Annotated in this window: 214 protein-coding genes, 1 tRNA gene and 1 pseudogene (2 of these 216 running past the window's edge); 132 read left to right on the plus strand and 84 right to left on the minus strand. The window is 71.8% G+C overall.

The genetic code is table 11. From position 1 onward, the window contains the following. The 3 genes from ACWCV9_RS07760 to ACWCV9_RS07770 form a co-directional block, all read left to right on the plus strand. Window positions 1-74, plus strand: partial view of a DNA polymerase Y family protein gene (locus ACWCV9_RS07760; RefSeq protein WP_450784754.1) — the 3' end only. The gene continues 901 nt to the left of window position 1, outside the view; 74 of the gene's 975 nt are visible here — the last part of the coding sequence; its start codon lies off the left edge, out of view; the stop codon is at window positions 72-74. Window positions 75-305: 231 nt separating this feature from the next. Beyond that, window positions 306-1,166: an esterase/lipase family protein gene (locus ACWCV9_RS07765; RefSeq protein WP_450784755.1), complete on the plus strand. Its 861-nt coding sequence runs from the start codon at window positions 306-308 to the stop codon at window positions 1,164-1,166. Between the two features lie 153 nt (window positions 1,167-1,319). After that, window positions 1,320-1,778: a GNAT family N-acetyltransferase gene (locus ACWCV9_RS07770; RefSeq protein WP_450784756.1), complete on the plus strand. Its 459-nt coding sequence runs from the start codon at window positions 1,320-1,322 to the stop codon at window positions 1,776-1,778. Window positions 1,779-1,799: 21 nt separating this feature from the next. Here ACWCV9_RS07770 and ACWCV9_RS07775 read toward each other — a convergent pair whose 3' ends face one another. Then, a complete protein-coding gene (locus tag ACWCV9_RS07775; protein ID WP_385846546.1) occupies window positions 1,800-1,934 on the minus strand; it encodes a hypothetical protein in 135 nt (44 codons plus the stop codon). Between the two features lie 111 nt (window positions 1,935-2,045). Between ACWCV9_RS07775 and ACWCV9_RS07780 the strand changes: the two genes are divergently transcribed. Beyond that, the gene (locus ACWCV9_RS07780) at window positions 2,046-2,666 is read left to right on the plus strand and encodes a class I SAM-dependent methyltransferase (protein WP_450784757.1); all 621 of its coding nucleotides are present in this window, start codon (window positions 2,046-2,048) and stop codon (window positions 2,664-2,666) included. 36 nt (window positions 2,667-2,702) lie between these two features. On the opposite strand, the gene ACWCV9_RS07785 is transcribed toward ACWCV9_RS07780, so the two are convergent. Both ACWCV9_RS07785 and ACWCV9_RS07790 read right to left on the minus strand, forming a co-directional pair. Then, entirely contained in the window at window positions 2,703-3,203 is a 501-nt protein-coding gene (locus ACWCV9_RS07785; RefSeq protein WP_450784758.1) for a DUF402 domain-containing protein, read from the minus strand. After that, a complete protein-coding gene (locus tag ACWCV9_RS07790; protein WP_450784759.1) occupies window positions 3,184-4,113 on the minus strand; it encodes a GNAT family N-acetyltransferase in 930 nt (309 codons plus the stop codon). The genes ACWCV9_RS07785 and ACWCV9_RS07790 overlap by 20 nt, the downstream gene beginning before the upstream one ends. Window positions 4,114-4,184: 71 nt before the next feature. On the opposite strand from ACWCV9_RS07790, the gene ACWCV9_RS07795 reads away from it, so the two are divergent. Continuing rightward, window positions 4,185-4,553 (plus strand): GntR family transcriptional regulator, encoded by a 369-nt coding sequence (locus tag ACWCV9_RS07795; RefSeq protein WP_385846550.1) that lies wholly within the window; start codon window positions 4,185-4,187, stop codon window positions 4,551-4,553. 57 nt (window positions 4,554-4,610) lie between these two features. On the opposite strand, the gene ACWCV9_RS07800 is transcribed toward ACWCV9_RS07795, so the two are convergent. Both ACWCV9_RS07800 and ACWCV9_RS07805 read right to left on the minus strand, forming a co-directional pair. After that, on the minus strand, window positions 4,611-5,381 hold the full coding sequence (locus ACWCV9_RS07800) for a DUF72 domain-containing protein (RefSeq protein ID WP_450784760.1): 771 nt from the start codon (window positions 5,379-5,381) through the stop codon (window positions 4,611-4,613). Between the two features lie 15 nt (window positions 5,382-5,396). Beyond that, window positions 5,397-6,491, minus strand: coding sequence for a DUF5925 domain-containing protein (locus ACWCV9_RS07805; RefSeq protein ID WP_450784761.1), 1,095 nt, complete (start codon window positions 6,489-6,491; stop codon window positions 5,397-5,399). Between the two features lie 117 nt (window positions 6,492-6,608). Between ACWCV9_RS07805 and ACWCV9_RS07810 the strand changes: the two genes are divergently transcribed. Beyond that, window positions 6,609-7,979 carry a xylan 1,4-beta-xylosidase gene (locus tag ACWCV9_RS07810; protein ID WP_450784762.1) on the plus strand — a complete coding sequence of 457 codons (1,371 nt, stop codon included), beginning with the start codon at window positions 6,609-6,611 and terminating at the stop codon, window positions 7,977-7,979. 19 nt (window positions 7,980-7,998) lie between these two features. Here ACWCV9_RS07810 and ACWCV9_RS07815 read toward each other — a convergent pair whose 3' ends face one another. From ACWCV9_RS07815 to ACWCV9_RS07835, 5 genes are all read right to left on the minus strand, one after another. Further along, on the minus strand, window positions 7,999-11,598 hold the full coding sequence (locus tag ACWCV9_RS07815) for a lipopolysaccharide biosynthesis protein (RefSeq protein ID WP_450784763.1): 3,600 nt from the start codon (window positions 11,596-11,598) through the stop codon (window positions 7,999-8,001). After that, window positions 11,591-12,391, minus strand: a complete 801-nt coding sequence (locus ACWCV9_RS07820; protein ID WP_450784764.1) for a polysaccharide deacetylase family protein — start codon at window positions 12,389-12,391, stop codon at window positions 11,591-11,593. Before ACWCV9_RS07820 ends, ACWCV9_RS07815 begins: the two co-directional genes overlap by 8 nt. Then, window positions 12,388-13,473 carry a glycosyltransferase family 2 protein gene (locus ACWCV9_RS07825; RefSeq protein WP_450784765.1) on the minus strand — a complete coding sequence of 362 codons (1,086 nt, stop codon included), beginning with the start codon at window positions 13,471-13,473 and terminating at the stop codon, window positions 12,388-12,390. The genes ACWCV9_RS07820 and ACWCV9_RS07825 overlap by 4 nt, the downstream gene beginning before the upstream one ends. Then, the gene (locus ACWCV9_RS07830; RefSeq protein ID WP_450784766.1) at window positions 13,470-14,291 is read right to left on the minus strand and encodes a glycosyltransferase family 2 protein; all 822 of its coding nucleotides are present in this window, start codon (window positions 14,289-14,291) and stop codon (window positions 13,470-13,472) included. Before ACWCV9_RS07830 ends, ACWCV9_RS07825 begins: the two co-directional genes overlap by 4 nt. 390 nt (window positions 14,292-14,681) lie before the next feature. Beyond that, window positions 14,682-15,065, minus strand: coding sequence for a hypothetical protein (locus ACWCV9_RS07835; RefSeq protein WP_450784767.1), 384 nt, complete (start codon window positions 15,063-15,065; stop codon window positions 14,682-14,684). Window positions 15,066-15,389: 324 nt separating this feature from the next. Here ACWCV9_RS07835 and ACWCV9_RS07840 point away from each other — a divergent pair, with 324 nt between their 5' ends. The 4 genes from ACWCV9_RS07840 to ACWCV9_RS07855 all read left to right on the plus strand — a co-directional run bounded on the left by ACWCV9_RS07840 (window position 15,390) and on the right by ACWCV9_RS07855 (window position 18,259). Beyond that, entirely contained in the window at window positions 15,390-16,196 is an 807-nt protein-coding gene (locus ACWCV9_RS07840) for an SGNH/GDSL hydrolase family protein (RefSeq protein WP_450784768.1), read from the plus strand. Between the two features lie 228 nt (window positions 16,197-16,424). Then, window positions 16,425-17,018, plus strand: a complete 594-nt coding sequence (locus tag ACWCV9_RS07845) for a sigma-70 family RNA polymerase sigma factor (protein WP_450784769.1) — start codon at window positions 16,425-16,427, stop codon at window positions 17,016-17,018. Continuing rightward, the gene (locus ACWCV9_RS07850) at window positions 17,015-17,857 is read left to right on the plus strand and encodes an anti-sigma factor (RefSeq protein WP_450784770.1); all 843 of its coding nucleotides are present in this window, start codon (window positions 17,015-17,017) and stop codon (window positions 17,855-17,857) included. Before ACWCV9_RS07845 ends, ACWCV9_RS07850 begins: the two co-directional genes overlap by 4 nt. 126 nt (window positions 17,858-17,983) lie before the next feature. Continuing rightward, window positions 17,984-18,259 carry a hypothetical protein gene (locus ACWCV9_RS07855; RefSeq protein ID WP_385846566.1) on the plus strand — a complete coding sequence of 92 codons (276 nt, stop codon included), beginning with the start codon at window positions 17,984-17,986 and terminating at the stop codon, window positions 18,257-18,259. 22 nt (window positions 18,260-18,281) lie between these two features. On the opposite strand, the gene ACWCV9_RS07860 is transcribed toward ACWCV9_RS07855, so the two are convergent. The 3 genes from ACWCV9_RS07860 to ACWCV9_RS07870 are packed head-to-tail and all read right to left on the minus strand — an operon-like array spanning window position 18,282 to window position 21,269. After that, window positions 18,282-19,478, minus strand: coding sequence for a CaiB/BaiF CoA transferase family protein (locus ACWCV9_RS07860; protein WP_450784771.1), 1,197 nt, complete (start codon window positions 19,476-19,478; stop codon window positions 18,282-18,284). A gap of 58 nt (window positions 19,479-19,536) precedes the next feature. After that, window positions 19,537-20,316, minus strand: coding sequence for an ABC transporter permease (locus tag ACWCV9_RS07865; protein WP_450784772.1), 780 nt, complete (start codon window positions 20,314-20,316; stop codon window positions 19,537-19,539). Then, complete coding sequence (locus ACWCV9_RS07870) at window positions 20,313-21,269, minus strand: ATP-binding cassette domain-containing protein (protein WP_450784773.1); 957 nt, start codon at window positions 21,267-21,269, stop codon at window positions 20,313-20,315. The genes ACWCV9_RS07865 and ACWCV9_RS07870 overlap by 4 nt, the downstream gene beginning before the upstream one ends. A 63-nt stretch (window positions 21,270-21,332) precedes the next feature. On the opposite strand from ACWCV9_RS07870, the gene ACWCV9_RS07875 reads away from it, so the two are divergent. Then, window positions 21,333-22,055 (plus strand): TetR/AcrR family transcriptional regulator C-terminal domain-containing protein, encoded by a 723-nt coding sequence (locus ACWCV9_RS07875; protein ID WP_450784774.1) that lies wholly within the window; start codon window positions 21,333-21,335, stop codon window positions 22,053-22,055. A gap of 148 nt (window positions 22,056-22,203) precedes the next feature. Here the strand turns inward: ACWCV9_RS07875 and ACWCV9_RS07880 are convergent, their stop codons facing one another. From ACWCV9_RS07880 to hmgA, 3 genes are read right to left on the minus strand one after another with little or no spacing between them, the layout of a single operon-like run. Continuing rightward, the gene (locus ACWCV9_RS07880) at window positions 22,204-23,343 is read right to left on the minus strand and encodes a type ISP restriction/modification enzyme (protein ID WP_450784775.1); all 1,140 of its coding nucleotides are present in this window, start codon (window positions 23,341-23,343) and stop codon (window positions 22,204-22,206) included. Between the two features lie 26 nt (window positions 23,344-23,369). Next, window positions 23,370-24,119 (minus strand): GntR family transcriptional regulator, encoded by a 750-nt coding sequence (locus ACWCV9_RS07885; RefSeq protein ID WP_450784776.1) that lies wholly within the window; start codon window positions 24,117-24,119, stop codon window positions 23,370-23,372. 39 nt (window positions 24,120-24,158) lie between these two features. After that, window positions 24,159-25,511: a homogentisate 1,2-dioxygenase gene (gene hmgA, locus ACWCV9_RS07890; RefSeq protein WP_385846575.1), complete on the minus strand. Its 1,353-nt coding sequence runs from the start codon at window positions 25,509-25,511 to the stop codon at window positions 24,159-24,161. Between the two features lie 174 nt (window positions 25,512-25,685). On the opposite strand from hmgA, the gene ACWCV9_RS07895 reads away from it, so the two are divergent. The 7 genes from ACWCV9_RS07895 (at window position 25,686) to ACWCV9_RS07925 (ending at window position 33,633) form a co-directional block, all read left to right on the plus strand. Then, the gene (locus ACWCV9_RS07895; protein ID WP_450784777.1) at window positions 25,686-26,228 is read left to right on the plus strand and encodes a hypothetical protein; all 543 of its coding nucleotides are present in this window, start codon (window positions 25,686-25,688) and stop codon (window positions 26,226-26,228) included. Window positions 26,229-26,291: 63 nt separating this feature from the next. After that, on the plus strand, window positions 26,292-26,909 hold the full coding sequence (locus ACWCV9_RS07900) for a TetR family transcriptional regulator (protein WP_450784778.1): 618 nt from the start codon (window positions 26,292-26,294) through the stop codon (window positions 26,907-26,909). 254 nt (window positions 26,910-27,163) lie between these two features. Further along, window positions 27,164-29,395, plus strand: coding sequence for a molybdopterin oxidoreductase family protein (locus tag ACWCV9_RS07905; protein ID WP_450784779.1), 2,232 nt, complete (start codon window positions 27,164-27,166; stop codon window positions 29,393-29,395). Window positions 29,396-29,557: 162 nt separating this feature from the next. Further along, the gene (locus tag ACWCV9_RS07910) at window positions 29,558-30,226 is read left to right on the plus strand and encodes a hypothetical protein (protein WP_450784780.1); all 669 of its coding nucleotides are present in this window, start codon (window positions 29,558-29,560) and stop codon (window positions 30,224-30,226) included. After that, on the plus strand, window positions 30,213-30,926 hold the full coding sequence (locus tag ACWCV9_RS07915) for a class F sortase (RefSeq protein WP_450784781.1): 714 nt from the start codon (window positions 30,213-30,215) through the stop codon (window positions 30,924-30,926). The genes ACWCV9_RS07910 and ACWCV9_RS07915 overlap by 14 nt, the downstream gene beginning before the upstream one ends. A gap of 220 nt (window positions 30,927-31,146) precedes the next feature. Then, window positions 31,147-32,535 (plus strand): aldehyde dehydrogenase family protein, encoded by a 1,389-nt coding sequence (locus ACWCV9_RS07920; protein WP_385846580.1) that lies wholly within the window; start codon window positions 31,147-31,149, stop codon window positions 32,533-32,535. 15 nt (window positions 32,536-32,550) lie between these two features. Beyond that, window positions 32,551-33,633 carry a Zn-dependent alcohol dehydrogenase gene (locus tag ACWCV9_RS07925; RefSeq protein WP_450784783.1) on the plus strand — a complete coding sequence of 361 codons (1,083 nt, stop codon included), beginning with the start codon at window positions 32,551-32,553 and terminating at the stop codon, window positions 33,631-33,633. A 14-nt stretch (window positions 33,634-33,647) separates the two neighbouring features. On the opposite strand, the gene ACWCV9_RS07930 is transcribed toward ACWCV9_RS07925, so the two are convergent. Continuing rightward, entirely contained in the window at window positions 33,648-34,295 is a 648-nt protein-coding gene (locus ACWCV9_RS07930; RefSeq protein WP_385846582.1) for a TetR/AcrR family transcriptional regulator, read from the minus strand. 95 nt (window positions 34,296-34,390) lie between these two features. Between ACWCV9_RS07930 and ACWCV9_RS07935 the strand changes: the two genes are divergently transcribed. The 3 genes from ACWCV9_RS07935 (at window position 34,391) to ACWCV9_RS07945 (ending at window position 36,609) form a co-directional block, all read left to right on the plus strand. After that, window positions 34,391-35,542: an acyl-CoA dehydrogenase family protein gene (locus ACWCV9_RS07935; protein WP_385846610.1), complete on the plus strand. Its 1,152-nt coding sequence runs from the start codon at window positions 34,391-34,393 to the stop codon at window positions 35,540-35,542. A gap of 61 nt (window positions 35,543-35,603) precedes the next feature. Next, window positions 35,604-35,891, plus strand: coding sequence for a YiaA/YiaB family inner membrane protein (locus ACWCV9_RS07940; RefSeq protein WP_385846583.1), 288 nt, complete (start codon window positions 35,604-35,606; stop codon window positions 35,889-35,891). 94 nt (window positions 35,892-35,985) lie between these two features. Then, a complete protein-coding gene (locus tag ACWCV9_RS07945) occupies window positions 35,986-36,609 on the plus strand; it encodes a TetR/AcrR family transcriptional regulator (RefSeq protein ID WP_385846584.1) in 624 nt (207 codons plus the stop codon). Between the two features lie 4 nt (window positions 36,610-36,613). On the opposite strand, the gene ACWCV9_RS07950 is transcribed toward ACWCV9_RS07945, so the two are convergent. Then, a complete protein-coding gene (locus ACWCV9_RS07950) occupies window positions 36,614-37,075 on the minus strand; it encodes a MaoC family dehydratase (protein ID WP_385846585.1) in 462 nt (153 codons plus the stop codon). A gap of 128 nt (window positions 37,076-37,203) precedes the next feature. On the opposite strand from ACWCV9_RS07950, the gene soxR reads away from it, so the two are divergent. Further along, a complete protein-coding gene (soxR, locus tag ACWCV9_RS07955) occupies window positions 37,204-37,662 on the plus strand; it encodes a redox-sensitive transcriptional activator SoxR (protein WP_385846586.1) in 459 nt (152 codons plus the stop codon). A 49-nt stretch (window positions 37,663-37,711) separates the two neighbouring features. Here soxR and ACWCV9_RS07960 read toward each other — a convergent pair whose 3' ends face one another. Together ACWCV9_RS07960 and ACWCV9_RS07965 are read right to left on the minus strand one after the other, a co-directional pair. Then, entirely contained in the window at window positions 37,712-38,779 is a 1,068-nt protein-coding gene (locus tag ACWCV9_RS07960; protein WP_385846587.1) for an RNA ligase (ATP), read from the minus strand. 185 nt (window positions 38,780-38,964) lie between these two features. Continuing rightward, window positions 38,965-39,567, minus strand: a complete 603-nt coding sequence (locus tag ACWCV9_RS07965; RefSeq protein WP_385846588.1) for a hypothetical protein — start codon at window positions 39,565-39,567, stop codon at window positions 38,965-38,967. Between the two features lie 239 nt (window positions 39,568-39,806). On the opposite strand from ACWCV9_RS07965, the gene ACWCV9_RS07970 reads away from it, so the two are divergent. Further along, on the plus strand, window positions 39,807-42,596 hold the full coding sequence (locus ACWCV9_RS07970) for a penicillin acylase family protein (protein ID WP_450784787.1): 2,790 nt from the start codon (window positions 39,807-39,809) through the stop codon (window positions 42,594-42,596). Between the two features lie 18 nt (window positions 42,597-42,614). Here the strand turns inward: ACWCV9_RS07970 and ACWCV9_RS07975 are convergent, their stop codons facing one another. Both ACWCV9_RS07975 and ACWCV9_RS07980 read right to left on the minus strand, forming a co-directional pair. Next, window positions 42,615-43,916, minus strand: coding sequence for a serine-threonine protein kinase (locus ACWCV9_RS07975; RefSeq protein ID WP_450784789.1), 1,302 nt, complete (start codon window positions 43,914-43,916; stop codon window positions 42,615-42,617). 83 nt (window positions 43,917-43,999) lie between these two features. Next, window positions 44,000-45,223 carry an exo-beta-N-acetylmuramidase NamZ family protein gene (locus ACWCV9_RS07980; RefSeq protein ID WP_450784791.1) on the minus strand — a complete coding sequence of 408 codons (1,224 nt, stop codon included), beginning with the start codon at window positions 45,221-45,223 and terminating at the stop codon, window positions 44,000-44,002. A 161-nt stretch (window positions 45,224-45,384) separates the two neighbouring features. On the opposite strand from ACWCV9_RS07980, the gene ACWCV9_RS07985 reads away from it, so the two are divergent. Genes ACWCV9_RS07985 through ACWCV9_RS07995 form a run of 3 tightly spaced genes read left to right on the plus strand, consistent with a single transcriptional unit; the run spans window position 45,385 to window position 48,442 of the window. Further along, entirely contained in the window at window positions 45,385-46,158 is a 774-nt protein-coding gene (locus tag ACWCV9_RS07985; RefSeq protein WP_450784792.1) for an SDR family oxidoreductase, read from the plus strand. Continuing rightward, window positions 46,155-47,822 carry a class I adenylate-forming enzyme family protein gene (locus ACWCV9_RS07990; protein ID WP_450784794.1) on the plus strand — a complete coding sequence of 556 codons (1,668 nt, stop codon included), beginning with the start codon at window positions 46,155-46,157 and terminating at the stop codon, window positions 47,820-47,822. Before ACWCV9_RS07985 ends, ACWCV9_RS07990 begins: the two co-directional genes overlap by 4 nt. Window positions 47,823-47,848: 26 nt before the next feature. Beyond that, window positions 47,849-48,442 carry a TetR/AcrR family transcriptional regulator gene (locus ACWCV9_RS07995; RefSeq protein WP_385846594.1) on the plus strand — a complete coding sequence of 198 codons (594 nt, stop codon included), beginning with the start codon at window positions 47,849-47,851 and terminating at the stop codon, window positions 48,440-48,442. 75 nt (window positions 48,443-48,517) lie between these two features. Here the strand turns inward: ACWCV9_RS07995 and ACWCV9_RS08000 are convergent, their stop codons facing one another. The 3 genes from ACWCV9_RS08000 to ACWCV9_RS08010 form a co-directional block, all read right to left on the minus strand. Continuing rightward, complete coding sequence (locus ACWCV9_RS08000) at window positions 48,518-49,732, minus strand: acyl-CoA dehydrogenase (protein ID WP_450784795.1); 1,215 nt, start codon at window positions 49,730-49,732, stop codon at window positions 48,518-48,520. A 6-nt stretch (window positions 49,733-49,738) separates the two neighbouring features. After that, entirely contained in the window at window positions 49,739-50,761 is a 1,023-nt protein-coding gene (locus ACWCV9_RS08005; protein WP_450784797.1) for a phosphotransferase family protein, read from the minus strand. A 168-nt stretch (window positions 50,762-50,929) separates the two neighbouring features. Continuing rightward, window positions 50,930-51,229, minus strand: coding sequence for a hypothetical protein (locus tag ACWCV9_RS08010; protein WP_450784799.1), 300 nt, complete (start codon window positions 51,227-51,229; stop codon window positions 50,930-50,932). A 114-nt stretch (window positions 51,230-51,343) separates the two neighbouring features. Here ACWCV9_RS08010 and ACWCV9_RS08015 point away from each other — a divergent pair, with 114 nt between their 5' ends. After that, on the plus strand, window positions 51,344-52,285 hold the full coding sequence (locus ACWCV9_RS08015) for an NADP-dependent oxidoreductase (RefSeq protein ID WP_450784801.1): 942 nt from the start codon (window positions 51,344-51,346) through the stop codon (window positions 52,283-52,285). An 18-nt stretch (window positions 52,286-52,303) separates the two neighbouring features. Here ACWCV9_RS08015 and ACWCV9_RS08020 read toward each other — a convergent pair whose 3' ends face one another. Next, on the minus strand, window positions 52,304-52,819 hold the full coding sequence (locus ACWCV9_RS08020; RefSeq protein ID WP_450784802.1) for an NUDIX domain-containing protein: 516 nt from the start codon (window positions 52,817-52,819) through the stop codon (window positions 52,304-52,306). A 39-nt stretch (window positions 52,820-52,858) separates the two neighbouring features. Then, on the minus strand, window positions 52,859-53,755 hold the full coding sequence (locus ACWCV9_RS08025; RefSeq protein WP_450784804.1) for a DMT family transporter: 897 nt from the start codon (window positions 53,753-53,755) through the stop codon (window positions 52,859-52,861). 295 nt (window positions 53,756-54,050) lie between these two features. On the opposite strand from ACWCV9_RS08025, the gene ACWCV9_RS08030 reads away from it, so the two are divergent. The 3 genes from ACWCV9_RS08030 to ACWCV9_RS08040 all read left to right on the plus strand — a co-directional run bounded on the left by ACWCV9_RS08030 (window position 54,051) and on the right by ACWCV9_RS08040 (window position 56,482). After that, window positions 54,051-55,025, plus strand: a complete 975-nt coding sequence (locus ACWCV9_RS08030) for a hypothetical protein (RefSeq protein ID WP_450784805.1) — start codon at window positions 54,051-54,053, stop codon at window positions 55,023-55,025. 118 nt (window positions 55,026-55,143) lie between these two features. Then, complete coding sequence (locus ACWCV9_RS08035; RefSeq protein WP_450784807.1) at window positions 55,144-55,872, plus strand: molybdopterin-dependent oxidoreductase; 729 nt, start codon at window positions 55,144-55,146, stop codon at window positions 55,870-55,872. After that, on the plus strand, window positions 55,856-56,482 hold the full coding sequence (locus tag ACWCV9_RS08040; RefSeq protein ID WP_450784808.1) for a cytochrome b/b6 domain-containing protein: 627 nt from the start codon (window positions 55,856-55,858) through the stop codon (window positions 56,480-56,482). The genes ACWCV9_RS08035 and ACWCV9_RS08040 overlap by 17 nt, the downstream gene beginning before the upstream one ends. Before the next feature lie 235 nt (window positions 56,483-56,717). On the opposite strand, the gene ACWCV9_RS08045 is transcribed toward ACWCV9_RS08040, so the two are convergent. Then, on the minus strand, window positions 56,718-58,115 hold the full coding sequence (locus ACWCV9_RS08045; RefSeq protein WP_450784810.1) for a GntP family permease: 1,398 nt from the start codon (window positions 58,113-58,115) through the stop codon (window positions 56,718-56,720). A 38-nt stretch (window positions 58,116-58,153) separates the two neighbouring features. Next, a complete protein-coding gene (locus ACWCV9_RS08050; RefSeq protein ID WP_450784811.1) occupies window positions 58,154-58,672 on the minus strand; it encodes a gluconokinase in 519 nt (172 codons plus the stop codon). A gap of 140 nt (window positions 58,673-58,812) precedes the next feature. Between ACWCV9_RS08050 and ACWCV9_RS08055 the strand changes: the two genes are divergently transcribed. Beyond that, window positions 58,813-59,514 carry a FadR/GntR family transcriptional regulator gene (locus tag ACWCV9_RS08055; protein ID WP_450784813.1) on the plus strand — a complete coding sequence of 234 codons (702 nt, stop codon included), beginning with the start codon at window positions 58,813-58,815 and terminating at the stop codon, window positions 59,512-59,514. Between the two features lie 11 nt (window positions 59,515-59,525). On the opposite strand, the gene ACWCV9_RS08060 is transcribed toward ACWCV9_RS08055, so the two are convergent. Next, window positions 59,526-59,900: a YchJ family protein gene (locus tag ACWCV9_RS08060; protein WP_450784815.1), complete on the minus strand. Its 375-nt coding sequence runs from the start codon at window positions 59,898-59,900 to the stop codon at window positions 59,526-59,528. 135 nt (window positions 59,901-60,035) lie between these two features. Here ACWCV9_RS08060 and ACWCV9_RS08065 point away from each other — a divergent pair, with 135 nt between their 5' ends. Next, window positions 60,036-60,347: a dsRBD fold-containing protein gene (locus tag ACWCV9_RS08065; RefSeq protein ID WP_385844572.1), complete on the plus strand. Its 312-nt coding sequence runs from the start codon at window positions 60,036-60,038 to the stop codon at window positions 60,345-60,347. Between the two features lie 21 nt (window positions 60,348-60,368). Here the strand turns inward: ACWCV9_RS08065 and polX are convergent, their stop codons facing one another. Further along, window positions 60,369-62,093: a DNA polymerase/3'-5' exonuclease PolX gene (gene polX, locus ACWCV9_RS08070; RefSeq protein ID WP_450784816.1), complete on the minus strand. Its 1,725-nt coding sequence runs from the start codon at window positions 62,091-62,093 to the stop codon at window positions 60,369-60,371. Between the two features lie 67 nt (window positions 62,094-62,160). Further along, window positions 62,161-62,248 (minus strand) — tRNA-Leu (locus tag ACWCV9_RS08075). Between the two features lie 215 nt (window positions 62,249-62,463). On the opposite strand from ACWCV9_RS08075, the gene ACWCV9_RS08080 reads away from it, so the two are divergent. The 3 genes from ACWCV9_RS08080 (at window position 62,464) to ACWCV9_RS08090 (ending at window position 65,174) form a co-directional block, all read left to right on the plus strand. Then, window positions 62,464-63,789 (plus strand): M20/M25/M40 family metallo-hydrolase, encoded by a 1,326-nt coding sequence (locus ACWCV9_RS08080; RefSeq protein ID WP_450784817.1) that lies wholly within the window; start codon window positions 62,464-62,466, stop codon window positions 63,787-63,789. A gap of 149 nt (window positions 63,790-63,938) precedes the next feature. Beyond that, window positions 63,939-64,172 (plus strand): chaplin ChpH, encoded by a 234-nt coding sequence (gene chpH, locus ACWCV9_RS08085; protein ID WP_450784819.1) that lies wholly within the window; start codon window positions 63,939-63,941, stop codon window positions 64,170-64,172. 132 nt (window positions 64,173-64,304) lie between these two features. Then, complete coding sequence (locus tag ACWCV9_RS08090) at window positions 64,305-65,174, plus strand: chaplin (RefSeq protein ID WP_450784820.1); 870 nt, start codon at window positions 64,305-64,307, stop codon at window positions 65,172-65,174. Window positions 65,175-65,257: 83 nt separating this feature from the next. Here ACWCV9_RS08090 and ACWCV9_RS08095 read toward each other — a convergent pair whose 3' ends face one another. Continuing rightward, window positions 65,258-65,446: a DUF5703 family protein gene (locus ACWCV9_RS08095; RefSeq protein WP_030053310.1), complete on the minus strand. Its 189-nt coding sequence runs from the start codon at window positions 65,444-65,446 to the stop codon at window positions 65,258-65,260. A gap of 47 nt (window positions 65,447-65,493) precedes the next feature. Between ACWCV9_RS08095 and ACWCV9_RS08100 the strand changes: the two genes are divergently transcribed. Next, a complete protein-coding gene (locus ACWCV9_RS08100; RefSeq protein WP_450784822.1) occupies window positions 65,494-66,204 on the plus strand; it encodes a hypothetical protein in 711 nt (236 codons plus the stop codon). Window positions 66,205-66,261: 57 nt separating this feature from the next. Here the strand turns inward: ACWCV9_RS08100 and ACWCV9_RS08105 are convergent, their stop codons facing one another. Beyond that, window positions 66,262-68,484, minus strand: a complete 2,223-nt coding sequence (locus tag ACWCV9_RS08105) for a helix-hairpin-helix domain-containing protein (RefSeq protein ID WP_450784824.1) — start codon at window positions 68,482-68,484, stop codon at window positions 66,262-66,264. Further along, complete coding sequence (locus ACWCV9_RS08110) at window positions 68,481-69,464, minus strand: aldo/keto reductase (protein ID WP_450784825.1); 984 nt, start codon at window positions 69,462-69,464, stop codon at window positions 68,481-68,483. Before ACWCV9_RS08110 ends, ACWCV9_RS08105 begins: the two co-directional genes overlap by 4 nt. Window positions 69,465-69,630: 166 nt before the next feature. Between ACWCV9_RS08110 and ACWCV9_RS08115 the strand changes: the two genes are divergently transcribed. Then, entirely contained in the window at window positions 69,631-70,686 is a 1,056-nt protein-coding gene (locus tag ACWCV9_RS08115) for an LLM class F420-dependent oxidoreductase (RefSeq protein ID WP_385844565.1), read from the plus strand. A 172-nt stretch (window positions 70,687-70,858) separates the two neighbouring features. Further along, window positions 70,859-71,647, plus strand: a complete 789-nt coding sequence (locus tag ACWCV9_RS08120; protein ID WP_450784827.1) for a ferritin-like domain-containing protein — start codon at window positions 70,859-70,861, stop codon at window positions 71,645-71,647. Between the two features lie 12 nt (window positions 71,648-71,659). Here the strand turns inward: ACWCV9_RS08120 and corA are convergent, their stop codons facing one another. Next, on the minus strand, window positions 71,660-72,655 hold the full coding sequence (gene corA / locus ACWCV9_RS08125) for a magnesium/cobalt transporter CorA (protein WP_450784828.1): 996 nt from the start codon (window positions 72,653-72,655) through the stop codon (window positions 71,660-71,662). A gap of 62 nt (window positions 72,656-72,717) precedes the next feature. Here corA and ACWCV9_RS08130 point away from each other — a divergent pair, with 62 nt between their 5' ends. From ACWCV9_RS08130 to mshC, 4 genes are all read left to right on the plus strand, one after another. After that, window positions 72,718-73,404, plus strand: a complete 687-nt coding sequence (locus ACWCV9_RS08130; RefSeq protein WP_450784829.1) for a histidine phosphatase family protein — start codon at window positions 72,718-72,720, stop codon at window positions 73,402-73,404. Window positions 73,405-73,487: 83 nt separating this feature from the next. After that, window positions 73,488-74,078, plus strand: a complete 591-nt coding sequence (locus ACWCV9_RS08135; protein WP_385844561.1) for a DUF3090 domain-containing protein — start codon at window positions 73,488-73,490, stop codon at window positions 74,076-74,078. Further along, the gene (locus ACWCV9_RS08140; protein WP_450784830.1) at window positions 74,042-74,881 is read left to right on the plus strand and encodes an SCO1664 family protein; all 840 of its coding nucleotides are present in this window, start codon (window positions 74,042-74,044) and stop codon (window positions 74,879-74,881) included. The genes ACWCV9_RS08135 and ACWCV9_RS08140 overlap by 37 nt, the downstream gene beginning before the upstream one ends. 93 nt (window positions 74,882-74,974) lie before the next feature. Next, window positions 74,975-76,204 (plus strand): cysteine--1-D-myo-inosityl 2-amino-2-deoxy-alpha-D-glucopyranoside ligase, encoded by a 1,230-nt coding sequence (gene mshC / locus ACWCV9_RS08145; RefSeq protein WP_450784832.1) that lies wholly within the window; start codon window positions 74,975-74,977, stop codon window positions 76,202-76,204. An 87-nt stretch (window positions 76,205-76,291) separates the two neighbouring features. Here mshC and ACWCV9_RS08150 read toward each other — a convergent pair whose 3' ends face one another. The 5 genes from ACWCV9_RS08150 to ACWCV9_RS08170 form a co-directional block, all read right to left on the minus strand. After that, complete coding sequence (locus ACWCV9_RS08150) at window positions 76,292-77,215, minus strand: PAC2 family protein (protein ID WP_385844557.1); 924 nt, start codon at window positions 77,213-77,215, stop codon at window positions 76,292-76,294. 211 nt (window positions 77,216-77,426) lie between these two features. After that, window positions 77,427-79,040, minus strand: coding sequence for an FAD-dependent oxidoreductase (locus ACWCV9_RS08155; RefSeq protein ID WP_450784834.1), 1,614 nt, complete (start codon window positions 79,038-79,040; stop codon window positions 77,427-77,429). 47 nt (window positions 79,041-79,087) lie between these two features. Next, on the minus strand, window positions 79,088-80,626 hold the full coding sequence (gene glpK / locus ACWCV9_RS08160) for a glycerol kinase GlpK (protein WP_450784836.1): 1,539 nt from the start codon (window positions 80,624-80,626) through the stop codon (window positions 79,088-79,090). Between the two features lie 117 nt (window positions 80,627-80,743). Beyond that, entirely contained in the window at window positions 80,744-81,538 is a 795-nt protein-coding gene (locus ACWCV9_RS08165) for an MIP/aquaporin family protein (RefSeq protein ID WP_385844552.1), read from the minus strand. 347 nt (window positions 81,539-81,885) lie between these two features. Then, a complete protein-coding gene (locus ACWCV9_RS08170) occupies window positions 81,886-82,650 on the minus strand; it encodes an IclR family transcriptional regulator (protein WP_385844551.1) in 765 nt (254 codons plus the stop codon). 279 nt (window positions 82,651-82,929) lie between these two features. On the opposite strand from ACWCV9_RS08170, the gene metH reads away from it, so the two are divergent. The 4 genes from metH to ACWCV9_RS08190 all read left to right on the plus strand — a co-directional run bounded on the left by metH (window position 82,930) and on the right by ACWCV9_RS08190 (window position 90,964). Further along, window positions 82,930-86,448 carry a methionine synthase gene (metH, locus tag ACWCV9_RS08175; RefSeq protein ID WP_450784838.1) on the plus strand — a complete coding sequence of 1,173 codons (3,519 nt, stop codon included), beginning with the start codon at window positions 82,930-82,932 and terminating at the stop codon, window positions 86,446-86,448. Window positions 86,449-86,599: 151 nt separating this feature from the next. Further along, entirely contained in the window at window positions 86,600-87,304 is a 705-nt protein-coding gene (locus tag ACWCV9_RS08180; protein ID WP_450784840.1) for an HAD family hydrolase, read from the plus strand. Window positions 87,305-87,634: 330 nt separating this feature from the next. Next, on the plus strand, window positions 87,635-89,239 hold the full coding sequence (locus tag ACWCV9_RS08185) for an ABC transporter substrate-binding protein (RefSeq protein WP_450784841.1): 1,605 nt from the start codon (window positions 87,635-87,637) through the stop codon (window positions 89,237-89,239). Window positions 89,240-89,383: 144 nt separating this feature from the next. After that, on the plus strand, window positions 89,384-90,964 hold the full coding sequence (locus ACWCV9_RS08190; RefSeq protein ID WP_450784843.1) for an ABC transporter substrate-binding protein: 1,581 nt from the start codon (window positions 89,384-89,386) through the stop codon (window positions 90,962-90,964). A 69-nt stretch (window positions 90,965-91,033) separates the two neighbouring features. Here ACWCV9_RS08190 and ACWCV9_RS08195 read toward each other — a convergent pair whose 3' ends face one another. Beyond that, entirely contained in the window at window positions 91,034-91,705 is a 672-nt protein-coding gene (locus ACWCV9_RS08195) for a response regulator (protein ID WP_450784845.1), read from the minus strand. A 63-nt stretch (window positions 91,706-91,768) separates the two neighbouring features. Continuing rightward, window positions 91,769-92,680 carry a RecB family exonuclease gene (locus ACWCV9_RS08200; protein WP_450784846.1) on the minus strand — a complete coding sequence of 304 codons (912 nt, stop codon included), beginning with the start codon at window positions 92,678-92,680 and terminating at the stop codon, window positions 91,769-91,771. Window positions 92,681-92,857: 177 nt separating this feature from the next. On the opposite strand from ACWCV9_RS08200, the gene ACWCV9_RS08205 reads away from it, so the two are divergent. From ACWCV9_RS08205 to ACWCV9_RS08215, 3 genes are all read left to right on the plus strand, one after another. Next, window positions 92,858-94,324 (plus strand): site-2 protease family protein, encoded by a 1,467-nt coding sequence (locus ACWCV9_RS08205; protein ID WP_450784848.1) that lies wholly within the window; start codon window positions 92,858-92,860, stop codon window positions 94,322-94,324. Window positions 94,325-94,398: 74 nt separating this feature from the next. Beyond that, on the plus strand, window positions 94,399-95,301 hold the full coding sequence (locus ACWCV9_RS08210; protein WP_184971000.1) for a tRNA (adenine-N1)-methyltransferase: 903 nt from the start codon (window positions 94,399-94,401) through the stop codon (window positions 95,299-95,301). A 277-nt stretch (window positions 95,302-95,578) separates the two neighbouring features. Further along, window positions 95,579-96,160: a hypothetical protein gene (locus tag ACWCV9_RS08215; protein ID WP_450784850.1), complete on the plus strand. Its 582-nt coding sequence runs from the start codon at window positions 95,579-95,581 to the stop codon at window positions 96,158-96,160. A gap of 28 nt (window positions 96,161-96,188) precedes the next feature. On the opposite strand, the gene ACWCV9_RS08220 is transcribed toward ACWCV9_RS08215, so the two are convergent. Then, complete coding sequence (locus ACWCV9_RS08220; RefSeq protein ID WP_385844542.1) at window positions 96,189-96,491, minus strand: ferredoxin; 303 nt, start codon at window positions 96,489-96,491, stop codon at window positions 96,189-96,191. A 511-nt stretch (window positions 96,492-97,002) separates the two neighbouring features. Here ACWCV9_RS08220 and arc point away from each other — a divergent pair. From arc to prcA, 6 genes are all read left to right on the plus strand, one after another. Continuing rightward, on the plus strand, window positions 97,003-98,769 hold the full coding sequence (arc, locus tag ACWCV9_RS08225; RefSeq protein ID WP_385844541.1) for a proteasome ATPase: 1,767 nt from the start codon (window positions 97,003-97,005) through the stop codon (window positions 98,767-98,769). Window positions 98,770-99,024: 255 nt separating this feature from the next. After that, entirely contained in the window at window positions 99,025-100,536 is a 1,512-nt protein-coding gene (gene dop / locus ACWCV9_RS08230) for a depupylase/deamidase Dop (RefSeq protein WP_450784852.1), read from the plus strand. A 172-nt stretch (window positions 100,537-100,708) separates the two neighbouring features. Beyond that, window positions 100,709-100,927, plus strand: a complete 219-nt coding sequence (locus ACWCV9_RS08235) for a ubiquitin-like protein Pup (protein WP_020939002.1) — start codon at window positions 100,709-100,711, stop codon at window positions 100,925-100,927. Between the two features lie 260 nt (window positions 100,928-101,187). Continuing rightward, complete coding sequence (locus ACWCV9_RS08240; protein ID WP_450785240.1) at window positions 101,188-101,562, plus strand: endonuclease VII domain-containing protein; 375 nt, start codon at window positions 101,188-101,190, stop codon at window positions 101,560-101,562. Then, window positions 101,514-102,359 carry a proteasome subunit beta gene (gene prcB / locus ACWCV9_RS08245; protein WP_450784853.1) on the plus strand — a complete coding sequence of 282 codons (846 nt, stop codon included), beginning with the start codon at window positions 101,514-101,516 and terminating at the stop codon, window positions 102,357-102,359. Before ACWCV9_RS08240 ends, prcB begins: the two co-directional genes overlap by 49 nt. Window positions 102,360-102,422: 63 nt before the next feature. After that, window positions 102,423-103,169 carry a proteasome subunit alpha gene (gene prcA / locus ACWCV9_RS08250; RefSeq protein ID WP_385844537.1) on the plus strand — a complete coding sequence of 249 codons (747 nt, stop codon included), beginning with the start codon at window positions 102,423-102,425 and terminating at the stop codon, window positions 103,167-103,169. Window positions 103,170-103,241: 72 nt separating this feature from the next. On the opposite strand, the gene ACWCV9_RS08255 is transcribed toward prcA, so the two are convergent. Next, complete coding sequence (locus ACWCV9_RS08255; RefSeq protein ID WP_450784855.1) at window positions 103,242-104,258, minus strand: LacI family DNA-binding transcriptional regulator; 1,017 nt, start codon at window positions 104,256-104,258, stop codon at window positions 103,242-103,244. Between the two features lie 170 nt (window positions 104,259-104,428). Here ACWCV9_RS08255 and ACWCV9_RS08260 point away from each other — a divergent pair, with 170 nt between their 5' ends. The 16 genes from ACWCV9_RS08260 to ACWCV9_RS08335 all read left to right on the plus strand — a co-directional run bounded on the left by ACWCV9_RS08260 (window position 104,429) and on the right by ACWCV9_RS08335 (window position 120,895). Continuing rightward, window positions 104,429-105,688, plus strand: coding sequence for an MFS transporter (locus ACWCV9_RS08260; RefSeq protein WP_450784857.1), 1,260 nt, complete (start codon window positions 104,429-104,431; stop codon window positions 105,686-105,688). 9 nt (window positions 105,689-105,697) lie between these two features. Further along, on the plus strand, window positions 105,698-107,059 hold the full coding sequence (pafA, locus tag ACWCV9_RS08265; protein ID WP_361250545.1) for a Pup--protein ligase: 1,362 nt from the start codon (window positions 105,698-105,700) through the stop codon (window positions 107,057-107,059). Window positions 107,060-107,168: 109 nt separating this feature from the next. Continuing rightward, window positions 107,169-108,170, plus strand: coding sequence for an FKBP-type peptidyl-prolyl cis-trans isomerase (locus ACWCV9_RS08270; protein ID WP_450784858.1), 1,002 nt, complete (start codon window positions 107,169-107,171; stop codon window positions 108,168-108,170). Window positions 108,171-108,256: 86 nt separating this feature from the next. Further along, window positions 108,257-108,628 carry an FKBP-type peptidyl-prolyl cis-trans isomerase gene (locus ACWCV9_RS08275; protein WP_385844533.1) on the plus strand — a complete coding sequence of 124 codons (372 nt, stop codon included), beginning with the start codon at window positions 108,257-108,259 and terminating at the stop codon, window positions 108,626-108,628. Window positions 108,629-108,807: 179 nt separating this feature from the next. Then, a complete protein-coding gene (locus ACWCV9_RS08280; protein ID WP_385844532.1) occupies window positions 108,808-109,761 on the plus strand; it encodes a helix-turn-helix transcriptional regulator in 954 nt (317 codons plus the stop codon). A 14-nt stretch (window positions 109,762-109,775) separates the two neighbouring features. Further along, complete coding sequence (locus ACWCV9_RS08285; RefSeq protein WP_385844531.1) at window positions 109,776-110,768, plus strand: helix-turn-helix transcriptional regulator; 993 nt, start codon at window positions 109,776-109,778, stop codon at window positions 110,766-110,768. Between the two features lie 106 nt (window positions 110,769-110,874). Further along, on the plus strand, window positions 110,875-111,168 hold the full coding sequence (locus tag ACWCV9_RS08290; RefSeq protein ID WP_450784860.1) for a hypothetical protein: 294 nt from the start codon (window positions 110,875-110,877) through the stop codon (window positions 111,166-111,168). 42 nt (window positions 111,169-111,210) lie between these two features. Then, window positions 111,211-111,405, plus strand: coding sequence for a hypothetical protein (locus ACWCV9_RS08295; protein ID WP_385844529.1), 195 nt, complete (start codon window positions 111,211-111,213; stop codon window positions 111,403-111,405). Between the two features lie 234 nt (window positions 111,406-111,639). After that, window positions 111,640-111,924 carry a Sec-independent protein translocase subunit TatA gene (gene tatA, locus ACWCV9_RS08300; RefSeq protein ID WP_450784862.1) on the plus strand — a complete coding sequence of 95 codons (285 nt, stop codon included), beginning with the start codon at window positions 111,640-111,642 and terminating at the stop codon, window positions 111,922-111,924. A gap of 47 nt (window positions 111,925-111,971) precedes the next feature. Continuing rightward, window positions 111,972-112,913: a twin-arginine translocase subunit TatC gene (gene tatC, locus ACWCV9_RS08305; RefSeq protein ID WP_450784864.1), complete on the plus strand. Its 942-nt coding sequence runs from the start codon at window positions 111,972-111,974 to the stop codon at window positions 112,911-112,913. A 119-nt stretch (window positions 112,914-113,032) separates the two neighbouring features. Beyond that, window positions 113,033-115,885 (plus strand): DEAD/DEAH box helicase, encoded by a 2,853-nt coding sequence (locus ACWCV9_RS08310; protein ID WP_450784866.1) that lies wholly within the window; start codon window positions 113,033-113,035, stop codon window positions 115,883-115,885. 382 nt (window positions 115,886-116,267) lie between these two features. After that, the gene (locus tag ACWCV9_RS08315) at window positions 116,268-117,920 is read left to right on the plus strand and encodes an ATP-binding protein (protein WP_450784868.1); all 1,653 of its coding nucleotides are present in this window, start codon (window positions 116,268-116,270) and stop codon (window positions 117,918-117,920) included. Next, on the plus strand, window positions 117,917-118,321 hold the full coding sequence (locus tag ACWCV9_RS08320; protein ID WP_385844524.1) for a roadblock/LC7 domain-containing protein: 405 nt from the start codon (window positions 117,917-117,919) through the stop codon (window positions 118,319-118,321). The genes ACWCV9_RS08315 and ACWCV9_RS08320 overlap by 4 nt, the downstream gene beginning before the upstream one ends. Beyond that, on the plus strand, window positions 118,318-118,728 hold the full coding sequence (locus tag ACWCV9_RS08325) for a DUF742 domain-containing protein (RefSeq protein ID WP_450784870.1): 411 nt from the start codon (window positions 118,318-118,320) through the stop codon (window positions 118,726-118,728). Before ACWCV9_RS08320 ends, ACWCV9_RS08325 begins: the two co-directional genes overlap by 4 nt. Continuing rightward, on the plus strand, window positions 118,709-119,329 hold the full coding sequence (locus ACWCV9_RS08330; protein ID WP_385844522.1) for a GTP-binding protein: 621 nt from the start codon (window positions 118,709-118,711) through the stop codon (window positions 119,327-119,329). Before ACWCV9_RS08325 ends, ACWCV9_RS08330 begins: the two co-directional genes overlap by 20 nt. Window positions 119,330-119,386: 57 nt before the next feature. Then, window positions 119,387-120,895, plus strand: a complete 1,509-nt coding sequence (locus ACWCV9_RS08335; RefSeq protein WP_450784872.1) for a cytochrome P450 — start codon at window positions 119,387-119,389, stop codon at window positions 120,893-120,895. A gap of 6 nt (window positions 120,896-120,901) precedes the next feature. Here the strand turns inward: ACWCV9_RS08335 and ACWCV9_RS08340 are convergent, their stop codons facing one another. Further along, window positions 120,902-121,837, minus strand: coding sequence for an RluA family pseudouridine synthase (locus ACWCV9_RS08340; protein ID WP_450784874.1), 936 nt, complete (start codon window positions 121,835-121,837; stop codon window positions 120,902-120,904). 91 nt (window positions 121,838-121,928) lie between these two features. Here ACWCV9_RS08340 and ACWCV9_RS08345 point away from each other — a divergent pair, with 91 nt between their 5' ends. Together ACWCV9_RS08345 and ACWCV9_RS08350 are read left to right on the plus strand one after the other, a co-directional pair. Beyond that, window positions 121,929-122,510, plus strand: a complete 582-nt coding sequence (locus tag ACWCV9_RS08345) for a GNAT family N-acetyltransferase (RefSeq protein WP_450784876.1) — start codon at window positions 121,929-121,931, stop codon at window positions 122,508-122,510. Window positions 122,511-122,558: 48 nt separating this feature from the next. Next, on the plus strand, window positions 122,559-123,497 hold the full coding sequence (locus ACWCV9_RS08350) for a 5'-nucleotidase (protein ID WP_385844518.1): 939 nt from the start codon (window positions 122,559-122,561) through the stop codon (window positions 123,495-123,497). Between the two features lie 13 nt (window positions 123,498-123,510). Here ACWCV9_RS08350 and ACWCV9_RS08355 read toward each other — a convergent pair whose 3' ends face one another. After that, complete coding sequence (locus ACWCV9_RS08355) at window positions 123,511-124,356, minus strand: siderophore-interacting protein (protein ID WP_450784878.1); 846 nt, start codon at window positions 124,354-124,356, stop codon at window positions 123,511-123,513. Window positions 124,357-124,468: 112 nt separating this feature from the next. Then, window positions 124,469-125,389, minus strand: a complete 921-nt coding sequence (locus tag ACWCV9_RS08360) for a 5'-3' exonuclease (RefSeq protein ID WP_450784880.1) — start codon at window positions 125,387-125,389, stop codon at window positions 124,469-124,471. 377 nt (window positions 125,390-125,766) lie between these two features. Between ACWCV9_RS08360 and ACWCV9_RS08365 the strand changes: the two genes are divergently transcribed. Beyond that, window positions 125,767-126,339, plus strand: coding sequence for a helix-turn-helix domain-containing protein (locus ACWCV9_RS08365; RefSeq protein WP_385844515.1), 573 nt, complete (start codon window positions 125,767-125,769; stop codon window positions 126,337-126,339). A 9-nt stretch (window positions 126,340-126,348) separates the two neighbouring features. Continuing rightward, on the plus strand, window positions 126,349-127,092 hold the full coding sequence (locus ACWCV9_RS08370) for a helical backbone metal receptor (protein ID WP_450784882.1): 744 nt from the start codon (window positions 126,349-126,351) through the stop codon (window positions 127,090-127,092). Here the strand turns inward: ACWCV9_RS08370 and ACWCV9_RS08375 are convergent. Further along, on the minus strand, window positions 127,004-128,161 hold the full coding sequence (locus tag ACWCV9_RS08375) for a TDT family transporter (RefSeq protein ID WP_450784884.1): 1,158 nt from the start codon (window positions 128,159-128,161) through the stop codon (window positions 127,004-127,006). The genes ACWCV9_RS08370 and ACWCV9_RS08375 overlap by 89 nt on opposite strands. 70 nt (window positions 128,162-128,231) lie before the next feature. Between ACWCV9_RS08375 and ACWCV9_RS08380 the strand changes: the two genes are divergently transcribed. Then, window positions 128,232-129,179, plus strand: a complete 948-nt coding sequence (locus ACWCV9_RS08380; RefSeq protein ID WP_450784886.1) for a LysR family transcriptional regulator — start codon at window positions 128,232-128,234, stop codon at window positions 129,177-129,179. Between the two features lie 180 nt (window positions 129,180-129,359). After that, entirely contained in the window at window positions 129,360-130,313 is a 954-nt protein-coding gene (locus tag ACWCV9_RS08385; RefSeq protein WP_450784887.1) for an aminoglycoside phosphotransferase family protein, read from the plus strand. 1 nt (window position 130,314) lies between these two features. Here the strand turns inward: ACWCV9_RS08385 and ACWCV9_RS08390 are convergent, their stop codons facing one another. After that, the gene (locus tag ACWCV9_RS08390; RefSeq protein WP_450784888.1) at window positions 130,315-131,001 is read right to left on the minus strand and encodes a gamma-glutamyl-gamma-aminobutyrate hydrolase family protein; all 687 of its coding nucleotides are present in this window, start codon (window positions 130,999-131,001) and stop codon (window positions 130,315-130,317) included. Window positions 131,002-131,053: 52 nt separating this feature from the next. Next, entirely contained in the window at window positions 131,054-131,815 is a 762-nt protein-coding gene (locus ACWCV9_RS08395) for a FadR/GntR family transcriptional regulator (protein WP_450784889.1), read from the minus strand. A gap of 95 nt (window positions 131,816-131,910) precedes the next feature. Here ACWCV9_RS08395 and ACWCV9_RS08400 point away from each other — a divergent pair, with 95 nt between their 5' ends. The 3 genes from ACWCV9_RS08400 (at window position 131,911) to ACWCV9_RS08410 (ending at window position 135,530) form a co-directional block, all read left to right on the plus strand. Next, window positions 131,911-133,269, plus strand: a complete 1,359-nt coding sequence (locus ACWCV9_RS08400; protein WP_450784891.1) for a glutamine synthetase family protein — start codon at window positions 131,911-131,913, stop codon at window positions 133,267-133,269. A gap of 108 nt (window positions 133,270-133,377) precedes the next feature. Continuing rightward, complete coding sequence (locus ACWCV9_RS08405) at window positions 133,378-134,751, plus strand: aldehyde dehydrogenase family protein (RefSeq protein WP_450784893.1); 1,374 nt, start codon at window positions 133,378-133,380, stop codon at window positions 134,749-134,751. Continuing rightward, window positions 134,748-135,530: a 3-oxoacyl-ACP reductase gene (locus ACWCV9_RS08410; protein WP_385844507.1), complete on the plus strand. Its 783-nt coding sequence runs from the start codon at window positions 134,748-134,750 to the stop codon at window positions 135,528-135,530. Before ACWCV9_RS08405 ends, ACWCV9_RS08410 begins: the two co-directional genes overlap by 4 nt. 8 nt (window positions 135,531-135,538) lie before the next feature. Here the strand turns inward: ACWCV9_RS08410 and ACWCV9_RS08415 are convergent, their stop codons facing one another. Further along, window positions 135,539-136,741, minus strand: coding sequence for an amino acid deaminase/aldolase (locus ACWCV9_RS08415; RefSeq protein ID WP_450784895.1), 1,203 nt, complete (start codon window positions 136,739-136,741; stop codon window positions 135,539-135,541). 1,295 nt (window positions 136,742-138,036) lie between these two features. On the opposite strand from ACWCV9_RS08415, the gene ACWCV9_RS08420 reads away from it, so the two are divergent. Together ACWCV9_RS08420 and mycP are read left to right on the plus strand one after the other, a co-directional pair. Further along, the gene (locus ACWCV9_RS08420; RefSeq protein WP_450784897.1) at window positions 138,037-138,834 is read left to right on the plus strand and encodes a hypothetical protein; all 798 of its coding nucleotides are present in this window, start codon (window positions 138,037-138,039) and stop codon (window positions 138,832-138,834) included. Further along, window positions 138,831-139,994, plus strand: coding sequence for a type VII secretion-associated serine protease mycosin (gene mycP / locus ACWCV9_RS08425; protein WP_450784899.1), 1,164 nt, complete (start codon window positions 138,831-138,833; stop codon window positions 139,992-139,994). The genes ACWCV9_RS08420 and mycP overlap by 4 nt, the downstream gene beginning before the upstream one ends. Window positions 139,995-140,063: 69 nt before the next feature. On the opposite strand, the gene ACWCV9_RS08430 is transcribed toward mycP, so the two are convergent. Continuing rightward, complete coding sequence (locus ACWCV9_RS08430; RefSeq protein ID WP_450784900.1) at window positions 140,064-141,245, minus strand: alpha/beta hydrolase family protein; 1,182 nt, start codon at window positions 141,243-141,245, stop codon at window positions 140,064-140,066. A 162-nt stretch (window positions 141,246-141,407) separates the two neighbouring features. Here ACWCV9_RS08430 and ACWCV9_RS08435 point away from each other — a divergent pair, with 162 nt between their 5' ends. Next, a complete protein-coding gene (locus tag ACWCV9_RS08435) occupies window positions 141,408-142,139 on the plus strand; it encodes an SseB family protein (RefSeq protein WP_450784902.1) in 732 nt (243 codons plus the stop codon). A 3-nt stretch (window positions 142,140-142,142) separates the two neighbouring features. Here ACWCV9_RS08435 and ACWCV9_RS08440 read toward each other — a convergent pair whose 3' ends face one another. Next, a complete protein-coding gene (locus tag ACWCV9_RS08440) occupies window positions 142,143-142,517 on the minus strand; it encodes a DUF1844 domain-containing protein (protein WP_385844501.1) in 375 nt (124 codons plus the stop codon). A gap of 354 nt (window positions 142,518-142,871) precedes the next feature. Here ACWCV9_RS08440 and infC point away from each other — a divergent pair, with 354 nt between their 5' ends. The 10 genes from infC (at window position 142,872) to ACWCV9_RS08490 (ending at window position 153,600) form a co-directional block, all read left to right on the plus strand. After that, on the plus strand, window positions 142,872-143,534 hold the full coding sequence (gene infC, locus ACWCV9_RS08445; RefSeq protein WP_413954511.1) for a translation initiation factor IF-3: 663 nt from the start codon (window positions 142,872-142,874) through the stop codon (window positions 143,532-143,534). Between the two features lie 124 nt (window positions 143,535-143,658). Then, window positions 143,659-143,853 carry a 50S ribosomal protein L35 gene (gene rpmI / locus ACWCV9_RS08450; protein ID WP_004933563.1) on the plus strand — a complete coding sequence of 65 codons (195 nt, stop codon included), beginning with the start codon at window positions 143,659-143,661 and terminating at the stop codon, window positions 143,851-143,853. 97 nt (window positions 143,854-143,950) lie between these two features. After that, window positions 143,951-144,334, plus strand: a complete 384-nt coding sequence (rplT, locus tag ACWCV9_RS08455; protein ID WP_003989074.1) for a 50S ribosomal protein L20 — start codon at window positions 143,951-143,953, stop codon at window positions 144,332-144,334. Between the two features lie 123 nt (window positions 144,335-144,457). After that, window positions 144,458-145,321, plus strand: coding sequence for a TrmH family RNA methyltransferase (locus ACWCV9_RS08460; RefSeq protein WP_450784905.1), 864 nt, complete (start codon window positions 144,458-144,460; stop codon window positions 145,319-145,321). A 50-nt stretch (window positions 145,322-145,371) separates the two neighbouring features. Beyond that, window positions 145,372-146,526, plus strand: coding sequence for an ATP-binding protein (locus tag ACWCV9_RS08465; RefSeq protein ID WP_450784907.1), 1,155 nt, complete (start codon window positions 145,372-145,374; stop codon window positions 146,524-146,526). A gap of 159 nt (window positions 146,527-146,685) precedes the next feature. Continuing rightward, the gene (gene pheS, locus ACWCV9_RS08470; protein ID WP_450784909.1) at window positions 146,686-147,807 is read left to right on the plus strand and encodes a phenylalanine--tRNA ligase subunit alpha; all 1,122 of its coding nucleotides are present in this window, start codon (window positions 146,686-146,688) and stop codon (window positions 147,805-147,807) included. Then, the gene (pheT, locus tag ACWCV9_RS08475; RefSeq protein ID WP_450784911.1) at window positions 147,807-150,320 is read left to right on the plus strand and encodes a phenylalanine--tRNA ligase subunit beta; all 2,514 of its coding nucleotides are present in this window, start codon (window positions 147,807-147,809) and stop codon (window positions 150,318-150,320) included. The genes pheS and pheT overlap by 1 nt, the downstream gene beginning before the upstream one ends. Before the next feature lie 141 nt (window positions 150,321-150,461). Further along, window positions 150,462-151,556 carry a PP2C family protein-serine/threonine phosphatase gene (locus tag ACWCV9_RS08480; protein ID WP_450784913.1) on the plus strand — a complete coding sequence of 365 codons (1,095 nt, stop codon included), beginning with the start codon at window positions 150,462-150,464 and terminating at the stop codon, window positions 151,554-151,556. A gap of 101 nt (window positions 151,557-151,657) precedes the next feature. Further along, window positions 151,658-152,998: a transcriptional regulator gene (locus ACWCV9_RS08485; RefSeq protein ID WP_450784915.1), complete on the plus strand. Its 1,341-nt coding sequence runs from the start codon at window positions 151,658-151,660 to the stop codon at window positions 152,996-152,998. A gap of 65 nt (window positions 152,999-153,063) precedes the next feature. After that, window positions 153,064-153,600: an NUDIX hydrolase gene (locus ACWCV9_RS08490; protein WP_385844495.1), complete on the plus strand. Its 537-nt coding sequence runs from the start codon at window positions 153,064-153,066 to the stop codon at window positions 153,598-153,600. Here ACWCV9_RS08490 and ACWCV9_RS08495 read toward each other — a convergent pair. Together ACWCV9_RS08495 and ACWCV9_RS08500 are read right to left on the minus strand one after the other, a co-directional pair. Next, a complete protein-coding gene (locus tag ACWCV9_RS08495; protein ID WP_450784916.1) occupies window positions 153,597-153,854 on the minus strand; it encodes a hypothetical protein in 258 nt (85 codons plus the stop codon). The two genes, ACWCV9_RS08490 and ACWCV9_RS08495, sit on opposite strands and share 4 nt — an antisense overlap. A 195-nt stretch (window positions 153,855-154,049) precedes the next feature. Then, window positions 154,050-154,163 (minus strand): annotated as a pseudogene (locus ACWCV9_RS08500) (3-hydroxyacyl-CoA dehydrogenase family protein); the annotation flags it as partial. Window positions 154,164-154,172: 9 nt separating this feature from the next. Here ACWCV9_RS08500 and ACWCV9_RS08505 point away from each other — a divergent pair. The 3 genes from ACWCV9_RS08505 to ACWCV9_RS08515 all read left to right on the plus strand — a co-directional run bounded on the left by ACWCV9_RS08505 (window position 154,173) and on the right by ACWCV9_RS08515 (window position 155,201). Further along, the gene (locus ACWCV9_RS08505; RefSeq protein WP_450784918.1) at window positions 154,173-154,334 is read left to right on the plus strand and encodes a hypothetical protein; all 162 of its coding nucleotides are present in this window, start codon (window positions 154,173-154,175) and stop codon (window positions 154,332-154,334) included. Between the two features lie 5 nt (window positions 154,335-154,339). After that, complete coding sequence (locus ACWCV9_RS08510) at window positions 154,340-154,462, plus strand: hypothetical protein (protein ID WP_450784919.1); 123 nt, start codon at window positions 154,340-154,342, stop codon at window positions 154,460-154,462. 550 nt (window positions 154,463-155,012) lie between these two features. Beyond that, on the plus strand, window positions 155,013-155,201 hold the full coding sequence (locus ACWCV9_RS08515; protein WP_450784921.1) for a hypothetical protein: 189 nt from the start codon (window positions 155,013-155,015) through the stop codon (window positions 155,199-155,201). Here the strand turns inward: ACWCV9_RS08515 and ACWCV9_RS08520 are convergent. From ACWCV9_RS08520 to ACWCV9_RS08535, 4 genes are all read right to left on the minus strand, one after another. After that, on the minus strand, window positions 155,195-156,397 hold the full coding sequence (locus ACWCV9_RS08520; protein WP_450784922.1) for a cytochrome P450 family protein: 1,203 nt from the start codon (window positions 156,395-156,397) through the stop codon (window positions 155,195-155,197). The two genes, ACWCV9_RS08515 and ACWCV9_RS08520, sit on opposite strands and share 7 nt — an antisense overlap. Beyond that, window positions 156,394-157,617, minus strand: coding sequence for an MAB_1171c family putative transporter (locus ACWCV9_RS08525; protein ID WP_450784924.1), 1,224 nt, complete (start codon window positions 157,615-157,617; stop codon window positions 156,394-156,396). Before ACWCV9_RS08525 ends, ACWCV9_RS08520 begins: the two co-directional genes overlap by 4 nt. A gap of 4 nt (window positions 157,618-157,621) precedes the next feature. Then, on the minus strand, window positions 157,622-158,155 hold the full coding sequence (locus ACWCV9_RS08530) for a hypothetical protein (RefSeq protein WP_450784926.1): 534 nt from the start codon (window positions 158,153-158,155) through the stop codon (window positions 157,622-157,624). A 170-nt stretch (window positions 158,156-158,325) separates the two neighbouring features. After that, complete coding sequence (locus ACWCV9_RS08535; protein ID WP_450784927.1) at window positions 158,326-159,288, minus strand: hypothetical protein; 963 nt, start codon at window positions 159,286-159,288, stop codon at window positions 158,326-158,328. A gap of 894 nt (window positions 159,289-160,182) precedes the next feature. On the opposite strand from ACWCV9_RS08535, the gene ACWCV9_RS08540 reads away from it, so the two are divergent. From ACWCV9_RS08540 to ACWCV9_RS08600, 13 genes are all read left to right on the plus strand, one after another. Continuing rightward, a complete protein-coding gene (locus ACWCV9_RS08540) occupies window positions 160,183-160,692 on the plus strand; it encodes a GntR family transcriptional regulator (RefSeq protein WP_450784929.1) in 510 nt (169 codons plus the stop codon). 303 nt (window positions 160,693-160,995) lie between these two features. Next, complete coding sequence (locus ACWCV9_RS08545; protein WP_227025760.1) at window positions 160,996-161,115, plus strand: keywimysin-related RiPP; 120 nt, start codon at window positions 160,996-160,998, stop codon at window positions 161,113-161,115. Window positions 161,116-161,131: 16 nt separating this feature from the next. Then, the gene (locus ACWCV9_RS08550; RefSeq protein WP_450784931.1) at window positions 161,132-162,934 is read left to right on the plus strand and encodes an asparagine synthase-related protein; all 1,803 of its coding nucleotides are present in this window, start codon (window positions 161,132-161,134) and stop codon (window positions 162,932-162,934) included. A gap of 22 nt (window positions 162,935-162,956) precedes the next feature. Next, window positions 162,957-163,208 carry a lasso peptide biosynthesis PqqD family chaperone gene (locus ACWCV9_RS08555; protein ID WP_208035481.1) on the plus strand — a complete coding sequence of 84 codons (252 nt, stop codon included), beginning with the start codon at window positions 162,957-162,959 and terminating at the stop codon, window positions 163,206-163,208. Further along, window positions 163,205-163,663, plus strand: a complete 459-nt coding sequence (locus ACWCV9_RS08560; protein ID WP_450784933.1) for a lasso peptide biosynthesis B2 protein — start codon at window positions 163,205-163,207, stop codon at window positions 163,661-163,663. Before ACWCV9_RS08555 ends, ACWCV9_RS08560 begins: the two co-directional genes overlap by 4 nt. Then, complete coding sequence (locus ACWCV9_RS08565) at window positions 163,641-165,395, plus strand: ABC transporter ATP-binding protein (RefSeq protein ID WP_450784935.1); 1,755 nt, start codon at window positions 163,641-163,643, stop codon at window positions 165,393-165,395. The genes ACWCV9_RS08560 and ACWCV9_RS08565 overlap by 23 nt, the downstream gene beginning before the upstream one ends. Further along, a complete protein-coding gene (locus ACWCV9_RS08570) occupies window positions 165,388-165,675 on the plus strand; it encodes a response regulator transcription factor (RefSeq protein WP_450784937.1) in 288 nt (95 codons plus the stop codon). Before ACWCV9_RS08565 ends, ACWCV9_RS08570 begins: the two co-directional genes overlap by 8 nt. 65 nt (window positions 165,676-165,740) lie before the next feature. Further along, the gene (locus tag ACWCV9_RS08575) at window positions 165,741-165,935 is read left to right on the plus strand and encodes an FDLD family class I lanthipeptide (protein ID WP_450784938.1); all 195 of its coding nucleotides are present in this window, start codon (window positions 165,741-165,743) and stop codon (window positions 165,933-165,935) included. Between the two features lie 117 nt (window positions 165,936-166,052). Next, on the plus strand, window positions 166,053-167,390 hold the full coding sequence (locus ACWCV9_RS08580) for a lanthionine synthetase C family protein (protein ID WP_450784940.1): 1,338 nt from the start codon (window positions 166,053-166,055) through the stop codon (window positions 167,388-167,390). 5 nt (window positions 167,391-167,395) lie between these two features. After that, window positions 167,396-170,455, plus strand: coding sequence for a lantibiotic dehydratase (locus ACWCV9_RS08585; RefSeq protein WP_450784942.1), 3,060 nt, complete (start codon window positions 167,396-167,398; stop codon window positions 170,453-170,455). Continuing rightward, complete coding sequence (locus tag ACWCV9_RS08590) at window positions 170,452-172,236, plus strand: ABC transporter ATP-binding protein (protein WP_450784944.1); 1,785 nt, start codon at window positions 170,452-170,454, stop codon at window positions 172,234-172,236. The genes ACWCV9_RS08585 and ACWCV9_RS08590 overlap by 4 nt, the downstream gene beginning before the upstream one ends. 37 nt (window positions 172,237-172,273) lie before the next feature. Beyond that, entirely contained in the window at window positions 172,274-173,224 is a 951-nt protein-coding gene (locus ACWCV9_RS08595) for an LLM class flavin-dependent oxidoreductase (protein ID WP_450784946.1), read from the plus strand. Window positions 173,225-173,269: 45 nt separating this feature from the next. Further along, entirely contained in the window at window positions 173,270-174,520 is a 1,251-nt protein-coding gene (locus ACWCV9_RS08600) for an erythromycin esterase family protein (RefSeq protein ID WP_450784947.1), read from the plus strand. A 94-nt stretch (window positions 174,521-174,614) separates the two neighbouring features. On the opposite strand, the gene ACWCV9_RS08605 is transcribed toward ACWCV9_RS08600, so the two are convergent. Both ACWCV9_RS08605 and ACWCV9_RS08610 read right to left on the minus strand, forming a co-directional pair. Next, entirely contained in the window at window positions 174,615-175,070 is a 456-nt protein-coding gene (locus ACWCV9_RS08605) for a hypothetical protein (protein WP_450784948.1), read from the minus strand. 187 nt (window positions 175,071-175,257) lie between these two features. Continuing rightward, the gene (locus ACWCV9_RS08610; protein ID WP_450784949.1) at window positions 175,258-176,115 is read right to left on the minus strand and encodes a 3-hydroxybutyryl-CoA dehydrogenase; all 858 of its coding nucleotides are present in this window, start codon (window positions 176,113-176,115) and stop codon (window positions 175,258-175,260) included. Between the two features lie 169 nt (window positions 176,116-176,284). Here ACWCV9_RS08610 and ACWCV9_RS08615 point away from each other — a divergent pair, with 169 nt between their 5' ends. Further along, entirely contained in the window at window positions 176,285-177,508 is a 1,224-nt protein-coding gene (locus ACWCV9_RS08615; RefSeq protein WP_450784951.1) for a glycoside hydrolase family 10 protein, read from the plus strand. 1 nt (window position 177,509) lies between these two features. Here the strand turns inward: ACWCV9_RS08615 and ACWCV9_RS08620 are convergent, their stop codons facing one another. Both ACWCV9_RS08620 and ACWCV9_RS08625 read right to left on the minus strand, forming a co-directional pair. Further along, on the minus strand, window positions 177,510-177,707 hold the full coding sequence (locus ACWCV9_RS08620; RefSeq protein ID WP_450784953.1) for a DUF1918 domain-containing protein: 198 nt from the start codon (window positions 177,705-177,707) through the stop codon (window positions 177,510-177,512). Window positions 177,708-177,725: 18 nt separating this feature from the next. Beyond that, complete coding sequence (locus ACWCV9_RS08625; RefSeq protein ID WP_450784954.1) at window positions 177,726-178,637, minus strand: DMT family transporter; 912 nt, start codon at window positions 178,635-178,637, stop codon at window positions 177,726-177,728. Between ACWCV9_RS08625 and ACWCV9_RS08630 the strand changes: the two genes are divergently transcribed. Next, window positions 178,636-180,069: an aminotransferase-like domain-containing protein gene (locus tag ACWCV9_RS08630; protein ID WP_450784956.1), complete on the plus strand. Its 1,434-nt coding sequence runs from the start codon at window positions 178,636-178,638 to the stop codon at window positions 180,067-180,069. The two genes, ACWCV9_RS08625 and ACWCV9_RS08630, sit on opposite strands and share 2 nt — an antisense overlap. On the opposite strand, the gene ACWCV9_RS08635 is transcribed toward ACWCV9_RS08630, so the two are convergent. After that, complete coding sequence (locus ACWCV9_RS08635) at window positions 180,066-180,680, minus strand: DUF6461 domain-containing protein (protein ID WP_450784958.1); 615 nt, start codon at window positions 180,678-180,680, stop codon at window positions 180,066-180,068. The genes ACWCV9_RS08630 and ACWCV9_RS08635 overlap by 4 nt on opposite strands. Window positions 180,681-180,777: 97 nt before the next feature. Between ACWCV9_RS08635 and ACWCV9_RS08640 the strand changes: the two genes are divergently transcribed. After that, complete coding sequence (locus ACWCV9_RS08640) at window positions 180,778-181,371, plus strand: histidine phosphatase family protein (RefSeq protein ID WP_385844487.1); 594 nt, start codon at window positions 180,778-180,780, stop codon at window positions 181,369-181,371. On the opposite strand, the gene ACWCV9_RS08645 is transcribed toward ACWCV9_RS08640, so the two are convergent. Next, window positions 181,353-181,823, minus strand: a complete 471-nt coding sequence (locus ACWCV9_RS08645) for a DUF6314 family protein (protein WP_450784960.1) — start codon at window positions 181,821-181,823, stop codon at window positions 181,353-181,355. The genes ACWCV9_RS08640 and ACWCV9_RS08645 overlap by 19 nt on opposite strands. A 147-nt stretch (window positions 181,824-181,970) precedes the next feature. Here ACWCV9_RS08645 and ACWCV9_RS08650 point away from each other — a divergent pair, with 147 nt between their 5' ends. Beyond that, entirely contained in the window at window positions 181,971-184,454 is a 2,484-nt protein-coding gene (locus ACWCV9_RS08650) for an alpha-L-arabinofuranosidase C-terminal domain-containing protein (protein ID WP_450784961.1), read from the plus strand. Here the strand turns inward: ACWCV9_RS08650 and ACWCV9_RS08655 are convergent. Continuing rightward, the gene (locus ACWCV9_RS08655; RefSeq protein ID WP_450784963.1) at window positions 184,441-184,878 is read right to left on the minus strand and encodes a carboxymuconolactone decarboxylase family protein; all 438 of its coding nucleotides are present in this window, start codon (window positions 184,876-184,878) and stop codon (window positions 184,441-184,443) included. The genes ACWCV9_RS08650 and ACWCV9_RS08655 overlap by 14 nt on opposite strands. Before the next feature lie 333 nt (window positions 184,879-185,211). Here ACWCV9_RS08655 and ACWCV9_RS08660 point away from each other — a divergent pair, with 333 nt between their 5' ends. From ACWCV9_RS08660 to ACWCV9_RS08705, 10 genes are all read left to right on the plus strand, one after another. Next, window positions 185,212-187,746: a YfhO family protein gene (locus ACWCV9_RS08660; protein ID WP_450784964.1), complete on the plus strand. Its 2,535-nt coding sequence runs from the start codon at window positions 185,212-185,214 to the stop codon at window positions 187,744-187,746. Between the two features lie 24 nt (window positions 187,747-187,770). Then, window positions 187,771-188,721: a glycosyltransferase family 2 protein gene (locus tag ACWCV9_RS08665; protein ID WP_450784965.1), complete on the plus strand. Its 951-nt coding sequence runs from the start codon at window positions 187,771-187,773 to the stop codon at window positions 188,719-188,721. After that, window positions 188,718-189,092 (plus strand): GtrA family protein, encoded by a 375-nt coding sequence (locus tag ACWCV9_RS08670; RefSeq protein WP_450784967.1) that lies wholly within the window; start codon window positions 188,718-188,720, stop codon window positions 189,090-189,092. Before ACWCV9_RS08665 ends, ACWCV9_RS08670 begins: the two co-directional genes overlap by 4 nt. A 45-nt stretch (window positions 189,093-189,137) precedes the next feature. Then, on the plus strand, window positions 189,138-190,166 hold the full coding sequence (argC, locus tag ACWCV9_RS08675; RefSeq protein WP_450784969.1) for an N-acetyl-gamma-glutamyl-phosphate reductase: 1,029 nt from the start codon (window positions 189,138-189,140) through the stop codon (window positions 190,164-190,166). Further along, window positions 190,163-191,314, plus strand: coding sequence for a bifunctional glutamate N-acetyltransferase/amino-acid acetyltransferase ArgJ (gene argJ, locus ACWCV9_RS08680; RefSeq protein ID WP_450784971.1), 1,152 nt, complete (start codon window positions 190,163-190,165; stop codon window positions 191,312-191,314). The genes argC and argJ overlap by 4 nt, the downstream gene beginning before the upstream one ends. Further along, entirely contained in the window at window positions 191,311-192,216 is a 906-nt protein-coding gene (gene argB / locus ACWCV9_RS08685; protein WP_385844478.1) for an acetylglutamate kinase, read from the plus strand. The genes argJ and argB overlap by 4 nt, the downstream gene beginning before the upstream one ends. Continuing rightward, window positions 192,213-193,421, plus strand: a complete 1,209-nt coding sequence (locus ACWCV9_RS08690; RefSeq protein ID WP_450784972.1) for an acetylornithine transaminase — start codon at window positions 192,213-192,215, stop codon at window positions 193,419-193,421. Before argB ends, ACWCV9_RS08690 begins: the two co-directional genes overlap by 4 nt. 7 nt (window positions 193,422-193,428) lie before the next feature. Further along, window positions 193,429-193,974, plus strand: a complete 546-nt coding sequence (locus ACWCV9_RS08695; protein WP_385844476.1) for an arginine repressor — start codon at window positions 193,429-193,431, stop codon at window positions 193,972-193,974. 108 nt (window positions 193,975-194,082) lie between these two features. Next, on the plus strand, window positions 194,083-194,670 hold the full coding sequence (locus ACWCV9_RS08700; RefSeq protein ID WP_450784974.1) for an RNA polymerase sigma factor: 588 nt from the start codon (window positions 194,083-194,085) through the stop codon (window positions 194,668-194,670). After that, on the plus strand, window positions 194,660-195,400 hold the full coding sequence (locus ACWCV9_RS08705; RefSeq protein ID WP_450784976.1) for a hypothetical protein: 741 nt from the start codon (window positions 194,660-194,662) through the stop codon (window positions 195,398-195,400). Before ACWCV9_RS08700 ends, ACWCV9_RS08705 begins: the two co-directional genes overlap by 11 nt. Before the next feature lie 9 nt (window positions 195,401-195,409). On the opposite strand, the gene ACWCV9_RS08710 is transcribed toward ACWCV9_RS08705, so the two are convergent. The 8 genes from ACWCV9_RS08710 to ACWCV9_RS08745 form a co-directional block, all read right to left on the minus strand. Beyond that, complete coding sequence (locus ACWCV9_RS08710; RefSeq protein WP_450784978.1) at window positions 195,410-196,249, minus strand: serine/threonine-protein kinase; 840 nt, start codon at window positions 196,247-196,249, stop codon at window positions 195,410-195,412. Next, window positions 196,246-198,057: an ABC transporter ATP-binding protein gene (locus tag ACWCV9_RS08715; protein WP_450784979.1), complete on the minus strand. Its 1,812-nt coding sequence runs from the start codon at window positions 198,055-198,057 to the stop codon at window positions 196,246-196,248. The genes ACWCV9_RS08710 and ACWCV9_RS08715 overlap by 4 nt, the downstream gene beginning before the upstream one ends. A 6-nt stretch (window positions 198,058-198,063) precedes the next feature. Next, window positions 198,064-198,210: a hypothetical protein gene (locus ACWCV9_RS08720; RefSeq protein ID WP_385844471.1), complete on the minus strand. Its 147-nt coding sequence runs from the start codon at window positions 198,208-198,210 to the stop codon at window positions 198,064-198,066. Between the two features lie 93 nt (window positions 198,211-198,303). After that, window positions 198,304-199,044: an FAD:protein FMN transferase gene (locus ACWCV9_RS08725; RefSeq protein WP_385844470.1), complete on the minus strand. Its 741-nt coding sequence runs from the start codon at window positions 199,042-199,044 to the stop codon at window positions 198,304-198,306. Between the two features lie 55 nt (window positions 199,045-199,099). Then, window positions 199,100-200,110 (minus strand): FMN-binding protein, encoded by a 1,011-nt coding sequence (locus ACWCV9_RS08730; RefSeq protein WP_450784981.1) that lies wholly within the window; start codon window positions 200,108-200,110, stop codon window positions 199,100-199,102. A 17-nt stretch (window positions 200,111-200,127) separates the two neighbouring features. After that, window positions 200,128-201,510, minus strand: coding sequence for a ferredoxin reductase family protein (locus tag ACWCV9_RS08735; protein WP_450784983.1), 1,383 nt, complete (start codon window positions 201,508-201,510; stop codon window positions 200,128-200,130). A gap of 85 nt (window positions 201,511-201,595) precedes the next feature. After that, window positions 201,596-202,078, minus strand: coding sequence for an FMN-binding protein (locus ACWCV9_RS08740; RefSeq protein WP_450784985.1), 483 nt, complete (start codon window positions 202,076-202,078; stop codon window positions 201,596-201,598). 18 nt (window positions 202,079-202,096) lie between these two features. Continuing rightward, window positions 202,097-203,449 carry a ferredoxin reductase family protein gene (locus tag ACWCV9_RS08745; RefSeq protein WP_450784987.1) on the minus strand — a complete coding sequence of 451 codons (1,353 nt, stop codon included), beginning with the start codon at window positions 203,447-203,449 and terminating at the stop codon, window positions 202,097-202,099. 207 nt (window positions 203,450-203,656) lie between these two features. On the opposite strand from ACWCV9_RS08745, the gene ACWCV9_RS08750 reads away from it, so the two are divergent. Together ACWCV9_RS08750 and ACWCV9_RS08755 are read left to right on the plus strand one after the other, a co-directional pair. Continuing rightward, window positions 203,657-204,403 (plus strand): response regulator transcription factor, encoded by a 747-nt coding sequence (locus tag ACWCV9_RS08750; RefSeq protein WP_450784988.1) that lies wholly within the window; start codon window positions 203,657-203,659, stop codon window positions 204,401-204,403. A 35-nt stretch (window positions 204,404-204,438) separates the two neighbouring features. Further along, window positions 204,439-205,905: a sensor histidine kinase gene (locus ACWCV9_RS08755; protein WP_450785241.1), complete on the plus strand. Its 1,467-nt coding sequence runs from the start codon at window positions 204,439-204,441 to the stop codon at window positions 205,903-205,905. A gap of 27 nt (window positions 205,906-205,932) precedes the next feature. Here ACWCV9_RS08755 and ACWCV9_RS08760 read toward each other — a convergent pair whose 3' ends face one another. The 6 genes from ACWCV9_RS08760 to ACWCV9_RS08785 form a co-directional block, all read right to left on the minus strand. Beyond that, complete coding sequence (locus tag ACWCV9_RS08760) at window positions 205,933-206,544, minus strand: hypothetical protein (protein WP_450784990.1); 612 nt, start codon at window positions 206,542-206,544, stop codon at window positions 205,933-205,935. Continuing rightward, window positions 206,544-206,909 (minus strand): hypothetical protein, encoded by a 366-nt coding sequence (locus tag ACWCV9_RS08765; protein ID WP_450784991.1) that lies wholly within the window; start codon window positions 206,907-206,909, stop codon window positions 206,544-206,546. The genes ACWCV9_RS08760 and ACWCV9_RS08765 overlap by 1 nt, the downstream gene beginning before the upstream one ends. Continuing rightward, a complete protein-coding gene (locus ACWCV9_RS08770) occupies window positions 206,902-211,818 on the minus strand; it encodes an HD domain-containing protein (RefSeq protein ID WP_450784993.1) in 4,917 nt (1,638 codons plus the stop codon). Before ACWCV9_RS08770 ends, ACWCV9_RS08765 begins: the two co-directional genes overlap by 8 nt. Window positions 211,819-211,871: 53 nt before the next feature. Next, entirely contained in the window at window positions 211,872-212,576 is a 705-nt protein-coding gene (locus tag ACWCV9_RS08775) for a L,D-transpeptidase family protein (protein ID WP_450784995.1), read from the minus strand. 3 nt (window positions 212,577-212,579) lie between these two features. Continuing rightward, window positions 212,580-213,167, minus strand: coding sequence for a pyridoxamine 5'-phosphate oxidase family protein (locus ACWCV9_RS08780; RefSeq protein WP_450784997.1), 588 nt, complete (start codon window positions 213,165-213,167; stop codon window positions 212,580-212,582). A gap of 110 nt (window positions 213,168-213,277) precedes the next feature. Continuing rightward, on the minus strand, window positions 213,278-214,111 hold the full coding sequence (locus ACWCV9_RS08785) for a hypothetical protein (RefSeq protein ID WP_450784999.1): 834 nt from the start codon (window positions 214,109-214,111) through the stop codon (window positions 213,278-213,280). Window positions 214,112-214,316: 205 nt separating this feature from the next. Between ACWCV9_RS08785 and argH the strand changes: the two genes are divergently transcribed. The 4 genes from argH to ACWCV9_RS08805 all read left to right on the plus strand — a co-directional run bounded on the left by argH (window position 214,317) and on the right by ACWCV9_RS08805 (window position 219,081). After that, window positions 214,317-215,750: an argininosuccinate lyase gene (gene argH, locus ACWCV9_RS08790; protein ID WP_450785001.1), complete on the plus strand. Its 1,434-nt coding sequence runs from the start codon at window positions 214,317-214,319 to the stop codon at window positions 215,748-215,750. Between the two features lie 142 nt (window positions 215,751-215,892). Next, window positions 215,893-216,864: an aldo/keto reductase gene (locus tag ACWCV9_RS08795; protein WP_450785002.1), complete on the plus strand. Its 972-nt coding sequence runs from the start codon at window positions 215,893-215,895 to the stop codon at window positions 216,862-216,864. Between the two features lie 86 nt (window positions 216,865-216,950). After that, window positions 216,951-217,499 (plus strand): TetR/AcrR family transcriptional regulator, encoded by a 549-nt coding sequence (locus tag ACWCV9_RS08800; protein ID WP_450785004.1) that lies wholly within the window; start codon window positions 216,951-216,953, stop codon window positions 217,497-217,499. 55 nt (window positions 217,500-217,554) lie between these two features. After that, entirely contained in the window at window positions 217,555-219,081 is a 1,527-nt protein-coding gene (locus ACWCV9_RS08805; protein ID WP_450785006.1) for an MFS transporter, read from the plus strand. Window positions 219,082-219,144: 63 nt separating this feature from the next. Here ACWCV9_RS08805 and ACWCV9_RS08810 read toward each other — a convergent pair whose 3' ends face one another. Then, on the minus strand, window positions 219,145-220,770 hold the full coding sequence (locus tag ACWCV9_RS08810; protein WP_450785008.1) for a multicopper oxidase family protein: 1,626 nt from the start codon (window positions 220,768-220,770) through the stop codon (window positions 219,145-219,147). A gap of 156 nt (window positions 220,771-220,926) precedes the next feature. Continuing rightward, complete coding sequence (locus tag ACWCV9_RS08815; RefSeq protein ID WP_450785009.1) at window positions 220,927-221,649, minus strand: lysophospholipid acyltransferase family protein; 723 nt, start codon at window positions 221,647-221,649, stop codon at window positions 220,927-220,929. A gap of 298 nt (window positions 221,650-221,947) precedes the next feature. Here ACWCV9_RS08815 and ACWCV9_RS08820 point away from each other — a divergent pair, with 298 nt between their 5' ends. The 3 genes from ACWCV9_RS08820 (at window position 221,948) to ACWCV9_RS08830 (ending at window position 224,265) form a co-directional block, all read left to right on the plus strand. Continuing rightward, window positions 221,948-223,111 (plus strand): glycerophosphodiester phosphodiesterase, encoded by a 1,164-nt coding sequence (locus ACWCV9_RS08820; protein WP_450785011.1) that lies wholly within the window; start codon window positions 221,948-221,950, stop codon window positions 223,109-223,111. 104 nt (window positions 223,112-223,215) lie between these two features. After that, window positions 223,216-223,722 carry a sigma-70 family RNA polymerase sigma factor gene (locus ACWCV9_RS08825; protein ID WP_450785013.1) on the plus strand — a complete coding sequence of 169 codons (507 nt, stop codon included), beginning with the start codon at window positions 223,216-223,218 and terminating at the stop codon, window positions 223,720-223,722. A gap of 45 nt (window positions 223,723-223,767) precedes the next feature. Continuing rightward, complete coding sequence (locus ACWCV9_RS08830; RefSeq protein ID WP_450785243.1) at window positions 223,768-224,265, plus strand: GNAT family N-acetyltransferase; 498 nt, start codon at window positions 223,768-223,770, stop codon at window positions 224,263-224,265. Between the two features lie 28 nt (window positions 224,266-224,293). Here the strand turns inward: ACWCV9_RS08830 and ACWCV9_RS08835 are convergent, their stop codons facing one another. Continuing rightward, window positions 224,294-224,460 carry the 3' portion of a hypothetical protein gene (locus ACWCV9_RS08835; RefSeq protein ID WP_385844443.1) on the minus strand. It continues 253 nt past the right edge of the window, so the window shows 167 of its 420 coding nt (coding positions 254-420); its start codon lies beyond the right edge, outside the window; its stop codon occupies window positions 224,294-224,296.

Here is a 224,460-nt window from a genome sequence, read left to right on the forward strand (position 1 = left end):
TCGAAGAGGCCGCGGACCGCGCCCGAGCCAGGTTCGGCCCCCGGGCGGTGATCCCGGGCACGCTGGCGGCCTGACGCGGCTCGGGGTTTCGCCGATCTGGGGGCCGCCCATGGCTTCGCCTGCCTGGTGATGCCCCGTCGGGGAGCAGGCGGAATGAGCCGGTGGTTACCACTGGAAGTTTTTACTGGCGCGTAACTTCACATCTGCACTACTCGCCCGTAACTTGACGAGTGAACAGCATCCTCGTGATCCGGATCACAGGGTTAGGCCGTCGCACCTCCCTTGAGCCGCAAGGAGATCACACGATGCTGCCCTGGAAGCGAGTGCTCAGACCCCTGGCCGCGCTGCTGCTGACCGCAGCCGTCGCCGCCGTACCCGCTGCCGCCGCCCACGCCGACACCGCGCCGAGCACCGGCTGGAACGACTTCTCCTGCAAGCCCTCCGCGGACCACCCCCGGCCCGTGATCCTGGTCCACGGCACCCTCGGCAACTCCGTCGACAACTGGCTCTCCCTCGCCCCCTACCTGGAGCACCGCGGATACTGCGTCTACTCCGTGGACTACGGCCAACTCTCCGGCGTCCCCGTCTTCTACGGCCTCGGCCCCATCGACCAGTCGGCCGGCCAGCTGTCCGCCTATGTCGACAAGGTGCTCAGCGCGACCGGCGCCGCCAAGGCCGACCTGGTCGGGCACTCCCAGGGCGGCATGATGCCCCGCTACTACCTGAGGTTCCTCGGCGGAGCCGCCAAGGTGAACGCGCTGGTCGGCATCGCCCCCGACAACCACGGCGCCTCGCTGAGCGGACTCACCAACCTGCTGCCGTACTTCCCCGGAGCCACCGACCTGGTCAAGGCCACCACCCCCGGCCTGGCCGACCAGATCCCCGGCTCCGCCTTCCTCACCAAGCTCAACGCGGACGGCGACACCGTCCCCGGGGTCCACTACACCGTCATCGCCACCAAGTACGACGAGGTGGCCACCCCCTGGCAGAGCCAGTACCTGAGCGGCTCCGGCGTCCGCAACGTCCTGCTCCAGGACCTCTGCCCGCTCGACCTCTCCGAACACGTGGCCATCGGCCTGTTCGACCGGATCGCCTTCCACGAGGTGGCCAACGCGCTCGACCCGGCCCACGCCACCACCACCAGCTGCGCGTCGGCCCTCAGCTGACCGTCGCCGGGGCCTGTCCGACCTGAGCCGCCGGACAGGCCCTGAGCAGTTCCAGGAAACCGTGAAATCCCCTGCTGGGGGCCGGTGGTGGAGATCTTTATGGTCCCCTTAAGGGAGTACTCAGACTGCGTTCAGGCGGATAGCCTGCACCGCATGATCACCACAGGGCCGGAGCACGTCCGGATCGCCGTCGCCGCCGATGTCCCGGCCGTGAAAGAGGTCACGGACCTGGCCTACCACCACTACATCGCGCGCATCGGTGTGGTGCCGCAGCCCATGGAGGCGGACCACACCGCCGATGTCGCCGCGGGCAGGGTGTACGTCACCGGGGACCCCGTCGACGGACTGGTGGTGATCGACGCGCTCCCCGGCCATCTCTTCCTGGACAGCATCGCCGTCCGGCCGCAGGCCCACGGCACGGGCGTCGGACGGCGGCTGCTGCACTTCGTCGACGCACGCGCGCGTGAGCTGGGGCTCGGCGAGATCAGGCTGTATACGAACGCGATGATGTGGGAGAACCAGAAGATCTACCCGAAGTACGGGTACGAGGTCGTGGAACGCCGGGTCGACGGCCCCTACGACCGGATCCACTACCGCAAACTGCTGGGCTGAGGCTCCGGCGGTCCGGCCGGGTCAGCCGTCGGGCCACCAGGTGCGCGCGATGTCCTTGCGGACCTCGGGACGTCCCGCAGGGCTCTCGTCCGCCTCCTCGCGGGCACGGCGGCGGTCCGTCCTCTTCAGGGGCTTCTGCACGGTCATACGGCGCATGGCTGCCTCCTTCAGTGTCTACCGTGTTCCGCGTTGTCACGGAGGTAGACGCTTTCGGCGAGAGTTCCTCATCGGTGCCGGGTTGTCAGTGGCGGGTGTCACTCTTGGCGCATGACGAACGCCAACGACAGCACGATCCGGCCGGACGCCGCGATCGACTGGGACACCGAGGCCGCCGCCTTCGACGACGAGCCGGACCACGGCCTGCGCGACCCCGGGGTCCGCGCGGCCTGGGCGGACCGGCTCCGCTCCTGGCTGCCCGGGCAGCCCGCCGACATCCTCGACCTGGGCTGCGGCACCGGCAGTCTGTCGCTCCTCGCGCTCGGCCAGGGACACCGGGTGACGGCCGTCGACTCCTCCCCGGCGATGGTCGAGCGGGCCCGCGCCAAGCTCGCGGGGCACGGGGCGACGGTGCTGCGCGGAGACGCCGCGAGCCCGCCGGTGGCACAGCAAGCCCATGACGTCGTCCTCGTCCGGCATGTGCTGTGGACGCTGCCCGACCCGGCGGCCGTCCTGCGGCACTGGCGCACCCTGCTGCGGCCGGGCGGCCGCTTCGTCCTGGTGGAGGGCGTGTGGGGCGGCGTGCACCCGGTCGGCATACCCGCCGGCCGGCTCACCGCCCTGCTGGCGCCGCTGGCGGCGGACGTGCGGGTGGAGCCGCTCTCCGCCGACCCGCTGCTGTGGGGGAAGGCCGTGGACGACGAGCGGTACGCGGTGGTGGCGCTGGTCTGAGCCGCCCCGCCCCCGCCGGGGACCGGCGGGCAGCGGTCAGGCCAGCAACTGTCCGAAACCGTCCCGGCGGGCCAGCGCCTCCAGCTCCGCCAGGGCGGCCAGCGCGGCGGACGCCGCCTCGGGGTCGCTGTCCGCCAGGCCGCTGTCGGCGAACTCGTCCTCGTCCAGGCGCCGTACGTCCCCGCCGTCGCCGGAGCGCCACAGGTCCAGGTCGAGGTCCTCGACCACCAGCTCCGCACCGGTGCGCACCGCGGGCCGGGTGATGTCGCAGTACCAGCCCTTCACCGCGCCGCCCGGGCCACGGACCTCCTTCACCGAGTACCAGCGGTCCCGCCAGTAGTACTCGGTGAACACATCGCCCGGCTCGAAGCGCACGAAGCCGAAGTCGCGCACTCCGGAGCCCGCCCAGGGCGCTCGTACGGCGATCCGGTTGCCGTCGTCGCCGAGCAGCTCGGCCGGGTAACGGATCTTCGTACGGCCCGCCTTGACCAGCACGACCTCCAACCTCCCCGGAGTCTCAGCCGAGTTCGCGGACATAGCGCACCTCCGTGGCGCAGATCTCGTAGCCGAGCCGGCGGTTGATCGCGAGCATCGGGCCGTTGCCGGTGTCGTTCCCGGTGAGGGCGACCGTGTGCCCGGCGGCGCGGGCGCGGTGCAGGGCGGCCGTCTTGGCGAGCGTGGCCAGGCCGCGCCCCCGGTGGCGGCGGGCCGTGCCGGTCATCGCGGTCAGGTACCGGGTGCCGCCGTCGGTGTAGGCCACGCTGAAGGCGGCGGGGCGGCCGTCGGCCAGCACCACCGTGGTCAGCTCCCGGTCCAGCAGCGGGTGTCCCCACGTCATGGTGAGCCAGGCCTGGTAGTCGCTGAACTCGGCGTCCACATCGCTCGGTTCGTCGGCCGTCGTCTCCCCGTCCAGCTCGAACAGCGGGCGCGGATCGGCCGCGAAGTCGGCCGCCGTGCGCAGCTCGACGCCGGACGGCAGAGCGGGCAGCGGCGGCAGCTCGGCCGCCGCCAGGTCCAGCCGGAGGAAGTGGGCGGAGCGGCCCGCGCGATAGCCGCGCCGTTCGGCGAAGGCCCGGTTGTCCGGCGCGTCCAGCAGCCACCCGAACAGCTTCGTCGCCCCGTGCGCGGCCAGGTGCTCCTCGGCCGCGCGCACCAGCAGCCCGCCGGCGCCGCGCCCGGTGCGCTCCGGGTGCACATAGATGTTGAGCAGCCCCTGCCCCGGTTCCGGGCTGTCGTACGCGAGGCTCACCTGCGCGGTGCCGAGCACCTCGCCGTCCTCCTCCGCGACCAGCGACCGGTGCCGGGCCTCGGCCGGGGTGTGACTCAGATGGTGCAGGATGGCGTCCGGGGTCCACAGGATGTACGGCAGTGCGAGATGCCGTACCCGGGCGAAGGCTTCGACGTCCGCGCGGTCGGCGGGGCGCAGGTCGCGCACGATCACTGTCATGAGCAGGCACCGTACGGGGCGGTGTGCGGTGGATGCCTCCCATTTTCCGCGCGGTGCGCGACAATCGCCCCGTGAGCCTGAAGATCCGCATCGATGACAGCGCGCCGCCGTACGAGCAGGTGCGGGCGCAGATTTCCGAGCAGGCGCGGTCCGGGGCGCTGCCGGTGGGCTACCGGCTGCCCACCGTGCGGGGGCTGGCCGAGTCCCTGGGGCTCGCGGTGAACACGGTGGCCAAGGCGTACCGGGCACTGGAGGGCGACGGGGTGATCGAGACCCGGGGCCGGCACGGCACCTATGTGGCGGCCGCCGGCTCGGCCGCGGCCCGCGAGGCGTCCCTGGCCGCTCAGGCCTATGCCGACCGGGTACGGCGGCTGGGGCTGGCGGAGGAGGAGGCGTCGGCCGCGGTGCGGGACGCCCTGCGGGCGGCCTACGAGGAGTAGAGGCCTCCGGAGTGGCGCAGCGGAGTCACCCGGACCGCACGGAGCGGCTCGGCGGAGTCACCCGTGCCGGACCGGTTCCGGGAAGCGGGTCACCGGCAGGCCCGCCCGCCGGGCCGCCCGGCCGAACACCACCGCGTCCTGCACCGCCGCCCCGCCCGGGTCGTTGTTGAAGTACGCGTACACGTCCGCCCCGTCCGGCCAGGTCGTGGCGATCCGGTCCACCCAGGTCTCCAGGGACCGGCGGCCGTAGCGCGGCCAGGGCCGGGCGCGCCCCTGGTGGAAGCGGACGTAGCCCCAGCCGGTGGTGCGCCACAGCGGGGTGACCGGGCGGGCCAGGACATCCGCCCAGCACAGCGCCGCACCCCGCAGTTCGAGCACCTCGCGCACCTCGGCAGTCCACCACGAGTCGTGGCGGGGCTCGACCGCGACCCGGGTGCCGGGCGGGAAGCAGGCCAGGCAGGTGTCCAGCAGCGCGGGGTCGGCGCGCAGCGTCGGCGGCAGCTGGAGCAGGACCGGGCCCAGGCGGTCGCCGAGACCCGCCGCGTGGCTCATCAGCCGGTGCACCGGCTCCTCGGGCTCCTTCAGGCGCTTGATATGGGTCAGATAGCGGCTGGCCTTGACGGCGACCACGAAGTCCGCCGGGACCCGCTCCCGCCAGGTGGTGAAGGTGTCGTACGACGGCAGCCGGTAGAACGCGTTGTTGATCTCCACGGTCGCGAAGAGCCGGGTGTACTCCTCCAGCCACAGCCGCGCCGGGACCCCGGCCGGGTAGACGAGGTCCCGCCAGTCCTTGTACTGCCACCCCGACGTGCCCACGAACAGGGTCATACCCTCATGAAAGCACTACAGGTACAGGCCCGCGTCCGCGCCCTCCCGGGCCCCCGGCACCGAGGTCGGCGCCGTACCCCGGCGCAGCGCGTACAGCTCGGCGAGGGTGGCGCCGTCCCGGCCGACGCCGGTCTCGGTGCCGAGCCAGTTCACCGCCTCGGGACGGGTCAGCGGGCCCACCTCGATCCGGGCCAGACAGCGGCCGGGCCGGACCACCGCCGGGTGCAGCCGCTCCAGGTCCTCGTTGGTGGTGACGCCGACCAGGACGTTGCGGCCCTGGCCCAGCAGACCGTCGGTGAGGTTCAGCAGCCGGGACAGGGCCTGGCCCGCCGTGTGCTTGGCCTCGCCGCGGATCAGCTCGTCGCAGTCCTCCAGCAGCAGCAGACGCCAGCGGCCCTTGCCGGCGCCGTCCTCCTCGCCGATCGCGATGTCCATCAGATAGCCGACGTCGGAGAAGAGCCGCTCCGGATCGAGGACGCAGTCGACCTGGCACCAGTCGCGCCAGGAGCGGGCGAGGGTGCGCAGCGCCGAGGTCTTGCCGGTGCCGGGCGGCCCGTGGAGCAGCAGCAGCCGGCCGGCGATGTCCTCCGGGGTCGTCTTCATCAGGCGGTCCATCGCCTCCGCCACCGGTGCCGTGTAGTTGGGCCGGATCTCCTCCCAGGTGCCCGCCGCGATCTGACGGGTGGTGCGGTACGGGCCGCGCCGCGGGGAGACGTACCAGAACCCCATCGTCACGTTCTCCGGCTGCGGCTCGGGCTCGTCGGCCGCCCCGTCCGTGGCCTGGTCCAGGACCCGCTTCGCCAGCTCGGCGCTGGTCGCGGTGACCGTGACGTCCGCGCCGCGGTTCCAGCGGGAGACCAGCAGGGTCCAGCCGTCGCCCTCGGCGAGGGTGGCGCTGCGGTCGTCGTCGCGAGCGACCCGCAGCACCCGGGCGCCGTCCGGCAGCAGGGTCGCGCCGGAGCGTACGCGGTCGATGTTCGCGGCGTGCGAGTACGGCTGCTCGCCCGTCGCGAAGCGGCCGAGGAACAGCGCGTCGACGACGTCGGAGGGCGAGTCGGAGTCATCGACGGTGAGCCGGATCGGCAGCGCTTCGTGTGGGTTCGCAGACATGGGGCCATGATCTGTCACGGGTGTGCCGTACGCACGCCATTTCGCGCGGGTGCGCTGTTCTTCCGCTCTTCCCAAGACCTCCCCGAGCCGGCCGTTCCGCCTCTACTGTTGTCCCCGATGGGATGTCATGGGGGGAAATCGGATACCCGGTGGCGGCGGCTCGCCACCGTGCTCGGCGCGGGTGCGGTCCTGCTGGCCCTGGTGGTGACCCTGGTGGGCACGCGCTCCGGCGGTTCCGGCAAGCCCGCGGCCGCGACGGAGCCGTCCGTCGGCTGGGGTTTCACCCATACCCAGTACAGCGCCGACCAGGGCGCGGCGGCCGCCACCGGCCGGGTGCGGCGGCTGCTCGGCGAGGGCGGCGGCCTGGCGCAGAACCAGCACATCATGGGCTGGGGCGCCGACAACCCCGAACCCACCCCAGGACACTACGACTTCGGCGCGCTGGACCGCCGGATCGGCTTCGTCCGCGCCTCCGGCGGCACCCCGGTGATCACCCTGTGCTGCTCCCCGGACTGGATGAAGGGCGGGAAGGCCGCCGCCGGCACCACCGACTGGAGCCGGTCCGCCCTGGAGCGGGCCCCCACCCCCGGCCACTACCAGGACTTCGCCGACCTCGCCGCCACGGTCGCCCGGCGCTACCCGGACGTCCGGCACTTCATCGTCTGGAACGAGTTCAAGGGCTTCTGGAACGACGCCGAGTCCCGCTGGGACTACGAGGGTTACACCCGGCTGTACAACCTCGTGTACCGCGCGCTGAAGAAGGTCGACCGGAACATCATGGTCGGCGGACCCTACCTGGTGATGGACAGCGTCGGCCCGCGCGACGAGAACGCCTCCACCGCGGTGCGGGGACCCTGGGGCGCCATGGACCGGCGGGTGCTGGACGCCTTCTCCTACTGGAACACGCACAAGGCGGGCGCCGACTTCACGGTCGTCGACGGCTCCAGCTACACCCGCGACGACGCGCTGCTGCCCGACGAGTTCGCGGCGACCGACAAGCTGACGGCCGTCGGCGCGTGGGTACGGCGGCAGACCCACGGACTGCCGCTGTGGTGGGCCGAGTACTACGTCGAGCCCGGCGACGGCGACGGCGACCGCACCGGCTGGACCGAGCCGCACCGGGTCGCGGTCCAGGCCACCGGGATGATCGCCATGGTCAAGGGCGGCGCCGACTCCGGCTTCTACTGGAACCCGGAGGAGCGCGGCGGCACCGGCTGCGCCGGCTGTCTGTGGACCCCGACCGACGGCTCCGCCGGGGGCCGGCCGCTGCCCCTGTACGACCTGGTCTCCCGGTTCGCCAAGGCGTTCCCGCCGGGCACCCGCTACACGTCCGTGTCCGTCGCCGCCGACGACGTCCCCGATGTCCGCGTCCTCGCCGACGACAAAGCCGTCCTCGTGGTCAACACCCGGAACCGCACGATCAGCGCCCAGGTCGACGGCAGACGCTTCGACCTGGGCGCCTACGAGGTGAAGTGGCTCAGCCGCTAGGCACAGCCGCTGGGCCACCTCACTTCAGTGTCACGAACCGCTGCACCAGCGAGGCCAGGACCAGCGCCAGCAGCGGCAGCGAGAACCAGAACCCCGACTGGAGCAGCCGCAGCCGCCGTACGCCCGGCCGGAGCGCCACCCGGGCCAGCTCGCGGGCGGCCAGCAGCAGGACCAGCGCCACCGCGGCCAGCGCGCCGACCACCGACCACGGCGTCCAGGTCACCAGCGGTCCGACCGGCCCGGGGTCCGGCTTCGGCACCGCCCCCGACGGCCGCTCGCGCAGCGCGTACACCGTGACGTCGGCGTCGGCGAAGACCTTCGTCAGCTCCCGCCGCCCGTCCAGGTTCCCGAGCAGCCGGGGCTCCCAGGACGCCGGGTAGCCCGCGTCCAGCTCGAGATACGTCACCTGACTGCGGTTGATCATCAGATACGAGTTCGGACCGGCCTCCTTCAGTGATGTGACCAGGCCCGACACCAGCACCGGGTCGGCCGGGGCGAGCGTGGGCACGTAGTCCACCCGCTCCATGTCCCGCGCGCCCCACGGCAGCGCCGGCGTCACGTCGTTGACGGTGTCCTGGGTCAGCCACAGCAGCCGTACCGTCGGCCGGTCGTGGGCGTACACCCAGTCCATCGCCGCGACCTCGCCGGGCCGGGTCCGCTCGAACGGCTCGTTGCCCCAGCGGGCCACCAGGAATCCGCCCATCAGCAGCAGCCCGGCGAGCAGCGCCGCCAGCGGGGCGAGGTTCCGCCGCACCCCGGCGCGTTCCCCGGCGGTGTCACCGGCGCGCGGGAAGAGGGCGAGGGCGGCGAGCAGGGCCGCCCCGGGCACCGCGAACATGAAGACCCGCAGCGCCATCTCACCGCCGTACGACTGCATCCCGAAACCGAGGAACGGCACGAACGTCAGCACCAGCAGCGAGCGATCCCGGTACCGGTGCAGCCGGCGCCGCCACCAGCCCCAGCAGGCGCAGGCCAGCAGCGAGCCGGCCAGCAGCACCCGGGTGTACAGCACCAGCTTGTGGGTCGGACTCCCGCCCTGGATACGGCCGGAGACGGAGGTGGAGACATTGCTGCCCACCCCGCCGACCCCGCCGAACAGGTCGTCGAAGTGCCCGGACCAGTACGGCTCGGCCATGAAGCCGACCCAGACCGCGACCAGCACTGCGAACAGCAGGGGCAGCCCGCGCAGTTCGGACCGGCCGAGCAGGACGAGGGCCGCCAGCACGCCCAGCATCACGAACGGGGTGAGCTGGTGCGCCGGGACGGTCGCCGCGTAGAGGGCGATCAGGACCAGCAGCAGCACGGCCCGCTGCCGGCGGTCGGCGGGCCGCACCTCGGCCTCGCCGGGCCGCGCCTTCGTCCAGATGACCCGCGGCGGGCGGAACCAGACCAGCAGGATCGCCACGAAGGCCAGATAGAGGAGGTAGGTGAAGCCCTGCGGGGAGAAGTAGTCCTGCCCCACCCAGCCGCACAGCACGAAGATCCAGACACCGGTCCACTTCGCCCGCCAGCTCGCCCGCAGCGCACGGGTGAGCAGGAACACCGGTGCCAGGTAGGCGAGTTGCACGGCCGTCGGCCACCAGCGGATGACCTCGGTGAAGTCGGTGACCCCGCACGCCCGGCCGACGAACGCGGTCACCGCGAAGAAGCCCGGCCAGCTCCAGCGGGCGTCCAGGTCCGGTACGGCGGAGCCGGTGCGGTCGATGTAGTCGAGGAAGCCGAGGTGCTGCCAGGCCGTGGGGAACCGCGGCTCGGTCTCGATCACGGCGGGCAACGCGTGCAGGGACACCACCGTGGCCAGCAGGGTGAGCAGCAGCAGCGCCCGGTGCTCGCGGCGCAGCCGGAGCAGCCCGGCGAACACGGTGATCAGCAGCGCGGCCCCGACCAGGGTCGGCAGCGGCAGCACCGAGACCAGACCGAGCCCGCCCATCCGGTCCAGGTCGGCCTCACCGAGCCGCAGCGCGGGCACCCAGTACAGCAGCAGCGCGGCGATCAGCAGACAGCCGAGGACCACCCCGGAACGGGTGGGCAGCAGCCGGGCGCGCGCCGACGGGCCCGGGGCGGTCCTCGGGGCCGGCTGCTCCAGCGGCAGCCGGGTGCCCGCGGGCGGGGTGCCGGGACCCGGCCGGACGTCCGGACGCCGTTCCTGATGGTCGAAGTCCACATGGATGCCGAGCGCGACGGTGTCGGAGTCCAGCGCCCAGGCCGGGCCGGGCCGGCGCGCCGGGGCGGCCGCGACCGCGACCTCGCACGTCCCCAGATCGGCCAGGTCCCCGTCGGGTGCCGCCGTCTCCGGCACGCCGACGGGAGCCGACCGGACGGTCCGCCACAGCCTGGGCGCGGTGATCGCGACGATCACCGTGAGGCTGGAGATCTCGGCGACGCCCGCGCCGGTCAGCCCCATCCGGGGCAGCAGCAGCAACGTCAGACCGAGCACCAGCGCACACAACAGGCCCTGCATCCAGGCCAGTCCCGCGGTACGGCTCTGCGCGCGCAGCACCGCGAAGCAGGTCTCCATGACCACCCGCAGCAGCGCGCCGACCGCGAACCAGCGCAGCAAGGGGGTGGCCGCCGCCGCGTAGCCCGGCCCGAACACGCCGAGGATCCAGGGCGCACCGAGGAACAGCAGCGCGGAGATCGGCAGCATGATCCGGAACATCCGCTTCAGCGCGGCACGGGTGTCGGCGGCCAGCCGTGCCGGGTCGTGCGAGCCCTCGACGGTGAGCGAGGCACCCATGTTGATCGCGAGGAGGTTGGTGGTGCCGCCGATGGTGGTGGTGATGTAGAAGTAGGCGTTCTGCTCCGCGCTGACCTGCGAGGCGATGATCACCGGGACCAGGTAGACCACGGCCAGCGAGAACAGCGAGCCGGTGTAGTCCCCGGCCAGGAACCGCCCGATCTCCCGTGGCGTCGGCGGTCTCGCCCGCCCCTCGGTGGCCCTCACGTGCCGGGGCACCAGCCGGCGGAACACCAGCCAGCCGAGCGGCAGCACGGAGGTGGCGATGGCGGCGACCCAGGACACGAAGACACCGGCGGTCGGGATCGCCACGGCGAACGCGGCGAGCAGGCCCAGCTTCACCGCCGAGAACACCGTGTTGCCGACCGGCACCCAGGGCGCGCTGCGCAGCCCGGTCAGCACCCCGTCCTGGAGGGTGAGCACGTTCCAGGCGGCGACGGCCACGACGAAGCCGAGCCCGTTGACGGTCCCGTGCAGGAAGCGGTACGACGGCCCCCAGGCGTCCAGGGTCAGCAGGAACACCCCGGCGGCCACCGCGACCACCAGCGAACTGCCCGCGTACGTCAGCACGACGAGCCGTCCGGTGCGCGCGCCGGAGACCGGGATGAAGCGGGCCAGCGCGCCGGTCAGGGTCACCGCGGTCAGCCCGGCGAGCAGCTTCATCGCGGCGATGGCGGCCGAGCCCTGCCCGACCGCCGACTCGGTGTAGTAGCGGGCCGCGGCCAGCCAGAAGCCCAGCCCGAGGACGGCGGAGATGCCGGTGTTGAGCATCAGCGCGTAGGCGTTGCGGAACAGCGGGCTGCCGCCCGGTGCCCGGCCCGCCTGCTCGGACGTCCGGGCGCCGGGCGCGTCGGCCTCGGTCGTGGTGGTCGTGTCAGACACGGGTACGGATGGCCTTCCGGCGGACCTGGCGGGCTCTGCGGACGAGGGCGTACCCCTGGGTGAGGGCACGGTCCCTGGCGAAGTCACGGGCGAGGGCGCGGCCGTGCAGCAGCCGCTCGAACTCCGCCGCGCCCGTGCTGCGGCGCACGGTGACCCGGCGCAGCGCGTACGGCCCCTGGCGGCGGTGGGCCAGGTCGTTGCCGACGGCGAGCGCCTGGTCGTACCCGGCCGCGCGCACCGCCTGGCGGACCCGGCGGCTGGAGTAGCCGTACGGGTAGGCGAACGACACCGGGCGGACGCCGAGCTCCTCGGTGACGATCTCGGTGCAGCGGGTCAGCTCGGTGCGCAGCGCGTCGTCGGGGAGCTGGTCGAGCTGCGGATGGGTGTGGCTGTGGCCGCCGATCTCGACCCCGGCGGCGGCCAGTTCGCGCACCTGCCGCCAGTCGAGCATGGTGTCGAGGCCGCCTCCGGTGTCGTACCCACCGCGGAGCCAGCCGGTGGAGACGAACAGGGTGGCCGGGAAGCCGTGCTCGGCGAGCACGGGCAGGGCATGCCGGTGCACGCCCTCGTAGCCGTCGTCGAAGGTGATCAGCACCGGCCGGGCGGGCAGCGGGCGGCCGGACCGCCAGTGCGCGGCGAGATCGGCGGTGGTGACGGGGGTCAGCCCCAGGTCGCCGATGAGCGCCAGCTGCTCCGCGAACGCCTCCGGCGCGACCGACAGGGCCCGGGTGGCGGCGTTGGGCGCGATCGCGACCGAGTGGTACATGAGGATGGGCACGGGCGTGTCGCTCACGGCTGCCTCCCGGGTCCGGCGTCTGCATCCGCGGGATCGTCAAGGCCGCTCACAGGACCGGCGGCGCTCGCCGGGCCGGGGTCGCCGGGGATCGGCGGTGCCGTGCACGCCGTACCGCCGTGCCGGGCGCGCAGGGTGCCGAGGGCGTAGCCGCCGGCGGCGCTCAGCACGCCCGTGACGATCGCGGCCGCGCGGCCCGCGCCGCCCGGGCGGCCGAGCAGGGCGTCCCGAAGTCCCCGGGCGATCCCGGCGGGCAGCACCCGGGTGGTGTAGCGGCGTTCGGACTCCAGGCCCTTGTCCGCGCCGACGCTCCTGGCCACCAGGGCCTTGGACAGGCCCTCGGCGTAGGTGCGGGCGCGGAAGTAGCCGAAGCGCTCGCGGGGTGCGGGCACCCGGTGGTGGATGACCGCGCGGTCGTCGATGAGCAGGACGGCGTCGGGGCGGGACCGGGTGAGGCGGATGCACAGCTCCGTCTCCTCGCAGCCCAGCGGGCGGCGGTCGCCGTCGCGGCCGATGCCGGTGGCGAAGCCGCCCGCCGCGGTGAAGGCCGTACGGCGGAAGGAGGCGTTGCCGCCGAGGACGTTGCGGACCCGCACCCGGCCCGGCGGCAGCCCCTTGTAGGTGCAGCCCACCACCCAGTCGAACTCCGCCGGGAACCAGGCGGGCCGCCGGCCGGACGCCCAGACCGGCTCGGTACGGCCGCCGACCGCCATCACGCGTGGGTCGGCGTACCCCTCGGCGAACCGGCGCAGCCAGTCCCGTTCGGCGACGGCGTCGTCGTCGAGGAAGGCGATCACCTCGCCGCGGGAGGCGGCGATGCCGGTGTTGCGGCCGGCGGACAGCCCGCGCGGACCGGCGTTGGCCAGTACCCGGACGCCGTCCGTCTCCTTGTACTCGCGCTCCAGCCGGCTGTGCAGGGCCGGGTTGTGGTCCACCACCAGGAGCGTCTCCAGGGCCGGATACGACTGTGCGCGCACCGAGGCGACCGCCGCGAGGATGTCCTCCCAGCGGTCCTCGGTGTACACGCAGATCACGACGGAGACACCGGGATCCCCGCGGCCGTCTCCCGGCTCGTCTCTCACGACAGCTCTCCCCGGACCGTGTCGAGCAGCGGGGAGGGGCGTTCCTGGCGGCGCAGTTCGCGCCGGTTGGAGCGTTCCCCGAGGATGACCCTGAGCACCCGTATCCCGTCCCGTACGGCGCGCAGGTTGCTGGTGCCATGGATGCGGAGGTACTCGTGGCTGGGTATCTCCTGCACCTTCAGTCCCGCCTTGACCACTCTGATGTTCATCAGCGTCTCGACCTCGAAGCCGGTGCAGTCGAGGTCGATCTTGTCGAGGCAGTGCCGCCAGAAGGCGTTGTAGCCGTAGCACAGGTCGGTGTAGCGGGCGCCGAACTTGCGGTTGACGATGGTGCACAGCGCCCAGTTGCCCAGCTTGCGGACGAAGGTCATGTCGTCCGTGCCGCCGCCGTTGGCGAACCGGGAGCCCTTGGCGAAGTCGGCGCCGGAGACCAGCGCGGAGACGTACGACACGATCTCGTTGCCGTCGGCCGAGCCGTCCGCGTCGACCATCACGATGATGTCGCCGGTGCAGGCCTCGAACCCGGTGATCAGGGCATCCCCCTTGCCCTTGCCCCGCTGTTCGACGACCCGGACCTCCGGCCACAGCGAACGCGCCACGTCCACGGTGTCGTCCGTGGAGTTGCCGTCGACCAGCACGACCTCGTGTATCCAGTGCGGCAGCGACTTGAAGACGTAGGGCAGGTTCTCCGCCTCGTTCATGGCGGGGATCACCACGCTCACCGGCGGAGTGATCGCCAGGTGCGAGGAGATGGGCCGGTAGTGGTCGGCGAAGAGCGGATCCTGCCCTGAACCAGGCGGGCGCAGAACGGAACTCATGGGTTTTTCCCTCTCGTCCGGTGGACCGCCCGCCCCTGGGCGGCCCGGCTGTGTGTCCGGTTCGAAAGGGGGGTTCTCGTCATCGGCACGGGGAGCGGGTCTCCGTGCGCGTGGACGAGCTGGCAAAGCTGGCCGGACTGCCGGGAAAAGACGGCAGCCGGTCGCGCGGCACGGCTCGGTCACCGAAGCGGCCACCGAGCACGGCACCCCCCTACCGCGCCCCGCACCGACGAGCGCCGTGGCCCTGAGCCCTCCCCTGGAGCCGTTGCCGACGTGCCGGTGCGGGTGTGATGTACGACGGTATTGACGGTTGAAGTGGATAGGCAACCCCTGAGGGGATGCCTCACTTTTTTGTTGGTTTCTCTACTACATAACTTTGGCCCAGATTGCTCACGGTTGGGGGCGTTTTCCGGAAACTTGTCCCCGGCGCCGGGCCGTGCGCAGAACCACGAGCAGGAGCAGCAGGCTCAGCACGGTCACCGCGGCCACTCCGCCCCGGACCGACCAGCGGTGCACGGCCAGCAGGCCCTGGGCCACCAGCATGTTCAGCGCGACGGAGCCCGCAAGCGCGCACAGTGTCCGGCCGAAGGGATCCAGCCCGCGCAAGCCCGCGGCGATCGCCGCGGCCGGCGCGCCGAGCAGGAAGAACAGCGTGCAGGGAGCACGCAGCGGTGAGTCGGTGTCGAGCAGTGCGAGCAGCGCGCCGGCCGCCCCCACGGCCGCCGCGACGCCCGCGAGCAGTGCCGGCAGGGCCCTCCCCGACCCTGGCCGCACTCGCTCGGCGTCCCCCGGAGGGCTGTCCGATGAAGGTGTCTTGATCCCGAAGGTCTGCATGGGCGACTTTGCCCCCCGACGCGCCGGATGCCGGGCTTCAATGTGGCCCACCCGCGCGGGACCGTCAAGGGCGTCCGGGGCCGCCGGCGGGGGCGCACGGGGTGACGGCGTATCAACCCATATGGCATGCACATGCAATAGCTGAGCGGTGAACGTCTTGGGTCGATCCTGTTCAGAGCGCAACAGTTTTGGCATGGACACTTCCCGTCAACACGCGTAGTTGGTACGACGGTTGACGCAGAGATCCTGCTAAAGGGAGGTTCCATGAGACGTTCCCGACTTACCGGATTCGTGACCTCGCTCCTCCTCGCCGCCGGCCTCGGTCTCACCGGGGCCGCTTCCGCACAGGCCTCCTCGACGGCCGTGTCCGGCGGCTATGTGGCGCTCGGCGACTCCTACTCCTCCGGGGTGGGCTCGGGCAGCTACCTCAGCTCCAGCGGCAGCTGCGACCGCAGCACCAAGGCGTACCCGTACCTGTGGAACGCAGCCCACAGCCCGTCCTCGTTCGCCTTCAACGCCTGCTCTGGCGCCACGACGGACGACGTGCTCGCCAACCAGCTCGGCTCGCTGAACTCCAGCACCTCACTGGTCTCCCTCACCGTCGGCGGCAACGACGCCGGGTTCTCCGACGTCATGACGACCTGTGTGCTCCAGTCCGACAGCTCCTGCCTGGCCAGGATCCAGACCGCCGAGAACTACGTCGACACCACGCTCCCCGGCAAGCTGGACACCGTCTACAACGCGATCAGCGCCAAGGCCCCCGCCGCCCGGGTGGTCGTCCTCAGCTACCCCCGCTTCTACCTGCTCGGACAGAGCTGCCTCGGCCTCTCCGAGACCAAGCGGTCCGCGATCAACGACGCGGCCGACTACATCGACGCCGCCATCCAGAAGCGCGCCCAGGCCCACAACTTCGTCTTCGGCGACGTGCGCTCCGCCTTCGCCAACCACGAGATCTGCTCCAGCGACTCCTGGCTGCACAGCGTCAACTGGCTCGACATCGGCGAGTCGTACCACCCCACCGCGGCCGGCCAGTCGGGCGGCTTCCTGCCGGTGTTCACGAACGCGGCCTGAGCCGGACACCCGGCGAAACCACACCCCGCCCCACCCCGTTCGGGCTCGCCCGGCAGAGTGAAGTTCCCGGCGAGCCCGCACCAGACGCGGAGGCCCCGGCCGACGGGGTCTCCGCCGTTTCGCATCCGCCGCAGCACGGATACCGGGCCCGGAAAATCTTCCCGGCCCGCCGGCCCGCGTTTTCGGCCCGCCGATCCGTACCACCGTGGGGAGGTGTGTGCGGTGCGGATGCGCGGTACGCGAGGAAGACCCGGCTGCGGCCGCGGGGAGCGGGCCCGCGAGGCAGCCGACGAGCTGCTGCTGCTCGTGGCGGGCGGCGACCAGCGGGCCTTCGAGGAGCTGTACGCACTGGTGTCCGGCCCGGTCTACGGGCTGGTACGACGCGTGGTGCGGGACCCCGCCCAGTCCGAGGAGGTGGTCCAGGAGGCGCTGCTCGAACTGTGGCGCTCCGCCGCCCGGTTCGACCCCCGGCGGGGCAGCGCCCTCTCCTGGATCCTCACCCTGGCCCACCGCCGGGCCGTCGACCGGGTGCGCAGCGCCCGCGCGGCCGGCGAGCGCGAGCAGCGGGAGGCACTGCGCGCCGGGGAGGTGGCGTTCGACCAGGTGACCGAGGAGGTGGAGGCCGGCCTCGAGCGCGAGTGGGTGCGCCGCTGTCTGCGCCGCCTCACCGAGCTGCAACGCCAGTCCGTGACCCTCGCCTACTACGACGGCTACACCTACCGCGAGGTGGCGGAGCGCCTCTCGCTGCCGCTCGGCACGGTCAAGACCCGGATGCGGGACGGCCTCACCCGGCTGCGCGAGTGCCTGGGAGGTGCCGCATGAGCCTCTTCGGCAGGCGCCTGCGCGGCGAGGACCCGCACTCCCTCGCCGCGCCCTACGCCCTCGACGCCCTCGCACCCGGCGAACGGCGCCGCTTCGAGAAGCACCTGCGGGACTGCGATCGCTGCGCCGCCGAGGTGCGGGCCCTGGCCGAGGATGCGGTGCGCCTGGCCTGGTCCACGGCGACCCCCGCGCCCGCCGCCCTGCGCGACCGGGTGCTGGCCGCGGTGCGCGCCACCCCGCAGGAGCCCCCGGCCCCGCGCGCGTACGGCGGACGGCCGCCGGTGCCGGAGCCGGACACGCGCCGGCTGCCGCCGTACGTCTGGGACGGCCGGCTGTCGCCGGGGCGCGGCCGTACCCCGCGCGGGCGCCCCCTCCTGGTGCCGTTCGCGACGGTCACGGCCGCCGCTGCACTGGTCGTCGCCTCCCTCTTCGCCGTCCAGGCGGACCGCACCCGGGACCGGCTCGACGCCGGGCAGGCCCGGGCACGTGAGATCGCCCACGTTCTGGCCGCTCCCGACGTGCGCGCCTCGCGCAGCGCGGACGCCCGCGGCCGCGGTATCGGAGTGATCGCTTCCGTATCGCGCCGGGAGGCCGTCGTCACCCTCAGCGGATACGGCGCCCCGCCCGGCGGGCGCGTTCACCAGCTCTGGCTCATGCGCCCCCGCGTGCAACCGCGCTCCCTCGGGCTCTTCGCGGGCGACACGCCCTTGGTCGCGCGGGGTCTCGACCCCGGCTCCATGTCACTCGCCGTAACCGTCGAGCCTGACGGGGGATCAGCTCGGCCCACCGGTCAGCCGATTGTCCAACTCGGCCTGAAATCGGTTGGATTCGGAGAGTAGTCAAAGGGGGATGGTCAACCTCCTTACGGGGAAGGTGAATCCTGTGGGCGCGATACCCGCGTGCCCGCCTGGGGCGATAGGGTTAGCCTGCCCGGGCCGGGTGGACTCGTACGGGTGGGGAGTGACATGGAACAGATAACAGTGCGCAGCAGGGCCAGGGTCCCTGCGATCACCTGCGGGAGCAGCGCGACCAGTTCGCGCCTGGACCGCCATCTGTCGGTGCTGGCGGGTCCCGCCATACCGCAGCGGGAGACGGTCGAGGCGACCTCGCTGATGCGTGAGCTGACGGCGCGTGACACCGTCCGCCGCAGCAGCGACCGGGGTGCGCGGATCGGCCGCGTCTCGCTCTTCGCGCCGCTGCGCCGGCTGCGCCGTTCGCTGTTCGGCGGCCACCGGCACTGAGCCCCTTCCGGGGTGCCCGGGCTCAGGCCGCCACACCGTCCCGGCGCAACGCTGCGATCTCGTCGTCCGTCATCCCCACGGCACGCAGCAGCGCCCCGGTGTGCTGCCCGAGTGCGGGCACATCCCCCATCCGTGCCTCGTCCCCGCCCGGCAGAGTGATGGGAGGCAGCAGCGCCTTCAGCGGCCCGACCGGCGAACCCACCGCACGCCACCGCTCCCGGGCCGCCAGCTGCGGATGGTCCGCCAGCTCGTGCAGGTCCCGCAGCCGCGCACAGGCGATGCCCGCCTTCTCCAGCCGGGCCAGCGCCTCCTCCGTGTCCAGCACCCCCAGCGCACCGGCGACCAGCGCGTCGGTCCGCTCCCGGTGCGCCACCCGCGCCGCGTTCGTCGCGAACGCCGGATCCGTGCCCAGCTCCGCCCGGCCGATGACCTGTTCGGCCAGCCGCCGCCACTCCCGGTCGTTCTGCACCGACAGCAGCACCCGCCCGCCGTCGGCCGTCGCATAGGCGTCGTACGGCGCGATCACGGCATGCGCGAGCCCGGTGCGGGCCGGCGGCTCACCGCCGTGCATCGCGTGGTGCAGCGGATGCCCCAGCCACTCGGCCAGCGCCTCCAGCATGGACACCTCCACCGGCCCGCCCCGCCCGGTCGTCCCGCGCCGCACGAGCGCCGCCAGCACCCCCGAGAAGGCGTACATGGCCGCCGCGATGTCCGCCGCCGGGATCCCGGCCTTCACCGGCTGCTCCGGCGTCCCGGTCACCGACACCAGCCCCGCCTCGCACTGCACGAGCATGTCGTACGCCCGCTTGTCCGCGTACGGCCCCGCGGAGCCGTAGCCCGAGATGTCCACCGCGATCAGCCGCGGGTGCGCGGCGCACAGCGTGGCCGCGTCGAGGCCGAGCCGGGCCGCCGCGCCGTGCGCGAGGTTCTGCACGAACACGTCCGCGTCCGCGATCAGCCGCCGTACGACGTCGAGACCGCGCGGGTCCTTGAGGTCCAGCGCTATCGACTCCTTGCCGCGGTTGCACCACACGAAGTGCGAGGCGAGACCGCGGGCCGCCGTGTCGTAGCCGCGCGCGAAGTCGCCGCCGTCGACGCGCTCCACCTTGACGACCCGGGCCCCCAGGTCGGCGAGCTGCCGGGTCGCGAAGGGCGCGGACACGGCCTGTTCGACGGCGACGACGGTGATGCCCTCCAGGGGCAGCGGAAGCTGGTCCATGGGGTGGATGATCCCCCCTGACCGGCGACTCTGTCAGTAGCCGGGGACCGGCCGCGGCTCACTCACCGCGCGCGTGGCGGCGTACGGCGAGCGGCAGGAACAGCGCGGTCAGCGCGAGGCTCCAGGCGAGCGCCCCGGCGACCGGATGGGCCACCGGCCAGGCGGCCCCGTGCGGGACCGGCGCGTTGCCGAACAGGTCCCGCAGGGCGGTGGTCACCGCGCTGATCGGGTTCCACTCGGCGAGGGTGCGCAGCCAGCCGGGGAGGTGGGCCGTCGGGATGTAGGCGTTCGACAGCAGTGGCAGCACGAAGGAGGAGGCGCCGAGCTGCCCGGCGGCCTCCTCGCTGCGGCTGAGCAGCCCCAGGAAGATCCCGGCGCAGGTGCAGGCGAACCGGAAGAGCAGCAGCAGTCCCACCGCGCCGGCCGCGTCGAGGGCCGTTCCCTCGATCCGCCAGCCGACCGCGAGGGCGACGAGCAGCAGCGGCACCGTGCCGAGCGTGGTGACGACGAGGTCGGCCACCGCCTGCCCGAGCGGTACGGCGGCCCGGCTCACCGGCAAGGTGCGCAGCCGGTCCGTCACCCCGCGGTGGGTGTCCGCGGCGGCCTGGAACATGCCGGTCATCAGCCCGCCGGCCGCCGTCGCCACCAGCAGCCCGGGCACCAAGAAGGAGCGGTACTCACGGCCGGGCATCGCCAGTGCGCTGCCGAACACGTACCCGAAGAAGAGCAGCATGTTGACGGGCATCAGCTGGGTCAGGACCGCCAGGCCCGGGCTGTTGCGGACCCGCCGCAGCTGCCGGCCCGTCATCGCCAGTCCGTCGTGCACCAGGGCGCTCATGCGGCGGCCTCCTCGCGGGGCGCGGCCGTGCCGGTGAGCCGCAGGAACACGTCGTCGAGCGCGGGCGGCCGGATGCTCGCGTCCAGCAACGGCACGTGGGCGGCGTCGAGTTCGCGCACCAGGCGGGGCAGGGTCAGGGTCGGGTCGGTGGTGAGCGCGCCGACGGTGCCGCGTGCCCGGTCCAGGACGGGTTCCCGGCCGGTGAGCCGGTCGAGCACGGCCGCCGCCCGCGGCAGCGCCTCGGCGTCCGCGACCACGGCCTCGGCGTACGAGCCGATGAGCGCCTTGAGTTCGGCGGGGGAGCCGGTGTGCGTGACCCGGCCGCGGTCCATCAGGGCGATGTCGTCTGCCAGCTGGTCCGCTTCCTCCAGGTACTGCGTGGTCAGCAGCACGGTGGTGCCGTCGGCCTTCAGATCCCGTACCGCCTGCCAGATGCGGGCGCGGCCGGCCGGGTCGAGGCCGGTGGTCGGCTCGTCGAGGAAGAGGACCGCAGGGCGCCGGACCAGGCTCGCGGCCAGGTCCAGCCGGCGGCGCATCCCGCCGGACCAGGTGGCCGTCCTCCGGTCGGCGGCCTCGGCCAGCCCGAAGCGCTCCAGCAGCTCGTCGGCCCGGGCGGCCGGGCCGCGCACCCGGTGCAGCCGGGCGAACAGCCGCAGGTTCTCCCGGCCGGTGAGGTCTCCGTCGACCGAGGCGTACTGCCCCGTGACCGCGATCCGGCTCCGCACGGCGGCGGCCTCGCGGACCAGGTCGTGCCCGGCGACGCGGGCCGAGCCGGCGTCCGGCCGCAGCAGCGTGGTCAGCAGCCGGACCGCGGTCGTCTTTCCGGCGCCGTTCGGCCCGAGCAGTCCGCAGATCGTGCCCTCGGCCACGGCCAGATCCAGCCCGCGCAGGGCGGGTACGGCGCCGAAGCGCTTCTCCAGGCCCTCACTAAGTACAGCGTACGCAGTAGTCATGGGTCGACCATAGCGCACTACGTACGCTGTACGTAACTAGGATGGTGACCGAGGTGATGACCGATGGCAGTCCGAGGGGCCGTCCCCGAGGTGATCTGGGCGCGCCCCGAGCGCACGGGCCGGGGCCCTAAACCGGCTTACACACGCGACGACATCGCGGCCGCGGCGGTCCGGATCGCCGACGCGAACGGGCTCGACGCGGTGTCCATGCGGCATGTCGCGGCCGAGCTGGGCTGCGGCACCATGTCGCTGTACAACTACGTCCCCCGCAAGGAGGACCTGTACGAGCTGATGGTGGACGCGGTCAGCGCCGAGCACGAGCCGTGGGAGCCGAGCGGTGACTGGCGGGCCGACCTGCTCCGGGTGGCCCACGAGACCCGCGCACTGCTGCACCGCCACCCGTGGATGCCGCGCCTGATGTCACCGGTCTACGGCTTCAGCCCCCACGCCCTGCGCTATCTGGAGCACTGCCTGGCCTGCCTGGACCCGCTCGAAGCGGCCTACGGCACGAAGCTGGAACTCATCGCCATGCTGAACGGCGTCGTGACGACCTACGTCCGCAACGAACTCGACACCGCCGAGCGGGTACGCGCCCTGCCCTGGTCGGAGGCCGAGGAGAACGCGGCGCGCGGCGCCTGGCTGGCCTCGCAGATCGCCTCCGGCGCGTATCCGAGGATGGCGGCGGCCTTCGCGCAGGACCCGGGCCCGATCGACCTGGAAGCGGTCTTCCACCGAGCGCTGGAGCGCGTCCTGGACGGCTTCGAAGCGGGACGGGGAGAGGGCTGAATCGGGGTGGAGGCGAGGGCTGTTGAGGCTCGGGTGGGGCGGCTGGGCGGTAGCCGGTAACTGCGGTACCGCGGTGGGCGGGTGCCGCAGCCGGTGAGGGCCCGTGAAGCCTGTGCGGGGCAGCAGCCGGTGAGAGCCGGGACTGCCCTCAGAGGAGGGCGAATTGGCCTTCCGGGCCTTCTTCCTGGTGGTCCAGGACGGAGGCGGGGCGGCGGGACCAGGGCGGCGCAGGCAGGATGCCCGCCTGGCGCAGATCGGTCGCGGTGATCGCGGAGGTCACCTCCAGCCCGGCCCGCAGCGGGCGGAGTTCGGCCAGCAGGGCCAGGACGGTGATCAGCTCCAGCAGCTCCGACGTCCAGGCCTGCGGCCAGCCGGCCGGGCCGATCGCGGCGAGCGTGCCGGGCTCGGCCGGGGCCGTACGGGCCGCGAACCACGCTTCCAGCACCCGGACACCGGCCACCTCCTGGTCCCAGGCCTCCGGCGGCACCGGGGAGATACGGCCCTCGTCGAGGTGGAGGGTCTCCTCCTCGGGGTCGTAGTGCAGGGTACGAGGACGGGGCGGCAGGGGCGCGCGGACGTAGGGGCGGCGGCCGCCGGGGAGTCTCGGGCGTTCGCCGTGCCGGCGCAGCAGCCACAGCATCCGGTGCCCCACCTCGGTGCCCGCCCGCCACACCCCGGGCTCGTCGGTGAGCGGAACGGTGAGGTCCGGGCGGATCACCGCCATGATCCAGGCCAGCACGTCCGCCGGCGCGGGATCGCCCGGCAGCCGCTCCAGCAGACCCGGCGCCAGATTCGGCTCGGCGCCGCCGGGGCGGCGGTACAGCGGGCGGATGCGGCCGGTGCGCAGGGTGGGCAGCAGCGAGGTGGCCAGGAGGGGCGGCTCGGCGCCGGTCTCGACCGTGAACACCTGCTGCCCGTCGGCCACCCGCCACAGCTCCGGGCGGGCCGTGTCGATCAGCCGGTGGTCCGGGATCAGCCACTGCTCGTCGAAGGGGGCGGCCAGCACCCGGACCGGCTCGGGACAGGGGCCCGTGGCGCGGCCGAGCCGCCCGGTGCCGCCGGTCCGGCCGGGCAGCTGGCCCACCGCCGTGCCCAGGCCACGGGCGCGCGTCGGCTCGAAGAGCGCCTCGCGGTCCGTCCCCTCCGCCTTCATCAGGGCGTCCCAGCGGGCCCGCAGGGACGCCGGGTCGGGCGCCGTCGGCCAGGCGCGGCCCGGCCGCAGCGGTGCGACGGACCACGGCATGAGGTCCGCCAGCAGCGGAGCGTCGTCGTGCGTCACGCAGGGCATGGTACGACCTGGACCGGCGCCCCGGATCAGGTCGCGTCCAGGGTGACGGTGAACGCGAACCGGTCCCCCCGGTACTGGATGACCGCCACGTCCAGCACCTGCCCCGCGGTGTCGTACGTCACCCCGGTGTAGTGCAGGATCGGGCTGAGCAGCGGCACCTGGAGCAGCCGCGCGGTCTCCGGGTCGGCGAGCCGCGCCTCGACGGTGTCCGTGATCCGGCTGATGTCCGCCTTGACGACATCCCGGAGCACCTTGGTCATCGGCCAGCGGACCAGGTCGTCCAGGTCGATGCGCGCGGCCAGTTCCGGGCGGACGTGGTTGACGGCGTGGTTGGTCGGCTCCCCCGTCTTCTCGTCGCTGCGCAGCCGGTGGTACGTCGTCACCTCCGGCACCCCGGGGAAGTACTCGGCGAGCCCGGCCGGCACGGGCGCGGGCCCGTGGCTCAGCAGTTCCGTCGTCATGCCGGACTGCTGGGCCACGATCGCGTCCACCGAGCCGAGCAGCCGCACCGGCGCCCCGCGCCGGGCGTCCGGCTCGATGAACGTGCCGCGCCGGCGGTGCCTGCTGATCAGCCCCTCGTCCTCCAGCTCCTTCAGCGCCTGTCGCATGGTCAGCACGCTGACGCCGTAGTGCTCCGCGAGCTGCTCCTCGGTGGGCAGCCGCAGCGGGTCCTCGGGCGAACGGCCGAGTATGGAGGCGCGCAGCGACTGCGACACCTGATACCAGAGCGGCAGCTTGCGGTTCAGGACGATCGAGTCCGGTGCGAAGGAGGTCACTCGGCTATCCGTACCTGTCGGGACCGGTTCAGTGCAATGTCACCGCACGGGGCGGAAGTGCCGCTCCAGGCCCTGCCACACGTCGTCGTAGCGCTGCTGGAGGTGGCCGGCGCGGGCCGCGTGCGGGGCGAGGGTCACCGGCCAGCGGGTCTCGAACATGAAGGCCAGCCCGTTGTCGACCTTCTGCGGCGTCAGCTCGGCCGCGCTCGCCCGGTCGAAGGTCTCCCGGTCCGGGCCGTGCGCCGACATCATGTTGTGCAGCGAGCCGCCGCCGGGCACGAAACCCTCCGCCTTGGCGTCGTACGCCCCCTCGATCAGGCCCATGTACTCGCTCATCACGTTCCGGTGGAAGTACGGCGGCCGGAAGGTGTCCTCGCCCACCAGCCAGCGCGGCGCGAACACCACGAAGTCCACGCCGGCCAGGCCCGGGGTGTCCGTGGGGGAGGTGAGGACCGTGAAGATCGACGGGTCCGGGTGGTCGTAGGAGATGGTGCCGATGACATTGAAACGGCGCAGATCGTAGATGTACGGCACATGGGTGCCGTGCCAGGCGACCACGTCGAGCGGCGAGTGGTCGTAGGTGGCCGTCCAGAGGTTGCCGCAGAACTTGTTCACCACCTCCACCGGGCCGTCCTCCTCCTCGTACGCCGCGACCGGCGCGCAGAAGTCCCGGGGGTTGGCGAGGCCGTTGGCGCCGATCGGGCCGAGGTCGGGGAGCTGGAACGGTGCGCCATAGTTCTCGCACACATAGCCCCGGGCGGTGTCGTCCAGGAGCTCCACACGGAAGCGCACCCCACGGGGGATCAGCGCCACATAGGACGGCTCCACACAGAGCCGCCCGAACTCCGTGTGCAGCAGCAGCCCGCCGCGCTCCGGCACGATCAGCAGCTCCCCGTCGGAGTCCGAGAAGACCCGCTCCATCGAGGAGTTGGCGTGGTAGAGATGCACGGCCATGCCGGTGCGCTGGGTCGCGTCGCCGTTGCCGCCGAGCGTCCAGAGGCCGGCCAGGAAGTCGGTGCCCGCCGGCGGCTCCGGCAGCGGGTTCCAGCGCAGCCGGTTGGGGTCGGGCACGGTCTCGGTGAAGGGGGCCGTGCGGATCGCGCCGTTGTCGGTGCGGGTGAACGCGGGGTGCGCGGCCGACGGGCGGATGCGGTACAGCCAGGAACGCCGGTTGTGCGCCCGCGGCTCGGTGAACGCAGAGCCGCTCAGCTGCTCCGCGTACAGCCCGAGCGGTGCGCGCTGCGGCGAGTTGCGGCCCTCGGGCAGGGCGCCCGGCACCGCCTCCGAGGAGTGTTCGTTGCCGAACCCGGTCAGATACGACAGTGCCGCCGCGGTCTTCCGCGCTCCCCCACGCTCGAACACGCTCCCGTGGGAGGTACCCCCATCGCTCATGATCGCTCCCTCGCGCTCCGATTCCTATGCAATACCGTAGGAATCAGTGGCGGTGCGCGCAAGAGGGCCTCGGAGATCCGCTTCCCCAGGGGTTCCCCCGTACATCCTGCGGGGGAGGTGAACCAGACCTGAGGCGGATCCGGAGGCGCGGAGCGCTGTTCTAGGCTTCCGGACATGTCGTGGACGCGTAAATTCTGGGCCGCGCTGGCGGTGTGCGTCCTGCTGCCGCTCGGCGCGGCGGGCTGTGACGACGGCGCGCCCCGGCCGGGTACGTCCGCACCGTCGCCCGTGGGCAAGGTGCTGACCGGCACCGACGGGACCGGCCGGCACCTGCGCCAGGTCGCCGCGCAGAGCGCACCCGAGGTCGGTGTCGAGGTCACCCCCGACCCCGCCGGAGGCTGGGACGTCCGGCTGTCCTTCCACCGCTTCCGCTGCTCCGCGCCGGACGCGCGGCCGACCGCGGTACCCGGACGCGGACGGGTCCGCCTCCTGGTCGACGGTCACCAGGTCGCCCGGCTGCGCACCCCGCGCTACCACCTGCCCCCGCGGCTCGTCCCGCACGGCACCCACCATGTCACCGCCAGGCTGTACGCCGACGACGGCACCGTGTGGGCCGTACAGGGCAGGCCGGTGCAGAGCACGGCGGACATCACGGTGTCGGACGCGCAGAGCCGGGCCCCCTCGCCGGCCGCCGCGACCCCGCGAACCGGGGGATGAGCACACCGGCACTCTTGCCCGTACCAGGGGGCGAGCTTCACCCGGCCCCGGCGGAAAGGCATCATGAAGTCCGTGCCCCACGCGACCTCGCTCCGCCGCGCGCCCGTCCAGCGGCGCAGCGCAGAACGGCTGACCAGGATCCTCGACGCGTGCGCCGAACTCCTCGACGAGGTCGGTTACGACGCGCTGAGCACCCGGGCGGTCGCCCTGCGCGCCGGTGTCCCCATCGGCTCGGTCTACCGGTTCTTCGGCAACAAGCGGCAGATGGCCGACGCCCTCGCCCAGCGCAACCTGGAGCGGTACACCGAACGCGTCACCGCGCGGCTGAAGGAGACCGCCCGGGGGGACTGGCGGGCCGCGATGGACGCCGTCCTCGACGAGTACCTGGCCATGAAGCGCACCGCGCCCGGCTTCTCCCTGGTCGACTTCGGCAACCAGATCCCGGTCGGCGCCCGCCAGGCCGAGCCCAACACCCGGGTCGCCGACCGGCTCACCGATCTGCTGGCCCGCTACCTCGGCCGGACCCCGGACACGGAGCTGCGCCGGGTCTTCCTGGTGGCCGTGGAGAGCGCGGACACCCTCGTCCAGCTGGCCTTCCGGACGGACCCGGAGGGGGACGAGGCGATCATCGCCGAGACCCGCGAGCTGCTGCGGGCGTATCTGGCGCGCGTCCTCGACTGACGCCGGGAGGGGCCGGCCGCCGTGGGCTTTCGTACGGCTGTCCGTCACCCCCTCCCGCCCATGCCTACCGGTCGGTATGCTCGCCCCCGAGCCGCTCCACGCTCACCCCGCACCGCCACGCTCGCCCCGCACCGCCCCCGAGCCATTCCGCGCTCGTTCCGCACCGCCCCCGAGCCATTCCGCGCTCGTTCCGCACCGCCCCCGAGTCGTACCGCGCTCGCCCGGCACCGCCGCCGATCCGACGGGAGGACCCCGTGTCCCGCACCGCCCTGCGAATCTGTCCCCTGTGCGAGGCCACCTGCGGGCTGACCCTCACCGTCGAGGGCACCCGCGTCACCGGCGCCCGCGGTGACCGCGAGGACGTCTTCAGCAAGGGGTTCATCTGCCCCAAGGGTGCCTCCTTCGGCGCCGTCGACGGCGACCCCGACCGGCTGCGCACCCCGCTCGTCCGGGTGGCGGGCGAACTGCGCGAGGCCACATGGGAGGAGGCCTTCGACGCGGTGGCCGCGGGTCTGCGCCCGGTCGTGGAGCGGTACGGCGCCGACTCCGTCGGAGTGGTGCTCGGCAACCCCAATGTGCACACCATGGCCGGCGCCCTCTATCCGCAGGTCCTCCTCGGCGCCCTGCGCACCCGCAGCGTGTTCACCGCCTCGACGCTGGACCAGATGCCCAAACACGTCTCCAGCGGCCTGCTGTTCGGCGACGCCAACGCCATCCCGGTGCCGGACCTGGACCACACCGACCATCTGCTGCTCATCGGCGCCAACCCCCTGGAGTCCAACGGCAGTCTGTGCACCGCGCCGGACTTCCCGGGCCGGCTCAAGGCGCTGCGGGCCCGCGGCGGCCGGCTCACCGTGGTGGACCCGCGCCGCACCCGGACCGCCCGGCTCGCCGACCGGCACCTCGCCATCCGCCCCGGCACCGACGCCCTGCTGCTGGCCGCCATGGCGGCCACGCTGTTCGAGGAGGGCCTGGTCGACCTGGGGGACCTCGCCCCGCACGTCCAGGGCCTGGCGGAACTCTGGGACGCGCTGGCCGAGTTCACCCCGGAGGCGGTGGCCGCCGCCTGTGACATCGACGCACCCGTCATCCGCACCCTGGCCCGCGAACTCGCCGCCGCCCCGACCGCCGCCGTCTACGCCCGCATCGGCAGCTGCACCGTCCCGCACGGCACCCTGGCGAGCTGGCTGGTCGACGTCCTGAACATCCTCACCGGCAATCTGGACCGGCCCGGCGGTGCCCTCTTCCCGCAGGCCGCCACCGACAAGACCCCGCGCCCGGCCGGACCCGGCCGCGGCTTCGCCCTCGGCCGCTGGCACTCCCGCGTCCGGCAACTGCCCGAGGCGAAGGGTGAGTTGCCGCTGTCCGCGCTCGCCGAGGAGATCGACACCGCTACCGCGGAGGGCGAGCCGGTGCACGCCTTGATCGTGATCGGCGCCAACCCGGTGCTGTCCGCACCGGACGGCGACCGCCTCGACAAGGCGCTGGACTCCTTGGACTTCATGGTCAGCGTCGACCCCTACCTGAACGAGACCGCCCGCCACGCCGACGTGGTGCTGCCCCCGCCCCCGCCCGCGCAGAGCCCGCACCACGACTTCGCCTTCAACACCCTCGCCGTCCGCAACCAGGTCCGCTACACCCGCCCCGCCGTCCTGCTGGAGCCCGGCCGCATGGCCGAGACCGAGATCCTCGCCCGGCTGGTGCTCGCGGCGAGCGGCATGCACGGCGCCGACCCGGCCGCCGTGGACGCGATGGTCATCGCCCAGACCCTGGGCAAGGCCGTGACCGAGGCCCACTCGCCGGTGCACGGCCGCGACCCCGAGGAGCTGGCCGCCCGGCTCACCGGCGACAACGGCCCCGAGCGGCGGCTGGACATGATGCTGCGCCTCGGCCCGTACGGCGACGGCTTCGGCGCCCGCCCCGACGGGCTGACCCTGGAGAAGCTGCTCGCCCACCCGCACGGCATCGACCTCGGCCCGCTGCGCCCGCGCCTGCCCCAGCCGCTCAGGACCCGCAGCGGCGCGGTGGAGCTGCTGCCCGGGCCGATCGCCGCCGACCTGCCCCGGCTCCGGCAGGCGATGCACGAGCGCCCCACGGGACTGGTCCTCGTCGGCCGCCGCCATCTGCGCTCGAATAACAGCTGGATGCACAACGTGCCCGCCCTCACCGGCGGCTCCAACCGCTGCACCCTGCACCTGCACCCGGCGGACGCCGACCGTCTGGGCGTGCGGGACGGGGCGGCCGTACGGGTCCGGGGGGCCGGGGGAGAGGTGGTGGTCCCCGCCGAGGTCACCGAGGACATCCGGCCCGGTGTGGTCAGCCTGCCGCACGGCTGGGGCCACGACCGCCCCGGCACCCGGCTCGGCCATGCGGCCGGCACCCCCGGCGTCAACGTCAACCAGCTCCTCGACGGCAGCCTGCTCGATCCGCTCTCGGGCAACGCCGTGCTGAACGGAGTGCCCGTCGACCTCCTGCCGTTGCCGTGACCCGAGGGCCGGCGCGCCGGGGGGACCGGGGCGGGGGATTGCGCCGCCCGGGCGATCTCTGACGGCGCGCCGGGCGTCGGTTCCGGCTGTCGTGGTGTCCATCAAGCAGAGTCCAGGCGAAAGAGCGATTTGTATGAAAATCGTCTGACTCGGAGGACATTCATGCCCACCCTGACATCCCCACGCAGTTTCGGCTCCCGCGCGGGTGCCTCCGTCGTCCTCACCGCCCTCGCCGCGGCCGGTGCGTCGTGGCTGGCGGCACCGACCGCGGCGGCCCAGGGGGAGAACGGCGACATCAGGATCCATCGCGTGGGTGTGCCCTACGGCGTCTCGAAGGACGACCCGACGGTCTGCAAGTTCTACCTGGACGCCGTCAACTTCGACGTGCTGCCCACCATCGCCTACACCATCACGCCGCAGCCCCCGCTGCCCACCGCGGCCACCGTCGCCGGCACCATCCAGCTCGCCGGGGGCGCCGGACACACCGACCCGCTCGGACTGGCCGACGGCCAGTACAAGATCACCTGGGTGGTGGCCGGTGCGCCCAAGGAGAAGGTCTTCCATGTGAACTGCCGTGACGACCGGCACGACGGCGGTGCCCACGGCCCCGGCGGGCAGATCTCGGACGACCACCACGACGACTCGGCCTGGGGGCAGGGGCAGGGCGACCACAACGGCCCGAAGGGCGGAGTGCACGCGGGCGGCGGCGGTCTCATCGACACGGCGGCCGCCTACTCGCCGGTGGCCGCGGCGGCGGCCGTGGGTCTGGTCGCGGTCGGCGGCGCGGTGTACATCCGGCTGATCCGCCGGCGGCCTCATGGCGCCGCGTAGGCGTCGACGCAGGCCCTGGTACCGGACCCGCGCCTACCGCCTCACCAGGACGGCCCTGCTGGTGACCGTCCTGGTGACGGTGGCCGGCCGGTGCGGCTCGGACCACCCGCCCGCCGGAGCCGGCGGGGCGGGCGGCCCGGCCGAGGCGGCGGCCGCCGCCCCGGGTTCCTCCCGCGCCGACGGGCGGGGCGCGAGCCGGGAGGAGTCCGGCGCCGCGCACCCCACCCCGCCGCCCCGCCCACTGCCCCGGTCCCGGCCCACGTCCTTCCGCATCCCCTCGCTCGGGATCGACGCCCCGGTCGCGGCCGTACGGCTGGACAAGGACCGGCAGCTGGAGACGCCGCCGGTCGACAGGCCCAAGCTGGTCGGCTGGTACCAGAGCGGCCCCACGCCGGGTGAGTCCGGCACCGCGATCGCCGTCGGCCACCGCGACACCAGGACCGGCCCCGCCGTGTTCGCCGCCCTCGCCCAGATCAAGCCGGGCAAGCTCATCGAGGTCAAGCGGGCGGACGGCCGCAGCGCCGTCTACACCGTGGACCGGGTGAAGGTGTTCGACAAGGCCGGATTCCCCGACCGGGAGGTCTACGGCCCGGTCCGCCGCCCGGAACTGCGGGTGCTCACCTGCGGCGGCCTCTTCAGCCGGCGCACCGGCTACACCAGCAACGTGGTGGTCTTCGCCCACCTGACCGCCACCCGATAGCCGAGCCCGCTCCTCCCTGTCCCCGGAAACGGCCGGGGCGACCGTACGCCCCGGCCGCCCCGGCCGTTTCCCGTCGCGCCCCGCGCTCTCCCGGACCACCGCCCGCCCGCCCGTGCTGTGATGATGTCCCGGTACGACTGGCTCGGGCGGCCCTGGCGCACGAAAACTAACGCCGCTAGTTTGTGTGCCGGACGACGCAGACCCGCCGGGAGGAAGCAGTATGAAGGCACATGACGGCCTGTACATCGACGGCGACTGGCGCGCCGCCGAGGGCCGGGACGCGATCGAGGTCGTGAACCCGGCCGACGAGCAGGTCATCGCCCGCGTCCCCGCCGGGAACGCGCTGGACGTGGACACCGCCGTGCGCGCGGCCCGCGCCGCCCTGCCCGGCTGGGCGGCCACCCCGCCCGCCGAGCGCGCCGCTCGCCTGGCCGCGCTCCGGGACGTCCTGGCGGCCCGCGAGGAGGAGATCGCCGAGACCGTCACCGCCGAACTCGGCTCCCCGCCGGCGTTCTCCCAGGCCGTGCACGCCGCCGTGCCCGTCGCGGTGGCCGGCTCCTACGCCGAGCTGGCCGCCACCCACTCCTTCGAGGAGAAGGTCGGCAACTCCACCGTCCTGCACGAGCCGATCGGCGTGGTCGGCGCGATCACCCCATGGAACTACCCGCTCCACCAGATCGTCGCCAAGGCCGCCCCGGCGCTCGCCGCGGGCTGCACGGTCGTCCTCAAGCCCGCCGAGAACACCCCGCTCACCGCCCAGCTGTTCGCCGAGGCGGTGCACGCGGCGGGGGTGCCGGCCGGTGTGTTCAACCTGGTCACCGGGTTCGGCCCGGTCGCCGGGCAGGCCCTCGTCGAGCACCCGGACGTGGACCTGGTCTCCTTCACCGGCTCCACCGCGGTCGGCCGGCGGATCGGCGCCGTGGCCGGGGCCGCCGTGAAGAAGGTCGCCCTCGAACTCGGCGGCAAGTCCGCCAACGTCATCCTGCCGAGCGCCGACCTCGCCAGAGCGGTGAACGTCGGCGTCGCCAACGTCATGTCCAACTCCGGCCAGACGTGCAGCGCCTGGACCCGCATGCTGGTCCACCGCGACCAGTACGAGGAGGCCGTCGAGCTGGCCCGGACCGCCGCCGCCAAGTACGGCGACCGCATCGGCCCCGTGGTCAGCGCCGAGCAGCAGGCGCGGGTGCGCGGCTACATCGAGAAGGGCATCGCCGAGGGCGCCCGCCTGGTCGCCGGCGGACCCGAAAACCCGCGCGAGAAGGGCTACTTCGTCAGCCCCACCGTCTTCGCCGACGTGACGCCCCAGATGACCATCGCCCAGGAGGAGATCTTCGGCCCGGTCCTGAGCATCCTGCGCTACGAGGACGAGGAGGACGCCCTGCGCCTCGCCAACGGCACGGTGTACGGCCTCGCCGGCGCCGTCTGGGCCGGTGAGGAGAGTGAGGCGGTGGCCTTCGCCCGCCGTATGGACACCGGCCAGGTCGACATCAACGGCGGCCGGTTCAACCCCCTCGCCCCCTTCGGCGGCTACAAGCAGTCCGGCGTCGGCCGGGAACTCGGCACGCACGGACTCGCCGAGTACCTCCAGACCAAGTCCCTCCAGTTCTAAGGAAGTCCGACAGTCATGGCCGTACGAGCCGCCGTCCTGCCCGCCATCGGCGCCCCGCTGGAGATCACCGGCATCGAGCTGCCCGACCCGGGCCCCGGACAGGTCCGGGTCCGGCTCGCCGCCGCGGGCGTCTGCCACTCCGACCTGTCCCTGTCCAACGGCACCATGCGGGTGCCGGTCCCCGCGGTCCTCGGCCACGAGGGCGCGGGCACGGTCGTCGCGGTGGGCGAGGGCGTCACCCATGTCGCCGAAGGCGCCCCCGTCGTCCTCAACTGGGCTCCCTCCTGCGGCAGTTGCCACGCCTGCGGCCTCGGTGAGGTCTGGCTGTGCGCCAACGCCCTGAACGGCGCCGCCGACGTCTACGCCCGCACCGTCGACGGCACCGAACTCCACCCCGGCCTCAACGTGGCCGCGTTCGCCGAGGAGACGGTCGTCCCCGCCTCCTGCGTGCTGCCCCTTCCGGAAGGTGTGCCCCTGGTGGACGCCGCCCTCCTGGGCTGTGCGGTCCTCACCGGCTACGGCGCCGTCCACCACTCGGCGCGCGTCCGCCGGGGCGAGACCGTCGCGGTGTTCGGCGTCGGGGGAGTGGGTCTCGCGACGCTCCAGTCGGCCCGGATCGCGGGCGCGTCCCGGATCATCGCGGTCGACGTCTCCGCCGAGAAGGAGGAACTCGCCCGCGCCGCCGGGGCCACGGACTACGTGGTGGCCTCCGACACCACCCCGCGCGAGATCCGCGCCCTCACGGACAAGCAGGGCGCCGACGTCTCCGTGGAGTGCGTGGGGCGGGCGGTCTCCATCCGCGCGGCCTGGGAGTCCACCCGCCGGGGCGGCCGTACGACGGTCGTCGGCATCGGCGGCAAGGACGAGCAGGTCACCTTCAACGCGCTGGAGATCTTCCACTGGGGCCGCACCCTGTCCGGCTGCGTCTACGGCAACACCGACCCGGCCCGCGACCTGCCCGTGCTCGCCGAGCACGTCCGGGAGGGCCGGCTGGACCTGTCCGCACTGGTCACCGAGCGGATCGGCCTGGAGGGCATCCCGGCCGCCTTCGACACCATGCTCGCGGGCAAGGGGGGCCGGGCGCTGGTGGTGTTCTGAGGCCGCTTCCCGGCCTACTGCCGAGCCTCCTGGCCCGCCTGCTCGTACTGGAGGGCCAGCCCGTCCAGCAGTGCCGTGAGCCCCGTCTCGAAGGCCCGCTCGTCGATCTTCTCCTGCTGCTCGGCCAGGAGATGGGCCTGCCCGAGGTGGGGGTAGTCGGCCGGGTCGTACGCGCTCGCGTCGTCCACGAAGCCGCCGGCGAACGAGCCCAGCGCCGAGCCCATGATGAAGTACCGCATCAGTGCCCCGATGGACGTGGCCTGGGCCGGCGGCCAGCCCGCGTCGACCATCGCGCCGTACGCGGCGTCGGCGACCCGCAGCGCGGCCGGCCGGCGCCCGGGGCCGCGCGCGAGCACGGGCACGATGTTCGGATGGTCGCGCAGGGCCGCCCGGTAGGAGACGGCCCAGTCGTGCAGCGCGGTGCGCCAGTCCCGGCCGTCCTCGAACATCGACAGGTCGACCTGCGCGCTCACCGAGTCGGCGACCGCCTCCAGGATCTCGTCCTTGGTGCGGAAGTGGTTGTAGAGCGAGGGTCCGCTCACCCCCAGCTCGGCGGCGAGCCGACGGGTGGACACGGCCGCCAGACCCTCCCGGTCCACGAGGTCCCGGGCCGTCTCGACGATCCGGTCGGTGCTGAGGAGGGGCTTGCGCGGTCGGGCCATGGCGCACATAGTAGGGCTGCGACTGGAAACTAGCAGTGCTAATTTAAATGTGCAGCTTTCAAGTGCAGCTTTCGAGATGTGGGGTGATCGCCGTGGTGAGTCTTCGCCTGAGCGAGGAGCAGTCCGCCGTCCGGCAGCTCGCCCGGGACTTCGTGCAGCGCGAGATCGCCCCGCACGTGGTCGCCTGGGACCGGGCCGAGGAGGTGGACCGGGCCGTCGTCAAGAAGCTCGGCGAGGTCGGCTTCCTCGGGCTGACGATCGACGAGGAGTACGGCGGCTCCGGCGGCGACCACCTCGCCTACTGCCTGGTCACCGAGGAGCTGGGCCGCGGCGACTCCTCCGTGCGCGGCATCGTGTCCGTCTCCCTCGGCCTGGTCGCCAAGACGATCGCCGCCTGGGGGAACGAGGAGCAGAAGCGGCGCTGGCTGCCCGGGCTGACCGCGGGCGAGTACGTCGGCTGCTTCGGCCTCACCGAGCCCGGCACCGGTTCCGACGCGGGCAGCCTCACCACCCGCGCCGTACGCGACGGCGACGACTACGTCATCAACGGCGCCAAGATGTTCATCACCAACGGCACCTGGGCCGATGTCGTGCTGCTCTTCGCCCGCTCCACCGACGCCCCCGGCCACAAGGGCGTGACCGCCTTCCTGGTGCCCGCCGACACCCCCGGCCTGAGCCGCCGCACCATCCACGGCAAGCTCGGACTGCGCGGCCAGGCCACCGCCGAACTCGTCCTCCAGGACGTGCGGGTGCCCGCCTCCGCGATCCTCGGCGAGGAGGGCAAGGGCTTCTCCGTCGCCATGTCCGCGCTGGCCAAGGGCCGGATGTCGGTGGCCGCCGGCTGTGTCGGCATCGCCCAGGCCGCCCTGGACGCGGCCGTCTCCTACGCCGGTGAGCGCGAGCAGTTCGGCAAGTCCATCGCCCACCACCAGCTGGTGCAGGAGCTGATCAGCGACATCGCCGTCGACGTGGACGCCGCGCGGCTGCTGACCTGGCGGGTCGCCGATCTCGTCGACCGGGGCGAGCCGTTCGCCGTCGAGTCCTCCAAGGCCAAGCTGTTCGCCTCCGAGGCCGCCGTGCGCGCGGCCAACAACGCCCTCCAGGTCTTCGGCGGCTATGGCTACATCGACGAGTACCCGGCCGGCAAACTCCTGCGCGACGCCCGCGTGATGACCCTCTACGAGGGCACCAGCCAGATCCAGAAGCTGCTCATCGGCCGCGCGCTGACCGGCGTCTCGGCCTTCTGAGTACGCACCTGAGTACGCCGGCGGATGTGCCGGGCGGCCCGCTCGCCCGATCCTGCCTGCCATGAGTGACACACCGGTCAAGCAGCAGAGCACGGCCGCCTTCTACGGCCAGGCCGTCGCGTCCTTCGCCATCGCCCTGGCGGCCACCGCCGCCGGCATCGTCCGGCTGCACGCCGACGCCTGGGTCCGCGCCTTCCTCGGCATCGCCGTGCTGTACCTCGTCACCTCCGCCTTCACCCTCGCCAAGGTGGTGCGGGACCGGCAGGAGGCCGGACAGCTCGTCAGCCGCGTCGACCAGGCCCGCCTGGAGAAGCTGCTCGCCGAGCACGACCCCTTCGAGAAGCTCTGAACGCCGCGCGACCCGTTCCGAGCGGCAGATCTAAGCGCTCGCTCACCTTCGGCGGTATGGTGGTGTTCCTGTCACCGAGAGGGGCGAGCGAGCGATGAGTACGGCGGAGGAGACGACCGGCGGCGAAGTGGAGCCGTGGGAAGAGGTCACCCCGGACGCGGCCCGGCGGCTGCTCGTCGCCGCCGTCGAGGCCTTCGCCGAGCGCGGCTACCACGCCACGACGACCCGCGACATCGCGGGCCGCGCCGGCATGAGCCCGGCCGCGCTCTACATCCACTACAAGACCAAGGAAGAGCTGCTCCACCGGATCAGCCGGATCGGCCACGACAAGGCCCTGGACATCCTGCGTACGGCGGCCCGTCGCGACGGCAGCGCCACGGAGCGGCTGGCCGACGCCGTCAGCTCCTTCGTCCGCTGGCACGCGGGCCGGCGGACCACCGCGCGGGTGGTGCAGTACGAACTCGACGCGCTCGGCCCCGAGGCGCGCGCCGAGATCGTCGCCCTGCGCCGGCAGGTGGACGCCGAGGTGCGCGGGATCATCGAGGACGGGGTGGCCGCGGGCGAGTTCGACGTCCGGGACGTCAAGGGCACCACGCTCGCCGTGCTGTCGCTCTGCATCGACGTGGCCCGCTGGTTCGACGTGAACGGCCCGCGCACCCCGGAGGAGGTCGGCGCGCTCTACGCCGACCTCGTGCTCCGGATGGTGGGCGCCGCGTAGGCGCTCAGAGGTAGTACCGGGACACCGACTCCGCGACGCACACCGGCTTGTCGCCGCCCTCGCGCTCCACGGTGAAGGCGAGCGTCACCTGCACACCGCCGGGGACGTCCTCGACGCCGGTGATCTTCCCGGTGGCGCGCAGCCGGGAGCCGACCGGGACGGGGGAGGGGAAGCGGACCTTGTTCGTGCCGTAGTTCACGCCCATCTTCACGCCCTCGACCTGGATGAGCTGCGGCCCGAAGAGGGGGAGCAGGGACAGGGTGAGGTAGCCGTGCGCGATGGTGGTCTTGAAGGGACCCGTGGCGGCCTTCTCCGGGTCCACATGGATCCACTGGTGGTCCCCGGTGGCCTCGGCGAACAGGTCGATCCGCTTCTGGTCCACCTCCACCCAGTCGGTGTGGCCCAGCTGCTCGCCCACGGCGGCCTTCAGCTCGTCGGGGGAGGTGAAGGTCCTCGGTTCTGCCATGTTCCCGGCCTCTCGCTCGCGCTCTCTCGCGGTGTCTAAGCAACTGCTTAGCATGGTCGGGTGGGCGGGCGATGTCAACGGATGGCGGACCCGGCGGCCGTGTCGGCCGGGTGAGTAATCTCTGAGGAGTGCCCCAGATTCCCGAGAAGATCCATGAGCTGACCGTCGGCCAGTTGTCCGCACGCAGCGGAGCCGCGGTGTCCGCCCTGCACTTCTACGAGGCCAAGGGCCTGATCAGCAGCCGCCGCACCTCGGGCAACCAGCGCCGCTACACCCGTGACACCCTCCGCCGGGTCGCTTTCATCCGCGCCGCCCAGCGGGTCGGCATCCCGCTGGCCACGATCCGCGAGGCACTGGCGGAACTGCCGGAGGAGCGGACCCCGACCCGGGACGACTGGGCCCGGCTGTCCGAGAAGTGGCGCTCGGAACTGGACGAACGGATCAGGCAGCTGAACCGTTTGCGCGACCACCTCACCGACTGCATCGGCTGCGGCTGCCTGTCGCTGGACACCTGTGTCCTCTCCAACCCCGACGACGCCTTCGGCGACCGCCTGACGGGCTCCCGCCTGATGGCGGAGGGCCGCTAGCCGCCGGGACGGAGGGCGGACCCGCTGAGCGGATCCGCCCCCGGCACGCTCACTCGTACTCCGTGCCGCCCTTCCGGGTCAGATACGCCGGGCTCACCGCCTTGGCTATCGCCCGGCCCCCGGTCACCTCGCTGTACCGCTCCACCGCGGGCCGTATCACCACGCCCTCGCGCACATGCAGCCCCCGCCCGGACACCGTCTCCCGGCCGCCGGCGAACTCCAGCACCCGCTCGATGTCGTACGGCCCCTCGTACAGCCGGGGCACCAGTGGCAGCTCGCCCGTCAGCAGCGCGGCCGCATCCAGCCAGCGCACCACGCCGTCGATCTCCGCCGAGACGTCGAACACCGCGTACCCCAGCGTGTCCCGGCGGCCGTCCGCGCCGTAGGTCAGATCCTGCACCCCCGCGCCGTACACCTCCCCGAAGATGCCGACCCGGCGCGCCCCCAGCCGCTCGGCGAGCCGGGCGGCCGCCTCGGCGACCCCGTGCGCGTGCACCGCCCGCCAGTACAGGTTCCGCGGATCCTCCTTCAGCGCCAGCGACTTGGCGCCGAAGCCCTTGGAGGACACATAGGTCCGGCCGTGATCGGCGACATACGTCAGCAGGCAGGCCGACCCGTGCAGCTTCTCCGTCAGGACGACCGGCTCGCCCGCGGCGAAGATGTCCGGGTACCGCTGGATGTTCTCGATGTCGACCCAGGGCAGCAGCTCGGCCGCCGGCTCCACCTCGCCGTTCATGGTGGGCGGGATCGGCGGCACCCACTTGGTGATGCCCAGCAGCTCCGCGAAGTCCGTGCCGTCCGCCGCCGCCCGCGCCAGGTCCACGTCCGCCAGCGCCTTCGGCCGGCACACGATGCCCTGGGACAACTCGCCGCGCAGCCGTACCGCCTTGACCCGGTTGGCCGCGGACCCGGCCAGCCGGCCGGTCAGCCCCAGCTCCTCGATCAGCCCGGGCGGCAGCACGGCCTGCTCGGGGATGTAGACGGCGGCCTCGCCGGTGCGATAGGCGCCCTTGGCGACGACGGCCCGGTACAGGCCCACCTGGGCCAACTCCAGCGCGTCGGCGTCGGGATGCGGGTGGACGGTCAGCACTTCGGCGGTGACCCGCAGCGTGGACATGGGACTCCCCGTGTTCATCGGTTCGGTGACATCGGGTCCACTGTCCGCACGGGAATCGGGTGGAGCGAGCGGATTTGCGGCTGGTAGCCTCGCCCCTTCGCAGCGGAGGGTGCGGCATCCCCCTGCGCACCCCACGCCCCCCTGTGCCCCTCAATGTCCCCCGTGCCCCCGTTACCGCCCGGCCCTCAGGCCGACATCAGCAGCTGTCCCCGCCGGGCGACGGACAGCACCTGCGGGGTGAGGACGGGCCGCGGCACCAGGATGCCGCAGTCCGTGCAGACCGGACCGGACGACGGCTCGTGGTCCAGGCCGTACCGCCACAGCAGGCGCTCCCCGCCGCACACCGGGCAGCAGGAGCCCGGTTCCCGGTTCAGCGCGGCGATGAGCCTGCGCAGCACCTCGGCCAGCGGCTCGTCCGGATGGACCCGGGGGTCGTCGCACCAGGCGACTCCGAACCCGCCCCAGGTGAGGCGGTGCCAGTCGTCCACACTGCCCGGCCGGCGCAGTCCGTCGTGCTTCTCCTTCCTGCGGCGCTCGGTGAACTCGGTCTCGTACGCGAGCCAGACGGACCGCGCCTCCTCCAGCTCCTCCAGCGCGGCCACGAGCCGCGCCGGGTCGGGGGAGCGGTCCTCCGGGCCGAACCCCGCCCGGGAGCAGAGGTGGTCCCAGGTCGCCCGATGCCCGTAAGGGGCGAACTTCTCCAGGCACTTGCGCAGTGAATACCGCCGTAGTGCCAGATCACAGTCCGGATCGCGTACCTGTCTTGCCAGACTCCGGAAACCGGCCATCGCCCTGCACCTCCGTCACACCTGCACCTTGTACTTCGGTCACTTCGGCGTCGTCGCACGGACTTCGCAGATGTCGCCGAATAGACGTATCGACAGGCGATTCGGCTCCATCTCTTCTCGAGTTCTCCTCGCGCTGCTCCCTGTTTCTCCCTGCGGACTCCGAAAAGTGACGCATGTTCATCTTCAAACTCGGGGATACCGGCGGTAACGTTCGCGCACCCCCGTCGCTAGGAGCTGCCATGCCACGGCGAACCCCACGCACCGCCCTGCACAGACTGAGAACGTCCCGCCGACTCCCCGGGTTCCTGAAGACCGCGTCGGTATGCGTCCTCGTCGCCGCACTTCTTTCTCCGCTCGGCCAGACGGCGGCGACCGCCGCCACCGCGACCGCCTCGAACGACTACTGCGGCGGCCAGTGTTCGGACATCCTGCCGCCCGGCGAGAACGGCAACGCGACCCTCGCGCAGATCCTGCTCAACCAGGCCTTCGGCACCCAGCCTGCCCACGCGGTGGACCAGCTCGGGCCGTACGCCGGGCTGGCCACCGGCTACCCGGGCGTGACCGACTCGACCATCAACACCTTCTTCAACGACGCCTCCTTCGGCGTCCCCTCCGACCAGGTCGCCTCCACCGAGAAGCCGGCCGGACGCTCCGACGTCACCATCGTCCGCGACAAGAAGGCCGGTGTGCCGCACATCACGGGCACCACCCGCTACGGCACCGAGTTCGGCGCCGGCTACGCGGCGGCCGAGGACCGGCTCTGGCTGATGGACGTCTTCCGGCACGTCGGCCGCGGCCAGCTGACCTCGTTCGCGGGCGGCGCGGCCGCCAACCAGGGCCTGGAGCAGCAGTTCTACCGCAACGCGCCCTACACCGAGGCCGACCTCCAGGCGCAGATCGACAACGCGGTGGCGAAGAGCGGCGCCCGCGGCCAGCAGGCCCTCGCCGACGTCAAGGCCTACCTCGACGGCATCAACGCCTATATCGACGCCTCCGACAGCGGCCGCTACTTCCCCGGCGAGTACGTCCTGACCGGTCACAAGGACGCGATCACCAACGCCGGCACCATCGACCACTTCAAGGTCACCGACCTGGTGGCGCTGGCGTCGGTGATCGGCTCCCTCTTCGGCTCCGGCGGGGGCGGCGAGGTCAACAACGCGCTCTCGCTGGCCGCCGCGCAGGCCAAGTACGGCGTCGAGGAGGGCACCAGGGTCTGGGAGTCCTTCCGCGAGCGCAACGACCCCGAGGCCGTCCTCACCGTCCACGACGGCCGGAGCTTCCCGTACGCCGCCAAGCCGGCCGCACCCAAGGGCGAGGCCCTGCCCGACGCCGGCTCGGTGACCCAGGAGCCGCTCGTCTACGACCGCACCGGCAGCGCCGCCACCGCCGGCGCCACCAGAGCCTCCGCCACCGCCGCGAGGACCGCGCTCGGCTCGGCCAGGCGCGGCATGTCCAACGCCCTGGTGGTGAGCGGCAAGTACACCGCCAGCGGGCATCCGATCGCCGTCTTCGGACCGCAGACCGGCTACTTCGCCCCGCAGCTGCTGATGCTCCAGGAGATCCAGGGCCCCGGCCTCAGCGCCCGCGGCGCCTCCTTCGCAGGACTCAGCATGTACGTCGAGCTGGGCCGCGGCCAGGACTACTCGTGGAGCGCGACCACCTCCGGCCAGGACATCATCGACACCTACGCCGTCGAGCTGTGCCAGGACGACTACCACTACCTGTACCACGGCACCTGCACCGCCATGGACAAGGTCGAGCAGAAGAACGCCTGGTCACCGACGACGGCCGACTCCACGCCCGCGGGCTCGTACACCATGCGGGTGTGGCGGACGAAGTACGGGCCGGTGGAGTACCGGGCGACCGTCGGCGGCAAGAAGGTCGCCTACACCACCCTGCGCTCCTCCTATCTGCACGAGGCCGACTCGATCATCGGCTTCCAGATGCTGAACGACCCCGACTTCGTCAAGAGCCCGCAGGACTTCCAGAGCGCGGCCCAGCACATCAACTACACCTTCAACTGGTTCTACGCCGACTCACAGCACACCGCGTACTACAACAGCGGTGACAACCCGGTGCGGGCCGACGGCGTCGACGCCGAGTTCCCGGTCTGGGCGCAGCCGGCGTACGAGTGGCGGAACTGGGACCCGGCCGGCAACACCGCCGACTACACCCCGGCCTCCGCCCACCCCAACTCCGTCGACCAGGACTACTACATCTCCTGGAACAACAAGCAGGCCAAGGACTACACGACCGCGCCCTGGGGCGACGGCTCCGTGCACCGCGGCAACCTGCTGGAGGACCGGGTGAAGAAGCTGGTCGCGGCCGGCGGGGTGACCCGCGCCAAGCTGGTGCAGGCCATGGCCGGCGCCGCCGTCACCGACCTGCGCGCCGAGGACGTCCTGCCCAGGCTGCTCAAGGTGATCGGCACCTCGGCGGTGACCGACCCCACGGCCGCCGACGCGGTGAAGAAGCTCCAGGCCTGGGTGAGCGCGGGCGCCAGGCGCACCGAGACGTCCGCCGGCTCCAAGACGTACGCGGACGCCGACGCGATCCGGATCCTGGACGCCTGGTGGCCGCTGCTGGTCAAGGCCGAGTTCGAACCCGGCCTCGGCAGCGACCTCTACACCGCCGTCACCAACAATTTGCCCGTCGACGAGGCCCCGTCCGCCGGGCACGGCCCGACCGGCTCGCACGCCGGAAGCTCCTTCCAGTACGGCTGGTGGAGCTATGTCGACAAGGACATCCGGGCGGTGCTGGGCGAGACCGTCCAGGGCGGGCTCGCCGAGAAGTACTGCGGCGGCGGCGACCTCGGCTCCTGCCGGGACGTCCTGCTCGGCACCCTCAAGCAGGCGGCCGGCCTGACCGCCGCCCAGGTCTACCCGGGCGACGACCAGTGCTCCGCCGGCGACCAGTGGTGCGCCGACTCGATCGTCCAGCGCACCCTGGGCGGCATCAAACACGGCAAGATCAGCTGGCAGAACCGGCCGACCTTCCAGCAGGTCGTGGAGTACACCTCGCACCGGTGAGGCGTACCGGGCGGCGGGTCAGGTGATCCGGCCCGCCGCCAGGACCAGCCGCGCCAGTTCGGGGTGCACGATGTCGCTGTGCGCCCCGGACGGCGCGCCGCCGTTGCGGACGACGGCCGCCGCGTCCACGTTCACGCACCCCGACGCGGGCAGCGGCCCGCGCAGCGCCGCCGCGAGGTCCAGCCGGACGGTGCCCGGCACCGCCTGCACCCCGTCGTGGCCCATCGCCCCCCACTCGGGGCCGAGCACCGCCGCGATGTCGGCGCCCAGCACGGAGCGGTCGTCCCCGGACAGCCGGGAGGCCAGCGGGTAGAAGGTGCCGAGCGCCGCGTCGAAGTGCGAGTGGCAGCACACCAGCGGACCGTCGATCCGGCTCTGCCGGTCCTTCAGCGTCCCGGCCGCGTCCGGGTCGTGCGGCAGCCGGGCCGCGAACGCGTAGTGCGAGAAGGCCCCTTGGAGCAGCGTCACCGACTTCACCGTGCGCACCCCGGCGGGCAGTCCGCGCAGCGCGAACGACACCAGCCGCCCGCCGAAGCTGTGCCCCGCGAGATGCACCCGCACCCCGGGGGCCGCTCCGGCCAACTGCCCGACCAGCGGACCGAGTCCGTGCTCACCGACCGTTCCGGCGCGCCCCTTCATCGTGTAGTACGTCATCTGCCGCAGCAGCTCCTTGGCCCCCTCCCACGGGTTGGGGAGGCTGAACTCCTCGCCTGCGCCGTCCGGGCCGACCGACCGGAGCGCCTCGGCGAACTGCGCGCACACCGCCGCCGGGTCCTCGGTGAACAGGGCCGGTTCCCCCGCCTCGTCCGTGTCGGCCGCGCCGGGCCGCCCGGTCCCGTCCGCCAGCAGCCGTGCCAGCCGCCCGAACTCGCGCAACCCGGACTCGCCGTCCGGCCGTTCGTCGAGCATCCGGGCCAGCTGGTCGACCACGCTCGCCCGGCCCGGAAAGGTCTCCAGCAGCGCCCGCCGGGTGTCCTTGTCCAGTGCCGGGCCGGGCGCGGCGGCCGCCTCCGCGGCCGCCACGGTCCGCGGGAAGTCGGGGATCGGCTCGTCGCTGAACCGCATCGACGGCCAGATCACCCCCACGTACCCGATCCGCGCCCCGGGCGCGAGCCCCGGGACCGGGGCGAAGAAGCGGCGGTACAGCGCGGTCGCGCCGGAACGGTCGTTGTTCCAGCCGTGCGCGAAGACGATCAGGTCACGGACGCCGCGCTCCGTGACCTGCGCCAGCAGCCGATCGCGTTCGGGAGGGTCCACGTCCCCGTCCGCGTCGAAGGTCAGCTCCCAGTAGGGAGTCACGCTCATCCCAGGATCCGCCATGCCAGGCTCCCTCGTCCCCCCTGAAACGATGCGTCGCGGACGCATCGTCCTGCGCGGGGGCGAAGTTGGCCATACCCGGCGCCTCACCTGTAGAGGAGATATTCCTTTCGAACCCGCCGGAAGGCGGCCAACTCGTCCTGCCAGGCGCCGGTCACCTCGTCGGTGCCGGCCCCCGCGTCGATCATCGTGCGCACCCGGTCGGAGCCGGTGAGCCGGTCGATCCAGTGGTCCGGCCGCCAGGCGAAGCCGTCCCACACCTTCCGCGCGGTCACCAGCAGCCCGATCCCGGTGCGCACGGGGTCGTAGCCGGCCCGGTCGGTCACATGGATCTGCACCCCGCCGACGGTCTTCCCCTGGAACTTGGAGAACGCGGGCACGAAGTACGCCTCCCGGAACCGCACCCCGGGCAGGCCCAGGGCGTTCGCGGCGGCGGCCCAGCGGCCGTCGAGCCCCTCGGCGCCGAGCAGCTCGAAGGGCCGGGTGGTGCCCCGCCCCTCGGACAGACTGGTGCCCTCGAACAGGCAGGTGCCGGAGTACACGAGTGCCGTGTCCGGGGTCGGCATATTGGGGCTCGGCGGCACCCAGGGCAGCCCGCAGGCGTCGTAGAACTCCTCGCGCCGCCAGCCCGTCATGGTCACGGTCTCCAGCGCGACCGGCGTCCCGAGGAACTCCCCGTCGAACAGCCGGGCCAGCTCGGCGACGGTCATCCCGTGCGCCTGCGCGATCGGCTGCCGGCCGACGAAACTGGCGAACTCCCGGTGCAGCACCGGCCCCTCCGCCGTGCGCCCGGTCACCGGGTTGGGGCGGTCCAGGACCACGAAGCGCTTGCCGGCCAGCGCGGCCGCCTCCATGCAGTCGTACAGCGTCCAGATGTACGTGTAGAAGCGGGCGCCGACGTCCTGGATGTCGAAGACGACGGTGTCCACGCCGGCGGCGGTGAAGATGTCGGCGAGCGCCTGTCCGCTCTTGAGATACGTGTCGTAGACCGGCAGGCCGGTCGCCGGGTCGGTGGAGCGGCCCTCGGAGCCGCCCGCCTGCGCGGTGCCCCTGAATCCGTGTTCGGGGCCGAACACCGCGGTCAGCCGGACCCGGGGGTCCTGGTGCATCACGTCGACGATGTGGGTGGTGTCCCTGGTGACGCCGGTGGGGTTGGTGACGACGCCCACGCGCTGCCCGTTCAGCAGCGCGTAGCCGTCGGCCGCGAGCCGTTCGAAGCCGGTCCGCGGCGTCGCCCGGTGTCCGGGCGCCGGGACGGCCGCGAATCCGGCCGATGCGAGGAGGTTCCTGCGGGACAGGGGGAGAGGCATGGGTGGTCTCCGTCGGGTGCAGGGTGTGGGTCGCCCCTCTGAGGTTGGTGCGGCGACCCTTCCTTTTACACATACCGACTGGTTAGTCTGTCGCTCGCTGAGCCGAGTCGCGTCGTGTCGAAGTCGTCGCAGGCGTGTCGCAGTCGTGTCGAAGGAGACCGATGGTGGAAGCCGTGCAGGATGCCGGAGTGGTCGTCACCGGGGCGGGCGGAGGGATCGGGGCCGCGTTGGCCCGGCGGTTCGCCGCCGCGGGGGCCAGAGTCGTGGTCAACGACCTGGACGCCGGGAAGGCCGAGGCGGTCGCCGAGGAGATCGGCGGGATCGCCCTGCCGGGGGACGCCTCCACGATCGTGGCTGCCGCCCGCGACGCGCTCGGCGGCACGGTCGACGTCTACTGCGCCAACGCCGGTGTCGCCTTCGAGGACGGCGGCGACGGCGGGCCGCTGGACGAGAAGTCCTGGGCGCTGTCCTGGGACGTCAACGTCATGGCGCATGTGCGGGCCGCCCATGAGCTGCTGCCGGACTGGCTGGAGCGGGGCCGGGGCCGGTTCGTGGCCACCGTCTCGGCCGCCGGGCTGCTCACCATGATCGGCGCTCCCTCGTACAGCGTCACCAAGCACGGCGCCTACGCCTTCGCCGAGTGGCTGTCGCTGACGTACCGGCACCGGGGCCTGAAGGTGCACGCGATCTGTCCGCAGGGCGTACGGACCGACATGCTGGTCGCGACCGGCAGCGCCGGCGAGCTGGTGCTCCAGCCGAACGCGATCGAGCCGGAGGCCGTCGCGGACGCCCTGTTCCAGGGCATCGAGGAGGACCGCTTCCTGATCCTTCCGCACCCCGAGGTGGCCGGCTACTACCAGGGCCGGGCCGCCGACCCGGACCGCTGGCTGCGCGGGATGAACCGCGTCCAGCGCAGCTGGGAGGAGGGCCGATGACCACCTCCGGATACGCGGCCCGGCCCTGGCTCGCCCTGCTCACCGAGGCCCAGCGGGCTCCGGTCGACCCCGCCGACTCGCTGGTGCACGCCCTGCGCGCCGCCGTCGCCGAGGCCCCCGACCGCACCTTCCTCGCCTACTTCGACGCCCGGCTGAGCTACCGCGAGGTGGACGAGCTGAGCGACGGCGTCGCGGCCCACCTCGCCGCGCGCGGGCTGGAGCGCGGCGACCGGGTGGCCGTCCTGCTCCAGAACTCCCCGCACTTCGTGCTCGCCGTACTGGGCGCCTGGAAGGCCGGCGCCACCGTCGTCCCGGTCAACCCCATGTACAAGGCGGGCGAGGTCGGCCATGTCCTGCACGACGGCGAAGTGGCCGCGCTGATCTGCTCCGACCGGGCCTGGGAGGCGTACCTCAGGGACACGGCCGCGCAGTCGCCGGTGCGGATCGTGCTCACCGCGTGCGAGCGCGACTTCCAGACCCGTGACGACGCCCGCGTGCTGGCCTTCGAGCGGCTGCCCCAGGCGGCCGACGCCGACGACCTGGTCGCGGTCGCCCGGCAAGGCGGCCGGGCGCCCGGGGGCCGGGACCCGCGCCCGGGCGACATCGCCCTGATCAGCTACACCTCGGGCACCAGCGGCACCCCCAAGGGCGCCACCAACACGCACGCCAACATCATGCACAACGCCGAGCGCCAGCGCACCGGCCTGGGGCTGCCCGAGGCACCCGTCTACTACGCCCTCGCACCCCTCTTCCACATCACCGGCATGGTCTGCCAGTTCGGCGCCTGCCTGGCCGGTGCCGGCACCCTGGTGCTCACCTACCGGTTCGAGCCCGGGGTCGTCCTGGAGGCGTTCGCCGAGCACCGCCCGCACTACACCGTCGGCCCGTCCACGGCGTACATGGCGCTGGCCGCCCACCCGGACGTCACCCGCGAGCACTTCGCCTCCTTCGTCAACATCTCCTCCGGCGGCGCCCCGGTGCCACCGGCCCTGGTGGAGGCGTTCAGGGAGCGGTTCGGGCCGTACATCCGCGTCGGCTACGGCCTCACCGAGTGCACCGCCCCCTGCGCCGCGGTGCCGCCCGGCCTGGAGGCGCCCGTCGACCCCGTCTCCGGGACGCTGTCGGTGGGCCTGCCGGGCGCGGACACCGTCGTACGGATCCTGGACGAGTCGGGCGCGGAGGTGCCCTTCGGCGAGCAGGGCGAGATCGTCGTCCGCGGACCGCAGGTGGTGCCCGGCTACTGGCGGCGCCCGGACGCCACCGCCGAGACCTTCCCGGACGGCGAGCTGCGCACCGGCGACATCGGGTTCATGGACGCCCAGGGCTGGCTGTACGTCGTCGACCGCAAGAAGGACATGATCAACGCGTCCGGCTTCAAGGTGTGGCCCCGCGAGGTCGAGGACGTCCTGTACACCCATCCGGCGGTGCGCGAGGCGGCCGTCGTCGGTGTCCCCGACGGCTACCGCGGCGAGACCGTCAAGGCCTATATCAGCCTGCGTCCGGGCGCGGAAGCGGACCCCGATGAACTCGCGGTGTACTGCAAGGAGAGACTGGCCGCCTACAAATATCCGCGTCAGGTGGAGATCCTGGCCGACCTGCCCAAGACGGCGAGTGGCAAGATCCTCCGTCGGGAACTGCGTTCCCGGACGCCGAAGACCCGATGACCCGAACGGAAAGGCAGGTGGCGGCAGTGCCCAGGACGACGGACGGAGACGGGGTTCCCGTCCCGCAGCGGCTCCTCGCCGCCGCCACCCGGCTCTTCGCCGAGCAGGGCTACGACCGCACCTCCGTGCAGGAGATCGTGGAGGCGGCCGGCGTCACCAAGGGGGCGCTGTACCACTACTTCGGCTCCAAGGACGACCTGCTGCACGAGGTGTACGCGCGCGTGCTGCGCGTCCAGCAGGAGCGGCTGGACCATTTCGCCCGGATGGACGCGCCGGTGGAGAAGCGGCTCCGGGACGCGGCGGCGGACGTGGTGGTCACGACGATCGACAACCTCGACGACGCGATGATCTTCTTCCGCTCCATGCACCATCTGAGCCCGGAGAAGAACAAGCAGGTCCGGGCCGAGCGCCGGCGCTATCACGAACGCTTCCGGGCGCTGATCGAGGAGGGCCAGAAGGAGGGCGTCTTCTCCACCGCGACCCCGGCCGACCTGGTCGTGGACTACCACTTCGGCTCGGTCCACCACCTGTCGACCTGGTACCGCCCGGGCGGCCCGCTCACCCCGCAGCAGGTCGCCGACCACCTCGCCGACCTGCTGCTGCGGGCCCTGCGCCCGTAGGGCATCCGAGAAAGGCCCGGCCGGACACGGCCGAGGGGCGGTCCCGCCGACGGGACCGCCCCTCACGCACATCCGCTACAGGTACTTCTTCAGCTCGCGCCGGGCCAGCGACCGCTGGTGCACCTCGTCCGGGCCGTCGGCCAGCATCAGGGTGCGGGCGCTCGCGTACAGCTCGGCCAGCGGGAAGTCCTGGCTCACCCCGCCGGCGCCGTGCAGCTGGATCGCACGGTCCAGGATGCCGACCACCGCACGCGGCGTGGCGATCTTGATGGCCTGGATCTCGGTGTGGGCGCCCTTGTTGCCGACGGTGTCCATCAGCCAGGCCGTCTTCAGCACCAGCAGCCGCAGCTGTTCCACCGTGACCCGGGCGTCGGCGATCCAGTTCTGCACCACGCCCTGCTGGGCCAGCGCCTTGCCGAACGCCGTACGGGACACCGCCCGCCGGCACATCAGCTCGATGGCCCGTTCCGCCATGCCGATCAGCCGCATGCAGTGGTGGATCCGGCCGGGACCGAGCCGGGCCTGGGCGATGGCGAAGCCGCCGCCCTCCTCGCCGACCAGGTTGGTGACGGGCACGCGCGCGTGGTCGAAGACCACCTCGGCGTGGCCGCCGTGCCAGTGGTCCTCGTACCCGAACACCTGCATGGCGCGCTTGACGGTGACACCGGGCGTGTCGCGCGGGACCAGGACCATGGACTGCTGGCGCCGGATGTCCGCGCCGTCCGGGTCGGTCTTGCCCATCACGATGAAGACCTTGCAGTCCGGGTTCATCGCCCCGGAGATGTACCACTTGCGGCCGGTGATGACGTACTCGTCGCCGTCCCGCTCGATCAGGGTGGTGATGTTGGTGGCGTCCGAGGAGGCCACCTCCGGCTCGGTCATCGCGAACGCCGAGCGGATCTCGCCCGCGAGCAGCGGCTCCAGCCACTGCTTCTTCTGCTCGTCGTTGCCGAACTGGGCCAGCACCTCCATGTTCCCGGTGTCCGGCGCCGCGCAGTTGGTCGCGGTGGGCGCCAGTTGCGGGCAGCGGCCGGTGATCTCGGCGAGCGGCGCGTACTGGAGGTTGGTCAGCCCGGCGCCGTGCTCGGCGTCCGGCAGGAAGAGGTTCCACAGGCCCTGCCGGCGCGCCTCCGCCTTCAGCTCCTCGACCACCGCGGGGGTGTCCCAGGGCGAGGCGAGCGCGGCCCGCTGCTCCTCGGCGACCGCCTCGGCGGGGTAGACGTACTCGTCCATGAAGGCCAGCAGCCTGGCGCGGAGTTCCTCGGTCCTTGCGTCGAACGCGAAGTCCATGGCGGGTCAGCCTTCCTGAAGGGTGGTCAGTCCGTGGTCGATGAAGACGGGTACGAGGTCGCCGATCCGGTCGAAGCCGCGCCCGACCGTCTGGCCCAGCGTGTACCGGTAGTGGATGCCCTCCAGGATCACGGCGAGCTTGAACCAGGCGAACGCCTCGTACCAGGCGACGGCCGAGACGTCCCGCCCCGAGCGCGCCGCGTACCGCTCGATCAGCTCCTCGGGGGACGGGTGCCCCGGGGCCTCGGCGGTCGTGGACACCGGCGAGTCGGCCATGCCGAGCGGGCGGCTGTACATCACCAGCAGGCCCAGGTCGGTGAGCGGATCGCCGAGCGTGGACATCTCCCAGTCGAGGATCGCCCTGATCCGGTCGTCGTCACCGATGAGGACGTTGTCGAGCCGGTAGTCGCCGTGCACGACCGCGGGCGCGGGGGAGGCGGGCAGCCGGCGGCCCAGGGTCGAGTGCAGCTCGTCGATGCCCGGCAGGTCGCGGTTGCGGGAGGCGTCCAGCTGCTTGCCCCAGCGGCGCAACTGCCGGTCCAGGAACCCCTCCGGACGGCCGAAGTCGGCGAGGCCCACTTCGCCGGGGTCCACCGCGTGCAGCTCCACCAGGGTGTCCACCAGGGACAGCACCGCGTTCCGGGTGCGCTCCGGGCCCAGCGGGGCGAGCTGCTGCGCGGTGCGGTACGGGGTGCCCTCGACGAACTCCATGATGTAGAAGGGCGCGCCGAGCACGTCCTCGTCCTCGCACAGCAGCACCGGCCGCGGCACCGGAACCGTCGTCGGGTGCAGCGCGCTGATCACCCGGTGCTCGCGCTTCATGTCGTGCGCGGTGGCCAGCACATGGCCCAGCGGCGGCCGCCGTACGACCCAGCGCGAGGTGCCGTCCGAGAGGGCGTAGGTGAGGTTCGACCGTCCGCCCTCGATCAGCCGTCCGCTCAGCGGGCCGTCCACGAGACCGGGACGTTCGCGGTCGAGCAGGGCGCGCAGCCGGTCCAGGTCGAGTCCGGGCGGGTGGTCGGCGCTCATACATCACTCCTACGAACGGGTGAACAGGACGCCTTCATGATGCCGACCGGTCGGTATGCCGTCCAGTGCGCGGCGCGTCCCGGAAGTGAAAGTGATCGGCGCCACCTTATGCCGACGGCTCCCCGGCGCGCTGCCCGGGGAGCCGTCCGGCCCCTGCCCCTGGTGGGCTCAGTGGTCGTCCCAGTGGCCCTCGTGCTCCGCGTGCCGGTGCCCGTCGTGCAGGTAGTCGACGTGGTCGCCGTGGCGCACAGAGGTGTGCCCGCAGTCCGCGCCGTGCGCGTGGGCGTGCCCCTCGTGCGGGGCGTGCCCGGCCGGTTCGCACTCGTCCCAGTGGCCCTCGTGCTCCCGGTGCAGATGTCCGTCGTGCACGTAGTCGAGGTGGTCGCCGTGCGGCACGCCCTCGTGCCCGCACTCCGGGCCGTGCCGGTGAGTCCCGTGGTCGGTGTGTTCCTGGTGAAGCGTGGTCATGGCGCCCGCCTTAGGGGGTACGGGGGTGTGGCGACGGACAGGCTACGCGCGCGAACGGCGTATATCGCTACATACCGGTTGCGTGGCGTACGAGTACCCCGGAGGGTCGAAGGCATGAAGGCCATCAGCTACAGCCGCTACGGCGGCCTCGATGTACTGGAGTACGGCGAGGTGCGCGACCCGAAGGTCGGCCCCGACCAGGTACTCGTCAAGGTGCGCGCGGCGGCCGTCAACCCCGTCGACTGGAAGTGCCGTGAGGGCTACCTCGACGCGGCGCTGGACGCCGTCTTCCCGGTCATCCCCGGCTGGGACGTCAGCGGGGTCGTCGTCCAGCCCGGCGCCGCCGTCACCGAGTTCGCCGTCGGCGACGAGGTGATCGGCTACGTCCGGGAGGACTTCCTCTCCCGGGGCACCTTCGCCGAGTACGTCGCCGCGCCCGTGCGCACCCTGGCCCGCAAGCCCCGCAACCTCACCTACGAGGAGGCCGCCGGCCTTCCGCTGGCCGGGCTCACCGCCTACCAGGTGCTGGTCAAGGCGCTCCAGGTGCAGCGCGGCGAGACCGTCCTGGTGCACGCGGCGGCCGGCGGCGTCGGCTCGCTGGCCGTGCAGCTCGCCGCCCACTTCGGCGCCCGCGTCATCGGCACGGCCAGCGAGCGCAACCACGACTACGTCCGTGGCCTCGGCGGCGAGCCGGTGGCCTACGGCGACGGGCTGGCCGAGCGGGTGCGCGGGCTGGCCCCGAACGGGGTGGACGCGGTCTTCGACACCGTCGGCGGGGACGCCCTGAAGGCCTCCGCCGAGCTGCTCGCCCCCGAGGGCCGGATCGCCTCGATCGCCGACGCCGAGGTGGTGGGCTACGGCGGCCGCTACTGCTTCGTCCGCCCGGACGCCGAGGACCTGACCCGCCTCACCGAACTGGCGGAACAGGGCGCCGTGAGCGTGCACGTGCAGGAGACCTTCCCGCTGGAGCGCACGGCCGACGCCCACCGCGTCAACCAGGAGGGCCGCACCCGGGGCAAGATCGTGGTGACGGTCGACTGGGACGACGAGGCCTGACGCCGGCCCCCCGGCGCCTCACCGGCCCGCCCGGAACTCCTTCAGCCGCTCGTACGCCGCCAGCCCGTCCGGCACCCACTCCCAGCTGCCGAGCCGCCGCTCCACCTCCTCCTCGGGCAGGAAGTCGTGCCACTGCACCTCCTCCACCTGGGGGTGGACCGGCAGCTCGCAGCGCACCTCGTACACCGCCGACCACCAGCTCTGCCCGGCGCCGTCGTCGTACAGGAACTTGAAGAGGTACTCCGGCCGGGGCAGCCCGGTGACCCCCAGCTCCTCCTCGGCCTCGCGCAGCGCCGCCTCGTCGTAGGACTCGCCCGCGCCCACGACCCCGCCGACGAACATGTCGTACATCGAGGGAAAGACCAGCTTGGTCGCGGTGCGCCGGTGCACGAAGAGCCGGCCGGCGGCGTCCCGGGCCTGGACGAACACACAGCGGTGCCGCAGCCCGCGGGCGTAGACCTCGCCGCGCGGATACTGGCCGACGACCCGGTCGTGCTCGTCGACGGTGTCGAGGATCTCGTCAGCAGGATTCATACCGGTATCCAACCAGCCAGGCACCCGGGCGGAGGCTCCTCAGCGGCGCTGGAGGTCTCTGGCCGGCGGTTCCGACTGCGGCGCCCCGCAGGGCATCGCCGGGTGCAGGCCGAGCAGGACGATGCCCGCGACGATCGCCGCGAGTCCGGCCGCCTCCCAGGCCAGCGCCCCGGTGCCGGTGCGCAGCCGGTCGCCGAGGAAGCCGACCCCGCACAGGATCCCGGCGAGCGGCTCGGCCGCGGTGAGCGCGGGCAGCGACATGCGCAGCGGTGCCGTCTCGAAGGCGCTCTGCACCAGGATCAGCCCGGTGACCCCGCAGGCCAGCACCCCGTACGGCTGCCAGCCGGTGAGCAGCTCGGCGAAGCCGCCCGCGGCGAAGCGGGTGCCGCTCACCCGGGTCAGGGCGTCCTGCACGCCGTAGAGCAGCCCGGCGGCGGTGGCCAGCAGCACCGGACCCCAGCTCAGCCGGGACCGTTTGGCGTACGTCGTGAGCAGCAGGGCCGCCCCCACCATGGCGCCGATGATCAGCCAGTGGCGCAGCGGATCGGTGACGGCGCTGCCGGAGCGCGGCTCGCCCGCCAGGATGAACGCGCTCACCCCGCCCGCGAGCAGCGCCAGCCCGGCCCAGCCCTGACGGCCCAGCGGCTGTCCGGTCTGCCGGCGGGAGAGGGCGAGCGCGAACAGCAGATTGGTCGCGAGCAGCGGTTCGACCAGGGAGATCTCGCCCTCGCCGAGGGCGACCGCGCCGAGCACCATGCCGGTCACCATCAGCGCCAGCCCGCCCAGCCAGCGCGGCACCCGCACCAGGTCGAGCAGCAGCCGGAAGGAGAGGAAGTCGCTGAGCGGGGCCTGCTGTGCGGCGTTCTGCTGGAGAACGAAACCGAAGCCGAGGCAGCAGGCCGCGCTCACGGCGAGAAGGAGAACCAGAACGGACACGCTGCGTACCTCGATCATCCGGCCGGACCACGGACGCGTCGTGGCCGACTGTAGCGCTCCGCGGCCGCATTGCCCCGGAGAGTACCCGGAACCGGGCAGTTCACCCGGTCGTCCGGCCATCGTGCGTGCCCCCGGAGCGGGGCGCCATGGCGCACGCCACACGGGTGGACCAAGTGCCGCCCAAGACCCGATAGTTGAAGCCAATATCAGTCCGGTTCCGCTTGACGCAAACCTTGGCTGAGGGTTTGCTGTGCGTGATCGGTCGATGGCAGCCCGAACAACAGGAAGTCCCGCGGTGCCTCCACTCCCGCCCCTGCTCGGCGCCGGCCGGGCCCCCACGGACCCGCCCGGCGACCCCGCGCCGGACCCCTCCGGCGCCTACGACGACGCCCTCGACGACGCCGAACTCCGCTCCGCCCGCGCCGCGTTGGCCCAGGGCCGCCCCCAGGCCGCCCGCTCCCTGCTGCGGCGCACCGGCGACGACTGGGACCGTCGCGGCCACCGCCTCACCGTGCTCGCCGGGGAACCGTACGCCGCCGCCTGGGCCCGGGACTGGCTGCACGGCGAACCCGGCTCCGCCGACGCCGCCACCCTGCTCGCCCTCGCCCTCGTCCACCGCGCCCTGCACGGCAAGGAGGACCCCGACCAGGCCCGCGCGGCCTGCGCCACGGCCGCCGCGCTCGCCCCCGCCGACCCCACCCCCTGGCTCGGCCGGCTCCTGCTCGCCCGCACCCTCGGCCCGGAGCGCGAGACACTCGCCGTCTTCGCCGAGCTGCATCGCCGCCACCCCGAGCACCACCACGGTCACCATCTGCTCCTCGCCCGCCTCGCCGAACACCCGGCGGGCGGCCGCGACGAGTCCCACGAGGTGTACGACCTCGCCGAGCTGGCCGCCGCCCAGGCCCCCGCCGACTCCCCGCTGGCCCTGCTGCCGGTCGTCGCCTACGCCGAGCGCTACCGGGTCCTCGCCGCGGCCGGCCTGGCCCCGGCCGACCCCGCCGCCTCCGGCCACTGGTCCGGCCCGCGCGCCCGGCGCATCCTGCGCGCCTGCTTCGACTGGTGGCTGGAGTGGGAGCACGACGAACACCCCCGCCGCCACATCGACCTCAACCACCTCGCCTTCGCCCTCGACTGCGCCGGCCGCGCCGCCGAGGCCGCGGCCCTCTTCCGGCGCATCGGCCGGCACGCCACCCCGGAACCCTGGGCCTACGCGCACCGCGACCCCCGGGCCGCCTTCCACACCGCCCGCGCCCGCGCGCTCGGGCAGTGAACCGCCCGGGCGGTGAACGCCGGGCCGCTCCGGGCCGTACCCAGGAAGTGATGACGGAAGTCTGACGGCCCACCCGATCCCCTGGCCCCCGTACGGCCCCGAGTGCTCGAATGAGAACGTGAACGCTGAACAGCCCGAGGAGCCCGGCGGCAGCCCCGTCGGCCGCCGCGTCTTCCTCGGCACCCTCGGTCTGGGCGCCCTCGGCGTGCTCGCCGCGCCCACGCTCCAACGCGGCCTGGAAGGATTCCTCGGCAGTGTCGCCGGACAGGACCCCACCGGGCTGACCGGACTGCTGCCCAACGGCGGCGGCTTCCGCTACTACTCCGTCGCCGCCTCCGTGCCGCACCGGAGCGCCACCGACTACCGCCTCACCATCGACGGCCTGGTCGACCGCCCACGCAGCTACACCCTGGCCGACCTGCGCGCCCTGCCGCAGACCCGGCTGGTCAAGGACGTGCAGTGCGTCACCGGCTGGCGGGTGCCCGGCACCCCCTTCGAGGGCGTCCGCCTCTCCCACCTGCTGGACGCGGCCGGAGTCCGCTCCTCCGCGAAGGCACTGCGCTTCACCTGCTTCGACGGCACCTACACCGAGAGCCTCACCCTCGACCAGGCCCGCCGCCCGGACATCCTGGTCGCGCTGCGCATGCAGGACAAGGACATCGGCCACGACCACGGCGGCCCCGTCCGGCTCTACGTCGCCCCCATGTACTTCTACAAGTCGGCCAAGTGGCTCTCCGGGATCACGGTCACCGACCGGGTGGAGCCCGGCTACTGGGAACACCTCGGCTACGACGTCGACGCCTGGGTCGGCCGCTCGAACGGACGGACCGATGAGCCTACGAGCTGAGACCCCGGCCCCGCCGAGCGCCCGGATCCGCCGCTTCGGGCACGCCCAGCGCTGGGTGCACCGCACGACGGCCGCGCTGATGGGCGTCTGCGTGCTGACCGCGGCCGTCCTCTACATCCCGCAGCTGGCGATCCTGGTGGGCCGGCGGGAACTCGTCGTACGCATCCACGAGTGCGCGGGCCTCGCCCTGCCGGTCCCGGTCCTGCTCGGCCTGGCCTCCCGTGCCTTCCGCGCCGACCTGCGCCTGCTCAACCGCTTCGGCCCGCACGACCGGGTGTGGCTGCGCGCCGCCCTGGTCCGCGACCGGCGCCACAGCTCACGCCCGGCCGGCAAGTTCAACGCCGGGCAGAAGATCTACGCGTCCTGGATCGCCGGTGCCGCCCTGGTCATGCTCGGCACCGGCCTGATGATGTGGTTCACCCATCTCGCGCCGCTGGTGTGGCGCACCGCGGCCACCTTCGTCCACGACTGGCTGGCCCTGACGATCGGCGTGGTCCTCGCGGGCCACATCGGCATGGCCCTGGGCGACCCGGAGGCACGCAGGGGCCTGCGCACGGGCACGGTGAGCCGGTCCTGGGCCAAGCGGGAACACCCGCTCTGGCGCCCGTGACCGGCCCCTCCTGTCGTACCGCTGCTAGGGCCTCTCTTTCGGATCCTGCCGACGTCGCGGGCCCTGGCACGCACATCTGCGGCGTTGTCGTCCCTCTCCCCCACGCTCGGCTGCTCCCCCACTCTCGGCTCCGCTCGAGCGGGGGGACCCCCATGCGCGGGGGGCACCCCCATGACCCCGCTCGGGTCGGCCAGAAAGCGTCGGCATCGCAGCGACCTGATCCGGAAGAGAGGCCCTAGATGACCAGGGACAGCAGCAGGACCAGACCGCCGCCGACGACCGAGATGATCGTCTCCATGACCGACCAGGTCTTGACGGTCTGCCCGACGCTCAGCCCGAAGTACTCCTTCACCAGCCAGAAGCCGGCGTCGTTGACATGGCTGAAGAAGAGCGAGCCGGCGCCGATGGCCAGGACCAGCAGGGCGGAGTGGGTCGTCGATATGTCCGCGGCGAGCGGGGCGACGAGACCCGCGGCCGAGACGGTCGCCACCGTCGCCGAACCGGTCGCCAGCCGGATCGCCACGGCGATCAGCCAGGCCAGCAGCAGCGCCGGGATCGACCAGTCCTTGGAGATGTCCAGGATCATCTGGCCGACGCCGCAGTCGATGAGCGTCTGCTTGAAGCCGCCGCCCGCGCCGACGATCAGCAGGATGCCGGCGATGGGCATCAGGCCCTTGTCCACCGTCTGCCGAAGCCGGTCCCGGGTGAAGCCGGCGGGCCGGCCCAGCGTGAAGAAGCCGACGATCACGGCGGCGAGCAGCGCGATCAGCGGGGAGCCGATCACGTCGAAGACGCGCTGGGTCGAGTTCGCGGGGTCGTCGTAGACGATGTCCACCAGCGCCTTGGCCAGCATCAGCACCACCGGCAGCAGCACGGTGGCCAGCGTGGCGCCGAAGCCGGGACGGCGCTCCAGCTCCTCCGAGGCGCGCTGCGGCAGCATGCGGTCCGGGGCCGGGACGTCCACCCAGCGGGCGGCGACACGGGAGAACAGCGGACCGGCGATGATCACGGTCGGTATCGCGACCAGGATGCCGAGCGCCAGCGTGACACCCAGGTTGGCCTTGACCGCGTCGATCGCGACCAGCGGGCCGGGGTGCGGCGGGATCAGGCCGTGCATCACGGACAGACCGGCCAGCGCCGGGATGCCGATGCGCATCAGGGAGTAGTTGCCGCGCTTGGCGACCATGAGCACCACCGGGATCAGCAGCACGATGCCGACCTCGAAGAACAGCGGCAGGCCGATCACGGACGCGATCAGCACCATCGCCCAGGGCATCGCCCGGCCCCCGGCCCTGGCGAGGATCGTGTCGACGATCTGGTCGGCACCACCGGAGTCGGCGAGCAGCCTGCCCAGGATCGCCCCGAGCGCGATCAGGACGCCGACGCCGGCCACGGTGGAGCCGAGCCCGGTGGTGAAGCTGGTGATGGCCTTGTCGAGCGGTGCTCCGGCGACCGCTCCGAGCGTCAGCGACCCGATGGTCAGCGCCAGGAAGGCATGGAGCTTGAACTTGGTGATGAGCAGGACGATCACGGCGATGCCCACCAGCACGGCGATGCCCAGCTGGGCGTGTCCGGCGGAGGTGATCGGCGCAGGCGCGTCCGCTGCCAGCATCTCGACGCTGAGTCTGGTCACGGGGGTTCCTTGCGGTTACGGGGGACGGTGATGAGGTGCTACTCGGATGCGAGGGCGCGCGAGTCCAGCGCCCGCACGGCGCGCTCGACGATCTCCTCGGGGCTGCCGCTGACGTCCACGGCGACACCCGCCTCGTCCGGCTCCAGCGGCTGGAGCGTGGCGAACTGGGAGTCCAGCAGCGCGGTCGGCATGAAGTGGCCCTGCCGCGCGCCCATCCGGTCCTCGATCAGCTTCCGGTCGCCCGTGAGGTGTACGAACACGATCCCGGGAGCCACGGCCCTGAGCCGGTCGCGGTACGACCGCTTCAGCGCCGAGCTGCTCACCACCCCGCCGAGTCCGGCCCGCCCCTCGGCCCAGTGGCCGATGGCGTCGAGCCACGGCCACCGGTCGGAGTCGTCGAGCGGGACGCCGGCCGACATCTTGTCGATGTTGGCCGCCGGGTGGAAGTCGTCGCCCTCGGCGTACGGGACGCCCAGCCGCGCGGCGAGCAGGGGACCGATCGTGGTCTTGCCCGTCCCCGCGACGCCCATCACGACGACGACCTGGGGGGTACGCATGACTGCCTCGCTGTCTTCCTCGACATCCGACGCCACTTCGGCGTCGCCACACTGAAACCCATTAGGTACGACGAATTCAAGACTCTGTGATGAATAAGTCTGACTTTTTGGCTCTGTGATCCAGGCCGTACGCTGAGTGCATGAGCACACCGGGCCGGGGGCTGCACGGCCATGTACTGGACACCCTCGGCCCCGCGATCACGGCGGGGGAGTACCCGCCGGGCAGCGTGCTGCGCACCGACGAGCTCGCGCAGAAGTTCGAGGTCTCGCGCTCGGTGATGCGCGAGGCTGTCCGGGTGCTGGAATCTATGCACCTGGTCGAGTCCCGCCGCCGGGTGGGCGTCACGGTCCGCCCCAAGTGCGAGTGGAACGTCTACGACCCGCAGGTCATCCGCTGGCGGCTGGCCGGCGCCGACCGCCCGCACCAGCTGCGCTCACTGACCGTGCTGCGCTCCGCGGTCGAACCGGTGGCGGCGGCTCTCACCGCGAGAAACGCCACGGCCGAGCAGTGCGCCGAGCTCACCGAGTGCGCGCTCGGCATGGTCGCCAACTCCCGGGGCCACCGCCTGGAGGAGTACCTCGTCCACGACATGGCCTTCCACCGCGTCATCCTCAACGCCTCGGGCAACGAGATGTTCGCCCGCCTCGGCGACGTGGTCGCGGAGGTGCTGGCCGGCCGCACCCATCACGAGGTCATGTTCGAGGACCCCGACCCGGCCGCCGTCACCCTGCACGTCCAGGTGGCCGAGGCGGTCCGCGCGGGCGACGCGGTCCGCGCCGAGCAACTGACCCGCGAGATCACCGTGGGCGCCCTCCACGAACTGGACATCCTGGCGCCCTAGGAGGGGCGGGGCTACTCCAGGAAGTCCCCGTCGACGTACACCCACGCGCCGTCCACCCGCTCGAAGCGGCTCCGCTCGTGCAGCGAGCCGCCCCGGTAGGAGGCGCGGAAGGTCACCGTGCCCGTGCTGTGGAACGCGGAGCCGTCGCTCGTGTCCAGGATCTCCAGCCCCGTCCACCGCATCCGCGGATCCAGCTCCAGCCGCTCGGGCCGGGTCCGCGGATGCCAGGTGCGCAGCAGATACCCCGCGTCCCCCTGCACGAACGCGCTGTACCGCGACCGCATCAGCAGCTCCGCGGTCGGCGCCTGCGGGGAGCCCGTGTGGAAGCGGCCGCAGCAGGCGGCGTACGGCTGGGGCAGTCCACAGGGGCAGGCGCGCGAGGTCATGGCCCCCATTCTGCCCGCACCCGCGGCCCGCCCCGCCCCTCGTCCGGATTTCACCGACAAGGAGGCATCCGCGCCCGGCGAGGTGCACAGTGGGAGAGGAAGTGCGCCGCGCAGCACAGTGAGGAGAGACGGACGATGACCGGACCCCTCCACCACCGGCCTCCGGCCGTCAAGGAATGGCGGCTCAACCTGTACCTGTCCGAGCACGACCCGGACACCACCGCCCGGATCATCCTGGACACCGGGGACAACGTCATGGAGAGCCACGCGGAGGCCCGCCGCAACCCGTACGACCCGGACGTCCCCGAGATAGGCGACGAACTCGCCGCCGGACGCGCCCTGATCGCCATGGGCCGCCGGCTGCTGCGCGCCGCCGACGGCGACATGAAGGCCGTCGGAGCCACCGACACCGAGGCGCCCGGGCCGCTCTGGATGCAGCGGGAGTGAGACGCCGGGGCGGTGCGGGAATCAGCTGCCCGCCTTTCGCAGAAAGCGGCGCAGCCGGGTCAGCGGCCAGGTGTTGATCACATCGTCCCCGGTGAGCCAGCCCCGCTGGGCCGTGCCCACTCCGTACCGCAGCTGCGCCAGGTGCGGCACGGAGTGGGCATCGCTGTTCACCGCGAACTTCACGCCGTACTCCCGCGCCCGCAGGATGTCCTCGTCGCACAGGTCCAGCCGGTCCGGCTGGGCGTTGACCTCCAGCGCCGTGCCGGTCCGCGCGCACGCCGCGAACACCTCGTCCCAGTCCGCGTCCACCCCCGGCCGCCTGCCGATCAGCCGGGTGGTGGGGTGCCCGATGACATGGACGTACGGGTTCTCGCACGCCCGCACCAGCCGCCGGGTCATCGCCGCGCGGTCCAGGTCGAAGTGCGAGTGCAGCGAGGCCACGCACAGATCGAAACCGGCCAGGAACTCCTGCGGCCAGTCCACCTCGCCGTCCGGCCCGATGTTCAGCTCCGTGCCGTGCAGCAACCGCATCCGGCGGTGCCTGCCGTCCAGCTCCCGCACCCGCTCCCGCTGGGCGAGGACCTTCTCCTCCGTCATGCGCTGCATGTACAGGTTCGGCGCGTGGTCGGTGACCGCGTAGTAGGCGTATCGGCGTTCGGCGGCCGCCGCCACCATCTCCTCCAGCGGCGCCAGACCGTCCGTCAGATCGGTGTGGGTGTGCAGGTCGCCGCGGATGTCCCGCTCGGTCACCAGCTCCGGCAGCTCCCCGCGCAGGGCCGCCTCGATCTCCCCGCGGTCCTCCCGCAGCATCGGCGGGATCCACGGTAGCCCGAGCCGGGCGTACACCTCCTCCTCGGTGCGGGAAGCCAGAGACTCTCCGCTCTCCGCGTCGAACAGCCCGTACTCGGACAGCTTCAGCCCCCTGTGCACGGCGATGGTGCGCGTACGGATGTTGTGCGCCTTGGAGCCGGTGAAGTACTGCATCCCGGCGCCCCAGGACTCCGGCGGCAGCACCCGCAGATCGACCTGGAGCCCCCTGGTGGTGCGGATCGACGTCTTCTTCGAGCCCCGCGCGATGACCTCCGCGGTGGCGGGCAGCTCGCACAGTGCCGCCATGAACGGCTCGGACCTCTTCGCCGCGACGATGACGTCCAGATCCCCGACGGTCTCCCGCATCCGGCGCAGCGAGCCGGCGTAGGAGCACCGCTTGCACCCGGTGACCCCGGACAGCTCGGCGACGATCTCCTCCGCGGTGTCCAGGGCCGGCGGCAGCGGCACCCGGGCGCCCGCCTGCCGAAGCAGCTCGATGCCGTGCCGGATGTTCTCCTGCGTCTTCGCGCCGAACCCCTTCAGATCGGCCAGCGCGTCCGCCTCGATCGCCGCGGCCAGCTCGTCCACCGACGAGATGTGCAGATCCTCGTACAGCCGCAGCGCCTTCTTCGGACCCAGCGTCGGGATCGTGATCAGCTCCCGCACCCCGGCCGGGATCCGGGCCCGCCGCTCCTCGACCACCGCCATCTTCCCCGTGCGCAGGTACTCGGCCACCTTGTCGGCGATCGACCGGCCCACGTTCGGGATCTCTCTGAGGCCGTCCTCGTCCAGCGTGGAGATGTCGGCCGGATACCCGCCGATGGCACGCGCCGCCTTCTCGTAGGCGCGCGCCTTGAAGGCGTCGCCTCCCGTGATCGCCACGAGGTCCGCGTACTCCCGCAGGAGCGCCTCGACCTCGTCGTTGGGCCGGGCCACCCCTCAAGTCTAGGAAGCCCGGCCCACCGGGGCATGCAAAAGGCCCCCGCCGAAGCAGGGGCCTTGCTGGTGTCCGAGGGGGGACTTGAACCCCCACGCCCGATAAAGGGCACTAGCACCTCAAGCTAGCGCGTCTGCCATTCCGCCACCCGGACAAGGTGTCTGTCGTGCGAGTTCCTCCCTCTCGGCGGGTTTCCCTCGCGGCGACGAAGAGAACATTACCAGGCTTTCGGGGGTGCCTGATCACCCCCCGGTCCCGGGGACGTGCAGCGTGAACGGCATGTGACGGGCCGGTCCCCGTCTTGGGCCGGTGCCGGTGCCGGAGAGAGGATGAGGGGAGACCACCAGCAGTGACAGCGGGAGGAAGCACGTGAGCGACACGGACACGGCCAGGGGCGTCACCGGTGAGGACGAGGTCGTGGACCTCTGCCGCGAGCTGATCCGGTTCGACACCAGCAACTACGGCGACCACTCCGGGCCCGGCGAGCGCAAGGCGGCCGAGTGGGTCGCCGAGAAGCTCGCCGAGGTCGGGCTGGAGCCGGAGATCTTCGAGTCCCACCCGGGCCGCGCCTCGACGGTGGCCCGCATCGAGGGCGAGGACCCGTCCCGGCCCGCGCTGCTGATCCACGGCCATCTGGACGTCGTACCGGCCAACGCCGCCGACTGGACCCACCACCCGTTCTCCGGCGAGGTCGCCGACGGGTGCGTGTGGGGGCGCGGCGCCGTCGACATGAAGGACATGGACGCCATGACCCTCGCCGTCGTGCGCGACCGGCTGCGCAGCGGCCGCCGCCCCCCGCGGGACATCGTGGTCGCCTTCCTCGCCGACGAGGAGGCCGGCGGCACCTACGGCGCCCGCCACCTCGTGGACCACCACCCCGAGCTGTTCGAGGGCGTCACCGAGGCGATCAGCGAGGTCGGCGGCTTCTCCTTCACCGTGAACGAGCAGCGCCGGCTCTATCTGATCCAGACGGCCGAGAAGGGCATGCACTGGATGAAGCTGACCGTGGCCGGCACCGCCGGGCACGGTTCGATGATCCACCGGGACAACGCCATCACCGAGCTGTCCGAGGCCGTGGCCCGCGTCGGCCGGCACAAGTTCCCGGTGCGGGTCACCAAGACGACCCGGGCCTTCCTCGACGAGCTGGGCGACGCGCTCGGCACCGAGCTGGACCCGGAGGACATGGAGTCCACCCTGGCCCGGCTCGGCGGCATCGCCAAGTTCATCGGCGCCACCCTCAGCAACACCGCCAACCCCACCCAGCTCAACGCCGGCTACAAGGTCAACGTCATCCCGGGCGAGGCCACCGCGCACATCGACGGCCGCTTCCTGCCCGGCTACGAGGAGGAGTTCCTCGGCGACCTCGACCGGCTGCTCGGCCCGCTGGTGCGCCGCGAGGACGTGCACGCCGACAAGGCGGTGGAGACCGACTTCGACGGACCGCTGGTGGCCGCGATGCAGTCCGCGCTGCTGGCCGAGGACCCCACCGCCAAGGCGATCCCGTACATGCTCTCCGGCGGCACCGACGCCAAGTCCTTCGACGACCTCGGCATCCGCGGCTTCGGGTTCGCCCCGCTCAAGCTGCCCCCGGAGCTGGACTTCGCCGGCATGTTCCACGGCGTGGACGAGCGGGTGCCGGTGGACGGCCTCCAGTTCGGCGTGCGGGTGCTGGACCGCTTCATCGACGCTTCGTGAGGCTCTGCCCTGGAGTAATCGGCCGCGCGTACGACACCGACTGAGAAGAGTGAATCCGACCATAAGCTCGTAGCTCCATTACTCCCTCCTCGTTACAGGTGATGCGAACCCCGCACCTTGGGATCGCATTTGCCAACGAGGAGGAAGTAATGATCAAGAAGGTCGTCGCTGCTGCGGCTGCCACCGGTGGGCTGGTTCTCGCGGGCGCGGGCCTGGCCGTCGCCGACTCGGGTGCCCAGGGGGCCGCCGTGCACTCCCCGGGTGTCGCCTCCGGCAACGTCGTCCAGGTGCCCGTCCACGTCCCGGTGAACGTGTGCGGCAACACGATCAACGTGATCGGGCTCCTGAACCCCGCCTTCGGCAACACCTGCATCAACAAGTGACGCCGGCTCCCTGAAGGGGCCGCTGTCCCGAAGGGCGTCTTTTGCGAGCCGTCGGCCCCGGAGCGCGCGCCATGCGCTCCGGGGCCGACCGGCCTTTTCTCACAGAACATCGAAGGCAGGGGGGAACTCAGCATGCGACAGGGCACCCGCAAGGGTCTGATGACCATGGCCGCCGCGACCGGTGTGATCGCCGCCGCGAGCGGCTACGCCCACGCCGACTCGGCGGCGGCAGGCTCCGCCACCGGATCGCCCGGCGTCTTGTCCGGCAACACGGTGCAGGCGCCGGTGCACGCGCCGGTGAACGTCTGCGGCAACACCGTGAACGTCGTCGGACTGCTCAACCCGGCGGCGGGCAACAGCTGCGCCAACCACGGCCAGGACACCTCGGGGGGGTACGGCGACTCGGGCGGCCACACCGGCTCCGGCGGCTCGCACGCGGGCGGCCACACCGGCGGCTCCCCGGGCGTCGGCTCCGGCAACACCGTGCAGGTACCGATCGACGTCCCGGTGAACGTGTGCGGCAACAGCGCCAGCGTCATCGGCGTCGGGAACGCCACCACCGGCAACGACTGCGCCAACGGCGGCGGCCACCAGGCCCAGCCCCCGGGCGGCGGCAACGGCCCCGGCAACCCGCCCGGCCAGCCCGGCCAGCCCGGCCACCCGGGTCATCCCGGCCACCCGGGTCACCCGGGACATCCGGGCCAGCCCGGTCACCCCGGGAAGCCGGGTCAGCCGGGTCAGCCCGGTCACCCGGGTCAGCCGGGGCACCCCGGCACGCCCCACCAGCCCGGCGGACCGGGGACCCCGCCCGCCCAGGGCGGACACACCCCGCACGGCTCCAGCCAGGTCAAGGAGCAGGGCGGCGGCTCCGCGCAGTCGCTGACCGACGGCCAGCTCGCCCACACGGGCAGCGACCTGCCGCTGGGACTGGCGCTGCCGGCCGGCGCCGGCGCGCTGCTCGCGGGCGCGGTGCTCTACCGCAAGGCGCGGGCGGGCGTGTAGCACGGCGGACCGCACCGCGGTGAACGGAGCGGGCCCCGCCATGGCGGCGGGGCCCGCTCCGTCCGTTCTTCAGCTGTTCCGCCTCACCAGGTGGCACGCACCTGGCGGATGATCCGCCGACGCAACCGCACCTTGCGGCTGCCGTCGCGCAGCAGGCTCAGTCGGTCCAACTCCCAGTGTCCGTACTCGGCATGGTCCGTCAGCAGACGCGTGGCGTCCTTGCGGGACACCCCGCGAGGTACGTACACGTCGACAAATTCGTATTCCGGCATCGCATCTATTGTGCGGGCTGGTGCCCGGTACGGATAGCGTCTGCACTATGTCTGATGCTGCGCAGCCCACCGTTGCCGAGGTACGCGCCGCCGCCGAGGCGGTCAAGACCGCGCTGGACCGTCATCTCGCGGCGGTCGAACGCAGGTCCGGGGACGACGATCCGGCCGTCTCCGAGGCGTTCAACCAGCTGGCCGCGGCCGCCGAGGCGTACGACGAGCTGCTCTACGACCGCTACGACGAGGTCACGCCCTTCGAGATCCCCGGCACGGAGGACACACTGCCGCCGTACGCGGGCCCCGAGGAGCCGAACGCGATCAGCGTGCTCATCCGCCGCGACTACACCGTGGCGGAACCGCAGCGGCTGATCGCGCAGGCCCAGCGGGTCGAGGCGGTGGAGTACGAGGACCTCGGCGGCGGGGAGGGCGATGCCCCGGGGAGCCTTCCCGGGGCGCTCGGTGTCCTCTTCGGCGAGTTCGAACCGGACGAGATCGCCTCCCGGCACAAGGAGTTCGGCCTCGAGGAGGGCGACTCCACGCTCTGGGTCACCGCCGCGGAGGAGGCTCCGGAGGCCGGGGAGTGGCTGGAGTCGCCGTTCGAGCACATCGACGCGCAGGCGGTGGTGTGCCGGTTCGACGTCAGCGCGGTCTTCGACGAGGAGGACGCCGAGGCCGAGGAGGACGACGACCTCGAGTTCGACGAGGACGACGAGGACGGAGCGGACGAGGAGGATCTGGAGCCGCTCGACGCCGAGAAGTGAGCCGGTGCTGGCGGTGCCGCAGGGCGTGAGGCCGTTGCGGCACCGCCGGCCGTCCGCTCAGCGGACCGGTTGCTGCCCGAGCAGGGGCTGGAGCAGGGTCCGCAGCCGGGTCGTACGCGGCTTGGCCGGCACCTCGGCCACCGCCTTCGGCAGCGCCTGCTCCACCCCGTGGACCACGGACAGATGCCGCTCCGCCCGGCCGAACGCCGTGTACACCCAAGGTCTGCTGAGCGTCTGGGTCGCGTCGCCGGGCAGCACCACGACCGCGGCCGGCCAGCGGGTGCCGACCGCCTGGTGCGCGGTCAGCGCCCAGCCGTGCCGTACCGCACCCTCCACCCGCTCGCGCGGTACGACCACCTCCGCGCCCGCGCACGACAGGTGCAGCCCGTCGGCGTCGGCCCGCACCACCACGCCCGGCACCGTACGGCCGGGGGCGGGGGAGTAGGCGATCCGGTCCCCGGGATCGAAGCCGCCGAAGCGGCCCGGGCCGGGGTTGAGGCGTTCCTTCAGCGCCGAGTTGAGGGCGCGGGTGCCCGCGGCACCTCCGTGCCCCGGGGTGATCACCACGCTCTGGTCGGCCGGAATGCCGAGCGCGCGCGGCACCGAGTCCGCGACCAGCTGCACGGTGCGGTGCACGGCCTCGCCCGCGTCCCGCACCGGGACGATGACGATCTCCTTGCCCGGCGCCGCGACCTGGTTCAGCTTGCCGACGCCGACGCCGGAGACCAGCTCGCCCAGCGGACCGGGGTCGGGCACCCGGGAGGCGAGCTGCGGACAGGCGCCGGCCGCGAGCAGGTCGGCGAAGACCCGGCCGGGCCCCGCCGACCACAGCACCGCGGGGTCGCCGCTGAGCACCAGCCGGGCCCCGTCCGGCAACGACTCCACCAGCATCGCCGCGCTCTCCACGTCGAGCTGCGGCGCGTCCAGCACGACCAGCAGATCCAGTTCCAGGGCGCCGTCCGCGTCCCGGCCGGGCCCCTCGGCGCCGGACAGCAGCCCGGCGACCGTCCCGACGGGCTGCTCCGCCGGCTCCCCGCCCAGCAGCGCGGCGAACCGGTGACGCCCGCCCGGCGTGTGGCAGACGGCGAAGACCCGCAGGCCCGCGTCCCTGGCGGCGCCGAGCAGCGCGGCCGGTTCGGCGCGGGCCGCCTCCGCGCCGGTGTGCAGCACCAGGCCGTGCCCGGCGACCGCGTGCACCAGCTCGGCCGCACCGCCGGAGACACCGGCCGCAGCCGCCTCCCAGACCTGTCCGGCCTCCGGGGAGATGGAGTTGACCAGCCGGGCCAGGCCGTCGGCGAGGCTCTCCTCGGCGAGCGCGTACCGCTCCAGGCCGACGAGGACCCGGACCGGCCGCTCCGCCTCCTCGTCCTCCTCGTCCCCCTCCTCCGCTTCCCGCGGGGCCTGGGCGCCGGGCTCCTCCAAGGCGTCCTGGAAGGCCAGCGCCTCGCCCTCGGCGAGCGCGTCCTGCACGGCCGCGTCCGGGTCCGGCACGCCCTGCCGGCCCAGCGCCGCGGTGAGCGCGGGCAGGTCCAGCGCGGTGTGCCCGGCCAGGGCCGCCTGCTCCAGCAGCCAGACGGTCACCGCGCGGCCGCGCCGCTCGTCGTCCGGGCCGCACGCGGCGCCGAGCAGCGCCCGGGCGAAGCCGTCGGCCTGCTCGGGCCGTACCCCGCCGACCCGGAGCAGCTGCCAGGGGTCCTGTCGGAGCACGCCCTCGGCGCCCTCGCCGAGGGCCGCGGCCACCTGCGGAGCGAGGGCGTCGGGCGCGCCGCCCTCGGCCAGCACCCGGCGGACGGCGTCGACGGTCCGCGCCGCGGGGGCGACGGGCGCGAGGGCGCCGGAGGCGGGGGTGGGCTGGGGACGGCGCACGGGTTCGGGGGCCGGGCGGCGCGGGGCCGGTGCGGGCTCCTCCGCGAACACCGTGGCCGCCGGCTTCTCGCCGCTCTCCACCGCGCGGACCGCGGCGAGCAGGTCGGCCGCCTTGCCGCTGAGCTTGGTGCCGCTCTCGATCCGGGCCGTCTTCTCGGCCTTGCGCCGCTCGATCCGCTCCCGCTCCAGACGCTGGGCGGCCAGCTCGGCCTGCGCCTCGGACACCTCGGGAGCCGCTGCCCCCGAGCCCTCGGCCTCTCCGGCCTGTTCGGGGGTCTCCGTGCCCTCGTCCCCGGTCTCCTCGGAGCCGTCGGCGCCCTCGGCCTGCGAGGGCGCCGACGCCTCGTCCGCGCCCTCCGGGATGTCCGGCGTCCCCGGCCCGGCTTCCTCCGTGGTCTCCGGCTCCGTGCTCACAGCGTGCTCCAGTCGTGATCGGGATAGCGGTGCACGGGCGCCGACACATCGTCCAGCGCCCGGCAGATCTCGTCAGGAAGACTAAGGGCCTCCACTGACAGTGCCGCCGTGAGCTGCTGCGCGTTGCGCGCACCGACGATCGGTGCCGCCACCCCGGGCCGGTCCCGGACCCAGGCGAGGGCGACCTGAAGGGGGGTGACGGCGAGTCCGTCGGCGGCCGTCGTCACCGCGTCCACGATGCGGGTCGCCGTGTCGTCCAGATACGGCTCCACGAACGGCGCCAGATGCTCGGAGGCACCGCGCGAGTCCGGGGGAGTGGTGTGCCGGTACTTGCCGGTGAGCACGCCCCGGCCCAGCGGTGAGGAGGGCAGCAGACCGACTCCGAGGTCGAGCGCGGCGGGCAGCACCTCGCGCTCCACACCGCGCTGGAGCAGCGAGTACTCCAGCTGGGTGCTGGCCAGCCGGGTCCGCGAGCCCGGCGCCGCGAGCTGCCAGGTGGCCGCCTTGGCCAGCTGCCAGCCGCAGAAGTTGGAGACGCCGGCGTACCGGGCGCGGCCGCTGCTCACCGCTATGTCGAGGGCCTGGAGCGTCTCCTCCAGCGGGGTGTCGGGGTCGTAGGCGTGGATGTGCCACACGTCGACATGGTCCGTGCCCAGCCGGGCCAGCGAGGCATCGAGGGCGGCGAGCAGATGGCCGCGGGAGCCGTCGAAGCGGCGGTCGGGGTCGGGCACGCTGCCCGCCTTGGTGGAGATGACCAGGTCCCGGCGGGGCACCAGCCCGTCCATGAGCCGTCCGAGCAGGTACTCCGCCTCTCCGTCGCCGTAGACGTCCGCGGTGTCGACGAGGGTGCCGCCCGCTTCCCAGAACGCCTTCAGCATGTCCGCGGCGTCGTGCTCGTCGGTGTCCCGGCCCCAGGTGAGGGTGCCGAGCCCGATCCGGGACACGCGCAGGCCGGTACGGCCGAGATGCCTCTGCTCCATGCGGGCGAGATTACTGGCCAGAACCGGTGCGGTGGGTTGCCTGTGGACAACCGGCACCCCGGGTCCCACAGCGCCCGCGGAATCGCCGCGCAGCCCTGCCGAACCCGGCCCCGCGCACGCTAAGGTCTCCGCCAAGGACGTTACTGACGGGTAAGAGGAGTCGCTGATGCAGCTCGGGCTCAACCTCGGCTACTGGGGTGCCGGAATGGACGCAGACAACCTGGCCGTGGCCCAGGAGGCCGAGCGGCTCGGCTACTCCGTGTGCTGGGCCGCGGAGGCCTACGGCTCCGACGCCGCCACCGTGCTCAGCTGGGTCGCCGCCCGGACCGAGCGCATCGACGTCGGCTCGGCGATCTTCCAGATCCCGGCCCGGCAGCCCGCCATGACCGCGATGACGGCGGCCACGCTGGACTCCCTCTCCGGCGGCCGCTTCCGCCTCGGGCTCGGCGTCTCCGGCCCGCAGGTCTCCGAGGGCTGGTACGGCGTCAAGTTCGACAAGCCGCTCGCCCGCACCCGCGAGTACGTCGAGATCGTCCGCCGGGCCATGACCCGCGAGCGGCTGACCTACGAGGGCGAGCACTGGACCCTGCCGCTGCCCGGCGGCCCGGGCAAGCCGATCAAGCTGACCGTGCACCCGCAGCGCGAGCACATCCCGCTGTACATCGCCGCGATCGGCCCGAAGAACCTGGAGCAGACCGGCGAGATCGCCGACGGCGCGCTGCTGATCTTCCCGGCCGCCGAGCACCTTGAGGAGACCACGCTGAAGTACCTGCGCGCGGGCCGCGAGAAGGCCGGCCGGACCCTCGACGGGTTCGACGTGGCCCCGACCCTGCCGCTCGCGGTCGGCGACGACAAGGACCTGGCCCGGCTCGCGGACACCTTCCGGCCGTACACCGCGCTGTACGTCGGCGGCATGGGCAGCGCCAAGCAGAACTTCTACAACCAGCTCGCGCAGCGCATGGGATATGTGCAGGAGGCCGCCGAGATCCAGCAGAGGTACCTGGCCGGCGACAAGCAGGGCGCCGCCGCCGCGGTGCCGCAGGACCTCATCGACAAGACCACACTGCTGGGTTCCGTCGACCGCATCGCCGACCGGATGAAGGCCTACGCGGCCGCCGGTGTCACCACCCTCAACCTCGCCCCGGCGGGCTTCGCGCTGGAGGAGCGGATCGCCTCCCTGCGTGCCGGCAGCGAGGCCTTGGAGCGCGCCGGGCTCGGCTGAGCGCCGGGAGATTCCAGCGGCCGTGGTGGGGGCTCGGGGGTCTTCCCCGCCACGGCCGTCACGGAGAACAACGCGCCGCGCGCCACGCGGTTACGACCCCCGAGTCATTCTTTCGGCCGAGTGGTCCCGCACCCCTGTTGCGCGTCCACTTCGACCGCATTTGACTGGCGCCATGCTGTCGGCCAAGAGTCTGTTCCAGGAGATCCTCGACCACGACGAGTCCTTCCGGCTCTTCTGCTCCATCGCCGCCGGCGGGGAGTCCCAGGGCGGCTGGGAGAACGGCCGGATCGCCGCCCTGGCCCCGCAGAGCGCCCGCGCCCTCGCCCCGAAGATCGCCCGCCACGGCGCCGACGAGGACAAACACGGCCGGATCTTCCGCGCCCTGCTGACCAAGCGCGGCCTCACCCCCGCCCCGGTGCCGCCGGAGACCGACTACACCATGCTCCTGGAACGGCGCGGCATCGGCCTCGCGCACGCGCGGCTCAAGCGCGGCGCCCCCCTCACCGAAGGCGACCTCGTCGTCTACCTCGCCCACAGCCGGGTCACCGAACAGCGCGCCTCCGAGCAGATGCAACTGCTCCTGCGGCACTTCGCCGACCACCCCGACATCGGCCGGGCCGTCCGCATGATCTCGGCCGACGAGGACAACCACCTCGCCTACACCCACGAGGAACTGCTCCGGTTCGCCGCGGCCGGACACGGCCGGCTGATCCAGCGCACCCTGCGCGAGTGTGCCCTCGCCGAGATCCGCATCTACCGGGACGTCAGCCTCGCCGTCATGGGCCACATGGGCCGCATCCTGGGCTGGCCGAAGGCCAAGTCGGCGCTGCTCGCGGCCGGCATCCACGCCGTCTACGCCTACGAGCGCCTCGCCGGCTGGCACCGCATGGTCGGCCTGCGCATGCCCGAGCGCCGCGACGCGCTCGGCGGACCGGCCGCCCCCGCCCACGAGTTCGCCTGACCCCCGCTCACATCACAGCCACCCGCGCCGCTTGAACAGCCGGTGCAACAGCACCTCCAGCCCGGCCATCAGCAGGATCACCGCCGGATACGACCACACCCAGTGCAGCTCGGGCATGTGGTCGAAGTTCATGCCGTAGATGCCCGCGATCATCGTGGGCACCGCGGCCATCGCGGCCCACGCGGAGATCTTCCGCATGTCGTCGTTCTGCCGCACGCTCATCTGCGCCAGATGTGCCGACAGGATGTCCGACACCAGCCGGTCCAGGCCCTCCACCGACTCGTTCACCCGCGCGAGATGGTCGCCGACGTCCCGGAAGAACGGCCGCGCCTTGTCGTTTACGAACGGCACCCCGCCGCCCGCCGGACCGGCGGCGGCCAGCCGGGTCAGCGGCAGCGCGAGCGGCACGGTGGCCCGGCGGAACTCCAGGACCTGCCGCTTGAAGGCGTAGATCCGCGAGGCCGTGTGCCGCGAGCCGCCGCCCTCCGGCCGGAACACCTCCTCCTCCAGTTCGTCCAGGTCCGTCTGGAGCTCCGTCGCCACCTCCAGATAGCGGTCGACGGTCGCGTCGGCGATCGCGTACAGCACCGCCGTGGGGCCCTTGTCGAGCATCTCCGGCTCCTCCTCCAGCCGCCGTCGCACGGCGGCCAGAGGCGAGCCCTCGCCGTGCCGGACGGTCACCGCGAAGCCGTCCCCGATGAAGATCATCACCTCGCCGGCCGAGACGGTGTCGCCCTCCGGCTCGTACACGACCGGCTTCAGCACCATGAACAGCGAGTCGTCGTACACCTCCAGCTTGGGCCGCTGGTGCGCCTTGAGCGCGTCCTCGACGGCCAGCGGGTGCAGCCCGAACTCCCTGGTGACCAGGTCGAACTCCCGCTCCGACGGCTCGTACAGCCCGATCCACACGAACCCGCCCGCCGCCCGCGCCTCGGCGAGCGCGTCGGACAGGTCCTCCGGTCCCTCACTGCGATGCCCGTGCCGGTAAACGGCGCAGTCCACGATCACGGAGCGCATTCTCCTCTCGCCCGGCCATCGGCGCACCGGCTGATACGCCTACGCTGTTCCGCATGCCCACGCTGATCCTCGTAAGGCACGGACGTTCCACCGCCAACACCTCGGGCGTGCTCGCCGGCTGGACCCCCGGCGTCGCCCTGGACGAACGGGGCGCCGCACAGGCCGCCGCACTTCCGGGACGGCTTGCCGCGCTGCCGATCTCCGAGGTCGTCACCAGCCCGCTGCAACGCTGCCAGGAGACCGTGCGGCCGCTGCTGGAGGCCCGCCCCGGGCTGCGGGTCCACACCGAGGAGCGGATCGGGGAGTGCCACTACGGCGACTGGTCCGGCCGCAAGCTGGCCGAGCTGAAGGACGAGCCGCTGATGGAGGTCGTCCAGGCCCATCCGTCGGCCGCGGCCTTCCCGGGCGGCGAGTCCATGCGGGCCATGCAGACCCGCGCCGCCGAAGCCGTACGCGAGTGGAACGCGCGCGTGGAGCGCGAGCACGGCGCCGACGCCGTCTACCTCATGTGCTCCCACGGCGACATCATCAAGTCCCTCGTCGCCGACGCCCTCGGACTCCATCTCGACCTCTTCCAGCGCATCTCCGTCGAGCCGTGTTCCGTCACCGCGATCCGCTACACCCGGCTGCGTCCCTTCCTGGTCCGCCTCGGCGACACCGGGGACTTCGCTTCGCTCGCCCCCCGCGAGGAACACGGTGAGTCGGACGCACCGGTCGGGGGCGGTGCGGGCGCACCGTGATCGTCGGCCGCAGTAGGGTGAAGCGATCCACCCCTGCGGTTCCGCCCCGCGAACGAACCCCTCGAACTCAATGGAGACAGGACGTGTCCCGTCAGGTGTTCCTCTACGATCCGCCGGACCGCTTCGTGGCCGGCACGGTCGGACTGCCCGGACGCCGTACGTTCTTCCTCCAGGCCACCGCGGGTCCCCGGGTGACCAGTGTGGTCCTGGAGAAGACCCAGGTCGCGGCGCTCGCCGAGCGCATGGACGAACTGCTCGACGAGGTCGTACGGCGCACCGGCGGCAACGCCGCCGTGCCCGCCGTGGCCCCTGCCGAGATCACCGACACCGCCCCGCTGGACACCCCCATCGAGGAGGAGTTCCGCGTCGGCACCATGGCCCTGGCCTGGGACGGCGAGGAACAGCGCATGATCGTCGAGGCGCAGGCCCTGGTGGAGCTGGACGCCGACACCGAGGAGGACCTCGCCGAGGCCGAGGAGCGACTCCTCCAGGACGAGGAGAACGGACCCCCGATGCTGCGGGTCCGGCTGACCGGCGCGCAGGCCAGGGCCTTCGCCAAGCGCGCCCTCGACGTCGTCAACGCCGGGCGGCCGCCGTGCCCGCTGTGCAGCCTCCCGCTCGACCCGGAAGGACACGTATGTCCGCGCCAGAACGGATACCGCCGCGGAGCATGACACCCCTCGGCACGGCGGCCCACGCGGCCGCCGTCGAGCTGCTCACGCACGGTGAGCTGACCGTGCGCGGCCGGATCCGCGAGGCGTCCAACGCGGCGCTGTTCTGCACGGTGACGCACGACGGCCGGGAGGCCTCCTGCGTCTACAAGCCGGTGGCCGGGGAACGCCCGCTGTGGGACTTCCCCGACGGCACCCTCGCGGGCCGCGAGGTCGCCGCCTACGAGGTCTCCGAGGCCACCGGCTGGGGGCTCGTCCCGCCGACCGTGCTGCGCGAGGGCCCGTACGGCGAGGGCATGTGCCAGCTGTGGATCGACGTGCACGCCGACGCGGAGCTGCTCGCCCTGGTCGACGGCGAGGAACCGGAGCCCGGCTGGAAGGCGATCGGCCTCGCCGACGTCGGCGAGGGCCGCACCGCGCTGCTGGTGCACGCCGACGACGAGCGGCTGCGCCGGCTCGCCGTGCTCGACGCGGTGATCAACAACGCCGACCGCAAGGGCGGCCATCTGCTGCCCACCGCCGACGGCCGGCTCTACGGCATCGACCACGGCGTCACCTTCAACGTCGAGAACAAGCTGCGCACGCTGCTGTGGGGCTGGGCCGGCGAGCAGCTCACGGCGGAGGCCGTCGGCGTGCTCCGCGGCCTGCGGGACGGTCTCGCCGGGCCGCTGGGCGAGCGGCTGGCCGCGCTGATCACGGCCGCCGAGATCGACGCCACACGCGCGCGTGTCGAGCAGCTGCTCACCTCGGGTCTGCACCCCGAACCCAGCGGGGAGTGGCCCGCCATCCCCTGGCCACCGGTGTAAGCACATCCCGCCGCCAAGTACAAGAACGCAACTCCGGCCATCGGGCGTGATCTCGTTCGTCCTTGTCGCTCATGGCCGGTTAGGCTCATGTACATGCATGCCTGGCCCGCTTCCGAGGTCCCCGCCCTGCCTGGTCAGGGCCGCGACCTGAGGATCCACGACACCGCGACCGGCGGTCTGGTCACCCTCGACCCCGGTCCCGTCGCCCGTCTCTACGTCTGCGGCATCACCCCGTACGACGCCACCCACCTGGGACACGCGGCGACCTACAACGCGTTCGACCTCGTTCAGCGCGTGTGGCTCGACACCAAGCGGCAGGTCCACTACGTCCAGAACGTCACCGACGTCGACGACCCGCTGCTGGAGCGGGCCGAACGGGACGGCATCGACTGGGTCGCCCTCGCCGAGAAGGAGACGGCCCTCTTCCGCGAGGACATGACCGCCCTGCGGATGCTCCCGCCCCAGCAGTACATAGGCGCCGTCGAGGCGATACCCGGCATCGTCCCGCTCGTGGAGCGGCTGCGCGACCTCGGCGCGGCCTACGAACTGGACGGCGACATCTACTTCTCGGTCGAGTCCGACCCCCACTTCGGCCAGGTCTCGAACCTCGACGCGGCCGCCATGCGGCTGCTGTCCGCCGAGCGCGGCGGCGACCCGGACCGCCCGGGCAAGAAGAACCCGCTGGACCCGATGCTGTGGATGGCGGCCCGCGAGGGCGAGCCCAGCTGGGACGGCCGCACCCTCGGCCCGGGCCGCCCCGGCTGGCACATCGAGTGCGTGGCCATCGCCCTCGACCACCTCGGCATGGGCTTCGACATCCAGGGCGGAGGCTCCGACCTCGCCTTCCCGCACCACGAGATGGGCGCCTCCCACGCCCAGGTGCTCACCGGCGAGTTCCCCATGGCCAAGGCGTACGTCCACGCCGGCATGGTCGCCCTGCACGGCGAGAAGATGTCCAAGTCCAAGGGCAACCTGGTCTTCGTCTCCCAGCTCCGCCGGGACGGTGTCGACCCCGCCGCCATCCGCCTCGCCCTTCTCTCCCACCACTACCGCGCCGACTGGGAGTGGACCGACCAGGTGCTCCAGGACGCGCTGGGCCGCCTCGGCCGCTGGCGCTCGGCCGTCTCCCGCCCCGACGGCCCGTCCGCCGACGCGCTGGTCGAGGAGATCCGCGAGGCCCTTTCGAACGACCTGGACGCCCCCACCGCCCTCGCCGCGGTGGACCGCTGGGCCGCCCGCCAGGAATCGGAGGGCGGCACGGACACCGGCGCACCGGGCGTGGTCACGCGTGCGGTGGACGCCCTGCTCGGAGTGGCCCTGTAAGGCACCCCGGCGCACCGGCAACAGAAAGGCACCGGCAACAGAAAGAAGGGGCGGCTCCCCACAAGGGAACCGCCCCTTCGCCGTACCTCAGTCCTCCGGACCGTCCTCGTCGTCCTCCCTGGACCCGCCGCCCCCCGCCGGAGGCCGCTGCTTGCCGCCCGGCGGCGGATTCACGTCCCGCCGCCGCAGATACCGCTCGAACTCGCGGGCGATCGCCTCACCCGACGCCTCCGGCAGCTCCGCGGTGTCCCGGGCCTCCTCCAGCGTCTGGACGTACTCGGCGACCTCGCTGTCCTCGGCGGCCAGCTGGTCCACACCGACCTGCCAGGCCCGCGCGTCCTCCGGCAGCTCCCCCTGCGGGACACGCAGGTCCAGCAGGTCCTCCAGCCGGTTGAGCAGCGCCAGCGTGGCCTTCGGGTTGGGTGGCTGCGAGACGTAGTGCGGCACGGCCGCCCACAGCGACACCGCCGGGACACCCGCGTGCGTGCACGCCTCCTGAAGGACGCCGACGATGCCCGTCGGCCCCTCGTACTTGGTCTCCTCCAGGTCCATCCGACGAGCCAGGTCAGGGTCGGACGTGACCCCGCTGACCGGCACCGGACGCGTGTGCGGGGTGTCGCCGAGCAGCGCGCCCAGGATGACCACCAGCTCCACACCCAGCTCGTGCGCGAAGCCCAGCAGCTCGTTGCAGAACGAACGCCAGCGCATCGACGGCTCGATACCGCGCACCAGCACCAGGTCGCGCGGCTTCGCACCGCCGACCCGGACCACCGACAGCCGCGTCGTCGGCCACGTGATCTTGCGCACCCCACCGTCCATGAACACCGTGGGGCGGTTCACCTGGAAGTCGTAGTAGTCCTCGGCGTCCAGCGCCGCGAACACCTCGCCCTTGAACTCGCGTTCCAGATGCGCGACCGCCGTGGAGGCGGCGTCGCCGGCATCGTTCCAGCCCTCGAACGCGGCCACCATGACTGGGTCGATCAGCTCGGGAACCCCCTCCAGCTCGATCACCCAGTGCCTCCTTCCGACGTGCCCTCGCTTGACTCACCAACCTTACGGCGTCCAGCGGGGGCGCCCGCAGCCCCCTTGCACGGGGGAGTGAACGGATCACTGCCCCGATCGCCGCCTTCGGACACCCCTTCCGCACCGGGGGTCCGGGCAGGCCGAAGGGGCTGCCCCACCGGTCACCGCCGATGTGGAACAGCCCCTGGGCCGCGCCCGGTTACTTCTTGTCGAGCAGGTCCTGCACCTTGCCGCGGACCTCGTCCGTGGCAAGGCCCCGGATGGTCAGCGTGGTACGGCGGCGCAGCACGTCGTCCGCCGTCTCGGCCCACTCGTGGTCACGGGCCCAGACGACCTGCGCCCAGATCTCCGGGGCGTCGGGGTGGACGCGCTCGGCCAGCTCCGGGTTGTCGTTCGCCAGCCGGGCGATGTCGAAGGCCAGCGAGCCGTAGTGGGTCGCCAGGTGCTTCGCGGTGTCCGCCGCCATCCGCGGGCCCGGCGCCGGGTGGTCCACCAGCAGCCGGTGCGCGACCGCGCGCGGGTTGGCGACGCCGGGCAGCGGCAGCTTCTTCGGCAGCGAGGAGATCGGCTCGAAGTCGTCGCCGAGCGGGTGGCCCGGCAGCGCCTCCAGCTTCTGCATGATCGTACGGCCGATGTGGCGGAAGGTGGTCCACTTGCCGCCCGCGACGGACAGCATGCCGCCCTTGCCCTCGGTCACCACGGTCTCCCGCTTGGCCTTGGCGGTGTCGCCGGGGCCGCCCGGCAGCACCCGCAGACCGGCGAACGCGTAGGTGATCAGATCGCGCTGGAGCTGCTGGTCGCGCACGGAGAACGCGGCCTCGTCCAGGATCTGGGCTATGTCCTTCTCGTTGACCGCGACATCCGCCGGGTCGCCCTCGTACTCCTCGTCGGTCGTGCCGAGCAGCAGCATGTCCTCCCAGGGGAGGGCGAAGGTGATCCGGTACTTGTCGATCGGGGTGGCGAGCGCGGCCTTCCACGGCGAGGTCCGCTTCAGCACCAGGTGCGCGCCCTTGGACAGGCGGATGGACGGCGCCGCGTTCGGGTCCTCCATCTTCCGCAGGTGGTCGACCCACGGTCCGGTCGCGTTCAGCACCAGACGGGCGTTGACGCCGAACTCCTCGCCGGACAGGCGGTCCTTCAGGTCCGCGCCCGTCACCCGGCCCTTGGTGAAGCGCAGACCGGTGACCGCGGCGTGGTTGAGGACGACCGCGCCCGCGTCGACGGCCGCACGGACCGTCATCAGCGCCATCCGCGCGTCGTTCATCTGGTCGTCGCCGTACACGGCCACGGCCTTCAGGTTCTCGGTGCGCAGCTCCGGCACGTCCTGCGCCGCCTTGGCGGGGGAGAGCAGGTGGCCCACGCCGTCACCGAACGCGGAGAGCGCGGAGTAGGCGAAGACGCCCGCGCCGAGCTTCGCCGCGCCGTGCGGGCCGCCCTTGTACACCGGGAGGTAGAAGGTGAGCGGGTTCGCCAGGTGGGGGGCCACCTGGCGGGAGACCGCACGGCGCTCGAAGTGGTTCTCCGCCACCAGCTTCACCGCGCCGGTCTGCAAGTAGCGCAGTCCGCCGTGGAGCAGCTTGGAGGAGGCGGAGGAGGTGGCACCGGCGAAGTCGCCGGCGTCGACCAGCGCCACCCTGAGCCCGGACTGCGCGGCGTGCCAGGCGGTGGAGATGCCCAGGATGCCGCCGCCGATCACAAGAAGGTCGTACGACGCCTTGGAGAGCTGCTCCCTGGTCTCGGCGCGGCTCGGGTTGGAGCCGGAGGCCGGGTGCGTCCCCAGGGCAGGCAGGGTCAGGGTGGACTGACTGGTCATGTCGGGTACTTACTCCTCGTCAGAGCTGACTGAGCAGGGGGAACCGCTCAGCTCTCGTCCTCGATCCAGCCCATGGTCCGCTCGACGGCCTTGAGCCAGTTCTTGTACTCACGGTCGCGGGTCTCCGCGTCCATGCGGGGGGTCCACTCGGCGGCCCGGCGCCAGTTGGCGCGCAGCTCGTCGGTGCTGGACCAGAAGCCGACGGCCAGGCCGGCGGCGTAGGCGGCGCCGAGGCAGGTGGTCTCCGCGACCATCGGGCGCACCACGGGCGCGTCCAGGACGTCGGAGAGCGTCTGCATCAGCAGGTTGTTGGCGGTCATGCCACCGTCGACCTTGAGGGTCACCAGCTCGTCGCCGGAGTCCTTCACCATCGCGTCGGCGATCTCCCGGGTCTGCCAGGCGGTGGCCTCAAGGACGGCGCGCGCGAGGTGCGCCTTGGTGACGTACCGGGTCAGACCGGCGATCACACCGCGGGCGTCGGAGCGCCAGTGCGGGGCGAACAGGCCGGAGAAGGCCGGCACGAAGTAGGCACCGCCGTTGTCCTCGACCGAGAGCGCGAGGGTCTCGATCTCGGCGGCGGTGGAGATCAGGCCCATCTGGTCGCGCATCCACTGCACCAGCGAGCCGGTGACGGCGATCGAGCCCTCCAGGGCGTACACCGTCGGCTGGTCGCCGATCTTGTAGCCGACCGTGGTCAGCAGACCGGCGTAGGAGTTGATGATCTTGTCACCGGTGTTCATCACCATGAAGGTGCCGGTGCCGTAGGTGGACTTGGTCTCGCCCTCGGAGAAACAGCACTGGCCGAACAGGGCCGCCTGCTGGTCACCGAGCGCGGAGGCCACCGGGATGCCGCCGAGCAGCTCGCCGAGGCTGCCGCCGCTGATCTCGCCGTAGACCTCGGCGGAGGAGCGGATCTCGGGCAGGATCCGGAGCGGCACGCCGATGGACTCGGCGATCTTCTCGTCCCACTGCATCGTGTGCAGGTTCATCAGGAGGGTGCGGGAGGCGTTGGTGACGTCGGTGACGTGCTTGCCGCCGTTGACACCACCGGTCAGGTTCCAGATGACCCAGGTGTCCATGGTGCCGAAGAGGATGTCGCCGGCCTCGGCGCGCTCGCGCAGGCCCTCGACGTTGTCGAGCAGCCAGCGGGCCTTGGGGCCGGAGAAGTACGAGGCCAGCGGCAGGCCCGTCTCCCGGCGGAAGCGGTCCTGGCCGACGTTGCGGCCCAGCTCCCGGCAGAGGGCGTCGGTGCGGGTGTCCTGCCAGACAAGGGCGTTGTAGACGGGCTCACCGGTGTTCTTGTCCCACAGCACGGTGGTCTCGCGCTGGTTGGTGATGCCGATGGCCTTGATGTCGTCACGGGTGATGCCGGCCTTGGCGACCGCTCCGGCGACGACCTCCTGGACGTTGGTCCAGATCTCGTTGGCGTCGTGCTCGACCCAGCCCGGCTTCGGGAAGATCTGCTCGTGCTCCTTCTGGTCGACGGCGACGATACGGCCGTCCCGGTCGAAGACGATGCAGCGGCTGGAGGTGGTGCCCTGGTCGATCGCGGCGATGAACGGGCCTGCGGTGTGAGCGTCGGTCACTGTGTGCTCCTGGAAGATCCGTGGGTGTGGGGCTGTGCGTACGGCGCGTGCTTCGCGGCTCGTGCCGGGCGGCGGGGGCGCTGCCCGGACCGAGCTTCTCGAGCGGACGTGCGCTTCCTAAGCGAAGGCGACGTTGTAGATCCCTGCGGCGATCGCCGCGCCGATCAGCGGGCCGACCACCGGGATCCAGGCGTAGCTCCAGTCGGAGCCGCCCTTGTTGGGCAGCGGGAGCAGGGCGTGCACGATGCGCGGACCCAGGTCACGGGCCGGGTTGATGGCGTAGCCCGTGGGACCGCCGAGCGACAGACCGATCGAGACCACGACGAACGAGGTGATCAGGCCGCCCAGCACCCCCAGGCCGTCGCCCTTGGCGTTCAGGCCCTGCGTGAGCACCGCCAGGACCAGCACGATCGTGCCGATGATCTCCGTGGTGAGGTTCTGCACCGCGTTCCGGATCTCCGGACCGGTGGAGAAGACGCCGAGGACCGGGCCGGCACCCGACTCCTGGGCCTCCACGGCCTTGGCCGTGGTGTCCTGCGCGCCCGGACCGCCGACGATCTCCTTGTCGGTCAGGTGGGCGTGGAACTGGCCGTAGTAGGCGAGCCACACCAGGGCCGCGCCGATCATCGCGCCGAGCAGCTGGCCGGCGAAGTAGACCGGGACGTGGCTCCAGTCGCTGTTCTTGATGGCGAGCGCCACCGTGACGGCCGGGTTGAGGTGGGCGCCGGACAGCGGTCCGGAGATGTACACGGCCGTCATGACGGCGAAGCCCCACCCGAAGGCGATGGCGAGCCAACCGGCGTTACGGGCCTTGGAGGCCTTCAGCGTGACAGCGGCACAGACGCCGCCGCCGAGCAGGATGAGTATGGCGGTACCGATGGTCTCGCCGATGAAGATGTCGGAGCTGGACACCCGCGACTCCTTTGTCCTTCGTCCAGGGAAGCCGAACCCCGGGTCCCTCCGGGGGTTCTGGCGCCCTCGGGGGTGAGAGCGATGCCGGCCCTTGGCGTTGTCACACTCTAGCGCGTATTGCCGGTAGGTGTTCGACAATGCCGACCGATGGACGGGAGTCTTGCTTCGGCCTTACGCATGCGTCAAGGGTTCTGTTATCGAAAACAGGATCGTTATTGATCGCTGTCGCCTATCGCTCTTCGCTCACTGACGTACGCCGTCGCCCGATATGTCCACTTCAGGGTAGGGCGAGAACCGGAACGCCGCCCGGCGTCCCGGTGAATCCCCAGGTCAGCGCCCGTAGGCGCTCAGAAACGTCCGGCGCCCAGGTCCCTGGAGACCGCGCGGGCGCAGTCCCGCACCGCCGCGATCAGCTCCGGACGCACCTCGCCGTCGCGGCACAGCCGCTCCACGGCACCGGTGATCCCCACCGCGCCCACGGGCATCCGCCGCCGGTTGTGGATGGGCGCGGCGACGGACGCCACCCCCTCCCAGGTCTCCTCCACGTCGGCCGCGTACCCACGCGCGCGTGTCATGTCGAGGAGGTGCTCGAACTCCCCGGGATCGCACACCGTGCGGTCCGTGAAGGCCTTCCGCTCGGTGTCCAGCGCCTCGCTGTGCGCCACCGGGTCGTACGCCGACAGCACCTTGCCCAGCGCCGTGGAGTGCAGCGGCTGCATGGCCCCGATCTCCAGCACCTGCCGGCTGTCGTCCGGCCGGAAGACGTGGTGCACGATCAGTACGCCCTGCTGGTGCAGCACGCCCAGATAGACGCTCTCGCCGCTGGAGCGGGCCAGGTCGTCGGCCCACACCAGGGCGCGCGCCCGCAGCTCGTGCACATCCAGATAGGTGGTGCCGAGGCGCAGCAGTTCCGCGCCCAGCTGGTAGCGCCCGGAGGCGTCGTCCTGCTCCACGAAGCCCTCCTGCTGGAGGGTGCGCAGAATGCCGTGGGCGGTGCCCTTGGCGAGGCCCAGCGACGAGGCGATGTCCGACAGGCCGAGCCGTCGCTCGCCGCCCGCGAGCAGCCGCAGCATCGCGGCCGCCCGTTCGAGCGACTGGATGTTCCGTGCCATCGCCGTCCTGCCTCCGTCCCCTTCGACTGCGACCGATGTCTTCGCAACACCGTTCGGCAATGTCGAACACTACCGGTCCATGCCGACCTCCCGCTAATGGTCGGACGGCACTTGTTACATGACAGGTGGCCTGGACGTGACGTCCGGGCCACCGCGTCCGTCTTCTGGACGCCTATGCCCATCCAAGCCCACTCCCGGCTACGCTGACGCCGTGCGGCCATCCCGCCCTGCCGGGGAAACCGCATAGCCGACAGCCGTCGCACCCCAGGGAGCCCCTACATGGCCTCGTTGCCGACGTCCCCTTCCGCCGACAGCCGGACCCGCGTGTCCGCGCTCCGAGAGGCGCTCGCCACCCGTGTGGTGGTCGCCGACGGAGCCATGGGCACGATGCTCCAGGCCCAGGAGCCCACGCTGGAGGACTTCCAGCAGCTCGAGGGCTGCAACGAGATCCTCAACATCACCCGCCCGGACATCGTCCGCTCGGTCCACGAGGCGTACTTCTCCGTGGGCGTGGACTGCGTGGAGACGAACACCTTCGGCGCCAACCACGCGGCCATGGCGGAGTACGACATCGCCGACCGCGTGCACGAGCTGTCCGAGGCCGGTGCCCGCATCGCCCGCGAGACCGCCGACGCGTTCACCTCGCGCGACGGCCGCCAGCGCTGGGTGCTGGGCTCCGTCGGCCCGGGCACCAAGCTGCCCACCCTCGGCCACATCGGCTACACCACCATCCGCGACGGCTTCCAGGCCAACGCCGAGGGCCTGCTGGCCGGCGGCGCGGACGCGCTGATCGTGGAGACCACCCAGGACCTGTTGCAGACCAAGGCCTCGGTGCTGGGCGCCCGGCGGGCCATGGAGCGGCTGGGCGTGCAGGTGCCGCTGCTGGTGTCCATGGCCTTCGAGACCACCGGCACGATGCTGCTGGGCTCGGAGATCGGTGCCGCGCTCACCGCGCTGGAGCCGCTGGGCATCGACATGATCGGCCTGAACTGCTCCACCGGCCCGGCGGAGATGAGCGAGCACCTGCGCTATCTCACCCGGCACTCCCGGATCCCGCTGCTGTGCATGCCGAACGCGGGTCTGCCGGTGCTGACCAAGCAGGGCGCGCACTTCCCGCTGGGACCCGAGGGCCTGGCGGACGCGCAGGAGACCTTCGTCCGCGACTACGGCCTCTCGCTCATCGGCGGCTGCTGCGGCACCACCCCCGAGCACCTGCGCCAGGTCGTCGAGCGCGTCCGTGACCTCACGCCCACCGAGCGCCACCCGCAGCCCGAGCCCGGCGCCGCGTCCCTGTACCAGGCGGTGCCGTTCCGCCAGGACACCTCCTACCTGGCCATCGGCGAGCGCACCAACGCCAACGGCTCCAAGAAGTTCCGCGAGGCCATGCTGGAAGGCCGCTGGGACGACTGTGTGGAGATCGCCCGCGAGCAGATCCGCGAGGGCGCCCACATGCTCGACCTGTGCGTGGACTACGTCGGCCGGGACGGCGTCGCCGACATGGAGGAACTGGCCGGCCGCTTCGCCACCGCCTCCACCCTGCCGATCGTCCTGGACTCCACCGAGGTCGACGTGATCCGCGCCGGGCTGGAGAAGCTCGGCGGCCGCGCGGTCATCAACTCCGTCAACTACGAGGACGGCGACGGCCCGGACTCCCGCTTCGCCAAGGTCACCCGGCTCGCCCAGGAGCACGGCGCCGCGCTCATCGCGCTGACCATCGACGAGGAGGGCCAGGCCCGCACCCCGGAGAAGAAGGTCGAGATCGCCGAGCGGCTGATCGAGGACCTCACCACCAACTGGGGCATCCACGAGTCGGACATCCTCATCGACACCCTGACCTTCACCATCTGCACCGGTCAGGAGGAGTCCCGCAAGGACGGCGTCGCCACCATCGAGGCGATCCGGGAGCTGAAGCGCCGCCACCCGGACGTGCAGACCACGCTGGGCCTGTCGAACATCTCCTTCGGCCTGAACCCGGCCGCCCGCATCCTGCTCAACTCCGTCTTCCTCGACGAGTGCGTCAAGGCGGGCCTGGACTCGGCGATCGTGCACGCGTCCAAGATCCTGCCGATCGCCCGCTTCTCCGAGGAGGAGGTGCGCACGGCGCTGGACCTGATCCACGACCGCCGCGCCGAGGGCTACGACCCCCTCCAGAAGCTGATGCAGCTCTTCGAGGGCGCCACCGCGAAGTCGCTGAAGGCGAGCAAGGCCGAGGAGCTGGCCGCCCTCCCGCTGGAGGAGCGGCTCAAGCGCCGCATCATCGACGGCGAGCGCAACGGCCTGGAGGCCGACCTCGACGAGGCCCTCCAGGAGCGGCCCGCCCTCGACATCGTCAACGAGACGCTGCTCGACGGCATGAAGGTGGTCGGCGAGCTGTTCGGCTCCGGCCAGATGCAGCTGCCGTTCGTGTTGCAGTCCGCCGAGGTCATGAAGGCCGCCGTCGCCTACCTCGAACCGCACATGGAGAAGTCGGACGCGGCGGGCAAGGGCACCATCGTGCTGGCCACCGTGCGCGGGGACGTCCACGACATCGGCAAGAACCTGGTCGACATCATCCTGTCCAACAACGGCTACAACGTGGTCAACCTGGGCATCAAGCAGCCGGTCTCGGCGATCCTGGAAGCGGCCGAGGACCACCAGGCCGACGTGATCGGCATGTCCGGGCTGCTGGTGAAGTCCACGGTGATCATGAAGGAGAACCTGGAGGAGCTGAACCAGCGGGGCCTGGCCGCACGCTTCCCGGTCATCCTGGGCGGCGCCGCCCTCACCCGCGCCTACGTCGAGCAGGACCTGCACGAGATCTACCAGGGCGAGGTCCGCTACGCCCGGGACGCCTTCGAGGGCCTGCGCCTGATGGACGCCCTCATCGGCGTCAAGCGGGGCGTGCCCGGCGCGAAGCTCCCCGAACTCAAGCAGCGCCGGGTCCGCCCGGCGGCCGCCGTACAGGTCGTCGAGGAGCGGCCGGAGGAGGGGCACGTCCGCTCCGACGTGGCCACCGACAACCCGATCCCCGAGCCGCCCTTCTGGGGCACCCGGGTGATCAAGGGCATCCAGCTCCGGGAGTACGCGAGCTGGCTGGACGAGGGCGCCCTGTTCAAGGGCCAGTGGGGGCTGAAGCAGGCCCGCACCGGCGAGGGAGCGACGTACGAGGAACTGGTCGAGACCGAGGGCCGCCCCCGGCTGCGCGGACTGCTGGACCGGTTGCAGAGCGAGAACCTGCTGGAGGCGGCCGTCGTCTACGGCTACTTCCCGTGCGTCTCCAAGGACGACGACCTGATCATCCTGGACGAGCAGGGCAACGAGCGCACCCGGTTCACCTTCCCGCGCCAGCGCCGTGGCCGCCGCCTCTGCCTGGCCGACTTCTTCCGCCCGGAGGAGTCCGGCGAGACCGACGTCGTCGGCCTCCAGGTCGTCACCGTCGGCTCGCGCATCGGCGAGGAGACCGCCAAGCTCTTCGCCGCGAACGCCTACCGCGACTACCTCGAACTGCACGGCCTCTCCGTGCAGTTGGCCGAGGCCCTCGCCGAGTACTGGCACGCCCGCGTCCGCTCCGAACTCGGCTTCGCCGGCGAGGACCCGGCCGACATCGAGGACATGTTCGCCCTGAAGTACCGGGGCGCCCGCTTCTCCCTCGGCTACGGCGCCTGCCCCGACCTGGAGGACCGCGCCAAGATCGCCGACCTGCTCCAGCCGGAGCGGATCGGCGTCCACCTCAGCGAGGAGTTCCAGCTCCACCCCGAACAGTCCACGGACGCCATCGTGATCCACCACCCGGAGGCCAAGTACTTCAACGCCCGCTGATGTTTTCCACGCCTTCGCCGGGGGTACACCGAAGCCCCCGACCATAAAACAAGGCGTTTCACCAGCAACAGACGTACACTGGTCGATCCACCGCAGGCCGGTTCCCGCACGGGAACCGGCCTGATCGTCCCTACGCAGGAGGTGCGCCCGGATGACCACCACGGTCCCCGCGCTCGGAACCAGTACGGGCGAAGGCTCGGCCCTGCAAGCCGTGCTCCTCGACATGGACGGCACCCTGGTGGACACCGAGGGCTTCTGGTGGGACGTGGAGGTCGAGGTCTTCGCCGCCCTCGGCCACACCCTGGACGATTCCTGGCGGCACATCGTGGTCGGCGGGCCGATGACCCGCAGCGCCGGCTTCCTCATCGAGGCCACCGGCGCCGACATCACCCTCGCCGAACTCACGGTGCTGCTCAACGACGGCTTCGAGGACCGCATCGACCGCGGTCTGCCGCTGATGCCCGGCGCCGCCCGGCTGCTCGCCGAACTCCACGAGCACAGCATGCCCACCGCCCTGGTGTCCGCCTCCCACCGGCGGATCATCGACCGCGTGCTGGCCGTGCTGGGCCCGCACCACTTCGCCCTGTCCGTCGCCGGTGACGAGGTCTCCCGCACCAAGCCCTTCCCGGACCCGTACCTGCTCGCCGCCGCGCAACTCGGCGCCGACCCGGTGCGCTGCGCCGTGGTGGAGGACACCGCGACCGGCGTCGCCGCCGCCGAGGCCGCAGGCTGCCATGTGGTCGCCGTACCCTCCCTCGCCCCCATCGCCCCGGCCGAACGCCGTACCGTGGTCGGCTCGCTCGAAGAGGTCAGTCTGACGTTCCTGCGCGGCCTGATGCCCCAGGCGGCCCACTGACTCACCGGACAGTTGCAGGCGTGATGTTCCTCACGCCGACGACTCTCGACAACGTTGCCCGAGTGTGCCGACCGGCCCGGATCTTGCGGAATCACCGGTTCCTTGTGTCCTGATTGATGGGACGCTGCACTAATCCTGCCGCTGTCGGGTTTTCTGTGCGTCCACATCCGGTTCCCCTGCGTGATGACAGGTCAACTCGGCACGCTGTGAACCCTCCTGCGGGCGCGGACTAATCTCGTCGCGAGAACATCGCCGCAACCCCCCGTGATCCCGCCGCACCACCCCGCCCGCCGGATCCACGGAACCGAACAGTCCTGGAGAAAGTCCCGCATGAACCGCAAGACTCTGGTGCTGCCGGCAGTAGCCGGCCTGCTCACCCCGGTTCTCGCCGCGTGCGGCGGAACCGACAGCGGGAGCAAGAGCGGCGACGCCATCGTCGTCGGCACCACGGACCGGTTCACGGCCACGACCGACGCCCCGGCGCCCCTCGACCCGGCCTACTCCTACGACGTCGGTGCCTGGAACATCCTGCGCCAGACGGTCCAGACCCTGATGACCCAGCCCCGAGGCGAGGGCGACCCGGTCCCGGACGCCGCCGAGAGCTGCGGCTTCACCGACAGCGGCAGCGAGCGCTACGCCTGCAAGCTGCGCGACGGCCTGAAGTTCGCCAACGGCGACGCGGTGACCGCCCAGGACGTCAAGTACTCCATCGACCGCGTGCTGCGGCTGAACTCCAGCAGCGGTGTCGCCTCCCTGCTGAACACCATCGACACCGTCGAGACGCAGGGCGACCGCGAGGTCATCTTCCACCTCAAGACGGCCGACGCCACCTTCCCGTACAAGCTGTCCACTCCGGTCGCGGGCATCATCGACCCGAAGGACTACGAGAAGAACAAGCTGCGCGACGGCTTCCAGCTCGACGGCTCCGGCCCCTACACCTTCCAGGCCGACGTCAAGGGCGACACGATCGTCAGCGCCACCTTCACCAAGAACCCCAGCTACAAGGGCGCGGTGAAGGTGAACAACGACAAGGTCGTCCTGCGCTCCTTCGACAGCGCCGAGGCCATGGGCGCCGCCATCGACAAGGGCGACATCGACGTGATGACCCGCACCATGTCGCCCGCCCAGATCCAGAAGCTGGACGCCGGCACCGACAGCAAGGTCGACCTCGTCGACATGCCGGGTCTGGAAATCCGCTACCTGGCCTTCAACACCGACGCCCCGAGCGTGAAGTCCAAGGCCGTCCGCCAGGCCATGGCCCAGGTCATCAACCGCGGCGAACTGGTCTCCAAGGTCTACGGCACCCAGGCCGAGCCGCTGTACTCGCTGGTGCCGGCCACCGTCACCGGCCACTCCAACTCGTTCTTCAACAAGTACGGCAACCCCAGCGTCGCCAAGGCCAAGGACCTGCTCGTCAAGGGCGGCATCACCACCCCGGTGAAGCTGACGCTGCACTACACCACCGACCACTACGGCTCGGCCACCAAGCAGGAGTTCGAGATCCTGCAGAAGCAGCTCAACGACAGCGGCCTGTTCGACGTCTCCCTCCAGGGCCACGCCTGGTCCGCCTTCCGCCCCGCCGAGCAGAAGGGCCAGTTCGACGTCTACGGCATGGGCTGGTTCCCCGACTTCCCGGACGCCGACAACTTCCTGGCGCCCTTCCTCGACAAGGGCAACACCCTCAACTCGCCGTACTCCAACCCCACCATCCAGCGCACGCTGATCCCGGAGTCCCGCCGCGAGTCCGACCGGCTCAGCGCCGCCAAGAGCCTGACCGCCATCCAGGACATCGTCGCCGAGGACGTCCCGATCCTGCCGCTGTGGCAGGGCAAGCAGTACGTCGCCGCACGGGACGACATCACGGGCACCTCCTACGCCCTCAACTCCACCTCGACGCTCCAGCTGTGGGAGCTCGGCCGCGGTGTGAGCGGCTGACGGCTCTCCCGGGGGCCGTACCGCGGGGTCGCGACCGGACCCGTACAGCGGCCCCCGTCGCCCGGGGGCCAGGGACGGCTGCCCCGGGGCCCGGGGCCGGGAACGCGGTCCCGGGGTGACCGACCGACGACAAGGCACACTCAAGTGAATATGCGCAACCAGTGGCCGGTCCTGCCCCTCGTGGCGGGACTGGCCTCCGGCCTGCTGACCGGCTGCGGCACGGGGACCGCCGACTCCGGGGGGACCGGCTCCTCCGTGGTGGTGGGGATGTCCGACGACATCCTCGCCACGGACCCGGCATCCGGCTACGACCCCGGCTCCTGGCTGTTGTTCGACAACGTCTTCCAGTCGCTGCTCAGCTTCCCCAAGGGCGCGACCGAGCCGCAGCCCGAACTCGCCCGGCAGTGCACCTTCACCGACAGCCGGGCCATGGTCTACCAGTGCCGGCTGAACAACGGCCTGAAGTTCAGCAACGGTGACCCCCTCACCTCGCGGGACGTGAAGTTCTCCTTCGACCGCATGCGGAAGATCAACGACCCCGCGGGGCCCGCGATCATGTTCCCGACGCTCGGCCGGATCGACACCCCCGACGCCACGACGGTCGTCTTCCGCCTGAAGGTCCCCGACGCCACCTTCCCCAGCAAGATCGCCTCCGGCGCCGGCTCCGTCGTGGACCACCGCCAGTACGACGCGAACGGCCTGCGCACCGACCACCAGGCCGTCGGCTCCGGCCCCTACAAGCTGGACTCCTTCGACGGTGACAAAGCCGTCTTCTCGGTCAACGACAACTACCGGGGCACCGCCAAGCCCAGGAACTCCGGCGTCACCGTGAAGTTCTTCCACGGCGACCGCGCAGCCCTGAAGAAGGCCCTCCTCGCCGGCGACATCGACATCGCCTACCGAGGCCTGACCGCCTCCGACATCGCCGGCATCGAGAAGCAGGACGGCAGCAAGGGCGTCAACGCCGTCGAGGGCACCAGCGCCGAGGTCCAGCACCTGGTCTTCAACATGAAGGACCCCGTCGCCGGCAAACTCGGCGTCCGCAAGGCCATCGCCCACCTGCTGGACCGCGACGCCCTCATCAAGAACGTCTACCAGGGCACCGCCACCCCGCTGTACTCGATCATCCCGGCCGGCATCGCCGGGCACAACACGGCCTTCTTCGACACCTACGGCGCCCGCCCCTCCCGGGCCAAGGCCGCCGCCGCACTGCGCGCCGCCGGCATCACCGGCAAGGTCAAGCTCACCCTGTGGTCCACGCCGTCCCGCTACGGCCCCGCCACCGACGAGGAGTTGACGGCCATCGCCGGCCAGCTCAACGCCAGCGGCCTGTTCGACGCCGACGTCAAGTCCGTCGCCTTCGACCAGTACGAGAAGGACATCGCCGCCGGCAAGTACGGCGTGTACGTGAAGGGCTGGGTGCCGGACTACCCCGACGCCGACAACTTCACGGCCCCCTTCTTCGGCAAGGGCAACGTGCTGGACAACAACTACAGCAACCGCACCATCACCGGCACCCTCATCCCGGACACCGCCGCACAGAGCGACCGCGGCGCCACCGACAAGGACTTCGGCCGGCTCCAGGACATCGTCGCCGACGAACTGCCCGTCCTGCCCGTCTGGCAGGCCAAGCAGTACGCGGTCACCCGCGACGGCGTCTACGGCCTCGAGTACTGCCTGGACGCCTCGACCGTCTTCCGGTTCTGGGAACTCAGCAAGAGCTGACCCCCCGACACCACAAGGGCGCCCCTCACCACACGGGAGGGGCGCCCTCGGCGTGAAACAGCCCGCGGCCTACTGCGCGCCGGGGCGCACCAGCCCGCTCTCGTACGCGTACACCGCCGCCTGCACCCGGTCCCGGAGCCCCAGCTTGGTGAGCACATGCCCCACATGCGTCTTCACCGTCGTCTCACTGACGAACAGATCCGCGGCGATCTCCGCGTTGGACAGCCCCCGCGCCACCAGCTTCAGCACCTCCACCTCACGGTCGGTGAGCGTGTGCAGGGTGTCCGGCAACGGCTCCTCACCGGACGGCAGATGCGTGGCGTACTTGTCCAGCAGCCGGCGCGTGATGCTCGGCGCCAGCATCGCCTCACCGGCCGCGACCACCCGGATCGCCTGCACCAGCTCATGGGCCGGCGCGTCCTTCAGCAGAAAGCCGCTGGCCCCCGCGCGCAACGCCTCCACCACATACTCGTCCAGGTCGAACGTGGTCAGCACCAGGACCTTCGCCGGACCGTCCCGGCCCGGCCCGGTGATCTGCCGGGTCGCCTCCACCCCATCCATCCGCGGCATACGGATGTCCATCAGCACAACATCCGGCTGCAAGGCCCGCACCTGGTCGAGGGCCTGAAGACCGTCACCGGCCTCGCCCACGACCGCGAGGTCCTGCTCGGCCTCCAGGATCATCCGGAAACCGGTACGCAGCAGGGGCTGGTCGTCGACCAGCAGGACACGGATGGCCACAGGACACTCCTTCGCTCGTCCGGCCCCATTCTGCCTTGCACCACGCTCCCGGAACCGGCCGCCCTACTCCGCCGCCCGCACCGGCAGCGGATAGGGCGGGGGAGTGCCGCCGAACTCCGGACAGTGCGCCCGGTGATCGCACCAGCCGCACAGCTTCGTCGGCCGCGCCCGCCACTCGCCCGTCTCCGTCGCCTGCCGGATCGCCTCCCACAGCGCCAGCAGCTTGCGCTCCACCCGCTCCAGATCGGCGAGCACCGGGTCGTACGTCAGCACGTCCCCGCTGCCCAGATACACCAGCTGCAACCGCCGCGGCACGACCCGCTTCAGCCGCCACACCACCAGGGCGTAGAACTTCATCTGGAACAGCGCGCCCTCGGCATACTCCGGCCGGGGCGCCTTGCCCGTCTTGTAGTCGACGATCCGCACCTCACCGGTCGGCGCGACGTCCACCCGGTCGATGATCCCGCGCAGCCGCAGCCCCGACTCCAGCTCCGCCTCCACGAACAGCTCCCGCTCGGCGGGCTCCAGCCGGGTCGGATCCTCCAGCGTGAACCAGCGCTCCACCAGCCGCTCCGCCTCGCCGAGCCAGCCGGCCAGCCGCTCGCCCTCGGGATCGTCGGCGAACAGCTCGGTCACCTCGGGCCGGCTCTCCCGCAGCCGGTCCCACTGGCCCGGGATCAGCGACTTGGCCCGCGGCGCGGTCCGCTCCCCGGCCGGCGCGTCGAACAACCGCTCGAGCACCGCGTGCACCAGCGTGCCGCGGGTCGCCGCCGCGCTCGGCTTCTCCGGCAGCCGGTCGATCACCCGGAACCGGTACAGCAGCGGACACTGCATGAAGTCACTGGCCCGGGACGGAGACAAGGAGGTCGGCGCCACGGCCACCCGCTCCCCGCCGCCCGCCGCCGGCTCCGCCTCGGCCTCCGCCCCGCCCGCGCCGCCCGGGAGGGCTCCCGCGTCCTCGATGCTGCTGTCCATGCCCACGACCATACGGCCCACCACTGACAGTGACCCAGCCGCCGCCCGCGCCGGGCCCGCGATCACACGGTGAACACGAGGGGTGCCGGGGCGGAACGTGCCACCACGGCCGCATACCATCGACCGGAGACCCTTCCGGCCGGCAGGTACGGAAGACGCTTCGAACGAGGGGACACCGTGGACGTGAGCGGCGGAAGCGGACAGCCGCGGTCCGGCAACGACGAGCCGGCCGAGCACCCCACCGGCCCTGCGACCCCGGCGCCCCACCCCGACCCCGCACCGGACCCGGAAGGAACGCGGCAGCCGGACAGCACCTCCGGCGCCGCACCCGAGGACACGGCAGCCACCGGGCAGCCCACCGAGGACGCGCCCGACCCGGGCGACACGACCCACCCGGACACCCCCGGCCCCCACCCCGACCCCGATGCCCCCCGCTCGCTCGCCCACTCCGGCATCGCCAAGGGCGAACCGCCACAGCCGCGAGCCAAGGAACCCGGCGGCGGCATCCTCATGGGACGGCCCTTCGGCGTCCCCGTGTATGTCGCACCGAGCTGGTTCCTCGTCGCCGCCCTGATCACCTGGGTCTTCGGCGGCCAGCTCGACCGTGTCCTGCCCGAGCTGGGCGCCGCCCGCTACCTCGTCTCCCTGTTCTTCGCGGTCGCCTTCTACGCCTCCGTCCTGGTCCACGAGCTGGCCCACACCGTCGCCGCGATCCGCTTCAAACTCCCCGTCCGCCGCATCCAGCTCCAGTTCTTCGGCGGCGTCTCCGAGATCGAGAAGGAAGCCGAGACCCCCGGCCGCGAGTTCGTCCTCGCCTTCGTCGGCCCCCTGCTCTCCCTCGTCCTCGCGGGCCTCTTCTACCTCGCCATGAAGCCCGTCGAACCCCGCTCCGTCCCCGGCATACTGCTCGCCGGCCTGATGATCTCCAACCTCATCGTGGCCGTCTTCAACCTCCTGCCCGGCCTGCCCCTCGACGGCGGCCGCATGCTCCGCGCCGTCGTCTGGAAGATCACCGGCAAGCCGATGAGCGGCACCGTCGCCGCCGCCTGGGTCGGCCGCGCCCTCGCCGTCTCCGTCCTCATCGGCCTGCCCCTGCTCAACCAGTCCGGCGCCCTCGGCGGCAGCAGCACCGACACCAACGGCATGGACACCGTCACCGACGCCCTGCTCGCCGCCATCCTCGCCGCGATCATCTGGACCGGCGCCGGCAACAGCCTGCGCATGGCCCGACTGCGCGAACACCTCCCCGAACTCCGCGCCCGCGCCCTCACCCGACGCGCCGTACCCGTCGAGACCGACACCCCCCTCTCCGAAGCCCTGCGCCGTGCCAACGCCGCCGGCGCCCGCGCCCTCGTCGTCGTCGACGCCCACGGCCACCCCCTCGCCCTGGTCCGCGAGTCCGCCATCGTCGCCGTACCCGAGCACCGCCGCCCCTGGGTCGCCGTCAGCGGCCTCGCCCAGGACCTCACCGAGGGCATGCGGGTCTCCGCCGAGCTGGCCGGCGAAGACCTCCTCGACACCCTGCGCGCCACCCCCGCCACCGAGTATCTCGTCGTCGAGGAGAACGGCGAGATCTACGGCGTCCTGTCCGCAGCCGACGTCGAACGCGCCTTCGTACGCGCCATGGCCCGCCCCGGCTCCTGACCACCCCCCGAGCCCGCCCCCCGGGCCCCCGCCACATGGTCGGCGGCCCCCGGAAAGGCCGGTAGTCTGGTCACATGTCCGAACCGACCGGTGCCGCCCGCAGGCGCGGGCCCTTCAAGGTCGGGGACCAGGTACAGCTGACCGACCCCAAGGGCCGCCACTACACGTTCACGCTCGAAGCCGGGAAGAACTTCCACACCCACAAGGGCTCCTTCCCGCACGACGAACTGATCGGCGCTCCCGAGGGCAGCGTTGTCCGCACCACCGGCAACGTGGCCTACCTCGCGCTGCGCCCCCTGCTCCCCGACTACGTCCTCTCCATGCCCCGCGGGGCAGCCGTCGTCTACCCCAAGGACGCGGGGCAGATCCTCGCCTTCGCCGACATCTTCCCCGGCGCCCGCGTCGTGGAGGCCGGTGTCGGCTCCGGCTCGCTCAGCAGCTTCCTGCTGCGCGCCATCGGCGACCAGGGCATGCTGCACTCCTACGAGCGCCGCGAGGACTTCGCCGAGATCGCCCAGGCGAACGTGGAACGCTACTTCGGCGGCCCCCACCCCGCCTGGCAGCTCACCGTCGGCGACCTCCAGGACAACCTGTCCGACACCGACGTCGACCGCGTCATCCTCGACATGCTCGCCCCCTGGGAGTGCCTGGAGGCCGTCTCCAAGGCCCTCGTCCCCGGCGGCATCCTGTGCTGCTACGTGGCCACCACCACGCAGCTCGCCCGGACCGTGGAATCCATCCGCGAGATCGGCTGCTTCAACGAGCCGACCGCCTGGGAGACCATGATCCGCAACTGGCACATCGAGGGCCTCGCCGTCCGCCCCGACCACCGCATGATCGGCCACACCGGCTTCCTGCTCACCGCCCGTCGCCTCGCCGACGGCGTCGAGCCGCCCATGCGCCGCCGCCGCCCCGCCAAGGGCGCCTACGGCGAGGACTACGCCGGGCCCAACGCCGACGGCGGCGCCGGCCGCTGACCGGCCCCACCGGGCACCACACCGCCGCACGGCACACCACACGCCGTACCGGCACACACAGAGCACAACCCAAGGGCGCCGTGCCCGAGTTCCCACCGAACCACGGGAACCCGGGCACGGCGCCCGCACGTTGACACCACACCAGGACCGGCACCCCCATGCGCGCGGGCCGCACACCCGCCGGCCGAAATCCCGGACCCCGCCGTTCCCCCGCACTGTGACGTGTGGCACCATGCTGGCCACCCCACCGGCACAGCCCTCACAGGAGACACTCCTCGTGCAGCAATCCGCCGTTCCGGAGCTCGCCCACACCCAGACCCGGCCCATCCACTGGGTCGCCACCGCCACCGCAGTAGCCGGCGTGGTGGCCCTCTCCTCCGTCCTGCAACCCGGATCGGCCACGGCCGCCCAACGCACCCCCGCCACCGGCACCAAGCCCGCCCCCGCGGCCGCCGCACCACCCGCCACCACCGGCGTGGCCTTCCCGCTGAACTGCGGACCCGTCAAAGCACTCGTCGCCAAGAAGGCCAGCGGAGACCTCGACGGCGACGGCAGACCCGAAACCGTGGCCGTCGTGCACTGCGACTCCGCCATGGGCACCCCGCCCGACGGGGTCTACGTCGTCACCCGCCCCGCCGACGGCGGCACCCCGCGCGTCGTCGCCACCCTCGTCGACCCCAAGGACCGGCTCACCGTCACCGACTTCACGCTGCACGCGCGCACCGTCGGCGCCACCCTGCTCGGCTACTCCTCGGACGACGTACCCAATTGCTGCCCCGACCTGAAGACCCCGGCCAGCTGGCAGTGGAACGGCCACGCCTTCATCCGCTCCACCCCGGCCGCGGCCCACTCCGTCTGACCCCGGCCGAACCCGCCCCGGGCCCGGCTCACTCCGCGTCGGGCCCGTACACCTCGACGCTGTCCGAAACCCGACGCACATGGATGCACTCCCCGGGACACTCCCGGGCCGAGTCCACCACGTCCGCCAGCAGCGGCAGCGGGACCGGCACCGTCGCCCCCGGAGCCTGGAGCAGCTCCTCGTCCGCGCCCTTCACATACGCCAGCCCGTCGATGTCCAGCTCGAACACCTCAGGGGCGTACTGGGCGCAGATCCCGTCGCCGGTACACAGGTCCTGATCGATCCAGACCTCCAGCGCCTCGCCCCCCGGGGCCTCCTGCTGCACGCTCATCTCTCCTGCCGTCGATACGCCGCGCGGCCCGGACACCCCGAGGGCCAGCCAGGTCCGCACCAGCGGCTGTTGAACACCCTCCGACCCTACCTCCGCCCGCAAACCGGCCACCGCCGACCACCGCCGGGTTTCCCCGCCACCCCACCCGGGTACGAGCGCCCGACCGAAACACGGCGCCCCACCCACCCCGGCCACCCCGCGAGCCGGAACACACCGTGACAGCGCCCACTCGAACCATCGCTCTGCGTGATGATCGTACGAGCGCCCTCCGGGCTGCCCGCAGACACCCCCCAGCGGACAACTCCAGCCAACCGGGAAGGGTTTTGACCACGCCATGCATGGAACAGACTGCTTTCCCTCGACGTTGAGTGGGTATCCCCTCCGTGCGAGGGAGAGCGCAACGGGTGACCGACGACACACCTTGACAGTCTTTGTGATCTAGGGGTTTCAATCGACACCCACCCAGGTAGGGTCTGGAAGCGTCCAGCTCCCCTTGGAGGAGGTGAGGACCGTGGCAGCCCACGACGACGACATGAACCGCGGCATCCGCCCGGGACGCGGGTCCGACGACCCGGCCGGGCAGATTGCCTACCTTGAGCAGGAGATCGCCGTCCTGCGCCGCAAGCTCGCCGACTCTCCGCGACACACGAGGATTCTCGAAGAGCGGATCGTCGAGCTGCAGACCAACCTGGCCGGCGTGTCCGCCCAGAACGAACGCCTGGCCAACACCCTCCGCGAGGCCCGCGACCAGATCGTGGCCCTCAAGGAAGAAGTCGACCGGCTCGCCCAGCCGCCGGCCGGCTTCGGAGTCTTCCTCGCGGCGAACGAGGACGGCACCGCCGACATCTTCACCGGCGGCCGCAAACTCCGGGTGAACGTCAGCCCAAGCGTCGAACTCGACGACCTGCGCCGCGGCCAGGAAGTCATGCTCAACGAAGCGCTCAACGTGGTCGAGGCCATGGAATTCGAGCGCGTCGGCGACATCGTCACCCTCAAGGAGATCCTCGAGGACGGCGAACGAGCCCTCGTGCTCGGGCACACCGACGAGGAGCGGGTGGTACGGCTCGCCGAGCCGCTGCTGGACGTCACCATCCGCCCCGGCGACGCCCTCCTGCTCGAACCCCGCTCCGGATACGTCTACGAGGTCGTCCCCAAGAGCGAGGTCGAGGAACTCGTCCTCGAAGAGGTCCCCGACATCGGGTACGAAGCCATCGGCGGCCTCGGCAACCAGATCGAGGCCATCCGCGACGCGGTCGAGCTGCCGTACCTCTACCCCGACCTGTTCAAGGAGCACGAGCTGCGCCCGCCCAAGGGCGTCCTGCTCTACGGCCCCCCCGGCTGCGGCAAGACACTCATCGCCAAGGCCGTCGCCAACTCGCTCGCCAAGAAGGTCGCCGAAGTCACCGGCCAGGCCGCCGGCAAGAGCTTCTTCCTGAACATCAAGGGCCCCGAGCTGCTCAACAAGTACGTCGGCGAGACCGAGCGGCAGATCCGCCTCGTCTTCCAGCGTGCCCGCGAGAAGGCCAGCGAGGGCACCCCCGTCATCGTCTTCTTCGACGAGATGGAGTCCCTCTTCCGCACCCGCGGCTCCGGCGTCAGCTCCGACGTCGAGAACACCATCGTCCCCCAGCTCCTCGCCGAGATCGACGGCGTCGAGGGCCTCCAGAACGTGGTCGTCATCGGCGCCTCCAACCGCGAGGACATGATCGACCCGGCCATCCTGCGCCCCGGCCGCCTCGACGTGAAGATCAAGATCGAGCGCCCGGACGCCGAGGCCGCCAAGGACATCTTCGGCAAGTACCTCACGGAGCGCCTCCCCCTGCACGGAGACGACCTCACCGAACACGGCGGAGACAAGAGCGCCACGGTCCAGGCCATGATCCAGACCGCGGTCGAGCACATGTACGCCGAGTCCGAGGAGAACCGCTTCCTGGAGGTCACCTACGCCAACGGCGACAAGGAAGTCCTCTACTTCAAGGACTTCAACTCCGGCGCCATGATCGAGAACATCGTCGGCCGCGCCAAGAAGATGGCGATCAAGGACTTCCTCGAGAAGAACCAGAAGGGCCTCCGCGTCTCCCACCTCCTCCAGGCCTGCGTGGACGAGTTCAAGGAGAACGAGGACCTGCCCAACACCACCAACCCCGACGACTGGGCCCGCATCTCCGGAAAGAAGGGCGAACGGATCGTCTACATCCGCACCCTCATCACCGGCAAGCAGGGCGCGGACACCGGACGCTCCATCGACACGGTGGCCAACACCGGACAGTACCTGTAACCACAGGGCGGCTGCGGGTGCCCACACCGGGTACCCGCAGCCGACTGCTTTCCAGGCCACGATCAGGCCACAACCGGGCCACGACCGCAGCAGGCAATTGACGCAAATGATCTCCCCACCAGCGCAAAGGCGTTCTAGGCTCGTTCCTACCGCCGAGTCGCGCAGTGCGGGGACGGGCACCGCACACGCGCCGCAGCACCAGCGGTACGCAAGCGACGCCCACGACCGAGGGTGCCGCCGGGCAAGGAGGGCCGCATGACCGTACGGCGAGTAATGGGCATCGAGACGGAGTACGGGATCTCCGTCCCCGGCCACCCGAACGCCAATGCCATGCTCACCTCGTCCCAGATCGTCAACGCCTACGCGGCGGCGATGCACCGGGCCCGCCGGGCCCGCTGGGACTTCGAGGAGGAGAACCCGCTACGCGACGCGCGAGGCTTCGACCTCGCCCGCGAGGCCGCCGACGCCAGCCAGCTCACCGACGAGGACATCGGCCTCGCCAACGTCATCCTCACCAACGGCGCACGCCTCTACGTCGACCACGCCCACCCCGAATACAGCGCCCCCGAGGTCACCAACCCCCGCGACGCCGTCCTCTGGGACAAGGCCGGCGAACGCATCATGGCCGAGGCCGCCGAGCGAGCCGCCCAGCTCCCCGGCGCCCAGCCGATCCACCTCTACAAGAACAACACCGACAACAAGGGCGCCAGCTACGGCACGCACGAGAACTACCTGATGAAGCGGGAGACCCCCTTCTCGGACATCGTGCGCCACCTCACGCCCTTCTTCGTCTCCCGCCAGGTCTTCGCCGGCGCCGGCCGCGTCGGCATCGGCCAGGACGGGCATGAACACGGCTTCCAGCTCAGCCAGCGCGCGGACTACTTCGAGGTCGAGGTCGGCCTCGAGACCACCCTGAAACGCCCCATCATCAACACCCGCGACGAACCCCACGCGGACGCCGAGAAGTACCGCCGCCTCCATGTGATCATCGGCGACGCCAACCTCTCGGAGATCTCCACCTACCTCAAGCTGGGCACGACCGCCCTGGTCCTGTCCATGATCGAGGACGCCTTCATCGCCGTCGACCTCGCCGTCGACCAGCCCGTCCGCACCCTGCACCAGGTCTCCCACGACCCGTCCCTCAAGCGCCTGGTCACCCTCCGCAGCGGCCGCACACTCACCGCGGTCCAGTTGCAGATGGAGTACTACGAGCTGGCCCGCAAATACGTCGAGGAACGCTACGGCGCCGACGCCGACGACCAGACCAAGGACGTCCTCAGCCGCTGGGAGGACACCCTCACCCGGCTCGAGAACGACCCCATGAGCCTGGCCGGCGAACTCGACTGGGTCGCCAAGCGCGAACTCATGGAGGGCTACCGGCGCCGCGACGGCCTCGACTGGGACGCCGCCCGGCTTCACCTCGTCGACCTCCAGTACGCCGACGTACGCGCCGAGAAGGGCCTCTACAACCGCCTCGCCGCCCGCGGCCGCATGAAGCGGCTGCTGGACGAGACCGAGGTCGACCGCGCCCGCACGCAGCCCCCGGAGGACACCCGCGCCTACTTCCGCGGCCGCTGCCTGGAGCAATACGCCGACGACGTGGCGGCGGCAAGCTGGGACTCGGTCATCTTCGACCTTCCCGGGCGGGACTCGCTCCAGCGCGTTCCAACCCTGGAACCGCTACGCGGAACGCGAAATCACGTCAAGGAACTGCTGGACCGCTGCCGCACCGCGGAAGACCTGGTCAGGGTCCTGTCAGGCGGCTGAGCGGGCCAGGGGGTACCCGGCGGGCCCCGGGCCGGCAGGGTGGAAACCCGGCCCGCCAGGGAATCATCGCAGTGGCCCCCGTACGTTGCAGAAACTGCGGGGCCGATGTCGGACCCGGCTTGTAGGGTCTGATCATCACCGATCGGCAGGCTAACTGAGCGGGGTGAGGGTTATGGCAACCAAGGACACCGGCGGCGGTCAGCAGAAGGCCACGCGCTCGACCGAGGAGGTCGAGGAGCAGGCGCAGGACGCGCAGGCCTCGGAGGACCTGAAGGAACGGCACGAGAAGCTGTCGGACGACGTGGACTCGGTGCTGGACGAAATCGATGATGTGCTCGAGGAGAACGCAGAGGATTTCGTGAGGTCCTTCGTTCAGAAGGGTGGCGAGTGATTTCACCTTTGGTTCAAAGGTGAAGTCGGGGGATTCTCGGGGTGAGTCAAGAGTCAGCTTCGAGGCGCTGCTCGCGGTGCAAGCAGCAACTGCCGCGTTCGGCGTTCGCAAGCAACAGGTCCACGTCCGATGGCCTCCAGGCGTATTGCCGGGAGTGTGCTGCCACGTACTACCGGCAGCGTCAGGAGGCCAAGGGCAAGAAGGTCCGGGAGAAGGTACCTGTCCCGCAGGGGCACAAGCGCTGCCCGCAGTGCGAAGTGGTGAAGCCATTGTGCGAATGGGAGCGCAACAAGTCCTCCTCGGACGGTTGGGCGAGCTACTGCCGTGCGTGCCGGGCGGAGCGGAACAGGGTCAGCTACTTCAAGCGCAAGTACGGTCTCACTGAAGCCGAGCGCGACCTGCTGGTCGCCTCCCAAGGTGGCGTCTGCTGCATATGTCTTGCGGCTCCGCCCGCACATGTGGATCACTGCCATGAGACGGGTAGGGTCCGTGGCGTACTGTGCTTCAGCTGCAACGCCGCGCTGGGGCAGTTCAAGGATCGGCCCGATGCAATAAGGCGGGCTGCTGCCTATGTGGAAGGAATCGCGTGGAAGCCAACACTCGTAGCACCGGGCGTCTACCAGCTGCCTTCCTGACGCCTGGGTCCTCGTCCTTCATGGACTTCCTCTCCGAGCACCAGCCCGAGCTGCTGCCCGGCAACCGTCAGCTGCCCCCCACCCAGGGGGTGATCGAGGCGCCGCACGGGACGACCATCGTGGCCGTCACGTTCCCCGGTGGCGTGGTGCTGGCCGGTGACCGCCGGGCCACGATGGGCAATGTGATCGCTCAGCGGGACATCGAGAAGGTGTTCCCGGCGGACGAGTACTCGGCCGTCGGTATCGCCGGCACCGCCGGTCTGGCCGTGGAGATGGTCAAGCTCTTCCAGCTGGAGCTGGAGCACTTCGAGAAGGTCGAGGGTGCTCAGCTGTCGCTGGAGGGCAAGGCGAACCGGCTGTCGACGATGATCCGGTCCAACCTGGGCATGGCCATGCAGGGGCTGGCCGTGGTCCCGCTCTTCGCGGGGTACGACCTGGACCGGGAGAGGGGGCGCATCTTCTCGTACGACGTGACGGGCGGCCGGAGCGAGGAGCACAACTTCGCGGCGACCGGTTCCGGCTCGATCTTCGCCCGTGGTGCGATGAAGAAGCTGTTCCGTGACGACCTGACCGAGGAGCAGGCCACCACGCTGGTGGTGCAGGCGCTCTACGACGCGGCAGACGACGACTCGGCGACCGGTGGTCCCGATGTCGCCCGCCGGATCTATCCGATCATCACGGTGATCACCGAGGACGGCTACCGCCGGCTCACCGAGGACGAGTCCTCCGAGCTCTCCCGTTCGGTGTTGCAGCGGCGCCTGGAGGAGCCCGACGGCCCGAAGGCGGCGCTGCTCTGAGGCGTGTGCCCGGTTTCTTTTCAAGGTGATCCAGTGACCATGACAGAAAGGGACGGATAACCGGTGTCGACGCCGTTCTATGTCTCACCCCAGCAGGCCATGGCGGACCGTGCGGAGTACGCCCGGAAGGGCATCGCCCGGGGTCGCAGCCTGGTGGTCATGCAGTATGCCGACGGCATTGTGTTCGTCGGTGAGAACCCGTCCCGTGCGCTGCACAAGTTCAGCGAGATCTACGACCGGATCGGTTTCGCGGCCGCCGGTAAGTACAACGAGTACGAGAACCTGCGTATCGGTGGTGTCCGGTATGCGGATCTGCGCGGTTACACCTATGACCGTGATGATGTGACCGCGCGTGGTCTGGCGAATGTGTATGCGCAGACGCTGGGCACGATCTTCTCTTCGGCGGCGGAGAAGCCGTACGAGGTGGAGCTGGTCGTGGCGGAGGTGGGGGAGACCCCGGAGGGGGATCAGATCTACCGGCTGCCGCATGACGGTTCGATCGTGGACGAGCACGGTTCGGTCGCGGTGGGTGGCAATGCCGAGCAGATCAGCGGTTTCCTGGATCAGCGCCATCAGGACGGGATGAGCCTGGCGGAGGCGTTGAAGCTGGCCGTGCAGGCGCTGTCGCGGGATACGAACGGCACTGAGCGGGAGATTCCGGCGGAGCGTCTGGAGGTCGCGGTGCTGGATCGTACGCGGCCTCAGAAGCGCAAGTTCAAGCGGATCGTGGGGCGTCAGCTGTCGCGTCTGCTGGCGGCGGACGGCGCGGCCACGGAGGCGGAGAGTGCGGAGGAGCCGGAGGGCGAGTAGTCCTTCGTCGCTGTGTGTGTCGGGGTGCCCCGGTCGGTCGTCCGGCCGGGGCTTCCTGCTGTCCCGGGGTGGTCAGGGGGCCGGTGGGGGTGCTGTGGAGCCGCGGACGACGAGTTCGACGGGGATGTCGCCGCTGTGCGGTTCGCGGCCGTCCAGGACGGCCAGGAGGGCGTGCATGCCGCGTTCGCCGAACAGCTCGGCGTCCAGGCGGACGGTGGTGAGTTCGGGGTCCATGGCGGTGGCGAGGGCGAGGTCGTCGAGGCCGGTGACGGAGATGTCGTCGGGGATGCGCAGGCCGAGGCGGCGCAGGGCCTTGTAGGCGCCGGCGGCGAGTTTGTCGTCGTCGCAGACGACGGCGGTGGGGCGGGGGCCGGGGGTGCGCAGTGCCGTCTCGGTGGCGGCGCGGGCGTCCTCGATGGAGATGGGGGCGCGGGCGGTGCTGAGGTGGGTGCCGGGTACGGCGGCCAGCTGGGCGGCGAGTTCCCTGGCGCGCATCTCGAAGGTCCAGGAGGGGATGTCGGCGGCGAGGTGGAGGATGCGGCGGTGGCCGAGGCCGAGGAGGTGGGTGGCGACCTGGCGTACTCCGTCGGCGATGTCGAGGTTGACGGTGGCGGCGCCGAGGCTGCCGTGCGGGTCGCTGTCGAGCATGACGAGGGGGAGCTGGTCGCCGCGGATGGCGGTGAGGGCGTCGGCGGCCATGGAGGAGGCGATGACGCCGTCGAGTGCGGCCTGTGCGGAGGCGAAGGGGTCGCGGGCGGGGCCGATGCCTTCGGGTGAGGGGTAGAGGACGACGCCGAAGCCGTTCTCGGCTGCGACGCGCGCGGCTCCGGTGTAGACGCCGCCGTAGAACTCGGTGGTGAGGGCGGGGACGACGAGGAGCACGGTGCGGGTGTGGCCGAGGCGGAGGTTGCGGGCGGCGAGGTTGGGGCGGTAGCCGAGGTCGTGGGCGGCTTCGCGGACGCGCTGGGCGGTGGTCTCGGAGACGCGGCCGCGCCATTTGTCGCCGAGGACGAGCGAGACGGCCGCCTGGGAGACGCCGGCGGCCTGGGCGACGTCCCGGCTGGTCGGGCGCGTGCTGCTGCGTGCCACCGTGGGCCTGCTCCTCTGTGTGGGCGGGGTCGTGTGCCGTGCGGGTCGGGTTCCGCCGTGTGGACGGGTGAACTGCGCACATGGTACGTATGAGAGGGGACGTTATACGTAACACTTCGGTGTGCTCCGGATCGACGCGGTGCACCGGGCGGGCCGGCGGAGGGCAGGACATGGCCACGGGATATCTGGAGATACTCCGGGCGCGGCACGCGCTCCGGCTGCTGACCGGCACCCTGGTGGGCCGGCTGCCGAACGCGACCGCGGCGATCGCCCTGGTGCTGTTCGTCCGCGCGGAGGGCGGTACGTACAGCCTGGCGGGTGCGCTGGCGGCCGTGTACGGCGTCGCCAACGCCGTCGGTCAGCCGGTGCTGGGCCGGCTGGTGGACGTGTACGGGCAGCCGCGGGTGCAGTTGCCGGCGGCGGTGCTGTCGGCGCTGGCGATGGCGGTGTTCGCCTTCAGCGGCACCGATCCGCTGCCGCTCGCGTATGCGGCGGTCGCCCTTGCGGGGCTGTTCGCTCCGCCGCTGGAGGGCGGTCTTCGGGCGCTGTGGCCGTCCGTGGTGCGCGGTGAGGAGCAGGTGCACGCGGCGTACGCGATGGACGCGGTCGCGCAGGAGATCATGTACACGGTGGGGCCGCTGCTGGTGACGGTGTGCGTGTCGCTGTGGGACGAGCGGGTGGCGCTGCTGGTGCTGAACCTGCTGGGTGTGCTGGGGGCGCTGTCGGTGGTCGTGTCGCGGCCTTCGCGCGCGTGGCGGTCGGCGCCGCGGGAGGCGCACTGGCTGGGTGCGCTGCGTTCGCCGGGGCTGCTGGTGCTGCTCGCGGCGTTCCTGTTCGTGGGTATCGCGCTGGGCTCGATCACGGTCGCCTCGGTGTCGTACGCGGACGGGCACGGTGGTGACGCGGTGTACGGCTGGCTGATGGCGGGACTGGGGCTCGGGGCGCTGGCCGGGGGGACGGTCTACGGTGCCCGGCGGTGGGCGGGGGCGCCGGAGCGGCGACTGCGGGTGCTGGTGGCGCTTCTGGCGGTGTGTTACCTGCCGCTGATGCTGCGGCCGCAGGCGCCGGCCATGGTGGTGCTGAGTGTGGTGTCGGGGGTGTTCCTGGCGCCGTGCATCGCGTGTGCGTTCATCATCGTGGACCGGCATGCGCCGCGGGGTACGGTCACGGAGGCGTTCTCGTGGCTCGTGACCACGTTCACGGTGGGCGCGTCGGTGGGAACGGGCCTGGCCGGGCCGGTGGTCCAGGCCGGTGGCACGCTGTGGGGTTTCGCGCTGCCGGGGGCCTCGGGGGCGGTGTCGTTGCTGGTGCTGCTCACCACCGGAGGGGTCCTCGCAGCTCCCGCGCGGGGCGGGGTCGTTGCGGCTTCATCGGAAAATGATCCAAATCGTGCTGTCGAACCCCGTTTCAGCTCGGGGGATCGGGCGTAATGTTCCCTCATGGACCGCCGCATTTTCGGGCTGGAGAACGAGTACGGCGTCACGTGCACGTTCAGGGGACAGCGCCGCCTGTCTCCTGACGAGGTGGCGCGGTACCTCTTCCGCCGTGTCGTGTCATGGGGCCGCAGCAGTAATGTCTTTCTGCGAAACGGCGCCCGGCTCTATCTCGACGTGGGCTCACATCCGGAATACGCGACACCCGAATGTGACAACGTGATCGAACTGGTCACCCACGACAAGGCCGGCGAGCGCATTCTCGAAGGACTCCTGGTGGACGCGGAACGACGCCTGCACGAGGAGGGAATCGCGGGCGACGTCTACCTCTTCAAGAACAACACCGACTCGGCGGGCAACTCGTACGGCTGCCATGAGAACTACCTGGTGGCGCGGCACGGGGAGTTCTCGAGGCTCGCGGACATCCTCATCCCCTTCCTGGTCACGCGGCAGCTGCTGTGCGGGGCGGGGAAGGTGTTGCAGACCCCGCGCGGGGCGGTGTACTGCGTGAGTCAGCGCGCGGAGCACATCTGGGAGGGTGTCTCGTCGGCCACGACGCGTTCGCGGCCGATCATCAACACGCGCGACGAACCGCACGCGGACGCCGAGCGGTACCGGCGGCTGCATGTCATCGTCGGTGACTCGAACATGTCCGAGACGACGATGCTGCTGAAGGTCGGTGCGACCGATCTGGTGCTGCGCATGATCGAGGCGGGCACGGTGATGCGCGATCTCACCCTGGAGAACCCGATCCGGGCGATCCGCGAGGTGAGTCACGACATCACGGGCCGCCGCAAGGTGCGGCTGGCCAGCGGGCGGGAGGCGTCGGCGCTGGAGGTGCAGCGCGAGTACTTCGACAAGGCCGTCGACTTCTGCGACCGGCGCGGTATCCGCACGGGTACGGTCGCCCAGGTGCTGGAGCTGTGGGGCCGTACGCTCGACGCGATCGAGACCGAGGAACTGGACCGGATCGCCACCGAGATCGACTGGGTGATGAAGTACAAGCTCATCGAGCGGTACCGGGCGAAGCACAACATGACCATGTCGCATCCGCGGGTGGCGCAGATAGACCTCGCCTACCACGACATCCACCGGCGTCGTGGTCTGTACTACCTGCTGGAGAAGAAGGGTCAAGCGGCCCGGGTCTGCAACGACTTGAAGATCTTCGAGGGCAAGTCGGTTCCGCCGCAGACCACTCGGGCCCGGCTGCGGGGCGACTTCATCCGCCGGGCGCAGGAGCAGCGCAGGGACTTCACGGTCGACTGGGTGCACCTGAAGCTCAATGACCAGGCGCAGCGCACGGTGTTGTGCAAGGACCCGTTCCGTTCGGTGGACGACCGGGTGGAGAAGCTGATCGCCGGAATGTAGTGCGCGGGAACGCCACACGGGCGCCGTACGTTTCCCGTACGGCGCCCTTCTCACGCCGTAGAGTTGCGCGCACGCCATCCGCAAGATCGACCGATTACGAGGCTGTTCCGTGCGCCGACGTTCACTTCTTCTCGCCGCCGTACCCGCAGGACTGGTGACGCTCGCCGGTTGTGGTGACGGCAAGTCCGGCTCCGGCAAGACCGGTGCCTCGCCGGCGGCCTCGGTGTCCGCCGCGCCGCCGCCCAAGATCGTGGAGGGGCCGCTGCCGGCCGTCACCGCGGGGACGCGGTTCGGGGAGAAGCCGACGGTCGCCAAGGGGCCGGGGGAGCCGTCGAAGAACCTGGCGGTGAAGACGCTCATCGCCGGCAATGGCCGTCCGGCCGTGGAGAACGACTTCATCAAGGCCCACTATCTCGGTCAGATCTGGGACACCGGCAAGGTCTTCGACAACTCCTACGACCGGGGGCGCCCGCTGGTCATGCAGCTCGCGCAGGGCAGCATCATCGACGGCTGGCGGTATGCGCTCACCGGCAAGAAGGTGGGCAGCCGGGTCGAGATCGCGGTCCCTCCGGCCTTGGGGTACGGCTCGGCCGGGCAGCCGCAGGCCGGTATCAAGGGCACCGACACGCTGGTCTTCGTCATCGATCTGATGGAGGTCTACGACTCCAAGAGCTCCGCGCACGGCGACCCGGTCCCGCAGACCGACGCGTCGCTGCCGAAGGTGGCGACCAACACCGACGGCACCGTGCCGAAGGTGACCATCCCGAAGACCGACCCGCCGAAGAAGCTGGTCTCGGAGTATGTGCTGGAGGGCGACGGCGAGGAGCTGAAGGCCGACCAGACCATCCTGTGCCAGTTCCAGGGGCTGGTGTGGGAGTCCGGCAAGACGTTCCAGCGGACGTACGGTTCCGGGCGGCTCAGCCAGTTCTCGCTGGAGCAGATCGGGCAGGTGATCAAGGGGCTGTCGCAGGGCCTGACCGGCAAGAAGGTGGGCAGTCGGGTGCTGATCGTGGTGCCGCCGGAGCTGGGTTACAGCACGCTTCCGCAGGGCGGTGTCATCAAGAAGGACTCCACGCTGGTGTACACGGTGGACATCCTGGCGGCGATGTAGCCGGCCCGGGCCGGTGGCCGACGGAAGAGGCGCCGGGATGAAAGACTGTCCGTGTTTGATGTCGTACACACGCAGGAGCTTTTGACGTGAACATCGAGAAGCCCGAGGTCGACTTCCCCGAGGGTGCGCCTCCGGCGGATCTTGAGATCAAGGACATCTGGGAGGGCGACGGCGAGGTGGCCCAGGCGGGTCAGACCGTCACCGTCCACTACGTGGGTGTGGCCTTCAGCACCGGCGAGGAGTTCGACGCCAGCTGGAACCGTGAGACGCCGTTCCGCTTCCCGCTGGGTGCGGGCCGTGTCATCCAGGGCTGGGACCTGGGTGTGCAGGGCATGAAGGTCGGCGGCCGGCGCCGGCTGACCATCCCCGCCCACCTCGCCTACGGCGACCAGAGCCCGACCCCGGCGATCAAGCCGGGCGAGACCCTGATCTTCGTGGTGGACCTCCTCGCGGTCTGATCCACCGGTGATCCGCGTCTGATCCGGTGCGGTCCGTGCCTGCTGTGCCGGCCGGTCCGACCGGATCCGATCACCTGGGGCCCATGCCTGTCCGGGCATGGGCCCTCGGCTTTTGTGACCGCGCCACGGAGCGGTACGGTCATCGTTCGTAAGCACCATAGGGAAGGCGAAGGGCGTCGATGGCCATTGCCAAGGCCGAGCGGCTGATGAACCTCGCGCTGTGCCTGCTCGGAACACGGCGGCCGCTCAGCAAGCGTGAGCTGCGCGAGTCGGTCGAGGCCTACATCGAGGCGGGCTCGGACGACTCCTTCAACCGGATGTTCGAGCGGGACAAGGACGACCTGCGCGAGCTGGGCCTGGTCATCGCGACCGTGGAGAACATCGAGGGCGAGGTCGGCTATCTCGCCCGCCGCGACAGCAACCGCCTGCCCCCGATCACCCTGGACGCCGAGGAGGCCGCCGCGCTCGGCCTCGCCGCGAAGGTCTGGCAGCAGGCCCGGCTGGCCGGCGCGGCCAGCGGTGCCTTGCAGAAGCTGCGGGCCGCGGGGCTGCCCGAGGACGTCGACCCGTACGAGGCCCATGGCGCGCTGGAGCCGCGCATCCCGGTGCACGAGGCCGCCTTCGAACCGCTGATGCTGGCCTGCCGGGACCGCCGTCCGGTCGTCTTCGACTACCGCAAGGCGTCCGCCGCGCACCCGGAGACCCGGACCGTGGAGCCGTGGGCGCTGGAGTGCTGGCGCGGCCACTGGTACCTGGCCGGCTTCGACCGGGACCGGGGCGCCGAGCGGGTCTTCAGGCTGTCCCGCATCACCGGCCGGGTCCGCTCCCGCGGTACGCCGTTCACCGCGCCCGTGCCGGACGTGGTCACCGTGCGGGAGACTGTGGCGAGCTGGGCGGGCGAGATCGCCGACCGCTCCGCGCTGATCCGGCTGCGCTCCGGCGCCGGTTACCCCCTTCGGGCGAAGGCCACCAAGGTGCGGGAACTCGGCGACGGCTGGGACGAGTTGGAGATTCCGTACGGGCACGGCCTGGACGCCTGGCTGGTCGAGTTCGGGCCGGACGTGGTGGTCCTGGAGCCGGCCGAGCTGCGTGCGGACGTGGTGGACCGGCTGCGCGCCGTGGCCAAGGACTGAGAGGGGGAGCGGCAGTGGCAGGCAAACCGGTCAGGCCCGTGAACGCCATCGACCAGACCCGGCGGATGCTCTCCCTGGTGACCTATCTGCGCGAGCGCCCCGGCGCCCGGATCGCGGACGTCGCCCGGGCGTTCGGCATCACCGAGGACGAGCTGGTCGCCGACCTGGATCTGCTGCCCATGTGCGGCACCAGCTTCCGCGGCGGCGATCTGCTGGACATCGACACCGACGGCGAGCGCATCTGGTGGCACAACCCGGCCGCGCTCGGCGAGGAGGCCGCCGAGCCGCTGCGGCTCGCGGCGGACGAGGCCACCGCACTGCTGGTGGCCGCCCGCGCGGTGGCCACCCTGCCCGGCCTCCGGGAAAGCGACCGGCAGGCGCTGCTGCGCGCGACCGCCAAGGTGGAGACCGCGGCCGGGGAGGCCGCGGGCGCCAGCTCCCGGCTGTCGGTGACCTTCGAGTCCGAGGGCGGGGTCTTCGCCGACGTGGACCGGGCGATCTCCGAGCGGCGCCGGCTGTGGATCCGCTACTACTCGCCCGCGCGGGACGAGGTCAGCGAGCGGGAGATCGACCCCATCCGCCTGGTCAGCGTCGGCCACACCTATGTGGAGGCCTGGTGCCGCCGCTCGGAGGCCCGGCGCACCTTCCGGCTCGACCGGGTCGCCGAGATCAGAATCCTGGACGAGCCGTCCGCACCGCCCGAGATAGAGCTGCGCGACCTGTCCGAGGGGCTGGTGCAGCCGGCCGCCGAGGATCCCGAGGTGGTGATCGAGGTGGGGCCGGGCGGCCGCTGGGTCGCCGAGTACTACCCGCACGACAGCGCGGACGAACTGCCCGACGGCGGGCTGCGGATCACTCTGCGCACCCCCGATCCGGCCTCCCTGCGCCGGCTGGCGCTGCGGCTCGGCCGGGACGGCCGGATCGTCTCCCCGCCGGAGCTGGCCGAGAGCGCCCGGACGGCGGCCGCGCAGGCGCTGGCGGCGTACGACACGGCGCCGGCGGAGTGAGCGGCCGGCACCCGGAAGGCGGCCGGCCCCGGCGGCCGGGTGGCGGCGCGCCGCGGCGTCTTCCAGCGGCGTGCCGGGCGAACGACCAGGAGAAGGAGCGAGTGCGGTGAGCGAGTCTCCGGTGACCGGTGCGAGCGAGATGACGGTGGCGGCGGCCTTCGCCGGGATGCGACGGGTGGCGCCCGTGGTGTTCCGGGCCGGCTGCCCGGACTGCCGGGGCCGCTTCGAGCTGGCCGCGAGCGCGCTGCGGCTCGCCATCGGCGCCAGCAGCCGGACCACGTTCTACTCCTTCACCTGCCCGGAGTGCGGTGCCGCCGTGCGCAAACCGGCCGGGGAGCGCATCGTCGAGCTGCTCACCGGCGGCGGGGTGCGGACCCTGCGGCTGCACTCCACGGTGTAGGCGGCTGCGGCTCCCGGGGCGGGACGGTCTAGTCTCGACGTCATGTTCTGGCCGATGTTCGCGGTAGCCATGGGTTTTCTGGGTCTGGCCGTGCTGGGGGTGCTCGCCGTCCGGGTCTTCCTGGAGGCGCGGCGCCTCGGGCAGCAGGTCGCCGACTCCGCGCGCCGTATCAACAGGGCGGCCGAGGAGCTGGAGCGGGCCACCGTGAGCGCGGCCCGGACCGTGGACGCGCTGTGAGCGTGATGTCATGCGCTTTGGGTCACTTCGCCCTGTCACCTTGACCGTCCGGCCAGGTACGCTGCTGGTCGCGGCCCGGAGTACGAGGCGCGGTCCGCGGAAGCGGGCGTACGCACAGGGATTGTCCACCGTTCATCCCTGCGCGTTACGATCGCTGCCAGCACGATGGTCAGACACTTGTCCGACCCGTCGGACATGCCCCGCCGCCCCGCCTCAGTGAGAAGGTGAAGACTTATGTTTCGTGGCGCACTTGAGCCGTGGCACCTGGTGCTGCTGATTCTCGTGATCGTCCTCGTGTTCGGTTCCAAGAAGCTTCCGGACATGGCGCGCTCCCTCGGCAAGTCCGCGCGCATCCTCAAGAGCGAGGCGAAGGCCATGAAGGAGGAGGGCAAGCAGCCCACCGCCTCCGCGCAGTCCACCGAGGAGCAGACCCCGGCTCAGCGCACGATCCAGGCGGCGCCCGGCGACGTGACCAGCTCCCGCCCGGTCAACGAGCCGACCGACACCACCCAGCGCTGACGCGAGGACCGGGGCGTCCGGTCCGCTGCACGAGATGAGGATGTGGGTTGCTCAAGCCTGCCCGCAAGAAGGAGAGGGACCCCGAGGGGCGGATGCCGCTCGCGGATCACTTGCGTGAGCTGCGCAACCGGCTCGCCAAGGGTGTCCTGGCGATCCTGGTCGTCACCGTGGTGGCGGCTTTCTTCTACAAGGACATCATCGACGTCATCACCAGGCCGGTGCTGGACTCGATCGGATGCTCGCAGACCTTCGGCGAGCTGGCCAAGTCCAAGGACGCCCACTGTGCGCACATCACGGTCAGCGGCCTGCTGGCGCCGTTCACCCTTGCCCTGAAGGTCGCGCTGACGGCCGGCATCGTGCTGGCCGCACCGGTGTGGCTGTACCAGCTGTGGGCGTTCGTCGCGCCCGGCCTGCACCGGCACGAGAAGAAGTACGCCTACGCGTTCGTCGGGATGGGCTTCCCGCTCTTCCTCGGCGGCGGCTACCTCGCCTACCACGTGCTGCCCACGACGGCGAAGTTCATGATCGACCTGACGCCCAGCGGCGCGGAGAACCTGCTGCCGTTGGACGACCTGCTCGACCTGGTCACGCGCATGGTCGTCGTCTTCGGTCTCGCCTTCGAGATGCCGCTGCTCCTGGTCATGCTCAACCTCACCGGCGTGCTGTCCGGGCGGCGCATGCTCGGCTGGTGGCGCGGCATGGTCGTCGGCATCGCCGCCTTCGCGGCCGCGGCCACGCCCAGCCCCGACCCGGGCACGATGCTGGCGCTGGCCGCGCCGATCTGGGCGCTGTTCTTCATCGCCGCTGCCTTCGCGCTGCTCAACGACCGGCGCCGGGCGCGCCGCGAGGCCCAGGGACCCGCCGACGACGAGGCCTCCGAGCTGGACCTCACGCCCGAGGAGATCGGCGAGGTGGAGGCCGTGTCCGCGTCCGCCGCCCCCGAGCGGCCCGGCCTCGACCGGGTCAACGGCTACGACGACGTGACGTGATCTGCCCGTCACCCGCAGCAGCTGCGACGCCCCCGCCCCGGATGACCACCGGGCCGGGGGCGTCCGCTGTGTGCGCACCACCTGCTGTCCCGAGGGCCGATGAGCGCACGTTCCGCATAATGATCGTCCTGTTGTCAGTGGGGCCCGGTACGCTCGAAAGCACGATGACAGAGGATCTCTCACCGGCCGAGCGGTACGCGGCGGCCCGCAAGCGGGCAGCCGAGCAGGCCACCGCGCTCGCACCCTTCCGCGAGATGTACGACTTCGGCCTCGACCCCTTCCAGATCGAGGCCTGCCAGGCACTCGAAGCGGGAAAGGGCGTGCTGGTGGCCGCCCCCACCGGCTCGGGCAAGACGATCGTGGGCGAGTTCGCCGTCCACCTCGCCCTGCGCCAGGGCAAGAAGTGCTTCTACACGACACCCATCAAGGCGCTGTCGAACCAGAAGTACGCCGACCTGTGCCGCCGCTACGGCGCCGACAAGGTCGGCCTGCTCACCGGCGACAACAGTGTCAATTCCGGCGCCCCGGTGGTCGTGATGACCACCGAGGTGCTGCGGAACATGCTCTACGCCGGCTCGCAGACCCTCCTCGGCCTCGGCTATGTGGTCATGGACGAGGTGCACTACCTCTCCGACCGCTTCCGCGGCGCCGTCTGGGAGGAAGTGATCATTCACCTGCCCGAGTCGGTCACCCTGGTCTCGCTCTCCGCCACCGTGTCCAACGCCGAGGAGTTCGGTGACTGGCTGGACACCGTCCGCGGCGACACCGAGGTGATCGTCTCCGAGCACCGGCCCGTGCCGCTGTTCCAGCACGTCCTCGCCGGACGCCGGATGTACGACCTGTTCGAGGAGGGCGAGGGCCACAAGAAGGCCGTCAACCCCGATCTGGCCCGGCTGGCCCGTATGGAGGCCACCAGACCGTCGTACCAGGACCGGCGGCGCGGCCGTGCGATGCGCGAGGCCGACCGGGAGCGGGAGCGCAGACAGCGCTCGCGGGTGTGGACGCCGGGCCGCCCCGAGGTCATCGAGCGCCTGGACGCCGAGGGCCTGCTCCCGGCGATCACCTTCATCTTCAGCCGCGCCGCCTGTGAGGCGGCCGTCCAGCAGTGCCTGTACGCGGGTCTCCGGCTCAACGACGAGGAGGCGCGGGAAAAGGTGCGCGCCCTGGTCGAGGAGCGCACCGCCTCGATCCCGCCGGAGGACCTGCACGTCCTCGGCTACTACGAGTGGCTGGAGGGCCTGGAGCGGGGCATCGCCGCGCACCACGCGGGCATGCTGCCGACCTTCAAGGAGGTCGTGGAGGAGCTGTTCGTGCGCGGCCTGGTCAAGGCCGTGTTCGCGACCGAGACCCTCGCGCTCGGCATCAACATGCCCGCCCGCTCGGTGGTGCTGGAGAAGCTCGTCAAGTGGAACGGCGAGCAGCACGCCGACATCACCCCCGGCGAGTACACCCAGCTGACCGGCCGGGCCGGCCGCCGCGGCATCGACGTCGAGGGCCATGCGGTGGTGCTCTGGCAGCGGGGGATGAGCCCGGAGCACCTCGCCGGTCTCGCGGGCACCCGCACCTACCCGCTGCGCTCCAGCTTCAAGCCGTCGTACAACATGGCGGTCAACCTGGTCGAGCAGTTCGGGCGGCACCGCTCGCGCGAGCTGCTGGAGACCTCCTTCGCGCAGTTCCAGGCCGACAAGTCGGTGGTCGGGATCTCCCGGCAGGTGCAGCGCAACGAGGAGGGCCTGGCCGGCTACAAGGCCTCGATGACCTGCCACCTCGGCGACTTCGAGGAGTACGCGCGGCTGCGCCGCGAACTGAAGGACCGGGAGACCGAGCTGGCCCGGCAGGGCGCCGACCAGCGCCGCGCGGAGGCCGCGGTGGCGCTGGAGAAGCTCAAGCCGGGTGACGTCATCCACGTGCCCACCGGCAAGTACGCGGGGCTCGCCCTGGTGCTGGACCCCGGTCTGCCGGCCGGCCGCGCAGGCGGCCACCGCGGCTTCGACCACCACGACGGGCCGCGCCCGCTGGTGCTGACGGCCGAGCGGCAGGTCAAGCGGCTGGCGTCGATGGACTTCCCGGTGCCGGTCGAGCCGCTGGACCGGATGCGGATCCCGAAGTCCTTCAACCCGCGCTCCCCGCAGTCCCGCCGGGACCTGGCCTCCGCGCTGCGCACCAAGGCCGGGCACATCCCGCCGGAGCGGGCCCGCAAGCGGCGCTCGCAGGCGGCCGACGACCGGGAGATCGCACGGCTGCGCACGGCGATCCGGGCCCACCCCTGCCACGGCTGCAACGACCGCGAGGACCACGCCCGTTGGGCCGAGCGCTACCACCGGCTGCTGCGCGACACCTCGCAGCTGGAGCGCCGTATCGAGGGCCGTACGAACACCATCGCCCGGACCTTCGACCGGATCGTGGCCCTGCTGACCGAGCTGGACTATCTGCGCGGTGACGAGGTCACCGAGCACGGCAAGCGGCTCGCCCGGCTCTACGGCGAACTCGACCTGCTGGCCAGCGAATGCCTGCGCGAGCGGGTCTGGGAGGGCCTCGGCCCCGCCGAACTCGCCGCCTGCGTCTCGGCGCTGGTGTACGAGGCCCGGGTCGGCGACGACGCGATGGCGCCCAAGCTGCCCTCCGGCAACGCGAAGGCCGCGCTCGGCGAGATGGTCCGTATCTGGGGCCGGCTGGACGCGCTGGAGGAGGAGTTCCGGATCAACCAGACGGAAGGGGTCGGCCAGCGCGAGCCCGATCTCGGCTTCGCCTGGGCCGCCTATATGTGGGCGTCCGGCAAGGGCCTCGACGAGGTGCTGCGCGAGGCCGAGATGCCCGCGGGCGACTTCGTGCGCTGGTGCAAGCAGGTGATCGACATCCTCGGGCAGATCTCCGCCGCGGCGCCGGTCGAGGGGTCGACCGTGGCCAAGGCCGCGCGCAAGGCCGTCGACCAGCTGCTGCGGGGTGTGGTCGCCTACTCGTCCGTGGGGTAGCCACCGGCTGCCGTGCCCGGCGATTCATGCGATCGGGTTGATTCTCGAGGGCGCTGAACTGCTCGTCTTAGCGGGTGGTTCGGCGCCCTTTTCACTCTCTTCGGGGAGGCGCTTTCGCACGTCCGTACACCGTCACCGAACGTGTGCGAGTGGCGTCTCAGCGTGTAAATGCAGCTGAGCGTACTCCTGGTGCAGGGGCGATTTCAGGTGCTTGCCGAATATGACACGGCGATGATCCGGTCGGACTAAGCTCGCCCGCGGCGCACCGAGTTGAGGCAATTCGTGCGCTTGTTCCCAAATATCCGTTGGATCCTGACAGTTCCATGAACCTTCCCCTCACACGCACGTCCGACACCCAGCCGATTCGTCTCAGAAGGCACCCATGGTGAGTGTTCAGAAGCCTCCCGGCCGCCGCGAACGTCCCTACGCGCGCGTGCTGTTGCCCCCGGCCATAGTGATGGCCGCCGCGACCGGGGCCGCCGCGGCGCTGGCGCCGGCCGCGGGACGGCTCGCCGTCCTGCTGTGCGGGGCGCTGGCCGTGCTGCTGCTCCTCGCCACCGCGGGCGAGGCCGCCCGCCGCGGGCGCAGGCTGCGCGAGGTACAGGCCGAACACGCCCGGCACACGGCGTACCTGGAGAACCGGCTCGCCGCGCACGACGAGCTGATCGAGAAGTTCGCCACCGACATCCTGCCCCTCGGCCTGCTCCGGCTGCGCAAGGGAGAGCAGCTGCGGGAGGTGCTGATCAACGTCTACGACTGCGATCCCGAGCTGCGTGCGCTGCCCGAGTCCTACCGCGAGCTGTTCCGTATCGCGCTGAAGGGCGCCGACGACGAGATCTCGATGCGCGACGCCACCGAGCGCTCCTTCGTCAGCATCGCCCGCCGCGTCCAGGCCATCGTCCACCAGCAGGCCAAGGAACTCCGGGAGATGGAGGAGGACCACGGCCGCAACCCCGAGGTCTTCGACGACCTGCTGCGCATCGACCACGGCACCTCGCTGATCGGCCGTCTCGCCGACACCATCGGCGTCCTCGGCGGCGGCCGGCCCGGCCGTCAGTGGCCCCTGCCGGTCTCCTTGTACAGCACCCTGCGCGGCGCGATGTCCCGCATCCTGGAGTACCGCCGCATCAAGCTGAACTCCATCGTCACCATCAACATCAAGGGCACCGCGGTCGAGCCGGTCATCCACGCCGCCGCCGAGCTGATGGACAACGCGACGCGCTACTCGCCGCCCGCGACCGAGGTCCATGTCACCGCCGTCGAGGTGCAGACCGGCATCGCCATCGAGATCGAGGACGCGGGCGTCAGCCTCAGCGAGGAGTCCCGGGCCCGCATCGAGCAGATGATCGAGGACGCCAAGAACGGCGAGGACGCCCACAACCTGGGCGAGAACCCGCGCCTCGGCCTCGCCGTCGTCGGCCGGCTCTGCAAGCAGTTCAACATGGAGGTCTCGCTGCGCGCCTCCGCCTACGGCGGCGTCCGCGCGATCCTCATCGTGCCGCGCGTGATGACGACCACCGAACCCGGCGTGGGGGCCGCGCACGGCATCGGCGCCACCGGCATCCCGATGAAGGAACTCGGCGCGGTCGAGGGCCCCAAGCGCCCGCCGAAGCGCCGCCGCCCCACCAGCCCCAAGATTCCCGCCGGGATCTCCATGGAGGACGACGTCCCCGAGGTCACCGAGTGGACGGCGAACGGACTGCCGCAGCGCCGCAGCCGGGTGAAGACCCCGCTGGCCCAGCGGCTCGCCGAGCAGGCCGCCATCGAGCAGGCCGAGCGCGAGGGCAGGCCGACCATCTGGTCCCAGACCAGGACGGAACCCGAGCCGGAGATCGACCCCGAGCGCAAGAAGCTCATGGAACGCCCCCCGGGCATGTGGATGGAGGACTTCTGGAACGGCCTGCGCAAGGGCATGCCCGAGGACGCCACCGCCGCCGAACTGACCGACTTCACGCTCAATCCCACCAAGTACCTGCACCTGATCGATGATTCGGCCGACCCCACCGAGGCCGACGACGAGGGGAACCTCAAGTGATCCAGCAGCGAGGCAACTTCGACTGGATGCTCAAGCAGCTGAACGACGGAGTACCGGGCATCGAGATGATCGTGGTCCTGTCCGCGGACGGACTGCGCATCGCCCGGTACGGCGGCGACCCCGACGCCGCCGACCGGGTGGCCGCCGCCTGTGCGGGCGTGCAGAGCCTGGCCGGCGCCATCATCCAGGAGATCCCCGGCGCGGGCGACATGAAGGTCGTCGTCATCGAGATCGAAGGCGGCTACTTCTACCTCATGAACGCCGGTCCCAACGCCTACCTCGCCGTCCTGGCCGACGTGACCTGCGAACCGGGCCGGATGAGCGCCATGATGCGCGACCTCGTCGTCCGGATCGGCGCCCATCTCACCAGTCCGCCCCGGCGGAACGGGCAGACCGTATGACTCCTCCGCGACGCAAACGGCGCCAGCCGAAGCCGCCGCCCCCGCCGCCCTCCCCGCCCCGGCCGGCGGACGGTCAGGCCCCGCCCAGGAACCCCGAACGGCTCTACACCGTCGCCGAGGCCGACGGTCTGCGGGCCGAACTCGACCTCGTGACCCTGATCGTGGCCCGCTCCCCGGTGACGCCCGCCGCCACCCCCGAGCAGGCGGCCGTGCTCCGGCTGTGCACGGCCCCGCTGTCCGTGGCCGAACTCTCGGCCTATCTCAATCTGCCGTTCAGCGCGATGACCGTCCTGATCACCGAGATGATCACGGCCGAACTGGTGCAGGCACGCGCCCCGATCGTCCGCCGGGCGGTCCCCGACCGTTCACTTCTCGAAGCGGTGATGCATGGACTTCAAAAGCTCTGACACGATCCCCGGCCCACGCACCGAGGACCATCTGCCGCACACGGCCCAGGCCGCGGTGAAGATCGTGATCGTGGGCGGCTTCGGCGTCGGCAAGACCACCATGGTCGGTTCCGTCAGCGAGATCAGACCGCTGACCACCGAGGAGACCATGACCCAGGCCGGGATCGGCGTCGACGACAACTACGGCTCCGACTCCAAGACGGCCACCACCGTGGCCATGGACTTCGGCCGCATCAGCATCACCGACAAACTGGTCCTCTACCTCTTCGGCACCCCTGGCCAGGAACGCTTCTGGTTCCTGTGGAACGGCCTGTTCGAAGGGGCGCTCGGCGCGGTCGTCCTGGTCGACACCCGGCGACTGGAGGTCAGCTTCGACGTCATGGGCCGGCTCGAGGAGCGCGGCGTGCCCTTCGTCGTCGCCGTCAACTCCTTCCCGGACGCTCCCCGCTACCCCCTCGAGGAGCTGCGCACCGCGCTGGACCTGACCCCGGACATCCCGATCGTCGACTGCGATGTGCGGCGCCGCGCCTCCAGCAAGGACGTCCTGCTGACCCTGATGCGCTTCCTGCACTCGCTGGCCCTCTCCCGCGCCCTCATCTGACCCCTCCGGCGGCCGACCGACCGCCACACCCCCTTCCTTCCGTTCCGGAGCGACACCGTGACGTCTGAATCCCCCTCCCTGACCGGCACAGACCCCACCTCCGGCCCTCCGCCGGGCTGCCCGGCGCACGGGCTCGGCCCCGGGGGAGTGCAACGGCTCTACGGCCCCGAAGCGACGGACCTCGGCGACCTCTACGAGCGGCTGCGCGAGCAGCACGGCGCCGTGGCCCCCGTCCTGCTCCACGACGACGTGCCCATGTGGGTGGTGCTCGGCCACGCCGAGAACATGCAGATGGTGCGCAGCCCCTCGCAGTACACCCGGGACAGCCGGATCTGGAGCCCGCTGCTCGACGGCACCGTCAAGCCCGACCACCCGCTGATGCCGCACATCGCCTGGCAGCCCATCTGCTCGCACGCCGAGGGCGACGAGCACCAGCGGCTGCGCGGGGCGGTCACCGCGGCCATGGCCACCATCGACCACCGCAGCGTCCGCCGCTACATCGGCCGCGCCACCCAGGCCCTGGTGAACAGCTTCTGCGAGCGAGGCCGGGCCGACCTGGTCTCCCAGTTCTCCGAGCACCTGCCGATGGCCGTGATGTGTCAGATCCTCGGCATGCCCGAGGAGTACAACGACCGGATGGTGCAGGCCGCCCGGGACGCCCTGAAGGGCACCGCCACCGCCATCCAGAGCCATGCCTACGTCATGGACGCGCTCAGTCGGCTCACCACCCGGCGGCGCGCCCGGCCCGAGGACGACTTCACCAGTCATCTCGTCACCCACCGGGCCGGGCTCAGCGACGACGAGGTCCGCGAACATCTGCGCGTCGTCCTCTTCGCGGCCTACGAGGCCACCGCCAACCTCCTCGCCAACGCGCTGCGCATGGTCCTGACCGAGCCCGGCTTCCGCGCCCAGCTCAACGGCGGCCAGATGACCGTGCCGGAGGCGATCGAGCAGTCCCTGTGGGACGAGCCGCCGTTCAGCACGGTCTTCGCCTACTACGCCAAGCAGGACACCGAGCTGGGCGGTCAGCGCATCCGCAAGGGCGACGGGCTGCTCTTCGCCCCCGCGCCGGGCAACCTCGACCCGCGCATCCGCCCGGACCTGTCCGCCAGCATGCAGGGCAACCGCTCCCACCTCGCCTTCGGCGGCGGCCCGCACGAGTGCCCCGGCCAGGACATCGGCCGTGCCATCGCCGACGTCGGCGTCGACGCGCTGCTGACCCGGCTGCCGGACATCCAGCTGGACTGCGCCGAGGAGGAGCTGCACTGGCGGTCCTCGATCGCCTCCCGGCACCTGGTGGCGCTGCCGGTGCGCTTCGAACCCAAGCCGCAGCAGGACGTCGACCTCGCGCCGCGCACCATGGCGGTCCCGGCCCAGCGCGCCACCTGGCAGGTCGGCACCCTGCGCACCGACCCGGCCCCGGCCGCCAATCCGCAGCCGGAGACCCCCCGCCCCGCCAGGCCGTCCCCGGCCGTGGCCCCGCCGCCGGCCGCCCCCGCGGTGCCGGAACCGGTGCGCCCACGGGGTCTGTGGCGACGCCTGCTGCACTGGTGGCGCGGCGAGTGACCGGGGTCAGACCCCCGGGGCCGGCCAGGCGTCGAGCGTGCGCGAGCTGACGAACGCATGCTCCACCCCGGTGACCGGATCGGTGAACTCCAGCCGCCGCGCGAGCAGTTGCAGCGGCCGCCGGAAGTCGCCGGCCGGCACCGGGGCGGTCACCTCCGGGTACAGCGGGTCATCGAGGATGGGCACCCCGAGCGCGTTCAGATGCACCCGCAGCTGATGGGTCTGCCCGGTGTGCGGGACGAGCCGGTAGCGGGCGAGGCCGCCGCGGTGCCCGGCCAGCTCCACCCGGGTCACCGCGTTCGGCTCGCCCGGCACCTCCTGGGCGGCCTGCACCCCGCGCTCCTTCACGATCCTGCTGCGCACGGTCCGGGGCAGCTCCAGCGCGGGGTCGTACGGCGCGACCGCCTCGTACTCCTTGCGGACCGCCCGGTCCCGGAACAGCGTCTGGTAGGCGCCGCGCTCCTCGGGCCGTACGGTGAACAGCACCAGGCCGGCCGTCAGCCGGTCCAGGCGGTGCGCGGCCGTCAGGGTGGGGATGCCGAGGTCCCGCCGCAGCCGCGCCAGTGCCGTCTCGGCGACATGGGTGCCGCGCGGGGTGGTGGCCAGGAAGTGCGGCTTGTCGGCCACGACGATGTGCGCGTCCCGGTACACCACCTCCACCGGGAACGGCACCGGCACCTCGGCGGGCAGCTCGCGGTGGAACCACACGAACATGCCCGGTCGGTAGGGCGCGTCCGGTGCCACCGGCCGCCCGTCGGCCCCGACGACCAGCCCCTCGTCGAACATGCCCTCCACCACTCCGGGTCCGGCGCCGGTGAGCCGCGCCACAAGATGCTCCCGTACGGTGGCCCACGGCCCGGCGGCGGGCAGCCGCACCCGTACCGGATCGACCCCGGCACGCTGGGGGAGCGGGGCGGGCGGGGGCGGTGTGCGGCGTCTCATCGGATCCAGGGGTAGGGCGGCTCGTCGGGCTCCAGGGTACGAGGCGAAAACCGGGTGAACCGGCGGCCGTGGGGTCGGCAGTATGGGGATCATGCCTTTGCTGACCGGTCCCGTCGTGGCCCCCGGATCCCTCGCCGCCGCCCCGCAGCCCGTCCTGCCCGGCGGGGACGGCCTGTTGCTGCGCCCCTGGCGGGCCGGTGACGCGCCCGCCGTCCACCGCGCCTTCCAGGATCCGCTGATGCACCAGTGGCACATCAAGGCCTGCGACTCCGAGCAGGAGGCGGCCGGCTGGATCGCCGAGTGGCAGCAGTCCTGGGCCGGTGAGGACCAGGCCCAGTGGGCCGTCGTCGCCGAGGACACGGACGAGCTGCTGGGCCGGGTCGCGCTCCGGGAGATCCGGTGTGCCGACGGTGTCGCCGAGGTCGCGTACTGGACGACGGCGGCCGCGCGCGGCCGGGGTGTCGCGGCCCGGGCCACCACCGCGCTGTCCCGTTGGGCGTTCGAGGAGGTCGGTCTGCACCGGCTGGAACTGCTGCACGCGCTGGCCAACGAGGCGTCCTGCCGGGTCGCCGCCAAGGCCGGTTTCGCCCTGGAGGGCACCAAGCGCAGCGCGCTGCTGCACCCCGACGGCTGGCACGACGTCCACCTGCACGCGCGGCTCCGGGACGACTGAGCCGCCGGGGCGGGTGTGCGGTGCTCCGTCGGTGTGAAGATGGAGGGCATGCCGGCCTACGATCTTGCGAACCGACTCGTCGTCGGTGTCGCCTCCAGCGCCCTGTTCGACCTGCGGGAGTCGGACGCCGTCTTCCGGGAGCAGGGTGAGGAGGCCTACCGGGCCTACCAGGAGGAGCACGTCGACGACACGCTCCGGCCCGGGGTCGCCTTCGCGTTCATCCGCAGGCTGCTGTCGCTGAACGACCTCGGCGAGCCGGGGGACCCGCTGGTCGAGGTGATCATCCTCTCCCGCAACGACCCGGACACCGGCCTGCGGGTGATGCGGTCCATCCAGGCCCATGAACTGCCCATCACCCGGGCCGTGTTCATGCAGGGACGGTCGCCGTATGTGTTCATGACCGCGCTCAACATGTCCCTGTTCCTGTCCGCGAACGGCAGCGACGTGCGCGAGGCCGTCGCCGCCGGACTGCCGGCCGGACATGTGCTGGGGGAGTCGTACGCCGACGACCCCGCCGACCCGGAGCTGCGGATCGCCTTCGACTTCGACGGGGTGCTCGCCGGTGACACCGCGGAGCAGGTGTACCAGTCCGCCGGGCTGGAGGAGTTCCGCGCGCACGAGGCCCGTAACGTGGCGACCCCGCACGACCCCGGGCCGCTGCGCGACTTCCTCGCCGGGGTGAACCGGATACAGCGCCGGGAGGAGGAGCGGCGGATGGCCGACCCGGACTACGCGATCCGGGTCCATGTCTCCATCGTGACCGCGCGCAACGCGCCGGCGCACGAGCGCGCGGTGAACAGCCTCAAGCAGTGGGGCGTGACCGCCAACGGGGCCTTCTTCCTGGGCGGCATCGAGAAGGGTGCGGTCATGAAGGTGCTGCGACCGCACATCTTCTTCGACGACCAGGTGACCCACCTGGAGAGCACGTCCCGGACCACGCCCAGCGTGCACATCCCCTTCGGCAAGCTGAACCAGACGGCGCGCTGAGGGCGGAGCGCTGCTACGCGGCCGTCGCGCCGCCCTCCTGCTCGGCCTCGACGCGGGCGTTCCACTCGCGCTTGGAGGCCTGCCAGCCGTCCTCGTTGTGGCCGAGGCGCCAGTAGCCGGAGATCGACAGGTCCTCGCGCGGGATCTGCCGCTCGACGCGCAGCAGCCGGCGCAGCTCCTTCACGAAGCCGGCCTCGCCGTGCACGAACACATGCGGCCGGCCCGCCGGGAAGTCCAGCTCCCGTACGGCCGTGAGCAGCGCCTCGCCCACCGGGCGGTCCCCGCGGTGCAGCCAGACGATCTCCACATCGGTGTCGATCTTCTGCTCCTCCTCGGGGCCGGAGACCTCGACGAAGGCGTGGGCGCGGGCGTCGTCGGGCAGGGTCTCCAGGGCGCGGGCGATGGCGGGCAGCGCGCTCTCGTCACCGGCGAGCAGGTGCCAGTCGGCCTGAGGGTCGGGGCGGTAGGCGCCGCCGGGGCCCATGAAGCGCACCGTCTCGCCGGGCTGGACCCGGGTGGCCCACGGTCCGGCCAGGCCCTCGTCGCCGTGGATGACGAAGTCCAGGGTCAGCTCGCGCTGTTCGGGATCCCAGGCGCGCACGGTGTAGGTCCGGGTCACCGGCCACTGCTCGCGCGGGAACTCCGCCCGGATCCGCTCCAGGTCGAAGGGTTCGGGGTAGCTCACGCCGGCCGGCCCGAACAGCAGCTTGACGTAGTGGTCGGTGCAGGTGTCCGCGGCGAAGCCGGTCAGGCCGTCGCCGCCCAGCACCACGCGCTGCATATGCGGGGTGAGGCGCTCGGTGCGCACCACCTGGGCGGTATAGGGCTTGCGCGGCTTCCGTTCGGGACGCTCTGCCATCACGGCCTCCTGCAATTGGTTAGGTTTACCTAAGTTAGCACTCGGCGTGGAGTTGACGCCCCTTCTCGGAGATCTCGATGACAAGCTTTTTGCCGGAACATTCCGGTCGCGGTCAGCCGGCGAGCGTGGTGAGCAGCCGTTGCAGGGAGCCGCCGAGACCCCAGCGCCGCGCCAGTTCCTCGAGGGCCGCGGGATCGCGCGGGGTGCTCGGCAGGGCGGTGGTGACCTCCGGGAGCGGTACGTCCGCGGCCACCCGCACCACCTTCGGGGCGACCGCCACATACGGCCGGGCCTCGGTGAGCCGTCTGCGCTGCGACGGGGTGAGCTTCGCCCGCGGGTCCTCGACCGCCGCCATGATCCCGGCCAGATCGCCGAACTCGGCGAGCAGCTTGGCGGCCGTCTTCTCCCCGATGCCGGCCACGCCCGGCAGGCCGTCGCTCGGGTCGCCGCGCAGCAGTGCCAGGTCCGCGTACCCCCGCCCGTCGACCCCATACTTCTCGCGCAGCACCGCCTCGTCGGTCAGCTGGAGGGTGCCCACGCCCTTGAGCGGGTACAGCACGCGCACCTCGCGCTGGTCGTCCACCAGTTGGTACAGGTCCCGGTCGCCGGTGACGATGTCGACCGGGCCGGTGGCCCGCGCGGTGAAGGTGCCGATCACGTCGTCCGCCTCGTAGTCCGCGACGCCGACCCGGGCGATGCCGATCGCGTCCAGCACGGCCTCGATGACGGGCACCTGCGGGGCGAGGGTGTCCGGCACCTCCTCCGCGTCCGGGGCGTCCGGGTGCTCCTCGGCGACCCGGTGCGCCTTGTACGTCGGGATGAGGTCCACCCGCCACTGCGGCCGCCAGTCGGCGTCCATGCAGGCCACCAGGTGCTCCGGCCGGTGGTCCTTGACCAGCCGGTCGATGAAGTCCAGCAGCCCGCGCACGGCGTTCACCGGCGTGCCGTCCGGGGCCTTCACGGAGTCCGGGACGCCGAAGTAGGCGCGGAAGTACAGCGAGGCGGTGTCGAGGAGCATGAGTCGTCCGGTCACGCTCGCATCATGCCGCACGGCACTGACAGTCACGGGCACGGCAGCGGCCCGCGCGGGAGGGGTCTCGGGGTCCCCGCGGTGTCCACGGTAAGAATCCGGCCAATCACCATGCGTGAGGATCGTTGGCCCAGGCGGCGGCGCCCGGCCCGGGTGGTCGGCACGCGCCCCCCGGAAAGCCCGGCGCCGGGCGGATCCGCGGCCCGCTGATGCTGGCGTGAACCGTGATGGTGCGGGATCGTGGGCATGTCAGTGATGCGACAGGTGCGTGAAACGGTTCGCCGAACATGCGTAGGGTGCAGAGAAGCCATCAGTGAAACGGCGTGCCCGGGGTGGGCACGCGGACAGCGGCACGCCGAGTGAGGGAGGGAGTCGGAGCGATGGGCGACCACAAAGAGCAGCAGCCCGTGCGCGTGGGCGCGGCCGTGCGGCGGCGCCGCCGTGCGCTGGAGCTGACGCTCGCCGCCGTGGCCGAGCGCACCGGCTTGTCGGTGCCCTTCCTCAGCCAGGTCGAGAACGACCGGGCCCGGCCCAGCCGCACCTCCCTGGAGAAGCTGGCCGACGCCCTGCGCACCACGGCCGTCGAACTCCTCGCCGCAGCCGACCCCGCGGCCAGCGTGGACGTCGTACGCGCCGAGCCGGTCGCCGAGGACGACTTCGCGCCCCGCACCCGCTCCCTGGTCCGCGGCCACCACCAGCTGCACGCCTCCGAGATCACCGGCGACCACGACGCCGGCCGCGAGTTCCAGCACCGCAACGACGAGCTGATGTACGTCGCCGACGGCGCGGTGGAGATCGAGGCGGAGGGCCGCGCCTACCGCCTGGGCCGCGGCGACACCCTCTACCTGACCGGCGGTGTCCGCCACCGCTGGCGGGCCACGGTCCCGGACACCCGGATCGTCGTGGTGGCGGTCGCCGAGCACATCGAGGCGGTCCAGGACCGGTCGCGGTAGGTGGCGCACGTGACGTCCGCCCGGGTGCGGCGGCCCAGGATCGTGTCCCTCGTCCCGTCACTCACGGAGGCGGTGGCCGCGACCCTGCCGGGCGCGCTGGCCGGCGCCACGGACTGGTGCGTCCGTCCGGGCGAGCTGGACGTCGTCCGCGTCGGCGGCACCAAGAACCCGGACCTCGACCGCATCCGCGCGCTCGCCCCCGACCTGGTGGTCGCCAACGAGGAGGAGAACCGCGCACCCGACCTCGAGGCCCTGCGCGCGGCGGGCCTGGAGGTGCTGGTCACTCAGGTGCGCACGGTGCCGCAGGCGTTCGCCGAGCTGGAGCGGATGCTGGCCGCGTGCGGCGCACCGGGCCGGCCGCGCTGGCTGGACGAGGCGGAGGCCGTCTGGGCGGACCTGCCGGAGCCGGCCGAGCGCAGGACGGCGGTCGTCCCCGTCTGGCGCCGCCCCTGGATGGTGCTCGGCCGGGACACCTTCGCCGGTGACGTCCTCGCCCGTCTGGGCGTGGACCACCGCTACGCGGCCCATCCCGAGCGCTACCCGCGCGTCCCCCTGGCCGAGTTGTGTGCGGCGGCCCCCGACCTGGTCGTCCTGCCCGACGAGCCCTACCGCTTCACCCCCGAGGACGGCCCCGAGGCCTTTCCGGGCCTTCCCTGCGCCCTGGTCAGCGGACGGCACCTGACCTGGTACGGGCCGTCACTGGCCGAGGCGCCGCGGGTGCTGGCCGGTCCGCTGCGAGCAGCGCGCCGCTGAGCAGGCCCCGTACGGTTCCGCAGGCGGCCGCGAGCCAGGCCGCGACGAGCATGCCGTACAGCACCACGGTGAGGACGCCGTACGCGGTGAGCCCGGTGTGCCGGGCCAGCGCCGCCGCGCCGGTGACGCAGGTGCCGAGCGGGAAGGTGAACGCCCACCAGGTCATCGCGAACCCCATGCCCCGCCGCCGGGCCCGCACGACATGCGCGGTCGAGAGCGCCAGCCACAGCAGCGCGAACCCCATCACCGGCACCCCGTACAGCACGGCGAACACCGAGAGGCCACGCGCGTACGGCGCCGGTACGACCCCGGCGGCGGTGTCCGCGATCAGGCCGGCCGCGGTGGTGGACTGCCCGAGCGGGCCCAGCACCAGGAACAGGGTCGGGGTGAGCGCGAGCGGCAGCGGGCCGGAGGCCAGCACCCGGGTGAAGATCATCGGCAGGGTCAGCAGGACGGCGAACAGGCTCAGCCCGACCATGGCGAGGCAGGCCAGCAGCAGCGTCTGGCGGGGCTGGCCGGGCGGCAGATGCGGCACGAGCAGCGGGCCGAGCGACCCGGCCACCAGCGGCGCGACCAGTGGCAGCAGCCACACCGGACTGGCCTGTCCGGGCTCCACGCGATGGCGTACGGCCATCAGGTACGGCACGGCGACGACCGCCGCCAGCCCGATGGCCGTACCGGCGGTGTACAGCACGGCGTCCAGCGCGACCGCGTCCGTCGTGCCGATCCAGTCCCGGCCGACCGTCATGGCTCCGCCGCCCACCGCCAGCATGGCCATGGACAGACAGCCGTAGAACGGCGCCATGGCCGGGTCGAGGAGATGGGCGCGGGCCTGGTCGCGGTGGTGCCGCCAGTGCAGTGCGCGGGCGCCGAGCAGGGTCACCAGCAGGAGCAGGCTCAGCGCCCAGACGGCCGCGAGGACCCCGCGCAGCCCCGGCACCTGCCCCGGAAGCGCGGTACCGGCCGAGCCGACGACGGCGGTGCCCATGACACAGGCGTACCAGTTGGGGCCGAGCCGGCGGATCCGGGGCAGGCGGGGGACGGCGGTGGGCGGGGCTGCGGTGACCATGTCACGAGCCTCTCCTCCCGGGTGGCGGCTGACCAGGGAGTTCCCCTCTATGAGGACATAAGCTGGTTTTATGAGTGAGGTGCGGGGACGGGGACCGGGCGCGGAACAGGGCGGCCAGGAGAGTACGGGGTCGCTCGCGCACCGGGTGCCGGACCTCGCCGCACTGGAACTGCTGCTGGCCGTGGCGCGGTTGGGGAGTCTCGGCGCGGCGGCACGGGAGCTCGGCATCACCCAGCCCGCCGCCAGCAGCCGGATCCGCTCCATGGAGCGGCAGCTGGGCGTGGCCCTGGTCGACCGTTCGCCGCGCGGCTCCCGGCTCACGGACGCGGGGGCGCTGGTGACGGACTGGGCGGGGCGGGTGGTGGAGGCGGCGGCCGCCTTCGACGCGGGGGCCCGGGCGCTGCGCGACCGGCGGGACTCGCGGCTGCGGGTCGCGGCCAGCATGACCATCGCCGAGTACCTGCTGCCCGGCTGGCTGCTCGCGCTGCACGCCGAGCGCCCCGACACCGCCGTGTCGCTGCTCGCGGGCAACTCCGCGAAGGTCGCGGAGCTGCTGCTGGCCGGGGAGGCCGACCTCGGCTTCGTGGAGGGGCTGACCGTGCCGAGCGGGCTGGACTCCACGGTGATCGCCCACGACCGGCTGATCGTCGTCACCGCCCCGGGGCACCCCTGGGCCCGGCGCCGACGGCCGCTGACGGCGCGCGAGCTGGCCGAGACCCCGCTCATCCTGCGCGAGCGCGGCTCGGGTACCCGGCAGGTCCTGGACGCGGCGCTCGGGGGCCCGGCCCGGCCGCTGATCGAGCTGTCCTCGACCACGGCGGTGAAGGCGTCGGCGGTCAGCGGGGCGGGGCCGTCGGTGCTCAGTGAGCTGGTGGTGAAGGAGGAGCTGGCGATGCGGCGGCTGGTCAGCATCCCGGTGGAGGGGGTCGCGCTGCGACGTGACCTGCGGGCGGTCTGGCCGACGGGCCACCGCCCCGCCGGACCGGCGCGGGAGCTGTTGTCGCTGACGCGGGGATGAGACTGGGCAGGTAGTGGCGGCGGCGCGATGGTCGTGCAGGCGGCCGCAACTCCGGCAGGGGCGCGGGGAACTGCGCGACCAGCCCACCAGGACCCGCACTCGGAAGATCGCCGTACGTTTCTCGGCGCGCCCCCGAAAATCCCTGGTCAGCCGATCAACCGACCCGGCACCATAAGCCGCATGACCACCACCGCCCCGCCCGCCGCAGGCGTCCGCGCCCCCTGGGAAGACCTCCCCAAAGCCGTGCAGGACGCCGTGGGCACCCTGCTCGGGGCGCCCGTCGTCCACGCCGAAACCCAGCGTGGCGGCTTCTCGCCCGGCGTCGCCGCCCGGCTCCGCACCGCCGCCGGAGGCACCGGCTTCGTCAAGGCGGTGAGCGCCGAGACCAACCCGCACAGCCCCGCCCTGCACCGCCTGGAGGCCCGGAACGCCGCCGCGCTCCCGGCCACCGTGCCCGCGCCCCGGCTGCTCGGCACCTACGACGACGGCACCTGGGTGGCGCTGGTCTTCGAGGAGGTCGCCGGACGCCAGCCGCACGTGCCCTGGCGGCCGGAGGAACTGGACCGCGTGCTGGACGCCGTGGCCGTGCTCGGCCGCAGCGGCACGCCGTGTCCGATCGACGTCCCGCCCGTCGCGGAAGAGCTGGCCGACACCTTCAACGGCTGGCGCCGGCTGCTGGACGGCGAGGCCGGTGACGTCCGCGGCCCGCTCGGCGACTGGGTCGCCGACCACCTGGCCGACCTCGCCGCGCTGGAGGCCGGGTGGGCCGAGGGCGCCTCGGGGGACACCCTCGCCCACGCCGACCTGCGCGCGGACAACGTGCTGCTCACGGCCGACGGCGGCGTCGTCTTCGTGGACTGGCCGCACGCCCTGCGCGCCGCCCCCTGGTTCGATCTGCTCGTCCTGCTGCCCTGTGTGCGGGCGCAGGGCGGACCGGACCCGGAGGAGGTGTTCACCGCGCATCCGCTGGGCCGGGACGCGGACCGCGACGCCGTGACCGCCGCCCTGGCCGGGCTCACCGGCTACTTCCTGAGCAGCGCGCTGAAGCCGGCCCCGCCCGGCCTGCCCACCCTGCGCCCCTTCCAGCGCGCCCAGGGCGAGGCGGCCCTCGCCTGGCTGCGTCGGCGGCTCTGACTCAGGACGCGGCGGCGATCAGCGCCCGCATCACCCGCAGGTCCTCGCCCATCTCCGGATGCCACTGCACCCCCAGCGCCCAGCCCCGCCCGGCCGGCAGCTCGATCGCCTCGACCGTGCCGTCCGCCGCATGGGCCGAGGGGACCAGGCCCTCGCCGAGCCGGTCCACGGCCTGGTGGTGATAGGTCGGCACGGCCGTCTCCTCGGGGACGGCGGCGGCGTACCGGGTGCCCGGCACCGGCTTGACCGGGTGGCTGCCGAACGCGCCGACCACCTCGGCGTGTCCGTCCAGGTGTTGCACGAGCGTGCCGCCGAGCGCGACGTTCAGCAGCTGCATGCCCCGGCAGATCCCCAGCACCGGGGTGCCCGCGGCCAGCGCGGCCTCGATCAGGGCCAGCTCCCAGGCGTCGCGGGCGGGGGCGGGCGGGCCGGTGCGGGGGTCGCGCTCGGCGCCGTACCGGGACGGGTCCACGTCCGGCCCGCCCGCGATCACCAGCCCGTCGAGCCGGGCCACGGCCGCGGCGGCCCGCTCCGGCTCGTCCGGCGGCAGCAGCGCGGCCAGCCCCCCGGCCCGCTGCACCAGCCGGTGGTAGCCGGCCGGCAGCAGCGCCGCCTCCAGCTCCCACACGCCCCAGCGGGCCCCCGCCTCCAGATAGGTGCTCACACCGATCAACGGCCGTCCGGTCACGCCGCCCTCCCAGTCATCCAAAGGTGCACGGCCATACCTTTGCAGAGCGGGCTTACGCGAGGAAGCCCCGCAGCAGGGCCGCCGTGCCCGCGCAGTGCTCGCGCATCATCTCCCGCGCGCCGTCCGCGTCCCCGTCCAGCACCGCCTCCACCAGCGCGGTGTGCTGCCGCTGCGAGTGCTCCAGGTTGCGCACCAGCAGCGGGATGCAGTCCAGCAGGTCGTTTACCGAGGCCCGGACCGCCGCGTACTGCGCGGTCAGGGACGGCGAACCGCACAGCTCGGCGAGGGTGAGGTGCAGCAGGGTGTCCGCCCGCCGGTAGTCCCCGAGCGGCGCCTCGTGCGTCCGGTCCAGCGCCTCGCGGAGCCGGTCCGCCTGCTCCGCGGTCAGGCCGTGCGCCGCGCACAGCCCGGCCGCGCCGACCTCCAGCACCTCGCGGAAGCGCAGCACGTCCTCGATGTCGACCGCGGCGATCCGGCGGCGCAGCTCGTCCTCGCCGCCCGCGTCCGGGCGCGGCAGCACGAACGTGCCGCCGTACCGACCGCGCCGCGCCTCGACCAGGCCCTGGTCGTGGAGGACCTTCAGCACCTCGCGCAGCGTCACCCGGCTGATCCCGAGCCGCTCCGCCAGCTCCCGCTCGGCCGGCAGCCGCTCGCCGCCCGGCACCAGCCCGAGCCGCACCACCTGGAGTATCTGCTCCAGCGCCTCCTCGAAGCCGTTGCCCGCCCGCACCGGTCGCAGCACCGGAGCGAGCCGGTCGCCGCCGCCCGGTGCGCGCCCGTCCCGCGCCTCCTGTGCGTCCGTCTCCCACGACATCCGCCGCACCCCCTTCCCAAGCAATGGTTCTGAGCAATACCTTATGGCTCCCGGCCCGGCCGAAGAAGCGCGAAGGCGCCGAAGGAGGCTCTCCCGTGGCAGACCGCACACCCCCGCTCAGCGTCGAGGAACTGCACGCCCTTGTCGCGGGCGGTGAGATCGACACTGTCGTCCTGGCCTTCCCCGATATGCAAGGGCGCCTCCAGGGCAAGCGGTTCGCCGCCCGCTTCTTCCTCGACGAGGTCCTGCACCACGGCACCGAGGGCTGCAACTACCTGCTCGCCGTCGACACCGAGATGAACACCGTCGACGGCTATGCGATGTCCTCCTGGGACCGCGGCTACGGCGACTTCGCCATGCGCCCCGACCTGGCCACCCTGCGCCGCATCCCCTGGCACCCCGGCACCGCCCTGCTCCTCGCCGACCTCGCCTGGAACGACGGCTCCCCGGTCGGTGCCGCGCCCCGCCAGATCCTGCGCCGCCAGCTCGACCGCCTCGCCGAGCTGGGCTACACCGCCCAGGTCGGCACCGAGCTGGAGTTCATCGTCTTCAAGGACAGCTACGAACAGGCCTGGGACGCCGGTTACCGCGGCCTCACCCCCGCCAACCAGTACAACATCGACTACTCCATCCTCGGCACCGGCCGCATCGAACCGCTGCTGCGCCGGCTGCGCAACGACATGGCCGGCGCCGGCCTCACCGTCGAGTCCGCCAAGGGGGAGTGCAACCCCGGCCAGCACGAGATCGCCTTCCGCTACGACGAGGCCCTCGTCACCTGCGACCAGCACGCCCTGTACAAGACCGGCGCGAAGGAGATCGCCGCCCAGGAGGGCGTGTCGATCACCTTCATGGCCAAGTACAACGAGCGTGAGGGCAACTCCTGCCACATCCATCTCTCGCTCACCGACGCCGACGGTGCCAACGTGATGGCCGGGCCCGACGGGATGAGCGACGTCATGCGGCACTTCCTCGCCGGACAGCTCGCCGCCCTGCGGGACTTCTCCCTCCTCTACGCCCCCAACATCAACTCCTACAAGCGGTTCCAGCCCGGCTCCTTCGCACCCACCGCCGTCGCCTGGGGCCACGACAACCGCACCTGCGCGCTGCGCGTGGTCGGCCACGGGCGCTCCCTGCGCTTCGAGAACCGCCTCCCCGGCGGGGACGTCAACCCCTACCTCGCCGTCGCCGGACTGGTCGCCGCCGGCCTGTACGGCATCGAGCAGCGGCTCGAACTCCCCGAGCCCTGCCCCGGCAACGCCTACGCCGCCGACTTCGCCCACGTCCCGACGACCCTGCGCGAGGCCGCCGAACTCTGGGAGACCAGCCCGATCGCCAAGGCCGCCTTCGGCGACGAGGTCGTGGCCCACTACCGCAACATGGCCCGCGTCGAGCTGGAGGCCTTCGACGCCGCGGTCACCGACTGGGAGCTGCGCCGCTCCTTCGAACGCCTGTGAGCGCCGCGCCCGCCGACGCCCGTGAAACGCCGACGCCCGTGAAGAGCGCACGCCCGTGAAACGCCCACGCCCGCCCGTGAAAAGCGCACGCCCGTGAAAGGTCCCCACGTGTCCGACCCGCACGAGCTGACAGTCCTCAACCCCGCCACCGAAGAGGTCGTCGCCACCGTCCCCGCCGCCACCGCCGAGGACATCCACACCGCCGTCGTACGGGCCGCCCGCGCCCAGACCCGGTGGGCCGCCCTCCCGGCCGCCGACCGGGCCCGGCTGCTGCGCCGCTTCGCGGACGCCGTCGACACCCACCTCGAAGAACTCGCCCAGCTGGAGGTCCGCGAGGCCGGCCACACCGTCGGCAACGCCCGCTGGGAGGCCGGCAACGCCCGCGACCTGCTCCTCTACGCGGCCGGTGGCGCCGAACGCCTCCTCGGCAAGCAGATCCCTGCCCCCGGCGGCTGGAACGTCACCTTCCAGGAACCCCTCGGCGTCATCGGCGTCATCGCCCCCTGGAACTTCCCCATGCCCATCGCCGCCTGGGGCTCCTTCCCGGCGCTCGCCGCCGGCAACGCGGTCGTCCTGAAACCCGCCGAGACCACCCCGCTCACCGCGCTCCGCCTCGCCGAACTCGCCCTGGACGCAGGCCTGCCCGAGCACCTCTTCCAGGTGCTGCCGGGACACGGCCACACCGCCGGACGCGCCCTGGTGGACCACCCCGACATCGCCAAGATCGTGTTCACCGGCTCCACCCGCACCGGCCGCGAGGTCATGGAGCGCTGCGCGGCACTCGTCAAACCGGTCACCCTCGAACTCGGCGGCAAGAGCCCCAACATCGTCTTCGCCGACGCCGACCTCAAGGCCGCCCTCGACCCCTTCTCCTTCCTGGACAACTCCGGCCAGGACTGCTGCGCCCGCACCCGCGTCCTGGTCCAGGAGGCCGTACTGGAGGAGGCCCGGGACTTCCTCGCCGACGCGCTGGCCGCCGTGGTGGTCGGCGACCCGGCCGACGAACGCACCCAGATGGGCCCGCTGATCTCCCGTCAGCAGCTCGACCGGGTACGGTCCCACGTCCCCGACGACGCCCCCGCGCTGCGCGGCAGCGCCCCCGACGGACCCGGCTTCTGGTTCCCGCCGACCGTGCTCACCGGGGAGCGGCACGACAGCGCGGCGGCGCGCGAGGAGATCTTCGGCCCCGTCGCCGTCCTGCTCCCCTTCACCGACGAGGAGGACGCGATCCGCCTCGCCAACGACACCCCCTACGGGTTGTCCGGCTCGATCTGGACCCGGGACGTCGGCCGTGCGCTGCGCGTGTCCCAGTCCGTCCGCGCGGGCAATCTGTCCGTGAACTCCCACTCCAGCGTCCGCTACTGGACCCCGTTCGGCGGCTACAAGCAGTCCGGTCTCGGCCGTGAGCTGGGCCCCGACGCCCTGACCGCCTTCACCGAAACCAAGAACGTCTTCATCAGCACGGAGGGCCCCGCACAGTGACCGCAGAAACTGTTTGCCGCCGCCTGGTCGGCCGTACCGCCGTCGTCACCGGAGCCGGCAGCGGCATCGGCCTCGCCACCGCCCGCCGCCTCGCCTCCGAGGGCGCCCATGTCGTCTGCGCGGACGTCGACGAGGCCCGCGGCAAGGCCGTGGCCGACGAGGTCGGCGGGCTCTTCGTGAAGACCGACGTCACCGACCCCGAGCAGGTCGAGGCGCTGTTCCGGACGGCGTACGACACCTACGGCAGCGTCGACGTCGCCTTCAACAACGCCGGGATCTCCCCGCCCGACGACGACTCCATCCTGGAGACCGGCCTGGAGGCCTGGAAGCGCGTCCAGGAGGTCAACCTCACCTCCGTCTACCTGTGCTGCAAGGCCGCCATCCCCTACATGCGCCGCCAGGGCAAGGGCTCCATCATCAACACCGCGTCCTTCGTGGCGCGGATGGGCGCGGCCACCTCGCAGATCTCGTACACCGCGTCCAAGGGCGGCGTCCTCGCCATGTCCCGGGAACTCGGCGTGCAGTTCGCCCGGGAGGGCATCCGGGTCAACGCGCTGTGCCCGGGCCCGGTCAACACCCCGCTGCTCCAGGAGCTGTTCGCGAAGGACCCGGAGCGGGCCGCCCGCCGTCTCGTGCACATCCCGGTCGGCCGGTTCGCCGAGGCGGAGGAGATCGCCGCCGCCGTCGCCTTCCTGGCCAGCGACGACTCCTCCTTCGTCAACGCCACCGACTTCCTGGTGGACGGCGGCATCGCGGGCGCGTACGTCACGCCCCTGTAGGGGGCGGGTCAGAGGAAGGTGCGCCCCTCGCCCCGGTAGGTGGGCACGGTCGCCGTGACCGTGTCCCCCGCCACCAGGTGCAGCGCCTCGAACCGCTCGCACAGCTCGCCCGCCTTGGCGTGCCGGAACCACACCTTGTCGCCGATCAGCAGATCGTCGGCGGGCGAGCCGAGCAGCGGGGTCTGCACCTCGCCCGGCCCCTCCTGCGGGTCGTACGCCAGTCCCTCCGGCAGATACGGCACCGGCAGCCGGTCCCGGCCGGCGGCGCCGGAGGCCGGATAGCCGCCGCCGAGCACGGTGACCACCCCGACGCCCGGCCGGCGCACCACCGGCTGCGCGAACAGAGCGGCCGGACGGCCACTGAACGACGTGTAGTTGTCGAACAGCCGCGGCACATACAGCCCCGAACCCGCCGCGATCTCCGTCACGGCGTCCTCGGCGGCCGTGTGCTGCACACTGCCCGTGCCGCCGCCGTTCACGAACTCCAGGTCCGGTACGACGGCGCGCACCGCGCGCACCACCGCGGCCCGCCGCTCGGCCAGCTCCCGCCGGGCCGCCGCCTGCATCAGCCGGACGGCCCGGGACCTGAGAGGCCGCCCCGACACCGCGTCCCCGACCCCGGCGATATGCCCCTCGTACGCCATGATCCCCACCAGCCGGAACCCCGGCCGGCGGGCCACCGACCGGGCCAGCTCGGCCAGTTGGCCGGGGGAGTGCAGCGGAGAGCGCCGTGCGCCGACCCGTATCCGGCCGCCCAGCAGCTTCAGCGAGGTGTCCAACTCCAGGCAGACCCGCACCACTTCACGGCCGCCGTCCCGCGCGGCCTCGATGAGGTCCAGCTGCGCCACGTCGTCCACCATCACGGTGACGGCACGGGCGAGCTTGGGATCGGCGGCCAGTTCGGCGAATCCGGTGCGATCGGCGGACGGGTAGGCCAGCAGGATGTCGTCGAACCCGGACCGGGCCAGCCACAGCGACTCGGCGAGCGTGAACGACATGATCCCCCGGAAGCCGTCCCTTTCCAGGACGCGCTCCAGCAGGGCCCGGCAGCGTACGGACTTGCTGGCGACCCGGATCGGCTTCCCGGCGGCGCGGCGCACGAGATCGGCCGCGTTGGCGTCGAAGGCGTCCAGGTCCACGATCGCGAGAGGGGCGTCGAGATGGGCGGTGGCCCGGTCGTAACGGGCCCGGTCGGCGGCGCGCGCAGTCATGACGGAAGCCTGCCAGAGAGGATTACCGCAGGGTAGGGGGACGTTCCGGGCAGATGCCCCGGTGCCGTGGACCGGGTTCCTTCCCGGGCCCCGGCAACCCGTAGAGTGACGCGCACGTACGACGGAACGCCCCGGAGCACCATCTGAACCGGGATGCCGGTCCGGCCGTACGGGTATGCGTGCCCGGGAGGAGTCTGCGCGCCGGGCGCGGCCGAGGAGCAGTGACGGCCCGCGTACGAGAGACGGCCCGGGCACGAGGAAGCGGGGGGTGCATGAGCACGGAAGCGCGCCACGCCCCCGTACCGCCGCGCCCCTCGACCCCGCCGCCCGTCCCCGCCGCCCCACCCCGCCCCACCACCCCACCCCGGGTGGACGACGACCCCGACGAGCCCTCGGTCTTCACCCCCCGCACCCTGCGCACCGCCTCCGAACGCCGCGCCGACCGGCCGGCCCCGGGCCGGCGGGTGCCGCCCTTCGGTGCGGACCGCTCCGCGGATACCGCCGGTCACCCGAGCAGTCCGCGGCCCGCGGTTCCCGCCACGGCCGAGCCGGCGAGCCCGCCCCCACCGCCCGCCTCGGCCCGCTTCCCGGACACCCCGCCGCGCACCGGCCGCCCGGCGCGCAGGGACGCCACCGGTCAGGCCGGCGGCCGGCCGGCTTCCGCGGCTGCGCCTGGTGGCGTGGGTGGTGGCCGGCCGACGTCCGGTGCGCCGGCCGGCGGGCATGGGGCTTCTACGGCCAGCCCCGGCAGGGCGCCTGCCGGACATCCGGCCTCTCCGTCCACCCCCGGCGCTCCGGCCGGCGGCCGGTCGGCTTCCGCGGCTGCGCCCGGTGGCCCGGGCGGTGGACCGTCGGCGTCGGGCGCTGCGCCTGCGCCTGCGGCTCCGGCCGGCCGAGGGCAGGCCCCCGCAGGTGCCCCGGGCGCCGGCGGTCGACCGGTGGCCGCCGCTGCCCCCGGCACTCCGGCAGCCGGCCACCGCGCTTCTGCGGCCACCTTTGGTGCTTCGGCCGACGGACGGTCCGCTTCCGCGGCTGCGTCCGGCGGTCCGGGCGAGGGACAGCCGGCGTCCGGGGCTGCCCCCGGCACTCCGGCAAGCCGTCACCCGGCGGCCTCTGCTGCGGCTGCCCCCGGTGCTTCGGCAAGTCGTCACCCGGCCTCTGCTGCGGCTGCCCCCGGCACTCCGGCAAGTCGTCACCCGGCCTCTGCTTCGAGCGTCCCGGGTGAGGCCTGGAGTCCCCTGGTGGGGCCGGATCCGGCGTTCGCCTGGAGTGCCGGGCGGGCCGATCGGCCCGTCGTGGGGTTCGCCGAGCCCGAGAGGTTTCGGGAGCGGCCGCGGGCCCGGGTCGCGGCCCGTACCGCCGTGGCCGCCGTATGCCTGATGCTCGGGCTCGGACTCGTCGGCGGGGCCGCGGCCGGGACCTGGCTCACCGAGGACGGCGCGGACGACACCGCCGGCACCGGCTTCGCCGCCGCCGCTCCGCTCTGGCACAGCGTGCCCGTCGACCAGCTCTTCCCGCCCACCGTCCAGGGCCCGGGCGCCGGACCCGGCGGCGCCGACCGCACCTGGACCCGGATCGCCGTCGCCCCGGACAGCGGCTGCACCGGCGCCTTCGACCCGCTGCTGTCCAAGGTGGTGGCCCCCCTCGGCTGCGGCCGGCTGCTGCGCGCCACCTACACCGACGCCACCCAGACCTATGTCACCACCGTCGGCCTGCTGTTCACCAAGGCTGACCCCGCCGCCATGTCCGCGCTCGCCACCCGCTTCCGCCGCGAGCACCTGGACCGGCGCGCCGACCTGATGCCCCGGCCGTACGCCGCGAAGGGCACCGCGGCGGCCGGGTTCGGCGACGGCCAACGCGCGTCCTGGACCATCTCCGTGCTCACCGACGCCCCCGTCGTCGCCTACGCCGTCTCCGGCTGGGCCGACGGCCGTACCGTCGACACCCCGCAGCCCGCCGCGGACGCCCTCCGGGCCGGCGCCACCACGGCGCAGGCCCAGGCCGGCCTGGGCAACGAGGCCCAGGGCCTGGCCGACCGCATCGAACGCCGGCTGCGCCAGACCGTGCGCGCGGCCACGGAGAAGCCCTCATGACGCACGCCCGCGCCGCCGCGCTGAGCCTGCTGCTCGCCGGCGCCCTCGCCCTGCTGCCCTCCACCGCCCGGGCCGACGCCATCCGCGCCCAGGAGTGGGGCCTGTCCGCGCTCCACCTGGACCAGGCCTGGCGGACCACCAAGGGCCGGGGAGTCACCGTCGCCGTCCTGGACACCGGGGTCGAGGCCGGCCACCCGGACCTGGCCGGGAACGTCCTGCCCGCCAAGGACATGATCGGCTTCGGTGCCCGGCAGGGCGACCGCACCTGGGCCCGGCACGGCACCGCCATGGCCGGCATCATCGCCGGACACGGTCACGGCCCCGGCCACACCGACGGGGTGACGGGGGTCGCCCCGGAGGCGAAGATCCTGCCCGTACGGGTCATCCTGGAGGACGGCGACCCGGCCCGCGCCAAGGCCCGTACCGCCCGGGGCGACGCCCTCGCCGACGGCATCCGCTGGGCCGCCGACCACGGCGCCGACGTCATCAACCTCTCCCTCGGCGACGACTCCGCCTCCGCGCACCCCGAGCCCAGTGAGGACGAGGCCGTGCAGTACGCCCTGAAGAAGGGGGTGGTCGTCGTCGCCTCCGCGGGCAACGGCGGCGACAAGGGCGACCACGTCTCCTACCCGGCCGCCTATCCGGGGGTCATCGCCGCCACCGCCGTCGACCGCTACGGCACCCGCGCCACCTTCTCCACCCGCCGCTGGTACTCCGCGGTCAGCGCGCCGGGCGTCGACGTCGTCATCGCCGACCCCGATCACAAGTACTACGTGGGCTGGGGCACCTCCGCCGCCTCCGCCTTCGTCTCCGGCGCGGCCGCGCTGATCAGGTCCGCCCACCCCGAGCTGAGCCCGGCCCAGATCAAGACGCTGCTGGAGAAGACCGCCCGGGACGCGCCGGCCGGCGGCCGGGACGACTCCCGCGGCTTCGGCATGATCGACCCGGCCGCGGCGCTGAAGGCGGCCGACCGGATCAAGCCGCAGGCCCTGAGCGCCCCGGCGTACCACAGGACGTACTTCGGCACCGGCCCGGACGCCCCCAAGGCCACCCCCACCGCCACCGACTGGGCCGGCCCGCTGGCCGGCAGCGTCGGCGGGGTGCTCCTGGTGGCCGGCGGCGTGCTGTGGCGCGGCCGCAGGCAGCCGGAGACCGGCTGAGCGCCCAGGGCCTCTCTTTCGGATCTTGCCGGCATCGAAAGAGAAGCTCTAGCGGCCGCGCCGCTGCCGCTATCCGGCGATGTACCCGATCTCCGGGTAGCGCGCCGACGCCCCGCGCAGCAGCCGCCCGGTGTCCGGCCGGCCGCACAGCTGGAGGTCGAAGAAGGCCCGCAGCACGGCCCGCACGGCGGCCACCGCCCTCTCCGCGGGGATCGTGCCCACCTCCAGCCCCTGCCGGACCGGCGCGGGCAGCTGCGGTGCGACGGCCACGAGGTCGGTGAAGGAGAGGTGCCCGGCGTCCGCGAGCCGCAGACAGCGCCGCCAGCCGCGCAGGTTCCGCCAGAACTCGGGCCAGAACGGGTCCTTCTCCAGCCCGTCGTGGACCGCCGTGTCCATCAGCAGGAACGGCCGGTCCAGCCCGCGCCCGACCACCGGTCCGAACACCGTGCCGTCCAGGTCGGCGCCGGCGCGCACCCGGTCGTCCAGGTCCATGACGGCCGCCGCCGCGGCACCGCCCCGGGAATGACCGAAGGCGCCCACCCGGGCGAGGTCGAGGGTGCCGCGCAGTCCGCGGGGGAGCGGGCGCCGCCCGGCGTCGGGGTTGCCGCCCCGGTCCAGGACCGCCAGACAGTCCAGCACGAACCGCAGATCGGCGGCGCGCACCGCGACCGCGGCCGCGGGGTCCTCGGTCCCGTCGTTGCGGGTGACCACCACCCGGCCGTCGGGGAACTCCACCTCGCCGGAGTCGTACGGGTGGTCGACGGTGACCACCACATGGCCCCACGACACCAGTTCCTCGACCACCAGCGTGTTGAAGGTGCGGTCCGAGCCGGCACCCGGCGAGTACAGCAGCACCGGCCGGCGGCCCGGGCGGGCCGGGGCGCCGTCCGCCGTGTGCGTCGAGGGCAGCGCGTAGCCGTCCAGCGCACCCCCGTACCGGGCCTTCAGCGCCTGCGCGGCACCGGCGGGCAGCCAGGGCAGCAGCGGGCGGTCCCGGACGTCGGCCGCCGGATAGGCGAGGGTCGCCATCAGCTCGCGCGGCCCGCCCGACCAGGGGTCGGTCCGCGCCCGGTCGACCAGGTGCAGCTCCACCGCGCCGACGGGCGCGGGCCCGGTCGGTCCGGCCAGGGTGATGGGGACGAGACCGGCCGCCGACGCGGGCGCGGGCAGGGACAGCGGGACGGCGGCGGCGACCACGGCGCCGAGGCCCCCGGCCAGGAGGGTACGGCGAGTCGGGCGTACGGGAGGCACTGCGCTCCTTCCGCGGCCGGACCCCGGGCCCTCACGGAGGACTCCGTGCCGTCCGGCCTGCTCTGCGTCAACTTCCGTGGAGCCTAGATCATTTGACCGGGGTGGTGCCCTTCGCCCGGGTGGCCCGCGGCACCGCAGCCGACGGCCTATAGGGTCGGGACCGTGGCGAACAAGAACATTCCCGACTCCGGCTTCTCCGACGACGATGGCTCCGCCGACCCTCGGCTGAGCGCCGCGCTCGCCGCCTGGGCCGAGGACCGCGGCGCCCTGGGCCCGGTGCTGGAGGCGCTGAAGGGCGCCCGGCTGCTCGTCCCGGTCGTCGCCGTGCTCGGCGAGGTCGAGGAGGACGAGAACGGCTTGCGCCGCGAGAAGACCAGCGACATGGCCGTACCCACCCTGAAGGCCGGCGGCCGGGTCGCGCTGCCCGCGTTCACCTCCACCGACTCGCTGGCCCGCTGGGACCCGGCGGCCCGGCCCGTCGCCGTACCGCTGCACCAGGCGCTCCAGGCGGCCGCCCACGAGAAGGCCGACACGATCGTGCTGGACATGGCCGGACCGGTGCCGTTCGAGCTGACCGGCCCGGTGCTGCTCGCCCTCGCCGAGGGCCGCACCAGCACCGACCCGCTCACCGACCCGGCCGTGCTCGAGGCGGTGCGTGCGGCGGTGGCGGCGGAGCCGGCCGTGCTCCGCGCCCACCTCGGGCCCGGGCAGGCCGACGGCACCCTGGCCCTGGTCCTGGACCCGGCCGCGGCGCCCGCCCCGGCCGCCCGCGCGGTCGCCGAGCGGCTCGCGGCCGACGAAACGCTGAGGGCCCGCCTGGTGCGCGGCCTCGACCTGGCACTGCTGCCGGCCGGAACCACGCCCCCGGGCGAGCCCTTGTACGTCCGTGGATAGTGCTCAGCGGGCCTGGCCGTAGACCGGGCCGGTGTACTTCTCGCCCGGCCCCTGGCCCGGCTCGTCCGGGACCAGCGACGCCTCGCGGAACGCCAGCTGGAGCGACTTCAGGCCGTCGCGCAGCGGGGCCGCGTGGAAGGAGCTGACCTCGGTCGCGCTCGCGTCCAGCAGGCCGGCGAGTGCGCTGATCAGCTTGCGGGCCTCGTCCAGGTCCTTGTACTGCTCGCCCTCCTCGCTCAGCCCGAGCTTCACGGCGGCGGCGCTCATCAGGTTGACGGCGACCGTCACGATCACTTCGACGGCGGGGACCTCGGCGATGTCGCGGGTCATCGCGTCGAAGTCGGGATTCCCGGGGTTCTCAGGAGGGGTCTCACTCATGCCCCACACCCTAAGCGGTTCCGGGTTACGCCTTTCCGATTAGGCCTTGTCAAGCGGATCCTGTAGTCTGATTGACGACCGGCCGGACATGCCCTGTGCGAACAGAGCGCCCGGCCCACAAGTGGAGGCTCCGATCTCCCACCCGACCGTCCTCCGGGATGGCGGGTCACCCGGTCAGGCGGCCACCATCGTTCCGTACGGACGATGGAGCCGCCCGATAGCGCCCCGCGGTCTCCGCGGCGGTGCTCCGGTTGTTGTTGGAGCCCCGCCTGTGATCGTCCGGGGCATTTTTTCTGCGCCGGCGCGGTTAGGTCTAACGAACACAGACGTTACGCGGCTGTCCGCCAGACCGCCGTGTGGTGCTACCGAGGAGGATCCATCAGCGCCGAGCCCCGCATCAACGACCGGATTCGCGTTCCCGAGGTGCGACTTGTCGGTCCCAGTGGCGAGCAGGTCGGCATCGTGCCGCTCGCGAAGGCACTGGAGCTTGCTCAGGAGTACGACCTCGACCTGGTCGAGGTAGCGGCGAACGCCCGTCCGCCCGTGTGCAAGCTCATGGACTACGGGAAGTTCAAGTACGAGTCGGCCATGAAGGCCCGTGAGGCGCGCAAGAACCAGGCGCACACGGTCATCAAGGAGATGAAGCTCCGGCCGAAGATCGACCCGCACGACTATGACACCAAGAAGGGTCACGTCGTCCGGTTCCTCAAGCAGGGCGACAAGGTCAAGATCACGATCATGTTCCGTGGTCGCGAGCAGTCCCGGCCCGAGCTGGGCTACCGACTGCTCCAGCGCCTCGCGGAGGACGTCCAGGACCTCGGTTTCGTGGAGTCGAACCCGAAGCAGGACGGCCGCAACATGATCATGGTCCTCGGTCCGCACAAGAAGAAGACCGAGGCGATGGCCGAGGCCCGCCAGGCGCAGGAGGCCCGCAAGGCCGAAGCGAAGGCGAACCCCGGCAAGTCGCAGAACCCTGCCGAGGCTCAGGCACCGTCCGAGGAGCCCGCCGAGGCGTGATCCCCGGGGGAGGTACGACCTCGTACGTCCCCGTGGATGTAACCGAAAGATCAGAGCGACGCTCCACCGTGCCCGGTTTCACGACCGGGCACCGGAGCGCCACCGACGAGGAGAGAACGGCGCTATGCCGAAGAACAAGTCGCACAGCGGTGCCAGCAAGCGCTTCAAGGTCACCGGCTCCGGCAAGGTGCTCCGTGAGCGCGCCGGCAAGCGCCACCTGCTCGAGCACAAGTCGTCCCGCGTCACGCGTCGCCTCACCGGCAACGCCGAGATGGCCCCGGGCGACGCCGCGAAGATCAAGAAGCTTCTCGGCAAGTGACCTGCGGCGCCCTCTGAGCGCCGTACGTCTGGACCGGGACCGAATCGTTTCCGGGTCGTGTGAAGACCACCACGACCCCGCTACAAGGAGTTAACAAGTGGCACGCGTCAAGCGGGCAGTCAACGCCCACAAGAAGCGCCGGGCGATCCTCGAGCAGGCCTCCGGCTACCGCGGTCAGCGTTCGCGCCTGTACCGCAAGGCCAAGGAGCAGGTCACCCACTCGCTGGTCTACAACTACAACGACCGCAAGAAGCGCAAGGGCGACTTCCGTCAGCTGTGGATCCAGCGCATCAACGCCGCTGCCCGCGCCAACGGCATGACCTACAACCGCTTCATCCAGGGTCTGAAGGCTGCCAACGTCGAGGTCGACCGCAAGATCCTCGCCGAGCTGGCGGTCAACGACGCCGGTGCGTTCGCCGCGCTGGTCGAGGTGGCCCAGAAGGCGCTGCCGTCGGACGTCAACGCCCCCAAGGCCGCGTGACGCCGCTCCGGCTCTGAGCCGACGCTCACTTCGGGACCCGCAGGCTGTGATGGCTTGCGGGTCCTGCTGTTGCCGCCCGCCGTCCCCGCCGCCGTCGACACTCTCCTGAAGGTGAAGAAGAGGATGCCCCCCGCCACCCCCGAGCTGATCTCCCCCCGTTCCGCGCGCGTCCAGGCCGCCCGGCGGCTCGCCAAGCGGAACTTCCGGGGCAAGGACCGGCTGTTCCTCGCGGAGGGACCGCAGGCCGTGCGGGAGGCCGCCGGGCACCGGGGCGCGGACGGCACGGCGACCCTCGTCGAACTGTTCGCCACGGTCGAGGCGGCGGAGCGGTACGCCGACATCGTCGGCGCGGCCCGGGACGCCGACGCCCGCGTGCACCTCGCCTCCGAGGACGTCATCGCCGACATCTCCACCACCGTCACCCCGCAGGGCCTGGTCGGCGTCTGCCGCTTCCTGGACACCCCCTTCGAGGAGATCCTCGCCGCCCGGCCCGCACTGGTCGCCGTGCTCGCCAACGTCCGCGACCCGGGCAACGCCGGCACCGTGCTGCGCTGCGCCGACGCCGCCGGCGCCGAGGCCGTGGTGCTCACCGACGCCTCCGTCGACCTGTACAACCCCAAGGCCGTACGCGCCTCCGTCGGCTCGCACTTCCATCTGCCCGTCGCCGTCGGCGTCCCCGTCGAGCGGGCCGTCCAGGGGCTGAAGGACGCCGGAGTGCGCATCCTCGCCGCCGACGGGGCCGGCGACCGCGACCTGGACCAGGAGCTGGACAAGGGCACCATGGGCGGGCCGACCGCCTGGGTCTTCGGCAACGAGGCCTGGGGGCTGCCGGAGGAGACCCGCGCCCTCGCCGACGCCGTCGTCCGGGTGCCCATCCACGGCAAGGCGGAGAGCCTGAACCTGGCCACGGCCGCCGCCGTATGTCTGTATGCGTCAGCCCGTGCGCAGCGCGCCTCCGGAGGGTGCCGCTCCGTCACCCACAGCTAGTAGGGTGACCAGCTCGGGGCCCTGCGCCGTCTGAGAGGTGGGGTACGGGGATGAGTGTGGCCGGCAGGAGCACCGCGCCGGAGGAACGGGACGCGCCGGACACGGCCGTGCCCGGGTACGGCGACCCCGTGGAGTGCGACCCCGACCAGCTGCCCGACGGCCTCGTCGTCGCCGACGCGCGCGGCCGGGTCGTCTGCTTCAACCGCGCCGCCGCCCGCATCACCGCCCTGCCCGCCGCCGACGCCCTCGGGCAGCCGCTGGAGAAGGCGCTGCCGCTCGAGGACCTGGAGGGGCGGCGCTGGTGGCAGCTCACCGACCCCTACGGCGGGCTCGCGATCCGCACCCGGCAGCCGGAGCGCAATCTGCTGCTGCCGGGCGGCAGGGAGGTGCTGGTCACCGCGCGGTACGTGCGCGACGAGCCGCTCGGGCCGGTGCGCCGGGTCGTCGTCTCCCTGCGCGACACCGAGGCCCGCCGGCGCACCGAGCGCAGCCACGCCGAGCTGATCGCCACCGTCGCCCACGAGCTGCGCTCCCCGCTGACCTCGGTGAAGGGCTTCACCGCCACCCTGCTCGCCAAGTGGAACCGCTTCACCGACGACCAGAAGCGGCTGATGCTGGAGACCGTCGACGCCGACGCGGACCGGGTCACCCGGCTCATCGCCGAGCTGCTCGACATCTCGCGGATCGACTCCGGGCGGCTCGAGGTGCGCCGGCAGCCGGTGGACATCGGGGCCGCCGTCTCCCGGCACATCCAGGCCTATGTCGCCGCCGGGCAACCCGCCGACCGCTTCCTGCTCCGCATCGAGCAGCCGCTGCCCGACCTGTGGGCCGATCCCGACAAGGTCGACCAGGTGCTCAGCAACCTCATCGAAAATGCCGTGCGGCACGGCGAGGGAACCGTCACCATTGACGTCACGCCCACCGCATCCCCGCGCGAGGGCGAGGAAACCGGCACATCCGTCACCGTGAGCGACGAGGGGCCCGGCATCCCGGAGGAGTCCATGAACCGCGTCTTCACTCGCTTCTGGCGAGGCAGCAAGCGCGGTGGCACCGGCCTCGGGCTGTACATCGTCAAGGGCATCGTGGAGGCCCACGGCGGTACGATCACGGTCGGCCGCACCGCGGCCGGCGGCGCCGAGTTCCGATTTACGTTGCCCGTGGCGGCCCCGGCCTTTGTATCGGAGGGGGCGCGCAGCGTCGTATAGGGCGGTGGTGGGTGACGGGCGGGCCTGAGCGCCCCCGCGGGCGCATTCGTCTGTCTCCACCCCGTTAGACTCGGCCTTTGGCACCTTTGTGTCCTTCACACGGCCCGCTACGCCGGTCACCGGGGACCATCCGCCAGCTATTCGGAAGCACGGGAAGAGATGTCGGCACCCAATAAGTCGTACGACCCTGTCGAGGTCGAGGCGTTGAAACCGGAAGAGATCGAGCGCATGCGGGACGAGGCGCTCGCCGCCTTCGCCGCCGCGGACTCCCTCGACGCGCTCCACGAGGCCAAGGTCGCCCACACCGGCCCGGCCTCCCCGCTGGCCCTCGCCAACCGGGAGATCGGCGCCCTGCCCCCGCACGCCAAGGCCGAGGCCGGCAAGCGCGTCGGCATGGCCCGCGGCGCCGTGAACAAGGCGCTCGCCGCCCGCCAGGTGGAACTGGAGGCCGAGCGGGACGCCCGCGTGCTGGTCGAGGAGGACGTCGACGTCACGCTGCCGTACGACCGCGTCCCGGCCGGTGCCCGGCACCCGCTCACCACGCTGTCCGAGCGCATCGAGGACGTCTTCGTGGCCATGGGCTACGAGGTCGCCGAGGGCCCGCAGGTCGAGGCCGAGTGGTTCAACTTCGACGCCCTCAACATCGGCCCGGACCACCCGGCCCGCGGTGAGGCCGACACCTTCTTCGTGCAGGGCCCGCAGGGCGGCAGCGAGTCCGGTGTCGTGCTGCGCACCCACACCTCGCCGGTCCAGATCCGCTCGCTGCTCGACCGCGAGTTGCCGGTCTATGTGATCTGCCCCGGCCGCGTGTACCGCACCGACGAGCTGGACGCCACCCACACGCCCGTCTTCCACCAGGTCGAGCTGCTCGCCGTGGACGAGGGCCTGACCATGGCGGACCTCAAGGGCACCCTGGACCACATGGTCCAGTCGCTGTTCGGCGAGGGCATGAAGACCCGGCTGCGGCCGAACTTCTTCCCCTTCACCGAGCCGAGCGCCGAGATGGACATGCTCTGCTACGTCTGCAAGGGCGAGTCCGTCGGCAACCCCGACCGGCCCTGCCGCACCTGCTCCAGCGAGGGCTGGATCGAGCTGGGCGGCTGCGGCATGGTCAACCCGCGGGTGCTCACCGCCTGCGGCGTCGACCCGGAGAAGTACAGCGGCTTCGCCTTCGGGTTCGGCATCGAGCGGATGCTGATGTTCCGCCACAACGTCGAAGACATGCGAGACATGGTCGAGGGTGACGTCCGGTTCACTCGGCCGTTCGGGATGGAGATCTGATGCGGGTCCCGCTTTCTTGGCTGCGGGAGTACGTCGACCTGCCGGCGACGGAGACCGGGCGCGACGTCCAGGCCAAGCTCATTTCGGCCGGCCTGGAGGTCGAGACCGTCGAACAGCTCGGCGCGGACCTGACCGGTCCGCTCGTGGTCGGCCAGGTGCTGACCATCGAGGAGCTGACGGACTTCAAGAAGCCCATCCGCTTCTGCACCGTGGACGTCGCCCAGGCCAACGGCACCGGTGAGCCGCAGGAGATCATCTGCGGTGCCCGCAACTTCGCCGTCGGCGACAAGGTCGTCGTGGCGCTGCCCGGCGCCGTGCTGCCCGGCGACTTCCGGATCGCCGAGCGCAAGACGTACGGCCGGATGTCCCGCGGCATGATCTGCTCCAGCGACGAGCTGAACATGGGCGACGACGGCACCCACGGCATCATCGTGCTGCCGCCGGAGACCGAGGTCGGCAAGGACGCCGTCGAGCTGCTCGAGCTGGTCGACGAGGTCCTGGACATCGCCGTCACCGCCAACCGCGGCGACTGCCTGTCCATCCGCGGCGTCGCCCGCGAGACCGCCATCGCCTACGGCCTGCCGCTGCGCGACCCCGCCCTGATCGACGTACCGGCGCCGAACGCCTACGGCTACCCGGTCCAGGTCACCGACCCCTCCGGCTGTGACCGCTTCACCGCCCGCACGGTCACCGGGCTGCGCCCCGAGGCCCGCTCCCCGATCTGGCTCCAGCGCCGGCTCCAGAAGGTCGGCATGCGCCCGATCTCGCTCGCCGTCGACGTCACCAACTACGTGATGATGGAGCTGGGCCAGCCGCTGCACGCCTACGACCGCAGCCTGGTCCAGGGCACCATCGGGGTGCGCCGCGCCCAGGAGGGCGAGAAGCTCGTCACCCTGGACGGCGTCGAGCGCACGTTGCACGCCGAGGACCTGGTCATCACCGACGACCGCGGCCCCATCGGCCTCGCCGGGGTCATGGGCGGCGCCAACACCGAGATCGCCGACCACGAGGACGTCGAGAACGCCACGGCCGACGTGGTCATCGAGGCGGCCCACTTCGACGCCGTCGCGATCGCCCGTACCTCCCGCCGCCACAAGCTGATGTCGGAGGCGTCCCGCCGCTTCGAGCGCGGTGTCGACCCGCAGGCCGCCGCTGCCGCCGCGCAGCGCACCGTGGACCTGCTGGTCCTCCTCGCGGGCGGTACGGCGGAGGCCGGCGTCACCGAGATCATCGCGCCCTCGGCCCCGCACACCATCACCATCCCCGCGGACCACCCCGACCGGGTCGCGGGCGTGCACTACGGCCGCGAGACCGTCGTACGCCGTCTCCAGGAGGTCGGCTGCGACGTCTACGGGCAGGACGAGCTGATCGTCACCGTGCCGTCCTGGCGGCCCGACCTGGCCGACCCGAACGACCTCGCCGAAGAGGTCATCCGCCTCGAGGGCTACGAGAACCTGCCCTCCACGCTGCCCAAGCCGCCCTCCGGCCGCGGTCTGACCGCCCGCCAGCGGCTGCACCGCCGGGCCGGCCGGGCCCTGGCCGGCGCCGGCTATGTGGAGGCGCTGAACTACCCCTTCCTCGGCGAGCAGGTCTTCGACCAGCTCGGCCTGGACGCCGACGACCCGGCCCGCCGTGTCGTCAAGCTGGTCAACCCGCTCAGCGACGAGGAGCCCGCGCTCCGTACGACGCTGCTGCCGGGCCTGCTGGGTGCCCTGCGGCGCAACGACGGGCGCGGCTCGCACGACCTGGCCCTGTTCGAGACCGGTCTGGTCTTCCGCCCCCGGGCGGAGCACTCCGCCGCCACCCACCTGCCCGTCGACCGGCGTCCCACCGACGAGGAGATCGCCGCGCTGGACGCCGCGCTGCCGGAGCAGCCGCGGCACGTGGCCGTCGTCCTCGCCGGGGCCCGGGAGCAGGCCGGCTGGTGGGGCGAGGGCCGCCCGGCCGGCTGGGCCGACGCGATCGAGGCCGCGCGCGCCGTGGCCCGCGAGGCCGGCGCCGACCTGATCGTCCGCAAGGGCCAGTACGGCCCCTGGCACCCCGGCCGCTGCGCCGAGCTGGTGGTCGCCGCCGACGGCACGGAGCAGGTCATCGGGCACGCCGGCGAGCTGCACCCGCGGGTGGTCAAGGCCCTGGGCCTGCCCGAGCGCACCTGCGCGATGGAGCTGGACCTGGACCGACTGGAGGAGGCCGGCGAGGGCACCCCGCAGGCGCCGGGCATCTCCGCGTTCCCGGTCGCCACGCAGGACGTCGCCCTCGTGGTCGACCGGCCGGTCCCCTCGGCGGAGGTCGAGGCGGCGCTGCGTGCGGGCGCGGGTGAACTGCTGGAGTCCATCCGGCTGTTCGACGTGTACGAGAACGCCGAGCAGCTCGGCGAGGGCAAGAAGTCCCTCGCGTACGCGCTGCGGTTCCGGGCGCAGGACCGGACGCTGACGGTGGACGAGGCCTCGGCCGCGCGGGACGCGGCGGTCGCGCTCGCCGGCGAGCGCACGGGTGCCGTGCTCAGGGGCTGAGCCCCGCGCCTTCGGTATCACTCTTTTGAGTGGGAACTGTTGGTCACCTGGTCCTCCCGGGCCATGGCGTCGACAGAATCGGACCGGCCTTTCGGGGCCGGTCCGTCTGTCTTTCTGGGCCAGCATGGGGGAACCAGAGGCATGATCCGCATCAAGGCACGGGCGCCCACCGCGCGAGGAGCAGTGCTCCCCACCCTCTGGGGAGCCATGGCGGTCGGCTACAAGTTCGGCTGCCCGCTCGCCCAGCAGAACTCGCTCGGTGCGCGCATCGTCACCAGCGCGGTGTTCTTCGCGGTCGGTACCGGGCTCATATTCCATGTCCGGCGCGCGTTGCTGCGCGAACTCCGGCAGGTGCGCCGGGTGGCGCGGGCGGCGCAGGGCGTCGTGCTGCGGCCGCTGCCCCCGCGTCTCGACGGCCTGAACGTCGCCGCGGCCCAGCTCTCCGCGGACCGGGGCGCGAGCGTCGGCGGGGATCTGTACGAGGTGATCGCCACCGAGTACGGGGTCCGGGTGGTGATGGGCGATGTGCGGGGGCACGGGCTGGCCGCCCTCGGGACCGTCGCCGCCCTGCTCGGCAGTTTCCGCGAGGCCGCCCATGACGAACCCGAACTGGGCCGGGTGCTCGGCCGGTTGGAGCGCGCGCTGGCCCGGCATCTGCGGGAGCGGGCCCGGGCCGAACACCCCGCGCACTGTTCCGCCGACCCGGTCCACCCGGTCGCCGAGGAGTTCGTCACCGTCCTGCTCCTGGAGATCGGCGGCGACGGCGAGCTGCGCGCCCTCAACTGCGGTCATCCATGGCCGTACCGGATCAGCGGCACCAGCGTCGAACCGCTCCGCGGAGCCGAACCGCTGCCCCCGCTGGGGCCGTTCCCGCTGCCCGCCCAACTGGCCGCGGAACCCTGCGGCCGGCTGCTGCCCGGCGAGTCGCTGGTCCTCTTCACGGACGGCGCCGAGGAGGCCAGGGACTCCCGCGGCCGGTTCTTCTCGCTGCCCGCCATGCTGGAGGAGGTCGTACGCGACGGTCCGGTCTCGCCGCAGTCCGTGCTGCGCACCCTCTTCGCGGCTCTGCTGCACCACACGGCCGGCAGACCGTCGGACGACATCGCGCTCCTGGTGCTGCGCAACGACCGGACCGGCTCCGCGGCTGCGGGTGGCCAAGCCGCCGCTGTTCGAGGGGGAGCCGGCGGCTTGGCCGGTCTCTCGCGAGGCCCTCAGTCAACCGGTGGAACACCCTGAGCGACACCGTGCACACGCCCCGGATACGCGCACTCCGTTCACACCCCGTGTGAAGGGGGAGCCACTACGCTGACCGCACCAGGCAACTCGGGGGGCCACCCATGCAGCCCAACACTCTGCTCGACGCGATCCTGGACGAGGCGGGTATCTCGCACGCCGGTCTCGCCGCCCATGTCAACCAGGCCGGCCGGAGACGGGGCCTTGCGCTCCGGTACGAACACACCGCGGTCGCCCGCTGGTTGAAGGGGCAGCGGCCGCGCGGTCAGGTCCCCGACCTGATCTGCGAGGTGCTCGCCGCCCGGCTGCACCGCCCCGTCACCCTCGACGACATCGGTCTGGGCGTGCCCGGCGAGCCCGGCGCCCCGCACACCGGTTCGCTGAGCGGGTTCGTGGAGCGGGCCACCGCCCTGTGGCGGTCCGACGAGCAGCAGCGGGCGCATGTGCTGGGCGCCCCCGCCGTCACCGGCACCCCGGCCGTCATGCCGGTGTGGGAGTGGGAGAACCCGCCGGAGGACGTGGACGTCTCCCGCGGCGGCCGGAACCGGGTCACCACGGCCGACATCGAGATGCTGCGCGCCGCCCGGACGCACTACGAGCAGATGTACCGCAAGGCCGGCGGGATCGCGACCCGGACCCGGATCGTCGGCTTCCTGAACGCCGAGGCCGCGCCGCTGCTGCGCGGCAGCTACACCGACGCGACCGGCCGCCAACTGCACCGGGCCACCGGCGGGCTGGTGGCCATCGCGGGGATCTGCGCGTACGACTCCGACGCCCATGGACTCGCCCAGCGCTACTTCCACCAGGCGCTGCGGCTGGCAAAGGCCAGCGGGGACCGGGGACTCGGGGCGTATGTGATAGCGCTGCTGGTCAACCAGGCGCTGTTCCTGCGGGAGTACCGGCAGGCCGTCGCCTTCGCCGAGGCCGCGCTGCGCGCCGCCGGCCCGCACATCACCCCGGCGCTCGCCTCCGACCTGTACGCGATGCAGGCCAAGGCGTACGCCCATCTCGGCGACGGCGGCAGCGCCCTGTCCTGCATCCGGCGGGCGGAGACCGCCGCCGAGCGGATCCGGAGGGGACACGAGCCCGACGAGACCGGTTACGTCCAGCCGGGCCTGGTCAATGTGCAGGTGGCCGAGGCGCTGCTCAGCCTCGGCGAGCTGGCGGCGGCCCGGGAGCACGCGGCGGCGGCCGTGGACAACCCCGCGCACGACCGGGGGCGGGTGCACCGGCTCGCCATGCTCAGCACCATCGAACTGCGCCAGGGCAACGCCGACCGGGCGGTGGCGATCGCCCTTCAGATGGCCGAGCAGGCGCGCGGGATGGAGTCGCAGCGGCTGCGGGACCGGCTCCGCGCGGTGCGCGAACATCTGGTGCGCTGTGGCTCGGCCGGTACCGCCGAGGCCGCCGAACTCATCGACGGTGCGCTGAGGGTGCCCCTGTAGGACCACTGTGGGTACTCCGTCCCTGCTGCGATATTGCCACTTACTCGGCGGAAGGTGGCAGAACCGTGCAGTGGACGAAACAAAGCGAACAAACCGTGTATGAGAACCGCTGGTTCAGCGTCAACCTGGCGGATGTCGAGCTGCCCGACGGGCAGCACCTCGACCACTTCCTGATCCGGCTGCGGCCCGTGGCCGTGGCCACCGTGGTCAACGACGCCAACGAGGTGCTGCTGCTGTGGCGGCACCGCTTCATCACCGACAGCTGGGGGTGGGAACTGGCCGCGGGCGTCGTGGAGGACGGCGAGGACATCGCGAGCGCGGCAGCCCGGGAACTGGAGGAGGAGACCGGCTGGCGGCCGGGACCCCTGCACCACCTCATGACCGTGGAGCCGTCCAACGGCCTCACCGACGCCCGGCACCACATCTACTGGTCCGACCGGGGCGAGTACCTCGGACACCCCGTGGACGACTTCGAGTCGGACCGGCGGGAATGGGTGCCGCTCAAAGTCGTCCCCGACCTGATCGCCCGTGGGGAGGTCCCGGCCGCCAACATGGCGGCCGCGTTACTCCTCCTGCACCACCTCAGGCTCGCCCAGGACTAGCGCCCCAGGGCCTGCCAGGCGGTGACGACGAGTGCGCCCAGGGCCGTGAGCGCCGCGATCGAGGGCAGCGGCCAGCGTGCGTGTTCCAGCGAGATCATGCGGGCGTTCAGCTCGTCCAGTTCCTTGGCGGTCTCCTCGGTGCGGTGCCTGAGCAGGTCCAGCCCGCCCTCGACGCGGACACAGGCCACGTCGAGGCGGCGCCGTAACTCTGCGAGTTCTCCATGGACCACGGGATGCTCCGGATCGAGAGCCACGGGTCCACTCCCTTCGGTAGTCGAAATGGATGGTTCCGCTTCTCTTGCATGCGCATGAGAAGTCAACTCGCCTGGTGGACGCAGGGGGAGCGTGTGCGCGGTGCATATGCGTGCCCGGCGTGCACACGGGGTGTGAAACGCACGGGCCCGGCACCGTGGTGCGGTGCCGGGCCCGTAGCGCGTCGCTCTTCGTAATCAGGCGTAGGTGTAGAACCCCGACCCGGTCTTCCGCCCCAGCCGGCCCGCCTCGACCATGCGCTGGAGCAGCGGGGGAGCGGCGTAGAGCGGCTCCTTGTACTCGGGGTACACGTTGTCAGTGTGCATGGCGACGAGGCCGCGCTTGCCCGCCCCGGGCATGAGGGTGAGACCGGCGAGGTCCGGATCCCGCTGTCGCTGTTCTGCGTGGACTCGCACCTGCGCGACGCCGACCTCGTCCTCGTGCGGCCCGACGGCGAACAGTGGCCGGAGGTCAAGCAGTGACCAGTATGGACGAACTGCACGAGGGCGAAACGGAAGAGACAGGCGACCTCTTCAGTGACGGCCAGGACCAGAGCGGCGGCCTGCTCGTGCACCTGCTCCAGGACCGCGAGCAAGCCGTGGCAGCCTGATTGGTGCGCTCTTCGCTGCGGTTCGCGTGAGCGCCGATCTGGTGCACGCGGCGGCCGGCGCAAGCGACGCCGAGAAGGTCAGCGAATACCTCGCCGAAGCACTGTTTGGCGGGCTGCCTTCCTCGACCAGCACAACGCCGCTCCTACGGGCTCGTACCGGCGAGCCCAGCGAACCGGGCGGAGTGGCACACCGGCGCCACGCGCCGTACGCCGAGTGCCTCGGCCGTGACTCCTGCGTCGGTGTACCCCGGCCGGATATCGACGCGCCTGATCGGCATCTCAGCTACTGGTGTACCGATGGGTGGGCCGGGCGCCCTGGCGACGCCGAAGCCGTGTCGCAACATGCCTCCTACGGGCGACACCCGCTCAGTGTTGAACTGAGCGGGTCGCTCCCTTCGGCTTTGAGGCCATCAAGGCAGCCTGTCATCGGGTGTTGCGGGACATTACCCCGTTCGAGTGAGGAGAGGCGGAGTCGCTCGTCCAGGCCCTCGAGGTGTTCGTCCGGCAGCTTTCGCCCGAGGTCGCGGCGCTCACCCCCCACGGTCGAGCGGTGCGCACGCTGCGGTACGCGGACGATGTGCTCGACCCAGCGGCACCGAGCGCCGACCGGCCGGCATGGCTGCATGACCTCGGGGTGGTTGCCCGCTGGCTGCTGACAGTTGTCGAGATGATCGCTGAGTACGAAGCGAGGCGGGGCTCGATGGTGCGGCGGCGGGAGACCCCCTCACCGGATCAGTAAGTCACCACAGGGAGGCCGCGCAGTCCCCGCTTCTGAAATGTCGGCCACCACTCCAGCTCCGCGGCCGCTACAGCCAGTTCAAGCACGGGAAACCGTTCCAGGAGGGAGCGCACGGCGATTTCCGCCTCCATCCGCGCGAGCGGGGCGCCAAGGCAGTAGTGCACTCCGTAGCCGAATGCCAGGTGGGTTGGTGCACGGACCGGGTCGAACATCTCGGGAGACGCGAACTCCCGTCCGTCCCGGTTCGCCGAAGCGATGGAGACCCACACTCGACTGCCAGCGGCGATGAGAGCGTTCCCGATGCTGACGTCTTCCAGGGCAAAGCGGCGTACCGCCAGTGTCAAAGGGGGGTTCCAGCGCAGCGTCTCCTCGACCACCGATCGTATCGGGACGGCGCCACCTCGCACCGCCGTCAGCAGTCGGGGGTGCAGCAGCAGACTCAGCGCTGTGTTGCCGATGAGATGAACGGCGTTGTCGTAGCCGGCGAACAGAGTGAGGAACGCCAGGGAGACGAGTTCCGGCTCGGTGAGTACGTCGTGGTCATCGCGGGCTTGGACGAGGGCAGACAGGAGGTCCTCGGTTGGGCTGTTTCGTTTGTCCTCGATGATGCTTTTGAGGAATTGGTGCATCTGCCTCATTGCAGTGCGTGACTCCGTTGCCGCGTTCGGCGCTGGTGAGAAAAGCGTGTCGGTCCAGGCCCGAAAGTCGCGCCTCGCTGTTTCCGGGATGCCGAGCAGTTCACAGATCACGCCCATCGGCAGTGGGACGGCCAGGGCGTGGACGAGGTCCACGCGAGGGCCGGTCATCGTGGTGAGGAGTTCGTCGGTCAGCTTCTGGATGCGCAGGCGCAGGTCCTTGACGCGACGAGGAGTGAATGCTTTGGCAACGAGTCGGCGCAGGCGAGTGTGGTCGGGCGGATCCATGTTGAGCAGGTGAGCGTCGAGTTCAGGGGGCATGGAGGATCTGTACTCGCCGCTGGTCTTGGCGTTTGCCTTGTTCAGGGAGAGCCGGGGGTCTGCCAGAGCCGCGCGGGCCTCGGCGTACCGGGTGATCAGCCACACAGGTTCGCCGTCGGGAGTGGTGGTGCGGTGGACCGGGGCGGTTTCACGGAGCCGGGCGTAGGCGCCATGTGGGTCAGCGACGAGTGCTTCACTGAGCAGCGACGAGACGCTGCCGGTCTGTTCGGTGCTGCTCATGCGTCCGTTTTCGCCGACTGGAGCCGCTCGAGAACGGCGGGGATGACGGAGGAGGTACTGAAGGCGTCGGCGACCCGGGTCAGACGAGCACCTTCCTCTTCGAGGTCGCCGTTGGCGGCGTCGTCGAAGACTGTGCCGTGTCCCCCTGGCGCCTCGTGGCCGGTGGACCGAGCCTGGAGAGCTGCTGCGATGTGCGCGGCTTCTACGACGGCATCCGCTTCGTCACCGGTGATGTTCTGGTGCGCCGCTACTTCTCGTGTCATGCGGCTGATCTTCGGGTCATGGTGGGGACGAAGTCGCATTTCGCCGTCGAGGATCTCGATCACCTGACGACCGAGGAAGAACCGGAGGTCGCGAGCCAGTTCCTTGCGGGAGGCCGGAGGGGCGACGAGGACGACTTCGGGGAAGGCACGGGTGATCGCCTGCCACAGGGGGTAGCGGCGGTGGAAGGTGCGGTAGTCGGACATCCACGCCAGGGCTCTGCTGAGGCCGACGCCCCAGGCGGGCATGGTGAACCCTACGGCGAAGAGTGCCGCAGAGACGCTGGCGAACATGGGGGCGACCACGGAGTTGACGAAGCCGAGTGGTGAGATGCCGAGCTTGTCCCAGATGAGGGAGATGACCTTGGGAAGGCAGTAACCCAAGCCGGCGACTGCTCCCACGGTGACGATGCGCAGGCCGCGGCGCAGCCAGGGCTGGCCGACGATCTTGGAATAGCGCCAGCACAGCCGGATCAGGCCGACCATGCTGACCGTGTAAAGGGTCTGGTGAACGAGGAGGAACTCCCAGATGTATGCGGTGTTGGCATAGTGAACGTCGAAGTCAAGGGCGTGCGACGTATCCCTGGCGTCCCCCAGGAAGAACAACACCCAGTTGGTGGTGACCGTAGCGATGGCGTATCCGAGGATCAGCCGGTGACGTAGCCGGACCTCCGACTGCGCAGACGACCAGCTGACGAGGAGGGCCAGGAACGAGGTGAGGCAGACCTCCACGGTCGTGTAGATGATCAGCGAACTGATGTTGGGCATGCCGGTCAGGGCATCGACACGTACGTATACCGAGGGAATGGCGAAGCCGAACGGTGCGGCGAACATCGCGATCGCCAGACACAGTCGCTGCAGTTCCTTGTTGCGCCAGTCGCGGGCGAGGTCTCTCAGCTTGAAGGCGAAGGCGCTCCAGGTGATGAGGGAGAGCGTTCCGTAGACGACGTTGAATAACACTCGGCTATGTCCTTGGTGTGGAACTGCGCCCCAGGGAGCGCTCGAGGTGGCTGACGAGGTTGACCACGTCTTCCGAAAGGCTTGTCGCCGGCCGTGGAGCGGCGTTGGTGGCCTGTAGGGGGATCAGAGAGGCAACCAGCTCGGCAGCCTTCTCCTCGCTCCGGTCGTAGCAGGTGCGCCCGAGGACGGTGCGCACGAGCGCAGGGTCGATGTTCGGCAGAAGGAGTCGGGAGACCTCTTCCTCCTCCGCCGGGGTGGACTCGTGCTCGCACAGCATGTGGCCGATCTCGTGGAGGACGATGTGGCCTTGGTGTGCCTTTCGGGCCTCCGCCTGGTAGACGATGTAGTCCACGTCGGGGCTGGCGACCCACATGCCGCACAGGCCTCGGTCGGCGGGTAGCGGCATCGGTACGAGCGAGATGGGTCGTCCGCGGCGTTCTTCCATCTGGTCGACGAGGGCATTGATGTTGAACGGCTCGGGGATGTCGAGTTGCCGGACCAGATCGGCGCAGTAGCGACGCAGTTCCCTGTCGTTCATCCCCGCTCCCCCCGGGTCGACCCACTGCCACTGGGTGAAAACCACTTTCGTGCTCACCCTCACCACCGCGGCGCCTGACTCGCTCGGCAGCGGCGGAAGCCCGCATGGACCGCCGGATCCAACCCAGTTGGCTGCAGTGGAGCATCTTCGTATACCGCCCTACCAGCAGCTCACATCCGTTGCCTCTTGCTTGCCCGCTGCAGGTGCTGGATCACCGGGACAAGGGCAGCAAGCGCCTCCTCGTCCAAGTCTGCGACTGCCCGTAGAGCGATCTGGCGGGGGCCGATGCCCTGGGACTTCAGTGTCTCCACCAGGTTGAGATCCGCGGAGACCTGAGAAGCTACTTCGTCGTTGACGAAGTAGCCGACGGGTACGCCGAAGAAGCCGGCGAGCGCATCGAGTTGCTCAGGACTCGGCGAAGTCCAGGTGCCGTGTCGTAGCTGCTCGACTTGTGCTGCTGTGACCTCGACCCCGTGCGCCGTGATTGTCTCGGCAACCTCGTGCGAACTGTACGTCTCACGCCCTCTGGGGTGCATGACCGCGAAGAGGTGGTTCAGTCTCGCCGAGAGCTCCGGGACGGCGAACGGCGGCTGCGCAGGCCTCGGCGGGTTCTCGGCGTCCGACTTCCGGGGGGAGGGCACCGCCACTTCGCGATTCGCCGGCGAAGTGGCCGAACCATCGCCCTCCGGCTTCCCTGGCGTCTGCTGCAGTGCGGCCAACATGGCCAGTAGTACGCGGTTGAGGGCCTCAGCAGCTGGCGCGGTGAAGAACGCCTCGCCTCCCTCGACGCCGAAGAATCCCACCAGGCCGTGCAGCAGTTCAACACTGGGTACTTTGTCGCCAGAGCACACCTGACGTGCCCAGAAAGAGGAAACACCCAGCTGTCGGGAAATGCTGCCAGCCAGGTCCGACATAGGCTTTCCGGTGCGTGCCAAGTATGCATCAGCAAGGATCTTGATACGTGCGCTGACCCGATCGGCCACCGTGTCAGCCGGAGTTTGGCCGCCTCCGAGCAGGACGGCGACGGTGTCTTCGGGCAGCGCCGCCTTGGCTGCCAACGCCCCGATGTCGAGCACTTGTGATCGATTCATGCCCCGTTCTTTGAGCAGTGCCTCGAGACGCGCAAGCGTCATCGGCAGCGTTGAGGCAGAGCCCACTGAGATACTCCCAGGCTACGGGTGGATTCGGTCGGTCTGTGCATCGCACCTTACAGGGCCCTCAGCCGCAGGCTCAACGATCATTTATCGCCGAAAATGAGATCGACGTGCATCGGTTCGCTCGTACTGGCAGAACGTTGCGAGGCAGTGCGTTGATACTCGACATCTGTCATGGCAGGCGTTGTTGGTGCAGCTCCGCGGATGCGGCACGTCGTCATCCCGGCACTGCCTGCTTTCAACGATCCTTTAGCCGAAAACGATCGTTGACATTGCCTATCGGACCTAGCATCTTGGCGAGTCGAGCCGTGGCGGACAACTTCCCTGTGGCGGACACCCCGTGATCCGTTCACTTTTTGATAGTTGAATGGGAGACGTTTATATGTACGCGCCAACTGTACGGGCGGCGCTTCAGCTGGCTGACGACGACTTCGCCGCAGCGGATGTGGCCGAATTTCATCGCTTGATGGCGGAGATGGTCGTGGCGTGAAAGGCTATCTGAGAGCTGTACGCGTCCGGTGGTGAATGGGCCCCGGCCGCCTCTGGTCTCCTTGACCAGTTCGAGGAATCCATGCAAGTCACCGCCGATATTTCCCGCCAGCTCAACAAGACGCGCAGGGGTATCCGGAGGAAGGTAGTGCCTCGGCACGGCTGGCCTGCAAGCCCTATTTCTGGATCTGCCTGGTAGTACTTCGTCCTTGGCCCGGCACATGCCCGCCCGCCGCTGCCAGAGTCATAAGCTGTCAAGTCGATTGCCCGAACGTCACGCCGGCTGACCTCCGGCGGACGCGTGGTGCGGCAACCCTTCGACGACTCTTCGAGTCTGCGCTGCACCGGTGCACTGAAGGAAAAGCACAAGGGGGGAACGCTCTGATGACATCCATACCACATCCGCCCGCGTCCAATGCCGATCCACTTGGCAAGGGCAGTGGAGTCGGCGCCGCACCAGGTTACGGGTCGGCGCTTTACACCCGGATAGGGCGCAAGCTCAAGCAGGACATCGTGTCCGGTGTCTATGCCCAGGGCGCCTACCTGCCTTCTTCGGGTGAACTCGGAAAGTTATACGGCGCGAACAAGAACACCGTCCTCCGGGCGCTCCGGATGCTGCGCGCCGAAGGGTTGATCGACTTCGGCCGGGGCCGTGGCGCGGTTGTGGTGCATTCGGCGCGCAAAGTGGGCCTCGCGGAGATATCGGAGCAGCTCCGCTACGTCGTGAACCTTGCCGACGTCTCCGGTATTTCAAGGGCCGCCGTCGTGGCTGCAATACACCGGATTCCGCCCTCGCGAGGCCCGCGCACCTCGGGGGCCTCGGCCGCCGCGGCGGCCCGACGTGGGGGATCGGGTGGCGCAGCGTTCAGGCCGCACGGGCGTGGTGCCGCGTGACGGGCGGCGGCGCCGCGACACGCGACAGTGGCAAGGAAGCTAATACGCAGGGTCACGATGAAGCCAGGGAAACCATCTCTCCTCGCCGAGGATCCCTTCGTCCGCGATGACTCGGAGCACGGGCAAAAGGCCAGGCAGCGCCGTGGTTCCGAGGGGCGGTTGATGCTATCTCCGTGGCGACCACGCAGAGTGCAGAAATTGGTCTTTCATTGATCTCCGCATTCACCTGCGCCTAGATTCACTGGCGACCGGAGGACCCCACGGGGTACCGCTTCTACTCCATACGGAAGGGAGGTGAAAAGCATGGGACGGAAGATCTATGAGGCGCCGGCGATGTTTATTGCTGGCGACTTCCGACTGGACACCGGATTCTTGCGGCGCGGTCCGCATGAGCCCAAGGTCCGTCTGCCGCTGGGTTGGTAGCGATCTCTGGAGAACTATGTCGAGCCACGGCGAAAGCTGGTTTGTGGTACTGCCTGATTGTGAGGCCGGCCTCGCCGTGGCCTCGCGTCTCGAAGAACAACGAAAAAGCAAGGCCCCAAAGCGGGTGCTGCATCCTTCCGGCCGGCCCCTGCTGATCGGCTCCTGGGGCTCCGCGTTCGTCACGACGACCCGGCATGGTCTCCAGGTCGCGGTCATCGGGTCGAGCTCCGCGGACGAGGACGGTATTGCGCAACGCCTCGCTCACGAGCGTGACATCGCGTCCGCCTCCCGCAGCCTGGCGGCCTTGCGCGGCGACTTCCACATTGTCATCGCGGCGGGCAGCCGGTTGCGGGTCCGGGGGACCGCGTCCGGGATGAGGCGGGTGTTCCACGCCGACACCGCAGGCATGACGGTGGCGAGCAATCGCGCCGACGTCGTCGCCAGGCTGGTCGGCACTCCCCTCGACGAGGAATTGCTCGCCGTCCGTCTGCTGGACGCGGTCCCCCATCCACTCGGCGATGTGCCGTTGTGGCGGGGCGTTCACGCTGTGCCACCGGGCTTTCAGCTGGACACCGGCCCGGACGGAGTTTCCCGCACGCAGTGGTGGAGTACCCCTGTGCCCCGGCTGGGCCTGGAGGAGGGGGCGGCACTGCTACGCCGGGAACTCGACTCGGCGGTCCGTGTGCGCACGGGGGCGGCGACGACGGTCAGCTCCGACCTGTCCGGAGGGCTGGACTCCACCGCTGTCTGCGCCGTGGCCGCCGCTGCCGGTGCCGCACCGCTCGCCCTCACCATGGCGAGCCGTGACCCCGGTGACGACGACGTCCACTGGGCGAAGCTGGCTGCGGCCGGCATCGAGCACACGGAGCACCTCGTGCTCCCCGTCGACCAGGTCCCGCTGTTCTACAGCGGACTACTGGAGGTCACCGGACCGGTCGACGAGCCGGCGCCGACCATCCTCGACCAGCCCCGGCAACTCGCTGGTCATGACGAGATGTCGGCCCGCGGCTCAGAACTGCATCTCACCGGGATGGGCGGCGATCACGTCCTGTGGGGGCACCCGGCGCACGTACTCCAATGGCTGGCCACCGAGCCGTTCGGCGCACTGCGTCACCTTCGCGCATACCGGGCGCAAAACAGGTGGTCACTGCGGGACGCCCTGTCGGTGATCGGCGACCGCAGACCCTATGGCCAGTGGCTGGCTGCCAGTGCCGACCGGCTCACCGCTCCCCGGGCGGCGCCGCACAGTGCGGACGTCCTCGCCTGGGACGTCCCACCCCGGATGCCCGGTTGGGCGACGCCCGACGCTGTCGCCGCCGTACGCTGCCGAATGCGGCAGGCGGCACAGTCAGCTACCCCCCTGGGCAGGACCCGGGCTCAGCACAACGAACTGAACATCCTGCACCACGGCACACGCGTGACCCGCGTCCTGCACCAGGTGTCCGAACAGGGTGGCCTGCCGATGGCCAGCCCGTTCTTCGACGACCACGTGATCGAGGCCTGCTGGTCGGTACAGCCGGAGGACCGCTCCTCACCCTGGCTGTACAAGCCCCTTCTCAAGGCCGCGATGCGGGGCGTGGTGCCCTCCGAGGTGCTCAAGCGCGAGACCAAGGGTGAGGCGTCCGTCGACGCGGCCAACGGCCTGAGGGAAAACCGGGCCCGGATCGCGGAGCTGTGGCACGACTCCCGTCTCGCCCGGCTGGGGCTGGTCGACGCGGACAGGCTCCTCGCGACCACGCTGCAGCCGTCTTCGCCCGAACTCCGTTACGCAGGTCTCGATTCCACGCTGGCCTGCGAGATATGGCTGCGCACCGTCTGAGCGCCGTCCGAAGGGGGAAACGATGCGGCTGAGAGCCGACGTGTCACTGGTGGAGACCGACTACGGGAAGGTTCTGCTGGACGGACGCACCGGGAGGTACTGGGAACTGAACCCGACGGGCAGTTTGGCACTGGACGAACTGACCTCAGGCGGCGACATCGACTCCGTCACCACCCGGCTCACCGACGAGTTCGAGGTCGGTGCGGAACGAGCACGCTCCGACGCCGAGGCGCTCGTCGCGGCCCTGGTCGAGGCGGGGCTGGTGGACCGGTGAGCTTCCAGACCGTCCTGCGTCCCCCGTCAGCCGTCCCCTGGCGGGCGCGGTTGGCCGCGCGCCTGGTTGTGGGGACGGCCAAGCCGCTCACACGCCTGTCACCGGAGCGCATCCGCCGACTGCTGACCGCCCTCGCACGAGGGGCGCAACCAGCCCGCTTCGAGCAGGTACAGGCCGCGCGGGACGCGGTCACCACCGTCAGCCTGGTGTGCGCGGGACGCGAAGGGTGCCTGCAGCGGTCGATCGCGACCGCGCTGCTGTGCCGGGCCCGCGGTGTCTGGCCGACGTGGTGCGTCGGCATCCGTACGGCCCCGCCGTTCGCCGCGCACGCCTGGGTGGAGAGCGACGGCCGCCTCGTGGGGGAGGACGTCCCCGTGGGCTACTTCCGGGTGCTGTTCAGCGTGGCACCACTCGATGCGAAGGAGGGGTCCGATGGCCGGCACGGCTGCAGGTGAAAGCGTCGGCTACCGCGACCTGTTCGCGCTGCTGTTGGAGCGGCGGACGACGGTCACTTGGGCGCTCGCTCTGACGGTCGTCGGCACGGTGCTCGGGCTGTTACAGCCGCTGCTCACGATGCGGCTGATCGATCGGGTGGGAACCGGCGAGCCGCTGGCCGGCCCGGCACTGCTGCTCGCCGGGCTGTTCGCCGCTCAGGCATGCATCGAGGGCCTGGGCCAGTTCCTGCTCGACGTGGCTGGCGAGGGGGTGGTCTTGCGGCTGCGCAAGACTCTGGCGAACCGGCTGCTGCTCGCCCGCATTGGAGACTTCGACCGCCACCGGACCGGTGACCTGCTCTCCCGCGTGGGCACGGACACGACCGTGCTGCGCGACATGGTGGCGGGCAGCTTCGTCCAACTCGTCACCGTGGCGCTCACGGCCGTCGGTACGGGCGGACTGATGCTGTGGCTCGACCCCGTCATGTTCGGCATCGTCATCGCCACGATCGCCGCAGCAGCTGTCGTCGTCGCCGGTGTCATGACCGGGATCCGCGGGACCACCGAGCAGTCCCTCACGGACGTCGGCACCATGACAGCCGATCTCGAACGGGTGTTGGGCAACATCCGCACCGTCCGCGCCTGCCGGGCGGAACTCCGCGAAGCCCGACGCATCGGCGCGGCCGCCGAGGCCGCCTTCACGAGTGGGGTGCGATCGGCCCGTTTGGGTTCACTGGTGGGACCGGTGATGGAGGTCGCGGTCAACGGATCGTTCCTGCTCGTACTGCTCATCGGCGCGGTACGAGTCTCGAACGGCGACATGACGATCAGCGCACTCGTCGCCTTCCTGCTCTACGCGACCTATCTGGTGATGCCGCTGGCCGGCCTGTTCAGTGCCGTCGCCCTCATTCAGCGCGGCCTCGGGTCACTGAAACGCATTCAGGAAGCCCTGAGACTGCCCGTGGAGTCCACGTCAGCCCCCGCCGAGGCCCCTACCCGAGGGCCGGGCCCCCTGCTCGAACTGGTGGACGTCTCCTTCTCGTACGGGGACCGCCAGGTCCTGAGTGGAGTGTCGCTCCAGATCCCGGAGTACGGCTACCTCGCGATGGTGGGCAGGTCCGGCGCGGGCAAGACCACGGTCACCTCCCTCATAGAGCGCTTCTACGACCCGGATGACGGAGCGGTGCTCTTCCGGGGCACCGACCTCAGGAAGTTGGAACACCGCGGCTACCGACGGTATGTGGCGCTGGTGGAACAGCACACACCGCTGCTCTATGGTTCCCTGCGCCACAACCTCACATACGCCGCACCGGACGCATCCGAGGACGCGATCCTCGACGTGCTCGAGACGGTTGGCCTCGACGCACTCCTGCGACGCCTGCCGGACGGGCTCGACAGCGAGGTGGGCGAACGAGGGCTGCGGCTGTCGGGCGGCGAGCGCCAGCGCGTGGCCATCGCCCGCGCCCTGCTCGCCGAGCCCGACCTGCTGGTGCTGGACGAGCCCACCTCGCACCTCGACACCGTCAGCGAGGCGGAAATCGCCGAGGCCCTGTTGAGGGTCTCCGAGCGCTGCTCCCTGTTGGTCATCGCCCATCGGCTGTCGACGGTCCGCTCGGCGCGACGGATCGTTGTCATGGACGGCGGGCGGGTCAGTTCCATCGGAACACATGAGGAGCTGCTCGCCAGAGACCGGAACTATCAGCAGCTGGTCGAAAGCCACCTGCTCCAGTCGGAGAAATCCGCACATGCATGAGGTCCCTGGACACGAACCCCACTGGAAGGCTGCCCTGCAGCGACTGGACCGCCTCACTCCACGAGAGTCGGAAGTTTTTTGCATGATGGCGGAAGGTCTGTCGAACGAGAGTATGGCGAACCGTCTTCATCTGACTGAACGAACCGTGCGTGCGCACCTTTCGGCGATAGCCGAGAAGTTGGAACTACACTCCCGTTTGAGTCTCTGCCTGGCGTCGTACATTTCTCGCAATACTGTCGCGAACGACAATGTCTGCCGGTGCGGCCGGCGAGCAGAATAGGAATCAAGCAGAGGCCGACTCTGCGTTCCGTAATCCGACGGAATTGTCACGCGAAAGGAAATCACATGTCCGGCAACGCATTCGATCTGGACGTCCGGGTTACCTCGCCGTCCACCGCCAGCCTGGACAGGGCACCGGCATCCATCTCCTCGCTCCTCACCCGGGCGGTCTGCACCCGGGTGACCTGCAAGGCCAACTGCACCTACGTCTGTACGACCGTGTGCACGTCGGGCATCTGCCCGAAGGAGCACTCGCACTGAACCGGATGAGCCCGCTCTGATCGGGCTCACCTTCGACAACGGGTGTTGCCGTGGGCTCAGCACGGCAACACCCGTTTCCACTGCGACAGCCGAACGGCCGCGACACGAGGGATGGACATGCGTGAGAACCGGGAAACAGCCGGCTGGCCGGCTCGAGGCGAGGAGGACACGCTCGTCGAACGCGCACACCGCGCGGTCCGCATGGTCGCCGAACGGACCTCGACCACCGCCCAGGTGACCGAACTGGCCCTGACCGCTGCGGAACAGTCGGCGCACCCGGTGGGCTGGTACCCGCCGAGCCTCAGCCACGGCCAGGCCGGAACAGCCCTGTTGCACCTGTACACCGCCCGCGCGGGACTCGGCGACCGGGACACCGCCTTCGAGCACATGCGGGAGGCCGTGCTCGGCACCCGCGTCGTACCACTGGAGGTTCCCGGGATCTTCGGTGGCACCAGCGGACTGGCCCTGGCACTGGCCGACTGCGCCCACGACGAGCCACGCTTCCTGCCGAGCTTGCGCCGCGTGCACGAGCAACTCGCCGCCCAGGTGCTCGACACCGACTACCCGGCCGTGGAACGCGCGGTCACCGACGCCGACTATGACTGGATCAGCGGAGCGGCGGGGGTCCTCGTCTACCTTGTCTCCATCGAGAACCCCAGCCCCGCCGTCCGGGAGGCCGTGGGCCGGCTCCTCGACTACCTGGTGTGGCTGAGCGAGCCTGCGCAGACCCGGAACACCCCGCACCGCTGGATGCTGGTCCCCGACGTCTACCCACCCGTCGGGAACGACCACGACAGCTATCCGCACGGGTACCTGAACCTCGGCTTCTCGCACGGCGTGCCCGGAATCGTCGCGGCGCTCGCTGCGGCCGCTGCGTCCGGCCACCGACACCCGGGACTCGACACGGCCGTCACCACCTTCACCGCCTGGATCCTCGCTCATCAGGCCGCCGACGAGTTCGGTCCGCTGTGGCATGACGGCGTGGCGGTCGACGTGGACGGCAACGAACAGCCCCGCCTGCACGGCCACGACCAGATCGCCTGGTGCTACGGCACGGCCGGTGTCGCCTCGGCCCTCCTCGACATCTCGCGCAGCACCGGTGACAACGATCTACTGACTACGGCCGTCACCGCGTTCGAGGCCGTCCTGCGGCGAGCTGCGCAGGCCGGACCGCTGTCGCCGACCCTGTGTCACGGACAGGCCGGCCTGCTGATGATGTGCCGCGCCTTCGCCCCCTTCAGCGGCCTCGCCCGCGAACGGATCCCCGTCCTGCTCGACCGGCTGCTCGAACATGCCGACGAGGCACGACCGGCGGTGTTCGCGGACCACCAACTGCCCGGACACCTGGTGGACGACCCGGGCCTGCTGTGCGGAGCCGCCGGAGTCGCCCTCGCGATCCTCGCTGCCCTGAACGACGACCGTCCGGCCTGGTTCCGGGCCTTCTTCGCAAGGTGATGCGCATGTCCCGGTACGTACCCGCCGACTTCTACCTCCTGCGTTCTCCCGCACTGCCCGCGGAGACGTTCCGCGCGTTCATGAGCGACCCTGATCACACGTCCGACGCCCTGTTACGGCTGGCTGACGACCCCGAGGTCCGGCGGGCGATCTTCGTCGCCAGCGAGGGCCTGGCGGAGGGCCTCACACAGCTGGAACGCATGTCCCCGAAGAGCCTGGCGCGCGTCCACTCACGGTTGTGGCGCTATGTCACCCGGATGTCGACCCGACCCACACCCTTCGGGGCGTTCTCGGGCGTCGCCGCCGGGACATTCTCCGGACGCACCACCGCCCGGTTGGAGACCCCCGTGATCAGCAGCAACCGGGTGCGCGCGGACATGGCGTGGATCCTCGCCTGCATCAAACGGCTTGAGGACGACGAGGAGATCTGGCGGAGCCTCAGAATCCTCCGCAACGCGACAGCCCATGTCTCCGGTGACCGGGTGGTCCTGCCACACGCCGACGTCTATGGGAACAGCGACCGCACGTCGGTGCGCGTCCGGGCAACCCCCGCCGTGCACACCGTCCTGGACGCCGCCACCACCCCCGTTACCTACCCCGAGCTCATCGACGCACTAACGGGCGCCTTCCCTGAGGCGACCGGTCCGCAGAAGGAGGACCTTGTCCAGCGGCTGTGGGACCTGAACTTCCTCACCAGCGACCTTCGCCCGCCCCAGACGACAGCCCAGCCCGAGCAGTACCTGCTCGACAGGCTGGCCGGGATCCCGCAGGCGGCAGAGGTGGCCGAACGACTGCGCGAGGTGGTCGATCTGGTCCGGCACGCAGACGACCCTGTCTCGCTCGCCCGGTTGCGAGTGGCCCAGGGGAAACTCGTACCGGGTTACACGGGTCAGACGTACCAACTGGACTCCGCCATCGGCCTGCAGTTCGACGAGCTCAACCGGTCCGTGGGCGAGGCGGCGGCCGACACGGTGGACGTCCTCATGCGCCTGAGCGCGGCCACGGGCACCACCAACGCACATCTGAGGCGGTACCGGGAGGAGTTTCTCGAACGATACGGCCATGGCGTGCGCGTGCCGGTTCTGGAACTGCTCGGCCCGGACCAAGGGCTGGACGCACCCGAGTCCTACACGGAGCCGATCCGCACGGCTGGCCGGCTCGACAGTGCCTCCGACCCCGAGGACACCTCCTCCTTCGACAGGGCCGTCGTCGAATTCGCACACCAGGCCTGGCGCGAGGGGATGCTGGAAGCGGAACTCACCGACGCCTGGCTGGACCGACTTGCCCCCGAGGCGACCGTGGGACCATTACTTCCAGCGGTGGACCTCTACCTGCAGATCGAGGCCACCGACCGGCAGGCCGTCGACCGGGGCGAGTGGCGGGCCGTCCTCCGAGCCGACTGCCTCGCCCACGGCGGACGCACCTTCGGGCGCTTCTTCGACCTGCTCGGTGACCGGCTAGCGGACCAGTTGCGCGACCTCGCCCGGTGGGAGCAGGAACTTCAGCCGCACGTGGCGTACGCCGAGGTGGCCTACCTCCCCACGTACGGCCGGGCCGGGAACGTCGCCGCGCACCCGGACCTGGGGACGTACGAGATACCCGTCAACACCAGTCCCTCCGTGCCGGCCGACCGCGTACTGCCGTTGGACGACATCCTGGTGGGCGCCGACGACCGGCGGTTCCACCTGTGGTCGCGGCGGCTGGGGCGCGAGATCGTCGTGACGCAGCACCACATGCTCAGCCCCCTCGCCGCCCCGAACGTTGCCCGCTTCCTGCTGGAGGCCTCGCACGACGGGTACGTGCTGCCCGGCGGATTCCATTGGGGACCTGTGTCGAACGCGACCTTCCTGCCCCGGGTGACCCGCGGCAAGGTGGTGCTCCGGCCGGCTGAATGGCGGCTGGACGGACATGGCCTGGAGGACTTCGCGGCATGGCGCGAGCGGTGGCGCGTGCCGCGATACGTGCATCTCGTCGATCTCGACAACCGGCTGCTGCTCGACCTCGACCACCCCTGCTGCGTCGGAGAACTGCGGGAGGAGATCGGCCGCGCGGGCGGTGGGACGGTGCTGCTCCACGAGATGCTGCCCGACTTCGAGCATCACTGGCTGACCGATGACCTCGGGCGGCGGTACACCGAAGAGATCGTCGTCCCCGTCATGGCCGCCCGGGCCGAGACCATCGCCCGGCACCCGGCCGGGGCGCCGGTGGAGATCCCCTCACGGCGGTACCCGCCGGGCAGCGAGTGGTCGTACGTCAAGCTGTACGCCGCCTTCGAACGCCACGACGAGATCATCGCCGGTCCGCTGCGGGAACTCATCGCGGAGCTGCGCGCAGAGGACGCAGTAGACCGCTGGTTCTACATCCGGTACGCCGATCCGCGCCCGCACCTTCGCATCAGAGTGCGCAGCGAACGGTCGTCGGTCCTGGGGCGACTCGCCGCCTGGGGCAGGAGCCTGGTGGACGCCGGTCTCGCCCAGGACGTCACCATGGACAGCTACTGCCCGGAGACCATGCGTTACGGCGGCCCCGCCACCTTCGAGTCGATCGAGCGCCTGTTTGAGGCCAATAGTGACACCACCGCCCATCTGATAGCGGCCCGCGCGGACCTGCCGCAACTGGTGGACGAGCACCTGGCTGTGGCCGCGGTGGACACCCTCCACCGCCACTGGGGCGTCCCGCTCGCCGAGCGCATGGACCTGCTCCCCGGCCACCGAGACGACAACGCCACGCGGGACGAATTCAGGAAGGCTCGCGCCTACCTCTGCGAACTGTTGCTGCCCTGGGACCGGTCCACCCATGAGGAGGGCCGTGCACACCGCATGGCGATCGCGGCGGCCCTCGCACCCCAGGAACCTGCGGTCCGTGCGGCATCCGCGGCGGTCCGCGAGGTCGCCGACCGCGGCCGTCTCGCGGTGCAGCCCGCCCATCTCCTCGGCAGCCTCGCGCACATGCAGATCAACCGCCTCCTGCCGGTCGATCTGGCCCGTGAGGAACGCTGCTACGGGCTGCTGCGGCACACGCTGCGTGCCCTCAGGGGCCGCCTCGCTGCTGAGGGGGCCAGGTGATCTGGCTCCGCGTGCTGCGGCTCTTCTGGAAGCTGAGCGCCCGGAAGGTCACCGCCTTCGCTGTCGCCTCGGTGCTCTCGGCTGCGATCCCCGGCGTACAGGTCGGGCTCACGGCGAGCGCGGTGCAGTCGGTGGCGCAGGCTGCCGGAGGCAACGAGGGGGCCGGACGGCAGGCTCTCCAGGCGGGCGTCGTCCTGCTGCTGATCGCGGTGGCCGGGCACCTGCTGGACGTGTGGGGCCAGTACCTTGATTCCCTGCTCCGCCTGGAACTCACCACCAAGATCGGTGAGCAGGTGATGGTCAAGGGCACCCGGCTCGACCTGGAGCAGTACGAGAACGCCGAGTCCTACGACAAGCTGCAACGCGCCTTCCAGGAAAGCAACGGGGGACGCATTTACCAGCTGTTCTCCGAAATGCTCACCGTCACCCGCGAGCTGGTCACCGTCATCTCGGTCGGCGCGGTGCTGTTCACCTGGTCACCGTGGGTGGCCCTGTTCATCCTGGTGTCGCCAGTCCCGTCCGTGGCCGCGCACATGATCTATACGAACAGGGCGTACGCCATCGAGTACGCGCGCGCAGCAGACCGCCGGCGGATGTACTACTACCAGTACCTGACCACGACGGATCACTCCTTCAAGGAAGTGCGCCTATTCCAGCTCGGACCGTACCTCGTCGAGCGGTACCGCAGACTGGTCCACGAGTTCTTCCGGGTCGACCGGCAGCTGGCCCGCCGCCAGTCGGGCATCGTGGGCTTGCTGGGCCTGCTGAGCGTCATCGCCTCCTCCGGGGCGCTGCTGTGGGCGATCGGGTCGGCCGCGGACGGCGGACAGGTGGGCCGCCTCGCGGGATACCTCCAGTCCATGGGTGCCATCCAGGTGTCGGCCCATGGACTGCTCCTGGGGATCGCCTCTCTCTACAGGGACACGCTCTTCCTCGGCAACCTCTTCGCGTTCTTGGACCTGCCCGAGCGCCAGATCACCGGTGGGAACAGGCGGTTCCCGGCGAAGCTGTGCAAGGGGATCGAGTTCCGGGACGTCAGCTTCGTGTACCCCGGCACCGACCGGCTCGTGCTCGATGGTGTCGACCTGCTCCTGCCGGCCGGGGAGTGCGTGGCGCTCGTGGGGCAGAACGGCGCCGGGAAGACGAGCATCGTCAAGCTGCTGACCCGGCTCTACGAGCCGACGAGCGGGCGGATCCTGATCGACGACGTACCGATCGAGGAATACGACGTCGACGACCTCCAGCGGCATATCGGCGTCATCTTCCAGGACTTCATCCGCTACGAGATGTCCGTCCGCGACAACATCGGCTTCGGCCGCGTCGAGGCGATGGACGACGACGAGCGCATCCGGGCCGCAGCCGTAGCCGGAGGAGTCGACACCGTTGTGTCCGACCTTCCGGACCGGTACGACACCATGCTCGGCCGGCACTTCGAGGAGGGCCGCCAACTGTCTGGCGGTCAATGGCAGAAGGTGGCTCTGAGTCGGGCCTTCATGAGGAGGGCTCCGGTGGTCGTGCTCGACGAACCCACGTCGGCCATCGACGCCGAGGCCGAGTCCGAGATCTTCGGCCGGCTTCGTGACATCGCGAGGGACACCACCTCCCTCATCATCGCGCACCGGTTCGCCACCGTGCGCATCGCCGACCGGATCGTGGTCCTGGACCGGGGCCGGGTGGTCGAGGAAGGAACGCACGAGGAACTGCTGAGCGCCGACGGAACGTACGCCCATCTGTTCAAACTGCAGGCAGCGGGATATCTCGGCGAACCCGCCTCTCAGTGAAGGCCACTTCATGCAAACTTCGGTCATCTTTCCGGTCATGCCCACGGCCCCCTCCGAGGCGGTTCCCTTCGCGGAACTCGTCAGAAGCGAGGACATGCCGCGGCTGTGGCAGGGCCAGTCCGTCACGATCGAAACCCATCAGATGTTCGCCTATCTCGCGGGCATGGGATTCCGCATCCCGTTCGGCACTGCCGTGACCCTGATGCCTTTGCGCCATCCAATGGAAGCAGCGGCACACGCCCGGTCCCTGGCCCGTCTGACCGGCAGGCGGGTGACGCTGGGACTCGGCCCGGGATCCCCCGACTTCGTGGTGAGTCTGCACGGAAAGCCGTACGATAGCCCGAAAGCCGCGTGCGCCGACTATCTCCGGCAGGTGCGCGGATTCCTCACCGAGCAGAGACACAAGGTGCCAGAGGCCGGTCGGCAGGCATCGGACCTACCGGATCTCGGTCATCCCGGTGTGGATATCGGCCTCGGAGTCCTCCGCCCTGCACTCGCCCGTCTCGCGGGCGAGACTGCCGACGTGGCGATCACCTGGATGACGCCGCCAGGATACCTGGCACGTGATGTGGTGCCGGCGCTCCGGCGCGGCGCTCGGGCGGCGAGCAGGCCGGTCCCGCGCCTGGTCACCGTCGTACATGTCGCCGTCGACCGCCACGGGCGCGATCCCCGCCAACTCGCCTACGCAGCCGCCCACACACACCTGGGCGCCCCGCACTACACGGACATGCTCAGGCGCGCGGGGTTGCGGGTGCACCCGTCACAGCCCTATCTCAACGCAGGTGCCTTGGTCGACTCGGGAACCTTCGCGTACGGCACCCCGCGGGAAGTGGCCGGCGCACTGGCCGAATACGCCCGAGTGGGCGTGGACGAAGTGGTCCTCAACTGCGCAGGGGTAGGTCTCGCGCATGGCTGGAATGCGGCCCTGGAGGACCTGGCGGAACTCTCGGCCGAAATGCGTACGGTCCGTTCGGGCGTGATCGCATAAAGGCTAGGCTCACCATGTCGAGAGGTGACGCGAAAGGAAATGGCGATGACCGAGGAAGTGCAACGATGGCTGAAAGAGAACGCCTTGCCCTTGAAAGGCCTGCACTCCGAGGCATCAGACCCGGACTACGGTGACCTGGAGCCACTGCGCAAGGTTCTGCGCGACGTACGCGTTCTGGGGATGGGGGAAGCGACGCACGGGACCGCCGAGTTTTTCCGACTCAAACACCTGTTACTGCGCTTCCTCGTCGAGGAGATGGGGTTCACCGCTCTGGCCATGGAGGCCAGTGCCTCCGCTGCTCAGGCGGTCGACGACTACGTGCTGCACGGAACCGGTGATGCCGTCGACGCAGTGGCCGGCCTCGGCTTCTGGACGTGGCGGACACGGGAAATGCTCGACGTCGTGGAGTGGATGCGAGACCACAACCGATCGGTTCCCCCGGACCGGGCCGTGCGTTTCGTGGGCATCGACCCCCAGCGATGCGGTCCTTCTCTGGTGGCGCTGGCCGCCGTGCTGCGCACGGTGGCACCGGAACGGGCGGACACCACCGGCGGCCTGCTCGGTAGGCTGGCGGAGGCCAGGACGGGATCACTCGTGGCCCAGCGCTCCCAGCTCCTTGCCGAGGCGCGTGACCTGGAGCGATTCCTCGAGGAAGAGCGTCCGCGGCTTGCCTCTCACATCGGCGGCACAGGCGTCGATCAGGCGCTCAGGCATGCGCGCCTGATCGTGGCCGCGGCCGACGTAGCCTCCCGGCCACCGCGCGGAGACGGTGAGGAGATGGGCGCGCTGGCCGCCCGGGACCACCACATGGCCCAGGCAGTGATTACCCTGGAGGAGGGGACTGCCGACAAGGTGGCCGTCTGGGCCCACAACGGCCACGTCTGCACCGACCGATATGCGCGAGACATTCCCGCCATGGGGCGTCACCTCAGGGATCACTACGGTGAGCGGTACTACGCCCTGGGCCTGCTGTTCGGCGAGGGCGCCTTCCGCGCCCGCCCCGGAAACTCCGCAACACGACCGCCCAGGAAGCACACCATCAGTGCGGCGGGCCCGCGCTCCGTCGAGGCCCAATTGGCGTCGGCCAACTCCGCAGATCACCTGATCGACCTCCGGGCCGGCAGGGCCCAACTCGCCGTCGCAAAGTGGCTGGAGAGCCCGCAGTTCATGAGGTCCTTCGGTGCTGGCGTGCCACGCCTGACATACCGTTTCTCCATGACACAAACGGTGTTGATGCGTGAGTACGACGGATTGGCGTACGTGGCCCGCTCGACGCCTTCGATGCTATTGAGCTGAGAGCCAACACAGCTGTCCGGACTGGAGGCTAATTGGACAACACGTGAATCAGGTGCGGAAGTTCCTATGCGACGGGCTTGCCACGAGACAGAAGTCAGCCATTGACCTGGGCGTCCTTGAGGTTGGGCCGCCGGTAGGTTCTGGCGCTGACGCGGCGACGAGCAAGGCGTGCCTGACGGTGCTCGACGACCGGTCGGAGGCCGTCGCTGACGACGACCACAAGAACCGTTGGGCGGACTGGCTGCGCTGGTCGAACCTGCTGCAGTTTCTCCAGCCTGCAGCCAGCGACGAATTGCCGTGCTCCTTCCACCAGGTAGCAGTCTCCACCAGCGACCAAGGTGGACCCGCACACCGTTGCGTTGCTGACCAGCGCGTTGCCCTGGGTGCCATCGATATCAACAAGGTCACGGGTGGTATCGAGCTGATTGACCTGGGCAGCCTGTACGGCACCCTCAATGGCCAGACGAAGAGTGCGGACAACACGGCGGACATAAAGCCGGCGCTCTTCTAGGGCGTCTCCGACGCCGACTTCGAACGCCTCGGCGTCCACTCCTCCAGCGTCCCGGCACTCCGTGAGATCCACAGCGAGGACGCCGTCCTCGGCATGAGCAGGGCGAGGATGCGCGGATGAGGACCTGGCGGGCGCAGTGAGAGCCCGCGACGGCAGCGCCGCCATGGGCGCTGGTCCGGGTGAACTCGCCCTGAAACAGCGCCACTTGGCGGTATCGCCGCACTGGCTAGTACGTGTAGAACCCCGACCCGGTCTTCCGCCCCAGCCGGCCCGCCTCGACCATGCGCTGGAGCAGCGGGGGAGCGGCGTAGAGCGGCTCCTTGTACTCGGCGTACATCGAGTTGGCGATGGAGACGATGGTGTCCAGGCCGATCAGGTCGGACAGCTTCAGCGGGCCCATCGGGTGGGCGCAGCCCATCTCCATGCCGTTGTCGATGTCCTCGCGGCTCGCGATGCCCGACTCGAACATCCGGATCGCGGAGAGCAGATACGGCACCAGCAGCGCGTTCACCACGAAGCCGGAGCGGTCCTGGGCGCGGATGGCGTGCTTGCCGAGCACCTTCTCGGCGAAGACCTGGGCGCGGCTGAGGGTGCCCTCGGAGGTGGTGAGCGCCGGGATCAGCTCGACCAGCTTCTGCACCGGAGCCGGGTTGAAGAAGTGGATGCCGACCACATGGTCGGGGCGGGAGGTGGCAACCGCCAGCTTCACCAGCGGGATGGAGGAGGTGTTGGAGGCCAGGATCGCGTCGGGCCGGGTCATCACCTGGTCGAGCACCTGGAAGATCTCGGTCTTGACCTGCTCGTTCTCGACGACGGCCTCGATCACCAGATCACGGTCGGCGAACTCGCCGAGGTCCGTGGTGAAGCTCAGCCGCGCCTGGGTGGCGTCCCGCTCCGCCTCGCTGATCTTGCCGCGTTCGGCGGCCTTGGCCAGGGAGTTGAGCAGCCGGGTGCGGCCGAACTCCAGGGCCTCGCCGGTGGTCTCGGCGACCTTCACGTCCAGTCCCGCCCGGGCGCACACCTCGGCGATACCCGCGCCCATCTGGCCGCAGCCCACGACTCCGACGCGCTCGATGTCGGTCACATCGTTCCCTTCGCTGGTTCTGTCGGCTCCTGGCAGGACCCCCGGGTTTCGGCGCCTGCTCCGATCGTGCACGTTACCGCCAAGTATCGATGATCGATCGGCCGGGTGGGGGCATCCTGGGCCCGGAACGATCCGCGACGAGACGGATCCGGAGCGTAGGGATGTGCGGATGGGGCGTCTGTCACGGCGGGCTTTCACCCTGGCGGCGCTGACGGCCATGGTCCCGGCCGAGGGCGCGGCGGCGGCCGGGGGCGCGGGGCGGGCCACGGCCGAGATGCGGGGCGTGTGGGTGGCGACCGTCGGCAACCGGGACTGGCCCGCCGAGCCCGGCGGCACCGCCTCCGCCCAGCGCAAGGAGCTGACCGCGCTCCTGGACAAGGCGGTACGCGACCGGCTCAACACGGTGTTCCTCCAGGTGCGGCCCGCGGCCGACGCCCTGTGGCCGTCGCCGTACGAGCCGTGGTCCGAGGTGCTCACCGGCACGCAGGGCAAGAACCCCGGCTGGGACCCGCTGGGCACCGCCGTCGCGGAGGCCCGCGCCCGGGGTCTGCGGCTGCACGCCTGGTTCAACCCGTACCGGATCGCCAACCACACCGACCTCGGGCGGCTCGCCGCCTCCCACCCGGCCCGCAAGCACCCGGACTGGGTGGTGCCGTACGGCGGGAAGCTCTACTACAACCCCGGTCTGCCCCAGGTCCGGTCCTTCGTCCAGCAGGCGATGCTCGACGCCGTCGCCCGCTACCCGGTCGACGGGGTCCACTTCGACGACTACTTCTACCCCTATCCGGTCGCCGGGCAGACCTTCGACGACGACGACGCCTACGACCGCTACGGCGGCGACTTCGGCAGCCGGGCCGCCTGGCGGCGGGACAACATCGACACGCTGGTGCGGGAGACGGCCGCCGCGGTCCGCCGGATCCGGCCCGGCACCGCGTTCGGGATCAGCCCCTTCGGGGTGTGGCGCAACGCCTCCACCGACTCCCGGGGCTCGGACACCCGGGCGGGCGTGCAGACGTACGACGATCTGTACGCGGACACCCGGACATGGGTCCGGAAGAACTGGATCGACTACATCGTCCCGCAGCTGTACTGGCACATCGGCTTCGCCGCCGCCGACTACGCGGAGCTGGTCGACTGGTGGGCGTCGGTCGCGAAGGGCACCGCCACCCGGCTCTACATCGGCGAGGCGCTCTACAAGGCGGGCGCCTCCGGGCAGCCCTCGGCGTGGCAGGACCCGGTCGAACTGTCCCGCCACCTCACCCTCGCCGCCCGCTTCCCCCAGGTGCGCGGGCATGTCTTCTTCGCCGCCAGGGACCTGGCGGCGGACCCCATCGGGGCGATGGCGCGCGTGGTCGCCGATCACTACGGGCGACCGGCGCCGCCGCCGCGCTGAGCTACCGCTGTGGTTCGCCCTTGTGCTTGACCTGGCAGTCGGGACCGGGGGACATGATCGCCTCGTGTCCGTCCTGGAACCGGACGCGGTAGGGCGGGTTGCCCTCGGAGCCCAGCACCTCGACCACTTCCGAGACCTGGTCGTGCTGTCCGACCACTCTGCCGTGCTGGACCAGCTGGTCGCCCTTGGAAGCACGCATGTCAGGCCCTCCTCACGATCACGACCGTTGCGTGACGGCGATGCACACGAGCACCGCCACAGCGGTCAGCGGGGCGGCCGCCGTGAAGTGCTCGCCCAGCAGCAGCGCCGACCACACCAGTGTGAGCAGCGGCTGGGCCAACTGCAACTGGCTCGCCCGCGGGATGCCGATGGCCGCCATGCCCCGGTACCACACCACCAGGCCGAGGAACTGCGAGCCCGCCGCCAGCCACAGCAGTCCGGCGATGCCGTGCCCGGTGAGATGGACGGGCTCATGGGCCAGGGCCACCGCGGCGGCCGGCACGCTCAGCGGCAGGCACATCACCAGCGCCCACCCGATCACCTGCCAGCCCGGCATCACCCGGGCCAGCCGGCCGCCCTCGGTGTAGCCGGCCGCGCACACCAGCAGGGCCGCGAACAGACAGCCGTCGGCCGCCGTGACCGCGCCTCCGCTCTGGCTGATCGTGAAGCCGGCCACCGCAGCCGCTCCGGCCAGCGCCGCCAGCCAGAACCGGCGCGAGGGCCGGCTGCCCATGCGCAGGGCCGACAGGACGGCGGTCGTCAGCGGCAGCAGCCCCACCACGACGGCGGCATGGGCGGTGGTGGAGGTCTGCAACGCGAGCGTGGTCAGCAGCGGGAAGCCCAGCACCACCCCGGCCCCGACGACGGCCAGCCCCGGCAGATGGCGCCGCTCGGGCAGCCGTACGCCGCGCGCGAGCAGACAGCCGCCCGCGATGAGGGCGGCCAGCACCGCGCGCACGGCCACCAGGGACCAGGGGCCGAAGCTCTCCAGCCCCCAGGCGGTGGCCGGGAAGGTCAGCGAGAAGGAGGCCACACCCAGGGCGGCCTGGGCGGTGCCGAGGCTCCGGCGCTTCGCGGGGACGCTGACTGCTATCGATGTCGCGGTAGTAGCGCTACTCTGTATCCTCATGCAGCAGAGTAGCAGTGTGGCTGAACTCGCGGAACAGCTCCGGCGGGAGCTGGACCGCTACTCGCCGGGAGGAAAGCTCCCGTCGAGCCGGGCGCTGGTGGAGCGGTTCCGGGTGAGTCCGGTGACCGTCTCCCGGGCCCTCGCCCAGCTCGCCGCCGAGGGGCTGGTGGTCACCCGCCCCGGCGCCGGTGCCTTCCGGGCCCGGCCGCGGACGGCCCCGACCCCGGCCGGGGACACCTCCTGGCAGGAGGTCGCGCTGAGCGCCGACGGCACCGGCGACCTGGTCCCGCGCACGGTGGACGCCTCCGGGGTCACCGTCTCGCTCGCCGTGCCGCCGCCCGGGGTGCTGGAGTTCAACGGCGGCTATCTGCACCCCTCGCTCCAGCCGGAGCGGGCCATGGCGGCGGCCCTCGCCCGGGCCGGGCGGCGCCCCGGTGCCTGGGGGAGACCGCCGCTGGAGGGCCTGCCGGAGCTGCGGGAGTGGTTCGCCCGGGGGATCGGCGGGGCCGTCACCGCGGCCGAGGTGCTGATCGCGGCGGGCGGCCAGTCCGCGCTGGCCACCGCCCTGCGCGCGGTCGCCCCGCCCGGCGCCCCGGTGCTCGTCGAGTCGCCGACCTACCCGGGGATGCTCGCCCTCGCCCGGGCGGCCGGGCTGCGGCCGGTGCCGGTCCCGGTGGACCCCGACGGCGTACGGCCCGAGCTGCTCGCCGATGCCTTCCGGGCCAGCGGCGCCCGGGTGTTCGTCTGCCAGCCGCTGTTCCAGAACCCGACCGGCGCGGTCCTCGCCCCGCAGCGGCGCGGCGAGGTGCTGCGCATCGCCCGCGAGGCCGGCGCCTTCGTCATCGAGGACGACTTCGTCCGCCGCCTGGTGCACGCCGACGCCGGACCGCTGCCCCGCCCGCTGGCCGCCGACGACCCGGACGGCGTCGTGGTGCACGTCGGGTCGCTGACCAAGGCCACCTCGCCCAGCTTCCGGGTGAGCGCGCTGGCCGCGCACGGGCCGGTGCTGGAGCGGCTGCGCGCCATCCAGGTCGTGGACAGCTTCTTCGTCCCCCGGCCGTTGCAGGAGGCCGCCCTGGAACTCGTCGGCTCCCCGGCCTGGCCCCGCCATCTCCGGGCACTCTCGGCCGCCCTGAAGGACCGCCGCGACGCCATGACCGGCGCGCTCGCGCTGCATGTGCCGGAGCTGGCCCTTCCGCACATCCCGTCCGGCGGCTACCACCTCTGGGTGCGCCTGCCCGACGGCGCCGACGAGGCGGCGCTGGCCGCCGCCGCCCTCCGCGCGGGCGTCGCCCTCACCCCCGGCCGCCCCTACTTCAGCGCCGAACCTCCCGCGGCCCACCTCCGCCTGAGCTTCGCGGCGGTCGCCGGGACCGGGGAGATCGCGGAGGGCGTCCGGCGACTGCGGACGGTCTGCGACGAGGTGCTCTAGGCGCCCGGCACCAGGGCGGTGGTGAACTCCAGGGAGGCGAACAGTTCGCGGGTCAGCCGGACGCCCGTGATGCGTTCGGCGAGGGCGAAGGCGGCCTCGGTGTGCAGGTCGATGTCCCGCTCCCCGTGCTCCCTCAGATCGAAGCCGGACTCCCGCATCTGCGTCACGAGTTCGTCCGGGTGGGTGCCGTGGCGCTGGGTCGGGAACAGCGGCTCGAACTGGAGCCGTATCTCGCCGTCCTCGAACCAGTAGAAGTGGTCCACCGCGTTGATGTTCCGGAAGTGCGAGACGGCCGTACGGCCACGGGACACCGGCAGCATCACGTCCGCGAGCGTGCCCAGGAACCCGTTGTACTCGACCATCAGAGTCCAGTCGCCGAGCGCCGCGACACCGACCAGCACGCTCAGGCCGTCGTGCTCGTCCCAGGCGTCGTAGCACGGCTCCTCCAGCTCGGCCACGCCGGTGACGCTGCCCTCCTTCTCCGCCTTCAGCTCCTTCAGCAGCTGCTCGGGCGCGAGCCCCTTCACCAGCGTGACGCAGTAGGCCTCGAGCAGGGGCGCGTGCTCCTCGCGGAGCCACCGGTAGTCCGCGGCCGTCGTGATCTCTGTCATGCCCGCCAGCATGCCACCCCCCACTGACAACCCGTCACGGGTCACTCATCGGTAACACCCCCTTGACCGGTCACCTTCCGCGGCCCACCATCACCGCATGCCACTGAGGGTGACGTTCGTCGCCGCCGCGCGCAGCGCACCCCTGCTCGCGGAGCGCTTCGACGACGACCGGCCGCTGGACGGGGCCGGCTGGGACGAGGTGCAGCGGGTCGCCGGAGAGCTGCTGCCGCTGGCCGCGGCCGAGCTGCGCTACTGCTCGCCGACCCCGCGCAGCCGCGCCACCGGCGACGCCCTGGGGTACGCCCCGCTGGTGCAGCCGGCGCTGCGCGACTGCGACATGGGCCGCTGGCGCGGGCTGACCCTGGGCGAGGCGATGGCCCGCGAGCCGGAGGCGGTGGACGCCTGGCTGGCCGACCCGCGCGCCACCCCGCACGGCGGCGAGTCGCTGCTGGGCTTCATCTCCCGGGTCGGCGGCTGGCTGGAGACCCGGCCGACGACGGACGGCGGCCGGATCGTGGCGGTCGCCGAGCCGTCCGTGATCCGGGCGGCCCTCGTGTACGCGCTGAAGGCGCCGCCGTCGAGCTACTGGAACATCGATGTCCGGCCGCTGAGCACGAGCACCGTCTCCGGCCGGGGCGGCCGCTGGAACCTCTGCCTCGACGCCGTCCCCGCTCAGCGCACGCGCGTGTAGTCGGTGACGAGCAGCAGGTCCTTCGCCGGGCCGCCGACCCGCCACACCGTGCGCCAGCGTCCGGCGTCCGTGACGGTGAACTCGCCCCGGTAGAGGTCCGCCGCGCAGGGGTGCTCGGCGACGTACCGCCCGGTGGTCAGGTCCAGCGTGTGGAAGGGGCGGCCGTCGGCGAACCGGACGTCCGCCGTGCCTGGCGCGGACCCCGGCAGGAACCGCAGCGTCCGGCTCGCCGGCCTCGTCACGCCCTGCCAGGTGAAGGTGCCCGACTCCGTGTGCAGCAGCCCGCCCTCGTCCGCCGCGCTGAACTCGGTGCGCCCCTCGAAGCGCCCCTCGTCCCCGCTCGCCAGATCCCGCACGCTCCGCTCGACCCGCCAGCACCCGGCCAGGTACGCGAGGACATCCGGGACGGGCCACGGGACGTCGGGGTCGAGCGGTGGCCGGGGCGTGTCCATGGGCGGAGCTTATGCGGTGGGCCCTTCTGCGACCCTCCCACGCCCCTCCCTCCGCACCCATTGACGTGTCCTTACCCCGTCTTTAAGGTTCGTCCGAAGTGCTGACCAATGTCTGATATTTCGAACACCCAGAGCCGCGGAGTATCCATGTCACGCACCGCCCGCTGGAGACTCGGTCTCGGCGCGAGCGCCGTTCTGCTCGCCACGGCCGTCCTTCCCGCGCCCGCCCACGCCGAGGACGTCACCGACTACGCCATCACGGTCGACCCCTCGGCCCAGGGGCCCGCCATCGACAGGACGATGTACGGCGTCTTCTTCGAGGACATCAACCGGGCCGCCGACGGGGGCCTGTACGCCGAACTCGTGCAGAACCGGTCTTTCGAGTACACGAAGGACGACAACACGTCGTACACGCCGCTGACCGCCTGGACGGTCTCCGGTACCGCGCAGGTCCTGGACGACTCCGGCCGGCTGAACGACCGCAACCGCACCTACCTGGCCCTGGGCGCGGACTCCGCGGTCACCAACTCCGGCTACAACACCGGTGTCGCGGTGCAGAAGGGCAAGGCCTACGACTTCTCGGTGTGGGCCCGCGCCGACGCCGGCACCACGCTCACCGTCACCCTCCACGACACCGACGGCACCACGCTCGCCACCGCCCGCCGGATCGCCGTGCGGAAGGGCGGCTGGGCTCAGTACAAGGCCTCCTTCGTCGCCACCCGCACCAGCACCACCGGCCGCCTCACCGTGGCCTCCGGCGCCGCCACCGCCCTCGACATGGTCTCGCTCTTCCCGCGCGACACCTACAAGCACGAGCCCAACGGCCTGCGCAAGGACCTCGCCGAGAAGGTCGCCGCCCTGCACCCGGGCTTCCTCCGCTTTCCCGGCGGCTGCCTGGTCAACACCGGCTCCATGCAGGACTACAGCGCGGCCTCCGGCTGGCAGCGCAAGCGTTCCTACCAGTGGAAGGACACGATCGGCCCGGTCGAGCAGCGGGCCGTCAACGCCAACTTCTGGGGTTACAACCAGAGCTACGGCCTCGGCTACTACGAGTACTTCCGGTTCGCCGAGGACATCGGCGCCATGCCGCTGCCCGTCGTGCCCGCCCTGGTGACCGGCTGCGGCCAGAACAAGGCCACCGACGACGACGCCCTGCTCGAGCGGCACATCCAGGACACCCTGGACCTGATCGAGTTCGCCAACGGCCCGGCCACCTCGACCTGGGGCAGGGTGCGCGCCCGGATGGGCCACCCCAAGCCCTTCCACCTGACCCACATCGAGGTCGGCAACGAGGAGAACCTGCCCACCGAGTTCTTCGCCCGCTTCACGCGGTTCCGCGCGGCGATCCAGGCGAAGTACCCGTCCATGCAGGTGATCTCCAACGCCGGCCCGGACGACTCGGGCACCACCTTCGACACCGCCTGGAAGCTCAACCGGGACGCCAAGGTCGACATGGTCGACGAGCACTACTACAACAGCCCGCAGTGGTTCCTCCAGAACAACGGCCGCTACGACTCGTACGACCGCTCCGGCCCCAAGGTCTTCCTCGGCGAGTACGCCTCCGGCGGCAACGCCTTCAAGAACGGCCTGGCCGAGGCGGCGTACATGACCGGCCTGGAGCGCAACGCCGATGTCGTCAAGCTCGCCTCCTACGCCCCGCTGTTCGCCAACGAGGACTCCGTGCAGTGGAGCCCGGACATGGTGTGGTTCAACAACCACGCCTCCTGGGGCTCGGCGAACTACGAGGTCCAGAAGCTGTTCATGAACAACGTCGGCGACCGGGTCGTCCCGAGCACGGCGACCGGTACCCCGACTCTGCCGGCCCCCATCTCCGGCGCCGTCGGCCTGTCCACCTGGAACACCAGCGCCGCCTACGACGATGTGAAGGTCACCGCCGCCGACGGCTCGGCGCTGCTCAGCGACGACTTCTCCGGTGACGCCGGCCGGTGGACCCACACCGGCACCGGCAGCTGGAGCGTCCAGGACGGCCAGTACGTCCAGACCGACGCCACCGCCCAGAACACCATGGTCTCGGCCGGCGACCCGTCCTGGCACGACTACGACCTGCATGTGAAGGCCACCAAGAAGTCCGGCCAGGAGGGCTTCCTCGTCGCCTTCGGGGTCAAGGACACCGGCACCTACTACTGGTGGAACCTCGGCGGCTGGAACAACACCCAGAGCGCGGTCGAGCAGGCCGTGGACGGCGCCAAGTCCACGCTGATCGCCAAGCCGGGCTCGGTCGACACCGGCCGCGCCTACGACGTCGACATCACGGTGCGCGGCCGCCAGGTCACGCTCTACCTCGACGGACAGCAGTGGGGCAGCTTCACCGACGACACGCCGGCCGAGCCGTTCCGCCAGGTCGTGACCCGGGACGCGAAGACCGGTGAGCTGATCGTCAAGGTCGTCAACGCGCAGGCCTCGGCGGCCCGTACGGCGATCGACCTGGGCGGTGCGAAGGTCGCCGGCACGGCGCAGGCGACCACGCTCGCCGCCGCCCCGGACGCGGTGAACACCGAGACGGCCACCGCGGTCGCCCCGGTCACGTCCACCGTCACCGGGGTCGCCGGCAGGTTCACGTACACCTTCCCGGCGAACTCCGTCACCTTCCTGAGGATCAGGCAGAAGTAGCGGTCGCCTCCGCGGGCTGCTGTCCGAGCGGCAGCAGCCCGCGCTCGGCGAAGACCTTCTTCGCCGCGAAGGTCGCGTTCAGCGCCTTCGGCATGCCGCAGTAGACGGCGGAGTGCAGCAGCGCCTCCACGATCTCCTCCGGCGTGAGCCCCACGTTGAGGGCCGCGTTCACATGCACGTCCAGCTGGGCCTCGCAGCCGCCGAGCGCGGTGAGCATGCCCAGGGTGACCAGCTGGCGGTCGCGCGGGGCCAGCCCGGGCCGGTCGTATATCTCCCCGAAGGCCCAGGAGACGACCTGGTGGCCCAGCTCCGGGCTGATGTCGGCGAGCGAGTCCACGACTCGCTGCCCGGCCTCCCCGTCGACCCTCTTCAGGACCTCCAGGCCGTGGGCGAAGCGCTCGTCACGGGTGGTGCTCTTGCTCATCTCTCGCCTTCCGTCCCCGGCTGCGGGGCGTCCAGCAGCCGTTCGTCGTGTTCGATCTTGTCCTCCGCTCGATGAACGGTAGGACTTGGAGTGCGCTCCAGGTCAAGCCGCGGACCGGCGGCCGGCTCCGGCGGTCGCACCGCCCGTACGGCCGGTGTTTTCCGCGGCGTCATTTAATTCACGCCGTGTTTCCCGAATTCCCTGGATGACGCACCAATTTCCGGTGAGCGCACAACCAACCGGAATCAGTGCCCGTCTAGGACGGCGAAAAGACCCGGAGATATCTGCCGAGGGGGCGCCGGAAATGCATCGACACCCGGACGGGAACAGGGCGTGAAAGCGGTATCGCGTCCGAAAGGAGCCGCCGCGCTGCTCGCGGCGGCCGTCGCCACCGCGGTGTTCTGCGCCGCCGACGCCCTCGCCCGCAGCTACCCCTTCGGCCCCCGCACCCGCAGCGTCAACGACCTGGGCAACCAGTACGTGCCCTTCCACGCCCACCTCTGGGACCTGCTGCACGGCCGCGCCGACGGCGGTCTCCTCGTCAACTGGCAGTCCGGCTACGGCTCCTCCTTCCTGCCCGACCTCGGCACCTACCTCGGCAGCCCGTTCGCCCCGCTCGTGGCGCTCTTCCCGCGGGACGAGATCGACCTCGCCGTCTACACCGTCACCGTCCTGAAGACCGCCTGCGCCGCGGCCGCCATGGCCTGCCTGCTGCTCACCCTGCGCTCCGGCCGCTGGTGGGCGGCCGCACTGCTCGGCGCCTCCTACGCGCTGTGCGGCTGGACCGTCGCCGACGCCGCCTACAACCCCATGTGGCTCGACGGCCTGATCGCCCTGCCGCTGCTGTGCCTGGCCGGGGAGCGCGCCCTGGCGGGCCGCCGGTGGCTGCCCGGGGTGCCGCTCGTCGCCCTCGCCTGGACCGCCAACTTCTACACCGCGTACATGGCCACCCTGGGCGCCGGTCTGGTCGTCCTGCTGCGTCTGCTGCTCGCCCGGCCGTCCCGCGGGCAGGCACTGCGCGCCGCCGGACGCGCCCTGCTCACCCTCGCCCTCGGCGTCGGCCTGGCCGCCCCGCTCGTCACGGTCGTCTACTTCGGCACCCGGCACGCCTACCCGGGCCAGGTGCGGCAGTTCGGCCCGGTGCCCACCGAGGACCTGCTCGCCCGGCTGCTGCCCACGACCTACGGCTTCGGCTCCCCGGCCCTCTACGTGGGCACCACCGCCCTGCTGCTCGCCCTCGCCCTGCCCTTCCACCGGGCGGTGCCCGCCCGGGTCCGCGCGGGCTGGACCGGGCTGGTGCTCGCGGTGACCCTCTCCCTCCAGTGGGCGCCCACCCACCTCCTCTGGCACGCCTTCGCCACCCCGCAGGGCAGCCCCTACCGGCAGACCTTCGTCCTGTGCGGGCTGCTGGTCCTCGCCGCATGGCACGCCCTGGCCTACGGCCCGCCGGACCGGCGCGCCCTGGCGGCCGGGACCGCGCTGCTCGTCCTGCTCGCCGCCGTCGCGGCCCGCAGCCCGCTGGTACGGCCGCACACCTGGCCGGTGCTGCTGCTCGGCGCCGCCGGCACCCTCGGCGGCCTCGCCCTGCTGCGCCGCGCCGGGCACCGCACGGCCCTGGCCGCCCTGGCCGCCGTCCTCCTGCTCGGCGCGCAGGCCGGGGAGACCGCCGCCACCTCCGCCGTCGCCACCGGGCTGCGGCTGCGCCACCTGGACCACTACGCGCCCTGGGGGCAGTGGCAGGCCCGGCAGGCGGCTGCGGTCGCCGCGGCCGACGACTGGCCCCGCCACCGCACCGACCCCGGCCGCGAACAGACCACCGGCAACGACCCGCTGCTGGTCGGCGGCCAGGGCGCCGCCTACTACAGCAGCCTGACCTCCGACGTCCTCAGCCGCACCCTCACCGCGCTGGGCGGCGGCTGGACCTCGCGCGGGCGCAGCGTGCAGAGCCTGGACAACGCCGTCACGGACGTCCTCTTCTCCGTCGGCGCCCGGGTGCACAGCCCGCCGCCGGGCCAGGCAGGCCCGGTGCGCGTCACCCGCCGGGCCGTCCCGCCCCTGGTCACGGTGCGGGCCGCGCCGGAGAGGCGGCCCTTCGGCCGCTCGCCGTACCGCAACCAGGAACTCCTGCTCGGCAGCCGCGTCTACACCGTGCCCCGGCTCACCGTGGCGGACGACACCGGACGGCCGGTGAGGTCCGGCCGGGTCGGCTCGGGCACCGCGGCGACCCACCCCGTGGTCACCGCCCGCTGCCCGGCCGGGACCGAGGTGCACCTGTGGGCGCCGTACTACTCCGGGACCGCCCGGCTCGCGCGCGGCGGCGCCGGCCCGGCCCGCTTCCACGCCGCCTATCCGCGCAACCGCGCGGCCATGGCACCGCTGGGCACCGCGCCGGTCTCCGGGCGGGTGCGGATCGAGCTGAGCCCGGACCGGCCCGGCAGCATCCCGTCCGGCGCGGTCGGCTGCCTGGACACCGGGCGGCTGCGCGCCGCCGCCGCCCGGCTGACGGCGGGCGGGGCCACCCGCGTCACCGTCTCGGACGGCACCCTGCGGGCCCGGCTGCCCGCCGGCAGCACCGGGATCGCGGTCGTCGCCGCACCCCGGATCGCCGGCTGGCGCTGCGCCACCGGCGCCGGGCCCGAGCGCCCCGCCGGGCGGTACCACGGCCTGATCGCCGTGCCCTTGGAGCCCGGCGCCACCACGCTGACCTGCACTTTCCATCCGCCCGGCGAGCGGCTCGGGCTGACCGTCGGGGCCGGTTCGCTGCTCGTCCTCGGGCTGCTCGCGGCGCCCGCCGCGCTGCGCCGCCGCCGCGCCCCTGCGCCACCCATGACCACACCGCCGCGCGAGCGCCTGACCACCGCCCGCTGACCGCGTCCCTGGGGGGAACCCGCCATGCTGATCTCGATCGTCGCGCCCTGCTACAACGAGGAAGCCGTCCTCGCCCGCTTCCACGAGGAGGTCCAGAAGGTCGCGGAGGAGCTGCTCCCGCTCGGCCACGACATGGAGTTCGTCTACGTCGACGACGGCAGCCGGGACGGCACCCTCGCCGTCCTGGAACGCCTCGCCGGCCTCGACGCCCGCGTCCGGTACGTCTCCTTCAGCCGCAACTTCGGCAAGGAGGCCGCCCTGCTGGCCGGTCTGCGGCACGCCGCCGGCGACTCGGTGATCGTCATGGACGCCGACCTCCAGCACCCGCCGGAGCTGATCAAGCGGATGGTGGCCCTGCGCGAACAGGGCCACGACCAGGTCATCGCCCGCCGCGACCGCACCGGCGACGGCGTCACCCGGACCCTCACCACGCGCCTGTACTACCGGCTCGTCAACCGCCTGGTCGACGTCGAGCTGGTGGACGGCGTCGGCGACTTCCGGCTGCTGTCGCGCCGGGTGGTGGACGCCGTGCTCGCGCTGACCGAGTACAACCGCTTCTCCAAGGGCCTGTTCGCCTGGGTGGGCTTCCCGAGCGTCACCTTCGACTACCCGAACGCCGCGCGCGAGGGCGGCAGCAGCTCCTGGAACCTGCGCGGCCTGCTCAACTACGGCATCGACGGCCTGCTGTCCTTCAACAACCGCCCGCTGCGCGCCGCCCTCTGGCTCGGTATGGCCCTGCTGCTGTGCGCCGGGCTCTACACGGCCTGGATCGTGGGCGCCGCCCTCGTCCACGGCGTCCAGACGCCCGGCTATGTGACCATCATCACCGCCGTCACGGCCCTCGCGGGCGTGCAGATGGTCATGCTGGGAGTGATCGGGGAGTACACGGGACGCATCTACTACGAGGTGAAGGGCCGCCCGCACTTCCTGGTGAAGGCGACCAACGTGGAACGGACGAAAGACCTCATCCCTTGATCCCCAGGCAGATATTCACCTTCGCCGCGGTAGGCGTCGTCAATACGGCCGCCTATTACCTGCTGTACCTGGTGTTCCTCACCTGGCTGCCGTACCTGGCCGCGCATGTGCTGGCCTTCGCGATCAGCATGGTCGGCTCCTTTTTCCTGAACGCGCGCTTCACCTACCGGGTCCGGCCCACCTGGCGGAAATTCCTGCTGTTCCCGCTGACGAACCTGGCGAACTTCCTGATCACCACGGCGGGCGTCTACGTGATCGTGGACGTCCTGCACGCAGGGAGCCGCTTCGCCCCCCTCGTCGCCTCGGCGGCCGCCATCCCGATCACCTTCCTGGTGTCCCGCTGGGTGATGCTCCCCAAGTCGATTGCATAAACGTGCAGCGATACGTATAGTCATGCCATCCAGAGGAGGGTGGACATGGCGGTACGTGCGGCGGTGGCCGGGGCGAGCGGATACGCGGGCGGAGAGGTCCTGCGTCTGCTCCTCGCGCACCCCGAGGTCGAGATCGGTGCCCTGACCGGCAACACCAACGCCGGCCAGCGGCTCGGCGCGCTCCAGCCGCACCTGCTGCCGCTGGCCGACCGGCTGCTGACCGAGACCACGGCCGAGGCGCTCGCCGGGCACGACGTGGTCTTCCTCGCGCTGCCCCACGGGCAGTCCGCCGCCGTGGCCGAGCAGCTCGGCCCGGACGTCCTCGTGATCGACATGGGCGCCGACTTCCGGCTGAAGGACCCGGCCGACTGGGAGAAGTTCTACGGCTCCCCGCACGCCGGCACCTGGCCCTACGGCCTCCCCGAACTTCCGGGTGCCCGCACCGCGCTGGAGGGGTCCAAGCGCATCGCGGTACCCGGTTGCTACCCCACCGCCGTCACCCTCGCCCTGTACCCCGCCTACGCGGCCGGACTCGCGGAGCCGGAGGCGGTGATCGTCGCCGCGTCCGGCACCTCCGGCGCCGGCAAGGCACCCAAGCCGCACCTGCTCGGCAGCGAGGTCATGGGCTCCATGTCGCCGTACGGCGTCGGCGGCGGCCACCGGCACACCCCCGAGATGATCCAGAACCTCAGCGGGGCGGCCGGGCAGCGGGTCGCCGTCTCCTTCACGCCGACCCTGGCGCCGATGCCCCGCGGAATCCTGGCCACCTGTAACGCCAAGGCCGTCCCCGGGGTGACGGGGGAGTCGCTGCGCGCCGCCTACCAGAAGGCCTACGCCGACGAGCCCTTCGTGCACCTGCTCCCCGAGGGCCAGTGGCCGGCGACCGCGTCCGTGTACGGCTCCAACGCCGTCCAGGTGCAGGTCGCGTACGACGGGTCCACCGACCGCATCATCGTGATCAGCGCCATCGACAACCTGACCAAGGGCACCGCGGGCGGTGCCGTACAGAGCATGAACATCGCCTTGGGGCTTGATGAGAGCACCGGGCTTTCGACGATCGGAGTCGCACCGTGAGCGTCACGGCAGCCAAGGGATTCGCGGCGGCGGGTATCGCCGCCGGGATCAAGGAGAACGGCAATCCCGACCTGGCCCTCGTGGTCAACAACGGGCCACGCCGTGCCGCCGCGGGCGTCTTCACCTCCAACCGTGTGAAGGCCGCGCCGGTGCTATGGTCCGAGCAGGTCCTCAAGAGCGGCCAGGTCTCCGCCGTCGTCCTCAACTCCGGCGGCGCCAACGCCTGCACGGGCCCCCAGGGCTTCCAGGACACCCACGCCACCGCCGAGAAGGTCGCCGAGGTGCTGGGCCGGGGCGCCATCGAGGTGGCCGTCTGCTCCACCGGTCTCATCGGCGTCCTGCTCCCCATGGACAAGGTCCTCACCGGCGTCGAGACGGCCGCCGCCCAGCTGTCCGAGCACGGCGGCGAGAAGGCCGCCATCGCCATCAAGACCACCGACACCGTGCACAAGACGTCCGTCGTCACCAAGGACGGCTGGACCGTCGGCGGCATGGCCAAGGGCGCCGGCATGCTCGCCCCCGGCCTCGCCACCATGCTGGTCGTCCTCACCACCGACGCCGACCTCGACGGCGAGACCCTGGACCGGGCCCTGCGCGCCGCGACCAGGGTCACCTTCGACCGGGTCGACTCCGACGGCTGCATGTCCACCAACGACACCGTCCTCCTGCTCTCCTCCGGCGCCTCCGGCATCACCCCCGAGTACAGCGAGTTCGCCGAGGCCGTACGCGAGGTCTGCGCCGACCTCGGCCGCCAGCTGATCGGCGACGCCGAGGGCGCCAGCAAGGACATCAAGGTCGAGGTGGTGGGCGCGGCCAGCGAGGAGGACGCCGTCGAGGTGGGCCGCTCCATCGCCCGCAACAACCTCCTCAAGTGCGCGATCCACGGCGAGGACCCCAACTGGGGCCGGGTGCTGTCCGCCATCGGCACCACCTCCGCCGCCTTCGAGCCGGACCAGCTCAACGTGGCCATCAACGGCGTCTGGGTGTGCAAGAACGGCTCCGTCGGCGAGGACCGCGAGCTGGTCGACATGCGCTACCGCGAGGTGCACATCGTCGCCGACCTGGCCGCGGGCACCGAGACCGCGACCATCTGGACCAACGACCTGACCGCCGACTACGTCCACGAGAACAGCGCCTACTCGTCATGAGCACTCGGAAGCACACGGCCCTGCCGAAAGCGCAGATCCTCATCGAGGCGCTGCCCTGGCTGACCCGGCACCACGGCAAGATCGTCGTCATCAAGTTCGGCGGCAACGCCATGGTGAACGAGGAACTGAAGGCCGCCTTCGCCCAGGACGTCGTCTTCCTGCGGCACGCCGGCCTCAAGCCGGTCGTCGTCCACGGCGGCGGCCCGCAGATCAGCGCCGCCCTCGACAAGCACGGCATCGTCAGCGAGTTCAAGGCGGGCCTGCGCGTCACCACCGAGGACGCCATGGACGTCGTACGGATGGTGCTGGCCGGACAGGTCCAGCGCGAACTGGTCGGCCTGCTCAACCAGCACGGCCCGCTCGCCGTCGGTCTGACCGGCGAGGACGCGCACACCATCACCGCCGTCAAGCACCAGCCGGAGATCGACGGCGAACTGGTCGACATCGGCCGGGTCGGCGAGATCACCGGCATCGACACCGGCGCGATCGAGGCGCTGCTGGCCGACGGCCGGATCCCGGTCGTCTCCTCGATCGCCCGCTCCGAGGACGACCACCATGTCTACAACGTCAATGCTGATACGGCGGCTGCGGCACTCGCTGCGGCACTGGGCGCCGAGACCCTCATGGTCCTCACCGACGTCGAGGGCCTCTACGAGGACTGGCCGAACTCCGACGAGGTGATCAGCCGTCTCACCGCCTCCCAGCTGGAGAAGCTGCTGCCGGAGCTCAGCGCCGGCATGGTGCCGAAGATGGAGGGCTGCCTGCACGCCGTGCGCAACGGCGTGACCACCGCCCGGGTCATCGACGGCCGGGTCCAGCACTCGATCCTGCTGGAGATCTTCACCGACGAGGGCATCGGCACCATGGTCGTGCCCGACGAGCACAAGGGGGACGCGCAGTGACGGGCAACCAGGAGCTGACCCAGCGGTGGCAGGGCTCGCTCATGAACAACTACGGCACCCCGCGGCTGCCCCTGATGCGCGGTGAGGGCACGAAGCTGTGGGACGCCGACGGCCGCGTCTACCTCGACTTCGTCGGCGGTATCGCCACCAACGCCCTCGGCCACGCCCACCCGGCGATCGTCGAGGCCGTCGGCAGGCAGATCGGCTCCCTCGGCCATGTCTCCAACCTCTTCATGGCCGAGCCCACCATCGCCCTCGCCGAGCGGCTGCTGACGCTCTTCGGCCGCGAGGGCCGGGTCTTCTTCTGCAACTCCGGCGCCGAGGCCAACGAGGCCGCCTTCAAGATCGGCCGGCTGACCGGGCGCACCCATATGGTCGCCACCAGCGGCGGCTTCCACGGCCGGACCATGGGCGCCCTCGCGCTCACCGGCCAGCCCGGCAAGCAGGAGCCCTTCCTGCCGCTGCCCGGCGACGTCACCCACGTCCCCTACGGCGACGCCCAGGCCCTGGCCGCCGCCGTCACCGAGGACACCGCCCTCGTCATCATCGAACCCGTCCAGGGCGAGAACGGCGTCGTCGTCCCGCCCGCCGGCTACCTCAAGGCCGCCCGCGCGATCACCGCCGCCACCGGTGCCCTGCTGGTCCTGGACGAGGTGCAGACCGGCATCGGCCGCACCGGCACCTGGTTCGAGTACCAGGCCCACGAGGGCGTCCTGCCCGACGTCGTCACCCTCGCCAAGCAACTCGGCGGCGGACTCCCGCTCGGTGCGACCGTCGCCTTCGGCCGCGCCGCCGAGCTGCTCCAGCCCGGCCAGCACGGGACCACCTTCGGCGGCAACCCGGTCGCCTGCGCGGCCGGCCTGGCGGTGCTCGACACGATCGCGGCCGAGGGACTGCTGGAGAACGTCAAGCGGCAGGGCGAGAAGCTCCGCCAGGGAATCGAGGCCCTGGGCCACCCGCTGATCGATCACGTCCGTGGTGCCGGCCTGCTCCTGGGTATCGTGCTCACCGGGCCGTACGCAGCGCAGGTGCAGCAGACGGCCCAGGAGGCCGGGTTCCTGGTGAACGCGCCCGCCCCCGACGTCGTGCGGCTCATGCCGCCGCTGAACCTCCGCGACGACGAGACGGGCGCGCTGCTCCAGGCACTGCCCGGCATCCTCGACGCAGCGAACCCGGTGGACGGGGACGGACGATCCGGAGAATGAGACGACGATGAGCCAGGCGCAGGACCAGGAGCAGGCGGCGGGGGCCGGACCGGCCGTACCGCAGACCCGCACCGCACGGCACCGCCGGATCGTGGACATCCTCAACCGGCAGCCGGTGCGCTCGCAGAGCCAGCTGGCCAAGCTGCTCGCCGACGACGGGCTGAGCGTCACCCAGGCGACGCTCTCCCGGGACCTCGACGAGCTGAACGCGGTCAAGATCCGCAACAACGACGGCGACCTGATCTACGCGGTGCCGAGCGAGGGCGGTTTCCGCACCCCGCGCGCTCCGCTGGGCGAGTCGGCGAAGGAGGAGCGGATGCGGCGCCTGTCGCAGGAGCTGCTGATCTCCGCGGAGGCCTCCGCCAACCTCGTGGTCCTGCGCACCCCGCCGGGCGCGGCCCAGTTCCTGGCCTCGGCCATCGACCAGGCCGAGCTGCACGACATCCTCGGCACCATCGCCGGTGACGACACCCTGCTGCTGATCAGCCGGAACCCGACCGGCGGCCAGGCGCTGGCGGACCATCTGCTGCGCCTCGCGCAGAACGGGCACTGACCGGCACCGGCACACCCTGCGGGGTCCCGCCCGGCGGCGGACGATGAAGAGGTGGTCCTCCGTCGCCGGCGGGCAATCCCCGGGCGGCCGCCGGCCGTATACACAGATGTGTCGGGTTTCCGGTTCCCCGTGGGCCGTCTCCCGGACGAGGCGCTGCTGTCCGGGCTGGCCACCGGCGATCCCGAACTCGCCGTCGTCTTCGTCCGCCGCTTCCAGCACCGGGTCTTCGGCGTCGCCATGGCCGTCACCGGGGACCAGCAGCTCGCCGAGGACGTCGCCCAGCTGACCTTCGAGCGCGCCTGGCGGCACGCGCAGATCTACGACTCGCGCCGTGGCTCGGTCACCACCTGGCTGACGACCATCGCGCACAACCTCGCCGTCGACGCCGTCCGGGCCCGGCGGACGGAGCCCATGGCCCCCGAGGACATCGACGCCCTCCTCGGTGTCGTCACCGAGACACCCGAGCAGTGGGCCCTGGCCGACGAGGCCTCCACCCAGCTGCGCGCCGCCGTGTCCCGGCTGCCCCGGGAACAGGCCCGAGCCCTGACCATGGCCGGCGTCTACGGCATGACGGCCCAACAGATCGCCGACGCGGAGCACATCCCGCTGGGCACCGCCAAGACACGGATCAGGGCGGCCATGGCCAAACTGCGCGGTACCGTCGCGCCGTCCGAGCGAGGCGACCATGACCAGTGAACCGAACTGCGGCAGACTGCGGGAGATCGGCGCCGAGCTGGCGCTGGGCGTACTGCCGGGCCGCGAGCGGGCCGAGGCGGTCGCCCATCTGGACCGGTGCGCGGACTGCCGGGAGTACGTACGGCAGCTGACCCTGGTCGGCGACCGGCTGATCGGCCTGCTGCCGGACGCCGAGCCGCCGCTCGGCTTCGAGACCCGGGTGGCCCGCAGGCTGGCGGCGAGCACCGGCCGGGCGCCCGGCCGGCGCTTCTCCGGCCGCACCCGCCGCCTCCGGCTGCGGGTCGCGGCCGCCGGGGCCGCGCTGACGGCCGCCGTCGGGTTCACCGGCTGGGCGGTCGGCACCGCCGTCCAGGACCTCACCGCCGCCCCCTCCGCCGCCGTCGAGTCCGAGCCCATGCTGGTCGGGGACATGACCGCGAGCGGCCGCGCCGGCCGGCCGGCCGGCGAGGTCTACGCCCGCCCCGGCCACCCCGGCTGGATCTTCCTGTCCGTCGCTCTCACCGGCCCGCACGCCCGCTACTCCGGGCCGGTCACCTGTGTCCTGGTGCGCCCCGACGGCACGGCCGTCCGCCTCGGCGCCTTCGCCCTGCACGACGGGCACGGCGACTGGGGCGCGACGGCGGCCGTCGACCCCGCCGCCGTCTCCGGTGCCCGCCTGCTCACCCCGGACGGCACGGTCCTCGCCACCGCCCACCTCGGCACCGGCCGCGTGGTGGCACCCGAGCAATGAGGTGCAGGTTCACAGGGGACCGGGCTTCGATACGGACGCCTCCAGGGCGGTGGTGAGTTCGGCGACCGTGGGGCGGGCGGCGGGGTCGGGCCGCAGACAGGCGTCGACCGCCTCCGCGAGCGGGCGGGGCAGCCGCCGCCGGGACGCGACCGGAGGGGCGCTCCGCACCGTCTGCGGACACCGGTCCGGCCCGGTGCCCGTGCCGGTCCCCGTGCGGTCGAACGGCGGCTCCCCGCAGGCGACCTCGAACAGCGTGATACCGACGCCCCACACATCGGCGGCGGCCGTGAGCGGCCCCTCGCGGGCCTGCTCCGGAGCCAGATAGCAGGCGGTGCCGAGGCCGGCGGGGGCGGGCCCGGGCGGCCGCGCCACACTCAGGTCCAGCACCTTCGCATGGCCGCGCTCCACCACCACGTTGGACGGCTTGAGATCCAGATGCAGCAGACCCCGGCCGTGCAGATAGTGGACCGCCGAGCACAACTGCACCCCGAGCAGCGCCACATCACCGGCGGCCGGCCGGTGCCGCAGCCGGCGCACCAGATGCGCGAGCGTCTCCCCGGTGAGCGTCTCCAGGACGACCAGCGGCTCCGGCGCGGCGAAGGTGTCGTAACCGCGCACCAGATGCGGATGGGTGAACTCCCGCAGCCACCGGCCCTCCCGCAGCAGCCGCTCACCGAGCCGCCGCTCGCCCCGCCGGTCCGGGCGCACCGCCTTGAGCACACACCGGCAGGCCCGTTCCGCGCTCCAGGCGTCGTAGACGTCGAGCCAGCCGGTGCGCACCAGATGGCCGAGGACCGTGTAGCCCGGCACCGGTTCGGTGCCCGCCGCCCAGGGCGCGGGGCCGCTCACGACAGCACCGCGCCCGCGTTCAGCCGGTGCAGCCGGGCGTAGGGTCCCGCCCTGCCGAGCAGTTCCGCAGGCGCGCCGTCCTCCACCACCCGGCCGTGATCGAGCACCACGATCCGCGTGGCGTCCCGCACGGTCAGCAGGTTGTGCGAGATCACCACGGTGGTCCGCCCGGCCATGAGCCGGCGCAACGGCTCCATGATCCGCCGCCCCGACCGCACGTCCAGCCCGGTGGTCGGCTCGTCCAGCAGCAGCACCGGGGCGTCCCGGATCATCGCCCGCGCGATCGCCAGCCGCTGGCACTGTCCGCCCGACAGGGTGCGGCCGCGCTGGCCGACGAGGGTGTCGTAGCCCTCCGGGAGCCGCTCGATGAACTCGGCCGCGTCCGCGGCCCGCGCCGCCGCCACGATGTCCGCGTCACTCGCCCCCGGCCGCCCGTAGGCGATGTTCTCCCGCACGGTGCCATGGAAGACGAGCGTCTCCTGGAGCACCACCGCGATGCCCTCCCGCACCTCGGCGAGCCGCAGGTCCCGCAGATCGATGCCGTCCAGCCGGACCGCTCCCCGCTCCGGGTCGTAGAACCGCAGCTGGAGCCGGGCGACCGTCGACTTGCCGGCCCCGCTCGCCCCGACCAGCGCGAGTGTCTCCCCGGGCGCCACCCGGAACGACACGTCCGACAGCGCCCAGGACCCGCTGCCGGGGTAGCGGAACCACACGCCGTCGAACTCCACCTCCCCCCGCACCCGGCCCAGCCGTCGGGGATGGTCCGCCTCCACGACCTGCGGCCGCTGGTCCAGCAGCTCGATGATCCGCTCCGCCGAGGCGGAGGCGCCGTAGAAGGCGGTGCCGAGCCGGGACAGGTCGCGCACCGGGCCGTAGAGCTTGCCGATCAGCGCCAGGAAGACCAGCAGACCGCCCAGCGTCAGCTGGCCCTGGGACAGCTTCCAGGTGCCGAGGCCCATCACCGCGAGGCCCCCGCACACCTCGATCAGCTCCACCACGGGCCGGTACAGGGCACGCACCCGCGCCGCGGCCAGCGCCGCCCGGAACCGGCCCGCGCTCTCCCGCGCGAAGCGGCGCTCCTCCCAGCTCTGCCGGTTGTACGCCTGCACCAGCGCGACATTGCCGAGCGACTCCTCCACGATCGCGCTGATCGAACCGGTGCGCCGCCGGCGCTCCCGGGAGGCGTCCTTGACCAGCCGGGAGAAGTGCCGCGCGGCCCCCCAGAACAGCGGCACGATGACCAGGGCCAGCAGCGTCAGGTCCCAGCGCAGATAGAACAGCAGGCCCAGGAAGACACCCAGCCGGATCACGTAGTACAGGGCGTCGGCGACCCCCGAGAGCAGGAACGTCTCGACCGCGTCGACATCGCCGGTGATCCGGGACAGCACGTCTCCGAGGCGGCGCCGTTCGAAGAAGCCCAGGGACAGGCCCTGGACATGGCGGAAGACGTCCGCGCGCAGGGCGAGCAGGAAGCGCTCGCCGACCCAGGTGGACGTCATGTCGTCGGCGAACCCCAGCACACCGGAGCACAGCACCAGCCCCACGTAGGCCGGTGCGATCCAGCGGAAGGGGCTCAGGTCGTGGGGGACCAGCACCTGGTCCACGACCGTCTTGAAGAGCCACAGCTCGGCGGCGTCGACGGCGGGGGCGGTCAGACCGAGCAGCAGCACGGGCAGCAGCCAGCGCCGGCCGCCGCGCGTGTAGGGCCAGAACCGCCGGAACACCTCACGCGGCGACACCTGGGGCGCGGCGGGGACGACGGCAGGAGCGGACCGGGGCGGTCGGTCCCCGGTCCGCTCGGCCCTCATCGGTGGTCACCACCGGTGGCCGGAGTGGTCGTCGGTACGACGGTCACGATGCCGCCTGCGGAACATCGTGGTGTCGTCGTGGTGCGAGGTCGTGTCCCTCCTGTCCTTGTCGTGACCGCGGTCGGCGGGCATGAGCCTGCTGAAGATCGCCATGGGGTTCCTCCCAGAACATCCGGTATGGGGGATACGTTTCAGAACCGGAATCGGATGGCGTCCCCGGCGTTCCGCAGCGTGCCTTCCGGAAGGTCAGCCGAGCCGCGCGGCCAGCCCCCCGGTGCAGCGCACCTCGTCGCCCGCCGTGATCAGCAGCCCCTCCACCTCCGGCAGCGACTCCAGCCAGGCCAGACCCGCCCGCGAGCCCATCGCGAAGGCCGCCGTGGCCCAGCAGTCCACCCAGGTCAGCCGGGGGCCCACCACGGTCACGGCCACCAGGTCCGTCACCGCCGGCCGGCCGGTGCGCGGATCGACGATGTGCGCGCCCCGCTCGGCCGTGCCGGACGTCGCGACGGACAGCTCGTCCAGCCCCGCACTGGAGATCACCGCCGCCAGCCCGCCCGGCCGGAGCGGGTCCGCGATCCCCACCCGCCACGGCCGCCCGGGCTCCGGCGTACCGAACATCTGCACGTCGCCGCCCCCGTTGACGCTGACCCCACGCACCCCGGGCACCTCCGCCAGCAGCCGCGCCGCCCGTTCCGCCGCCCAGCCCTTGACGATGCCGGTGGGGTCCAGCGCGCCCCGGTATCGGGTGCTGAACCAGCCGTCGCTCACCCGCTCCGCCTCGTCCGCCAGCCGCAGCACCTCGGCCACCTCGGGCGCGCACTCCGCGGTCTCCAGCTCGCCCCGGGCCAGCCGCGACACCTCGCTGTCCGCGCGATAGGTGCTGAAGATGCCGTCCGCCCGGTGCAGCCCGGCCACGGCCGTGCCGAGCGCCGCCCGCACCGCACCGGGTTCCCCGCCGCGGACGTCGAAGGAGAAGACCGTCCCCATGACCTCCTCCGCATGACGCACCGCGGCGGGAGCCTGTGCCGACCCGCCCACCGGATCAGCCACCCGCCTGGTCCAGCGCCGATTGCAGCGACTGCCGGTAACCGGTGCTGGTGTAGGTCGCACCGGAGACGGCGTCGATGCGGGCGTTCCCGGCCATCACGGCCTCCTGGTTCAGTTTGGGTACGGCGAGTGCGGTCTTCTGGTCGCTGAGGCCGCCCTTGGGTGCCTGGACGGCCTCGGCTTTGGTGATCTTGCCGCCGTTGACGGTGATCCGCACCTGGACCGGGCCGTACTGGGTCTGCTCGACGCGGCCGGTGATCGTGCGGGAGGTGGAGGAGCCGGCGGGTGGTAGCTGGTCCAGTGCCGACTGGAGGGACTGTTTGTAGCCGGTGCTGGTGTAGGTGGCTCCGGAGACGGCGTCGATGCGCGCGCTCTGCGCTGCCACGGCCTCCTGGTTCAGTTTGGGTACGGCGAGTGCGGTCTTCTGGTCGCTGAGGCCGCCCTTGGGTGCCTGGACGGCCTCGGCTTTGGTGATCTTGCCGCTATTGACGGTGATCCGCACCTGGACCGGGCCGTACTGGGTCTGCTCGACGCGGCCGGTGATCGTGCGGGAGGTGGAGGAGCCGGCGGGTGGTAGCTGGTCCAGTGCCGACTGGAGGGACTGTTTGTAGCCGGTGCTGGTGTAGGTGGCTCCGGACACCGAGTCGATACGCGCGCTCTGCGCCGCCACGGCCTCCTGGCCGAGCTTGGGTACGGCCAGTGCGGTTTTCTGGTCGCTGAGGCCGCCCTTGGGTGCCTGGACGGCCTCGGCTTTGGTGATCTTGCCGTCGTTGACGGTGATCCGCACCTGGACCGGGCCGTACTGGGTCTGCACCACCCGCCCGCTGACCGTGCCCGTACCGCCCTGCGGTGACTGCCGTCCCGCCGCCGTCTGCTGCGGGGCGGCGCCCGCCGCCGACGCCGCGGACGGGTCGGACGCCGGCTTGAACGCCAGCAGCAGCACGACACCGGACACGGTCGCGGCGGTGGCCAGCACGACCCGCCGGACGGGGTGGTTCTTCCTCATCGTTCTCCCAGCTCCGCTCACATCTCGAACGACTCGTGATGGATGCGGCGGGCGGGAACCCCCGCACCGCGCAGTGCCTCGTACACCGACTGTGCGAACCCGGGCGGGCCGCACATGAACACGTCGTGCCGGTCGACGTCCGGGATCTTCCGCTGGAGGTTCTCCGCGGAGATGTCCGGACGCTCACCGTCCGGGCTGTTCACCGCGTACATCAGCCGGGCGCCCCGCTCCTCGGCGATCGCCGCCAGCTCGTCCCACAGCGCCAGATCCTGGGTGGTGTTGGCCCGGTAGAGCAGGGTGATGTCCCCGGCCGCGCCGGGCAGCGTCTCGAACAGGGCGCGCATCGGCGTGATGCCGACTCCGCCGGCGATCAGCAGCACCTTGCCCCGGCTGCGGCGCTGCGCGGTCAGCGCGCCGTACGGCCCCTCCGCCCACACCCGGGTGCCCGGCGTCAGCTCGCGCAGCCGCTCGCTGTGGTCGCCGATCGCCTTCACCGTGATCCGCAGCATGCCCGGGCGGGGCGCTGCCGACAGCGAGTACGGGTGCGAGCTGAACCGCATGCCCGGCGCGAGGAACCGCCAGCGGAAGAACTGGCCCGCCTCCGCGCCCATCCGGTGCAGCCGCCGGCCGCCGATCAGCACCGACACGATGCCCGGCGCCTCCTCGACGACCGCCTCGACCCGCATCCGGTGCCGGAAGTTGAGCCGGACCGGGGTGAGGATCCGGTACCAGAGCACCAGCGCGGTGACGGCGCCGTACAGGCCGTACCAGAAGGTCTTCGCGGCAGGCGTCACCGCGAAGTCGTTGCCGGTGGTGATCTGGTGCCAGAACGTCAGGAACACCGCCGCGTAGGTCAGCAGATGCACGTGGTACCAGGTGTCGTACGGCAGCCTGCGGCGGATCCCGCCGATCGAGCTGAGCCCGATCAGCAGGAACAGTCCGGTGCCGACGGCCGCCTTGCCCATGTCGGGCAGCTGCTCCACCGAGTCGACCGTCTGCTGCACGATGTCGCCGAGCGACCTGCCCGCCTGGAGCGCGTACCCCCACATGGTGAGGAAGACATGCGCGGCGATCAGACAGAGCGTGTAGCGGCCGCTCATCGCGTGCCAGCGGGCCACCCGGTCGGAGCCGACCCGCCGCTCCAGCGCCGGGACGCGGGCCATCTGGAGCACGACCAGCGCCAGCAGATAGCCGGCCAGCAGCCCGGTGATCCGGCCCGCGTTGAGGATCCGGCCGGTGTCGTCGGCGACGGACGGCGTGTCCTGCCACCAGAGCCACAGCACGGCCGCCGCGCCCGCCCAGACGGCGAGCAGCAGGGGGACGGCCGGCGAGCGGCGCGGGCGGATGCGCCGCATCGTCTGTCGGCGGGCGGCACGGCCGCCTGCGAGCGTGGTGGACACGGCTCCTCCGTGGTTCCTCCGTAGGGGACTTGACCCTCGGCCCACAGATACGTGCCGGATACGCCCGGTGTTCAGCGGCCCCGCCTCACAGACCGGCCGAGTCCAGCGCGGACTGGAGGGACTGCTTGTAGCCGGTGCTGGTGTAGGTGGCGCCGGACACCATGTCGATGTCCGCGCTCTGCGCGGCCAGCGCCTCCCGCCGCAGCTGCGGGATGGCGTAGCTGTTGATCTCCTGGTCGCGCGGGTTGTCCGACGGGTACCGCACCGCCGTCACCTCGGTGAGCCTGCCGCTCCTGATCGTCACGCGCACCTGGACCGGACCCCAGCGGGTCTGCACGGTGTCGCCGGTGACGGTCCCGGAAACGGTCGTGGAACCGGAACCGGAGCCGTCCTTCGACCCGCCGGAGGGGGCCGAACTGCTCGACACCGACGGCGACGTGCCCTCCGCCATCGCCGGCACCGGAGCCGTGTGCGGCTTCAGCGACAGCAGCAGCACCATCCCGGACACCGTGGCGGCACTCGCCAGCACGATCCGGCGCAGCGGGCGGTTCTTCCTCAAGGCGTGCACGTGTCTGCCTCCCGGCTCTCAGAACTCGAACGACTCGTGGTGGATACGGCGGTCCGGCACCCCGGCCGCCCGCAGCGCCTCGTACACGTCCCGCGCGAAGCCGTGCGGCCCGCAGATGTACACGTCATGACCGGCGAGGCCCGGGAAGCTCGCGCGCAGCGACTCCGCGGTGAAGGCCGGCCGCCGCCCGCCGGGCCCGTTGAGCGCGTACAGCACCCGCGCCCCGCGCCACCGGGCGATCGCCTCCAGCTCCCCGCCCAGCGCCAGATCCTCCGCGGACCGCGCCCGGTACAGCAGCGTGACCTCGCCCGGCAGCGTCTCGAACAGCGCCCGCAGCGGGGTGACACCGACACCGGCCGCGATCAGCAGCGAGCGGTGGCCGGTGGCCCGGTCCGCGGTGAGCGAGCCGTACGGCCCCTCCGCCCACACCCGGGTGCCCGGCCGCAGCAGCACCACCGCCGCACTGTGGTCGCCGAGCGCCTTCACGGTGATCCGCAAGCGGTCCTGGCGGGGCGGCGCGGACAGCGAGTACGGCGTCGACGTCCAGCCCATGCCCTCGCCGAGGAACCTCCAGCGGAAGAACTGGCCGGGCCGCGCGCCCAGCTCCGCCAGGTGCCGGCCGCGCACGACGACCGAGTACACCCCCGGCGCCTCCGGCTGCACCGACTCCACCCGCAGCCGGTGCCGCCGGTTGAGCCGGACCGGCGCGAGGATCCGGAACCACAGCACCAGCGCCGCGACACCGCCGTACAGCGCGTACCAGGCGCCGGTGGCGAGCGGGTCGCCGGTGAAGTCGTCACCCAGCGACAGCTGGTGGAAGAAGGCCAGGAACACGGCCGCGTACGTCAGCAGATGGACGTAGTACCAGAACTCGTAGCTGGTGCGGCGGCGCGCGGCCCGTATCGAGGTGATGCCGACGGCGAACAGGATCACCGTGCCGGCGGTCGCCTTGAGCATGTCCGGGTAGTCCAGGACGACGGTCACCGTCTCGTGCCACAGCGACGCCCGGTCCTGCGCCGCGTACCCGGCGAGGATCAGCACGATGTGGGCGACGAGCAGGCTGATCGTGTACCGGCCGGCCATCGCGTGCCAGCGCGCCACCCGGTCCGAGCCCACCCGGGTCTCCAGCAGCGGAACCCGCGCCATCAGGCCGACCAGCACCGCGCAGGCGTATCCGCACAGCAGCCCGGCGATCCGCCCGGCGCCGGTCAGCCAGCCCGCGGTACCGACCACGGACCCGGTGTCCGACCACCACAGCGCCACCACGGCCGCCGCCCCCGCCCACAGCACGGCCAGCACCGCACCGGCGGGGGAGCGCCGTGCGGTCAGGGGCATGGGCGGGGCCGCCCGGCCGGTCCCGACGGTCGTCATGAGTGCCGTCCCTTCGTTCGTCCTGCCCGGCCACTGTGCGGGCCGAAGCTCTGAGGGACCTCTGAACACAGGCCCTGCGGGGCCCTTCCGAAGGAACTCTCAGGCTTTCCTCATCCAGGCCCCACGGGACGGGGGCGGTACTCAGAGAAAACTCAGAGGGGACGGGGTGGGATCCACCCCCGCGCACGAGCGATGCTGGTAGGCGCGATGAACACCACCCGTTCCGGCCGCCCGGCCCTCACCCGCCCCGACGGCACCGCGCTGCGCGTCCTCGTCGTCGACGACGACCCCGACCTCGCCGAGGTCCTCACCGGCGCCCTGCGCTACGAGGGCTGGGAGGTCCGCGCCGCCGCCGACGGCACCACGGCCCTCGCCGCCTTCCGCGAGCTGCTGCCCGACGCCGTCGTCCTCGACGTCATGCTCCCCGACACCGACGGCTTCGCCGTGCTGCGCCGGCTGCACGAGGTGAAACCCGACGTGTGCGTGCTCTTCCTCACCGCCCGGGACGCCGTCGAGGACCGTATCGCCGGCATCACGGCGGGCGGCGACGACTATGTCACCAAGCCCTTCAGCCTGGAGGAGGTCGTCGCCCGGCTGCGCGGACTGCTGCGCCGCGCCGGCATGGCCCGCCAGCAGGAGGAGGGCCCCCGGCTGGTCGTCGGCGACCTGATCATGGACGAGGAGGCCCGGGAGGTCACCCGCGCCGGTGAGCTGATCGAGCTGTCGCCGACCGAGTTCGAACTCCTCCGCTTCCTGATGCGCAACCCGCGCCGGGTGCTCAGCAAGACCCAGATCCTCGACCGCGTCTGGTCCTACGACTTCGGCGGCCGGGCCCATGTCGTGGAGCTGTACATCTCCTACCTGCGCAAGAAGATCGACGCGGGCCGCGAGCCCATGATCCACACGGTGCGCGGGGCGGGCTACGTCCTGAAACCGGTGACGGTGACCCCGTGAACCGGGTGCGCGCCGCCCTGCTCCGAGCCCGCCGGATGCCCCGCCCCCGCACCCTGCGCGCCCGGCTCACCGTCGGGCTGGTGGTGCTGCTCGCGGTGAGCTGCGCCGCCGTCGGCCTCGCCGCGGTCGTCGAGCTGAACGGCTTCCTCACCCAGCGCCTGGACGAACAGCTCACCCAGGTCGGCACCCGCTTCCCGGAGAGCCTGGAACACGGGGGCACCGTGCCGTCGGGAAAGCCCGACGACCACGACGGCGACGAGCACGCCGACACCCGCCGCATGGCCACCGGCACCTTCGGCGCCCGCCTGGTGCGGGGAACCGTCACCCACAAGGGGCTGATCCGCTCCGGCGACCCCGCCGCCGACCTCAACGTCGACCTCACGGCGGGCGACGCCCGGCGGCTGGCCGCGGTCCCCGCCGACGCCCGGCCGCACACCGTCGAACTCTCCTCCCTGGACGACTACCGCGTCATCGCCACCACCGGCCGGGACGGCGACGTCCTGATCGTCGGCCTCCCGCTGGAGCCCGTCCAGGCCACCGTGCACCGCCTGGAACTGGTCGCCGGGATCGTCTTCGGCCTCGCCCTCGTGGTGACCGGCGTGGCCGGCGCCTACTGGGTCCGCTGGTCCCTGCGCCCCCTGCGCCGGGTCACCGCCACCGCCACCCGGGTCAGCGAACTCCCGCTGGCCAGCGGCGAGGTCGCCCTGCCGCCGCGCGCCCCGGACGCCGACCCGCACAGCGAGGTCGGCCAGGTCGCCGCGGCCCTGGACCGCATGCTCGGCCATGTCGAGGACGCCCTGACCAAGCGGCACGCCAGCGAGGAGCGGCTGCGCCGGTTCGCCGCCGACGCCAGCCACGAGCTGCGCACCCCGGTCGCCTCCGTCCGCGGCCACGCCGAACTGGCCCTGCTCCACCCCGGCCCGGTGCCCCCGGAGGTCACCCGCGCCCTGGAGCGCATCAGCGCCGAGTCCGCCCGGATGGGCCTGATGGTCGACGACCTGCTGCTGCTCGCCCGGCTCGACGCGGGCCGCCCGCTGGAGCGCCGCCCGGTCGACCTCACCCACCTGGTCCTGGACGCGGTCACCGACGCCCGCGCGGCGGGCCCCGGGCACCGCTGGACCCTGGACCTCCCCGAGGAACCGGTCACGGTCACCGGCGACGCCCACCGCCTGCATCAGGTGCTGGCCAACCTGCTCGCCAACGCCCGCACCCACACACCCGCCGGTACGAAGGTCACGGTCACCCTGGAGACCCGGGACGACGCCACCGTCCTCTCCGTCCACGACGACGGACCCGGTGTCCCGCAGGACGTCCAGCCCGGTGTCTTCGAGCGCTTCACCCGCGCCGAACACCGCCGCCCCGCCGGCACCGGGGGCTCCGGCGCGGGCCTCGGCCTGTCCATCGTGGCGGCGGTGACACAGGCGCACGGCGGCACCGTGGACCTGGACAGCCACCCGGGCTCCACGACGTTCACGGTACGACTGCCCCGGCCGGCGGGCTGAGCAGCTCGCCCGGCACCGGCGGCCTCGTCAACCGCCCCCTGCGCCACACTCCGGCACCGGCGTCACCGACAGGACCGTGCGGGCGGGCAGCACGGTCCGCCCGCTCTCCCCGTCCGGCCGCAGCGCCACCCCGTCCGCCCCCGACCCGAGGAACTCCCCGCACCGCTCGCCGGTGGTCGTGGTGACCCGGACCAGATGGTCCGGCACCGCCCCGGTGGTCGTCCAGGCCACGACCACCGCGCCGCTCACCAGCACGATCCCCGCCACACAGCACACCGAGGCCTGCCGCAGCGCCCCGGTGACCCGCACGGTCTCCGCCTCGGTCCACCGGCGCAGTGCCTGACCGGCGAGCAGCACCCGGCTCCCGGGCCGGCCGTGCGCGGCGCGCACCGCGAGCACCGAGCCGGCGACCAGCAGCACGAACGCGGCCCCCAGCAGCAGGGTGGCCGCCAGCCGGGCGGCGGAGGGCAGCTGGGACAGATCGTCGCGCCCCTTGAGCGTCACCAGTACCGCCAGCAGCGCGGTGAGCCCGGTCAGCCCGTTCCGCCAGCCCTCGGCCTGCCTCCGCAACTCGGTGAGCTGGGAGAACTCCAGCTCACGGGCGAGCTGCGCCCAGCGCCGCGCGGACTGCCCACTCATCACACATCCCCGATCCGCCAGCTGGCCCCGCACCCGGTGAACGGCGCGTTCTCCGGAAGGTCCGGGTGCGGATGCCCGCACTCGCAGAAGTGCGTCTCCCGGGTCACGAGGCCGGCGTCGGCATCCGGATCGGGCGCGGGCTGCCGACCGCCCAGCCAGGAACGCAGCCCCTTGGTGCCGGTGCCGGGCGCGCCGTGCCGGTACTCCGTCGACGTCCGCCCATGACAGCGCGGACACGCCCCCTCGACCACGATGCCGAGCCCGTCGGGGGAGGGGGTCCGGGTGAAGGGGGCGACCGCCAGCCCCATGTCCCGCTCCGCGTAGGCGAGCCCGAAGTCGTGGCCGGGCGGGAAGGGTTCAGTCATCTGGGAGCGCCTCACTCTCGGTCTCGGGGACGGTCAAACCGAACATCCCGGCGTACAGCAGCAGCCGCCCCCTGATCCACTCCGCGCTCTCCCGGGTCGCCTCGGCGGCGAGCGCGATATGGCGCCGGCTCACCGTCCCCTCGACCGCCGGGAGCCTGCCGTCGAAGTGCCGGCTGAGCAGCGTGAGGTCCTGCCAGCAGGGGACGGTGTCCGTGGCGGGGGCTGCGGGCAGCGCCGTACGGCCGGGCAGGAGGGGCAGATACGGCGTGATCCGGCGCACGGTCTCGGAGACGGGCTCCCCGAGCCGGGCGGCGATGCTGACGAGGTCCAGGGGGGTGTAGGGGGTGTCGGGGTCGGAGACGCGGTAGGTGGGGGAGAGGGCGTCGATGTCCCAATCGTCTGGCACGTCGTCGGGTAGTGCGGCCAGTTCCTGCGGGGTGAGGGGTGGCACGAGGGCGCCGAGGGGGCGGTATGCGCTCAACTGGTGGTAGGCGACGGTCGGCGGGAGAGCGAGGCTCCGGGCGTACCGGGCCAGCGCCTCGGGGGTCAGGGGCGTCCACGTGGGTGTGTCCACGTTCATCTGGCGTCCGTTGAACCGGCCGAGCGCGGCACACAGGTGCTCGGAAGGGCGTGCGTCGGCGAGCGCCGGCGGGAGGGGCGGCAGTTGCAGACCGAAGGTGGGGACGTGCTGGGCGGCCAGATCCCAGACTTCGCGCAGCGACTCCTGCAAGAGCGCGGCGGCGTTGACGAACACGGCCGTGGTCAGCGCGGCGGCGGGATGGTCGTAGTCCTCGAAGGCAGCGTCGTTGCCCGACAAGGCGTAGCGGCTGCGCAGATCCAGGGATTCCCATGCCTTCCTGTTGATCCTTCCCTCGGGTACAGAGACCCCGAGGGCGCGCAGGCCGGTCAACGCCTCCTCCGAGACGACGTCATCCTGCTCGGAGAAGTAGAGGTCCCGCAGATCGACACCGCTCTCGAGGCGGACTTTCTGGTCCTCCATGAGGTACTCGAGGAATGCGACGGCGTCGGGGGCGGGGACCACGGTGCCGTCCAGCCCGCCTTCGCCGTAGCGGGGTTCGTACACCAGCCCGAGTGCGGTCGCCATCTCGGCCATGCGATGCTCGGCTTCACCAAGGGAGAGGCCGAAGATGTCGGCGGCGAGGACGGTGGCGGCCCAGTCCAGCTGGAAACGTCCGTCCCGCAGCAGGGAGACGTGGTCGGCCACGATGTATCTGCTGTCGTCGTCCAGATCCAGCCAGGGGGCCATTTCCGCCGGTGAGGGCGGCGTCCAGCCGAGCCAGCTGAATTCCCTCAGCCGGTCGAGTATCCCGGAACTCTTGGAGAGGCGGGAAAGGGCGTGGATGTCGGCCGGGCCTGCTACACGCCGAAAGCTGAGGTAACCCGTGCTCACGAACAGAGCGTTGATCTCCTGCTGGGTACAGACGTGGTCCACATGGTGGTCCGGTGGCGCTGGCACCGTCAGACCATGGAGCGGAGCGAGGCGAGCCAGCCGCTCCGCCAGCTCGCCCAGTGGCGCGTCCAGCGCCGCCGAGGCCAGGACCAGGCCGCCGAGGTCGTCGATGCGGTTCCCGGTCCAGGCGGTGCGCGTGGTCCCCCTCGGTTCGGCCTCCGACCTGCCCACGAGAGCGTTGGCCAGGAGGGCGTCCCGTCGGGAGGGTGCCCATGCGAGTGCGTCACCGGCGGTGGGGGGCGGCGAGAGGTCCGGGCCCAGGATGCGTAGCCTGCGCATGCGGTACAGCAAGTCGCTCAGAGGCACCTCGTTCCGCGCGGCGTAGGCGGCGACATCGTGCCAGGAATCGAAGCGCCTGACCACGATGTCCGCGTCGCCGGGTGAGGGAACGGGATAGCCGGCAAGGCTGCGGGGCCGTGCACGAGAGTGATGCCATGTGGGGCGGCCGAGGACGGAATAGCGCCACGCCTGGACCCGTCTCTCTCCGGTATGGGGCGTCGTGTGCTCGTCAAAGCGGAACCACCCCACCTCATCCAGCGGCAACCGTTTGCCATTCTTCCCGCCCACCGTGACGCCCTTCCCCCGCCACTTCTCGTCCAGCACCTGGGCCACGCGCAGGCTCTTCTCCTCCAAGTCCGCCGTCCATTTCAGGGTCAGCCCAGGCCACCCCGCCAACGCCTCCGCCCCCAGCCGGAACTGCCGCTCCGCCCACTCCCGGTCATAGTCCTGCAACTCCGTCCGGCTGACGCTGAGCCTGCCCGCGTGCGGTCCCGTCAGGTTCAGCACATAGCCGAAGGGCTTCTGATCGGTCGCGATCCCGTCGCACAGGACGGCCCCCTCACCGTCGACCCACCACAGCACATCCGGAACGGCGGCCAGGGCCTCAGGGACCTGCAACTCCCCGGGATTCCACCGGTGTCCGACCCCCTCCCCGTCCACCGCCTCCAGCGCGAACTCGCCGACCCGCACCAGATCCCGCAGCACCCGGGTGCACGACAGCCCGGTGCCGACGGCGTCGTCCCGGAGATAGAGCCGTACCCGGGTGCCGCCTTCCGCCAGCCCGTCCTCCGGGCCGGTGTGCCGCCGGATGCGGAACAGGCTGGCACTGCTGGGGATGTCGACGCGCAGGGCGTGCTCGGCCGGAATGCCGTCCGCGCTGACCTGGCGGGTCACGATCGTCATCTCGTCGGCCAGCATGAAGTAACTGAACACGCCGATGCCGAAACGGCTGTTGGGATACAGCCTGAGATTGCGGTCGTGCCGCAGCCAGCGCGACTGCTCCCGGCGGAACGCCTTGGACCGCTCGAAGCGGCTGCCGGCCCGGGTGAACGTGTGGGTGAGCAGCTCCGCGCTCATGCCCACGCCGTTGTCCCGGCACTCGACATACCGGCCGCGCTCGTCCTCGCCCTGGGTGAAGGTGATCCGCCCGCTCCAGTCGGCGGGCCGCGCCCCGCGCCCGCGCAGATACGTCCACCGCATCGCCCGGTACCGGCAGGCGTCCATCGCGTTCTGGTACAGCTCCCGCAGCGCGAGGGTCGGATCGCCGCCGTACAGCTGCTCGCCCATCAGCAGTTCCCGCACCTCGGACTGGGAGAGGTGGAACCGCAGCAGCGGCACGTCGTACGGCTCGTCCGCGCCGCCGGTGCGGGCCGGGCGCAGCTCGCGTGCGGTGACCCGCTGCGGTACGGCCGCGAGCAGCTCCGTCTCCGCGCCCGGCAGGTCGGCGGCCCGGTCCAGGAGCTGCGCGACGAGCTGGTCCGCCTCCTCGGCGACCTCGGCGAGGGCGGCGTGCACCGCCTGGTGCGGGCAGGGGGCGTCCAGGTGGAGTGCCGGGCCCTCGCGCTCCCAGCTCAGGCCGTGGGCGATGGCGACGACCTGCTGCGGCAGGACCGGGTCGGTCACGGCGAGGTGTTCCGCGACGACCTCGGGGAAGGTCCGTACGTCCACCGAGAGGACCGCCGCGAGCCGCAGCAGTGCGGCCAGCGGGCGGACGCGCAGCGGTTGCGGGCCGCAGGGCAGCACCACTTTGCCGGGCAGCCGCCCGGACAGCCGCTCGGGCGGCTCGTCCAGGCCGAGGGCCGAGGCCGCCGCGCACAGCAGCTCCGCCACCTCGTGCACCCGGTCGGGCGGTACGCCGAGCGCCGCGACCAGCTTCTGGGCCGGGCTCGCCGGTACGGGCTCGTCGTCGGTCTCGAACCGGTCGGTGATCCAGCGGTGCACCAGCCACATGACGACGGCGGTCTCGTCCTCCGTGCGGTCGCGGGCCCGGCACTGGGCCGCTTTGCGTACGATCCGCGCGTGCTGGTCGCCGACCTGCTCGAAGTGTCTGCGGTGGGCGTCCGCGCCCGGCTGCCGGTCGGGGTGGTACGGATCGATCTCGGCGGCCTGGCTCAGCCGGTCGGCCCAGGCGGCCTCCCGCAGGAACGGCGCCGCGACCAGGAACGCGGCCTCGACGGCGGACAGCGGCCGGTCCTCGGGCAGCACCTGGGGCAGCCGCCGGGTGACCAGGCGGACCGGGAAGTCCTCGTCGGACCAGGGGTCGGGGCGCGGCAGCCGGCCCTGCGCCAGATGCAGGGTGCGGGCGCACCGCTCCACGAAGGCGGCCAGGCACTCGGTGAAGCCGGGCACCGAGGCCTGGTCCTCGGGGCGCACCCGCTCCCACAGCGGTGTCCCGCGCACCGCCCGCAGCCAGGTCTCCAGGAGCGGTCGGCCCTCGCAGATCTCCGTCTCCTCGGTCACCTCCCTGGCGTGGGTGCCGTAGTCGATCCGGGCCGTCTGGGTCAGCCCGTGCCGGCGTGCCGTGGCGGCCGTGCGCGCCCGGGCCAGCTCGAAGACCTCGGCGACGGTCCGGGCGGGGGTCAACGGGCCGAGCGCGTCTGCCAGTCCACGGGTGAAGAAGCTGCCCTCGGCCGTGTATCCGCTGCGCTCGCCGGCCGAGCAGGCGGTGAGTACGGCGAAGCCGCCGCTCGGCGGCCCCTTGAGGAGGGCGTTGCCGAACGGTACGGCGTCGTCGCCGAGTTCGGTGCGGCACGCGTCGATCAGCCAGAGCACCGTGCCGGCCTTGCACTCGGCCAGCAGGGGGCTGATGTTCGCGTCCAGCAGCGAACCCAGGTACGGCTCCCGCCAGCCGCCCTCCCGGGGCGGCCGTGCGTCGGCCGGGACCAGGTAGTCGGTGCCGCCGGCTCGGACGCCGTGTCCGGTGAAGTACACCAGCAGGGTGCCGTCGGCCGGCATGTCGCTCGCCGTCTCGTACAGGCGGGCGCGGATCAGGCTGAGGTCCGCGTCGCGCAGGACGTCCACCTCGTACCCGGCGCCGTCCAGGACCGAGGCCAGCAGCCGCAGATCGGCCGTGACGGCCTCGTCCAGCGGTTCCAGCAGTCCTTCGGTGGCGGTTGCCTGCCCGATCCCGATCAGCAGCGCCCTGCGGGCTCGTTCCATGTGCCCTCCCCGCAGGACATCATGGCACCGCCCACTGACAGTGCGGGCGGCTCTCAGTAACGGGTGATCGCGGTCGCCCCGCCCGTCGTGCCGATGGCGATGTGCGGTGCCCGTCCGGGGTCGGCCCAGCGCAGGATCCGCCGCATGTCCTCCTCCGGCACCGACACGCAACCCGCCGTGGCGGCGGGGCCGTTGACGTGCAGGAAGATTCCGGCGCCGCGCCCGCGCACCGGGTGGTCGTAGTTGAAGCCGATGACCAGGGCGTACGCGTACTGGGTGCCGTAGGAGACGAGGTGTTCGGACTCCGAGGCGCGGCAGTCGGCCGGCAGCGGGTCGGTCCAGCGGTTGTACGACGCCGAGTCGTTGTCCTCGCACCACCAGGAACCGTCCCGCACCGCGCGGTAGCCGGTGCGGGTGCCGGCCGGCGCCGGCTGGATGCCGAAGGCGAAGGGGAGGCCGTACAGCCCGGTCGGGGTGGTTTTCGTGCCCTGGACGCGGGTGCTGCCCGCGACGAGGCCGTGCGCGCCGAACCGCGCCGGTGCCGAACCGGTCTGCGTCCAGCGGCCGTCGCGCAGGTCCCACCAGGTCAGCGTGCCCGTGGTGGAGCCGGTGTCCGGCGCCTCGGCGGTGATCAGCTGGCTGCCGCCGCCCGGGTCCGCCATCCGCGCGGGCAGCGGTACCGGGCCGGGGCCCGGCCCGGTACCCGGCAGGGCCAGCCAGGCGGCGGATGCCAGGGCGAGGAGGACACCGGGGTGCATGGTTCAGACGGTAGACGGGGGCAGCGGGAGCGGCAGCCCGGGTAGTCCGTCCAGGCTCGTCGCCACGTGCTCCTTCTTCTCGAAGTAGGCACTCAGCGAGGCGTCGTCCTCGCGCGCGAACCGCTTGCTGTGCAGGTCGCGGTCCTCCTCGTACGCCATGTGGGGGACGGCGTAGCCGCAGGTGTCGCGGACCAGTTCGGCGTGCACGACGATGACGGCCCGCAGGCCGTGCGGGGTCGGGTCGATGTCCGGGAAGTGGGTGAGCAGCTCGGGGAAGCGCGGGTCGTCGCGGAAGACCGGCTCGCCCCGGCCGTGCACGCGGACGATGTTCGGCGGGCCCTGGAAGGCGCACCACATCAGGGTGATCCGCCCGTTCTCCCGCAGATGCGCGATGGTCTCGGCGTTGGAGCCGGCGAAGTCCAGGTAGGCGAGGGTGCGTTCGTCGATGACGGCGAAGGAGCCCTTGAGGCCCTTGGGGGAGAGGTTGACCGTGCCGTCAGCGGCGAGCGGGGCGGTCGCGGTGAAGAAGAGGGGTTGTTCCTCGATGAAGGTGCGGAGTCTGCCGTCTATGCGCTCATAGGTCTTTCCCATGGGCGGTGATTATCGACGGAAATAGTTCGCCTGTCTAACGAATTGCCCGGCGTGGGGGGCCTGCGGCCGGCGCCCGCCGAGGGCGCCGGCCGGGACGGACGTCCGTTGGCTCACTTGGTGAGCGTGCAGGCGGCCAGGGCGTTGAGGCCGGTGGGTTTGGTGGTGGTGCGGCCGATGGCGAGGGCGATGCGGTCGATGGTGGAGTTCCGCTTGTCCTTGAGGGGTCCGAGGATGGCGTTGTCGACGAAGTGGGGTCCGCCCTGGCCGACGGTGTTCTGGAGGCGCTTGTCGGCTTCCTGGATCTGGGTCTGGAGGAGGGCGAGGTTGCGGTCGACCTCGGCCTTGGCGGACGCGGGGATCGCGGGCAGTCGGGAGGCGACGTCGGGGCAGCTGATCGTGCCCGCCCCGGTGTTCCGGCCGGCCGTCGTGCCCGCGTTGCTGCCGGACTGCCGGCCCGGCGCGGTGCCCGCGTCCGTGCCCGGTGCCGTGCCGCCGCCGGTGTTCAGGGTGCAGGCGGCCAGGGCGTTGAGGCCGGTGGGTTTGGTGGTGGTGCGGCCGATGGCGAGGGCGATGCGGTCGATGGTGGAGTTCCGCTTGTCCTTGAGGGGTCCGAGGATGGCGTTGTCGACGAAGTGGGGTCCGCCCTGGCCGACGGTGTTCTGGAGGCGCTTGTCGGCTTCCTGGATCTGGGTCTGGAGGAGGGCGAGGTTGCGGTCGACCTCGGCCTTGGCGGACGCGGGGATGGCCGGGAGCCGGGAGGCGACGTCGGGGCAGCTGATCGTGCCGGGGCTCGCGAGGGTGCGGGCGTTCGCCGTGCCGCCGCTCTGGGGGGGCGTCCCGGCGAGGGCCGTACCGGCGATCACCGCCCCGGACAACAGGACGGCGGCAGCGCCTCCGATGACCGCCACGCGACGCTTGTCGTACTTCGGAAGAGCCCTGGACATAAGGGTGCCTCACTTGGGTCGGGAGTGTCGTCGTCGGACGAACGCGGCGCCTGCGCTCGGCGGGAAGTACGAGAAAGCGGTTGCCGTTGTTCAAGCCCGCTCGTTCACTCTGGGGGGCGCCCTCCAAAGATTGACGAATCATGCAGACCTCTGCATACTCATGCATGCCAACGGTCGTCCATCACATCCCCTAGGAGCAGAGCAAGTGAGCAGCAACAGCGGTGACGTACGGCTCTGGGGCGCCCGTTTCGCCGACGGTCCCGCCGAGGCCCTGGCGAAGCTGTCCGCGTCCGTCCACTTCGACTGGCGGCTCGCGCCGTACGACATCGCCGGTTCCCGCGCTCACGCGCGCGTGCTGCACAAGGCCGGACTCCTCAGCGCGGACGAGCTGGAGCGCATGATCGCCGGCCTCGACCAGCTGGAGGCCGACGTCGCGTCCGGGGACTTCACGGGCACCCTCGCCGACGAGGACGTGCACACCGCCCTGGAGCGCGGCCTGCTGGAGCGCCTCGGCCCCGAGCTGGGCGGCAAGCTGCGCGCGGGCCGGTCGCGGAACGACCAGGTGGCCACCCTGTTCCGGATGTACCTCAGGGACCACGCCCGTACGATCGCCGGTCTGATCGCCGACCTCCAGGACGCGCTGATCGGCCTGGCCGAGGCCCACCCGGACGTCGCGATGCCCGGCCGCACCCACCTCCAGCACGCCCAGCCGGTGCTCTTCGCCCACCACATCCTCGCCCATGTCCACCCCCTGGCCCGGGACGCCGAGCGGCTGCGCCAGTGGGACGAGCGCACCGCCGTCTCCCCCTACGGCTCCGGCGCCCTGGCCGGCTCCTCCCTCGGTCTGGACCCGGAGGCGGTCGCGCAGGACCTCGGCTTCGAGCACGGCAGCGTGGGCAACTCCATCGACGGCACGGCCTCCCGTGACTTCGTCGCCGAGTTCCTCTTCATCACCGCGATGATCGGCGTCAACCTCTCCCGGATCGCCGAGGAGATCATCATCTGGAACACGAAGGAGTTCTCCTTCGTGACCCTGCACGACGCCTTCTCCACCGGCTCGTCGATCATGCCGCAGAAGAAGAACCCGGACATCGCCGAGCTGGCGCGCGGCAAGTCCGGCCGTCTCATCGGCAACCTGACCGGGCTCCTGGCCACCCTCAAGGCCATGCCGCTCGCCTACAACCGCGACCTCCAGGAGGACAAGGAGCCGGTCTTCGACGCCTGCGACCAGCTGGAGCTGCTGCTGCCCGCCTTCACCGGCATGATGGCCACCCTCACGATCCACCGCGAGCGCATGGAGGAACTGGCCCCGGCCGGCTTCTCGCTCGCCACGGACATCGCCGAGTGGCTGGTCAAGCAGGGCGTGCCGTTCCGGGTCGCGCACGAGGTGGCCGGCGAGTGCGTCAAGGTCGCCGAGGCCGAGGGCAAGGAGCTGGACGAGCTCACGGACGAGCAGTTCGCGAAGATCTCCCCGCATCTCACCCCGGAGGTCCGCTCCGTCCTCAACGTCCCGGGCGCCCTCGCCTCCCGGAGCGGGCGCGGCGGTACGGCGCCGAGCGCGGTCGCCGTCCAGCTGGCGGAGGCCAAGGCGGACGTGGCGGCCCAGCACGCGTGGGCCGAGGCCAAGCGGCAGGGCTGAGTCCGCCGCCCCGGAAGGGGCACGGGGAGCCGCGACCGGCCGCCGGACCGGCGCACACCCCGGGCCGTACGGCGATCACAACAGGGCGTCGCGGGTTACGTTGGTCGGAAGTCCCACCGGAGCCGACCGAACGGAGCCCGCGATGCCCTTCGCCCGTCTCGCGCACGCCACGACCCCGACCTGCCACATCGGCCTCGGTCTGGCCGCCGTCGGCCGCCCCGGTTACATCAACCTCGGCCGCGACGAGGACCTCGGCGGGAACCGCAGCGTCGACGCCCTCCGGGACCGTACCCACGACCTCCTCGACGCCGCCTACGCCCAGGGGGTGCGCTATGTCGACGTCGCCCGTTCCTACGGCCGCTCCGAGGAGTTCCTCGCCGACTGGCTGAACGCCCGCCCCGACATCGACGACGTGGTCGTCGGCAGCAAGTGGGGCTACACCTACACCGCCGGCTGGTCCACCGACGCCGAGCAGCACGAGGTCAAGGACCACACCCTGGCCACCTACGAGCGGCAGCGCGCGGAGACCGAGGCCCTGCTCGGCGACCGGCTCGACCTGTACCAGATCCACTCGGTGACCCCGGACAGCCCGGCCCTCACCGACAAGGACCTGCACGCGAAGCTCGCCGAGGCCGCCGCCCAGGGCCTCACCATCGGCTTCTCCACCAGCGGCCCCGCCCAGGCCGACGCGATCCGCGCCGCCCTCGCCGTCACGGTGGAGGGCGAGCCCCTCTTCCGTACCGTCCAGTCCACCTACAACGTGCTGGAGACCTCGGCCGCTCCCGCGCTCGCCGAGGCCCACGACGCCGGGCTCACCGTGATCGTCAAGGAGGGCATGGCCAACGGAAGGCTCGCCGCGCCCCACGCCCCGGACGTCCTGAAGGTCGTCGCCGAGGAGACCGAGCTGGGCTGCGACGCCGTGGCCCTCGCCTGGATCCTGCGCCAGCCCTGGGCCGGGGTCATCCTCTCCGGCGCGGCCACCGTCACCCAGCTGGGCTCCAACCTGCACGCCCCCGCCGTGGATCTCGACGCCGACCAGCTGACCCGGCTCGCCACGCTGGCCGAGGACCCGCGCGCCTACTGGGAGCGGCGCGCGCAACTGCCCTGGCACTGATCGCTCGCGCACTCCGGCCGCCGACTCGGTGATGCACGCATGCCTGAAGTGAGACAAAGATGTCTCATGTGGGTTACTCTTGTCTCATGGCCCTGGATCGTGACCATGTGCTGCGCAGCGCAGCCGCCCTGCTGACCCGTAAATCCACCGCGACCATGGACGAGGTCGCCAAGGCCGCCGGGATCAGCCGGGCCACGCTGCACCGCCACTTCGCCGGGCGCGACGCGCTCGTACGGGCGCTGGAGGCGCTCGGCATCGCGGAGTGCGAGGCGGCGCTGGACGCGGCCCGCCTGGACGACGGCCCGGCGGGCGAGGCCGTGCACCGCCTGGTCCGGGCGATCGAACCGGCGGCCGGTCTGCTCGCCTTCCTCTACACCGAGAACCAGCTCTTCGAGGGCGAGGGGCAGAACCAGGGCTGGGCCCGCATCGACGAGCGCCTCACGGCCCTGTTCCGGCGCGGCCAGGAGAGCGGCGAGTTCCGTATCGACCTCACCCCGGCCTGGCTCACCGAGGCGCTGTACGGCCTGCTGGCCTCCGGCGCCTGGGCGGTGGCGGAGGGCCGGGTGGCCGCCAAGGACTTCACCTACATGATCGTCGAGCTGCTGCTCGGCGGCGCACGGCGCACGCACGCGTAACGCGGCGACGCGCGCCGGAAGAGACCCGCGTACGACGCACCAGAAGAGAGGAATCATGACCAGCACCTTGCAGCCGGCGCGCGCGACGGAGGCGGAGAGGCGTCCGGGCCGCTGGCTCGCCCTGTCCGTCCTCGTCCTGGCCGTGCTGCTGGTGGCCGTCGACGCCACCGTCCTCGGCCTGGCGACCCCTTACATCAGCGAAGACCTCAACCCCTCCGGCACCCAGCTGCTGTGGATCGGCGACGTCTACTCCTTCGTCATCGCCGGTCTGCTGGTCTCCATGGGCAGCCTCGGCGACCGCATCGGCCGCAAGCGGATCCTGCTCGTCGGCGCCACGGCGTTCGGCGCGGTCTCCGTCCTCAACGCCTATGCGACGACACCCGAACTGATGATCCTGGCGCGGGCGCTGCTCGGTGTCGCGGGCGCGACCCTGATGCCCGCCACCCTCGCCCTGATCCGCAACATCTTCCACGACCCGCACGAGCGCAGCCTGGCCGTCGGCATCTGGGGCGCGACCGCCTCGGCCGGCACGGCCGTCGGCCCGATCGCGGGCGGCTTCCTCCTCGAACACTTCTGGTGGGGCTCGGTCTTCCTGATCAACCTGCCGGTGATGGCGGTCCTGGTCCTGGTCGGCATCCGCACGCTCCCCGAGTCCCGCAACCCGAACCCGGGCCCCTGGGACCTGGCCGGCGTCCTGCTGTCCCTGGTCGGTGTGATCGGCCTGGTGTACGCGGTGAAGGAGGCGGCCACCCACGGGTTCACCTGGGCCGTGCTCGGCGCGGCGCTGCTCGGTGCGGCGGCGCTCTGCGGCTTCGTCCACCGCCAGCTCACCCGGCCGGCCCCGCTGCTGGACATGCGGCTGTTCAGGAACCGAGGGTTCAGCGGTGCGGTGCTGGCCGACCTGCTGACCGTGCTCGGCATGTCCGGGCTGGTGTTCTTCCTCTCCCAGTACCTGCAACTCGTCCAGGGCAGGCACCCGTTCGAGGCCGGCCTCGCCGAACTGCCCGCAGCCGTCGGTGCGGTGGCGGCCGGTCTGGTCGCCGGTCGCGCGGCCCGGCGCTGCTCGGTCCGCGCGGTCGTCAGTGCGGGCCTGGCGGCCGTCGGCGCCGCCCTCGCCGCGCTGACGACCGTCGGGCAGTCCACCGGCTACCCGGTGCTGGGCGCCGCCCTGCTCGTGGTGGGTGTCGGCGCGGGCTTCTCCTTCACGGTCACCGCCGATGTCATCCTCTCCAGCGTGCCCAAGGAGCAGGCGGGCGCCGCCTCGGCGGTCTCCGAGACGGCCTACGAACTCGGCGCGGCCCTGGGCATCGCCCTGCTGGGCTCCGTCGTCACCGGCGTCTACCGCGACTTCACGGGCCCGGCCGGCACCCCGGCGGCAGCCCATGAGTCACTGGGCGCCGCGGTGCAGGCGGCGGACCACCTGCCCCCGCAGGCCGCGGCATCGCTGCTGACCGCGGCCCGCGACTCCTTCGTCCACGGCCTCCACCTGGCCTCGGGCGTCGGAGCGGCGGTGCTGCTCGCCACGGCGGCGGTGTCCTGGTTCCTGCTGAAGGGCCAGAAGCTGGAGAACGCGGGGGAGTGACCCGTCCCGGGAGGCGGGCAGCCACGGCTCACCCGCCCCCGGAGGACGACCGTGCACCGGCCCTCAGCGCTGATAGCCCAGCACCGTCATCATCCCGCTCTCCGAGTGGTACTGGTTGTGGCAGTGCAGCATCCACAGCCCGGGATTGTCGGCGTCGAACTCGACCACCAGCTTGCGGTGCGGCAGCACGATCGCGGTGTCCTTCCGCGTCCCCACCGCGTTCTCCCCGGTGAGGGCGAAGGTATGGCCGTGCAGATGCAGCGGGTGCCACATGCCGGTCGCGTTGATGAGCGACAGCCGTACCCGCTCACCGGCGCGGACCGGGTGCCGCCGGCGCACCGAGTAGGGCTGGTGGTCGAACCCCCAGTCGTACTTCGCCATGCTGCCGGTGACCTTGATCCGCAGCTCCCGGTCGGGTTTCCGGTCGTCCAGCGCCACCGCGTCGTCCGGCACCAGGCGCCGCGCCGGGACGGTCTTGCCGTCCAGCTCGTCCGGGCGGACATCGGCGGCGGGCAGGCTTCTCCCCTTGTCGGTACGGAGCACGGCAAGGGCCTGTCCCTGCTTGCCCTCCGCGAGCGCGACCAGCGGGAACACCCCGTCCTGGGCGGTGACCAGGACGTCGTACCGCTCCGCCATGCCGACCAGCAGCGCGTCGGTCCTCTTGTGCGCCACGGGATAGCCGTCGGTGTGGGTGACGGTCATGGTGTGGTCGCCCAGCGCCACTCGGAACGCGGTGTCGGAACCGGCGTTGATGATGCGCAGCCGGATCCGGTCGCCGGGCCGGCAGCGGAACACCGAGGGGCTGCCGGGCAGCCGCCCGTTGGCCAGGTAGTACGGGTAGTCGACGCTGCCGCCGTCCCCGTGCAGCATGCGACTGTGGGAGCCGCGCAGCACCCGCGAGGGACCCCCGGACCGCCCGGAGTGCGACGGGCTCGCGCTCGGGCGACCGGGACCCGGGCTGCCGTGGCCGGGGCCCATCGCCATGCCTCCCGCCTGCGCGGACCCGCCGCCCGGCCGGAGCTGGCCGAGGACCTGCTCGGGGGTGGAGCCGGCCACGCCGTCGAGCCAGTCGTCCAGGACGACGACCCACTCCTTGTCGTAGGAGAGGGGCTCCCGGGGATCGTCCACGATGAGCGGCGCGTACAGGGCGCGGTCGGCCTGGAGGCCCTGGTGGGAGTGGAGCAGATAGGTGCCCGGGTGGGCGACGGTGAAGCGGTAGCCGAAGTCCGTCCCGGCCGGGATGGCGTCCTGGGTCAGTCCCGGGGTGCCGTCCATGTCGCAGCGCAGCCGCACCCCGTGGGAGTGCAGCGTGGTGGCGGCGGGCAGCCGGTTGGCGAGGCCGAGGTCGAGGACGTCACCGGCGGTGACGCGGACCAGGGGGCCCGGGACGGTCTCGTTGTAGGCCCAGGTGTGCACGGTGCGGCCGCCCAGGTCCACCGTGGCCGCGGCGGCGGTGAACCGGACCCTGCGCACGCGGCCCGCGCCGCGCCGCTGCTCGGCGGCGATTACCTCCGGATCCGACGGATTGACGTACCCCTTGGGACCCGGGGGCACGAACGCCCCCATGGCGCCGGTGTGTCCGGGACCGGGGCGGGGTGCGGAGCCGGATTCTGTGCAGGCCGCCAGGAGCCCCGCGCCGGCAGCCGCGATCGGGGTACGGAGCAGGGTACGCCGGGAAGGTTTGTACATGTCTGAATAAGACATGTTGTGTGGTCATATGGCCGGTAACTGCGGCCGATCCGGCGCTGTGTCGGGGCCAGATTCCACCGGCAGGCGGACCCAACCGGAAGGCGGACGGACGCGGCGCGCGTCCGTCCGCCTTCCGCGTCCGTTCGGGTCCTGCTTTCAGGCAGCCTTCGCCTTCGTGGCGTACATGTCCACGTACTCCTGTCCCGACAGCCGCATGACCTCCGCCATCACGGAGTCGGTGACGGCCCGCAGCACATAGCGGTCCCGGTCCATCCCCTCGTACCGGGAGAACTCCATGGCCTCGCCGAACCGGACGGTCACCCGGCCGGGCCGCGGAATGCCCCGGCCGCCCGGCTGGAGCTTGTCCGTGCCGATCATCGCGAAGGGAACCACCGGCGCGCCGGTCATCAGCGTCAGCCGCGCGATACCGGTACGGCCCCGGTAGAGCCGGCCGTCGGGCGAGCGCGTGCCCTCGGGGTAGATGCCGAAGACCTTGCCCTCCTCCAGGACGCGTCGGCCGGTCATCAGCGCGGCCACACCACCGTTCGCGCCGTCCCGGTCCACCGGGATCATGCCGACACCGGTGAAGAACCACGCCATCAGCCGGCCCTTGAAGCCCTTGCCGGTGACGTACTCGTCCTTGCCGATGAAGTACACCTGCCGCTTGGTGACCACCGGCAGCACGATCGAGTCGATGAAGGTGAGGTGGTTGCCGGCCAGGATGACCGGGCCGTCCCCTGGGATGTTCTCCGCACCCTCCACCTGTGGGCGGAACATCAGGCGCATGATCGGTCCGAGCACTGCCTTGATGAGCGCGAAGCGGGACAACGGGTCCTCCGGTGCCGAGGGTGCGATATGAGTCTGTGCAGGTGAGGACATTACTCGCGGGCCGGTGGGTAGCGCACATCGGGTGCGGCCGGTTCACCGAGGTCTTACGAACAGTTGACGCTGCTTTACCTGCGGTGGCGTCCCGGAAACGGTCCGTCGCACCGGCGTGCCCGATGTGACGGAGATCGCCCCGACGGCGGCCACCCGGGCGACGGGCCGTCATCTCCCGCCGTCCACCGGCCACACGGCGTCAGCCGTGTGTTCGACACGGTGTCTCCCGTCCGTCATGTGGACACCCCTACGATCGCCCGGCAGTGAAGAGCAGCGGAGCGGACGGCAGGAGGCGCTCATGGACGGCGACCGGACGGACGAGCGGACACAGGGGACGGGACGGCGGGCACTGCTCGGCGCCGCGGTGCTGGGGGCGGGCGGAGCGGTCCTCGGACTGCCGGGCGCAGTCCAGGCGGCAGGCCGCCGCACGGGCCGCGGGCTGAAGGGGCTGCCGGTGCCGACGATCATCGGCCACCGCGGAGCCAGCGGCTACCGCCCCGAGCACACCTTCGGCTCCTACAACCTGGCCCTGGACCTGGGCGCGGACGTCGTCGAGGCCGGTGACCTGGTGCCCACCAAGGACGGCCATCTGGTCTGCCGTCACGAACCGGAGATCGGCGGCACCACGGACGTCGCCGAGCACCCCGAGTTCGCCGGCCGCAAGACCACCAAGGTGATCGACGGCGCCACGGTGACCGGCTGGTTCACCGAGGACTTCACGCTCGCGGAGCTGAAGACGCTGCGCGCCGTCGAGCGCATCCCCGCCAACCGGCCGCACAACACCCTCTACAACGGGCGCTGGGAGATCCCCACGTTCGAAGAGGTGCTGAAGTGGCAGGACGAGCAGACCCGCAGGCGCGGCAAGCAGGTCTGGATCTACCCCGAGACCAAGCACCCGACCTACTTCCGCAAACTGGGCCTCGGCCTGGAGGAGCGGGTGGCGAAGCTGCTGCGCAGATACGGCAAGGACGGCCGGAACGCGCCGGTCATCCTCCAGTCCTTCGAGCCCGGCAGCATCCAGCGGCTCAACCAGCTGGTCGACAACCCGCTCGTGGTGCTGCTGTCCTCCGCCGACAGCCGCCCCTACGACTTCGTCGAGGCGGGCGACCCGCGCACCGTCGCCGACCTGATCACCCCCAAGGGGCTGCGGGAGATCGCCGGTTACGCGCAGGGCATCGGCCCCACGCTGGACCTGGTCGTGCCGAAGAACGCGGACGGCACCCTGGGCGAGCCCACCACCCTGGTCTCCGACGCGCACAAGGTGGGTCTGGTGCTGCACCCCTGGACCCTGCGCAACGAGAATCCCTTCCTGCCGGCCGAGTACCGCAAGGGCAGCGCGGCCGACGGCTACGGCGACCCCTTCGGCGCCTTCCGGACCTACTTCGCGACCGGCATCGATGGCGTCTTCACCGACAACGCCGACACCGGCGTCCTGGCCCGCGCCGACTTCCTGGCGGGCTGAGCCCGCCCGGGCCCTTCGTCAACGGTTCGACCCGTCGCACCTCGTTCGGAGTGACTCCGCGCCGCCCCGGAAACCCGCCCCCGGGGCGGCGCGTCGTTCCGCATATGACGCCCGACCTGGTAGCCGCACTGCATCCCCTGCTCACCGCCGAGGCCTCGGCCGAGGCATATGCGGCCGGGAGCGAGCCGCGCGACCTGGAACAGGCGGTGTGGCTCCGGCTGCTGGAGCGGCTCCAGACGCACGGGCCGCCGCTCGATCCGCAGGGCTGGCTGCGCCGGGCCGTCCGGGCCGAGGCGCGCCGCAGCCGCCGTACCGCCCGACTCGAACGGCCGTACGGCACCGAGCCGGCCGACGACGCGCTGCCCGGACCCGAGCAGGCCGTGCTCACGGCCGCCGGGCGCCGGGCGCTGCGGGACACCGTCCGCCGGCTGCCCGGCCGCTGCCCCCGCCTCCTGGAGGCCCTGCTCTCCCCGCGGGACCTGACATACCGGGAGATCGCACGGGAGTTGGGTATCTCACAGGGGAGCCTCGGTCCGGAACGCTCCAGATGTCTGGCATGTCTGCGCCGATTGCTCACACCGGAGGTTGCGGCCCGCGAACTGCGGGGATAGGAGTGGGGGACGACAGGTGATCAGGTGAGCGGGAGGCATGCGCACATGGGCATGAGCGTGACCATCTCGGAGGCGACCGAGCAGGACACGGAGCAGATCTTCAAGCTCCAGTACCTGTGCTTCCAGAGCGAGGCGGCGCTGTACGGCAACTACCGCATCGACCCCCTCGTCCAAACCCTCGACTCGGTCCGCCAGGAGGTCGCCACCGACTGCGTCTTCGTCGCCCGGCTCGGTGACGAGGTGGTCGGCTCGGTGCGCGGCAAGGTCAACGAGGACGGCACGGCCGCGATCGGCAAGCTCTGCGTCCACCCCCGCCTCCAGGGGCACGGCATCGGCGCCCGGCTGCTGCGCGCGGCCGAGGGCGCGCTGGCCCAGGAGCGCGGCGCCACCCGCTTCCGCCTCTTCACCGGCCACCGCAGCGAGGGCAACCTGCGGCTGTACCGCCGCGTCGGCTACGAGGCCGTCGGCCGCTCGAAGGGCACCGACGGGGTCGAGATGGTCATCCTGGAGAAGCGGGCGGGAGCGTACGCGGCCACGGCGTGACACCGGGCGGGGGCGCGGGGCGCGAGCCTCAGGCGCCCCGCTCCTTCCGCGCCCTGCGCAGCCAGTACATCGCGGACAGCGGCAGCAGCACCGGGATGAAGACGTATCCCATGCCGTAGTCGGACCAGACCGTCGCGTCCGGGAACGCCGACCGGTCGACCAGCGTCCACGTGCCCACGATCAGCACGCCCGCCA

The sequence above is a fragment of the Streptomyces sp. NPDC001606 genome (assembly GCF_053596835.1).

Bases quoted from the DNA above. Each gene is read 5' to 3' on its own strand.
- ACWCV9_RS07765 (WP_450784755.1), top strand. From the start codon at position 306: ATGCTGCCCTGGAAGCGAGTGCTCAGACCCCTGGCCGCGCTGCTGCTG.
- ACWCV9_RS07770 (WP_450784756.1), top strand. From the start codon at position 1,320: ATGATCACCACAGGGCCGGAGCACGTCCGGATCGCCGTCGCCGCCGAT.
- ACWCV9_RS07775 (WP_385846546.1), bottom strand. From the start codon at position 1,934: ATGCGCCGTATGACCGTGCAGAAGCCCCTGAAGAGGACGGACCGCCGC.
- ACWCV9_RS07780 (WP_450784757.1), top strand. From the start codon at position 2,046: ATGACGAACGCCAACGACAGCACGATCCGGCCGGACGCCGCGATCGAC.
- ACWCV9_RS07785 (WP_450784758.1), bottom strand. From the start codon at position 3,203: ATGTCCGCGAACTCGGCTGAGACTCCGGGGAGGTTGGAGGTCGTGCTG.
- ACWCV9_RS07790 (WP_450784759.1), bottom strand. From the start codon at position 4,113: ATGACAGTGATCGTGCGCGACCTGCGCCCCGCCGACCGCGCGGACGTC.
- ACWCV9_RS07800 (WP_450784760.1), bottom strand. From the start codon at position 5,381: ATGACCCTGTTCGTGGGCACGTCGGGGTGGCAGTACAAGGACTGGCGG.
- ACWCV9_RS07805 (WP_450784761.1), bottom strand. From the start codon at position 6,491: ATGTCTGCGAACCCACACGAAGCGCTGCCGATCCGGCTCACCGTCGAT.
- ACWCV9_RS07810 (WP_450784762.1), top strand. From the start codon at position 6,609: ATGGGATGTCATGGGGGGAAATCGGATACCCGGTGGCGGCGGCTCGCC.
- ACWCV9_RS07830 (WP_450784766.1), bottom strand. From the start codon at position 14,291: ATGAGTTCCGTTCTGCGCCCGCCTGGTTCAGGGCAGGATCCGCTCTTC.
- ACWCV9_RS07840 (WP_450784768.1), top strand. From the start codon at position 15,390: ATGAGACGTTCCCGACTTACCGGATTCGTGACCTCGCTCCTCCTCGCC.
- ACWCV9_RS07845 (WP_450784769.1), top strand. From the start codon at position 16,425: ATGCGCGGTACGCGAGGAAGACCCGGCTGCGGCCGCGGGGAGCGGGCC.
- ACWCV9_RS07850 (WP_450784770.1), top strand. From the start codon at position 17,015: ATGAGCCTCTTCGGCAGGCGCCTGCGCGGCGAGGACCCGCACTCCCTC.
- ACWCV9_RS07855 (WP_385846566.1), top strand. From the start codon at position 17,984: ATGGAACAGATAACAGTGCGCAGCAGGGCCAGGGTCCCTGCGATCACC.
- ACWCV9_RS07860 (WP_450784771.1), bottom strand. From the start codon at position 19,478: ATGGACCAGCTTCCGCTGCCCCTGGAGGGCATCACCGTCGTCGCCGTC.
- ACWCV9_RS07865 (WP_450784772.1), bottom strand. From the start codon at position 20,316: ATGAGCGCCCTGGTGCACGACGGACTGGCGATGACGGGCCGGCAGCTG.
- ACWCV9_RS07870 (WP_450784773.1), bottom strand. From the start codon at position 21,269: ATGACTACTGCGTACGCTGTACTTAGTGAGGGCCTGGAGAAGCGCTTC.
- ACWCV9_RS07875 (WP_450784774.1), top strand. From the start codon at position 21,333: ATGGCAGTCCGAGGGGCCGTCCCCGAGGTGATCTGGGCGCGCCCCGAG.
- ACWCV9_RS07880 (WP_450784775.1), bottom strand. From the start codon at position 23,343: ATGCCCTGCGTGACGCACGACGACGCTCCGCTGCTGGCGGACCTCATG.
- hmgA (WP_385846575.1), bottom strand. From the start codon at position 25,511: ATGAGCGATGGGGGTACCTCCCACGGGAGCGTGTTCGAGCGTGGGGGA.
- ACWCV9_RS07895 (WP_450784777.1), top strand. From the start codon at position 25,686: ATGTCGTGGACGCGTAAATTCTGGGCCGCGCTGGCGGTGTGCGTCCTG.
- ACWCV9_RS07900 (WP_450784778.1), top strand. From the start codon at position 26,292: ATGAAGTCCGTGCCCCACGCGACCTCGCTCCGCCGCGCGCCCGTCCAG.
- ACWCV9_RS07910 (WP_450784780.1), top strand. From the start codon at position 29,558: ATGCCCACCCTGACATCCCCACGCAGTTTCGGCTCCCGCGCGGGTGCC.
- ACWCV9_RS07915 (WP_450784781.1), top strand. From the start codon at position 30,213: ATGGCGCCGCGTAGGCGTCGACGCAGGCCCTGGTACCGGACCCGCGCC.
- ACWCV9_RS07920 (WP_385846580.1), top strand. From the start codon at position 31,147: ATGAAGGCACATGACGGCCTGTACATCGACGGCGACTGGCGCGCCGCC.
- ACWCV9_RS07925 (WP_450784783.1), top strand. From the start codon at position 32,551: ATGGCCGTACGAGCCGCCGTCCTGCCCGCCATCGGCGCCCCGCTGGAG.
- ACWCV9_RS07930 (WP_385846582.1), bottom strand. From the start codon at position 34,295: ATGGCCCGACCGCGCAAGCCCCTCCTCAGCACCGACCGGATCGTCGAG.
- ACWCV9_RS07940 (WP_385846583.1), top strand. From the start codon at position 35,604: ATGAGTGACACACCGGTCAAGCAGCAGAGCACGGCCGCCTTCTACGGC.
- ACWCV9_RS07945 (WP_385846584.1), top strand. From the start codon at position 35,986: ATGAGTACGGCGGAGGAGACGACCGGCGGCGAAGTGGAGCCGTGGGAA.
- ACWCV9_RS07950 (WP_385846585.1), bottom strand. From the start codon at position 37,075: ATGGCAGAACCGAGGACCTTCACCTCCCCCGACGAGCTGAAGGCCGCC.
- ACWCV9_RS07960 (WP_385846587.1), bottom strand. From the start codon at position 38,779: ATGTCCACGCTGCGGGTCACCGCCGAAGTGCTGACCGTCCACCCGCAT.
- ACWCV9_RS07965 (WP_385846588.1), bottom strand. From the start codon at position 39,567: ATGGCCGGTTTCCGGAGTCTGGCAAGACAGGTACGCGATCCGGACTGT.
- ACWCV9_RS07970 (WP_450784787.1), top strand. From the start codon at position 39,807: ATGCCACGGCGAACCCCACGCACCGCCCTGCACAGACTGAGAACGTCC.
- ACWCV9_RS07975 (WP_450784789.1), bottom strand. From the start codon at position 43,916: ATGGCGGATCCTGGGATGAGCGTGACTCCCTACTGGGAGCTGACCTTC.
- ACWCV9_RS07980 (WP_450784791.1), bottom strand. From the start codon at position 45,223: ATGCCTCTCCCCCTGTCCCGCAGGAACCTCCTCGCATCGGCCGGATTC.
- ACWCV9_RS07985 (WP_450784792.1), top strand. From the start codon at position 45,385: ATGGTGGAAGCCGTGCAGGATGCCGGAGTGGTCGTCACCGGGGCGGGC.
- ACWCV9_RS07990 (WP_450784794.1), top strand. From the start codon at position 46,155: ATGACCACCTCCGGATACGCGGCCCGGCCCTGGCTCGCCCTGCTCACC.
- ACWCV9_RS08000 (WP_450784795.1), bottom strand. From the start codon at position 49,732: ATGGACTTCGCGTTCGACGCAAGGACCGAGGAACTCCGCGCCAGGCTG.
- ACWCV9_RS08005 (WP_450784797.1), bottom strand. From the start codon at position 50,761: ATGAGCGCCGACCACCCGCCCGGACTCGACCTGGACCGGCTGCGCGCC.
- ACWCV9_RS08010 (WP_450784799.1), bottom strand. From the start codon at position 51,229: ATGACCACGCTTCACCAGGAACACACCGACCACGGGACTCACCGGCAC.
- ACWCV9_RS08015 (WP_450784801.1), top strand. From the start codon at position 51,344: ATGAAGGCCATCAGCTACAGCCGCTACGGCGGCCTCGATGTACTGGAG.
- ACWCV9_RS08020 (WP_450784802.1), bottom strand. From the start codon at position 52,819: ATGAATCCTGCTGACGAGATCCTCGACACCGTCGACGAGCACGACCGG.
- ACWCV9_RS08040 (WP_450784808.1), top strand. From the start codon at position 55,856: ATGAGCCTACGAGCTGAGACCCCGGCCCCGCCGAGCGCCCGGATCCGC.
- ACWCV9_RS08050 (WP_450784811.1), bottom strand. From the start codon at position 58,672: ATGCGTACCCCCCAGGTCGTCGTCGTGATGGGCGTCGCGGGGACGGGC.
- ACWCV9_RS08055 (WP_450784813.1), top strand. From the start codon at position 58,813: ATGAGCACACCGGGCCGGGGGCTGCACGGCCATGTACTGGACACCCTC.
- ACWCV9_RS08060 (WP_450784815.1), bottom strand. From the start codon at position 59,900: ATGACCTCGCGCGCCTGCCCCTGTGGACTGCCCCAGCCGTACGCCGCC.
- ACWCV9_RS08065 (WP_385844572.1), top strand. From the start codon at position 60,036: ATGACCGGACCCCTCCACCACCGGCCTCCGGCCGTCAAGGAATGGCGG.
- chpH (WP_450784819.1), top strand. From the start codon at position 63,939: ATGATCAAGAAGGTCGTCGCTGCTGCGGCTGCCACCGGTGGGCTGGTT.
- ACWCV9_RS08090 (WP_450784820.1), top strand. From the start codon at position 64,305: ATGCGACAGGGCACCCGCAAGGGTCTGATGACCATGGCCGCCGCGACC.
- ACWCV9_RS08095 (WP_030053310.1), bottom strand. From the start codon at position 65,446: ATGCCGGAATACGAATTTGTCGACGTGTACGTACCTCGCGGGGTGTCC.
- ACWCV9_RS08100 (WP_450784822.1), top strand. From the start codon at position 65,494: ATGTCTGATGCTGCGCAGCCCACCGTTGCCGAGGTACGCGCCGCCGCC.
- ACWCV9_RS08110 (WP_450784825.1), bottom strand. From the start codon at position 69,464: ATGGAGCAGAGGCATCTCGGCCGTACCGGCCTGCGCGTGTCCCGGATC.
- ACWCV9_RS08115 (WP_385844565.1), top strand. From the start codon at position 69,631: ATGCAGCTCGGGCTCAACCTCGGCTACTGGGGTGCCGGAATGGACGCA.
- ACWCV9_RS08120 (WP_450784827.1), top strand. From the start codon at position 70,859: ATGCTGTCGGCCAAGAGTCTGTTCCAGGAGATCCTCGACCACGACGAG.
- ACWCV9_RS08130 (WP_450784829.1), top strand. From the start codon at position 72,718: ATGCCCACGCTGATCCTCGTAAGGCACGGACGTTCCACCGCCAACACC.
- ACWCV9_RS08140 (WP_450784830.1), top strand. From the start codon at position 74,042: ATGTCCGCGCCAGAACGGATACCGCCGCGGAGCATGACACCCCTCGGC.
- mshC (WP_450784832.1), top strand. From the start codon at position 74,975: ATGCATGCCTGGCCCGCTTCCGAGGTCCCCGCCCTGCCTGGTCAGGGC.
- ACWCV9_RS08155 (WP_450784834.1), bottom strand. From the start codon at position 79,040: ATGACCAGTCAGTCCACCCTGACCCTGCCTGCCCTGGGGACGCACCCG.
- ACWCV9_RS08170 (WP_385844551.1), bottom strand. From the start codon at position 82,650: ATGGCACGGAACATCCAGTCGCTCGAACGGGCGGCCGCGATGCTGCGG.
- metH (WP_450784838.1), top strand. From the start codon at position 82,930: ATGGCCTCGTTGCCGACGTCCCCTTCCGCCGACAGCCGGACCCGCGTG.
- ACWCV9_RS08180 (WP_450784840.1), top strand. From the start codon at position 86,600: ATGACCACCACGGTCCCCGCGCTCGGAACCAGTACGGGCGAAGGCTCG.
- ACWCV9_RS08185 (WP_450784841.1), top strand. From the start codon at position 87,635: ATGAACCGCAAGACTCTGGTGCTGCCGGCAGTAGCCGGCCTGCTCACC.
- ACWCV9_RS08200 (WP_450784846.1), bottom strand. From the start codon at position 92,680: ATGGACAGCAGCATCGAGGACGCGGGAGCCCTCCCGGGCGGCGCGGGC.
- ACWCV9_RS08210 (WP_184971000.1), top strand. From the start codon at position 94,399: ATGTCCGAACCGACCGGTGCCGCCCGCAGGCGCGGGCCCTTCAAGGTC.
- ACWCV9_RS08220 (WP_385844542.1), bottom strand. From the start codon at position 96,491: ATGAGCGTGCAGCAGGAGGCCCCGGGGGGCGAGGCGCTGGAGGTCTGG.
- dop (WP_450784852.1), top strand. From the start codon at position 99,025: ATGACCGTACGGCGAGTAATGGGCATCGAGACGGAGTACGGGATCTCC.
- ACWCV9_RS08235 (WP_020939002.1), top strand. From the start codon at position 100,709: ATGGCAACCAAGGACACCGGCGGCGGTCAGCAGAAGGCCACGCGCTCG.
- ACWCV9_RS08260 (WP_450784857.1), top strand. From the start codon at position 104,429: ATGGCCACGGGATATCTGGAGATACTCCGGGCGCGGCACGCGCTCCGG.
- pafA (WP_361250545.1), top strand. From the start codon at position 105,698: ATGGACCGCCGCATTTTCGGGCTGGAGAACGAGTACGGCGTCACGTGC.
- ACWCV9_RS08280 (WP_385844532.1), top strand. From the start codon at position 108,808: ATGGCCATTGCCAAGGCCGAGCGGCTGATGAACCTCGCGCTGTGCCTG.
- ACWCV9_RS08295 (WP_385844529.1), top strand. From the start codon at position 111,211: ATGTTCTGGCCGATGTTCGCGGTAGCCATGGGTTTTCTGGGTCTGGCC.
- tatA (WP_450784862.1), top strand. From the start codon at position 111,640: ATGTTTCGTGGCGCACTTGAGCCGTGGCACCTGGTGCTGCTGATTCTC.
- ACWCV9_RS08310 (WP_450784866.1), top strand. From the start codon at position 113,033: ATGATCGTCCTGTTGTCAGTGGGGCCCGGTACGCTCGAAAGCACGATG.
- ACWCV9_RS08315 (WP_450784868.1), top strand. From the start codon at position 116,268: ATGGTGAGTGTTCAGAAGCCTCCCGGCCGCCGCGAACGTCCCTACGCG.
- ACWCV9_RS08325 (WP_450784870.1), top strand. From the start codon at position 118,318: ATGACTCCTCCGCGACGCAAACGGCGCCAGCCGAAGCCGCCGCCCCCG.
- ACWCV9_RS08330 (WP_385844522.1), top strand. From the start codon at position 118,709: ATGGACTTCAAAAGCTCTGACACGATCCCCGGCCCACGCACCGAGGAC.
- ACWCV9_RS08340 (WP_450784874.1), bottom strand. From the start codon at position 121,837: ATGAGACGCCGCACACCGCCCCCGCCCGCCCCGCTCCCCCAGCGTGCC.
- ACWCV9_RS08345 (WP_450784876.1), top strand. From the start codon at position 121,929: ATGCCTTTGCTGACCGGTCCCGTCGTGGCCCCCGGATCCCTCGCCGCC.
- ACWCV9_RS08350 (WP_385844518.1), top strand. From the start codon at position 122,559: ATGCCGGCCTACGATCTTGCGAACCGACTCGTCGTCGGTGTCGCCTCC.
- ACWCV9_RS08355 (WP_450784878.1), bottom strand. From the start codon at position 124,356: ATGGCAGAGCGTCCCGAACGGAAGCCGCGCAAGCCCTATACCGCCCAG.
- ACWCV9_RS08365 (WP_385844515.1), top strand. From the start codon at position 125,767: ATGGGCGACCACAAAGAGCAGCAGCCCGTGCGCGTGGGCGCGGCCGTG.
- ACWCV9_RS08375 (WP_450784884.1), bottom strand. From the start codon at position 128,161: ATGGTCACCGCAGCCCCGCCCACCGCCGTCCCCCGCCTGCCCCGGATC.
- ACWCV9_RS08380 (WP_450784886.1), top strand. From the start codon at position 128,232: ATGAGTGAGGTGCGGGGACGGGGACCGGGCGCGGAACAGGGCGGCCAG.
- ACWCV9_RS08385 (WP_450784887.1), top strand. From the start codon at position 129,360: ATGACCACCACCGCCCCGCCCGCCGCAGGCGTCCGCGCCCCCTGGGAA.
- ACWCV9_RS08395 (WP_450784889.1), bottom strand. From the start codon at position 131,815: ATGTCGTGGGAGACGGACGCACAGGAGGCGCGGGACGGGCGCGCACCG.
- ACWCV9_RS08415 (WP_450784895.1), bottom strand. From the start codon at position 136,741: ATGACTGCGCGCGCCGCCGACCGGGCCCGTTACGACCGGGCCACCGCC.
- mycP (WP_450784899.1), top strand. From the start codon at position 138,831: ATGACGCACGCCCGCGCCGCCGCGCTGAGCCTGCTGCTCGCCGGCGCC.
- ACWCV9_RS08440 (WP_385844501.1), bottom strand. From the start codon at position 142,517: ATGAGTGAGACCCCTCCTGAGAACCCCGGGAATCCCGACTTCGACGCG.
- rpmI (WP_004933563.1), top strand. From the start codon at position 143,659: ATGCCGAAGAACAAGTCGCACAGCGGTGCCAGCAAGCGCTTCAAGGTC.
- ACWCV9_RS08460 (WP_450784905.1), top strand. From the start codon at position 144,458: ATGCCCCCCGCCACCCCCGAGCTGATCTCCCCCCGTTCCGCGCGCGTC.
- ACWCV9_RS08465 (WP_450784907.1), top strand. From the start codon at position 145,372: ATGAGTGTGGCCGGCAGGAGCACCGCGCCGGAGGAACGGGACGCGCCG.
- pheS (WP_450784909.1), top strand. From the start codon at position 146,686: ATGTCGGCACCCAATAAGTCGTACGACCCTGTCGAGGTCGAGGCGTTG.
- pheT (WP_450784911.1), top strand. From the start codon at position 147,807: ATGCGGGTCCCGCTTTCTTGGCTGCGGGAGTACGTCGACCTGCCGGCG.
- ACWCV9_RS08480 (WP_450784913.1), top strand. From the start codon at position 150,462: ATGATCCGCATCAAGGCACGGGCGCCCACCGCGCGAGGAGCAGTGCTC.
- ACWCV9_RS08485 (WP_450784915.1), top strand. From the start codon at position 151,658: ATGCAGCCCAACACTCTGCTCGACGCGATCCTGGACGAGGCGGGTATC.
- ACWCV9_RS08510 (WP_450784919.1), top strand. From the start codon at position 154,340: ATGGACGAACTGCACGAGGGCGAAACGGAAGAGACAGGCGACCTCTTC.
- ACWCV9_RS08520 (WP_450784922.1), bottom strand. From the start codon at position 156,397: ATGAGCAGCACCGAACAGACCGGCAGCGTCTCGTCGCTGCTCAGTGAA.
- ACWCV9_RS08530 (WP_450784926.1), bottom strand. From the start codon at position 158,155: ATGAACGACAGGGAACTGCGTCGCTACTGCGCCGATCTGGTCCGGCAA.
- ACWCV9_RS08535 (WP_450784927.1), bottom strand. From the start codon at position 159,288: ATGACGCTTGCGCGTCTCGAGGCACTGCTCAAAGAACGGGGCATGAAT.
- ACWCV9_RS08540 (WP_450784929.1), top strand. From the start codon at position 160,183: ATGACATCCATACCACATCCGCCCGCGTCCAATGCCGATCCACTTGGC.
- ACWCV9_RS08545 (WP_227025760.1), top strand. From the start codon at position 160,996: ATGGGACGGAAGATCTATGAGGCGCCGGCGATGTTTATTGCTGGCGAC.
- ACWCV9_RS08550 (WP_450784931.1), top strand. From the start codon at position 161,132: ATGTCGAGCCACGGCGAAAGCTGGTTTGTGGTACTGCCTGATTGTGAG.
- ACWCV9_RS08555 (WP_208035481.1), top strand. From the start codon at position 162,957: ATGCGGCTGAGAGCCGACGTGTCACTGGTGGAGACCGACTACGGGAAG.
- ACWCV9_RS08565 (WP_450784935.1), top strand. From the start codon at position 163,641: ATGGCCGGCACGGCTGCAGGTGAAAGCGTCGGCTACCGCGACCTGTTC.
- ACWCV9_RS08570 (WP_450784937.1), top strand. From the start codon at position 165,388: ATGCATGAGGTCCCTGGACACGAACCCCACTGGAAGGCTGCCCTGCAG.
- ACWCV9_RS08575 (WP_450784938.1), top strand. From the start codon at position 165,741: ATGTCCGGCAACGCATTCGATCTGGACGTCCGGGTTACCTCGCCGTCC.
- ACWCV9_RS08580 (WP_450784940.1), top strand. From the start codon at position 166,053: ATGCGTGAGAACCGGGAAACAGCCGGCTGGCCGGCTCGAGGCGAGGAG.
- ACWCV9_RS08585 (WP_450784942.1), top strand. From the start codon at position 167,396: ATGTCCCGGTACGTACCCGCCGACTTCTACCTCCTGCGTTCTCCCGCA.
- ACWCV9_RS08595 (WP_450784946.1), top strand. From the start codon at position 172,274: ATGCCCACGGCCCCCTCCGAGGCGGTTCCCTTCGCGGAACTCGTCAGA.
- ACWCV9_RS08600 (WP_450784947.1), top strand. From the start codon at position 173,270: ATGACCGAGGAAGTGCAACGATGGCTGAAAGAGAACGCCTTGCCCTTG.
- ACWCV9_RS08615 (WP_450784951.1), top strand. From the start codon at position 176,285: ATGGGGCGTCTGTCACGGCGGGCTTTCACCCTGGCGGCGCTGACGGCC.
- ACWCV9_RS08620 (WP_450784953.1), bottom strand. From the start codon at position 177,707: ATGCGTGCTTCCAAGGGCGACCAGCTGGTCCAGCACGGCAGAGTGGTC.
- ACWCV9_RS08630 (WP_450784956.1), top strand. From the start codon at position 178,636: ATGCAGCAGAGTAGCAGTGTGGCTGAACTCGCGGAACAGCTCCGGCGG.
- ACWCV9_RS08625 (WP_450784954.1), bottom strand. From the start codon at position 178,637: ATGAGGATACAGAGTAGCGCTACTACCGCGACATCGATAGCAGTCAGC.
- ACWCV9_RS08635 (WP_450784958.1), bottom strand. From the start codon at position 180,680: ATGACAGAGATCACGACGGCCGCGGACTACCGGTGGCTCCGCGAGGAG.
- ACWCV9_RS08640 (WP_385844487.1), top strand. From the start codon at position 180,778: ATGCCACTGAGGGTGACGTTCGTCGCCGCCGCGCGCAGCGCACCCCTG.
- ACWCV9_RS08645 (WP_450784960.1), bottom strand. From the start codon at position 181,823: ATGGACACGCCCCGGCCACCGCTCGACCCCGACGTCCCGTGGCCCGTC.
- ACWCV9_RS08650 (WP_450784961.1), top strand. From the start codon at position 181,971: ATGTCACGCACCGCCCGCTGGAGACTCGGTCTCGGCGCGAGCGCCGTT.
- ACWCV9_RS08655 (WP_450784963.1), bottom strand. From the start codon at position 184,878: ATGAGCAAGAGCACCACCCGTGACGAGCGCTTCGCCCACGGCCTGGAG.
- ACWCV9_RS08665 (WP_450784965.1), top strand. From the start codon at position 187,771: ATGCTGATCTCGATCGTCGCGCCCTGCTACAACGAGGAAGCCGTCCTC.
- argC (WP_450784969.1), top strand. From the start codon at position 189,138: ATGGCGGTACGTGCGGCGGTGGCCGGGGCGAGCGGATACGCGGGCGGA.
- argB (WP_385844478.1), top strand. From the start codon at position 191,311: ATGAGCACTCGGAAGCACACGGCCCTGCCGAAAGCGCAGATCCTCATC.
- ACWCV9_RS08695 (WP_385844476.1), top strand. From the start codon at position 193,429: ATGAGCCAGGCGCAGGACCAGGAGCAGGCGGCGGGGGCCGGACCGGCC.
- ACWCV9_RS08705 (WP_450784976.1), top strand. From the start codon at position 194,660: ATGACCAGTGAACCGAACTGCGGCAGACTGCGGGAGATCGGCGCCGAG.
- ACWCV9_RS08715 (WP_450784979.1), bottom strand. From the start codon at position 198,057: ATGAGGGCCGAGCGGACCGGGGACCGACCGCCCCGGTCCGCTCCTGCC.
- ACWCV9_RS08720 (WP_385844471.1), bottom strand. From the start codon at position 198,210: ATGGCGATCTTCAGCAGGCTCATGCCCGCCGACCGCGGTCACGACAAG.
- ACWCV9_RS08725 (WP_385844470.1), bottom strand. From the start codon at position 199,044: ATGGGGACGGTCTTCTCCTTCGACGTCCGCGGCGGGGAACCCGGTGCG.
- ACWCV9_RS08730 (WP_450784981.1), bottom strand. From the start codon at position 200,110: ATGAGGAAGAACCACCCCGTCCGGCGGGTCGTGCTGGCCACCGCCGCG.
- ACWCV9_RS08745 (WP_450784987.1), bottom strand. From the start codon at position 203,449: ATGACGACCGTCGGGACCGGCCGGGCGGCCCCGCCCATGCCCCTGACC.
- ACWCV9_RS08750 (WP_450784988.1), top strand. From the start codon at position 203,657: ATGAACACCACCCGTTCCGGCCGCCCGGCCCTCACCCGCCCCGACGGC.
- ACWCV9_RS08755 (WP_450785241.1), top strand. From the start codon at position 204,439: ATGCCCCGCCCCCGCACCCTGCGCGCCCGGCTCACCGTCGGGCTGGTG.
- ACWCV9_RS08760 (WP_450784990.1), bottom strand. From the start codon at position 206,544: ATGAGTGGGCAGTCCGCGCGGCGCTGGGCGCAGCTCGCCCGTGAGCTG.
- ACWCV9_RS08765 (WP_450784991.1), bottom strand. From the start codon at position 206,909: ATGACTGAACCCTTCCCGCCCGGCCACGACTTCGGGCTCGCCTACGCG.
- ACWCV9_RS08770 (WP_450784993.1), bottom strand. From the start codon at position 211,818: ATGGAACGAGCCCGCAGGGCGCTGCTGATCGGGATCGGGCAGGCAACC.
- ACWCV9_RS08775 (WP_450784995.1), bottom strand. From the start codon at position 212,576: ATGCACCCCGGTGTCCTCCTCGCCCTGGCATCCGCCGCCTGGCTGGCC.
- ACWCV9_RS08780 (WP_450784997.1), bottom strand. From the start codon at position 213,167: ATGGGAAAGACCTATGAGCGCATAGACGGCAGACTCCGCACCTTCATC.
- ACWCV9_RS08785 (WP_450784999.1), bottom strand. From the start codon at position 214,111: ATGTCCAGGGCTCTTCCGAAGTACGACAAGCGTCGCGTGGCGGTCATC.
- ACWCV9_RS08795 (WP_450785002.1), top strand. From the start codon at position 215,893: ATGCCCTTCGCCCGTCTCGCGCACGCCACGACCCCGACCTGCCACATC.
- ACWCV9_RS08800 (WP_450785004.1), top strand. From the start codon at position 216,951: ATGGCCCTGGATCGTGACCATGTGCTGCGCAGCGCAGCCGCCCTGCTG.
- ACWCV9_RS08805 (WP_450785006.1), top strand. From the start codon at position 217,555: ATGACCAGCACCTTGCAGCCGGCGCGCGCGACGGAGGCGGAGAGGCGT.
- ACWCV9_RS08810 (WP_450785008.1), bottom strand. From the start codon at position 220,770: ATGTACAAACCTTCCCGGCGTACCCTGCTCCGTACCCCGATCGCGGCT.
- ACWCV9_RS08815 (WP_450785009.1), bottom strand. From the start codon at position 221,649: ATGTCCTCACCTGCACAGACTCATATCGCACCCTCGGCACCGGAGGAC.
- ACWCV9_RS08820 (WP_450785011.1), top strand. From the start codon at position 221,948: ATGGACGGCGACCGGACGGACGAGCGGACACAGGGGACGGGACGGCGG.
- ACWCV9_RS08825 (WP_450785013.1), top strand. From the start codon at position 223,216: ATGACGCCCGACCTGGTAGCCGCACTGCATCCCCTGCTCACCGCCGAG.
- ACWCV9_RS08830 (WP_450785243.1), top strand. From the start codon at position 223,768: ATGGGCATGAGCGTGACCATCTCGGAGGCGACCGAGCAGGACACGGAG.